The 230,686-nt window shown below is 59.6% G+C and carries 200 protein-coding genes and 3 pseudogenes (1 of these 203 cut by a window edge); 87 read left to right on the forward strand and 116 right to left on the reverse strand.

Features of this window, described 5'->3' with window-relative positions; genetic code table 11:
• The 7 genes and pseudogenes from FHT73_RS12060 to FHT73_RS29715 all read left to right on the forward strand — a co-directional run.
• Positions 1 to 489 (forward strand): annotated as a pseudogene (locus FHT73_RS12060) (bifunctional methylenetetrahydrofolate dehydrogenase/methenyltetrahydrofolate cyclohydrolase); the annotation flags it as partial.
• A gap of 114 nt (positions 490 to 603) precedes the next feature.
• Positions 604 to 1,737: an aminomethyltransferase family protein gene (locus tag FHT73_RS12065; protein WP_112611082.1), complete on the forward strand. Its 1,134-nt coding sequence runs from the start codon at positions 604 to 606 to the stop codon at positions 1,735 to 1,737.
• A gap of 12 nt (positions 1,738 to 1,749) precedes the next feature.
• Positions 1,750 to 2,355 carry a dimethylamine monooxygenase subunit DmmA family protein gene (locus FHT73_RS12070; RefSeq protein WP_112611084.1) on the forward strand — a complete coding sequence of 202 codons (606 nt, stop codon included), beginning with the start codon at positions 1,750 to 1,752 and terminating at the stop codon, positions 2,353 to 2,355.
• A complete protein-coding gene (locus tag FHT73_RS12075) occupies positions 2,352 to 3,317 on the forward strand; it encodes a PDR/VanB family oxidoreductase (protein ID WP_112611086.1) in 966 nt (321 codons plus the stop codon). The genes FHT73_RS12070 and FHT73_RS12075 overlap by 4 nt, the downstream gene beginning before the upstream one ends.
• A 29-nt stretch (positions 3,318 to 3,346) precedes the next feature.
• A complete protein-coding gene (locus FHT73_RS12080; RefSeq protein WP_112611088.1) occupies positions 3,347 to 4,387 on the forward strand; it encodes a DUF3445 domain-containing protein in 1,041 nt (346 codons plus the stop codon).
• Positions 4,388 to 4,455: 68 nt separating this feature from the next.
• Positions 4,456 to 5,793 carry an NAD(P)/FAD-dependent oxidoreductase gene (locus tag FHT73_RS12085; protein WP_112400068.1) on the forward strand — a complete coding sequence of 446 codons (1,338 nt, stop codon included), beginning with the start codon at positions 4,456 to 4,458 and terminating at the stop codon, positions 5,791 to 5,793.
• Positions 5,794 to 5,909: 116 nt separating this feature from the next.
• Positions 5,910 to 6,509: a PAS domain-containing protein gene (locus FHT73_RS29715; protein ID WP_112338234.1), complete on the forward strand. Its 600-nt coding sequence runs from the start codon at positions 5,910 to 5,912 to the stop codon at positions 6,507 to 6,509.
• Here the strand turns inward: FHT73_RS29715 and FHT73_RS12095 are convergent.
• Entirely contained in the window at positions 6,506 to 8,875 is a 2,370-nt protein-coding gene (locus FHT73_RS12095) for a DUF1989 domain-containing protein (RefSeq protein WP_183711859.1), read from the reverse strand. The two genes, FHT73_RS29715 and FHT73_RS12095, sit on opposite strands and share 4 nt — an antisense overlap.
• Before the next feature lie 242 nt (positions 8,876 to 9,117).
• Between FHT73_RS12095 and FHT73_RS12100 the strand changes: the two genes are divergently transcribed.
• The gene (locus FHT73_RS12100) at positions 9,118 to 10,902 is read left to right on the forward strand and encodes an APC family permease (RefSeq protein WP_183711860.1); all 1,785 of its coding nucleotides are present in this window, start codon (positions 9,118 to 9,120) and stop codon (positions 10,900 to 10,902) included.
• Positions 10,903 to 11,000: 98 nt separating this feature from the next.
• Here FHT73_RS12100 and FHT73_RS12105 read toward each other — a convergent pair whose 3' ends face one another.
• Positions 11,001 to 12,455, reverse strand: coding sequence for an MFS transporter (locus FHT73_RS12105; protein ID WP_183711862.1), 1,455 nt, complete (start codon positions 12,453 to 12,455; stop codon positions 11,001 to 11,003).
• Positions 12,456 to 12,568: 113 nt separating this feature from the next.
• Here FHT73_RS12105 and FHT73_RS12110 point away from each other — a divergent pair, with 113 nt between their 5' ends.
• Positions 12,569 to 13,444, forward strand: a complete 876-nt coding sequence (locus FHT73_RS12110; protein ID WP_112400072.1) for a helix-turn-helix transcriptional regulator — start codon at positions 12,569 to 12,571, stop codon at positions 13,442 to 13,444.
• Positions 13,445 to 13,457: 13 nt separating this feature from the next.
• On the opposite strand, the gene dinB is transcribed toward FHT73_RS12110, so the two are convergent.
• Positions 13,458 to 14,555 (reverse strand): DNA polymerase IV, encoded by a 1,098-nt coding sequence (gene dinB / locus FHT73_RS12115; RefSeq protein WP_183711869.1) that lies wholly within the window; start codon positions 14,553 to 14,555, stop codon positions 13,458 to 13,460.
• A 386-nt stretch (positions 14,556 to 14,941) separates the two neighbouring features.
• On the opposite strand from dinB, the gene FHT73_RS12120 reads away from it, so the two are divergent.
• Positions 14,942 to 15,256, forward strand: coding sequence for a hypothetical protein (locus tag FHT73_RS12120; protein ID WP_112611098.1), 315 nt, complete (start codon positions 14,942 to 14,944; stop codon positions 15,254 to 15,256).
• A 12-nt stretch (positions 15,257 to 15,268) separates the two neighbouring features.
• On the opposite strand, the gene FHT73_RS12125 is transcribed toward FHT73_RS12120, so the two are convergent.
• The 6 genes from FHT73_RS12125 to FHT73_RS12150 form a co-directional block, all read right to left on the reverse strand.
• Entirely contained in the window at positions 15,269 to 15,829 is a 561-nt protein-coding gene (locus FHT73_RS12125) for a GNAT family N-acetyltransferase (protein WP_095438591.1), read from the reverse strand.
• A 21-nt stretch (positions 15,830 to 15,850) separates the two neighbouring features.
• A complete protein-coding gene (locus FHT73_RS12130) occupies positions 15,851 to 18,208 on the reverse strand; it encodes an Orn/Lys/Arg decarboxylase N-terminal domain-containing protein (protein ID WP_112611100.1) in 2,358 nt (785 codons plus the stop codon).
• A gap of 130 nt (positions 18,209 to 18,338) precedes the next feature.
• Entirely contained in the window at positions 18,339 to 20,117 is a 1,779-nt protein-coding gene (locus FHT73_RS12135) for an adenine deaminase C-terminal domain-containing protein (protein WP_183711871.1), read from the reverse strand.
• Positions 20,107 to 21,105 carry a LacI family DNA-binding transcriptional regulator gene (locus tag FHT73_RS12140; protein WP_183711873.1) on the reverse strand — a complete coding sequence of 333 codons (999 nt, stop codon included), beginning with the start codon at positions 21,103 to 21,105 and terminating at the stop codon, positions 20,107 to 20,109. The genes FHT73_RS12135 and FHT73_RS12140 overlap by 11 nt, the downstream gene beginning before the upstream one ends.
• 159 nt (positions 21,106 to 21,264) lie before the next feature.
• Entirely contained in the window at positions 21,265 to 23,097 is a 1,833-nt protein-coding gene (locus tag FHT73_RS12145; RefSeq protein WP_112611106.1) for an ABC transporter ATP-binding protein, read from the reverse strand.
• Between the two features lie 32 nt (positions 23,098 to 23,129).
• A complete protein-coding gene (locus FHT73_RS12150; RefSeq protein WP_183711875.1) occupies positions 23,130 to 24,326 on the reverse strand; it encodes an aminotransferase class V-fold PLP-dependent enzyme in 1,197 nt (398 codons plus the stop codon).
• Between the two features lie 140 nt (positions 24,327 to 24,466).
• Between FHT73_RS12150 and FHT73_RS12155 the strand changes: the two genes are divergently transcribed.
• A complete protein-coding gene (locus tag FHT73_RS12155; protein ID WP_348648140.1) occupies positions 24,467 to 25,252 on the forward strand; it encodes an IclR family transcriptional regulator in 786 nt (261 codons plus the stop codon).
• Positions 25,253 to 25,263: 11 nt separating this feature from the next.
• Here FHT73_RS12155 and FHT73_RS12160 read toward each other — a convergent pair whose 3' ends face one another.
• The 5 genes from FHT73_RS12160 to FHT73_RS12180 form a co-directional block, all read right to left on the reverse strand.
• On the reverse strand, positions 25,264 to 25,761 hold the full coding sequence (locus tag FHT73_RS12160) for a RidA family protein (RefSeq protein WP_112400080.1): 498 nt from the start codon (positions 25,759 to 25,761) through the stop codon (positions 25,264 to 25,266).
• 32 nt (positions 25,762 to 25,793) lie between these two features.
• Complete coding sequence (locus tag FHT73_RS12165; RefSeq protein WP_183711879.1) at positions 25,794 to 27,002, reverse strand: amidohydrolase/deacetylase family metallohydrolase; 1,209 nt, start codon at positions 27,000 to 27,002, stop codon at positions 25,794 to 25,796.
• Positions 27,003 to 27,881 (reverse strand): ABC transporter permease, encoded by an 879-nt coding sequence (locus tag FHT73_RS12170; protein ID WP_112611112.1) that lies wholly within the window; start codon positions 27,879 to 27,881, stop codon positions 27,003 to 27,005.
• A complete protein-coding gene (locus FHT73_RS12175; protein WP_183711881.1) occupies positions 27,881 to 28,822 on the reverse strand; it encodes an ABC transporter permease in 942 nt (313 codons plus the stop codon). The genes FHT73_RS12170 and FHT73_RS12175 overlap by 1 nt, the downstream gene beginning before the upstream one ends.
• A gap of 183 nt (positions 28,823 to 29,005) precedes the next feature.
• Positions 29,006 to 30,532 (reverse strand): ABC transporter substrate-binding protein, encoded by a 1,527-nt coding sequence (locus FHT73_RS12180; RefSeq protein WP_183711883.1) that lies wholly within the window; start codon positions 30,530 to 30,532, stop codon positions 29,006 to 29,008.
• A 179-nt stretch (positions 30,533 to 30,711) separates the two neighbouring features.
• On the opposite strand from FHT73_RS12180, the gene FHT73_RS12185 reads away from it, so the two are divergent.
• Together FHT73_RS12185 and FHT73_RS12190 are read left to right on the forward strand one after the other, a co-directional pair.
• The gene (locus FHT73_RS12185) at positions 30,712 to 33,132 is read left to right on the forward strand and encodes a glucan 1,4-alpha-glucosidase (protein WP_183711885.1); all 2,421 of its coding nucleotides are present in this window, start codon (positions 30,712 to 30,714) and stop codon (positions 33,130 to 33,132) included.
• Positions 33,133 to 33,172: 40 nt separating this feature from the next.
• Positions 33,173 to 33,913: an ROK family protein gene (locus FHT73_RS12190; RefSeq protein WP_183711893.1), complete on the forward strand. Its 741-nt coding sequence runs from the start codon at positions 33,173 to 33,175 to the stop codon at positions 33,911 to 33,913.
• Positions 33,914 to 33,992: 79 nt separating this feature from the next.
• Here the strand turns inward: FHT73_RS12190 and FHT73_RS12195 are convergent, their stop codons facing one another.
• On the reverse strand, positions 33,993 to 34,910 hold the full coding sequence (locus tag FHT73_RS12195; protein WP_183711895.1) for a LysR family transcriptional regulator: 918 nt from the start codon (positions 34,908 to 34,910) through the stop codon (positions 33,993 to 33,995).
• A 104-nt stretch (positions 34,911 to 35,014) separates the two neighbouring features.
• Between FHT73_RS12195 and FHT73_RS12200 the strand changes: the two genes are divergently transcribed.
• The 5 genes and pseudogenes from FHT73_RS12200 (at position 35,015) to FHT73_RS12215 (ending at position 37,709) form a co-directional block, all read left to right on the forward strand.
• Positions 35,015 to 35,581 (forward strand): chromate transporter, encoded by a 567-nt coding sequence (locus FHT73_RS12200; RefSeq protein ID WP_183711897.1) that lies wholly within the window; start codon positions 35,015 to 35,017, stop codon positions 35,579 to 35,581.
• The gene (locus FHT73_RS12205) at positions 35,578 to 36,108 is read left to right on the forward strand and encodes a chromate transporter (RefSeq protein WP_183711899.1); all 531 of its coding nucleotides are present in this window, start codon (positions 35,578 to 35,580) and stop codon (positions 36,106 to 36,108) included. The genes FHT73_RS12200 and FHT73_RS12205 overlap by 4 nt, the downstream gene beginning before the upstream one ends.
• A 401-nt stretch (positions 36,109 to 36,509) precedes the next feature.
• A pseudogene (locus tag FHT73_RS29490) lies at positions 36,510 to 36,680 on the forward strand (GGDEF domain-containing protein); the annotation flags it as partial.
• Positions 36,681 to 36,776: 96 nt separating this feature from the next.
• Entirely contained in the window at positions 36,777 to 37,310 is a 534-nt protein-coding gene (locus FHT73_RS29495) for a GGDEF domain-containing protein (protein WP_246712120.1), read from the forward strand.
• A gap of 183 nt (positions 37,311 to 37,493) precedes the next feature.
• Positions 37,494 to 37,709 (forward strand): hypothetical protein, encoded by a 216-nt coding sequence (locus FHT73_RS12215; RefSeq protein WP_112338051.1) that lies wholly within the window; start codon positions 37,494 to 37,496, stop codon positions 37,707 to 37,709.
• Positions 37,710 to 37,722: 13 nt separating this feature from the next.
• Here FHT73_RS12215 and ugpC read toward each other — a convergent pair whose 3' ends face one another.
• From ugpC to FHT73_RS12245, 6 genes are all read right to left on the reverse strand, one after another.
• Complete coding sequence (gene ugpC, locus FHT73_RS12220) at positions 37,723 to 38,784, reverse strand: sn-glycerol-3-phosphate ABC transporter ATP-binding protein UgpC (RefSeq protein ID WP_183711901.1); 1,062 nt, start codon at positions 38,782 to 38,784, stop codon at positions 37,723 to 37,725.
• 20 nt (positions 38,785 to 38,804) lie between these two features.
• Positions 38,805 to 39,659, reverse strand: a complete 855-nt coding sequence (locus tag FHT73_RS12225; RefSeq protein ID WP_183711903.1) for a sugar phosphate isomerase/epimerase family protein — start codon at positions 39,657 to 39,659, stop codon at positions 38,805 to 38,807.
• Between the two features lie 31 nt (positions 39,660 to 39,690).
• On the reverse strand, positions 39,691 to 40,929 hold the full coding sequence (locus FHT73_RS12230) for an ROK family transcriptional regulator (RefSeq protein ID WP_183711905.1): 1,239 nt from the start codon (positions 40,927 to 40,929) through the stop codon (positions 39,691 to 39,693).
• A 40-nt stretch (positions 40,930 to 40,969) separates the two neighbouring features.
• Positions 40,970 to 41,812, reverse strand: a complete 843-nt coding sequence (locus FHT73_RS12235) for a carbohydrate ABC transporter permease (protein ID WP_183711907.1) — start codon at positions 41,810 to 41,812, stop codon at positions 40,970 to 40,972.
• Positions 41,809 to 42,738: a sugar ABC transporter permease gene (locus tag FHT73_RS12240; RefSeq protein WP_183711909.1), complete on the reverse strand. Its 930-nt coding sequence runs from the start codon at positions 42,736 to 42,738 to the stop codon at positions 41,809 to 41,811. Before FHT73_RS12240 ends, FHT73_RS12235 begins: the two co-directional genes overlap by 4 nt.
• A gap of 67 nt (positions 42,739 to 42,805) precedes the next feature.
• Positions 42,806 to 44,104, reverse strand: coding sequence for an extracellular solute-binding protein (locus FHT73_RS12245; RefSeq protein ID WP_183711911.1), 1,299 nt, complete (start codon positions 44,102 to 44,104; stop codon positions 42,806 to 42,808).
• Positions 44,105 to 44,373: 269 nt separating this feature from the next.
• Here FHT73_RS12245 and FHT73_RS12250 point away from each other — a divergent pair, with 269 nt between their 5' ends.
• Entirely contained in the window at positions 44,374 to 45,420 is a 1,047-nt protein-coding gene (locus FHT73_RS12250; RefSeq protein ID WP_183711913.1) for a Gfo/Idh/MocA family oxidoreductase, read from the forward strand.
• Between the two features lie 14 nt (positions 45,421 to 45,434).
• Here the strand turns inward: FHT73_RS12250 and FHT73_RS12255 are convergent, their stop codons facing one another.
• Complete coding sequence (locus FHT73_RS12255; protein WP_183711915.1) at positions 45,435 to 46,571, reverse strand: ROK family transcriptional regulator; 1,137 nt, start codon at positions 46,569 to 46,571, stop codon at positions 45,435 to 45,437.
• 213 nt (positions 46,572 to 46,784) lie between these two features.
• Between FHT73_RS12255 and FHT73_RS12260 the strand changes: the two genes are divergently transcribed.
• Positions 46,785 to 49,811 carry a glycoside hydrolase family 38 C-terminal domain-containing protein gene (locus tag FHT73_RS12260; protein WP_183711917.1) on the forward strand — a complete coding sequence of 1,009 codons (3,027 nt, stop codon included), beginning with the start codon at positions 46,785 to 46,787 and terminating at the stop codon, positions 49,809 to 49,811.
• 53 nt (positions 49,812 to 49,864) lie between these two features.
• Here FHT73_RS12260 and FHT73_RS12265 read toward each other — a convergent pair whose 3' ends face one another.
• From FHT73_RS12265 to FHT73_RS12275, 3 genes are all read right to left on the reverse strand, one after another.
• Positions 49,865 to 50,887 (reverse strand): ABC transporter permease, encoded by a 1,023-nt coding sequence (locus FHT73_RS12265; RefSeq protein WP_183711919.1) that lies wholly within the window; start codon positions 50,885 to 50,887, stop codon positions 49,865 to 49,867.
• On the reverse strand, positions 50,871 to 52,391 hold the full coding sequence (locus FHT73_RS12270) for a sugar ABC transporter ATP-binding protein (RefSeq protein WP_183711921.1): 1,521 nt from the start codon (positions 52,389 to 52,391) through the stop codon (positions 50,871 to 50,873). Before FHT73_RS12270 ends, FHT73_RS12265 begins: the two co-directional genes overlap by 17 nt.
• Positions 52,392 to 52,557: 166 nt before the next feature.
• Positions 52,558 to 53,544: a sugar ABC transporter substrate-binding protein gene (locus FHT73_RS12275; RefSeq protein WP_112338061.1), complete on the reverse strand. Its 987-nt coding sequence runs from the start codon at positions 53,542 to 53,544 to the stop codon at positions 52,558 to 52,560.
• Positions 53,545 to 53,863: 319 nt separating this feature from the next.
• Between FHT73_RS12275 and FHT73_RS12280 the strand changes: the two genes are divergently transcribed.
• Complete coding sequence (locus FHT73_RS12280) at positions 53,864 to 54,871, forward strand: LacI family DNA-binding transcriptional regulator (protein ID WP_183711923.1); 1,008 nt, start codon at positions 53,864 to 53,866, stop codon at positions 54,869 to 54,871.
• Between the two features lie 133 nt (positions 54,872 to 55,004).
• On the opposite strand, the gene FHT73_RS12285 is transcribed toward FHT73_RS12280, so the two are convergent.
• Complete coding sequence (locus FHT73_RS12285) at positions 55,005 to 56,135, reverse strand: AraC family transcriptional regulator (protein WP_112400099.1); 1,131 nt, start codon at positions 56,133 to 56,135, stop codon at positions 55,005 to 55,007.
• 488 nt (positions 56,136 to 56,623) lie between these two features.
• Between FHT73_RS12285 and FHT73_RS12290 the strand changes: the two genes are divergently transcribed.
• Positions 56,624 to 56,944, forward strand: coding sequence for a hypothetical protein (locus FHT73_RS12290; protein WP_112400100.1), 321 nt, complete (start codon positions 56,624 to 56,626; stop codon positions 56,942 to 56,944).
• Between the two features lie 131 nt (positions 56,945 to 57,075).
• Here the strand turns inward: FHT73_RS12290 and FHT73_RS12295 are convergent, their stop codons facing one another.
• The 12 genes from FHT73_RS12295 to FHT73_RS12350 form a co-directional block, all read right to left on the reverse strand.
• Positions 57,076 to 57,540 (reverse strand): DUF995 domain-containing protein, encoded by a 465-nt coding sequence (locus FHT73_RS12295; RefSeq protein ID WP_246712100.1) that lies wholly within the window; start codon positions 57,538 to 57,540, stop codon positions 57,076 to 57,078.
• Positions 57,541 to 57,600: 60 nt separating this feature from the next.
• A complete protein-coding gene (locus FHT73_RS12300; protein WP_112611156.1) occupies positions 57,601 to 58,548 on the reverse strand; it encodes a glycosyl hydrolase in 948 nt (315 codons plus the stop codon).
• A gap of 17 nt (positions 58,549 to 58,565) precedes the next feature.
• Positions 58,566 to 59,105: a DUF995 domain-containing protein gene (locus FHT73_RS12305; RefSeq protein ID WP_183711925.1), complete on the reverse strand. Its 540-nt coding sequence runs from the start codon at positions 59,103 to 59,105 to the stop codon at positions 58,566 to 58,568.
• 240 nt (positions 59,106 to 59,345) lie between these two features.
• Positions 59,346 to 61,178: a glycosyltransferase family 2 protein gene (locus FHT73_RS12310; RefSeq protein WP_183711927.1), complete on the reverse strand. Its 1,833-nt coding sequence runs from the start codon at positions 61,176 to 61,178 to the stop codon at positions 59,346 to 59,348.
• Positions 61,175 to 62,161: a UDP-glucose 4-epimerase GalE gene (gene galE / locus FHT73_RS12315; protein ID WP_183711929.1), complete on the reverse strand. Its 987-nt coding sequence runs from the start codon at positions 62,159 to 62,161 to the stop codon at positions 61,175 to 61,177. The genes FHT73_RS12310 and galE overlap by 4 nt, the downstream gene beginning before the upstream one ends.
• The gene (locus FHT73_RS12320; RefSeq protein ID WP_112611162.1) at positions 62,161 to 63,174 is read right to left on the reverse strand and encodes a UDP-glucuronic acid decarboxylase family protein; all 1,014 of its coding nucleotides are present in this window, start codon (positions 63,172 to 63,174) and stop codon (positions 62,161 to 62,163) included. The genes galE and FHT73_RS12320 overlap by 1 nt, the downstream gene beginning before the upstream one ends.
• Positions 63,175 to 63,728: 554 nt before the next feature.
• Complete coding sequence (locus FHT73_RS12325) at positions 63,729 to 64,067, reverse strand: hypothetical protein (RefSeq protein WP_183711931.1); 339 nt, start codon at positions 64,065 to 64,067, stop codon at positions 63,729 to 63,731.
• A gap of 18 nt (positions 64,068 to 64,085) precedes the next feature.
• Positions 64,086 to 64,640 (reverse strand): ATP-binding protein, encoded by a 555-nt coding sequence (locus tag FHT73_RS12330; protein ID WP_183711933.1) that lies wholly within the window; start codon positions 64,638 to 64,640, stop codon positions 64,086 to 64,088.
• A 4-nt stretch (positions 64,641 to 64,644) separates the two neighbouring features.
• Positions 64,645 to 67,005 (reverse strand): SpoIIE family protein phosphatase, encoded by a 2,361-nt coding sequence (locus FHT73_RS12335; protein WP_112611164.1) that lies wholly within the window; start codon positions 67,003 to 67,005, stop codon positions 64,645 to 64,647.
• A complete protein-coding gene (locus FHT73_RS12340; RefSeq protein WP_015343793.1) occupies positions 67,002 to 68,177 on the reverse strand; it encodes a class I SAM-dependent methyltransferase in 1,176 nt (391 codons plus the stop codon). The genes FHT73_RS12335 and FHT73_RS12340 overlap by 4 nt, the downstream gene beginning before the upstream one ends.
• Positions 68,174 to 68,680 carry a ubiquinone biosynthesis methyltransferase UbiE gene (locus tag FHT73_RS12345; protein ID WP_112611168.1) on the reverse strand — a complete coding sequence of 169 codons (507 nt, stop codon included), beginning with the start codon at positions 68,678 to 68,680 and terminating at the stop codon, positions 68,174 to 68,176. Before FHT73_RS12345 ends, FHT73_RS12340 begins: the two co-directional genes overlap by 4 nt.
• 44 nt (positions 68,681 to 68,724) lie before the next feature.
• A complete protein-coding gene (locus FHT73_RS12350; protein ID WP_183711935.1) occupies positions 68,725 to 70,422 on the reverse strand; it encodes an EAL domain-containing protein in 1,698 nt (565 codons plus the stop codon).
• A 560-nt stretch (positions 70,423 to 70,982) separates the two neighbouring features.
• Here FHT73_RS12350 and FHT73_RS12355 point away from each other — a divergent pair.
• The 4 genes from FHT73_RS12355 (at position 70,983) to FHT73_RS12370 (ending at position 73,399) form a co-directional block, all read left to right on the forward strand.
• Positions 70,983 to 71,657, forward strand: coding sequence for a hypothetical protein (locus FHT73_RS12355; RefSeq protein WP_246778825.1), 675 nt, complete (start codon positions 70,983 to 70,985; stop codon positions 71,655 to 71,657).
• 239 nt (positions 71,658 to 71,896) lie between these two features.
• On the forward strand, positions 71,897 to 72,625 hold the full coding sequence (locus FHT73_RS12360; RefSeq protein WP_112611174.1) for an MgtC/SapB family protein: 729 nt from the start codon (positions 71,897 to 71,899) through the stop codon (positions 72,623 to 72,625).
• Positions 72,626 to 72,756: 131 nt separating this feature from the next.
• A complete protein-coding gene (locus FHT73_RS12365) occupies positions 72,757 to 73,242 on the forward strand; it encodes a BON domain-containing protein (protein ID WP_348648135.1) in 486 nt (161 codons plus the stop codon).
• Positions 73,243 to 73,252: 10 nt separating this feature from the next.
• Positions 73,253 to 73,399: a hypothetical protein gene (locus tag FHT73_RS12370; RefSeq protein WP_165915298.1), complete on the forward strand. Its 147-nt coding sequence runs from the start codon at positions 73,253 to 73,255 to the stop codon at positions 73,397 to 73,399.
• Between the two features lie 10 nt (positions 73,400 to 73,409).
• Here the strand turns inward: FHT73_RS12370 and FHT73_RS12375 are convergent, their stop codons facing one another.
• A complete protein-coding gene (locus FHT73_RS12375; protein ID WP_348648136.1) occupies positions 73,410 to 73,838 on the reverse strand; it encodes a hypothetical protein in 429 nt (142 codons plus the stop codon).
• A gap of 268 nt (positions 73,839 to 74,106) precedes the next feature.
• Here FHT73_RS12375 and FHT73_RS12380 point away from each other — a divergent pair, with 268 nt between their 5' ends.
• Positions 74,107 to 74,463, forward strand: a complete 357-nt coding sequence (locus tag FHT73_RS12380) for a hypothetical protein (RefSeq protein WP_112611178.1) — start codon at positions 74,107 to 74,109, stop codon at positions 74,461 to 74,463.
• 108 nt (positions 74,464 to 74,571) lie between these two features.
• Here the strand turns inward: FHT73_RS12380 and FHT73_RS12385 are convergent, their stop codons facing one another.
• Positions 74,572 to 74,829, reverse strand: a complete 258-nt coding sequence (locus FHT73_RS12385) for a DUF2934 domain-containing protein (protein WP_112611180.1) — start codon at positions 74,827 to 74,829, stop codon at positions 74,572 to 74,574.
• 139 nt (positions 74,830 to 74,968) lie between these two features.
• Between FHT73_RS12385 and FHT73_RS12390 the strand changes: the two genes are divergently transcribed.
• Positions 74,969 to 75,430, forward strand: a complete 462-nt coding sequence (locus FHT73_RS12390) for a YbhB/YbcL family Raf kinase inhibitor-like protein (protein WP_183711939.1) — start codon at positions 74,969 to 74,971, stop codon at positions 75,428 to 75,430.
• A gap of 67 nt (positions 75,431 to 75,497) precedes the next feature.
• The gene (locus FHT73_RS12395; RefSeq protein ID WP_183711941.1) at positions 75,498 to 75,686 is read left to right on the forward strand and encodes a DUF3008 family protein; all 189 of its coding nucleotides are present in this window, start codon (positions 75,498 to 75,500) and stop codon (positions 75,684 to 75,686) included.
• Positions 75,687 to 76,009: 323 nt separating this feature from the next.
• Here the strand turns inward: FHT73_RS12395 and FHT73_RS12400 are convergent, their stop codons facing one another.
• Together FHT73_RS12400 and FHT73_RS12405 are read right to left on the reverse strand one after the other, a co-directional pair.
• Complete coding sequence (locus FHT73_RS12400; protein ID WP_112611184.1) at positions 76,010 to 76,387, reverse strand: hypothetical protein; 378 nt, start codon at positions 76,385 to 76,387, stop codon at positions 76,010 to 76,012.
• A gap of 185 nt (positions 76,388 to 76,572) precedes the next feature.
• The gene (locus tag FHT73_RS12405) at positions 76,573 to 76,797 is read right to left on the reverse strand and encodes a hypothetical protein (protein ID WP_112611186.1); all 225 of its coding nucleotides are present in this window, start codon (positions 76,795 to 76,797) and stop codon (positions 76,573 to 76,575) included.
• A gap of 291 nt (positions 76,798 to 77,088) precedes the next feature.
• Between FHT73_RS12405 and FHT73_RS12410 the strand changes: the two genes are divergently transcribed.
• The gene (locus tag FHT73_RS12410) at positions 77,089 to 78,729 is read left to right on the forward strand and encodes an FAD-binding dehydrogenase (protein ID WP_112611188.1); all 1,641 of its coding nucleotides are present in this window, start codon (positions 77,089 to 77,091) and stop codon (positions 78,727 to 78,729) included.
• Positions 78,730 to 79,489: 760 nt separating this feature from the next.
• On the opposite strand, the gene FHT73_RS12415 is transcribed toward FHT73_RS12410, so the two are convergent.
• Positions 79,490 to 81,223: a phospholipase D-like domain-containing protein gene (locus tag FHT73_RS12415; RefSeq protein ID WP_112611190.1), complete on the reverse strand. Its 1,734-nt coding sequence runs from the start codon at positions 81,221 to 81,223 to the stop codon at positions 79,490 to 79,492.
• A 361-nt stretch (positions 81,224 to 81,584) separates the two neighbouring features.
• Here FHT73_RS12415 and FHT73_RS12420 point away from each other — a divergent pair, with 361 nt between their 5' ends.
• The 10 genes from FHT73_RS12420 (at position 81,585) to FHT73_RS12465 (ending at position 92,392) form a co-directional block, all read left to right on the forward strand.
• On the forward strand, positions 81,585 to 82,631 hold the full coding sequence (locus FHT73_RS12420) for a LacI family DNA-binding transcriptional regulator (RefSeq protein WP_183711943.1): 1,047 nt from the start codon (positions 81,585 to 81,587) through the stop codon (positions 82,629 to 82,631).
• Positions 82,632 to 82,727: 96 nt separating this feature from the next.
• Entirely contained in the window at positions 82,728 to 84,335 is a 1,608-nt protein-coding gene (locus tag FHT73_RS12425) for an ABC transporter substrate-binding protein (protein WP_183711945.1), read from the forward strand.
• Positions 84,336 to 84,346: 11 nt separating this feature from the next.
• The gene (locus FHT73_RS12430; RefSeq protein ID WP_183711947.1) at positions 84,347 to 85,315 is read left to right on the forward strand and encodes an ABC transporter ATP-binding protein; all 969 of its coding nucleotides are present in this window, start codon (positions 84,347 to 84,349) and stop codon (positions 85,313 to 85,315) included.
• Positions 85,308 to 86,174 (forward strand): ATP-binding cassette domain-containing protein, encoded by an 867-nt coding sequence (locus FHT73_RS12435; RefSeq protein ID WP_112611230.1) that lies wholly within the window; start codon positions 85,308 to 85,310, stop codon positions 86,172 to 86,174. The genes FHT73_RS12430 and FHT73_RS12435 overlap by 8 nt, the downstream gene beginning before the upstream one ends.
• An 11-nt stretch (positions 86,175 to 86,185) precedes the next feature.
• Entirely contained in the window at positions 86,186 to 87,112 is a 927-nt protein-coding gene (locus FHT73_RS12440; RefSeq protein WP_112411044.1) for an ABC transporter permease, read from the forward strand.
• A gap of 108 nt (positions 87,113 to 87,220) precedes the next feature.
• Complete coding sequence (locus tag FHT73_RS12445) at positions 87,221 to 88,027, forward strand: ABC transporter permease (protein WP_246712101.1); 807 nt, start codon at positions 87,221 to 87,223, stop codon at positions 88,025 to 88,027.
• Between the two features lie 37 nt (positions 88,028 to 88,064).
• Positions 88,065 to 88,862 carry a glycerophosphodiester phosphodiesterase family protein gene (locus FHT73_RS12450; RefSeq protein WP_183711951.1) on the forward strand — a complete coding sequence of 266 codons (798 nt, stop codon included), beginning with the start codon at positions 88,065 to 88,067 and terminating at the stop codon, positions 88,860 to 88,862.
• A 726-nt stretch (positions 88,863 to 89,588) separates the two neighbouring features.
• Positions 89,589 to 90,563 carry a mannonate dehydratase gene (locus tag FHT73_RS12455; RefSeq protein ID WP_183711953.1) on the forward strand — a complete coding sequence of 325 codons (975 nt, stop codon included), beginning with the start codon at positions 89,589 to 89,591 and terminating at the stop codon, positions 90,561 to 90,563.
• A 37-nt stretch (positions 90,564 to 90,600) separates the two neighbouring features.
• Positions 90,601 to 91,509 (forward strand): 5-dehydro-4-deoxyglucarate dehydratase, encoded by a 909-nt coding sequence (gene kdgD / locus FHT73_RS12460; RefSeq protein ID WP_183711955.1) that lies wholly within the window; start codon positions 90,601 to 90,603, stop codon positions 91,507 to 91,509.
• Positions 91,510 to 91,966: 457 nt separating this feature from the next.
• Complete coding sequence (locus FHT73_RS12465; protein ID WP_112611204.1) at positions 91,967 to 92,392, forward strand: DUF4168 domain-containing protein; 426 nt, start codon at positions 91,967 to 91,969, stop codon at positions 92,390 to 92,392.
• Positions 92,393 to 92,613: 221 nt separating this feature from the next.
• Here the strand turns inward: FHT73_RS12465 and FHT73_RS12470 are convergent, their stop codons facing one another.
• Complete coding sequence (locus FHT73_RS12470) at positions 92,614 to 93,483, reverse strand: NmrA/HSCARG family protein (RefSeq protein WP_183711957.1); 870 nt, start codon at positions 93,481 to 93,483, stop codon at positions 92,614 to 92,616.
• A gap of 106 nt (positions 93,484 to 93,589) precedes the next feature.
• Here FHT73_RS12470 and FHT73_RS12475 point away from each other — a divergent pair, with 106 nt between their 5' ends.
• Positions 93,590 to 94,480, forward strand: coding sequence for a LysR family transcriptional regulator (locus tag FHT73_RS12475; protein ID WP_183711959.1), 891 nt, complete (start codon positions 93,590 to 93,592; stop codon positions 94,478 to 94,480).
• 232 nt (positions 94,481 to 94,712) lie between these two features.
• Here the strand turns inward: FHT73_RS12475 and FHT73_RS12480 are convergent, their stop codons facing one another.
• Positions 94,713 to 95,936, reverse strand: a complete 1,224-nt coding sequence (locus FHT73_RS12480; protein ID WP_183711961.1) for an MFS transporter — start codon at positions 95,934 to 95,936, stop codon at positions 94,713 to 94,715.
• 97 nt (positions 95,937 to 96,033) lie between these two features.
• Between FHT73_RS12480 and FHT73_RS12485 the strand changes: the two genes are divergently transcribed.
• Positions 96,034 to 97,014, forward strand: coding sequence for an AraC family transcriptional regulator (locus FHT73_RS12485; protein ID WP_183711963.1), 981 nt, complete (start codon positions 96,034 to 96,036; stop codon positions 97,012 to 97,014).
• A gap of 44 nt (positions 97,015 to 97,058) precedes the next feature.
• Here the strand turns inward: FHT73_RS12485 and FHT73_RS12490 are convergent, their stop codons facing one another.
• The gene (locus FHT73_RS12490) at positions 97,059 to 97,673 is read right to left on the reverse strand and encodes a TetR/AcrR family transcriptional regulator (RefSeq protein WP_183711965.1); all 615 of its coding nucleotides are present in this window, start codon (positions 97,671 to 97,673) and stop codon (positions 97,059 to 97,061) included.
• Positions 97,674 to 97,774: 101 nt separating this feature from the next.
• Between FHT73_RS12490 and FHT73_RS12495 the strand changes: the two genes are divergently transcribed.
• Positions 97,775 to 99,211: an MFS transporter gene (locus tag FHT73_RS12495; RefSeq protein ID WP_210290340.1), complete on the forward strand. Its 1,437-nt coding sequence runs from the start codon at positions 97,775 to 97,777 to the stop codon at positions 99,209 to 99,211.
• 157 nt (positions 99,212 to 99,368) lie between these two features.
• Here the strand turns inward: FHT73_RS12495 and FHT73_RS12500 are convergent, their stop codons facing one another.
• Positions 99,369 to 99,947, reverse strand: coding sequence for a TetR/AcrR family transcriptional regulator (locus FHT73_RS12500; RefSeq protein ID WP_112338257.1), 579 nt, complete (start codon positions 99,945 to 99,947; stop codon positions 99,369 to 99,371).
• Positions 99,948 to 100,089: 142 nt separating this feature from the next.
• Here FHT73_RS12500 and FHT73_RS12505 point away from each other — a divergent pair, with 142 nt between their 5' ends.
• From FHT73_RS12505 to FHT73_RS12515, 3 genes are all read left to right on the forward strand, one after another.
• A complete protein-coding gene (locus FHT73_RS12505; RefSeq protein ID WP_112400131.1) occupies positions 100,090 to 100,449 on the forward strand; it encodes a DoxX family protein in 360 nt (119 codons plus the stop codon).
• A gap of 185 nt (positions 100,450 to 100,634) precedes the next feature.
• A complete protein-coding gene (locus tag FHT73_RS12510) occupies positions 100,635 to 101,213 on the forward strand; it encodes a flavodoxin family protein (RefSeq protein WP_183711967.1) in 579 nt (192 codons plus the stop codon).
• A gap of 330 nt (positions 101,214 to 101,543) precedes the next feature.
• Positions 101,544 to 102,176, forward strand: coding sequence for a glutathione S-transferase family protein (locus FHT73_RS12515; RefSeq protein ID WP_112414525.1), 633 nt, complete (start codon positions 101,544 to 101,546; stop codon positions 102,174 to 102,176).
• Positions 102,177 to 102,301: 125 nt separating this feature from the next.
• Here FHT73_RS12515 and FHT73_RS12520 read toward each other — a convergent pair whose 3' ends face one another.
• Positions 102,302 to 103,195, reverse strand: coding sequence for a LysR family transcriptional regulator (locus tag FHT73_RS12520; protein WP_112414451.1), 894 nt, complete (start codon positions 103,193 to 103,195; stop codon positions 102,302 to 102,304).
• Between the two features lie 110 nt (positions 103,196 to 103,305).
• Here FHT73_RS12520 and FHT73_RS12525 point away from each other — a divergent pair, with 110 nt between their 5' ends.
• From FHT73_RS12525 to FHT73_RS12540, 4 genes are read left to right on the forward strand one after another with little or no spacing between them, the layout of a single operon-like run.
• Positions 103,306 to 104,388 (forward strand): 4-oxalomesaconate tautomerase, encoded by a 1,083-nt coding sequence (locus tag FHT73_RS12525; protein ID WP_183711969.1) that lies wholly within the window; start codon positions 103,306 to 103,308, stop codon positions 104,386 to 104,388.
• A 47-nt stretch (positions 104,389 to 104,435) separates the two neighbouring features.
• Entirely contained in the window at positions 104,436 to 105,437 is a 1,002-nt protein-coding gene (locus FHT73_RS12530) for an ABC transporter substrate-binding protein (protein WP_183711971.1), read from the forward strand.
• 11 nt (positions 105,438 to 105,448) lie between these two features.
• Positions 105,449 to 106,282, forward strand: a complete 834-nt coding sequence (locus FHT73_RS12535) for an ABC transporter ATP-binding protein (protein WP_183711973.1) — start codon at positions 105,449 to 105,451, stop codon at positions 106,280 to 106,282.
• Entirely contained in the window at positions 106,266 to 107,039 is a 774-nt protein-coding gene (locus tag FHT73_RS12540) for an ABC transporter permease (RefSeq protein ID WP_183711975.1), read from the forward strand. Before FHT73_RS12535 ends, FHT73_RS12540 begins: the two co-directional genes overlap by 17 nt.
• A 110-nt stretch (positions 107,040 to 107,149) precedes the next feature.
• On the opposite strand, the gene FHT73_RS12545 is transcribed toward FHT73_RS12540, so the two are convergent.
• From FHT73_RS12545 to FHT73_RS12610, 14 genes are all read right to left on the reverse strand, one after another.
• Positions 107,150 to 108,061, reverse strand: a complete 912-nt coding sequence (locus FHT73_RS12545) for an ABC transporter permease (RefSeq protein ID WP_183711977.1) — start codon at positions 108,059 to 108,061, stop codon at positions 107,150 to 107,152.
• Positions 108,058 to 109,158, reverse strand: a complete 1,101-nt coding sequence (locus tag FHT73_RS12550; protein ID WP_183711979.1) for an ABC transporter permease — start codon at positions 109,156 to 109,158, stop codon at positions 108,058 to 108,060. Before FHT73_RS12550 ends, FHT73_RS12545 begins: the two co-directional genes overlap by 4 nt.
• Positions 109,155 to 110,678 (reverse strand): ABC transporter ATP-binding protein, encoded by a 1,524-nt coding sequence (locus FHT73_RS12555; protein WP_183711981.1) that lies wholly within the window; start codon positions 110,676 to 110,678, stop codon positions 109,155 to 109,157. The genes FHT73_RS12550 and FHT73_RS12555 overlap by 4 nt, the downstream gene beginning before the upstream one ends.
• 7 nt (positions 110,679 to 110,685) lie before the next feature.
• Entirely contained in the window at positions 110,686 to 111,786 is a 1,101-nt protein-coding gene (locus FHT73_RS12560) for a BMP family ABC transporter substrate-binding protein (protein WP_183711983.1), read from the reverse strand.
• A gap of 21 nt (positions 111,787 to 111,807) precedes the next feature.
• Positions 111,808 to 113,187, reverse strand: coding sequence for an amidohydrolase (locus tag FHT73_RS12565; protein WP_183711985.1), 1,380 nt, complete (start codon positions 113,185 to 113,187; stop codon positions 111,808 to 111,810).
• 4 nt (positions 113,188 to 113,191) lie between these two features.
• Positions 113,192 to 113,848 carry a glutathione S-transferase family protein gene (locus FHT73_RS12570; protein ID WP_183711987.1) on the reverse strand — a complete coding sequence of 219 codons (657 nt, stop codon included), beginning with the start codon at positions 113,846 to 113,848 and terminating at the stop codon, positions 113,192 to 113,194.
• Positions 113,845 to 114,690, reverse strand: a complete 846-nt coding sequence (locus FHT73_RS12575) for an aromatic ring-hydroxylating dioxygenase subunit alpha (RefSeq protein WP_183711990.1) — start codon at positions 114,688 to 114,690, stop codon at positions 113,845 to 113,847. Before FHT73_RS12575 ends, FHT73_RS12570 begins: the two co-directional genes overlap by 4 nt.
• The gene (locus FHT73_RS12580) at positions 114,687 to 115,331 is read right to left on the reverse strand and encodes a Rieske 2Fe-2S domain-containing protein (protein WP_183711998.1); all 645 of its coding nucleotides are present in this window, start codon (positions 115,329 to 115,331) and stop codon (positions 114,687 to 114,689) included. Before FHT73_RS12580 ends, FHT73_RS12575 begins: the two co-directional genes overlap by 4 nt.
• 138 nt (positions 115,332 to 115,469) lie before the next feature.
• Positions 115,470 to 115,754, reverse strand: a complete 285-nt coding sequence (locus FHT73_RS12585; protein ID WP_183712000.1) for an acylphosphatase — start codon at positions 115,752 to 115,754, stop codon at positions 115,470 to 115,472.
• 121 nt (positions 115,755 to 115,875) lie between these two features.
• Positions 115,876 to 117,390: an ABC transporter substrate-binding protein gene (locus tag FHT73_RS12590; protein ID WP_183712002.1), complete on the reverse strand. Its 1,515-nt coding sequence runs from the start codon at positions 117,388 to 117,390 to the stop codon at positions 115,876 to 115,878.
• 19 nt (positions 117,391 to 117,409) lie between these two features.
• The gene (locus tag FHT73_RS12595) at positions 117,410 to 119,113 is read right to left on the reverse strand and encodes an ABC transporter ATP-binding protein (RefSeq protein ID WP_183712004.1); all 1,704 of its coding nucleotides are present in this window, start codon (positions 119,111 to 119,113) and stop codon (positions 117,410 to 117,412) included.
• A complete protein-coding gene (locus FHT73_RS12600; protein ID WP_183712006.1) occupies positions 119,110 to 119,961 on the reverse strand; it encodes an ABC transporter permease in 852 nt (283 codons plus the stop codon). Before FHT73_RS12600 ends, FHT73_RS12595 begins: the two co-directional genes overlap by 4 nt.
• Complete coding sequence (locus FHT73_RS12605) at positions 119,958 to 120,896, reverse strand: ABC transporter permease (protein ID WP_183712008.1); 939 nt, start codon at positions 120,894 to 120,896, stop codon at positions 119,958 to 119,960. The genes FHT73_RS12600 and FHT73_RS12605 overlap by 4 nt, the downstream gene beginning before the upstream one ends.
• A gap of 51 nt (positions 120,897 to 120,947) precedes the next feature.
• Positions 120,948 to 121,838, reverse strand: a complete 891-nt coding sequence (locus FHT73_RS12610; RefSeq protein ID WP_183712009.1) for a proline iminopeptidase-family hydrolase — start codon at positions 121,836 to 121,838, stop codon at positions 120,948 to 120,950.
• 130 nt (positions 121,839 to 121,968) lie between these two features.
• Between FHT73_RS12610 and FHT73_RS12615 the strand changes: the two genes are divergently transcribed.
• Both FHT73_RS12615 and FHT73_RS12620 read left to right on the forward strand, forming a co-directional pair.
• On the forward strand, positions 121,969 to 122,751 hold the full coding sequence (locus FHT73_RS12615) for a LuxR family transcriptional regulator (RefSeq protein ID WP_112338146.1): 783 nt from the start codon (positions 121,969 to 121,971) through the stop codon (positions 122,749 to 122,751).
• A 54-nt stretch (positions 122,752 to 122,805) separates the two neighbouring features.
• Positions 122,806 to 123,720, forward strand: a complete 915-nt coding sequence (locus tag FHT73_RS12620; RefSeq protein WP_183712011.1) for a proline iminopeptidase-family hydrolase — start codon at positions 122,806 to 122,808, stop codon at positions 123,718 to 123,720.
• Positions 123,721 to 123,812: 92 nt separating this feature from the next.
• Here FHT73_RS12620 and FHT73_RS12625 read toward each other — a convergent pair whose 3' ends face one another.
• The 4 genes from FHT73_RS12625 to FHT73_RS12640 all read right to left on the reverse strand — a co-directional run bounded on the left by FHT73_RS12625 (position 123,813) and on the right by FHT73_RS12640 (position 131,371).
• The gene (locus FHT73_RS12625) at positions 123,813 to 125,057 is read right to left on the reverse strand and encodes an amidohydrolase family protein (RefSeq protein WP_183712013.1); all 1,245 of its coding nucleotides are present in this window, start codon (positions 125,055 to 125,057) and stop codon (positions 123,813 to 123,815) included.
• Positions 125,054 to 126,628: a gamma-glutamyltransferase family protein gene (locus FHT73_RS12630; protein WP_183712015.1), complete on the reverse strand. Its 1,575-nt coding sequence runs from the start codon at positions 126,626 to 126,628 to the stop codon at positions 125,054 to 125,056. The genes FHT73_RS12625 and FHT73_RS12630 overlap by 4 nt, the downstream gene beginning before the upstream one ends.
• 440 nt (positions 126,629 to 127,068) lie before the next feature.
• Entirely contained in the window at positions 127,069 to 130,227 is a 3,159-nt protein-coding gene (locus FHT73_RS12635) for an efflux RND transporter permease subunit (protein ID WP_183712017.1), read from the reverse strand.
• Between the two features lie 7 nt (positions 130,228 to 130,234).
• On the reverse strand, positions 130,235 to 131,371 hold the full coding sequence (locus FHT73_RS12640) for an efflux RND transporter periplasmic adaptor subunit (protein ID WP_246712122.1): 1,137 nt from the start codon (positions 131,369 to 131,371) through the stop codon (positions 130,235 to 130,237).
• 287 nt (positions 131,372 to 131,658) lie between these two features.
• On the opposite strand from FHT73_RS12640, the gene FHT73_RS12645 reads away from it, so the two are divergent.
• Positions 131,659 to 132,351, forward strand: coding sequence for a response regulator (locus FHT73_RS12645; protein ID WP_112414431.1), 693 nt, complete (start codon positions 131,659 to 131,661; stop codon positions 132,349 to 132,351).
• The gene (locus tag FHT73_RS12650) at positions 132,335 to 133,393 is read left to right on the forward strand and encodes a HAMP domain-containing sensor histidine kinase (protein WP_183712022.1); all 1,059 of its coding nucleotides are present in this window, start codon (positions 132,335 to 132,337) and stop codon (positions 133,391 to 133,393) included. Before FHT73_RS12645 ends, FHT73_RS12650 begins: the two co-directional genes overlap by 17 nt.
• Before the next feature lie 48 nt (positions 133,394 to 133,441).
• Here the strand turns inward: FHT73_RS12650 and FHT73_RS12655 are convergent, their stop codons facing one another.
• The 8 genes from FHT73_RS12655 to gcl all read right to left on the reverse strand — a co-directional run bounded on the left by FHT73_RS12655 (position 133,442) and on the right by gcl (position 143,620).
• Positions 133,442 to 134,317 (reverse strand): NAD(P)H-binding protein, encoded by an 876-nt coding sequence (locus FHT73_RS12655; protein WP_183712024.1) that lies wholly within the window; start codon positions 134,315 to 134,317, stop codon positions 133,442 to 133,444.
• A 99-nt stretch (positions 134,318 to 134,416) separates the two neighbouring features.
• On the reverse strand, positions 134,417 to 135,274 hold the full coding sequence (locus FHT73_RS12660) for an AraC family transcriptional regulator (protein WP_183712026.1): 858 nt from the start codon (positions 135,272 to 135,274) through the stop codon (positions 134,417 to 134,419).
• A 219-nt stretch (positions 135,275 to 135,493) separates the two neighbouring features.
• The gene (locus tag FHT73_RS12665; protein ID WP_246712102.1) at positions 135,494 to 136,549 is read right to left on the reverse strand and encodes a hypothetical protein; all 1,056 of its coding nucleotides are present in this window, start codon (positions 136,547 to 136,549) and stop codon (positions 135,494 to 135,496) included.
• Positions 136,550 to 136,914: 365 nt separating this feature from the next.
• The gene (locus FHT73_RS12670) at positions 136,915 to 138,543 is read right to left on the reverse strand and encodes an MFS transporter (protein ID WP_112609931.1); all 1,629 of its coding nucleotides are present in this window, start codon (positions 138,541 to 138,543) and stop codon (positions 136,915 to 136,917) included.
• A gap of 280 nt (positions 138,544 to 138,823) precedes the next feature.
• Complete coding sequence (locus FHT73_RS12675; RefSeq protein WP_183712031.1) at positions 138,824 to 140,101, reverse strand: glycerate kinase; 1,278 nt, start codon at positions 140,099 to 140,101, stop codon at positions 138,824 to 138,826.
• A gap of 15 nt (positions 140,102 to 140,116) precedes the next feature.
• Entirely contained in the window at positions 140,117 to 141,001 is an 885-nt protein-coding gene (gene glxR / locus FHT73_RS12680; RefSeq protein WP_183712033.1) for a 2-hydroxy-3-oxopropionate reductase, read from the reverse strand.
• Positions 141,002 to 141,006: 5 nt separating this feature from the next.
• Complete coding sequence (hyi, locus tag FHT73_RS12685) at positions 141,007 to 141,822, reverse strand: hydroxypyruvate isomerase (protein WP_183712035.1); 816 nt, start codon at positions 141,820 to 141,822, stop codon at positions 141,007 to 141,009.
• Positions 141,823 to 141,835: 13 nt separating this feature from the next.
• The gene (gene gcl / locus FHT73_RS12690; protein WP_183712037.1) at positions 141,836 to 143,620 is read right to left on the reverse strand and encodes a glyoxylate carboligase; all 1,785 of its coding nucleotides are present in this window, start codon (positions 143,618 to 143,620) and stop codon (positions 141,836 to 141,838) included.
• A 195-nt stretch (positions 143,621 to 143,815) separates the two neighbouring features.
• Here gcl and bhcR point away from each other — a divergent pair, with 195 nt between their 5' ends.
• Entirely contained in the window at positions 143,816 to 144,643 is an 828-nt protein-coding gene (bhcR, locus tag FHT73_RS12695; RefSeq protein WP_112609941.1) for an HTH-type transcriptional regulator BhcR, read from the forward strand.
• A gap of 60 nt (positions 144,644 to 144,703) precedes the next feature.
• Here bhcR and guaD read toward each other — a convergent pair whose 3' ends face one another.
• Together guaD and FHT73_RS12705 are read right to left on the reverse strand one after the other, a co-directional pair.
• On the reverse strand, positions 144,704 to 146,047 hold the full coding sequence (gene guaD, locus FHT73_RS12700) for a guanine deaminase (protein WP_112609943.1): 1,344 nt from the start codon (positions 146,045 to 146,047) through the stop codon (positions 144,704 to 144,706).
• On the reverse strand, positions 146,044 to 147,282 hold the full coding sequence (locus FHT73_RS12705; RefSeq protein ID WP_112609945.1) for a urate hydroxylase PuuD: 1,239 nt from the start codon (positions 147,280 to 147,282) through the stop codon (positions 146,044 to 146,046). Before FHT73_RS12705 ends, guaD begins: the two co-directional genes overlap by 4 nt.
• Positions 147,283 to 147,438: 156 nt before the next feature.
• Between FHT73_RS12705 and FHT73_RS12710 the strand changes: the two genes are divergently transcribed.
• A complete protein-coding gene (locus tag FHT73_RS12710; RefSeq protein WP_112609947.1) occupies positions 147,439 to 148,383 on the forward strand; it encodes a LysR family transcriptional regulator in 945 nt (314 codons plus the stop codon).
• On the opposite strand, the gene xdhC is transcribed toward FHT73_RS12710, so the two are convergent.
• From xdhC to FHT73_RS12735, 5 genes are all read right to left on the reverse strand, one after another.
• On the reverse strand, positions 148,370 to 149,221 hold the full coding sequence (gene xdhC, locus FHT73_RS12715) for a xanthine dehydrogenase accessory protein XdhC (protein ID WP_112609949.1): 852 nt from the start codon (positions 149,219 to 149,221) through the stop codon (positions 148,370 to 148,372). The genes FHT73_RS12710 and xdhC overlap by 14 nt on opposite strands.
• A gap of 4 nt (positions 149,222 to 149,225) precedes the next feature.
• Positions 149,226 to 151,580 (reverse strand): xanthine dehydrogenase molybdopterin binding subunit, encoded by a 2,355-nt coding sequence (gene xdhB, locus FHT73_RS12720; RefSeq protein ID WP_183712039.1) that lies wholly within the window; start codon positions 151,578 to 151,580, stop codon positions 149,226 to 149,228.
• Positions 151,581 to 151,583: 3 nt separating this feature from the next.
• On the reverse strand, positions 151,584 to 153,068 hold the full coding sequence (gene xdhA / locus FHT73_RS12725; protein ID WP_183712041.1) for a xanthine dehydrogenase small subunit: 1,485 nt from the start codon (positions 153,066 to 153,068) through the stop codon (positions 151,584 to 151,586).
• 3 nt (positions 153,069 to 153,071) lie between these two features.
• Positions 153,072 to 153,437 (reverse strand): hydroxyisourate hydrolase, encoded by a 366-nt coding sequence (gene uraH / locus FHT73_RS12730; RefSeq protein ID WP_112399913.1) that lies wholly within the window; start codon positions 153,435 to 153,437, stop codon positions 153,072 to 153,074.
• Between the two features lie 121 nt (positions 153,438 to 153,558).
• Entirely contained in the window at positions 153,559 to 153,957 is a 399-nt protein-coding gene (locus FHT73_RS12735; protein ID WP_183712042.1) for a hypothetical protein, read from the reverse strand.
• Between the two features lie 60 nt (positions 153,958 to 154,017).
• On the opposite strand from FHT73_RS12735, the gene FHT73_RS12740 reads away from it, so the two are divergent.
• Positions 154,018 to 154,503 carry an ureidoglycolate lyase gene (locus FHT73_RS12740; protein WP_183712044.1) on the forward strand — a complete coding sequence of 162 codons (486 nt, stop codon included), beginning with the start codon at positions 154,018 to 154,020 and terminating at the stop codon, positions 154,501 to 154,503.
• 151 nt (positions 154,504 to 154,654) lie between these two features.
• Here the strand turns inward: FHT73_RS12740 and FHT73_RS12745 are convergent, their stop codons facing one another.
• The 7 genes from FHT73_RS12745 to FHT73_RS12775 all read right to left on the reverse strand — a co-directional run bounded on the left by FHT73_RS12745 (position 154,655) and on the right by FHT73_RS12775 (position 163,257).
• Entirely contained in the window at positions 154,655 to 155,947 is a 1,293-nt protein-coding gene (locus FHT73_RS12745; RefSeq protein ID WP_183712046.1) for an NCS2 family permease, read from the reverse strand.
• Between the two features lie 452 nt (positions 155,948 to 156,399).
• Positions 156,400 to 158,052 (reverse strand): GMC family oxidoreductase, encoded by a 1,653-nt coding sequence (locus FHT73_RS12750; protein WP_183712048.1) that lies wholly within the window; start codon positions 158,050 to 158,052, stop codon positions 156,400 to 156,402.
• A 30-nt stretch (positions 158,053 to 158,082) separates the two neighbouring features.
• The gene (locus tag FHT73_RS12755) at positions 158,083 to 159,165 is read right to left on the reverse strand and encodes an ATP-binding cassette domain-containing protein (protein ID WP_183712059.1); all 1,083 of its coding nucleotides are present in this window, start codon (positions 159,163 to 159,165) and stop codon (positions 158,083 to 158,085) included.
• Between the two features lie 4 nt (positions 159,166 to 159,169).
• Complete coding sequence (locus tag FHT73_RS12760) at positions 159,170 to 160,054, reverse strand: carbohydrate ABC transporter permease (RefSeq protein WP_183712060.1); 885 nt, start codon at positions 160,052 to 160,054, stop codon at positions 159,170 to 159,172.
• Positions 160,054 to 160,941 (reverse strand): sugar ABC transporter permease, encoded by an 888-nt coding sequence (locus FHT73_RS12765; RefSeq protein ID WP_183712062.1) that lies wholly within the window; start codon positions 160,939 to 160,941, stop codon positions 160,054 to 160,056. Before FHT73_RS12765 ends, FHT73_RS12760 begins: the two co-directional genes overlap by 1 nt.
• A 70-nt stretch (positions 160,942 to 161,011) precedes the next feature.
• Positions 161,012 to 162,244, reverse strand: a complete 1,233-nt coding sequence (locus tag FHT73_RS12770; RefSeq protein ID WP_183712064.1) for an ABC transporter substrate-binding protein — start codon at positions 162,242 to 162,244, stop codon at positions 161,012 to 161,014.
• A 59-nt stretch (positions 162,245 to 162,303) separates the two neighbouring features.
• Entirely contained in the window at positions 162,304 to 163,257 is a 954-nt protein-coding gene (locus FHT73_RS12775) for a sugar phosphate isomerase/epimerase (protein ID WP_183712067.1), read from the reverse strand.
• Positions 163,258 to 163,477: 220 nt separating this feature from the next.
• Between FHT73_RS12775 and FHT73_RS12780 the strand changes: the two genes are divergently transcribed.
• Positions 163,478 to 164,554: a LacI family DNA-binding transcriptional regulator gene (locus tag FHT73_RS12780; RefSeq protein WP_183712069.1), complete on the forward strand. Its 1,077-nt coding sequence runs from the start codon at positions 163,478 to 163,480 to the stop codon at positions 164,552 to 164,554.
• A 97-nt stretch (positions 164,555 to 164,651) separates the two neighbouring features.
• On the opposite strand, the gene FHT73_RS12785 is transcribed toward FHT73_RS12780, so the two are convergent.
• Together FHT73_RS12785 and FHT73_RS12790 are read right to left on the reverse strand one after the other, a co-directional pair.
• On the reverse strand, positions 164,652 to 165,194 hold the full coding sequence (locus FHT73_RS12785; protein ID WP_246712103.1) for a hypothetical protein: 543 nt from the start codon (positions 165,192 to 165,194) through the stop codon (positions 164,652 to 164,654).
• A gap of 271 nt (positions 165,195 to 165,465) precedes the next feature.
• Positions 165,466 to 166,410, reverse strand: a complete 945-nt coding sequence (locus FHT73_RS12790) for a LysR family transcriptional regulator (RefSeq protein WP_112609981.1) — start codon at positions 166,408 to 166,410, stop codon at positions 165,466 to 165,468.
• Here FHT73_RS12790 and FHT73_RS12795 point away from each other — a divergent pair.
• The 6 genes from FHT73_RS12795 to FHT73_RS12820 all read left to right on the forward strand — a co-directional run bounded on the left by FHT73_RS12795 (position 166,378) and on the right by FHT73_RS12820 (position 172,027).
• On the forward strand, positions 166,378 to 167,253 hold the full coding sequence (locus tag FHT73_RS12795) for a phosphoribosyltransferase family protein (protein WP_246712104.1): 876 nt from the start codon (positions 166,378 to 166,380) through the stop codon (positions 167,251 to 167,253). The genes FHT73_RS12790 and FHT73_RS12795 overlap by 33 nt on opposite strands.
• A gap of 445 nt (positions 167,254 to 167,698) precedes the next feature.
• Entirely contained in the window at positions 167,699 to 168,271 is a 573-nt protein-coding gene (locus tag FHT73_RS12800) for an aminotriazole resistance protein (protein ID WP_112410989.1), read from the forward strand.
• 18 nt (positions 168,272 to 168,289) lie between these two features.
• A complete protein-coding gene (locus tag FHT73_RS12805) occupies positions 168,290 to 169,813 on the forward strand; it encodes an ATP-binding cassette domain-containing protein (protein ID WP_183712077.1) in 1,524 nt (507 codons plus the stop codon).
• Positions 169,810 to 170,490 carry an energy-coupling factor transporter transmembrane component T gene (locus FHT73_RS12810; protein ID WP_112609987.1) on the forward strand — a complete coding sequence of 227 codons (681 nt, stop codon included), beginning with the start codon at positions 169,810 to 169,812 and terminating at the stop codon, positions 170,488 to 170,490. Before FHT73_RS12805 ends, FHT73_RS12810 begins: the two co-directional genes overlap by 4 nt.
• Entirely contained in the window at positions 170,480 to 171,112 is a 633-nt protein-coding gene (locus tag FHT73_RS12815; protein WP_183712079.1) for a phosphoribosyltransferase family protein, read from the forward strand. The genes FHT73_RS12810 and FHT73_RS12815 overlap by 11 nt, the downstream gene beginning before the upstream one ends.
• A gap of 294 nt (positions 171,113 to 171,406) precedes the next feature.
• On the forward strand, positions 171,407 to 172,027 hold the full coding sequence (locus tag FHT73_RS12820; protein WP_183712081.1) for a YdeI/OmpD-associated family protein: 621 nt from the start codon (positions 171,407 to 171,409) through the stop codon (positions 172,025 to 172,027).
• A gap of 66 nt (positions 172,028 to 172,093) precedes the next feature.
• On the opposite strand, the gene FHT73_RS12825 is transcribed toward FHT73_RS12820, so the two are convergent.
• A complete protein-coding gene (locus FHT73_RS12825) occupies positions 172,094 to 173,653 on the reverse strand; it encodes a glycosyltransferase family 39 protein (RefSeq protein WP_183712083.1) in 1,560 nt (519 codons plus the stop codon).
• Between the two features lie 934 nt (positions 173,654 to 174,587).
• Here FHT73_RS12825 and FHT73_RS12830 point away from each other — a divergent pair.
• Positions 174,588 to 175,877: an MFS transporter gene (locus FHT73_RS12830; RefSeq protein ID WP_183712085.1), complete on the forward strand. Its 1,290-nt coding sequence runs from the start codon at positions 174,588 to 174,590 to the stop codon at positions 175,875 to 175,877.
• A 69-nt stretch (positions 175,878 to 175,946) separates the two neighbouring features.
• Here FHT73_RS12830 and FHT73_RS12835 read toward each other — a convergent pair whose 3' ends face one another.
• The 4 genes from FHT73_RS12835 to FHT73_RS12850 all read right to left on the reverse strand — a co-directional run bounded on the left by FHT73_RS12835 (position 175,947) and on the right by FHT73_RS12850 (position 182,843).
• Positions 175,947 to 176,531 carry a YigZ family protein gene (locus tag FHT73_RS12835; protein ID WP_183712087.1) on the reverse strand — a complete coding sequence of 195 codons (585 nt, stop codon included), beginning with the start codon at positions 176,529 to 176,531 and terminating at the stop codon, positions 175,947 to 175,949.
• A gap of 509 nt (positions 176,532 to 177,040) precedes the next feature.
• Positions 177,041 to 179,137: a carboxy terminal-processing peptidase gene (locus FHT73_RS12840; RefSeq protein WP_183712089.1), complete on the reverse strand. Its 2,097-nt coding sequence runs from the start codon at positions 179,135 to 179,137 to the stop codon at positions 177,041 to 177,043.
• Positions 179,138 to 179,686: 549 nt separating this feature from the next.
• A complete protein-coding gene (locus FHT73_RS12845) occupies positions 179,687 to 180,736 on the reverse strand; it encodes a porin (RefSeq protein ID WP_112338213.1) in 1,050 nt (349 codons plus the stop codon).
• Between the two features lie 622 nt (positions 180,737 to 181,358).
• The gene (locus tag FHT73_RS12850; RefSeq protein WP_183712091.1) at positions 181,359 to 182,843 is read right to left on the reverse strand and encodes a nucleobase:cation symporter-2 family protein; all 1,485 of its coding nucleotides are present in this window, start codon (positions 182,841 to 182,843) and stop codon (positions 181,359 to 181,361) included.
• A gap of 317 nt (positions 182,844 to 183,160) precedes the next feature.
• Between FHT73_RS12850 and FHT73_RS12855 the strand changes: the two genes are divergently transcribed.
• The 3 genes from FHT73_RS12855 (at position 183,161) to FHT73_RS12865 (ending at position 186,440) form a co-directional block, all read left to right on the forward strand.
• On the forward strand, positions 183,161 to 183,457 hold the full coding sequence (locus FHT73_RS12855) for a hypothetical protein (RefSeq protein ID WP_246712106.1): 297 nt from the start codon (positions 183,161 to 183,163) through the stop codon (positions 183,455 to 183,457).
• A 385-nt stretch (positions 183,458 to 183,842) separates the two neighbouring features.
• Positions 183,843 to 185,471, forward strand: coding sequence for a thiamine pyrophosphate-binding protein (locus FHT73_RS12860; protein WP_183712093.1), 1,629 nt, complete (start codon positions 183,843 to 183,845; stop codon positions 185,469 to 185,471).
• 327 nt (positions 185,472 to 185,798) lie between these two features.
• Complete coding sequence (locus tag FHT73_RS12865) at positions 185,799 to 186,440, forward strand: Pr6Pr family membrane protein (RefSeq protein ID WP_246712107.1); 642 nt, start codon at positions 185,799 to 185,801, stop codon at positions 186,438 to 186,440.
• A 79-nt stretch (positions 186,441 to 186,519) separates the two neighbouring features.
• Here the strand turns inward: FHT73_RS12865 and FHT73_RS12870 are convergent, their stop codons facing one another.
• The gene (locus FHT73_RS12870; protein WP_183712097.1) at positions 186,520 to 187,743 is read right to left on the reverse strand and encodes an MFS transporter; all 1,224 of its coding nucleotides are present in this window, start codon (positions 187,741 to 187,743) and stop codon (positions 186,520 to 186,522) included.
• Between the two features lie 133 nt (positions 187,744 to 187,876).
• Here FHT73_RS12870 and FHT73_RS12875 point away from each other — a divergent pair, with 133 nt between their 5' ends.
• The gene (locus FHT73_RS12875) at positions 187,877 to 188,470 is read left to right on the forward strand and encodes a TetR/AcrR family transcriptional regulator (RefSeq protein WP_183712099.1); all 594 of its coding nucleotides are present in this window, start codon (positions 187,877 to 187,879) and stop codon (positions 188,468 to 188,470) included.
• A 68-nt stretch (positions 188,471 to 188,538) separates the two neighbouring features.
• Here the strand turns inward: FHT73_RS12875 and FHT73_RS12880 are convergent, their stop codons facing one another.
• From FHT73_RS12880 to FHT73_RS12895, 4 genes are all read right to left on the reverse strand, one after another.
• Positions 188,539 to 189,570, reverse strand: coding sequence for an ABC transporter substrate-binding protein (locus FHT73_RS12880; protein ID WP_183712101.1), 1,032 nt, complete (start codon positions 189,568 to 189,570; stop codon positions 188,539 to 188,541).
• A gap of 34 nt (positions 189,571 to 189,604) precedes the next feature.
• Positions 189,605 to 190,375 (reverse strand): ABC transporter permease, encoded by a 771-nt coding sequence (locus FHT73_RS12885; protein ID WP_112338221.1) that lies wholly within the window; start codon positions 190,373 to 190,375, stop codon positions 189,605 to 189,607.
• Positions 190,372 to 191,190, reverse strand: coding sequence for an ABC transporter ATP-binding protein (locus FHT73_RS12890; RefSeq protein ID WP_183712103.1), 819 nt, complete (start codon positions 191,188 to 191,190; stop codon positions 190,372 to 190,374). Before FHT73_RS12890 ends, FHT73_RS12885 begins: the two co-directional genes overlap by 4 nt.
• Before the next feature lie 190 nt (positions 191,191 to 191,380).
• On the reverse strand, positions 191,381 to 191,941 hold the full coding sequence (locus FHT73_RS12895; RefSeq protein ID WP_183712105.1) for a type 1 glutamine amidotransferase domain-containing protein: 561 nt from the start codon (positions 191,939 to 191,941) through the stop codon (positions 191,381 to 191,383).
• A 133-nt stretch (positions 191,942 to 192,074) separates the two neighbouring features.
• Between FHT73_RS12895 and FHT73_RS12900 the strand changes: the two genes are divergently transcribed.
• Positions 192,075 to 192,572, forward strand: coding sequence for a cupin (locus FHT73_RS12900; RefSeq protein WP_183712107.1), 498 nt, complete (start codon positions 192,075 to 192,077; stop codon positions 192,570 to 192,572).
• Positions 192,573 to 192,590: 18 nt separating this feature from the next.
• Here FHT73_RS12900 and FHT73_RS12905 read toward each other — a convergent pair whose 3' ends face one another.
• Positions 192,591 to 193,289, reverse strand: a complete 699-nt coding sequence (locus FHT73_RS12905; protein WP_183712109.1) for an isoprenylcysteine carboxylmethyltransferase family protein — start codon at positions 193,287 to 193,289, stop codon at positions 192,591 to 192,593.
• A 159-nt stretch (positions 193,290 to 193,448) separates the two neighbouring features.
• On the opposite strand from FHT73_RS12905, the gene FHT73_RS12910 reads away from it, so the two are divergent.
• Positions 193,449 to 194,396, forward strand: a complete 948-nt coding sequence (locus tag FHT73_RS12910; protein WP_112610015.1) for a bile acid:sodium symporter family protein — start codon at positions 193,449 to 193,451, stop codon at positions 194,394 to 194,396.
• Positions 194,397 to 194,478: 82 nt separating this feature from the next.
• Here FHT73_RS12910 and FHT73_RS12915 read toward each other — a convergent pair whose 3' ends face one another.
• Both FHT73_RS12915 and FHT73_RS12920 read right to left on the reverse strand, forming a co-directional pair.
• The gene (locus FHT73_RS12915) at positions 194,479 to 195,096 is read right to left on the reverse strand and encodes a 4'-phosphopantetheinyl transferase superfamily protein (protein ID WP_183712112.1); all 618 of its coding nucleotides are present in this window, start codon (positions 195,094 to 195,096) and stop codon (positions 194,479 to 194,481) included.
• A gap of 7 nt (positions 195,097 to 195,103) precedes the next feature.
• Entirely contained in the window at positions 195,104 to 199,147 is a 4,044-nt protein-coding gene (locus FHT73_RS12920) for a Pls/PosA family non-ribosomal peptide synthetase (protein ID WP_183712114.1), read from the reverse strand.
• Positions 199,148 to 199,415: 268 nt separating this feature from the next.
• Here FHT73_RS12920 and FHT73_RS12925 point away from each other — a divergent pair, with 268 nt between their 5' ends.
• Genes FHT73_RS12925 through FHT73_RS12935 form a run of 3 tightly spaced genes read left to right on the forward strand, consistent with a single transcriptional unit; the run spans position 199,416 to position 201,705 of the window.
• Positions 199,416 to 199,643 (forward strand): hypothetical protein, encoded by a 228-nt coding sequence (locus FHT73_RS12925; protein WP_244441547.1) that lies wholly within the window; start codon positions 199,416 to 199,418, stop codon positions 199,641 to 199,643.
• Positions 199,644 to 199,645: 2 nt separating this feature from the next.
• On the forward strand, positions 199,646 to 200,317 hold the full coding sequence (locus FHT73_RS12930; protein WP_015342375.1) for a response regulator transcription factor: 672 nt from the start codon (positions 199,646 to 199,648) through the stop codon (positions 200,315 to 200,317).
• Positions 200,314 to 201,705 (forward strand): HAMP domain-containing sensor histidine kinase, encoded by a 1,392-nt coding sequence (locus FHT73_RS12935; RefSeq protein ID WP_112399883.1) that lies wholly within the window; start codon positions 200,314 to 200,316, stop codon positions 201,703 to 201,705. The genes FHT73_RS12930 and FHT73_RS12935 overlap by 4 nt, the downstream gene beginning before the upstream one ends.
• Before the next feature lie 27 nt (positions 201,706 to 201,732).
• Here FHT73_RS12935 and FHT73_RS12940 read toward each other — a convergent pair whose 3' ends face one another.
• Positions 201,733 to 202,539 (reverse strand): MBL fold metallo-hydrolase, encoded by an 807-nt coding sequence (locus FHT73_RS12940; RefSeq protein ID WP_183712116.1) that lies wholly within the window; start codon positions 202,537 to 202,539, stop codon positions 201,733 to 201,735.
• A 381-nt stretch (positions 202,540 to 202,920) separates the two neighbouring features.
• On the opposite strand from FHT73_RS12940, the gene FHT73_RS12945 reads away from it, so the two are divergent.
• A complete protein-coding gene (locus tag FHT73_RS12945; protein WP_183712118.1) occupies positions 202,921 to 204,606 on the forward strand; it encodes a Na/Pi cotransporter family protein in 1,686 nt (561 codons plus the stop codon).
• A gap of 63 nt (positions 204,607 to 204,669) precedes the next feature.
• Here the strand turns inward: FHT73_RS12945 and FHT73_RS12950 are convergent, their stop codons facing one another.
• The 5 genes from FHT73_RS12950 to FHT73_RS12970 form a co-directional block, all read right to left on the reverse strand.
• Complete coding sequence (locus FHT73_RS12950) at positions 204,670 to 205,587, reverse strand: homocysteine S-methyltransferase family protein (protein WP_183712120.1); 918 nt, start codon at positions 205,585 to 205,587, stop codon at positions 204,670 to 204,672.
• 63 nt (positions 205,588 to 205,650) lie between these two features.
• Positions 205,651 to 206,340 carry an ABC transporter permease gene (locus FHT73_RS12955; protein WP_183712122.1) on the reverse strand — a complete coding sequence of 230 codons (690 nt, stop codon included), beginning with the start codon at positions 206,338 to 206,340 and terminating at the stop codon, positions 205,651 to 205,653.
• Positions 206,341 to 206,351: 11 nt separating this feature from the next.
• Positions 206,352 to 207,077, reverse strand: coding sequence for an ABC transporter permease subunit (locus tag FHT73_RS12960; RefSeq protein ID WP_112603066.1), 726 nt, complete (start codon positions 207,075 to 207,077; stop codon positions 206,352 to 206,354).
• A 12-nt stretch (positions 207,078 to 207,089) separates the two neighbouring features.
• On the reverse strand, positions 207,090 to 207,863 hold the full coding sequence (locus tag FHT73_RS12965; protein ID WP_183712124.1) for a transporter substrate-binding domain-containing protein: 774 nt from the start codon (positions 207,861 to 207,863) through the stop codon (positions 207,090 to 207,092).
• Between the two features lie 42 nt (positions 207,864 to 207,905).
• The gene (locus FHT73_RS12970) at positions 207,906 to 208,685 is read right to left on the reverse strand and encodes an ATP-binding cassette domain-containing protein (protein ID WP_183712126.1); all 780 of its coding nucleotides are present in this window, start codon (positions 208,683 to 208,685) and stop codon (positions 207,906 to 207,908) included.
• Between the two features lie 172 nt (positions 208,686 to 208,857).
• On the opposite strand from FHT73_RS12970, the gene FHT73_RS12975 reads away from it, so the two are divergent.
• Positions 208,858 to 209,340: an Lrp/AsnC family transcriptional regulator gene (locus FHT73_RS12975; protein ID WP_112337115.1), complete on the forward strand. Its 483-nt coding sequence runs from the start codon at positions 208,858 to 208,860 to the stop codon at positions 209,338 to 209,340.
• A gap of 57 nt (positions 209,341 to 209,397) precedes the next feature.
• Here the strand turns inward: FHT73_RS12975 and FHT73_RS12980 are convergent, their stop codons facing one another.
• The 5 genes from FHT73_RS12980 to FHT73_RS13000 all read right to left on the reverse strand — a co-directional run bounded on the left by FHT73_RS12980 (position 209,398) and on the right by FHT73_RS13000 (position 215,868).
• On the reverse strand, positions 209,398 to 211,539 hold the full coding sequence (locus FHT73_RS12980; protein ID WP_183712128.1) for a beta-galactosidase: 2,142 nt from the start codon (positions 211,537 to 211,539) through the stop codon (positions 209,398 to 209,400).
• 17 nt (positions 211,540 to 211,556) lie between these two features.
• Positions 211,557 to 212,708 (reverse strand): ABC transporter ATP-binding protein, encoded by a 1,152-nt coding sequence (locus FHT73_RS12985; protein WP_183712130.1) that lies wholly within the window; start codon positions 212,706 to 212,708, stop codon positions 211,557 to 211,559.
• 39 nt (positions 212,709 to 212,747) lie between these two features.
• A complete protein-coding gene (locus FHT73_RS12990) occupies positions 212,748 to 213,599 on the reverse strand; it encodes a carbohydrate ABC transporter permease (protein ID WP_183712132.1) in 852 nt (283 codons plus the stop codon).
• The gene (locus FHT73_RS12995) at positions 213,599 to 214,474 is read right to left on the reverse strand and encodes a sugar ABC transporter permease (RefSeq protein WP_112337111.1); all 876 of its coding nucleotides are present in this window, start codon (positions 214,472 to 214,474) and stop codon (positions 213,599 to 213,601) included. Before FHT73_RS12995 ends, FHT73_RS12990 begins: the two co-directional genes overlap by 1 nt.
• Before the next feature lie 116 nt (positions 214,475 to 214,590).
• Positions 214,591 to 215,868, reverse strand: coding sequence for an ABC transporter substrate-binding protein (locus tag FHT73_RS13000; protein WP_183712134.1), 1,278 nt, complete (start codon positions 215,866 to 215,868; stop codon positions 214,591 to 214,593).
• A 199-nt stretch (positions 215,869 to 216,067) separates the two neighbouring features.
• On the opposite strand from FHT73_RS13000, the gene FHT73_RS13005 reads away from it, so the two are divergent.
• Positions 216,068 to 217,213, forward strand: coding sequence for an ROK family protein (locus FHT73_RS13005; protein ID WP_183712136.1), 1,146 nt, complete (start codon positions 216,068 to 216,070; stop codon positions 217,211 to 217,213).
• A 58-nt stretch (positions 217,214 to 217,271) separates the two neighbouring features.
• On the opposite strand, the gene FHT73_RS13010 is transcribed toward FHT73_RS13005, so the two are convergent.
• A complete protein-coding gene (locus FHT73_RS13010) occupies positions 217,272 to 217,955 on the reverse strand; it encodes a 5-formyltetrahydrofolate cyclo-ligase (RefSeq protein WP_183712138.1) in 684 nt (227 codons plus the stop codon).
• A 107-nt stretch (positions 217,956 to 218,062) separates the two neighbouring features.
• Here FHT73_RS13010 and FHT73_RS13015 point away from each other — a divergent pair, with 107 nt between their 5' ends.
• Both FHT73_RS13015 and FHT73_RS13020 read left to right on the forward strand, forming a co-directional pair.
• Positions 218,063 to 218,968 carry a LysR family transcriptional regulator gene (locus FHT73_RS13015; protein WP_183712140.1) on the forward strand — a complete coding sequence of 302 codons (906 nt, stop codon included), beginning with the start codon at positions 218,063 to 218,065 and terminating at the stop codon, positions 218,966 to 218,968.
• 52 nt (positions 218,969 to 219,020) lie between these two features.
• Complete coding sequence (locus tag FHT73_RS13020) at positions 219,021 to 220,142, forward strand: HPP family protein (protein ID WP_183712142.1); 1,122 nt, start codon at positions 219,021 to 219,023, stop codon at positions 220,140 to 220,142.
• A 70-nt stretch (positions 220,143 to 220,212) separates the two neighbouring features.
• Here the strand turns inward: FHT73_RS13020 and FHT73_RS29500 are convergent.
• Positions 220,213 to 220,308, reverse strand: a pseudogene (locus FHT73_RS29500) (DUF488 family protein); the annotation flags it as partial.
• Positions 220,309 to 220,868: 560 nt separating this feature from the next.
• Here FHT73_RS29500 and FHT73_RS13025 point away from each other — a divergent pair.
• From FHT73_RS13025 to FHT73_RS13060, 8 genes are all read left to right on the forward strand, one after another.
• Positions 220,869 to 221,066, forward strand: coding sequence for a hypothetical protein (locus tag FHT73_RS13025; protein WP_112337105.1), 198 nt, complete (start codon positions 220,869 to 220,871; stop codon positions 221,064 to 221,066).
• A 309-nt stretch (positions 221,067 to 221,375) separates the two neighbouring features.
• Positions 221,376 to 222,260, forward strand: a complete 885-nt coding sequence (locus tag FHT73_RS13030) for an AraC family transcriptional regulator (RefSeq protein WP_112337104.1) — start codon at positions 221,376 to 221,378, stop codon at positions 222,258 to 222,260.
• 341 nt (positions 222,261 to 222,601) lie between these two features.
• Positions 222,602 to 223,021, forward strand: coding sequence for a hypothetical protein (locus FHT73_RS13035; protein WP_183712144.1), 420 nt, complete (start codon positions 222,602 to 222,604; stop codon positions 223,019 to 223,021).
• On the forward strand, positions 223,018 to 228,780 hold the full coding sequence (locus FHT73_RS13040; protein ID WP_183712154.1) for a YadA-like family protein: 5,763 nt from the start codon (positions 223,018 to 223,020) through the stop codon (positions 228,778 to 228,780). The genes FHT73_RS13035 and FHT73_RS13040 overlap by 4 nt, the downstream gene beginning before the upstream one ends.
• A gap of 7 nt (positions 228,781 to 228,787) precedes the next feature.
• On the forward strand, positions 228,788 to 229,363 hold the full coding sequence (locus tag FHT73_RS13045; protein ID WP_183712156.1) for an invasion associated locus B family protein: 576 nt from the start codon (positions 228,788 to 228,790) through the stop codon (positions 229,361 to 229,363).
• A 13-nt stretch (positions 229,364 to 229,376) separates the two neighbouring features.
• Positions 229,377 to 230,066: a hypothetical protein gene (locus FHT73_RS13050; RefSeq protein WP_183712158.1), complete on the forward strand. Its 690-nt coding sequence runs from the start codon at positions 229,377 to 229,379 to the stop codon at positions 230,064 to 230,066.
• 2 nt (positions 230,067 to 230,068) lie between these two features.
• On the forward strand, positions 230,069 to 230,542 hold the full coding sequence (locus tag FHT73_RS13055; protein WP_112337099.1) for a DUF4189 domain-containing protein: 474 nt from the start codon (positions 230,069 to 230,071) through the stop codon (positions 230,540 to 230,542).
• A 133-nt stretch (positions 230,543 to 230,675) separates the two neighbouring features.
• On the forward strand, positions 230,676 to 230,686 hold the 5' end (the start) of the coding sequence (locus tag FHT73_RS13060) for an invasion associated locus B family protein (RefSeq protein WP_183712160.1). 556 nt of this gene lie beyond the right edge of the window; only the first 11 of its 567 coding nucleotides appear in the window; the start codon lies at positions 230,676 to 230,678; its stop codon lies beyond the right edge, outside the window.

The following is a 230,686-nucleotide window of genomic DNA, read 5'->3' on the forward strand; positions in this document are numbered from 1 at the left end:
GGGCTGATCTCCTGCACGCCGGCCGGCGCCATGCTTTTGGTACGTTCGATCCACGGCGAAGACCTGTCGGGGCTGAATGCCGTCGTCATCGGCCGTTCCAACCTGTTCGGCAAGCCGATGGCGCAATTGTTGCTCAATGCCAATGCGACGGTGACGACGGCGCATTCGCGCACGAAGGATTTGGCAGGTGTTGCCCGTAGCGCCGATATCCTGGTCGCGGCCGTTGGCCGTCCGGAGATGGTGAAGGCGGATTGGGTGAAGCCAGGTGCGACCGTCATCGATGTTGGCATCAACCGGATCGCGGCACCGGAGCGCGGCGAGGGCAAGAGCCGGCTGGTGGGCGATGTCGCCTATGCGGAGGCCTCCGATGTCGCCGCAGCGATTACGCCGGTTCCGGGCGGTGTGGGTCCGATGACGATCGCCATGCTGATGGCCAACACCGTCATCGCAGCCCATCGCGCTGCAGGTAAGAAGCCGCCGAAGTTTTGAGGGCGAAATACCATCCGGACGGTCAAGAAAAACCCTTCGGATCGGCTTGCCAAGGCGCGAAAGACGATTATAGTCAGGAAATAAATATTCCGTAGAAGAAAAAGAGGGAACGAAATGGCATTATCATGGCGTTTCTCCGCCTTGGCGGACCGGCACCGTGCTCTCGGATCGAAACTCGAAGACTGGAGCGGCATGGGAACCGCCTGGACCTACGAGAAGGACATGTCGCAGGAGCATGTCGCGATCCGTACCAAAGCCGGCATCATGGACGTTTCCGGGCTCAAGAAGGTGCATCTGGTCGGGCCGCATGCCATTGCCGTGCTCGACTATATCACTACCCGGGATATGTCGAAGATCTATCCCGGCCGCTCGGTCTACGCCGCGATGCTCAACGACCGCGGTTACTTCACCGACGATTGCATCGTCTACCGCACCGGTCCGAATTCGTGGATGCTGGTACATGGCTCGGGCTCTGGCCACGAGGAAGTGCTCAAGCAGGCGGCCGGCCGCAACTGCGCTGTCCTCTTCGATGACGATCTGCATGATCTGTCGCTGCAGGGTCCCGTTGCGGTTGACTATCTCGCCAAGTACGTGCCCGGCATCCGCGACCTCAAATATTTCCATCACATGCAGACGACGCTGTTCGGCGCGCCCGTAATGATCTCGCGCACCGGCTATACCGGCGAGCGCGGTTACGAGATCTTCGTGCGTGGCCAGGATGCACCGATGGTCTGGGACCGCATCGTCGCGGAAGGTAAGGAGATGGGGATCATTCCATGCTGCTTCAGCGTTCTCGACATGCTGCGCGTCGAAAGCTACCTGCTGTTTTATCCCTACGATAACTCGCAGATGTATCCTTTCGCGGATCAGCCGCCCGGCGACAGCCTCTGGGAGCTCGGCCTCGACTTCACCGTCAGCCCCGGCAAGACGGGTTTTCGCGGCGCCGAGGAACATGCGCGCCTCAAGGGTGAGGAGCGTTTCAAGATCTTCGGCATGCTGATCGATGCAAACGGTCCGGCCGATCTCGGCGACGAGGTCTATGCCGACGGTAAAAAGGTCGGCGTCATCACCTGCCCCTGCTATTCGAGCTTGACGAAGAAATCGATGGCGATCGCCCGCCTCGATGTCGATAAGGCCGTGCAGGGCACGGAGCTGGAAGTGCGTGGCAAGAGCCTGAAGGCGAGCGCGATTGCCCATACGCTGCCGTTCGACGACCCGGAAAAGAAGAAGAGGACGGCCATCGGCTAAGGAGGCGCGCTCATGCTTGTCGAAGGCATCAAGAGCCGACCGGTCTACAAAGGTCTCTCCATCCAGCCGCATGCCCGGCGGCATCTGTTCGCGCTGGAAGGCGAGGGGGCCAATGCCCTCCTCGACCAGACGGCCGGGCTTGACGATACCATCCTGTCGCGCAGCGAAATCCTCTATGTCGCGCGCGGTTCGCAGGGCAGAGGCCATGATGAGGCCCTGCGCCGGCTCGGCGTCGACATGTTCTTCACGGCGCCGACCATTGCGACATTGCTCTTCCGCCTGAAGGGCTCGCTTGCAACGGCGCATATGGGCACGCGGCTTTATATAGCCGGCACCGAGGGCTTTATCGGCCAGGCAATGATGGTGGCGCTCGACTACGGCATGGATCATGCCTCGATCATCACGGAACATCGCGGTTCCCTGGCGCGCCGCGTGCAATGCGTCCACTGCAAGGGCATCACCGACGATGTCACGCATAGTCCTTTCGCCTGCGGCCATTGCGGGCTTCCGCTATTGGTGCGCGACCACTACTCGCGTCGTCTCGGCGCCTTCCAGGGCGTCAACATCGATGCGGAAGAGCCGGGCACGGCGCCCGATCCAGAGGAGTTGTTCCTGTGAGCGGTGGTACGGAAATTCCTGTTCGTGTCGCGAAGGTGACGCCCGTTGCCGACCGCATCAAGCGCTTCCGCTTCGAACGTCTCGATGGCGCGCCGATGCCTTATTTTTCCGGCGGCGCCCATGTCATCGTCTCGATGAACGACGAAGGCCATGTTCGCCGCAATGCCTATTCGCTGATGTCCGCGCCGCATGATTGCTCGGCCTATGAGATTAGCGTGCTGCGCGTCAAGGACTCGCGCGGCGGCTCCGCCTTCATGCATGAGAAGGTGCGGGAGGGCGACGAGCTCAAGGTCAGCTATCCCGTCAATCTCTTCCAGCCGGACTGGCGCGGCCGCAAGCATCTGCTGATTGCCGGCGGCATCGGCATCACGCCCTTCATTGCGATGATGCAGCAGTTCTCCCGCGAGGGCGCGAATTTCGAGCTGCATTATGCCGTGCGTTCGCTTGATCGCGGCGCTTATTGCCAGGAGCTTGTCGAGCAATATGGCTCGCAGCGGGTGAAGATCTATTGCGACGCCGATCGCAATTTCATGCCCGTAGCCCGTCTGCTCGAAAACCAGCCGCTCGGCACGCATCTTTATGTGTGCGGCCCGGCCGGCATGATTGACGGCGTGTTGAAAACGGGCGTGGAGGCTGGCTGGCCGGAACAGAACCTGCATTCCGAACGCTTCCTGTCGTCGCAGCCCGGAAAGCCTTTCTCCATCATGCTGACGCGGTCGGGCAAGACCGTTCACGTCGGCCATCATGAGAGCATGCTGGAAGCGATCGAGGCTGCCGGTGTCGATGCGCCCTTCCTCTGTCGCGGCGGTGCCTGCGGACAGTGCGAGACCGGTGTCGCCGTCTGCGACGGCAAGCTTCTGCATAATGACGTCTATCTGACCGACGAAGAAAAGGCCGCCGGCCGAAAGGTGATGATCTGCGTTTCCCGTTTCGAAGGAAGCGCGCTGCATCTCGACCTTTAGGCACTCAACCGATATCCAGGAGAACGGACATGGCAATCGCCTTCAAGCAGGAAACGTTCAGGGACGATTTCAGCTACCGCAACAGTCCGGAAAATATCAGGCGTTTCCCGTTCCCCTTCGATCGTGACGAATACATGTATTCCGTCAACATGGAGCCGCATGTGAAGGGGCGGAAGAATACGATCTACGAAAGCCTGATCGACGTCGATGAGCACTATGTTGCCGAGATGCACGACCGGGCTCTGGTGCTGAAGGAAGATCCGCTGCGCTATCAGGCGCTGCCGCATATGATGACGGCGCAATGGGATACGCTGGAACTGCTGATGGAAGAGCAGGCGGCCGGCTATCCCGAGCATTTCACGCTCACCAAGAACGGCGACCAGTGGCGTTGGATCAATCGTCCTCTTGGCATAGACGACACCTTCACCTTCGGTGATGCATCGACCCTGCCTTACGAACCCTTCGAGTACATCACGCGCCAGGCGCAGGGCGATTTCTGCATCGTCGACCAGCGCGACGGCAATCTCTGGATGGATGCCGGCATGGTGACGACCCAGGCCGATTGGTCGCTCGATTTCGATATCGGCATGAATTTCATGGAGTGGCACGGGCCGGTGCCGCTTGCCCACCAGATCGGCGTCTTCGACCGTGCGCTCAAATTCCTTTTGAACCTGCAGCTGGGCAAGCCGACGCGCCGGTTCAATTGGACGATGACGATCAATCCGCGCCTCGATACCAGTCCTGAAAACTATCCGAAATGGGGTCCGGACCGCACCACGGTGACGCCTGAGAATGTCGGCGAGAAGGTGCATCTGCGCGTCGAGCTGCAGAGCCTGTGGCGCCTGCCGCGCTCGAACGCCATTCTCTTCGTCATCCGCTGCTATTTGATGAACATGAATGAGCTGGTGACCGTGCCGAAATGGGCGCGCCGTTTTCCGCGCGTGCTGAAGACGCTGCCGCCCGAGCTCATCGACTACAAGGGCCTGACGCGCTTCCGCCAGACCACGATCGACTGGCTTTCGCGATATGACGACGGCGCGCCGACCAGCCCCGGCATCTTCCCGGATTGATGCCGGACGCCACGCCGAACTTCTGCATGCCATAAGAATTTCGATAGAATCGAGAAGGGGAATGCCACATGACACGAGTTGCCGTTATCGGTGCCGGCCCTTCGGGCCTTGCCCAGCTAAGGGCCTTTCAATCGGCTGCAAAGAAGGGTGCTGATATCCCGGAAGTCGTCTGCTTCGAAAAGCAGGCGGATTGGGGCGGCCTCTGGAATTATACCTGGCGCACAGGCCTCGATGAATATGGCGAACCGGTGCATGGCAGCATGTATCGTTATCTCTGGTCGAACGGCCCGAAGGAATGCCTGGAATTCGCCGATTATTCCTTTGAAGAGCATTTCGGCAAGCCGATCGCCTCCTATCCGCCGCGCGCCGTACTTTGGGACTATATCAAGGGCCGCGTCGAAAAGGCCGATGTGCGCAAATGGGTGCGCTTCAGCACGCCGGTGCGCATGGTGCGCTTCGATGAAGAGACGAAGAAGTTCACGGTGACCGCGCATGATCGGCCTCAGGACCGGATGTATGACGAGGAGTTCGATTATGTCGTCGTCGCCTCAGGTCACTTCTCGACGCCGAACGTGCCCTATTTCGAGGGCGTGAAGACCTTCAACGGCCGCGTGCTGCACGCGCACGATTTCCGTGACGCGCTGGAGTTCAAGGGCAAGGACGTGCTCCTCGTCGGCCGCAGCTATTCGGCCGAGGATATCGGTTCGCAATGCTGGAAATACGGGGCGAAGTCCGTGACGACGAGTTATCGCTCCAAGCCGATGGGCTTCAAATGGCCCGAGAATTTCGAGGAGCGGCCGCTGTTGACGCGTCTTGAGAACAAGACGGCCTATTTCCTCGACGGCTCATCGAAGGAGGTCGACGCGCTTATCCTCTGCACCGGCTATCAGCATCATTTCCCCTTCCTGCCGGATGATCTGCGTTTGAAGACGGCAAACCGCCTCTGGGCCGACCATCTCTACAAGGGCGTGATCTTCGACAAGAATCCGCAGCTCTTCTACATCGGCATGCAGGATCAGTTCTATACCTTCAACATGTTCGACGTGCAGGCCTGGTGGGCGCGCGATGTCATCATGGGTCGCATCAAGCTGCCGCCGGAAGCGGAACTGCAGGCAAACTTCGACAAATGGCGCGCCCGCGAAGAAACCCTCGAGGATGCCGAGCAGATGATCTGGTACCAGGGCGACTATGTGAAGGAACTGCTCGCCGAGACGGATTATCCGAGCTTCGACATCGAAGGCACGAATAAGACCTTCATGGAGTGGGAGCACCACAAGGCTGAGAACATCATGGGCTTCCGCGACCACGCCTACCGCTCGCTGATGACCGGCAACATGTCGCCGACGCATCATACGCCCTGGGTCGATGCGCTTGACGATTCGATGGAGGAATATCTGCGCAATTGATCCGCGGTCACTTCCCCACCTAACCGGCAAGGGAGGCGAAGAGCAGCCCTTGTCGGCTCTTTTGTGCGTTGAGACGAAACGAGTTCATCCGCAACCTTCTCTTCGGGCATGGCTTCATGGATTTTCAGACAAGCGTTCTCGGCCGTATGGCGGGTTTTCTTTATCGCTGCCGGGCAGACGAAAACTATACGATGCTTGAGATGACCGACGGCATCGAGCGCATTTTCGGCTATCCCGCTGACGAGATCATCGGCAACCGCGCGCGAACCTTTACTTCGATCATGTGCGAAGAGGATATCCCGCTCATGGACGAGCTTGTCGGCAAGGCGCTGGAAAGCCGCACGGACTGGACGATGGAGTATCGCATCCGTCATCGCGACGGCCATTTTCTCTGGGTAACGGAGACCGGCGGCGGCGTATGGGATGAGGCCGGGGAGCTTCTTTATCTCGAAGGCAGCATCCTGAATATCGAATCGCTCTACCAGCGTATCGACGAGCAGACCGCCGGCATGCGGGTTACCGCGTCCAAGACCAATGAGATCCTGCAGTCCCTGCGCTATCTGAAGCTTCTTGCCGTCAATGCCGGCATCGAGGCTGCAAGAGCGGGGACGGCGGGATCGGGCTTCGCTGTTCTGGCGGCCGAAATGCGTTCGCTTGCAAACTCTTCGGAAGAAGCTGCGCGCGCGATTTCGAGCGCGCAGAGGAAAGCGGATTAGGATCGCGGTCGCGTCTTCTGCGGGTCGTAATGCGAAAGCGGCACGATGACGGCGGGAAGCCGCTTCTGTTGGCCATCGAGTTTGCCAATCTCAACCTTGGTGCCGACCCCCGCATGCGTGACATCAACCCGGGCAAGCGCAATGGTTTTGCCGAGGATCGGCGACCGTGTCGCGCTGGTGATCACGCCGATCTGCGCGCGGCCGATATGGATGCAATCGCCATGTCCCACGGCTTCGTTGGCCTCGATGTCTAGACCGACCATCAGGTGGCGCGGATTTTCCTTCCGCCGTATCAACGCCTCGCGACCGATGAAATCGTCCTGCTTGGATTTCAACGGGACAGTGAAGCCGATACCGGCCTCGAAAGGATCGGTTTGATCGTCGAATTCGTGATGGGCAAAGACTAGGCCCGCCTCGATACGCACCATATCCAGTGCCTCCAGGCCCATCGGTTTCAGCCCATAGGGTTCACCGGCTTTCCAGACCGCATCAAAGACAATTGCAGCATCCTTCGGATGGCAGAAGATTTCGTAGCCGAGCTCGCCGGTATAACCGGTGCGAGAGACGACGACCGGTGCTCCCTCGAAGTGGCCGATGCGGCCGACCGCGAAACGGAACCATTCGAGCTCGCCGATCGTCGGCTGGCGCGGCGCCGTCCAGATGATCTCCTTTAGGATGTCGCGGCTCTTCGGGCCTTGCAGGGCGATATTGTGCATCTGGTCGGTGGAGGAGCGCACCCAGGCCTTGAAGCCCTTCTTCTCCGCCTGCTCGCGCAGCCAGATGCCGCTATAGTCATCGCCGCCGATCCAGCGGAAGTTCTTGTCGCCGAGGCGAAACAACGTGCCGTCGTCGATCATGCCGCCGTGTTCGTAGCACATGGCGGAATAGACCACCTGACCGGTCGATAGCTTGCGCACATCGCGCGTCAGGCAATATTGCAGCAATTCCTCCGCATCCGGTCCCGTCACCTCGAACTTGCGCAGCGGCGAGAGATCCATCACCACGGCGCGTTCACGACAGGCCCAGTATTCCTCGACCGGTCCTTCCGAGGAGAAGCGGTTCGGCAGCCAGAAGCCACGATATTCGGTGTAGTCGCGCGTCAGGGCGGAGAGGCGCGGGTGAAACGCGGTCTCCCGCGTCAGTTCGGGGTCGGCATCAGGGGTCATGCGATAGGCCACCGCTCGTGTGAATTTTTCTTTGCCTGAAAAGGTGCGGACATGGATATCGGTCGGGTCCCAGCCATTGGCCGCATCGATGTCATCAGGGCAGGAGGAGGAGACGCAGACGAGATCCGTCAGTGCGCGCATCAGGACGTAATCGCCCGGTCTCGACCAAGGTTCGTCGAGATAGAGCTGGTTATTGTGATCGACATTGGTGTTGTAGAAGTAGTTGAGCGCCTCCCAGCCCTTTCGTCCGGCAATACCATAGGGCGCGAGCGCTGCATTGAAATTGTCCGTGCAGTTCACGTGACCGGGATAGCCCATGTCGTCGTAATAGCGCGAATTGCAGGCCGTTGCGAAGGCGTCGTGGCGGCCGACCGTATCCTGCACGATTTCCACCAGCGGCTCGAAATCGCGGTCGAAGGCCTTGGACGGCAGGCCGGGAGCTGGATAGCTGCGGCCAAGAAGGGTGCGGGTCACTGTAGAATCGAGTGCAAGATCGAGTCCCTTGTCGACCTTGCGGGCGGAAAAGGCCTGAAAATCCGTGCATTGCCGGCCATAGACATCGATGATCTGGATATATTCGCCGGCGCGAACGAAGTAGGCCGAAGCGGTCGCTGCCCGGATGCGAATGTTCTCGATCGGGTCGGCGAGCGGTTCGGGCAATGCGGAGGCATAGTCTCGCAGGATCGTCGTACGGCGGATCCTGACCTCGATTGGTGTTGCCGTATCCTGCGCTTCCGGCGACATGGCCATTCCTGGCGCACAGGCGACAAGCAGGCCTTTGGTCGCGATCGTGAATTCCGCGGTACTGCCTGCCGGAGAAGAGGCGCCGAAGAGGCGAAGCGCTGCCGCAGAGGCCAGATCGGCCCCACGCCGCTCCAGCGCCATCCTGACGCGAACCGCACTTTCATTCCCCGAGGAAAGAATGGCTTTGAGACCTGTCGCCTCGCCGGTGAATGCCGACCCTAGGCCAGCGGATTGAAAGCGGCCCTTCTCGTCAAGGAAGGTCAGCTCGCAGACCTGCCCGCCTTCGCTATCCGCCACCGAAATCCGATCGCCAGGTTCGACGCGGACGACCAGCGACCCACCGCCCTTGCAGCGATAGCGCTCAGTGTCCGGCGGCAGCGCTGGAATGCCCGGATAGCGGATAATGCTCGCGGAGACGGGCCGTATTCCGGCTGCTGATGGATGGAGATCTCGCATAGAGCCCTCTCGGGAAATGAGGCGTGTCGGACACCGGAATCATGCTGACAAAATGCCGTCTGAAAGTAAAGGGATATTGACTAAAAAGAAAATATCTTCACTATGTATAAAGGGCATGCATCTGGAAATCCGCGCGCAGACTCGGCTTACGAAAACTTCCAGCAAGCCCCGCAATGCCATGGGAGGCACGTTCAGGGAGACGTACGAGAGATACGTCCGGAACAAAATGGGGAATATCACCGATGACGGATATCGTGGACGCCGGCGCTTCCGCCGGCACCGAAGGTAAGCTTATACGCGCGCTTGACTGGAAGGGCGCGTTCTGGGTGGCTGCGGGCGTGCCGCCGCTTGTTCTCTTCTCCATCGGCGGCATCGCCGGCACGACGGGCAAGCTTGCCTTCGTCGTGTGGATCATCTCGATGATCATGGGTTTCCTGCAGTCTTTCACCTACGCCGAAATTGCCGGCATGTTCGGCAACAAGTCCGGCGGCGCCTCGGTCTATGGCGCGACGGCCTGGCTGCGTTACTCGAAATTCATCGCGCCGCTTTCGGTCTGGTGCAACTGGTTTGCCTGGTCGCCGGTGCTGTCCCTCGGCTGCGCCATTGCGGCAGGCTATATCCTCAATGCCTTCTTCCCGATCCCCGCGGCGGACTCACAGGCTGTGCTCAGCTGGATCAGCGCCCATGCGACGTCGATCGCCGCCGATAGCCCGCGTGTTGCCGAATACATTGCGGCCCATGCCGGTACATCGCCCGACGATGCGGTAAAAGCGCTGCTCAGCGCCGATGGCGTTGCAGCTTTTACGCCGCCCATCCGCAACTGGTCTCTCGTCAGCTTCAACATTCCTTTCCTCGCGACCGCCAATATCAACGCCACCTTCTTCATCGGCGGTGTCCTGATGCTGATCATCTTTGCGATCCAGCATCGCGGCATCTCCGAGACGGCCAGCGTGCAGAAGTGGCTCGCCATCATCGTCCTCGTGCCGCTTCTGATCATCGGCGTCTATCCGATCGTCAGCGGCCAAATCCTCTCCGCCAACGTGACCGGCCTGCTACCGCCGACAGCGGCCTACGCTGCGACTGACGGCACCTGGAGCAATGGCGGCTGGACGCTTTTCCTCGGCGGCCTCTATATCGCCGCCTGGTCGACCTATGGCTTCGAGACGGCGGTCTGCTACACGCGTGAGCTGAAAAACCCGAAGACGGATACGTTCAAGGCAATCTTCTACTCGGGCCTTGCCTGCTGCGTCTTCTTCTTCCTGGTGCCCTTCGCTTTCCAAGGCGTGCTCGGTCATGCCGGCATGCTGGCGCCCGGCATCGTCGATGGCACCGGCGTTGCCGAAGCGCTCGGCGGCCTGATCGGCGCCGGCCGGATCGTTACGCAATTGCTCGTCATCCTGATGATCCTGGCACTGTTTCTTGCGATCATGACGGCAATGGCGGGTTCCTCGCGCACCCTCTATCAGGGCTCGAAGGACGGCTGGCTGCCGAAATATCTCGATCATGTGAACGAGAACGGTGCGCCGACGAGAGCGATGTGGACGGACTTCGCCTTCAATCTCTTTCTTCTCGCCATTGCCTCCGACACGAGCGGCTATTTCTTCGTGCTTGCCGTCTCCAACGTCGGATACATCATCTTCAATTTCCTCAACCTCAATTCCGGCTGGATACACCGCATGGACTCCGGTCATGTCGAGCGCCCGTGGAAAGCGCCGTCGTGGCTCATCGGCCTTAACACCGTCCTTGCTTTCGTCAATGCGCTCTTCCTTGGCGCTGGCGCCAAGGTTTGGGGCTATGCCAATGCGCTCTGGATCGGTTTTGCCTTTGCGGCCCTCATCCTGCCGGTCTTTGCCTACAGGCATTATGTTCGCGATGGCGGCAAGTTCCCGGCCGGTGCCATGGATGATCTGGGCCTTGTCGGCCAGGATCTGGGTGTAAAGAAGGCGGGGATTCTGCCCTATCTGGCGCTTGCCGGCGGCCTTGCCATCGTGCTGATTGCCAATTGGGTTTTCCAGCTGCCGGCGTAGCCGCATCTGGTCGAAGACGAGGCCTATGCTTGCAAGTCCGGCCTGGCGACAGGCCGGATTTTGTTATGGGATCAATGCTTTTAACGCTGATCGTCCGATCATTCAGGTGCGACGATGAGGGCGTCGCCGATCTCGGCGTCTTCTTCTGGTCGGCTGCGCTGCCGTGCCAATCGCAGAAGCGTGGCCACCAGCAGGATGGCCATTAGCCCGAGTTCGACGGCGATGGCCGTGACCCCGGCGGAGAGATAGGCGCTGGAATATTGCAGCACCTGGGCAAATACCGCCCCCAGGATCGCCGGCCCGAGACCCAGCGACACCTGCTGCATGGTTGCGAGCATGGCGCTGCCGGCGCCGGCATGTTCATGCGGCACGTCCGCCAGCCCCAGCCGGTAGAAGCTGTTGACGATCAGCGCCTGGCCGAAACCGATCAGGACTGTGGACGGAATGAGGTTGATGACGCCAGGTCGCGGCCAGACCGTTTCGAGCGTCACGATGAGCAGAGCAAGCCCGCTCATCTGGATCACGCAGCCCATCGCCAGCATGAGTTCGCGCCGTAGGTTTGCAAGGCGAGGCGTGACGAAAGCGGCCGAGACGAAGTAGGAGCCGCCAAGTGCAATCAAGGCATTGCCCGATTGCAGCGGGGTCAGCCCGGCACCTGCCTGCAAGGTAAGGGCGAAGACGAACATGAAGCCGCTCCAGCAGGTGAAGAAGAGTATGGCGATCAGCCCGCCGAATCGCATGCTGGAGATGCGCGTGAGCGACGGCGGCAGGATCGGGAAGGCGCCACGCGCCTCCTTGGAGCGCTGGATACGCCAAAGAAGTGCCACCAGCGGCAGGATCGGCACGAAGCCGAGCAGGCAAAGCCAGTTCCAGTGTAGCGACGGGCCGAGCGCGGTCGGCAGCAGGACCGACAAAGTCAGCAGCGCCAGCGTAATCATGCCCGACCAGTCGACCGGAACTCTGCCTTGGCCACGCGTTTCGGGGACATGGCGCCACACGCTGATCAGGATCAGGATGCAGACCGGCAGGTTGATGAGAAAGATACTGCGCCATCCGGAGCCGGCAATATTGGCAGAGATCAGGAAGCCGCCGAGAACCTGGCCGACGATGAAGGCGATGCCGCCAATTGCGCTGTAAAGCGAAACGGCGCGGGCGTGATCGCGTCCGGTCAGGCTGACATGGATGGTCGCCAGTACCTGCGGCACCATGAGTGCAGCCGCAATTCCCTGCAGCGCGCGCGCAACGATGAGGAAGGTGACTGATGTCGCTACCCCGCATAGCAGGGAGGCGAGGCAGAACAACAGGACGGCGAGGCCGAACATGCGCCTGCGGCCGAAATTGTCGCCGAGGCGCGCACCCATCGCCAGGCAGACGGCAAAGGCGACGCCATAGGCGGCGACGAAAAGCTCAAGTTCGGTCTCGCCGGCGTGCAGCGAGGCCGAGATGGCGGCGAGGCCGACATTGATGATGGAAAAATCGAGTTGCAGCAGCAATTGCCCGGCCAGCAGGATCAGCAGGCCGAATTGGCCAAGCCGGATTGGTGCGGAAGACATGGGGGACCTCAAAGTATTTTCAAAACTGAGTCCACAGCGTTTTACACCCATGTTAAACTGGTACAAGATACCTGTTTAGACTGGTATAAAAAGTGTCAGGCTGGAGAATGGAAATGCACGGCACGCTCGATATCGTCCCCAATCAGATGCTTTCGCGGGCACAGGAACTCGGCGAGATGTTGCGAAGACGGCGGGAATCCCTTGACCCGCAAAGATTGGGACTCGGTCGAGCAGGACGGATTCGTACACCCGGATTGCGGCGGGAAGAAGTGGCCTCGCGCGCCGATATCGGCATTACCTGGTATACCAAGCTGGAACAGGGCCGGCCGATCCGCGTGTCGCCGCGCGTGCTTCTCTCCGTCGCGCATGCTTTGGAATTCAACGAAGTCGAGACGGAGCACCTGTTCAGACTGGCCAATCTGCCGGTTCCGCCTCGCCTTGAAAATCCTCGCGTCTGCGAGCCGCTCACCGAGGCCAGCCAGCGCATTCTCGATCATCTCTGTCCTTATCCGGCTCTTATCCAGACGAAACGGTACAATATACGCGGCTTCAACGAGGCCTATCGCCGTCTTGTCGGCGTCGATCTGGATGCCCTTCCGCCCGAAGACCGGAACTGCATTTATCTGTCCCTCGTCAATCCTGCCTGGCGTGCAAGCCAGGCCGATCCCGACGAGATGCTGGCCAATATGGCAGCGCTGTTTCGTGCCTCCATGGCCGAGCATCTCGATGATCCGAGCTGGGAGCGGCAATTGGAACGCTATATGAGCGCTTCCGATCAGTTCCGCATCGTATGGGATCGCTATCAGCTCAAGGGCATCGAGAATACCGTCAAGCGTTTTCGGCTGGCGGATGGCACGGTCCTGCCGCTGCAATCCAACAATTGGTGGGCAAGCCCCAGCAATGACGACCGCATGATCGTCTACACACCCGTCGACGAAGCCGGGGTGGAGAAGCTGAACGCGATGATGAAGCGCAAGCGGTCTTGCTGAGCGGCGGCCTCCTTCAGATGCCAAGATCGAGCTGAGGCTGTGATCTCCCATTGTCGGCATCTTCGTTCGTCAAAGACGAAAGCGTGATGCCAAGCAGCCGGATCGGCCGGGCAAACGGGTGGACGGTTGCCAAAAGCGCCGAGGCTGTCTCAAGAACAGCGCCGCCGTCTGCGACCGGCAAGGAGCTTGTCCGACTGCGTGTCGCCTGGGTGAAGTCCGAATATTTGATCTTCACGGTCACCGTCTTGGCGCTGAAACCGCCTGTTTCGCAGTAGCGCCAGACCTTCTGTGCTAAGGGCCGCAACTCCGCTGTCGCCAGCTCGAGATCGTCAATATCCTCGGCGAACGTATCTTCCGCGCCAATGGATTTGCGGATCCGGTCGGGCTTTACCTGGCGCTCGTCGATGCCGCGGGCGATACCGTAGAAATATGGGCCTGCCTTTCCGAAATGCTCCTGCAGGAAGGCGAGGGATTTCGACTTCAGGTCTAGCCCTGTTTCGATGCCGAGTTTGTGCATCCGCTCGGCGGTCGCTGGTCCGACGCCATGGAATTTCTTGACGGGAAGCGTTTCGACGAAGGCCGGCCCGTTCTTCGGCGTAATGACAGCCTGACCATTGGGCTTATTGAGGTCACTTGCCATCTTGGCGAGGAACTTGTTGTAGGAAATGCCGGCAGAAGCATTGAGACCAGTGACCTGCTTGATCTTGGTCCGGATCTCCAGCGCGATCTCGGTGGCGATCTCCATGCCCTTGTGGTTCTGGGTGACGTCGAGATAGGCCTCGTCGAGCGAGAGCGGCTCGATAATCGAAGTATATTCGGCGAAGATTTCGCGGATCTGCTGCGACACTGCCCTGTAGACGTCGAAGCGCGGCGGCACGAAAATCAGGTCCGGGCATTTGCGCTTCGCCGTGACCGAAGGCATCGCCGAGTGAACGCCGAAGGCGCGGGCCTCGTAGCTTGCGGCCGCCACGACGCCGCGCGCCGCCGACCCGCCGACCGCAAGCGGCTTGCCGCGCAGCTCGGGATTGTCTCGCTGTTCGACCGACGCATAAAATGCATCCATATCGACATGGATGATCTTCCGAACAGGGTTTGTGTTGGTGTCGTTCATGGCGATCTCGGTCATCATGCTGCAGGTTCAAGCATGGACCCTTCAATTATAGAATCTGAAACAAATACAGAACATATCATCCCTGATCACGATATCAAACCGGCTCCGTTGTCGTGCCGGAGAGATGCGGGAAAATCGCTCTGTGACAGTCATTCGCAAGTGCCACCTTGGAGATGCCTTCGAGGCTTCTTATCTCTTGTCTATCCCCCAATACGGAGCCTCAAGATGGGCCAAATCGCAACCGAACCCCTTTCCGACCTGCCGATGGAAATCCTTCCGCCCGAGCATGACGAGGAATCTCGATCTAACGGAACCGCGTGCCTATGCTGCCGAAGGCAGCGAGCGGCGCGGAAGATGGATGAGGATGGTTGCGGCATATGTGACGAATGCCTGGCGCCATGACGAACGACGCGCTGCTGGCGTCCGAATTGTCGGACTTCGAACATGCGCTTGCGAAGCTGTCTGACGGCTATTCGGAGGGGCGCTTTCAAGATCGCCCCTGGGGTGTGACGGTCAAGCGATCGCCTGACGGGAAGCGAGTTTGGCTCTATGGCGAGGAGCTTGGCGGGACCGATGTCGTCAGCTTCAATCTCTATGTGCTCTCCGGAGCCAGCCTCACCCTCAAGCCTTGCGAAATGTCCTCGTCGAAAGTCGTGGATTTCGTGCTGGGTTTCAGGCCAGCTCAAACGCAGCCGGTATAAGCCCCCTTTGCTTCAGCGGGTGGAGAGCGGCGGCGGAGGCGGCTGCGTGGTTGAGCCGGGACCGAGCGAGCGCTGGACCATCACGGTGTCGGCCCAGCGGCCGTAACGATAGGCAACCGCCGGCAGAAGGCCGACGCGAACGAAGCCGAAGCGTTCGTGCAAGGCGAGAGAGGCCGCGTTGTCGGCATCGATATAGCCGATCATCTGCCGGAAACCGGCCGCGGCACAGGCGTCGATCAGTCCGCGCATGAGCAGGCTCCCGACGCCTTGGCCAACATGGTCGTGATGCACATAGATCGAATGCTTGACGGTATAGCGATAGGCCGGACGCTTGCGGAACAGCACCACATAGGCATAGCCGACGACCTTCTCACCCTCGATCGCAACGACATGCGGGAAGCGTTTGTCCTTCAAATTCTTGCGCCGTTCGCGCAGATCGTCCGGCTGCGGCGTATCGCTATCATCAACTCCGGCCTCGACGCCGCGGTGAATATGGCGGCGATAGATTGCCAGCATGGCATCGACGTCGCTCTCCCGGGACGGGCGAACGATGATTGTTTTATCCTGCTTCATGTCCGAACCTGAATTCCAAGCCTATTCCGCGACGACGTAGGTATAGAGCCGGATTTTGCCGGCTGCATCAATCTCGCGATAGAGGCCTTGAATCTCCACCTCGAAACCGGGGAAGGTGTTGAAGCAGGTTTCAAACATCTTGAGATAGTCGATCATGGGCTTTGCCTGCTCCGTCAGGCGCTCGCCCGGCACGATGGTCGCAATCCCCGGAGGATAGACGACGAAGGGCGTCGTTGCGATGCGGCCGGCAATGGCGTCGATCGGCAGATAGTCGACATCGTTGCGAACAAGGCAACGTGCGGCATCGTGCGGCGACATGGCGATCGGCGGCAGGTGTTCGGCGGAAAACTGCTTTGTCTGCAGCGCGCTGACATCGGCCTGGCGGAAGAAATTGTGCATCTCAGCGCAAAGATCGCGCAGGCGCACGCCCGCATAACGGCCCGGACGGCGGCGATAGAATTCCGGAATTGCCTCTTCCAGCAGCGCATTGTCGTCATGAAGCTTCTTGAAGGCGACAAGGCCGCTGATCAACGTACCGGCCTTGCTGGCTTCGACACCGGGGGTGAGGAGGAAGAGCAGCGAATTGAGATCGTTCTTTTCCGCGACGATACGGTTTTCACGCAGATATTGCGCGACCACCGGCGCCGGTATGCCGTGTTCCGTGTATTTCCCCGTCCGACGATCAAAGCCCGGTGTCAGCAGGGTAAGCTTGTTCGGGTCCGTCATGGCAAAACCCGGTTCCATGCCGGAAAAGCCGTGCCATGCCGCATCGGGCGTCAAGTGCCAGAAGGCGGGATTGGTGGCGAGTTGGTCGGTCGCGACGCTTTCCCACGACACGTCATGCACTGCGCCTGGGCTCGATACATCCGGGATCGCAACGCGATCCGGCACGAAAGGCTCGAAGAACCAACGGCGTTCGGGACGATGCTCCTTCTCCTCGAATTCGCGACGCACGGCGCGGATTTTCTTGCGCAGCTCGATGCCGAGACGGATCGTGTCGTCCCAAAGCACTTCGCCCGAGCGCCCCTTCATCATCTGCGCGCCGACGTCGAGCGAGGCGAAGAGCGGATAGAAGGGCGATGTCGAGGCGTGCTGCATGAAGCTTTCGTTGAAGCGTCGGTGCTCCACGCGGCGCTTCTGGCCAGTGATGTGCCTGTCCTTCATGTGGATCTGGGAAGCCTGTGAGAAGCTTGCCAGCTGCTTATGGGTGGATTGCGTGGCGATGATGCCCGGCGCATCCGGCCCGAGGTCGGAAAGACCCATGGCAAAGCGCCCGGCATAAAGCGGATGAAACTTCATGAAGCCGGCCCAGGCCTCGTCGAAAAGGATGTAATCGCAGAGATGTCCAATCCGCTTGAGAATCATCTCGGCATTGTGGATGGTGCCGTCATAGGTGCACTGTTCCACGACCGCGACGCGGAACGGGCGAGGCTTCTTGTAGGCTTCCGGATCTTTCACCAGCGGATGGGTGCGGATGCGCTCGCGCAGCGCCTCCTCGTCCATTTCAGCGAAATCCATGGGACCGATCAAGCCATAGAGATTGCGTCTGGTCGGCAGATAGACCGGAATGCCGCCCGAGATCATCAGGGCGCCGTGATGGGCGGCCTTGTGGTTGTTGCGATCGAACAGCACGAGGTCGCCATCGGTGACGAGCGCTGAGAGCGCGACCTTGTTGGACGTAGAGGTGCCGTTCAACACGAAATAGGTCTTCTCGGCGCCGAAAATCTTGGCCGCTTCCTTTTGCGCGGCAAGCGCCGGCCCTTCGTGGGTTAGGAGGTCGCCGAGGTCGAGCACGGAATTGTCGAGGTCGTCGCGGAAGACCGCCTCGCCCAGATGCTCCATGAAGACGCGGCCGATGGGGCTGCGGCTGTAGAAGATGCCGCCGTTGTGACCGGGGCAGGTCCAGAGGTGATTGCCTTCCTCGGCATAATCGACCAGCGCACCGAAGAAAGGCGTCTTCAGCGTTTCGGCATATTGCTTGAGCCGGCTGATGAGGCTCTTTGCGATGAAGGCGGGCGTTTCTTCCGACAGGAAGACGTAGCCGTCGATAAAATCGAGCACTTCGACCGGCACATCCTCGAAGCGCTTGCGCCGGATCAGCAGGATGATGGGAAATTCGAGGCCGCGCCGGCGCATGAGGTTGATAAGCGAAGCCGTCTTGCCTTCAAGACCCTTCTTGCCCCAGTCGACCAGCATGCAGCCGATGGCAGCATCGGTCTGTACGGCGATCTCGGCGTCTTCGAGATTGCGCGCGCGCACCACCTCGAAACCGGAGCGTTCGATCTCCTCGACGATCTGATTGTAGCGGGCACCCTCCAGATCCTCATTGTCAAAGGTTGGCGTCGCGAACAGAAAGTTGAAACGTCTGAAATAATCCATCTGGGTACCCGCTCCTGATTTGGCATGAGGTGTCGGCGTATTTCATGACATGGATGTGACAGAATAGAGGACGTCCACTGCGGTTCGGATGTTCTCCTAAATCGGCAATATTACCGTTTGGCCGGTGACCTCAGTTTCGGCTTTTAGCCAGAAGCGGTCTGATGTCCCGGGTAGTTCCGTCGGTCAGCCCGAGATCGGTGACATGCGGGCCGGGATTGCAGGCAAGGCTTGCTCCGACGACTGCCTTGAAGGTGCGAATGGGCGGCATCCAGTCAGCGATCGCATCGGCTGCCGCGCGCAGCTTGGCGAAATCATCGGCCACGTCCTTTGCGGGCGCATCCGACAGCAAGCCGCAGACGGGCAGGGGCAGAACGGCTGTAACCCTGCCACCGGCGGCCGTTGCCATGCCGCCGCCAGCCTCGATGACGGCATTGGCTGCCGCAGCCATGTCCGCGGGGTCGCGGCCGAAGACGGTAAGATTATGGCTGTCATGCGATATCGTCGTCGCAAGCGCGCCGCGCCAATGGCCCCAGTCTTCCAGGATGCCGATCACGGGCGTCGGGTCCTTTCTTCCATGGCGGTGGATGGCCGCCATCAGAAGCATGTTATCAGGCAGAACAAGCTTGCCGTCTTCGACCTTGACGGCTGCCTCTCCCCATTTTGTAAACCGCGGGCTGACGACGGTGTTGACACGAGCTTCGGTCATACCAGGCAGAGTGATGGTGAAGTCGGCGGCAGAAAGCCTTCCGAGTTTTACGGTGTCGCGATAGGCATCCGAGGACACGCCCTTGCCGCTTCCAATAAGATTGCCGTCTCTGGCAACTTCACGCCCCGATGCATAGACGCGGTCGACCACGATCCTTTCCAGATCGGAGAGGATGACGATGTCGGCGCGGCGGCCGGGCGCGACCAACCCCAGATCATAACGGTTCAACCACATGGCGGCGTTAAGCGTGGCGGCGCGGACGGCATCGACCGGCTTCATGCCGTAGCCTATGAGGCGCCTCAGAACCGATGACATCGCGCCGTCATTCACGAGATCGTCGGGGAAGACGTCATCGGTGCAGATTGTCAGCGTTTGCGGCAGATGAGGCAGCTTTTTCAGAGCCTCGATCACGCCGGGCAGGACATAGTCGTGGGAACCGCGTAGCTCGACGGTAAGGCCCGCCCGCAATTTCGCCAGCAAGTCCTCGCCTGAGGTGAGTTCGTGATCGGATTGGATGCCTGCGGCAATAAAGGCCTGCAATTCCGCGCCTTCGAGGCCGCGGGCATGACCGCAGACGCGCTTGCCGCTCGCAAGTCCGGCTTCGACGATACTGCGCATCGGCTCGCTTCGCTCAAGGACGCCGCGCATGTTCATTACTTCGGCGACGCCGGAAATCTCCGGCCAGCTCAGCATGGTCGACATTTCGCCCGAGCGGAACTCCGCGCCGGCAAGTTCCAGGCCGGGCGCCGAAGGCACGCAGGACGGCGCCAGTGTCAGGAAGCGCAGCGGCAATTGCCGTGTCTCCTCAAGCGCCCAGCGAATACCATCAAGGCCAGCGACGTTGCCGATTTCATGCGGGTCCCAGCAGACCGTCGTCGTGCCCTGGGGAACGACCGTTTCGGCATATCGCCTCGGCGTCACCATCGAGCTTTCGACGTGCATATGCGTGTCGATAAATCCGGGCGTGATGAATCGTTCCGAAGCGTCGATGGTCTGCTTTGCGTCCCTCCTTGTCCCCAAGGCGTGGACGCTTGCGATCAAGGGGCCAACAAGCCCGATATCGGCCGGTCTCATTTCCGAGGTCGCGACATCGACGAGCGTTCCGCCGGTAATCAGCACATCGAACGGCTCAAGCCCCAACGCCGCCCGCACGGCACGATCGCGCAGCTCGGACGAATGGAGGTCGTAGGGTTCATTCGGCATGTCTGCCTCCCTTGGCAAAGGCGGATGGGTGCGCGGTGGATTGCCGTAAGACAAGTTCCGTTGGAAATATTCGGCTGGTATCAGTTTCTCCGGCAACGAAGGCAAGCGCGTGGTTCGCCACCGTTTCCAGATCCTGTCGAACTGTCGTGAGCGGCGGGGAGACGATTTGAGCCCACATCAGATCATCAAAGCCGGTGAGCGACATGTCTTCCGGAATGCTGCAGCCTCTATCTTTGACGGCGATGGCAAAGCCGATGGCGAGAGCGTCATAGGCGGCGGCGCAGGCTGTAAAATGGCGGAGATCGAGTTCGCGTCCGAGGACGCTGCCGGCTTCGAAAGTCGCATCGCTATGTCGCAATGCCGGTTTGACGCCGGCCTGGCGGAAGATGTCGCACATTCCCTCGACGCGCTCGCGTGCCACCAGCGAATTTTCCGGGCCGGCGAGGATGAGAAGCCGGTTATGACCGAGCTCGAGCAGATGGCGGGCGATGAGACGTCCACCCTCGCGATGATCGCTGGCGGCGACATTGCCTGTTGTGGCGGCGCTGTCGATGACGGCGACCGGCACCGGGACATCCGCCGGCGCAATCGTCGTCCCGCGCGTCGGTATCACGATCAGCGCATCGACGCCGCGGGTGATCATTGTCCTGATTTCGAATTCCTGCTGCTGCGGATCGCCCTGACTATCACCGATCAGAACGGCAAGACCGCGCCGCTTGGCGGATCGTTCGATGGCCTGGGCAAAAGCGGGAAACAAGGGTTGGCCGATATTCGGAACCAGCAGGCCGATCGTATTGCTCTTGCCGGTGCGCAGAGCGCGGGCCGTATGGTCAGGCACATAGCCGAGCCTGTCCGCTTCGAGGCGAATCTGCTCCGCCAGGGCTGAAGACACCCGCCCCGTGCCACGCAGGGCATTCGAGATCGTTGCAGTGGAGACACCCAGCTTGATCGCAATTTCCCTGATCGAAGAGGTGCGTGTCTGGCTCATCCAGGAGTTCGTTCCGATTTTCGTGATTAAACGATTAATCAACGCGGCACGCTTTTGCAAGAGTATCCTGTTGCTGAGGGAGAAAGCAGGCTCCTGCAATATCGGCGCCTGCTGCCGTTGCGGATGATGTATGGCGTTCAGCCTATCTGAATTGAAGCTTCAGACGGCAACCAGATGGCCCGGTGAGACAGCTCGATACTCGCGCGGCTTGACCAGGTAATCGACGGCCCGGATCGGGCTCTTCAACTCGTCATTGGCACCTGCGCGCTTCTCGCGCCGCCGGTCGGGGTCCGGCACCGGAACGGCGGCCATCAGCTTCTTCGTGTAGTCGTGCTGCGGATTGCCGAAGACGGCGGCGCGTGGGCCGATCTCGACGATTTCGCCGAGATACATGACGGCGACACGATGGCTGACGCGTTCGACCACGGCCATATCGTGGGAGATGAACAGGAAGGAAAGGTTGAGGCTCTGCTGCAGATCGAGCATCAGGTTGATGACCTGGGCCTTGATCGACACGTCGAGCGCGGACACGCTTTCGTCGGCGACGATCACTTTCGGCTGCAATGCCAGGGCACGGGCGATGCAGATGCGCTGGCGCTGCCCGCCGGAGAATTCATGCGGGTAGCGGCTAGCCATGTCAGACGTCAGGCCGACCTTGTGCAGCATATCGGCGACGATCTCTTTCGCCTCCCTTGCCGTTCCCATCCTGTGTTCGAGATAGGGTTCGGCGATCGCCTGACCGACCGTCATGCGCGGATTGAGCGAGGCGAAGGGATCCTGAAAGATCATCTGCACGGATTTGCGCATCTCGCGCATGTCACGCTTGCCAAGCGAGAGCACGTCGCGGCCATCGACGATGACGGAGCCGGATTGCGGCTCGATCAGCCGCATGATGGCGCGTCCTGTCGTCGACTTGCCGCATCCGGATTCACCGACAAGCGACAATGTTTCGCCGGCGAAGAGATCGAAGGAGACGTTTTCGACCGCATGCACCCGGCCTCTGAGTTTTCCGAAGAGGCCCGAATGAATGTCGAAGCGCTTGGTGAGGTTCTTCACCTGCAGAACTGGTTTTTCTCTTGCCACCGTATCGGGCATCTCGGCAGGCGTGTCGGACTCTCCCGTTGCCGCATTGACGACGGGAAAGCGCAGCGGCTGTTCATAGGATTGCATCGAACCGAGCACCGGCACGGCCGACAGCAGCGCGCGGGTATAGGGATGCTGGCCACGATGGAAGATGTCCGCCGTCGCGCCCGTCTCCACCTGCTCGCCGCGATACATAACGACGATGCGATCGGCGATTTCTGCGACCACACCCATGTCATGCGTGATGAACAGGACGGAGGTTCCTTCCTCCTCCTGCAGCATCTTGATGAGATCGAGGATCTGGCCCTGGATCGTGACGTCGAGGGCGGTGGTCGGCTCGTCGGCGATCAACAGTTTTGGCTTCGAGGCGAGCGCCATGGCGATCATGACGCGCTGGCGCATGCCGCCGGAAAAGCGGTGCGGATATTCGTCGAAGCGCGAGGCGGCTGAGGGAATGCGGACCTTTTCCAAAAGCCGGATCGTCTCGGCCTTGGCATCCGCCGCCGACATATCCTTGTGGCAGAGCAAGGCTTCGGAAATCTGGTCGCCGATGGTGAAGAGCGGATTGAGTGATGTCATCGGCTCCTGGAAGATCATCGACACGTCGTTGCCGCGCACCTTGCGCATCTCATGCTCGGGAAGCGAAAGCAGGTCGCGGCCACCCAGCATGATCGTGCCCTCGATGCGGCTTGAATCGCTCTGCAGCAGCCGCATGATCGATAGCGAGGTGACGCTCTTGCCAGAACCGCTCTCGCCGACGATCGCCACCGTCTCGCCTGGTGCGACCGAGAAGGAAACGTCGCGCACGACGGGCTTCCATACGCCGTCCACTATGAACGAGGCGGTGAGGTTCTCGACGGAGAGAATGGGTTCGGCGGCCTCTGTTGCCGTTACCTGCGACGTGCCCATGGTTGTTTCCTTCTTGCGATCCGTGCCACAGCTCAATCCGGCCAGTTCAACATGCCGTCGAAGCGGTGCCGGCTGCGGTTCTCGATCGGCGTCGCGATGATCTCGTTGGAGGCGCGGGCATTGTCGAGCTCCTCGGCAAGCCGGGTCGCGACGATCGTCTCCTGGCCGGGATGCAGGTTGCATGGATCGAGATAGAAATAGTGATGCTCCACCTCGTGGTCCCGCACAATGACGGGCGGGTTGCCGCGGGCCAGCGCCGCCGCAAGATCCCAGGCGGTGATATGCGCCTCGGGCGCCGAGATGATGACGCGCATGCGGTCGAGCGGGTTGTTGGTGGGATCGGGTTCGATCAGGGCGGTGACACCGGGGCGGCCGTCGAGAGTTCGCTTCCATAGGTTCAGATAACCGGTCTCGCGTTCGCGGATGCCGGCATGGTCGCGCTTTTCCCAGGCCTCCAGCGCCGCCATAGTGCCATAGATGCTTTCCTTGCCGACCTTCATGCCGCGACCGATGCCCATGTTCTGCAGGAAGGCGTTGCGCACCAGTTCCTTCCTGCCGGCAACGATGCCGGAAGTCGGGCCGCCGAGAAACTTGTGGCCGGAATAGAGCACGATGTCGGCGCCCCGAGCCAGGAAGAGCTCGAGGTCATATTCCGACGCGGCATCGACGATAACTGGCACGCCCTTGGCGTGCGCGATCTCGACGAATTCGGTCAGATGCAGCAGGCCGTAATCGACCACGTGATGGGATATGACATAGACGGCAGCCGCCGTCTTCTCGCTTATGGCGTTTTCCATGTGGAAGCGATGCGTCGATGTTGCCTGACCGATCAGCACGACCTTGCCGCCCGCAAGGCGGATTGCCTGATCCACCGGAGCGCCGTAGCTCACCACATGGCCCATTTGCACGATGACTTCGTTCTTGTCTGGTGCGGTATCAGGCAGTTTCTCTATGGCAAGGAGGTTGTTGCCGGTAATGGCGCCGGCGACGGTGAGGCTAATGCCCGAGGAGCAGGATGCCGTGACGAAGCCGGCCTCGCTACCCGTCAGCCGCGCGATGACCGCGCTGGCCTTGCGCTGGAGGTCGTTGATCTCGACGAATTGCGGCAAGATCGCCGCCATTGCCGCGATGGCTTCGGGCACGACGATCGATGCGCCGAGGCTGGTCATGGTGCCTGATACATTGATGACGGGCCTCAGGCCGATCTTGCTGCGGATATCATCGGACATTCTATCTCTCCAAAGTGATGACTGCCGATTGTCATCGACAGCTATACCATAGTAATGTAATAGCTTCTCGAAATCTCACGAGGAGCGTTGATTTGGACGCCAAGACCCTACCCACCGCACTCCCTGAAGACGCCGATTCGATCGGGGAAGCGGAAACGAAAGGCGCGCGCCGTTCGCGCGTGAGCGGCATCGACCGCGCGCTGCAGGTGATCGATTATCTCTATGAAACCGGCGCGCCCGCTGGCGCTTACGCGATTGCCAAGGCGATCAAGGCGCCTCTTTCGACCGTCTACGTGATCATCGACGACCTGGTCGAAAAGAACATGCTCGGCCGCAATGCCGACGGTTCCGTCTGGCTCGGGGCGCGCCTTTACCACTATGGCCTCGCCTATGCCCGGTCGCTGGATTTCATGAGCGTCGCCACGCGCGAGATGCACGATCTTTGCCGGCAGGCGAGCGAGACGGTACAAGTCTGCGGCCGCGACGGCGACAACATGCTGGTACTGGCGATGGCGGATGGGCCAAGCCATTTCCAGGTCGCCTCCCGCGTCGGAACCCGCGTGCCGCTCAACTGGACGGCCTCCGGCCGGCTGTTGGTCGGCCATCTGCCCGAAGAGGAAAGGATCGAGCTTTTCAAGCGCTGTGCCCGCACCTCGCCGACCGGTCGGGCCGAGGTCGATGCCCACGTACTTTCCGATGCGGCGGGCAAAGCCTTCGAGGAGCGCCTGTCCATCCAGGTGGCGGAGTCCGATTATGCGGTCGCCTGTATCGCCTCGCCGGTCGTTGACCGGGATGGTCAATGTGTCGCGACCATTTCCATCGTGCTGCCCGAACAGAAAGTCGTTTCCGACGGTAACCGCTACGGCGAGCAGGTGCGCGCGACTGCCGAGCGGATCGAAAAGCTGATGGGCTGGCGCAATCACTGAATTCGTCCTTCTCAGTCGTTGAGTGAGATGATCGCTTCGATCTCGACCGTGATATTGCCGGGAAGCGAGCCGAAGCCGACGGCCGAACGGGCATGCTGGCCCGCCTCGCCGAAGACCTCGATGAAGAGATCAGAGCAGCCGTTGATGACGCTCGGATGGTCTTCGAAATGCGGCACGGCATTGACCATGCCGAGCAGTTTCACCACCCGCTTCACCCTGGAAAGGTCGCCGAGCGCACCATGCATGACGGCAAGAAGATTGATGCCCGTCAGCCGCGCATGTTGATAGGCCCGGTCAACGCCGACGTCACCGCCGACCTTGCCGGAATGGAGGTGGCCGTCCAGCTCCCGCGGCCCTTGACCCGAAAGGTAGAGCACGTTGCCTTCGCGGACATGGGTGACGAAATTGGCGATCGGCGGCGGCGGCGGTGGAAGCTCGATGCCGAGCGCCGCCAGTCGCTGGTAAGGTGTTTGCGCTGCTGAAGCGGCCTGTGTTGGGGACGTGTTCACGTATGCTCCTGCTATGCGGGCCTGGTGTTTGATCAGCGCCACGAATAGCCGTGGCTGTGGCGGACGAGTTTGCGAGCGCGTGGCACGTAGCGGCTGGCGGTGATCGCCTCCGCGCCGATGACCGCGTAACGTGGTTCGAACAGCTTCTTGAGGCGCGAGACATCGCCATTGGAATCGGTCGCCTCGAGATCCGCATCCACCAGGTCGAAAATGGTGAAGTCTGCTCGTTCGCCGACCGACAGCCGGCTGTCCATCGAAAGCTTGATGACCGAGGCCGGTGCATGGGTGACGGCGTCCACGACCTTGTCGAACGGCATGCCGACCGAGAGCAGCTTGGACATAGTGGTCGCGAGATCCCATACCGGGAAGTTCATCGAATGCCCATGCAGGTCGGTCGAGATCGAGTAGGGCAGCAGGCCACGCTTGATCGCCGCTTCCGCGACCTTGAAGGAGAAAGAGGCGCCTCCATGGCCGATATCGAGCCGGATGCCTTCGCCGGCGCAACGTTCGGCGAGATTGTAGAGGTCCTCGTCCTCCATGATGCTGGATCCGGCCTTGCCGTTGAAGCAGTGCGTGACGACATCACCCGGCCCGAGGATTTCGAGCACTTCGTCGTATAGCGCCGGCGGCTCGCCGACATGCACCATCATCGGCACCTTCAGGATCTTGGCGATCTTCTTGCCGAGCTTGACGGGTGTGATACCCCAGGAGCCGGTGATGACGTGACTGGCGCGTACCTTGATGCCGACGATATGCTCGCTGTTCTCAGTGTAGCATTCGAGGATGCGATCGAGGTCGATATCCTTGATATCGCGCAGTTCCGGAACGCGATTGCAGGCAACGAGGCCGATCGAGCCGAGATTGAGGAATGCCTTGATGCGTTCCCTTGCGGGCTCGATGATGTATTCACGGAAGCCATGAAAATTGGCTTCGCCGGCGGAGCCCGCATCGACCAGCGTCGTGACGCCGCGCTCGGCACCGCATTCGGACGGTCGGATGGAGATATCGGTGCCTCCATGCCAGATATGGACATGCAGGTCGATCCAGCCGGGAGAGATCCAGGCGCCCTTTCCGTCGATGCGCTCGACGTCGCCGGGAGCGGCAAGCTGCGGGCCGAAAGCGGCGATCCTGCCGTCGGCGCCGACGAGAATGTCCATGACGCCAGCGACCTCAGTACCGCCGAATGCCATGGGCTTCACATTGGTGAGGAGGAGCGGTTTGCCCGCTTTTTCACCGGTCATTTACAGGTCCTTTCGAAGTCTTGGATCGAGCATGTCCCGCAAGCCGTCGCCCACCATTTGCAACGAGAGCACGGAGAGAATGATGGCAAAGCCCGGGAAATAGGTCATCCAGTCGGCCTGGCCGATATATTGGCGGCCGGCGGCGATCATGGTTCCCCAGGTCGGAATTTCCGGGCTGACGCCAAGGCCGAGGAACGAGAGCCCGGCTTCGGCCAGCATGGCGCTGGCAAAGAGAAACGAGCCCTGCACCAGGATCGGCGACAGGAGGTTTCTAAGCACATGCCGCGTCATGATGTGGAATGTCGAGATGCCGAGAGCCTTGGCAGCCTCCACGTAAGGGAGTTCACGGATGACAAGGGTCGAGGCGCGGACGATGCGGGCCAGCCGCGGTGCGTAGACGATCGACAGTGCGACGATAACAGTCGTCAGCGACGGGCCGAGGGCTGCGACCAGCGCAATGGCGAGCAAAATGTCGGGAAACGCCATCATCGCATCGATCAGGCGGGCGATCGGCGTGTCGAGCCTTTGGAAGAAGCCGGCGAGCAGACCGAGGGTAACACCGATCGCAGCCGACAGCGCCACGACGGCGGCTCCGACGAGCAGCGACAGCCGTCCGGCATAGATGGTGCGAGAGAAGATATCGCGGCCGAATTCGTCGGTGCCGAACCAGTAGACCCCGCTTGGCGGCTTCAGTCGGTTGACGATCGAGAGCTTCGAGGGCGAATAGGGTGCGATCCATGGCGCGAGGGCGGCGAGCAGCACGAAGATCGTCAGCACAATCAGTCCGATGGCAACGGTCTTGCGCTTCAGCAGCCGACGAAGGAACTTGCTTCGCTCGCTTTGCGCCTGTTTGGGTGTCTCGGTTGCGATGTCGGCCATCAGTAGCGTACCCTCGGATCAACGAGCAGGTAGAGCATGTCGATCGCAAAATTGATCACGACGTAGAGGCCGGCGATGACGAGCAAGGCCCCCTGGATCACCGGATAGTCGCGGCGCAGCACCGCGGAGACGACGAGGCTTCCGACACCCGGCAGGCCGAAGACCGTCTCGGTGACGACAGCGCCGGAAATCAGCACGGCGGCCGTCAGCCCCAGAACGGTCAGAATTGGAATGAGTGCGTTCTTCAGCGCATGTTTGAGGACGACGCGGCGTTCGATCAGCCCTTTGGCGCGGGCGGTGCGGATATAGTCGTCGCCAAGCACGTCGAGCATCGAGGCCCGAGTAAAGCGCAGGATCAGCGCCGAGGAGACGAGGCCGAGTGCGACGGCCGGCAGCGTCAAATGATACATGCGATCCAGGAAGCTTGTGCCCGGTCCGCCATAGCCGGAAACCGGGAACATCCCCAGGCGCACCGCGAAGATCTGCATAAGGATGAGGCCAAGCCAGAAGCTTGGAATGCTCGCGGCCAGCATGCCGATCGCCATCGAAGCCTGGTCGACGAGCGATCCGCGCCGATAGGCGGCATAGATGCCGATCGGCAGCGCGATGACGCCAGCGATGAGGAGCGAGAACAGTGTCAGGAAAAAGGTCGGCTCGGCGCGTCCGAGAAGCGCAGAGGAAACCGGAATATTGAGGAAGATCGACTGGCCGAGATCGCCCTTCAGCAACTGCCCGACATAGAACAGGTACTGGACGAAGATTGACTGGTCGAGGCCAAACTGGGTGCGGAGCTCGGCAATATCCTGCGCGGTCGCATCCGGGCCGAGCATGACGGCGGCCGGATCGCCAGGGGTCACGCGCACGATCACGAAGACGATCGTGACGACGAGAAACATCACGACGATCATGCCCGCAAGACGTTGAAGGATGTAACGTATCATTGCGTCGGTTCCCAGAGTAGTTCCGCTTCTCTTCGACCGGCGGAACCACCCCATTTGTTTATTCTCTCGCAATCCCGAACGGAAAACCGCTACGCACTTTTCCCGGAATTGCTCTAGGTCCGCAAACGGACGGGATTCGGAACGGGCGCCGGTCGCCGCCGGCGCCCGAGCGCCTTGGGAGGCTTATTTCTTGATCGATGCGTTCCAGAAGTAGGGCCATGGCGCGGGATCGACGCCTTGAAGCTTGGTGGAGATCGCCGCGACGGCGTTGAAATCGCCGATCTTCATCATGGGAGCTTCGTCATAGATGGTCTTTTGAACGTTCGCCCAGAGGCCGACGCGCTTCTTCGGATCGACCTCTGTGTTGAACGCGTCGATCGCGGCTTTGCTCGTCGGCGTCGTCCACCAGCCGGGCGAGCTTGGCGAAAGCGTGCCGATGAGCGCCGGTTCCGGCAGGAAGGGGCTGTGGCTGATGTAGATATCCCATAGCGCCTTGTCCGCACGGCGCTGGGTCAGCGTAGCCCAGTCGACCACCTGAAGGTCTACCGTGAAGCCTGCCTGTTTCAGATATTCGGCCGCGACCTGCGCCATCTTGTAATGGAACTCGTACTGTCGGCTGGTCAGGATGCGGATCGGTTCGCCCTTGTAGCCTGCCGCCTTGGCGGTAGTTGCGGCACCTTCCGGATCGGCGAGGTTGTAGTTGCCCTTGACGCCGGCATCCGTGCTCCAGGTAAAGGGGGCGGGGTACATGTTGCCGTCAACCGTATAAAAATTTGTGCTGCCGAAGGCTGCCGCCAGCATATCTTCCATGCTGAGCGCCCGACGGATCGCCTTGCGGATCGCGACATTCTTCGTGATGCCGTCGGCGGTATTGAAGACGAAGACCGGATAGCCGAACGGCTTCAGGAGCAGCGGCTGGGTCGCCGAAGCGGATTTCAGCTTGTCGAAGGATTCGACTGGAAGACTGTCGATGTAGTCATACTGGCCCGAAATGGCCGCCTCCACGCGGGTATTGGCGTCGGGCACCGGGACGAAGCGGATTTCGTCGAGATATTGATGCCGGGCGCCGCCATAACCATTGCTCTCGCCATCGCGCGGCTTGTAGCCGTCGAAGCGCACCAGCTGGATATACTGGTCGGGCTTGCGCTCCTTCAGCATATAGGGGCCGGTGCCGATGAAATCGGTCATCGTATCCGCCTGCTTGCCGGCTGGAATGATGATGGCGGCGGAGTTGTTGAAGGCAAGCAGCGAGGTGAGAGGCGCGTAAGGCTGCTTCAGCTTGATGACGACGGTCGCCGGATCCTGGGCAGCAATGGATTCGATGAAGCCGCCCGCCTGCTTGCCGCGCGACGCCAGCTTGATCCAGCGGTTGAGCGAGGCGACCACGTCGTTGGAGGTCATGACGCTGCCGTCATGGAACTTGATGCCGGTCCTGAGCTTGATCGTGTAGGTTTTGCCGTCGGCACTGATCTCAGGCAGGCTCTCGGCAAGCAGCGGCGTGACGTTCCACCCCTTGTCGAAGGTGTAGAGCGTTTCGAAGATATGTTGGGTGACGATACCGACGAGATCTGCGGTGGAGGTCATGGGATCGAGCGTCGGCGGCTCGCCGATCGTTGCGACATTGATGACGCCACCTTTTTCCTGAGCCATCAACAGTGAGGGCGCTGCAACCAAGGCAGCCGCAATCAGGAATCCGAGTCCTAACTTCATCGAAATTCTCCCAATTATGTTCCACAATTATGTTATATAAGATTTTATAACAGAATACAGAACGGGCGGGGGCTGTCAATGGTGGTGAAAACAAGCGCGTATCGGCTTGAATGCGCAAAGGTTCTGTCTTGCCGAAACAGTTTGGTCGGAGCAGATTGCAGCGATAGAGGAGATAGTGCATGGCGCCTTACGATGCTTCCGGCCCCAACGTGAACGGTATCGAACCTCGTTGGACGTCCAGTGCAAAGAGCGGAGTTGGCACGGCGCTTTCGCCGGCCTGCCGCATCTGGTTCACTCTCAGTCACGGCATCTTGAACGAAATCTATTATCCCCGCGTCGATAGCGCCTGTACCCGCGACATCGGATTGATCGTCACAGGTCCCGATGGTTATTTTTCGGAGGAAAAGCGCGATACGGAGAGCGTCGTCACCACGGTCGAAGATGGCGTTCCGGCCTATCGGTTGATCAATACTGCAATCGATGGTCGTTACAGGATCATCAAGCGCATCATCGTCGATCCGATGCGCAGCAGCTTGCTTCAGCAGATATCGTTCGAGCCACTGGAAGGCACGATCCGCGATTATCGTCTCTACCTGTTGGCAGCTCCACATCTGGTCAATGCCGGTTACGGCAATACGGGGTGGGTGGAAGACTATAAGGGCACGCCGATGCTTTTTGCGACGGGCACAGGCGGCGTCTCGATGGCTCTTGCCGTTAGCGGCGGCTGGCGGACGGCATCTGCCGGCTATGTCGGTATTTCCGACGGATGGCAGCAATTGCAGAAGGAGGCTCGGTTGGACCCGGCCGTCGCGCGTGCCGTCGACGGCAACGTCGCCCTGACCGGCGAGATCGATCTGATCGGCGGCAGCGACACGGTTACCGTATCGCTCGGCTTTGGAAGCCATCCAAAAGAGGCCGGCTATAATGCTCTTGCCAGCTTGCAGGCCGGCTATGACAGCGCCGAGCGTAGCTATGTTGCCGACTGGCGGGCCTGGCAAGACGGATTGCTGGCCCTCGACGAACCGAGAGCACCGCCGCCCGAAGTCAATCGTTATCGGATCTCGACGGCCGTGCTGGCAACGCACCGGCCACTTTCCTTCGAAGGGCCGGCCGTTGCTTCTCTCTCCATTCCGTGGGGCTTTGCCAAGGGCGACGAAGACCTCGGTGGCTATCATCTGGTCTGGCCGCGCGATCTGGTCGAGACAGCCGGCGGCTTCTTAGCTGCGGGCGCTTCGCAGGATGCGCTGCGCATTCTAGCCTATCTGCGCGTCATCCAGGAAGAGGATGGGCATTGGCCGCAGAATTGCTGGCTGGATGGCGAGCCTTACTGGAGCGGGATCCAAATGGACGAATGCGCTTTCCCGATCCTGCTTGCCGATGCGCTGCGCCGTGAAGGGATCCTTACAGGCGATCTTCTGCTGTCCTACGTGCCGATGGTCGAGAGTGCAGCACGCTATGTCGTCGTCAACGGTCCCGTCACCGGCGAGGATCGCTGGGAGGAGGATGGCGGCTTTTCTCCCTTCACTTTGGCGGTTGAGATCGCTGCGCTATTGGCGGCCGCCGATATTCTGGAAATTGCCGGTCAGGTGCACAATGCGGATTATCTGCGGCAGACTGCGGACGCCTGGAACGACCAGATCGAGCGCTGGACCTATGTCAGCAGCGATGCGGAGAGCGCCGCTCTCGGGGTCAAGGGCTATTATGTCCGTATTGCGCCGCCTGAGATCGCCGACGGAAGCTCGCCTGCCGATGGTTTCGTGCCGATCAAGAACAGGCCGCCCGCTGAATCCTTCCTGCCGACTGCGCGAGTCGTCAGTCCCGATGCCTTGGCGCTGGTACGGTTCGGATTGCGAGCGGCCGACGATCCTCGCATCCTCGACACCGTGAAGGTGATCGACGCACAGCTCAAATGTGACCTGCCGCAAGGGTCTCTATGGTATCGTTATACCGGTGACGGCTATGGCGAGCATGAAGACGGCGGCCCGTTCGACGGCACGGGCATCGGGCGTCCATGGCCCTTACTTGCGGGCGAGCGCGCCCATTATGAGCTCGCGGCCGGCCGGCCGGAAGCGGCTCTTGGTTTGCTCAAGACACTCGAGCAGTCTGCCGGGCAGGGCGGATTGCTGCCGGAACAGGTGTGGGACCAGCCCGATATCCCGGAGCTGGGCCTTACCCTCGGGAAACCCTCCGGCAGCGCCATGCCGCTTGTCTGGGCTCATGCCGAGCATATCAAGCTCCTGCGCTCGCTGAGAGACGGGGCGGTTTTCGACATGCCGCCGCAAGGTGTCGAGCGCTATGTAAAAAACAATGTGACGGCACCCTTCGTGCCGTGGCGTTTCAACAACAAGCTGTCGCAGCTTTCCGTCGGCAAGCACCTGCGGATCGAGGTCATGGCGCGGGCCATCATTCGCTGGAGTGTCGACGGTTGGGCCAGCGCCAGCGATACCGAGACGAGCCAGAACGGCTTCGGGATACATGTCGCGGAGCTGTCATGCGAGCGCCTGCCCAAAGGCGGTTCGATTGCCTTTACCTTTTACTGGCCTGACACCGACCGCTGGGAGGGAGAGGATTTCTCCGTCTCCGTCGTTGAGGCGCGATAGTGCGATTTGTGCCCGTCGTGGATAGAAAGTGTGGACGAATATGAGCCAGATAACAGAGAGCCGCAAAACAAACGTAAAACTGAAGAAAGCCGTGGCGCCGGCTGCGACAGAAGAGCTTGTCGTCTTGGCAATCGATCTCGGCGGTTCGCATGTAAAAATGCGTCTCAGCTCCGGCGGTGAGCGCCGGGCCGCCGTCTCCGGGCCTACGATGTCGGCAAAAGAGATGGTCCAGACCGTCAAGGATCTGACGAGTGATTGGCGATACGACGTTATCGGTATGGGATATCCCGGGCCCGTTTCGAACAACAGGCCAGCTATGGAACCGCACAATCTGGGAAGCGGCTGGCAGGATTTCGATTTTTCCGCCGGTTTCGGCAAGCCGGTCAAGCTTGTCAACGACGCCGTGATGCAGGCAATCGGCAACTACAAAGATGGCAATATGCTGTTTCTCGGCCTCGGCACCGGATTGGGTTCGGCAATGATTGCCAATCACGTTTGTCTGCCCATGGAGCTCGCCCATCTGCCCTACAAGAAGCGGGGCACCTTCGAAGACTTCATCGGCGAGCGTGGCCTTGAAAAATACGGCAAGAAGAAGTGGCGCCAGTCGGTCGAGGAGATCGTTGAGAGATTGAGGGCGGCACTACTGCCGCATGAAATCGTTATCGGCGGCGGCAATGCCGAGAAGCTCAAGGAACTGCCATCCGCCTGCCGTATCGGCGGGAACGAAAATGCGTTTCTCGGAGGATTTCGGCTTTGGACGGATGCGACTTTGACCTTCTAGGCTGCGGCGGTGATCGAATGGAGCGGCATAAGGATCAGTCTCAGGTCGCTTGTTCTTCGCGGCTAGAAAGATAGCCGGCTTATTTCAGTAAAGCTTTCTCGTGCTGAACGATGTGGGCAAATAGTTGCAGCGCGCCGCTTGGCTGCTCATCTTTTCGCGCGAAATAAAGCGGCGCCACAAGATTGGCACCCGGGTCGAGCCTTAGATAGGCGATGCCGTTCGTCTCCAGCCGAGCGATCGATCCTGGAATGATGGAGATTCCGAGTCCCGCGGCGACCAGACTGAGCGTCGACAGCAACCGGGGAGCTTCATGCCGTATTTTCGGGCTGAAACCCGCGGCAAGGCAAGCCGCTATGATACTGTCGTATAGCCCCGGCCCGGAGGGACGGCGGTAAAGTATGAAGGCTTCGTCTGCGAGTTGCGACAATCGAACGTGGCGAGGCTTCTCTCCTTTCGCCATCACAAGAGGATGGCGATCGGGAAGAGCGACCAGCATCTCTTCATCGAGAATTCGGGAAATCACAAGGCCGCTCGACTGTGCAACGGGAGAGCGCACGAGCGCGACGTCGAGAAGGCCGGAATGCAGCATGGCGATCAGATCGGGCGTACTGGCTTCCTCAAGCTTGAGTGCGACATCCGGCGATGTCTCGCCGAGCGAGCGGACGGCTGCGCTGACCAGCGGATGAAAGGCGGCCGAACTGGTAAAGCCGATCGCAAGGCTTCCCTCCTCTCCGCGGGCATTGCGCCTTGTCGCCTCTATCGCAAGATCGACATCGTGGAGAATGGTCCTTGCCCTCTCCACAAATGTCCGCCCCGCATCCGTCAGCTCGACGCCTCTCGGCAGCCGTTTGAAGAGCGACGCACCGACGATGGCCTCCAGCTTGGCTATCTGCTGACTGAGCGGTGGTTGCTGGATGCCGAGCCTTTCGGCAGCGCGGGTCATATGGCCCTCATCGGCAACGGTCATGGCATAACGGAGATGTCGAAGTTCGATCATGGCATATCTCAAACATATGGATGATGTTCTATCCATATATTGGACGCATGATCGGTAAAAGCTTATTTTGACGGTCTGTCCGACATAAACATGCAGGCCACGATATGGATGCCATTTCTCATTCCAATGCTGCTCAACGCGAAGGACCGGCGGTCGCGGAGCTCTTTTTCGGTTTTTTCAAACTCGGCCTCATCGGGTTTGGCGGGGTTCTGCCGCTCGCACGCCGCATGGTGGTTGAGGATCGCAAATGGTTGACGGGGGAGGAGTTCACGGAACTGCTCGGGCTGTGTCAGTTCCTGCCCGGCGGCAATATCATCAATATGGCGGTTGCGATCGGCTCGAAGTTTCAGGGCGTGGTGGGTGCTTTTTCGGCTCTTCTTGGCCTGATTGTCGCGCCGACGGCAATCGTGATCGGCCTCGGTGTCGTTTACGATCAGTTCAATAGCGATCCGCGCATCCAGCACATGTTTGCAGGCCTTGCTGCAGCCGCGGCCGGTCTGCTCATCTCGATGGCCGTCAAGATCGTCCTGCCGCTGCGCCGCAGGCCAGTCACCCTGGTCATTGCCGCCATTTGCTTTGCTGCCATCGCCATTGCCGGGCTACCCTTGCTGCCGACCATGCTGGTTCTGGCGCCGCTCAGCATCCTCGCCACCTGGAAGCTCGAAGCATGACCACGCCCCTCATTTCTCTTGCAATCATTTTCACTCAGCTTTCGCTGCTGGCCTTCGGCGGTGGCAATTCCATTCTTCCGGAGATGCATCGGCAGGTCGTCGACGTGCAGCATTGGATGACGGCGCAGCAATTCGGTGCGCTGTTCGCCTTGGCGCAGGCGGCTCCCGGTCCGAACTTGATGGTCGTGCCTCTGGTCGGCTGGCACGTTGCCGGATGGGCGGGCATGCTGGTTACATCAGCTGCAAAGTTTGGGCCTTCTTCGGTCCTGACCTATCTGGTGCTCCATCTCTGGAACCGCTTCAAGGACAGGCCATGGCGACGGATCGTGCAGGCGGGATTGGTGCCGATGACCGCCGGGCTTGTCACCGCCAGTGCGGCTGTCATCACGGAGGCGTCAACCCAGGGGTGGATTCTCGCGGCGATTGCCGCAGTGGGCGCACTTGTTCTTACCACGACGCGCGTCCATCCGCTCGTCGTTCTCGGCGTTGGCGCATTGATCGGCCTGAGCGGTGTCGGTCAGATGTGAGCCGGAGTGGTTCAGTATCAGGTTTGGGGCAGACACTCTTCTTGCCCTTGGGACTCATTTTCACAAACGCCTGAAATCCTCTGTTTCATGGAGGCCGCCCTCAAAATAGGGTTATTGATGTCGATGATCATCGCGGCGCTCTTGCATTTGGAAACCAATATGCAAACAATCCATGTAATCATTCCACTGGGAAAGATTACCGGCGATAAAGCTGGTGAGGTCCTTTTGATCAGCTGGTGAGGCCCCCAGTGTCCTGCGATGGAAATGGAATACTCGATCCTCAGGCAATCGCCTCGCGCGAGTTCATGCATTTGCGTGAATTGTTTGATCGATCGTTCAAGGCCGCTCGTATCGGGGTATGGGAATGTAGTCTTCCCGACCAGACGCTCAGCTGGACGGATATGGTCTACGAGCTCTTTGATCTTGCGCCGCAAACGCCGCTGACGAGGGATGAGATCCTTAAACTCTATACTCCCGAGGTTCGAAAGCGTCTCGATGAGGTGCGCGAGAAGGCAATTCGCACGGGCGAGGGTTTCAGCCTGGATGCTGAGATCATCACCGCAAGAGGCAATCGGCGATGGATCAGAATAACCGCCTGCGTCGAATTCGCGAACGGAGCTGCGACCAGAATTTTCGGGATGAAGCAGGATGTTACCGCCGAGAAGACGATGGTCGAGCAGCTTCGTCAATTGGCCGAGTACGACATGCTCACCGGGTTGACGTCCCGCACCAGATTCGAAGCGTTTTTCAATGAAATATGCGCAGCCGAGAGCCGAACCGTCAGAGCGCTGCTGTTGGTGGATCTCGACGGCTTCAAGTCCGTGAACGATACTCTCGGACATCAGGCCGGGGATGATTGCTTGAAGGCGGCAGGGCGCAGGCTTTTGCGCGCTGTCCCCAAGGCCAATATGGTGGCGCGCATTGGCGGCGACGAGTTCGCCGTCATTCACGAATGCCTTTCGACCGAGGATCTCGCAAAAATCGCCGATCGCGTTGTCAGAGAGTTGAACTGGACCGTCTCCACGCCGACGAAGACCATTCGCATCGCGACCTCCGTCGGCGCGGCGATAATCGTGCCCGGTCATTCTTCCAAGGACATATTCGCCAAAGCGGATCGTGGTTTGTATGAAGTGAAATCGTCGGGAAAGAACGGCTTCCGGATCGCTCCATCTTCATGGTCCCGATGCGAGGCTGCTCTATAGAGTAAGCCCGCCACTCGGTCGCCAATCACGACATCGTGCCGCCGCACCGTTTTCCTGGAAATGAACCTCACGCATTTGTGACAGTTTTCATGATTCCCGGGATATCTTTGCGACAAATCAGGACTAAAGTGTCAGCAGTTGCCCAATCTCTTGAAGGCGGCCAGACTTTTGGAAGAGAATCCCATGCAGCAACGTAAAAGCGTATCGGTCGAAGAGCTTCCCGAGAACACTGCACTTGCAATATATGAGCTGATCGGCGGCACGTTCCGCAACTATTCCGAGGTCCTTTACATTCGCGTACCGGATGTGACCGATGACGGCAAGTCCATGGGCGGTATTGAAATTACCATTCGCAAGACGGCTTCTGCTCCATCGCTGCGTGCGGCGTCGCACAGGTAATAAGCATCTCTCCTCAATTGAATTCCGAGCGTGTGCTCGCGATGCGCTCTCCACTTTTGTCAAATAGATGAACTGCCTCATCGGCAGGTGCGATGTGCAGCACATCGCCCGGTGCGGCTCTGATCCGTTCGCGAAAAACGCAGGTGACCGTTTGCGTACCAAGGCGGACGATGACCATAGTCTCGGATCCCGTCGGTTCGACGACGACGGTTTCCACCGCAATGCCATTCTGGACGAGCCTGATATCTTCGGGGCGAATGCCATAGGTAACGGCCGCCGCCGGATGCTGACCGCTCGGCAGCACGATCCCGTCGGTGGTACGGAAACCGGCGTTTGTCATGCCACCCTTGATGAAATTCATCGCGGGAGAGCCGATGAAGCCCGCAACGAAGAGATTGGCCGGCTGGTCATAGAGCTCAAGCGGCGATCCGGATTGCTCGATCAGGCCGTCCTTCATGACGACGATCTTGTCCGCCATCGTCATCGCTTCGATCTGGTCATGCGTGACATAGATTGTCGTGGTCTGCAGCCGTTGGTGCATTTCCTTGATCTCGGAGCGCATCTGGACGCGAAGCTTCGCATCGAGGTTCGACAGGGGTTCGTCGAAGAGGAAGACAGCGGGATCGCGTACGATCGCGCGACCCATGGCGACACGTTGCCTCTGGCCGCCGGATAGCTGCTTCGGATAGCGCTCAAGAAGGTTTTCGAGCCCAAGGATCTTTGCGGCATTGCCAACCCGCTGATCGATTTCCGCCTTCGGCATCCGCTTCAGCCGCAGGGAGAAGCCCATGTTCTTGGCGACCGTCATATGCGGATAGAGCGCATAGTTCTGGAACACCATCGCGATGTCTCGATCCTTCGGCGCGAGATCGTTGACGATATGCTTGCCGATCTGGATATCGCCTGAGGTGATCCCCTCCAGGCCGGCGATCATTCTGAGCAGCGTGGATTTGCCGCAACCAGAGGGGCCGACGAGCACGACAAACTCGCCGTCGCGGATATCGACCGACACGCCTTTGATGGCTTTGAATGCGCCATAGTCCTTACGCGCGTTGTTCACTCTGACATGAGCCATTTCCGTCCTCCCGGATAGCTTCAAAGCCCGTTCAAGACCTTTCGGAGATAGGCAAGGCCGAGGCGCTCGCCTTCCTTCCGCTGGACAAGATCCTTGCCCGGCCAACCGAAAGCTGCATCCTCGTGCTCGATCGAAAGCGTGCCGTCAAAACCGTTGGCGCGCACCTGACGCAGGAAACGCGGCCAATCGAGAAGGCCATGGCCCGGCAGCTTGTACTGCCACCACCCCTTGCCGTGATAGCCGACGGCTTGCTGTACGGCAGTATCGATTGCCGTGTCCTTGGCATGAAGGATGGCGATGCTATCCTTGACCGCATCCATGGCGGCATAGGGATCGACGCCGATGCGGATGAGATGGGAAGGGTCGAATTCAAGGCCGAAGCGTTTGTCCGGAATTCGTTTAAAGAGCTCCTGCCAGCCTTTCGGCGTGGTGCCGATGAAATTGTTCTTCGGGCCGGGCCAGTTCTCGATCGCGAAGATCAACCCGCTCGACGTCGTCCGGGCGATCAGCCGGTTGGCGAAGTCGGCGAAATCATCATAATTGGCGTCCTCGTCTGCGCTTTCATCTCGGCCGGGAAAGATTACGAAGATCGGCACGTCCGCTTCGCCGATCGCGTCGGCGAATTCCTCGGTGATGGCTCGAAGCTCGCCGCGTTTGACGCGATCGGTATCGAGCTGATTGCCGAAAAAGGCGATCGAGGAGACGAAGAGGTTGCGGTTGCGGGCAAGGGCGACCGCCGCCTGCACCTTGTCCGGTGTCTTGATATGGTCGCGGACATCGATTTCGATTGCGTCGAAGCCGGCGGAAGCGGCGAAGTCCACCACCTCTTCGAATGACCTGTCGTTGAACGTCGACGTATAAAAACCGATCCTCATCAAAATCCTCCCTGCGGCCGCAGCCGCCAATTCAATTGTTCAGGCGGTCCATGAATTTGAGCGGTGAACGCGTGCGCTGGACCTCATCGGCCGAGGCGAGCATGAGGGCTGCCGCCATCGGCATTGCCGCGGCGCCGATCGCGCAGGCGTCCTCGCCGAGCGAGGCACGATGGATCGATGGCAGCGCCGTGTCCTCCATATCAAGGTGGTCGTGGACATAGCGCAGCAGCTCATCGATCATGCGGATAGGCAGGCGGCCGCCAAGGATGATGGCGTCGGGATCGACGATCATGCCGATGTGCTTGACCGCGACGGCGAGATGCGCGCTCATCGTCTTCAGCCATTGCGAGACCAGCTTCCTGCCACGGGCATCCAGCGTGAGGAGGTCCGAGGGCACGTTTGCCTCGATGCCATGCTCGCCCAGGAACTTGTAGAGGAAGAAGAGCGAGAATATTTCGCCGAGAAGCTCGACTTTCTGGCCTCCCCTGTGGCGGGGATCGACGATTGGCAGCCAGCCGATCTCGCCGCTCAGGCCCATGGCGCCGCGATGGCCGGCGCCGTCGAGTACCAGCCCGCCGCCTGGGCAGGCATTGACCGAAATATAGAAGAAGCTGCGACTTTCGGCGCCAAGCCCGTAGTCAAGCTCGGCAAGCGCTGCCGCATTGGTTTCGTTCTCGATGAAGACGGGATGCTGTGTCAGGTTTTCCAATGCAGTCCGGACATCGAAATCCATCCACTCTCCGTAGTCGTCGGGCTTGCCCAGGAAGGCGATCTCGCCGAGCCAGTCCGGCATCGCAAGCCCGATACCGGCCAGATGCGCGTCGTCGATCAGACGGCTTCGCTGGAAATGCGAGATCGCATCGGCGGTCAGCTGCATGAATTCGCCGGGCAGGATGTAGCGCTTCTCATGGTGGACGCGGGCGCGCACGTTGCCGACGGCATCGACGGCGAGGATCGTCAGATGATCACGATCGATGTTGATGCCGATCGCAAAGAAGGCGTCGGGGTTGATCTCAAGCTCGATTGCCGGCTGCCCTCTCAGACCGTGGCGCCGGCGAGCTTCGATGATCAGGCCTTCATCGAGCAGGCGATCGACGATGCGGGCGATCGCCGGCTTGGTGAAGCCGGTCTGCCGGGCGATTTCCGCACGCGAAATCGGTGCCTGCCGGTGGATGCAACGCAGAACGACGGCTCGATTATGCTCGCCCGCATCCTCGACATTGGCTCCCGTCAGGTCGGGAGACAGTTTGACACCGGTCGTTTGGTTCATCATCGGGATCCTTTATCAGTCTGGCGCGCGCAAACCGGCCTCATCCCTTTACCGAGCCACTGGTCATGGAGCCAAGGATCAGCCGCTGTAGCGACAGGAAGGCCACGATCGCCGGTACGACAGAGATGAGGCAGGCGGCCGCCAGTAGCTGGATGGATGAGTCAGTTTGCATGCCACGGAAGTTAAAGATCCCGACGCCGATCGGCATCAAATTGTTTTGCGTGAGCAGCAGAAAAGGTACGAGGAATTGCGACCAGCCGGCAATGACCGTGATGATGAAGACGGAGGCGATGCCCGGTGCTGACAGCGGCAGCACGATCCGCCAGAAGACGGAGAAACGGTTGCATCCGTCGATCATCGCCGCTTCATCAAGGCTGCGTGGAATTCCGTCGATGGTGCTCTTCAGGAGCCATGTCGCAAGCGGCACGCCGAGCGCGATATAGACCATGGTCACGGCGAAATGCGTATCGAGCAGGCTAAGGCGGTTCATGTAGCGGTAGAGCGGCACCATGATGACCAGCGGCGAGATCATCTGAAAGAGCAGAAGCCCCATCATCGAAAGGCCCTTGCCCCGGAACTGAAAGCGCGAGAAGGCGTAGGCCGCGGGCATGGCGACGATCAAAACGCCGAAGCCGCTCAGAGCCGCGAGCTTCAGGCCGTTCCACAGATAGAGCGGGAAGTAGCTGTTGTTGAGCACGGTGATGAAATTGTCGATGGTGGGATTGTGCGGGATATAGCGCGCCACGCCGCGATAAATCTCCCGCTTGTCGCGTAGCGCCATCGATAGAAGGTAGGTGAGCGGGCCGGCGAAAAAGATAAACATCGCCAGCATGAAGAGATAGCTCAGAAAATCGCCTAAGCGCGTGCCGGTGCGCCTGCTCATCGTTCATCCTCCTTCGGCAGGAATGATGCGTAGACGACGGCCAGTCCGAGGCTGATAATCAGCATCAGCACGGAAAGCACGCTGCCGCCGGACAGATCGTAGTTGCGGAAGACGATGTTGAAGACATAGAGCGATATGACTTCGGTGGCGCGGCCAGGCCCACCGCCCGTCAAAGTGATGATCGCGTCGAAAGTGTTCAGCGTCATGATGGTGATGAGGATCATGTTGACGAGGATAGCCGCCCGCAGCTGCGGAATGGTGATGAAGAAGAACTGCTGCGAGCCCGTCGCGCCATCCACTTCCGCCGCCTCGTAGAGCGAGGGATCGATTGCCTTCAACGCGGCATACATGACAACCATCGAGAAGGCCGTTCCGCGCCAGATGTTCGAGATCAGGGCCGACCAAGGCGCGATGGCGGGATCGGAAAGCCAGGCAACCGTCGGCAGATGCATGAGCCGCAGGATGCTGTTGAGCGCGCCATAGGGCGCTTCCGAAAACAGCATCTGCCAGATGATGCCGCCGGCAATGCCCGGCACGACCCAGGCGATCAGCGCCGTGGTTCTGAGGATTGTCGTGCCGAACAGGCCGCGCTTTTCTCCGCGAACGACGACGACGGCGACGGCAAGGCCGAGGATCTGCTGGCCGATGACGCTGCCGCCGACGAAGACGAGGGTAGCCCAGAGGATGTCGGGAAGCTGCGGCGAACTCAGCATGTTCGCAATGGAAGCGAGTGTATAATCCTGATTGTCACCGATCAGCGTCGCATTGGTGAAAGACAGACGGAACACGTCGATCATCGGATAGAGATAGAAGATGCCGATGACGATGATGACGGGCATGATCCAGGGTAGAGGCGCACCGGCAAAGCGGCGCATTAACGATCTGCTGTGGGGTCGGCTGGCAGCCTCGATGGCGATTGGGGTCATTGGGCTTCTCTGTCCGGGTTTGATACTGCCGGCTGCGCCCCTAAGGGCGCTGCCGTGATCGCAATCGTTAGAGACGCTTGTAAGCCTCCATAGTCGCCTTGAAAGCCGCGTTAAGGGCCTCTTCCGGCTGTTTGGTACCCGACAGGACGTCGCCCATCATGATCTGGATCTGATTTGAGATTTCCGGATAGATCGGAGCGCCGGGGCGGGCCTGGCCGTTGGCGAGAGCTTCGGCAAAGGTCTTGTTGGCTTCGGTCGCGAAGACCTCATATTTGTCGAAGAGCGACTTGCGCGTCGGCAATTGCTGCTGAAGCGCATTGCCCGGCCCCATGTAGATATCCCGGGCAAGATTGGCGCACATCTCGACCTTGGCCTTGTCCTTGCTGAACGAGGCAATCGTCCAGCCGCCGGTACCGGTCGAGCGCTGATCGGCAGTCGGGCCTGGGATGGGCGAGAAAGTCCAGTTGGCGAACTCGTCTGCATCCAGTGTTGCCTTCAATTGGGCAAGCTGCCAGTTGCCGCCGATGAAGAGCGCCGTCGTTCCGGCAGCAGCGGCCGCGTTCAGATCATCATAGTTGCCGATCGTGGTCACACGCTTGGGTGCGGCGCCGGAATCGACGAGATCCTTGTAATAGGTCAGCGCCTTGAGGAATTTCTCCTTGTTTTCGCCCTCGCCGAAAACAGGTTTGCCGCTATCGTCGACGAGCTTGCCGCCGAGCGCCCAGTAATTGGCGAGCCAGTCGAAGGTCGACCCCTCATAGCGGCCGGCGTTGAAAAGAATACCCTCCATGCCTTCCTTGACGGAGGCGATGCCGGCCTTCTTCAGGTCGTCCCAGGTCTGCGGTGCATCGGGGACGATGGACTTGTTGCGGTATAGAACGCGAAGGTCAGTGTCCCACCACCAGGCGCGGATCGTCTGATCCTTGTCGGTAATGCCGTTGCGGATGAAGGGAAAGAGATCGGCAACCTCATCCTTGGAGAAATAGGGGGTGAAGTCGGCGAGCACATGATTGACCATGAACTGTGAGAGGACGAAGGAGTCGACAGCGGCGCAGTCGGGAGCGTTGCCGGCCTTCGCCTGTTCGAGCATTTTTGCCTGTTCGGTACCGATATCCGCCGACATGAACTGCATCTGCAGTTTCCAGTCGGGATGCTTCTTGATGAAATCGACGAAGAGCTTTTGGTAGCCCTGAGCAATCGCCGGATCGGCATTGTTGGGACTGTCGTTCGTGAGCCGGACAGTAAGGGTTTTCGGCGCATCTGCAAGGCCGATCCTGTCCTTCGTCGCCAGTTCCTGGGCAAACGCGGCAGGCAATGAAAACAACATCGTGCTCAGCGCCAAGGCGCTGACGAACGCTCTCTTCATGATGGGTCTCCTCCCCATTTAAACGGATACAGCCTGGCGGTCAGTTGACCTCTCCTCATTTCCATGCTGCATTAATTAGATTAAGTTACTTTGGTTTGATGTCAAGTCGCAGCTCGGGAGGATTGAGATGCCGGCGACATTCAACAGTAGCTAGCGGCCTCAACCCGCGGCTCCCCATCGCAGAATAATCGAGCCGTTGCGGGCAGCCGCAATGGGCAGCGAGGTTTGCTCCGGCTGTCGAAACAGCCAAACCATCCATGGAGGATCAGATGCGTCTACTCATTCTCGGCACCGGCGGAATGGCCAACAAGCATGCGGCAAGTTTCAAGGAGATCGAAGGTGTCAGCGTCGTGGGCGGCGTCGATGTCGTGCCCGAGCGGCTGGCCGCCTTTTGCTCGGAACACGGTATTCCCAATCGTTTTGCCTCGCTGGAAGAGGCCTTGGCCTGGGGCGAGTTTGATGCCGTGGCCAATGTGACGCCTGACGCTGTTCACCACCCGACGACGCTGCAGGCGATTGCGGCCGGCAAGCATGTCTTCTGCGAAAAGCCGCTTGCGACCGACGCAACCAAGGCGATGGAAATGACCGAGGCTATCGAGAAGGCCGGCAAGGTCGGCATGGTGAATTTCACCTATCGCAATTCACCTGCCCTGCAAAAGGGGCGGCAGATGGTGCTCGCCGGCGAAATCGGCAAGGTGAGGCATGTCGAAGCTTCGCATTTGCAAAGCTGGCTGGTGGGGAAGCATTGGGGCGACTGGAAATCCGAGAGCAAATGGCTGTGGCGTCTCAGCAAGAAGCATGGCTCGAACGGTGCGCTTGGCGATATCGGTATCCATATCGTGGACTTCGCCTCCTATGGTTCCGGTCTCGATATCGCTCATGTTTTCGCACGGCTGAAGACCTTCAACAAGGCGCCGGGTGACAAGATCGGCGAATACGATCTCGATGCGAATGACAGCTTCACGATGAATGTCGACTTCACGACGGGAGCGATCGGCACCATCCAGGCGACGCGCACCGCCGCCGGGCAGATGGACCAACTGCGCCTCCGGATTTACGGCGAGACGGGCTCGATCGAGATCATCTATGACACTGGAAAATCGACGCTTCGCGCTTGTCTCGGCGAAGACGTTCATACGGCAACGTGGCGCGATATCCCGTTCGACGAAGTGGAAACCAATTATCAGCGGTTTGTCCAGGCGGTCAGAATGGGCAGGACGCAGGAACCTTCGTTCCGCCGTGCGGCCAAGATTCAGAAGGTGCTGGATAAGGCGCTCGCCTCGGATACTAGCCATAAAGACGAGGCACTTGCCTGAATCCGCAGTGAGCCTCAGCCTGAGACCGGCGGCAGCAGGGTATTCAGAAAAGGCAGGAGTGCCGCCCCCAGCGCCACGCCGCCGCCGCTGAAGCTTGCCGGCTTCATCGGTGAGATCCAAGGCGTGAGGAAGGGGCGCTTCGACGTATCACGGCGCTCGACAGACAGCTGATGGATCAGCGCGTCGATGACGCCTCGCGGCAGGTCGCCGCCGATCATGATGACGCTCGGCGCTATGAAGCCGGCCATCGCGATGATCGGATCAAGCAGGTGGCTTGCCGCCTCGCGGATCCATTCCGCGAGCAATGGTGATGGCGGCTCCTGTCCGTCTATCAGGCGGCTGAATTCGTCGCCGCTGAGAAATTTGCGCAGTGCGCCAAATCCGACGACCGTGTTCAAGGGAACATTGTCGGGGCCGGTTCGCATATCGCCGATATTGCCCGCACGTCCGTGAACGCCCGAATAGGGAATACCGCGAACGAGGAAGCCGGCCTGCACATCCTCGTCGATGATGATCATCGCGAGACCACCTTTCAGGGGCGGCGTGCCGATCGTGCGCTCGGCGAGGAGGCTTGCCGTGCATTCGCTCTCGACATAGCTGCGCGGCAGTTTCGATGCGGCATCCAGCTGCTCGCGCTCTTCCGCGCTCCAGTCGTTCGAGCCGATACCCAGACCGATGATCGGCAGGTCGGCGTGACGGCCAATCATGCCCTCGATCGCCGATTGGATCGATGTGACTCTGCTTCTCTGCGTAAGAGGAAAATAAACGCGGTCGTGAACCTGGCCGCTGAGATCGACAAGCACGGCCTCGCCGCGATTTTGACGAGCACGGATACCGATCGAGAAGGCCCCTTCGGGCCGCAGGGCAAATTCCGTTGATGTCGCGCCGCCACCGGCACCTTTGCGCCTATGCGATGTCACCAGCCCTTCATCGCCAAGCCGGCGCAGAATGTTGGTGATTCCCGGTCCGGTCAGCCCCGAATGTTTTCCAAGCTCCATGCGGGTCAAAGGGCCGTGGCGGCGGATCGCCTCCAGAATGACGCGAATATTTCTATCGGCGATTTCTCCAGACCGCAGACCGAGTGTCTTACCCCGCGTAACGTCCGCATCCTGCGGCTGATAGCGCCGTGGCCCGGATCGAAGATACCGCATGTTCGATTTCCTTGCGTATCCTGATGCTTGTGTATCACGGACAAAACTCTCGCAACTTATTTCTGTGCGCCTTGACGCTAAAACAAAGTTACTTAATCTAAATTCCGGCTGCGCGATCCGCTGGGAGGAGATGGGATGCGGGGCTGGCGACCCATTTGCGCTGATCTATTCTCTCCTCCGCCGTCAGTTGCCGATTTTCCGATAGGATCCGCCATGTCTCTTACTATTGCTCAACGCCTTGATCGCCTGAAAGTCCGCACTGCAGAGCTTGCGCATTGGCGTGACAGACAAAGCCTCGCGATCGACGGTTGGACCTTCGATGGAGAGCCGATAGCGCATCATCAGGATTGGCCACATCGCAATGGGACGATTCGCTTCGCTGCCAAGGCAACGGCGCCGCAGGACTGGCCGCTCGAGCAGATCCGCCTACAGCTCGATCTTGGCGGCGAGAGCCTGCTGACGCTGCGTTATCCTGATGGCGAAGCTGAGACCTTCGGCCTCGACCCCTATCACCAGGAATTTCCGATCAAGGGTCGCGATTTCCAGATCGCCACCGAGAGCGTCGCGCGTTTTCCGTTCGGGGAGCCGAACAGGGCGCCGAAACTCAACAAGGCGCGATTGATCTGGTTGGATGAACCGGTCCACCGGCTGCATCTCCTGTTGCAACAGATCGGCGAGGCTGCCGATGTTCTTGACGGCCACGAAGTCGTGCCGCATCTGATCGATGCCGCCGAACGGGCGCTGCGCAGCCTCGATTGGCCCTCCGACACATCAGCCTATATCTCGCGCACCTCGGGCGCGGCAATGCAGCAGAAGATCTGGGAACTGCCGGAACTTCAGGACAATCCGGCCGGTCTCAGCGAAGCGCAGAGTGCTTCGGCAGCTGCTGCCTATGATGAATTGCTTGCGCAACTGAAAGAGCTTCAAAAGCGCTTCCCACAGAATGGCGAACTGCTGCTGACCGGTCATGCCCATATCGACCTGGCATGGCTTTGGCCCTATGACGAAACGCGCCGCAAGATGCGCCGCACCTTCAACACCGCGCTTTCGCTGATGGAACGCTCCGACGACTTCCGCTTCAACCAATCGACCGCCCAATACTATGCGCAGATGGAAGAGGATGATCCGGAATTGCTCGAGCGGATCAAGAAGAAGGTTACCGAAGGAAAATGGGAAACCCTCGGCGGCATGTGGGTCGAGCCTGATACCAACATGCCCACAGGCGAGAGCCTCGTACGCCAGGTGCTGTACGGCCAGCGTTATTTCGAAAAGCATTTTGGCCTGCGTCACAGCGTCTGCTGGCTGCCCGACTGCTTCGGCTTTTCAGGTGCCTTGCCGCAGATCCTGCGGCTTGGAGGCATCGACAGCTTCTTCACGATCAAGGTGAACTGGAGCGAAAGTAATCACATTCCGTCCGACCTGTTCTGGTGGAAGGGGCTCGATGGCAGCAAGGTTCTCACTCACACCTTCGATAACCCCATGCAAGGTTACAACGGCTTCGTGCAGCCGGATTGCTTCGTGCCGACCTGGAAGAATTTCCGCGGCAAGACACAGCATGACACCTCGCTGCTGGCCGTCGGCTATGGCGACGGCGGCGGCGGCGTCACGCCGGAAATGGTCGAGCGCGAGGTACAGCTCCGCGACTTCCCGGCGATCCCGAAGGCACGCTGGGGCACCGTGAAGGGCTATTACGAAAAGGCGCACCGCACCGCTAAGGAAAAGGAGCTTCCGGTCTGGGATGGAGAAATCTACCTGGAGCTGCACCGCGCGACGCTGACATCGCAAAGCGGGGTCAAGCGCAAGCATCGCCAGGCCGAACGCGCCCTGATCACGGCGGAGACGCTGGCCTCGCTTGCCCATATGCTGGGCGCTGCCAAACCTCTGAGCCTGGAGGCTGATTGGCGCGTCGTTCTGAAGAACGAGTTTCACGATATCCTGCCTGGATCGAGCATTCGCGAGGTCTATGCCGATGCCGAGCGCGAGCTTGACGGCGTGATCGACAATGCCAAGGCGGAGCAGGTCAGGTCTCTGACAACGCTGTCGGCCCATCTTCCGGTTGGCGAGGTCACGGATGCGCTTGTTGTGGTCAACCCATCCCTTTCGCCGCGCCCGCTGACCGCAACCCTATCGGACGGAACGGTCCTTGCATCTGCCGATCCCATCGCGCCTCTTTCCGTCGCGGTCTTCGATCGCAACGCACTGAAGCCCGCAGTTGGGCTCAAGGCAGATACCCATCATCTCGAAAACCAGCATCTGTCCGTTACCATCGGCAAGGATGGCGCCGTATCGAGCCTTATTCACAAGGCGACGGGACGAGAAGCGATTGAGGGGGTAGCCAATCAGCTCTGGGTCTATCCAGTCGACAAGCCGCGCAACTGGGATGCCTGGGACGTCGACGCCGACTATGCCGAGAAAGGCATCCGGCTCGATCGGCCGGAGAGCATCACTCTGGTCGAGGAGGGACCGCATCGCGCCGCGATCCGTGTCATCAATCGGTACCGCAACTCGACCGTGACCCAGCTTTATGTTCTGACGGCCAATGCCCGCAGGCTGGATATCGAGACGACGATCGATTGGCACGACCGGCGTACCCTGCTTCGGACGCTGAACCCGGTTGCCATGCGGTCGCGCACCGCGACTTTCGAATGCGCCTTCGGCATCGTCGAGCGGCAAACGCATAACAACACCTCCTGGGAGCAGGCGATGTTCGAGGCGGCTGCACATCGCTTCGTCGATCTGAGTGAACCCGGCTTCGGCGTCGCCCTGCTCAACAACGCCAAATACGGTCACAGCGCCCGCGGCAATGTCATCGGCATGAGCCTCGTGCGCTCGCCGATCTATCCCGATCCACTCGCCGACGAAGGCGAGCAGAGCTTTACCTATGCGCTGATGCCGCATGAGGGCGCCTGGTATGACGCTGGCGTTCTAGCTGAGGCGATCGATCTCAACCAGCCGCTGCTCAGCATGGAGGCAAGCGGTCTTGCGGCCGGCACCTTGTCGCCGCTCGCTATCGAAGGCATACCTGTCGCCTTCTCCGGCCTGAAGCCGGCCGAGGAGGGAGAGGGACTTATCCTGCGACTTTACGAACCAGCCGGTCGGCGCGGCCGCCTGTCGCTGACCCTGCCGTCAAGATGGCAGGCTTCGGGGCCGCTGAACATTCTGGAGGAGCCGATCGAACGCACCGGCCCTGCCGACATCATGCCGTTTGAAATCCGGACCTGGAAATTGCAGCGTACCTGACGGCAAAGCTCGATTTTGTCGGGCCATAGCCTTTGCTCCGGAGAGCCGCCTTATCAGCGGCTCTCCAATATCCGCATCAACCGGCCGCGATAGCTGTCGAGAATGACGGCGAGCACGATGACGGCGCCGATAACGATCGGCTTGATATTGTCGTCGGCACCCAGGAGCTGCAGCCCCGTGGACAGCACCTGCAGAATGCAGGCTCCGACAAGCGTTCCGATGATCGAGCCCTTGCCGCCGGAGAGACTGGTGCCGCCAATGATGACGGCCGCAATGGCGTTCAACTCATAGCCGATGCCGGCGACAGGGCTGCCGACATTGAGGCGGAGCAGGTAGACCATGGCGGCAATGCCGGCAGTCAACCCGGAAATGGTGAAGACCGCGATCTTGTACTTCTTCGGCTCATGACCTGAGAGGCGGACGGCCTCCTCATTCGTCCCGATTGCGAAGATGAAACGCCCGAACACCGTGTAGCGCAGCACGAACCAGCCGATGAGGACGACGACGATCGCGATCAGGAAGATCGACGGGAGGACGCCCCAGAAAATCAGATTGCCGAAGTCGACGAAGGGCTGCGGCAGGCCGGTGATGGTGGAGTTATCACTGACGACGCGGGCAAGGCCGCTTGCGACGTTGAGCATGCCAAGGGTGACGATGAAGGATGGAAGTTTCCATTTCTCGCAGATCCATCCGTTGATGGCACCCAGGATTGCGCCGGCCCCCATCGAGGCGAGTGATGCGAGAGCGATCGCCTGCCAGGGAGAAAATCTCGGGTCGATCATGATCGTCGCGCCGATGACCGTACAAAGCGCCAGCAGCGATCCGACGGAAAGATCGATGCCGCCGGTGAGAATGACGAAGGTCATGCCGGCGGCAAGCACCGTATTGATGGCGATCTGCACGAAGATCTTCAGGAAGTTCTCCGGCGTCGCGAAATAGGGCGCAGTCAGCGAGAAGAAGATCAAAATCAGGACGAGGGCGATGGCGACACCGGCTTCTTTCATCGAGATCCGGATGAGCTTGTCCCAGACGCTGGCTTCTTTTGCCTCGGTCGCCTTTTCAATGTTTCCGGACACGACTGTACTCCTTGTAAGCGAGCGAGAGGATCCTGCTCTCGTCAAATTGGGCTCGGGGGATTTCTCCGGCTATCTTGCCGTCCGAGAAGACGATGATGCGATGGCAAATGCTCATGAGTTCCGGCAGATCCGAAGACACGACGAGGACGCCTTTTCCCTCGGCGGCAAATCTCCCCAGAAGCTCGTAGATTTCCGCCTTGGCACCGACATCGATGCCGCGCGTCGGCTCGTCGAAGATCAGCACCTTGGGGCCGCGAAACAGCCATTTGGCGATGACAACTTTTTGCTGGTTGCCGCCGGAGAATGTCCTGACGGCCTGATGGATGGACGGTGTCTTTATCCGCAATTCACGCACAAGGCGCTGCGAGGACTCGTCTTCGACTTTGCGGATGATCAGCCCCTTGCGGGAGACTTTGGCGAGATTGGTGATGGTGGTGTTTTGCGCACAGCTCATGTCGAGCATGAGCCCTTGTATCTTGCGATCCTCGGTCGCCAGGCACAGTCCGGCGGTTACGGCGTGCTTGGGCGAGGCAATCTCGACCGGTTCGCCATCTATGCGGATTTCGCCTGCAGCCTTGGCGTCGGCGCCGAATATGGCCCGGACCGCCTCGGTGCGGCCGCTGCCGACAAGCCCGGCAATGCCGACGATTTCTCCCTTGGCGACGGAAAATGACAGTTCGGGGCTATGGCTCGTCACTTTAAGGCCAGAGACGCCAAGCGCCTCGCCGGAGATGGTGCTGTCGCCGCGGAAGGCGTCGTGCTGCGCAAGTTCGCGCCCGACCATGAGTTCGACGATTTTCGGAATTCCGAGCCCTTCGAGCGGCCGCGTGATCACATGCTGCCCGTCGCGCAGGATGGTGACGTCATCGCCCACCTCGAAGATCTCTTCGAGCCTATGCGATATATAGAGCGTGGTAACGCCCCGCGCCTTCAGCCGCTTGAGAATCTCAAAAAGCCGATCAACTTCCTTGGAGGTCAGGGTTGCCGTCGGTTCATCGAGAACCAGAAGTTTGCTTTCGTTGGAGAGCGCCTTGGCGATCTCGAGAAGCTGAAGCTGAGCGACGCTCAAGCTGCTGGCAAGCGTCGTCGGCGCCACGTTGAGGCCGACTTCCGCCAGCAGTTCCGCCGCCCTGGCGTTCATCTGCTTATAGTTCACCAGGCCATATCGGCGCGGCAGGTGTTCAAAGAGCAGGTTTTCGGCGACGGTAAGATTGGAAAGTGGATGCAGCTCCTGGTGAATGACCCGGATGCCCGCCTTGAACGCCTCGAGCGGAGAGGACGGATGATAGGCTTTGCCGTCAAACAGGATGCGGCCATCATCCGGCTTGAAGACGCCGCCAAGCAGATTGATCAGGGTCGATTTGCCGGCGCCGTTTTCACCAAGAAGAATGTGGCCCTTGCCGCGACCGATCTCTATTGAGATGTCCTTCAGCGCCACAACGCCCGGGAAGCGCTTGCCTATTCCTTCCAGCTTCAGGATGGCATCATCTACTGTCTCAGGCACGTCCACCTCATCAGCGTTTCCGTTTCGAATTGGAGATAACGATCTTCCTCGCGTCGCCTTCCACCGGGGCCAACGCCTCGCGCTAAACGCCCGCCAGAAGATCGATCGAAAAGCGGATGCGCCGGCGAATGCCGACGCATCCCTGCCCGCAAGGCGGGTTTATCGACTATTTGAGGTCCTTGGCGGTGACGAGCGTCACGTCGGTCTTCACCCAACCGGTGAATTTTTCGCCGGCATATTCGCGAAGGCCGTACTTGATGCCCATGGCCGCCATTTCCGCGCCATACTGCTCGACGGTGGCAAGCATCTTGCCGTCCTTGATCAACGGCTTGACCGACGGGATGTTGTCGAAGCCGACAACCTTGATCTTGCCTGCCTGGCCGGATGCATCGAGCGCCTTGACGACACCAAGGGCCATGGAATCGTTTGCAGCCATGACGCCTTGAATATCCTTATATTTCGTCAGGAAATTCGTCATGACGGTATTGGCTTCTTCGGTTTCCCAATGTGCGGTCTTGCTGTCGAGAAGCTCGAGCTTGCCGTTCTTAATGGAATCCATGAAGCCAGCCTTGCGCTCCTTGGCGTTGTCGGCCTCGGGATTGCCTTCCAGGATCACGACCTTTGCGCCGGGTCCAAGATCCTTGGCGAGCGCATCACCGGCAAGCTTGGCGCCGGCAGCGTTGTCAGGGCCGAAGAAGGCGAGATCGATACCGGCTGCCTTCTTGGCGTCGGCGTCAAGCGGCACATCGATATTGATGACTTTCACGCCGGCCTTCACTGCCTTGGCAAGCGGCGTTGCCATGGCCTTGGAATCGGCCGGTGCGACGACGATGATGTCGTATTTCTGCGTCACGAAATTCTCGACGGCGTCGACCTGCGAGGCAAAGTCACGTTCGTCCTTCATGCCGACGGCCTTGAAGTCGAACTTGTCCTTGTTTTCAGCGGCGTACTTGTCCGCGCCGGCCTTCATCTGCTTGAAGAACTCGTTGGACAGGGATTTCATGATCAGCCCGACCTTGGGCTTGCCGGCCGCAAAGGCAGGCGACACGCCGCAGGACAGCGCAAGCACCAGAGTGCCGGCAAGTCCGAGCTTCAGCGCCGCGCGCCGGGGTGCGTTGATCAAGACGGATTCACGCTTTGTAGAATTGGACATTTCTTTCCTCCCGAACGGTCCTGAGCTCAGCTCCAACTGAGTTGTCTGCGACAATGAACCGTTTCCACGTATATTGGGTAGCATGCTGCTAAGAATTGTCAAGGCGCTATAAACTCCGGCTGAAACCTGGCTAAAAATTCAACTTTACCAATGCTGGAAGAGAGGTATGATGAACCGTTTCCATTGTGCGGAGCGTTTATGTGGAAGCAATGGAAGATCAGCTTGACATGAAGCCTTTGACTAAGATTGCAGAGACCATTAGCTGAGAGCCCGGATCAGGACGCGCCGGAAGGTGAGATGAAGGGATATTGGTATCCATATGCCAAAGGTCGGAATTCGTGACGTTGCCAAGCTGGCAGGAGTTTCCACCGGGACCGTTTCGCGGGTTTTGAATGATCATCCCTCCGTGACCGGCGAATTGAGAGTGCGGGTCAGAGGCATTATCGAGCAGCTCGGCTATATGCCAGACCCATCTGCCAGAAGCATGCGCGGCAAGGTCAGCCGGCTCATCGGCATCGTCATTCCCGATCTTACCAACCCCTTCTTTTCGGAACTTGTGCAATCCGCAGAGCAGGCGGCGGCAAGGCATGGCTATAACATCATCGTCATGACCTCCTTTGATCATGCAGCCAAGGAGGCGGATCGAATCGGCCAGCTGACAAGCCGGAAGGTGGATGGCATCATCCTTGTTCCGAGCAATGATTTCCATACGCTCAAGCCGCCGAAGGGGTTGCCGATCGTCATCGTCGATCGCCTCCTTCCGGGATATTCCGGCATTGCTGCCGATCATCGAAGCGGCGTGCGCCTCGGTGTCGAACATCTCGTGAAGCTGGGCCATCGCCGTATAGGCTTTATTTCCGGTCCAAAAGACTCAGTTCCTGCGAATGATCGTCTCAAGGGCTATATCGATGCGATGGAGCTGATCAGCGAGGGCAAGCAGAATGCGGCGCCACTGATCGCCGAAGCCGCCTTCGACTATGAAAGCGGTCGGTCCGCCGGAAACTATCTTCTAGCGCGCGCGCGCCACGAGCGCCCAACCGCGATATTCGCAAGTTCCGACCAACAGGCGATCGGCTGCATGAGGGCAGCTCATGACTTGGGAATTCCAATCCCGGCTGCCCTTTCCATCGTCGGCTTTGACGGCATTCCGCTTGCAAGCATGACAATCCCACGCCTGACCACCGTCAAGCAGCCAATTCAGGACATAGCGGCGGCAGCGGTCGCTGTTTTATTGAGCCGGCAGGATGCCCCCGAGCTCGGCAAACCACTCTTGTTGCCCTGCGCGATTTCCGAGGGGGAAACAACCTCTTCACCGCAGCCGGATTGAAAGCGGGTGATGTCGGTGATCTAGCAGGCGGTACACTGCATATCGACTGCATCTATGACTCGCCACATTTATCTGTGCAATATCTGAACTACTGCCGTCGGAACTGCCATACCGATATGTAGCTTTATACCGCTCAAATACCGAGCGTGTTAAGCCAGTCGCCGAAGGTGGATGTCTCCGTCATCTGCGGTAGATGATCGACCTTGCATTCGCCTGTATGCCTGCGGACTTCGCTTGGGCTATAGCCGAATTCGTGTGTGAAGGCCCGGCTGAAGTTAGCTGCTGATTCAAAGCCGAGATTACCTGCTATATCTGCAATTTTCTGACCGTTGCTCAGGTCGGCAAGTGCTGCGCGTGCAGCCAGAAGTCTTCGTCTTCTCACATAGTTCAACACACCACCCGATGTCTGGAACAGTTCATAAAGCCGGGTTCGGGAGATTGCCAATTCACGGCTCAATGCTTCAGGGGTTAGATCCGCCGATCCGAGATTGTTCTGAATAAAGCGACGAGCTTTCGTCATCAGGCCGATCTCGGAGCTGCGATCGCCGGTCGTGTGGCCGTTCACCAGCGGTGCGACACTATGAAATATCATTTCCTGCAGTTGGTTGCGTACACTGTGCAGGTCGTCTTTTGTCAAACGGTCGAGGTTTGCTTCAAGAAAAGCAATGTAGTCAGCCAGCAACTTGACGCGCTCACCCCCCAGGACGATGTTGTTGCTTGCTCCAGGCAGTCCGCCGTGATCGGCAAACAGATCGCAAGGCAGGATAAGGGAGACAGATTGCGCGCTTATGGTGCGGCCGTAGAACGGGCAGCCAAGTGCCCGGATTTCCATCATGCCAGGCTCATTTTCGACCACATGTCCGTTGACGCTGGTCCATGTTCTGCCCGTGCGCAAAAAGGTGATCTGCCAATGATCTATGGCGCTAAAGCGTACTTTTTCTGCGGGGCGCTCATAACGGAAAGCCGGCGTTTGCTGCTGAACGAGAAGTGCCCCTTCCAGATTCCATACGGTTTGGCTCGCAGCAAAGCCATCAGCGGCCTCGGCGCTCTCGGGAAGATAAGCATCGATCAAAGGCGCCATATGCTTCCGCCAAGCCGGGAATTGCTGGTTGGGAGCCTCATTGGACGTGGAAAACGGCAGCGACACGAGTACCGGCAGGTCTGTAGCGTTGCCGCAAAGGGGAGCATCGGAAATGCGGGGCCAGCGGCGCCTTTCGACAAGGGTCGGTTGTTCGGAGCTGGTCCCCGTTTTATCCCACATCATCGTAATAGCCTTTCGACGAAGCATTCCAACTCGATTGGCGGTCGCCGCATTGTTCTGGCAACGGGCGGATGAAAGGGAGTGATGGACGGCCAAAATAGATCGCGCGGGGATAGTATAGATCTTGCATATCTAAGATATTCCCCCATCGTCGCAAAACAGCCCGAATTTCAGTCCATCCGAGCGTCCGCCGGTTGGCGGACTGACTGAAGGGACGTGATTGGATCACGTCTTGAGAAAATGATTCTGCCCTGCGATGCGCCTTGGCCAGCGAACTAAAGAAGTCTGTGGATGTCTGAGTCAAGGCTCTGTGCATCCATCGAATATCGCGCCAAGCTATATTCATCGCAGGCAGCATTGTTGCAGTTCCTCGCCGGAAGGCTGTAGGGAAATTAAGCAGATTTCGTTAATATTTTCAAGATATTTATAGAAGTTGCTTAAATATTTTCAGCTGAAATACACGAGTGAAACTTGCAAAGGAGAGTAAACTTATGAGTTTTTGGAAGAACTCTTACAATCTGAATACTGGCAATCGAAAAATTGCTATTTCCGTGCCTGTAATACTTGCGATTGCAATTTCGGCAGGAATGGTTGCAAACGCAAATGCAGCCGAGAACCTGCATGTAAAAAATAAGACGGTTCAGCTGTATATGAAGAAGTATCAAAAGAACGACGTCGTCTTCTACAGTGGAAGATCGCTTGCCAACACCACTTCGATTTCCGCTGAGGACTACTTCAAGGGCTCTCCCTATATCTGTACGCCAAGCGGATTTGGAAGAACGTCGCATTGCTACAATCGCGGCGCGTTCTAAGGTGAGCCAACGACTGTCGCGTGGTATGCGCGGCAAAGAATAGGGGCATTCCCTGGATGGTGGTTCGACGGAACAAGTGGGGACGCGTACCGCCCGCTATCCAAGAAAAGCCCCTATGTGAGTATTCGACTTCAACCGGGCAGATGACTGCGAACATAATCGCCCCGTCGTAGTTTCAGAACTTCGTCATCATGTTTGATCGGATTATGACGGAACACATACCATTTTCCGCCTGATGCTCGTTTCTGATAGATGATCCCAGCCTTCTCGCGATGCAGGAAGCAGGACACATTGGATGCTGCACTTTTCTTGCTGTGCCAGACAGCGCTCATGCAGAGTCTACCGCGATCGGTCGCATACCACGTGCCCTTTGCATAGGATTTTCGAGCGCCCGTGTGCGACCAGGCCGTAAATCGGCGGTGATGGCGGGAGAAGAAGCCGGCCCCGTCTTTCCATATCCAGGAGCGTCCTGCGTAGAGCTTTTTGAGTTCCCTCGCACTCATCGGCATGGCTTGGTGGGCCGCATGCGCCGTCATTCGATCGATATGACGATGCGTCGCCGCGTTCGCGGTGCCGGCCAGCAGCATCGCGAACATGGTATTCAGGATGATGAAACGGAACCAGGACATATACTTATCCTCCACCTTTCATCGCGGTCAGTTCAGCAGGGGCGGTGTGGCGACCCGCCAGTCCGGCCTGCCCAGACCGTCCGGCCAGGGGTAGACTTCACGATCGTTGAAATAAACTACTGCCTGCAGGTTAGGGAATTCGGAGTGCGGCTTGTTGGCTTCCTCGGCCCATCCATGAACATAGGCCTCGTTGCCCTGATAGCCCAACTCCGCGATCACGATCGGCTTCTTGAAGCGCTTCACACGGTCATAGCCGGGCTTGGTTGCTTCCACGAAGGTCGAATCCCGCCCGAGCTTGCGTAGATCGAACGGTTGGTAACCGAACACCGACAATCCGACGACGTCGACGAATGAATCACCGGGGTAGTAGGCTTCGAGCCCATCCTTGCCCATCGGCGACCACATGTACTTTGCCGTGGGAAGGCTCTTGCGGCAGACGGTGACCGCGTGCTTATAGGCTTTCACGTAGTCGTCCGCCTTCCAATAGGCCCAGGTGAACTGTCCGTTCTTCTCGTCCATTTCCTGAGCCCAGCGAATGGTGACGGGCGTATTGAGCTTGGCGGCCGCGGAGCAGATCGCCGTCATGTTGGAATCGTAGTGACCCGCCAGAATTCCACTGAGGAGATCGGCTGGTGTGACCCGCCAGTTGCGGGCCCATGACCAGGGCTCGACCGTGATCAGCAGCGAGCGCCCGCGCTTGCGGGCATATTCGTCTGCCGTGCTCAGCGTCGACAGATCGACATCTTCCCAAGGCAGGAAGAGGTGCTCGATCTTTGGATTGGGGTCATTGGAAAAATCCCCGTTGGGATCATAGGCACCCCCCGGTAGCGATTGGGGAGTGATAATCGGCCTCTTGTCATTGAAGAGCGGCCGGGTCTCGGCCCTTGCATCCAAGCCGTTGCTGGCAGCATATACGCCCCCGCAGAGGGCGCCAGCCGCAAGCAAAGCCGTCGTTAGTTTCGATAGGGTTTTCATCGCATTGCCTCCTTCCTCTATTCGGTCTTGCGGACGGTTAAAGAGGTCTTCAAGGCCTCCAGTCGTTGTGAGACCAGATCATCGGCGATGAGGTTTGTTGCCTCATCGGTTTTCTCGGTAGTGGGATGGCGAAACACAATCCATGCTCCGCCAGTCTCGCGTTTCTGATAGATCGTTCCATCGAAGATGCGATGAACGAAGCAGGTCTTGGCCGGAAACTGGCCGCTTGCGGCATGCCAGGTTGCCTCCAGACACAGCCGGCCGGTGTCTGTTATAGCCCAGCGGCCTTCAGCCCAGGATTGTCCACCGGTTCCGTCAACCCAGGCTGAGAACCGACGGTCGGTATTCTGCATTCGGCCGGCGCCATCGGGCCAGCGCCAGCTCTTGTCGTGATAGAGCATGTAGAGTTCAGCCGCCGTCATGGGCCTTGCGCCGTCCGGCACCTTGGTGGTAGTCGCGGCTACGGCCGCATTGCTCGCCGTCGCAAGCCCGAGAACGATCGCGCATGCCAGCGATGCTGCGGCGAGGAGGGAGGTCTGTTTCCTTGATGGTTTCATATTATTTCTCCCGTGTTTGTGATTGGCGAGCCTTGGCGCGTCTGCCCTCAAGGCTCGCTGCCGGTCTCGCCGTCTGGCAATGTCTCGCAGGTTACCCTGCGTGCTTGCCGACTTACCTATGGCGCAGATGCGAGCGCCGGTCCGACGGGCATGGCTTCGTTCCGCCAGCGCGCTGAGATCCTGCTCAGTTTCCATAACAGCCATTTTCATCTGCGTTCCGCCATAGTGTCCCTATGAAACTCAATTGTCCGTGTCGCTCACGTGCCAGTGCGGATTGAGCACCATTCTGTGCAGTCCGCGACCGCCAATTCCAGCACCTGCCACCGAAAAGCGAGTATCGAACAATACGTAGCCGTCGGTGTCCCAAATCAATGATTGTGCTCCGGCGCGGCCGTGCTCCATGATGCCGAAAAATGGCAGGGCAGTCAGAGCAATCAGACCGCTTGCGAGCGCCGGCCGGTAAAAGCGCCTGCTCGCGCTGAGCGTATTTTCACGCGCATGCTGAACGATGATGACCAGCAGCAGTAAAGTGTAGATGGTGGCATTCATCGTCGCGAAGATATAGAAGCCGCTGCTCTCTTCCGCAGCACTGACAAATAGAACCGGCAGGATCGAGACAAAAGAGAGCATGGCATAGGGTGCAAGAACTCTGAATGGCAGAGGATCGACGTCCGATGTACCCTTCGGAGTGACGCGGAAATCCACGAATGTTCCAGTCGTCCAATCGCGAATGGCAGCGAGAGAACCCATAAGCGCCCATGGCCAGCGAGCAAACAGGAACAACGTCATTTCCCAGCTCAGAATACTCGCATCGACCGGTCTGAACGTATACGTACTGCGCCAGCGGTAGGCGAACAGGATCAGCAGAATGGACTGCGGCACGAAATGCAGCAAAAAGTCAGGATATGACACATCGACGAAGGTCTTTCCTATAGTAAGCGCGATGATCGGCATAATGAACATCAGCGCCATGAAGAGAGAAAAGAGGGAATACCAGAGCTGCGAAAACAGGAACTGTATTCTGAGACGTAGCGGCAGCCGTTTGATCAAGCTTGGCGAATATTGCAGCAGGATCATCATGAGACTGCGCGACCATTGAAACTCCTGGGTGATGAGATCGGCGAAAGTGCGTGGACCGTCGCCATGAGCAATGGCATCGAGCGCGTGAATGCCACGCCAGCCATAGGCATTCATCATTAGCGTGGTGGAGTGGTCCTCCGCCAGTTCAGGTCCCAGCCCGCCAATGCTCTTGAGGGCCTTGGTGCGGACGGCATAGTGCGAACCGATGCAAAGCGGTGACAGCCCATGATTGAACCCGGCCTGAAGCGATCCATGCATGCTGGCTTCCGCATAGAGGCGGCCGCGAGCCGCCCAGCTCTCATGGGCATTCTGGTCGCAAATGCTCGGCGCGGACACATAGCCGACTGCCGGGTCGGCAAAGGGCCGAAGCATCTGGAAAAGATAGCCTTGTTCGGGCACATGGTCGGCATCGAGCTGCACGACGAAATCATAGCCTTCATAGCCATAGTGATCGTAAAAGAAGGCAAGATTGCCTTCCTTGCAGCGTGTGCGCCGCGGCCATGTCTGGCGGTGATAATCTTCCCGCCCTTTCCGGGTGGAAATCTGGACGCCATATTTGCGGCACCAATCCCGCGTCGAGGGCGATGGATCTTCATCTGCCAGCCAGCTGTCGTGGGTCACTGCCTGTGCCAGCATGGCATCCAACGTGCGGGCTACCACCGAAAAGGGCTCCGATGGTGCTTTGGTCACCACCATGGCGATGCGACTGCCGGCGGGAAGCCGCAATTCACCCGTCGGCTTTTCGGCCCGGAAGAAGACGATGATGAAATAGGCCGGAATGATCGTCACCCAGGCGAGCACCAGGGTCACCAATATCGACCCGAGAGCGTCGACATGGTGCGCGGGCGCGAACCACCAGCTCCAGAAATAGCCGAGTGCAGCGAGCCACAACGCGGCGCACACAACATATTCTACGCGCTTGCGACCTTGCAGCACCGGCGTCATCAACGCCCGGTCCTTCATCGCTTGAGCTCGTGTTCGGATCGATGTCATCCTCGCATCTCCAGCCCGAAGAAGGGAGCTGCAGTCCGGATGATCGTGTCGATATCCGAATGCAGAGCGCGGAAGCCGAGCTTCTCGGCAGCAAGATCCGAAGCGGCATAAAGGGTAGGCGGATCGCCCGGCCGCCGCCTGTGCATGGCGACAGGAACCTGGCGCCCGCAAACGCGCTCGATCGCGCCGACAATTTCCTTGATTGACGTGCCGCGGCCGCTTCCCAGATTGACGGCAAGATTGCTTCCGCCAGCCAGCAGATATTCGACCGCCAGGACATGCGCCTTGGCAAGATCCAGCACATGGATATAGTCGCGCACACACGTGCCGTCCGGCGTGTCGTAATCGTCGCCGTAGACTTCCAAGGTTTCGGTCGTTCCGGCCGCCGCCAGCAATGCACGGGGAATGAGATGCGTTTCGGGATTATGCCACTCGCCGAGTTCCTGTTCCGGATCGGCGCCAGAGGCGTTGAAGTAACGCAGCGCCACATAGGAAAGGCCATAGGCTGCCGAATAGTCGGCCAGCATATGTTCGGCAATCAGCTTGGTTCTGCCGTAGGGATTTATCGGCTGAGGCGTCTCGCATTCGCGGATTGGCAGATGGGCGGGAATTCCGTAGATCGCACAGCTCGATGAAAAGATCAGTTTGTCCGCGCCCGTGCGGCGGCACGCCTCCAGAACTGACAGTGTGCCGCTCACATTATTGGCATAGTATTTTGCGGGATTTTCAACGGACTCTCCGACATAGGCGGAGGCAGCGAAATGGATGATTGCTGCAGGCCCGTGCTCCTCGATTGTCTCGGCAAGATGGGATGTGTCGAGAATATCTCCTTCCACAAACGGTCCCCAGCGCACGGAGGTCAGGTGGCCCGTCGAGAGATTGTCATAGACAACCGGCTCGAAGCCTTGGTGATGGAGGAGTTTCGCGGTGTGGCTGCCGATGAAGCCGGCGCCACCCACGACGAGTATTTTTTTCTTGCCCATCACGCAACCTCGAAAAGTTCGCTGCTCGCACGTACCAACTGACGTTCGAAATACGCGATGGTGGACTTCAATCCATCCGCCAGCGCGATGGACGGTTCCCATCCCAACTCGCGCTGCGCCACGGTGATATCGGGCCGCCGCTGGCGGGGATCGTCGATTGGCAAGGGCTTATGGACTATCTTCGACTTGGAGCCGGTAATCGCGATGACCTGTTCGGCAAGATCGCGCACGGTAAATTCCGCCGGATTGCCGAGATTGACGGGCGTATGGATGGTCGTTTGGTCGGCCATCAGGCGAATGAAGCCCTCGATCAGGTCGGCGACATAGCAGAAGGAGCGCGTCTGGGAGCCGTCGCCATAGACGGTGATATCCTCACCCTTGAGCGCCTGCACGATGAAATTGGAAACAACGCGGCCATCGTCGGGACGCATGCGCGGTCCATAGGTGTTGAAGATGCGCGCGATCCTGATGTCTACGCCGTGGCGAGCGTGAAAGTCACGGAAAAGCGTTTCAGCGGAGCGTTTGCCTTCATCGTAGCACGAGCGAGGGCCGAAGGAATTGACGTTACCCCAATAGTTTTCCGGCTGCGGATGCACTTGGGGGTCGCCGTAGATTTCCGAGGTCGAGGCCTGGAAAATGCGCGCTTGATGATATGTGGCCAGCTCCAGCAAGTTGAGCGAGCCGAAAACGCATGTTTTCATCGTACGGATCGGATCGGCCTGATAGTGCGGCGGAGATGCCGGGCAGGCCAGATTGTAGATTTCGTCGACAGGTAGATCGAGTGATGCGATGACGTCGTGGCGGATGAAACTGAACGTCTCGTAACGAAGCAGATGCCATAGATTGTCCATCCGCCCGGTTGAAAAATCATCCGCGCATATGACTTCATGACCATCCTGCAAAAGTCGATCGCAAAGATGTGAGCCAAGGAAGCCCGCACCTCCTGCAACGAGAATTGTACGTCTTTTAGTGTTGTTGAGTGTTATATTTGTAGATTTGAACGCTATGCCCATCAAACCCTCCCGATAATTTAGACACGACACAGTATTCAGGGGGAGGAGAACTTTCCTCCGTCCTGTGAAAGACTTTTTACAACAAGTAATTATTGTTGCAATTTCTGGTTATCTTTTACAAAAAATTAATAATTCTGTCGTTATCAGGGAATGCGGAAGCTTTACATTCTGTCCATTTTTATCACATGGAACAAAAATAATAGGCTCAAGTAATGTGTGGCAAGCGTAACGCATATTTTACTATTTTAACTAAGATTTGCTGTAATATATGCCCATGATGCCGGTAGGTCGGCGTTTTTAACTAGCCAAATCAAGAAATCAATAAGAGTAAGTGGTAGCTAACCGAGATTGCTCGAGACAGACGCAGACAGCAGCTTGTTTCACGACGCGGCTCGGCATCGAGCTTTCGACAGTGGCGATGGCGCACCTAAATAAGAGGGGTGGCTGTTCGATTGCTAAGGAGCGTCGCGATCTTTCAGACTGGCCTTCCGCTTGGGTCTTTGATTTAACGCATGTCGTGATCGCAAAACCGCTGCCCACTTGCGCGACCTGGTTCAGGTCAGTCGCAGATCCAGACGCGGATGCAGTTTTTTCAAGTTCGGTAATGATTTCATCTGCCAGGGAATTTGCGAGGAGCCACATACTGTGAGGTGAATATCCGGATGTTTGCGTGCTTCTATGGTCAGTTTGGCAAGCAGGTTGATGCCTGAAGAATTCAAGAATTGCAGACCTGTCAGATCGAAAGTCGCTTTGCCTCCACTTCCATGAAGGACTGACCTGGCCAGCTCATAGACCGGTGCATAGGCATCGGGACCGGCCATGCGCATGGTGCCGTCAAAATATAGGGTACTGCCTTCGGACCAGATGCGAAATGCTTCTTCTTTTATTTCCATAAAGGGCCTCTCGCGGGTTCACGCCGATGGTATCGCCATGGCGGCATAGGTTTGGAGTTTGACCCGCTTGTGCGGACCATCCTCGTCGAAATGCCAGGCCAACTGAACCTGGTAGTCGCTCATCAATGTCAAAAGTCCTAGCCCCGACGCGTTGCCGCCGGCAAGAACGCTTGTTTCAATCTGTTCTATGAGGAGATCGCCGGGATCGCCAGTGGTAACCCTCAATAATAATTGTTGGAAGCGCGCCATCGCTTCGCGGTCGATCAAGTTCATAATCCGCATCCGGAAACAATGGCCATCCCTCAATGCCTCGATAAGGATCTCGCCCGAGGCGCGGAATTTGATCGAATTTTCGATGAGTTCGTTGGTCACATAACCAATGTCGTGCCGCACCGACTTATATTGTCGCTCGGAAGAGCGGAAGCCGAGCGCTATCGTCTCCGCGATAAAGTCGGATGTCATGGCCGAATGGCGCCATGCCAGATGCAGCGGCCCGTCGAATAGTCGTATGCGAAGAGCGTTGGTGGCATCGAACGAAGCCAGGCGTTCCTCGCCGAAAATTGCTGTCGTCATTTCCTCACCTGTGCCGCATCACCACAAGGGTAATATCGTCATGGATCTTGTGGGTCCCGATATAAGCCATCAAGTCGTCGAGTATGCCTGCGACGACTTCCTGCGCAGTCCCGCCATGCAGGCGGCGGGCGTCCTCCAAAAGCCTGTCGAAGCCAAACAGCTCTCCTTTCGAATTCTCCGCTTCCGTGACGCCATCGGTATGCAGCACAACCATGTCGCCCTTCTCGAAGGGCACTTGCCGCGTATCGATAAAGGGAGCGATATCAGGCTCAAGACCGACCGGAAGGCCGAGATCGCCCGTATCTATCCGCTCCACCTTGCCATCCTGGCGAATGATGATCATGTCTTCGTGCTGACCGGATATCGTCAATCTCTCGCCGTCGTAATCGAGGAACGACAAGGTAATATGCTTGTCGGTCCGGGTCCGTTCGATGTTCTTGAAGATCGTCCGATTGAGATCGGTCAGGAATTTTGCCGGGTCCATCTCACCCGCCTCCTGCAGGGCGCGGGCAATCGACTGGACCATCAGCATCAGCACCCCGCTTTCCAGCCCATGGCCGGTCACGTCACCGATGCCGATTTTCAGGTTCTTTCCGTTCTGCAGAACATCATAGTAGTCGCCGCCGACTTCATCTGCCGGGCGCATGTAGGCGGCGATCTCCAGATTGTTGATTGCCGTCAGTTCCTTGGCCCGCGGCAAGACCATGAGCTGGATCTGCCTGGCGACGTTGAGTTCCGCACCCAGCCGCAGGTTTTCGTTCTTGAGTTGGTTATTGAGGGTTGAGATCTCTTCCTTGGCCGCCTCGATCTCGCTGGTCCGATCCGAAACGAGCTTTTCGAGGTTTTCGGTGTGGAAGCTGATATCCTCCGCCATCCTGTTGAAAGCGATACCGGCATCCCCAACTTCATCCCTGGTCGAAATATCGACCCTAACCGAATAATCCTTCGCCTGTATGCGCTTTGCGGCGCTCGCCAGCGCGCTGATGCCGCTGGTGACGCGTTTCGAGGCCGCAAAGACCGCCGCCGTGACGATCATCAGAGACACGAGAACGGCCATGATCTGATAGAGCAGAATGCGGTTGGTCGCCCGCGATATTTCATCCTTGGCGGCGATGAGCGAGGCGTAGATCTCGCGCTCGGGCACCACGATCCCGAGCGACATGACCTCGCTCTTGACCGGTCCGTCCACCCAGAGATTGGTCGGGCGCAATTGCTTGACGACCGCGAGATAAGGAACGTCCTCTCCCTGTTCGCGGAGGCTGATGTGCTGGATCACGCCGTCGGCGTCGAGCGGAAGCTTGGTAATGGCCGCTTGCGTGCTGTTGCGCAAGGATCGGTCGAGGCCGGTAACCCCCTTGGCGGCGGCATCGTTGGCGGCGCGCAAGCCGATGACCTTTTCGCCTACGGGATTGATTGCAACCACATTCCCATTCGACATGGCAAGAAAGCCGAAGCCGGTTTGAGCGACTTTCACATGTTCGACGATCTCGGCAAGCTGTGTGAGTGTAATATCTGCGCCGGCCGCACCGGCCACCTGATGCCTATCGGGCGTCCAGAGCGGATGGAAAAAGCTGACGATCAGCTTGCCGGTGATAGCGTCGGTATAGGGAGCCGTCTGGGTGATGTAATCGGCAACGGGGCGGGATGAGGGGTTGGAGGCCCATTGCTGCCAGGATTCGTATAGGCCTGGAAAGAAGAATGTCCAAAAATCGGAGCTGTTGTGACCGGGATAGAGCCGGTCAAAGGTCTGCGCTTGCGTCGTATAGGGAGCAGTCCGGAAAATCGGACGCTCCCTCGGGCCGATATAATACATCTGCAGCTTCGACGCGCCGTTGTGCAGCAAGGAAGGAGCAACCAGATCGAGCACCGCGCTCCATTCTATGTCTGCCTGAACCTGAGGCAGGGGATGGTGATCCTTATCAAGCAGGTAACCCCAGACGCTGACGACCGAGGGTGTGCCGGGCAGGTTTTGTGACCACTGGCCGGCTTGGTCGTAGGTCACAGTTACAGCGCCTGGCGACGCTCTGCTCATAGCAGCACCGACATCGAGACTCCGCGCCGGATTGTCGATCTGTCCCTGCAGCACGCCCGCCAGCGCCTTCACATCGGAATGGACCTGGTCGATCAGCAAACCGACCTCTGCGGCGGTCGAATCCGCATAGGAGCCGATATAATCCTGGCTCGCTTTCTCGAGACCTTGTCCCACTTCCATCGTGGCGTTGCGCGATAGGCGCTGGACGTTCCATAAAGCAAGGCCGCCGCTGACGAGCAGGTCGAAGAGAACGGCTCCCCCGACGACGAGGAGAAACTTGGCGCGAAATGAGCGCAATCCGAGCCGTTGCTTGGCGATTGGCGCGTCCGTCATAGCGGTTTCTGTCCCGAAGAAGCCCAGATCGGCCAGCCCGCATAGCCTCTTGGGTGGAGCGCGGCAAAAATATGATCGGCGAAACCTTGCTTGAATCGCTCGATAAATGCGGCCGAATCCCCTCTTCTGACCGCCATTTCATCGGCATAGACATTCTGCCATGCCGTGATGATGTCAGCGAAATCCTGAGGATCGCCATCGAGATTCGTGACCATGAAGCTTTCCATGCGCACATCCTTGAAGCCGGCATCCAGTAGCATGCGGCGCCCCTTGGGGCCCATCTCGACATCCATATCGAAATGCGCGAACAGTTTCGCGACCTCGTTATAGGTCCATTGAATGCTCTCGGCTCTGGGCTCACCAAGACAATGGGAGTTCTTCTCGTTGGTGATGTAGACCCTGCCGCCTGGCTTGCATATGCGATAGAGTTCGCGAAGCAGAACATCCGGGCGGTCGAAGATCTGCAACGAGTGCCTGCAGGTCACGAAATCGAACTGGTCGCTCTCGAACAGCATCTGGGATGCATCGCCATAGGTATATTCGATGTCGTGGACATTGAAATCCTCCGCCACCTTGCGGGCATATTCCAGGCTGGGGATCGAATGGTCGAGGGCAACGATCCGCGCGGGTTTGAAATCCTTCCGCAGCAGCATGGCGAAATCGCCGATGCCGCAGCAGATGTCGGCGATATGCAAACCCTCTCGAAGGCCGTGCCGCGGCAATATCTCGCGCTCGTGACGCCAGGTCATCTTCGTCTGGGTTCGCAGGATCGGGATGAAGCTCTGATTCTCCACGAATGTCTGCCCGGGATAGAAGGCGGAATCATAGATCTCGACGATAATGTTGGGTGACAGATCGCTCAAATGGCGAAACAGTCGCGATGCCCATGCAACGACACTGGAAGCTACGACCGTCAGTTTGAGATCCGGCCTCGATCGCGTGGCATCGAGCAGGACACGCGTCAGGGCACGGAACGCCGTATTGTTCATGTGGATGACGCGTTTCAGATTGACGTAGCAGACGCCGTTCACCGTTTCGATGCCGTTGCGCAACAGGGCGAGATCATCGGCAAGCTCGGCAACTGAATGTGGCCTCAGAACTCCGGATAGAGAGAATTCTTGATTGTTGGCATCGAATTGCGCTGTGAAACGGCCAGAGGAGCGGTTGTTCAATTGAGTAGCCTTTCGAGAGCGAGGTCTACCACGAAAGTCGTTGTTCCCTTATCCCGAATGGACAGCTCGATGTCGGCATCGTAATTGACGGCAAGGCCGAGGAGGATCGCCTGCTCGGCACCCGCGGTGTCGTCGGTGATGACATCGAGATAGTTTGCGAGCGCCTGGCCGCTTCTAATGCGCTGGACGATGGTTTCATACAAATTGCGCTGCTCGGCCGAGCAGGGAAAGGCCAGTTCGATCCGCTCGATCGAGCCATTCCGGTAGACGCGAAAGGTAAGGGTACCGGTGCTTTCTCTGGTGTGGAACGACATTTCGAAAAGCTCGTTCAGGGCTGCCGAAAGCAGGTTCGCATGACGGATGGGATCGTGCCGATCGTGGCTGACCATGCGAGCCACGTAAGAGGCACATTGATCGCAATTCGACCAGTCTGCCACAAGGGTCGCCATCTCCATTTCCAGTTCAAGCAATGGCTCGAAAGCCGCGTCCACCTGCACCCGCATGGTATCCTCTCGAAAAATTCCCGAATGAAATGCGCTTCAAAAACTCACGGACTTGCGTGAAATTCGTCGAATGTCGCGGCCGACTGATCGCGTGCACCCTGCCTTATGAAATCATCAAGCTTGTCGGCGCTCAGCGGAGGGCTGATGCTATAGCCTTGCAGGCGGTCGCAGCCCTCCTGCTGGAGCCAAGCCGCCTGTTGCCGCGTCTCGACACCCTCCGCCGTCACCCGCATGCCCAGGCCATGTGCAAGGCCGATGACGGAGCGCACAATGGCCTGGCTTTTGCCGTCCTGCAAAAGATCCCTGATGAAATAGCGATCGATCTTGATCGTATCGAAGGGGAAATTCTTGAGGTAGCTGAGCGAGGAATATTCGGTGCCGAAATCATCGAGGGAAATCTGAATGCCGAGCACGTTCAGCGTGTTCAGCGTGTCGAGATTGTTGATGGTCCGCTCCAGAAGCACGCCTTCGGTGATTTCCAGCTCCAGGCGTTCGGCTGGAAATCCGACGATATCGAGCGTTTGAGAAACGCGATCGGTGAGGCCCGGTGTCAGGAACTCCGCCGGAGAAAGATTGACGGCAAGCGTATAGTGCTCCGGCCATGCCAAGGCCTCGCGGCAGGCTTCCTCCAGCATCCACTGGCCGATTTCACGCATCAGACCATCGGCTTCGGCCATTGGAATGAAAGCCGCCGGCGGAATGACCCCGAGGGTCGGGTGCCGCCAGCGTAGGAGCGCCTCGAAGCCGACCACATTGGACGGAGGCTCCACCAGCGGCTGGTATTCGATGAAGAACTCATCGCGCTGTAGTGCCACGCGCAGGCTGCGCCGCAGCAGCTCCCTTTGTTCGACCACGATCAGCATGGCCGGATCGAACGTCCGCGCCCGCCGCCGCCCTTCCTTCTTAGCGGCATAAAGGGCGACATCGGCAGCCTTCATCAGCTGTTCTCCCTCGTTGCCGTCGCGCGGCGCGATTGCGATCCCCACGCTGACGCCGACGAAGAGAGAGATGCCGTTGACCGTGAACGGCTTTTTGAATTCGGCCACCAGCGCGTCTGCCAACCGTTCCGCCTCCAGGGCCCGCTGCGGACCGATCTGGATGATGGCGAATTCATCGCCAGCGAGACGGTAGGCCGTTCCGCCGCGGCCGAGTGCTTTCGTAATCCTCTCGGCGGCGAGTTTCAGTACGATATCGCCGGCTCCGTGGCCAAGTGTGTCGTTGACGGGCTTGAAATCATCGAGGTCGAGCTGCATCAGCGCCGGCCCAACCTTGCCGGTAACCGGAAGCAGTTGCGTCAGAGCCGCGCTGAATTGGCGGCGATTGGGCAGTCCGGTGAGGACATCGTGCGTTGCCTGATGGATGAGCTGTGCTTTTTCATTGTCTTCGGACGATGGGCTTTCATGTGCTCCATTGGTTTCGACGATCAGAAGCCCCACTCGAATACGGGAGGCGAGCAAGCGGCGCTTTCCCTGCGTCGGATCGTCGAACTGGATCGTGCAAGGTTCGCCTGTGTCTATGACTTTATTAATAAGCTCGGCAAGCGTCGGCTTCGCAAGCGCGGGATAGGCTTCCCACAAGGATACCTCGCTCCGGGGCGCAAGACCGATATGCTCTTTGAATCGCTTCGAGCAATCGAGTAGTTTGAAATCCAGATCCCAAAGCGAGACCGTCGCCTCTAAACCGTTGTCGGATTCGGACCCGTAGAGAGTTTGCTGCGACCGATCCACTCGGTTCTCGGGCATATGGCCTCGTCCTCCCCAAGCCGGCCGCGCAAAATCCGGGCATTGTGCAGTTTGAACTGGTCCGTTGGCATCGGAGCACGCCTATCAATGATCGCAATCTCATCGAGCGTACGCGCGCAAGTGATAACTTACCAGAAGGCGGCAGCCGCTTTAAGCGAATATATTACGAGACCTTCATATTTAGCAATGATTGCTAAGACATATGCAGTTTAAACTGACTGCCACGACCTCGTTTGTTTCATTTTGAATGCACTGAGATTGTATTGTCGCGGTAGAGGCATTGCAGTGGTTGTGGTGCGTATCGGATGGTCCGATTACAAGATCGTTGATTCGCAGACATGAGTGCCGTTAAAGCGGCCTCCCTGATGATCGTCCCGACTTATGCCATACGCCCGTGACGCAGATCAGGTCGCAATGCATTGATGCCCATTTGGGATGAGGCGGCGGCGGAGATTGCCTCATCAAGCGGTTTGGTGTAGGGCCTAGACCTTCAATATCCGCGGACGATCGCCCTGCTGCGGTGTTGCTCCCAGAGAATGCCAGCCTCTTATTCATAGTGATTGTCCATCAACTGCGCTCCATCATCGGGCACATATCGAAGCATCATGGTTAAACAGACAAAGCCCTTTATCATCGAAGTCAAAACCTCCCGCCGGATGAAAGCAAGATCGGCTGAATCATCGAGATCCATCTGGGGAGAGCTTGCCGCCGATCTCAAGCAGACCTTGGCTTTGCAGCAGGAGATACAAGCAGGTTCGCCCGTGGATGAGGCCCAGCACAAGGAGGGCGCGGAGCGCCTGGATATTGATTCCGCGGCTCTGATGGAGCGCGATGAAGCGATAGCGCCGCAGCCCAGCTCTCAGCTTCTTGAAAAATGGCTGGCAAGGAAGGCGGAAAGGCCGAAGGCCGGCTCACAGGATGTGGTTGAAACATTCCTTGCGCGGCTTGATCAGCAAAAGATGCTGCTCGCAGAGTTTCAGTCGGACCCCGATGGTTTCAAGCGCTGGCGCTCGGCATGGTTTCGCAAGGTAGCCAACGGCTTCGGCGTCAGCATCGGCCACGATCTGATCGATGCCGGCGGTGGTCTGCGATATGTCGTCGTCGATACGCTCGAAGATATCTCTTGTTTTCTCGACGACCTCCGTCACCATGCGAGAACCGACCTCGATTTTCGACGGGCGCTGGATGCCAACCGAAGACAGCGTGCCGCTCGCCTGTCCTCAAGGGCATTGTGATATATTTCGCGATGCGGCTGGAAAAAGCAAAGGCCTGACGCGCGAGAGGCGGCTCGCGGCGCAATCCGGCAGGCGGCCCACGGGCTCAAGCGCTTTTCCGGAGGTGACAATGAAGCGGTAGAGCATCATGCTGCTTCTATTATGTTTTTCATGCGCACCTTCCATCGAAGATGGAACGAAATGTCGTTTGCGATGTTCCCCACTGAAATTTGCTGGTGACGCCCCCTTGGGAGGACATCGTGCCTGACCTGACCGACACTATGCCAATAGACGCGGACTGGCTGGATATCGCTCTCCGTCTGCTGCTGGTCGTTGCAGCCGGAGGGCTGATCGGGATTAATCGGGAAATGGGTGGTCATGCCGCCGGGTTTCGCACGACGATCCTGGTCGGGCTCGCCGCATGCCTGTCGATGATCCAGGCCAATCTGCTTCTATCCACTCTGGGCAAGACGTCGCAATCATTCGCTTCGATGGATGTGCTGCGCTTTCCGCTCGGCGTGCTGACGGGTGTCGGCTTCATCGGGGGTGGGGCCATTCTCAAGCGGGGCGACCTGATCACCGGCGTAACGACGGCGGCGACCTTGTGGATCATGACGGCAGTCGGCCTGTGCATCGGCGGCGGTCAAGTGATCGTGGGTTCCGCCGGGGCCATTATCGCCTTTATCGTGCTATCGCCTTTCAAACAGTTCGACAGGCTGATGCCACGCAAGCAGAAGGCGCGCCTCGTGATCGAATTGCCTCGCGATGCAGGCGTTGCGATCGCCGATGCGCAAGCAGCGCTGGAACCGCTCGGATATGCTTTCTCCTTCATCGGCTGCAGGACAGGACCGAGCGACGCGACAACGCATATTTCCTACGAGGTGCGATGGCGGCAGGCGGGGCCGGATGGCGGTGGTGCGCAATTGCTTGCGTCCGTTGAGGAACATTACAGGGTGGTATCCTTCGAAATGCTGACGACAGGGGCGTGACGCAAGCTCTGAGACCGGAACATTCCGGAGCGGCAAAGGTTAAGCCCTCATCGAACAGGGAGAAAACCATGGCTAGAATCAGCGATAGGACAAACGCAAGGGGTTCTCCGCATGGTGGCGATACGCGCACCGTGCAGGCACTCGACCAGGCAGCCGGTGGGTCCGGGGATATCGAGTCCGAACAGCGGGCAGAAGAAGCCTCGCCAATAGAGCTACGTCCCGAAAATGGTACCGACGATGCGCGCTGCGAAGATTCGGCTACGCGTGATCTATTGCGCAGGCAGATGGCCGAAGACATTTCCGGCAAAATCTCGGACGTGAGGGCAGCTTCCGGATCAGAAGAGATCAACGGAGGTACACGACCCGAACCCCCTTACGCATCGACGCCGGAGAGAACAGACGTTGAAATACGAACGGAAATCGAGAGCAGGCTGAAAGCCGATCAACTGCTCGACGAGACCAGTATCTTCGTGACCGTCAGTCACGGGCGCGTCGTTATTGAAGGTTCCGTTGAAAATCACGAGGCCAAGCAGCGTGCGGAAGCGCTATCCCGGCAGGCCGGCGGCATTATCGGGCACGACAGCAACCTTGCCGTCCGCAAATCGCAGCGGGCGTAAGGCATTTCAGATGCGGATGCTATTGCTCGTCATCTTCGGCCTCATGGTCGCGTCCGTTCTGGCGATTCTCGTCATCAAGCCGTTTACGTCAAGCGACGGCCGAGATAGCGGCGCCGTTAAGAACGGCCCCATCGAGCAGCCAGAACCCAAACCCTGACGGATCAGTCTCATTTGCCCGGCTGTTGATTGTCCTGCTGTTCTGTGTTGCCAGGCTTGATGACGGGAGTGTTGCCCACCTGCGGCGCGGGCTTTTCCATCTTGCTGTCGCCGACTGACGGCGGTTTCAGCACACCGCCACAGTCGGACAGTTTCCGGCTGGGATTATGCGTAGCCGGCGGCGTCTGTTCGCCTTGCGCCTGCTGGCCATCAGTCTGCCGGTTGGTTTCTCCCGCTTTGCAGCGATCATCGTTCGATTGCTGCGCGACGGCAAAATTCCAGGACATGGCAGCCGTTACCGTTGCGATCAACAGCAGGCGGCCGCTTTCAGTCAGGTCCCAACCGTTCCACTGGCGCGGTCGACCAGCCCTCAGGCGAGCGCGCGCCGACAGGGTCGACAATTTCTGCGGCGTCACCGCGTTGACGGTATTCATGGGCATTGTTCACCCTCCGTAAATGTTGGAGGGGCTGCAGATCGGATGGATAGGAAGCTCGACTGCCGTTTCGTTGGCTATGGAGAGAAAGCGGAAAAATCTCCATATTCTTCAGCACCATCGAGTCCGCTTGGCACGATCTGCAACCTTATTGGGCTAACGCTGGGCTCTCCCTGTTGTTCCGCTTCGACCCAATTCCTTGGCGCCCCTCTGGAACCATCGCCGGGTGTTTTGGTTAGGTCGATATGAAATTTGCAATAGATGGAGGCTTGCTATGACGTTCGACGAACAGAAGAAGCCCCGGGAACAGACGAAACCACTATCCGCGACGGAAGCCCGGCAGGGCGTGCGGGGAACACATCTGTTCACCGTGCTGGTGACAGCGCTGGTTCTCGCGGCCATCGTATGGGCTGGCGTGGAAATCTGGGGTCGCTATATCGAGCCAGGCACACCTCAGAATCCGTCGCCGACGATCAGCTCCTCCAGCGGGCAGCCGCAGGCTGGTACGATAGACAATACGCCACCCGCCGGCCAAACGGCCCAGCCAGCTCCTACCGATCGCACGGAAAACAATCAGCAGGGCACGAAGAGCACGCCGGCCCAGCCGAACCGTGACGGAACGCAGAATTAGGGGCGGCTTTTGAATTGCGGATGAAATCGCAGGTCAATGAGTCCGTCGGGAGGTCAGCTCCTGGCGCATCTGATTGTTGGCCTTATCCAGCAAAAAAGCGGACGTCTATTATCCGGCGCGCCGGGCGCCGGACTGCGTTTTTCCCTCGGGTTCCTGACCGTCGCCGTCGGGCTGGTGCTTCGCGGGGGCTTTTCTGAATCTTGCGAGTATTTCTTCGCCATCTGCCGATGCGCGCGTTCTCTCCATGATCTCGCGTTCCTTCGCTGCCTGCTCCCAATGATGCTGGCTGCAGCCCCAAGGGCGCCCGGCCGCTTCCCAAATCGCATAGGCCCGTCTGCTGATCCACTCGAACCGTTCATCCGCCATCTTTTCCTCCTTCGTGGATGTTCTAAACAACTGGGGCGAGCGATGGTTCCATGGGGGAACAATAGTGATTCTGATGTGTTCCACCTTAGATTCAGAGGTTCACAGGCTCATGAATCTGCGATGATAAAAGGAGGATCGAATGGCTTTGACATTGATCAGCAAGGCCTTTGCCGAGGGTACGCCCATACCGCGCAAATATGTCCTGGAAGGGGAAAATATATTCCCGCCTCTTGCCTGGGGCGGCGCGCCGGAGAAAACCCAAAGCTTCGCGCTGATCGTCGAGGATCCGGATGCGCCGAGCGGAACATTCCGTCACTGTGGTATCGCCAATATCCCCGCGCAATGGACTGGCCTGGTTGAAAGTCTAGACACGATGCAGGAACAGGCGCTGCGTTTCTACAGGAACGATTTCGGCAATGCCCGCTATGATGGTCCACGACCGCCTGCGGGCGATCCGCCCCATCGGTATATTTTCCGGCTTGCCGCGCTTGATGTACCGAGGGTGACCCTTCCTGAGGCCGCTGGCGCAGAAGCCATGTGGCAGAAGGTGAAGAAACACACGCTTGCAGAAGCAAGCCTTACCGGCAACTACCAAGCGTAAGTCGCGCCTTGTAAGCGGACACGATCGGCGGCGGCAAATTTCAACCTAATCCAAAGGAGATGTTATCATGCCAGCAAAGTCGAAATCACAGCAAATGGCTGCCGGTGCGGCACTCGCCGCCAAACGCGGCGAAAGAAAGAAGAGCGAACTGAAGGGGGCGTCGAAGAGCATGGTCGACTCCATGAGCGAGAAGGAGCTTCGCGGCATGGCCTCCACAAAGCAAAAGGGAAAGCCGGAACACGCGTCCAAATCGTAAGGTTTGGCCGCTGCACGGCGGTGTTCTCGGCTTGTTGTCGAAGTCAGGCCAGTTCTATCGTTTCCGCCGCGAGTCGCGAACTTCCGGCATATCCTCGCCGTGCTGCCGGACGTAATCGTGATGCGTGACGAGCTTTGCCTTCAGGCCATTCACATCGTCGGGCATGTCAGCCTCAAATGAAGAGTGTCGACCACCGTAAGTTCGCGCGCTTCAGTCCAGAGGCAACCGGGCATAGGGCCGCATGCCATCCTTATCGACATGGCTCCGCGGCGTGGTACTTCCGTAGCTGCCCGTTCGGGAGGGCTGCGCGCTTCCGCGTGGCGTCAGATCTCCATCACATCTTCGAATGCTTCGGGGAAGCTTTCGCGCGCCACTTTCTCGTTGATGACGAGCATGGCTTCATAGGAGAGCGGATCGAAATCCTTGTTTGCGGGTAGCACCTCGCGCCCGAAGAGCAGGTTGAGCCGAGCAGCGTCGAGATTGCCGCGCTCGAAAGGTTCTGCTCCGAAATAGTGCCAGAGCGCATGCAGGAATGCGGCGTCGATCCGGTGTTCCTGCGTTCCCGGCCGCGCGCGGCGTGGCAGTTTCTTGATCGGCGTCACGCCCTTGGGGTTTGCGCGGCGAATGGTGAATTGCACGCCTGTACCCGGCATGCCGGAAGGAAAGCCGCGATGTTTCGTCATGTCGGGAAGCTTGCCCATGGCTGCTGCTCCTCTCCTGTTAAGCAATCGGGTATTGCCTTTTCCGATGTCAGGCAAGCCGATGCGGTGGAGAAGGCCGTGTGGGCATCTACTCTGTCGTGATTTCCCTTTGCCAGTCAATTGCGGGGACGAGGCTTTCGTTATGCCGAAGGGGCGCCATTTGGTTCGACCTCCCAAGGAGAAGATTACCGCTCGCGAGTAACTGGAGCCACTTGTGGATAAGAGTCGTGCACCGAAAAGTTCGGTTCCACGTCAACCAAATGATACATCAGCGCGGCGAGCGCGACAAAAAAGACAGTGCCTAGAATGAAACGAAGGAATGTCGGCCACAGGTAAACCATGATGATCGGTGCCAGACGCGCCAACATGAAAAGCCAATCGATAAGCGTGGGCGTCTTCTGCTTGTACATGATGTTTCATGTTTCCCTTGAGGGGCTTCCGATGTCGTTCCTCACTCCCTCGGAGGCCCATGCCTGCTGAGGGTTCCTTTCGTGTCGACAGTGGCAACCGCATCAACAAAAACGGCGATTGATCGCTGTCAGTGTCGGAAGACAACATGAACACCGTGCAGGTTTCGTGGAGACGAAATGCAGGCTTGGTGGATCGATTCTGGATGGTCGTCAGCTCTGACATTCGTTTTACTTTTACGTAAGCTTCATTAAGCTCTCCAATTAATATGCTATTCGCGGAGGGGGAAACGAATGAGCAGTCATGCTGATGTGGTGATCGTTGGAACAGGCCTGTCAGGCCTTGTTGCGGCTTGCGAGCTGCTAGAGCGCGGGAAACGGGTGATCCTTGTCGATCAGGAGCCTCGGGCAAGTCTCGGCGGACAGGCCTTCTGGTCGCTTGGCGGGCTGTTCATGATCGATACGCCGGAACAACGGCGGATGCGCATTCGCGACAGTCTCGATCTCGCCCGTCAGGATTGGTTGGGCGCTGCGGCCTTCGACCGACCGGAGGACTTCTGGCCGCGTGCCTGGGCAGAGGCCTACCTCAATTTCGCCGCCGGCGAGATGCGCAGCTGGCTGCATGGGCTTGGCATGCGCTGGTTTCCGATTGTCGGCTGGGCAGAACGCGGCGGAGGCCTTGCCGACGGGCACGGCAATTCCGTGCCGCGCTTCCATGTCACCTGGGGTACGGGTCCTGGCGTTCTCGATCCATTCGTAAAAAGGGTTTTGGCGGCGGAGAAGGACGGCAAGATCGAGCTCTTGTTCCGGCGGCGCGTGACACGATTGGTCGGTGATGAAGACGGCATTTTCGGCGTGGAGGGCGAGATCCTCGCCGAGGACAATATCCGCCGCGGTCAGCAATCGAACCGTGATGTTGTCGGCGACTTCCGCATCGAGGGCGCCGTGATCGTGGCAAGCGGCGGCATCGGCGGCAATCCGGAACTGGTTCGCCGCGCCTGGCCCGTCGAACGCCTTGGCGCACCCCCGGAGCGGATGCTGAGCGGCGTGCCCCATCACGTGGATGGCTTGATGATCAGTCATGCCGAGGCAGCCGGCGCGCGGCCGATCAACGGCGACCGCATGTGGCACTATACCGAAGGCATTGCCAACTGGGACCCGATCTGGCCGAACCACGGCATTCGCATCCTGCCGGGGCCGTCCTCGCTCTGGTTCGACGCCAATGGCAATCGCATGCCGGCACCTTGCCTGCCGGGCTTCGACAGCCTTGCGACGCTGCAGCACATCTGCAAGCTCGGGCATAGCTACAGCTGGTTCGTGACCACGCAGAAAATCGTCAAGAAGGAATTTGCCCTTTCAGGCTCCGAGCAGAACCCGGATCTTACCGGGCGCGATATCGGGCTTCTTCTGCGCAGCCGCCTTGGGCGATCGGCGCCTCCGCCGGTGGAAGCCTTCAAGGCGATGGGCAGGGATTTCGTCGTTGCCGAAACGCTGGAAGAGCTGGTGGCCGGCATGAACCGTATCGGCGATCGTCCGCTCGATCTTGCCCATCTGCGCAGGCAGATCGAAGCCCGCGACCGCGAATTGGATAACCCCTTTGCCAAGGATGCCCAGATCGTCGCCTTGCGACAGGCGCGCGGCTATCTCGGTGATCGCTTCATGCGCACGGCCCCTCCGCATCGCATATTGGATGCGAAGGCAGGTCCATTGATCGCCGTGCGCCTCCATATTCTGACGCGGAAATCTCTTGGCGGTCTCGAAACCGATCTGAATAGCCAGGCGCTCGGGCGGAGCGGCGCACTCATCCCGGGATTGTATGTCTGCGGCGAGGCCGCAGGCTTCGGCGGCGGCGGATATCACGGCAACAATGCGTTGGAGGGCACATTCCTGGGAGGATGTATCTTTTCCGGCCGCAATGCGGGGCGGGCGGCATAAGCCGGTCGAAATGGGCGCGGTTTTAGGGGAGGGTGTCCGACGACACTGCGAGGGCATGCAGTCTCGTCGGACGCTGCGGTAGTCGGCTCGGGGGTGGCATCCAAGCCGATAGTGAATATCATATCAGCTACCAGAGGTTTATTTAACCTGCCCGAATGGATGGCTGGAGGCTTCGGTGGGCGGGGAGGGTCCGGCAACTGATGCTGCAGCGGCGGGATCATTCATGCCTCGTATTCGTTTGCGTAGCCTCATGGCCGGCCTATTTTCGCCGGTGGCGCGTCCGCAGAAGGTATAGAAGCATCCTGGCCCGTTCGAAATAGCCGGGTGGCGAAGGCGCGTTACTGTCACCACACGATGGAGCCTGACGATACTCGCCGCCGGAACCAGTCGGTACGGCATCGCCGGCAATCCTATACCCTGCAGGATCCTGTCGTTCGGACGTGAGATGACGCATGTCGGCAAACGCCCCGGGATATGGCGTGGCCATCTCGTCTGGCCGGGCGGTATGGCTTTTGAGAATAGGGAAAGCCCACCCCGTGAGTGCCAAAGCGCCGATAAAAATAGGAACGGGAAAAGCATAGCGGAGCAACATCGGGGAATCCAGATTGTTGCTAAGCCACTAGAAGCCGAAGATTGCGTCGGCATTACAAATGCTCGACCGGACCGAGCTACACGGGCAAGGGGATCGCAACTTCATTCATCCCGAAGCAATAATCGGTTGCGATCCCGGATTAGCCTCTACGCGATGTCAGGCCGGGCATCAGGCGGTGTCATTCTTGCCGAACCAGAAGTCGAGTTCGCGTATGCGGCGTTTGTCATAGGGCTGCTCCGGCGATTTGATCTGCCAGCTGTCATCATTGGCAAGACCGGTCCACTTGGGCGCGCCGCCCTGTTTCTGAACGGATTGCCGCCAGCGATACTGGGCATAGATTTCCATGATCTTGCCGGCATATTGGCTGGCGAGATCGCCGTTGCCGGTGATGATCACCAGGTTCTCGTCGTTCACGCCGCTCGCCTTCGGGCCCATATTGTGGGAGCCGGTCATGACGACGGGATTGGGACCATATGGATCGACGATGACCACCTTGCTGTGGACCATGGCATGGGCCGTTGGCAGCTTCAGAACTTCCTTCTGCCAATAGGCAAACCGGCCGGGGATAGCGGCGGGCAGCACGACGTCGGCATTGGCATCGATCCTCTCGCCTCTGTTGAACAGCACGACAGGGTTCTTTGCTGTGCCGGGATTCTGGTTGACCACGCCCTGAATGTAGAGATCGGGTTTGAACGAAGGGCTCGACGGCGAGGCAAGCTCGATGATGTCGTTGAGAAGCGTGCCGCGAGGCCCGGGATTGAACATGGCGAACAGGATGCCCTGCTGGGCACCGCGGATCAGCTCGCTTGCCTGTTCGAGATCAAGCCCTTCGCGCATGGGCGTGAACCAGACCGTCGTATTCTTGGCCTTGGGCGTTGTTCTGGGCCCGGCATTGCTTTGATAGAGGGCGGGCGGCGATTCATTGCCGTCGGCGGCAAGTGTCTTCCACTGGTCGAGATAGAATTGCGCGACGGCCGGGTTATCGATCAGAAGCGCATTGTTCGCCTGCGTGCAAAGGCCGGTCATCGTCCAGTTCGTGCTGCCGGTCCATACGGCCTGCGGCGATTTGTCGGCGTCGCAGATGACCAGGAATTTATTGTGCGCCAGCGCCCGCGGCGCGCTCATGCGATCCCTGACGTCGCAGGAAGATAGGTCGGACCGGGCATCTTCGTTTTCGTCCTCTCCCTTTTTCTTGACGCTGCCATTGCCAAGCACGATATGAGCGCGTTTCTTGAAGCCCTGCAGCAGGGGAATAAGCTCCGGATCATCCAGCTCGAACAGGGCCGCATAGATATGCCCGCCGCTCGCCCGAGCATCATTGAGGAGCGATACAAGCTTGTCGCGGATCGGCCCTGCAAGGAACTGGCGGATCGGGTCCTCGGGGTTGGCAATCGCCTTCTTGAGCTTGGTGGTGGGAGCCTCTTCGGGCAATAGGCGTGCAAGCCACTGGCTGGCGACGATGCCGCGATTGAAATAGCAGCTGACATGGCCGCTCGTTTCGGCCCCGATCTGCATGGCCTCGCTCCAGTCCGATACGTGATCGGCCGATTCCTGCAACGCCGTCTCGGGTCCGATCATGGCGGAGACCCGGTAGGCGACGATATCGCCCGGATTGACGGCGAAATCGGACCAGAGATATTTCTGAATCGGCCATTCCGTCGTCGGCTTGCGCGTGCCTTCCTCTACGGCCGGCCCGTCGGCGAAGCCGACCCAGCTTGCGACGATCTCCTCATGATAGCCATCGGCGTCGACATCGGAGACCGTGTTGGGGCTTTGCGGGCTTCCAGCCGCCCGCTTGATCTTCCGCCGCAGGGCAAAGCCACGGCACTGGTCGATGAAGTCGCTGCGCCAGGCGATAAGAGCACTATCGACACCGGGATGCACGATCAGATTTATGTTCATTATCCCTCTCCCTGGATGGTTGCTTCTGTTCCTCTTACTGCGGCGTATCGGATTTGCGCCGATACCTGACCGCGAAGCCTTAATCGGGCGCGTCTGGTGGTTTGGCCGGTTGAGTGGCTCTATCCTACTTTGCGTCACGGCCGTGACGGTCTCATGAATTGCTCTGGGCATCTTAAGGACGGCGCAATGCCATCCTGATTTAGCAGTCTTTGGAGCAGCTGTGAAATTCGCGATCCATAGTCGCCTATGAAAATTCCACTCGAAGTCGAAATGTGATCTTGCGTCTCGAAGCAAGTGTGGCAAGACTTCTGGGACCCCCTTGCGCCGGCGCGGCGCGGCGCGAAAAATTTCGGCAGACTGTATGAAAGCACCCAAAAGAATCGGCATTCTGGACGTCGCCCGGTTGGCCGGCGTGTCGGCTACGACCGTATCGCGCGTCCTGAATGGTCAGGTCGACAGCCGCATCCGCCTGGAGACGCAGGATCGTGTCAGGGAGGCGGCGAGCAGCCTCGGCTACGTTGTCAACCGTCTTGCAACATCGCTGAGAACACATAGGACCGGTGTATTCGGGGCGATCGTCAACAGCCTGTCGGGTCATTATCAACCGCATCTGACAAGCCGTCTTCAGGCTGTGGCGCAGCGTCGGGGTGTGGAACTCCTGGTCGCGCAAGCCAAGACGGAGGCCGGCGAAATCGCCGGCCAGCTGCGCTTGTTTCAACAGGATTTCTTCGACGGCGTCATCATGGTGAGCGACCTTCCTGGCCAGCAGGCGCTTTGCGATCACCTTGATCTCATAGGTAAGGCGCATGTGACGCTCGGTGCGGGGCTGACGGGTCCGCTTCCTGCGGTTCTAACCGATGATCGGCTTGGCATTAGACTGCTGCTTGATCACCTTGTGAAGCTCGGCCACCGCCGCATTTCCTTCGTCTACCGCGTCAGTCGTAGCGCGCTTCGCGATCGGATGTCGATTTTCCAGGACTTTGTTGCCGCCAGCGCCGACCTGGTCGCCGGTGATATCATTTCCTTTGAGAGGGGCGAGCACGACCGCACGCTCTTTGCCGGCCTGCTGCAATCGCCGGAACGCCCGACGGCTCTGATCTGCGGCAGTGACGGCCTTGCCATCGAGGTTGTCGCCTTCCTGCGCGATCTCGGCCTGCAGATCCCCGCAGATATTTCCGTCGTCGGCTATGACAACGTGCCCGATACCGCCTATTGGGCTCCGCCGCTGACGACGGTCGCGCAGCCGACGGATGCGCTATGCGAAGCCTCGCTCGATCTTCTGGTTGAGCTTTCGAACCTTCCGATGGACGCACGCGTTGCAAAGCGTCCGATGCGGTTCGTCACCCCCGAACTTGTCATACGTGCGTCATCGAGCTCGCCTAGCTTGCGGCCACTTTCCCTTGCGTAAAAGAAAAGACGATCTTGAGCGCAAGTGGTCGTATTTCATATGCGCAAACGTTTGTGCAGCGATTTATAAATTGCTTTAACAGGAAAGTGTGTGCCGATGTCCGATTATCTGCCCAGCGGCTTCAACAGCCCGGTTACCCGCCGCACAACCCTTCTGATGGGAGCCGCGGCCGGCCTCAGCGCTTTTGTCCCGGCGTTGTCGGCCTCGGCCGATGCCGGCACCGACAAGAGGCCTGAACTGCGCATCGCCGTTCAGATGAATCCGGTGTCGCAGGAGCCCGTCGATGCCGCCAGCAACGTCGCCTTCCGCAATAACTTTTCCATCCACGAGACAGTGCTTGCGCTCGACATGCGCGGCGACTTCTCGGTGAAGCCCAATCTCGCGACGTCCTGGACCTGGATTTCGCCGACCGTACTCGAAATGAAGCTGCGCCCTGGCGTGATCTTCCATGACGGCCGCGAGATGACCGCCGAGGACGTCGCCTTCTCCTTCGGGCCTGAGCGGCTCCTGAATAAGGACGCACCGGGTTATCCGACCTATCGCACCAATTTCACCAGTCTCGACCATGTCGAAGTGGTCGATCCGCTGACGGTCCGCTTCGTCACCAAGTTCCAGGACCCGATCTTCCTGCAGCGCCTTGCATCTTACGCGGCCGTGGTCATCAGCAAGGATGCCTGGCAGAAGAATGGCGGTAACTGGACGATCTGGCGGCAGAAGCCGGTCGGCGCCGGCCCCTATAAGGTCGAAAGCTATACAGCCAATGAGAGCGTCGTTCTCGCCGCGCACGATCAGGCCTATCGCGGCAAACCGGCCGCCAAGCGCGTGACCTTGCGCATCGTGCCGGAGGTTTCCTCGCGCATCGCCGGTCTGCTGGCCGGCGACTACGACATTGCGACGGACCTGCCGCCGGATCAGCTCTCGGTCGTCACAGCGAGCACCGATCACGAAATCGTCGGCGGCCCGGTGCCGAACAACCGCATCCTGTTCTTCGACAAGAACAATCCGGCGCTGAAGGACCCGCGCGTTCGCCAGGCACTCATCCTCGCCATCGATCGCCAGGCGATCGTCGACACGATCTGGAACGGTCGCACCAGGGTGCCGAACGGCCTGCAGTTCGAGCTCTACGGTCCGGTCTATCTCAAGGATTATCCTGCCTACAAATATGATCCGGACCAGGCCATGCAGCTCCTGAAGGATGCCGGCTATAATGGCGAGGAAATCGAGATCCGCTCGCAGAACAATTATTACACAGCGGAAAACCCGGTCACGCAGGCCGTTGTTGCCATGTGGCAGGCTGTCGGCGTCAATGCCAAGATGAAGTTCGTGGAATCAGGCAAACTGTTTGAGGCCTCGTCGACCCGCGCGACCGGCAACTGGTCGAGCACTGGCCAGGTACCGGACCCCTATATCTCCTTCTTCACGCAGTTCAGCTCGGCAGGTAATCTGAGCTCGTTCAAGATCTGGCAGAATGCCGATTTCGATGCCCTCGGCGCCAAGATGGAACAGGCCGTCGATCCGACCGACCGCGCCAAGATATTCCGCGACATGCTGCATCTGATCGAGTGGGAAGATCCGGGCGAGACTGTCCTCCATCAGAACGCTGTCTTCTTCGGCATTCGCAAGGGCATCAAGTGGCAGCCTCTGCCGGCCTTCCAGATGGATCTCGGCGCCGGCAGCCTTTCTTTCGAAGAGCAGAAGAGCTGAGCCGCTTCGCGATGGGCGTTCCCGTTCTTTCCATCGACAATCTGAGTGTCTCGTTCAGAACGGGCACCGGGCTGTTTCATCCGGTCAACAATGTGTCTTTCGACCTTGCCCAGGGCGAAATCCTCGGCATCGTCGGCGAGAGCGGATCGGGAAAGAGCCTCACCTGCCTGGCGCTTGCCGGTCTTCTCGGGCCGAGCGCCAGCGCGACGGGCTATATCTCCTTTCAGGATGCGATGTATGACGCAGCCGAGCTCGGCCCGCGGTCGCGGGTAAAGCTGCCGCCCATTGGGCTGATCTTTCAGGAGCCCGTCTCCTGCCTCGATCCGGTCCGCACGATCGGCTCACAGATCGCCGAGGCGGCTGTCAGCGCCGGCATGTCCGCAAAGGAAGCCAGGGACGAAGCGCTTCGGCTTCTGGCGGAGGTCGCGATTCCCCAGCCGGAGACGCGCTGCAATGCCTATCCCGCGCAATTTTCCGGCGGCATGTGCCAACGCGTTATGATTGCCACGGCGCTTGCCATGCAGCCGCGATTGATCATTGCCGACGAGCCGACCACGGCGCTTGATGTGACCGTGCAGGCGCAGGTCATCGCTCTCCTGGTCAAGGCAGTGCGAGAGCGCGGGATTCCAATGATCTTCATCAGCCACGATCTCGATCTCGTCGCCGAAGTCTGCGACCGCATCGCAGTCATGTACGCGGGGTCGCTGGTCGAGATCAACCGCACCGACGATCTCTACGATAATCCGCGCCATCCCTATACAAGGCTGCTGCTGGAGGCCATGCCCGGACGCGGCAGGCCGCTGGAAAGGCTTGCGGACATTCCCGGCGAGCTGAAGCTGCATGACGACCCGCCGCAGGCCTGCGCCTTTGCGCCCCGTTGTCCGCGTGCAGAGACGAATTGCGCGACAATGGTCCCGCCATTGATTGCGGGTACGGCAGCGCTTGCCTGCTTCAATCCGTGGAGTTCCCATGATGCCTGAGAAGCAAATCGCCTCCGATGCAAAGGAGGCTGGCGTCGCACTCGCGGCCCGTGATCTGCAATTTTCTTATGCGCCCGGCTTTTCCCTTTGGCCAGGACGGACCAAGGGGTTTCATGCGATCAAGGATGTGAGCCTGGAATTGAGACCCGGCGAAACACTCGGTCTCGTCGGCGAGTCCGGTTGCGGCAAGTCCACGCTTGCCTCGCTGCTCTGCGGCGATCGTATGCCAACCTCAGGCGAAATCACGTTGTTCGATCAGCCCTTCAAAAGCCTGATGAAGCCGAACCGGCGCGGGCTGGCAAAACATCTGCAGGTTATTTCGCAGGATACGATGGGCGCGCTCGATCCGCGCCGGAGCGTCGGTCATCAGATGGTGGAGACGCTCACGATTCACGGCATCGGCTATCCGGCAAGCAGGCTCGATCGGGCGGCGGAAGTTTTCAAGGCTGTCAGTCTGCCGGTTTCCGCCTTGCAGAAATTTCCCCATCAGCTCTCCGGCGGCCAGCGCCAGCGCGTCGCCATCGCCCGTGCCCTCGTGGTCGAACCGCAAATTCTGCTTTGCGACGAGCCAGTCTCGGCGCTCGACGTTTCCGTGCAGGCGCAGGTACTCAACCTCCTGCTCGAATTGCAGCGGGCACGCGGTCTGTCGCTGCTCTTCATCAGCCATGACGTGCGGGTGGTTCGGCATGTCTCGCACCGCGTCGCGATCATGGAGGCGGGACAGATCGTTGAAACCGGTTCCACGGAGGACGTCTTCGCAAACCCGGCCCATCCCTATACCGCAAAACTCCTCGCCGCCGTCCCCCGCGGACGGCGGAGCCGGGTACCGCAGGCGGCGGACGTGCTCGAAACGCTCTGAAGGAACAGGCAATGCTTCAATCCATCCTGCGGGCGTTTCTAAGGGCGCTCGTGACGCTATTCTTGGCTATGACCTTCACCTTCGTCATCCTGCGCGTTAGCGGCGACCCGCTGCATTCTCTGTTGCCCATCGAGACGCCGCCGGAAGTGGTGGCGCTGATGCGGCAGCAATGGGGTCTCGATCAGCCGCTCTACATCCAGTATTTCGCCTATCTCGGCCACCTGCTGCGCGGCGATTTCGGCACGTCGCTGCTGAATGGGCAGGATGCCCTGACGCTGGTTCTGTCGAAAGTCCCGGCCACGCTGGAGTTAATGGGCGCCGCGCTGATATTGGCGTTCGGCGCCGGTGTGCCCTTCGGCATTCTGGCTGCACGCAACCGCGGCGGCCTGATCGACCGCTTTGTCATGGCGCTTGCGGTGCTGATGCATTCGCTGCCGAATTTTCTGATCGCCATCCTACTCATCCAGCTTTTCGCCGTCTCCCTGCGGATCTTGCCGAGCGGCGGGGGATCGACGATGGCGCATCTCGTCATGCCCGTTCTGGTCATTGGCCTTTACAATGCCGGCATTATCGCCCGCTTCGTCCGCTCGAGCGTGCTGGAAGTGCTGGGCCAGCGCTTCATATTGGCAGCGCGCGCCAAGCGCATCGGCGAAAGTGCTCTTCTGTGGCGGCATATCATGCCGAACGCAGCCCTGCCGCTTCTGACCATGCTGGGTTTTCTCGTTGGCGGCATGATCGGCGGCGCCGCCGTGGTCGAGAGCGTCTACGCCTGGCCCGGCGTCGGCCGCTTTCTCGTCTCCTCCGTCGCCCAGCGTGATCTGAACATCGTGCAGACCATCGTGCTGCTCATCACGGCGACGATGGTGACGGCCAATCTCATGATCGATTGTCTCTACATTCTCGCCGATCCGCGTCTGCGGCATCGCGCATCGGCCTGATTGGCCGCTCGAAAGGTAAAAGCCATGGCGAATGCAGCGACGGGTGCCGATGCTCTCCCTAAGAAAAGATCGGAGCGAGCACTTCTGCCCCGCCTCCGGTTCGATTTGATGACGGCCATTTGCGCCATTGTGCTCGTGACCTTCATCATGGTCGCGATCTTTGCCAATGTGCTTGCGCCTCATGGGTTTGCACAGATCGATCTTCATGCCCGCAAGGCGCCGCCGATCCTGTTCGGCGGCTCCTTCAAGCATATTCTCGGCACCGACGAGCTTGGTCGCGATATTCTGAGCCGCATCTTCTATGGCTTGCGCACCAGCCTGCTGATCGCGCTCGGCGCTTCGGCGATCAGCCTGACGCTTGGTACCGTGCTTGGCCTACTTGCCGCTTTCGGCCGTGGATTTGCCGATATGCTGATCCGTGTCGCCGTCGATTTTCAGGCATCGATGCCGTTCCTCATCATCGCGCTCGCCGTCCTCGCCTTCTTTGGCGACAATCTCTGGCTGTTCATGGCATTGCTCGGCCTCTACGGCTGGGAGCGCTACGCGCGGCTGGTGCGGGCCATGGCAGGGCTGGAGTTGGAGCGGGGCTATGTCGCGGCGCTGAGACGAAATGGTGCAGGAACAGCGCGCATCGCCTTCCTGCACGTGCTGCCCAATATCCTCTCCGTCGTCCTCGTCAATCTGACCATCGTCCTGCCGGAAATCCTGCTGCAGGAATCGGCCCTGAGCTTTCTCGGCCTTGGCATCCAGCCGCCGCTCGTCAGCCTCGGCAGCATGGTCGGTTCAGGCCGCGACTATGTGATGACAGAATGGTGGATCGCGATCCTGCCGGGCATCGTGATCTTCATCCTGTCGCTGTCGATTAGCCTGATCGGCGACTACCTGCGCGACGTTCTCGACCCGACACTTCACTAGGTTGCCCCGTAAAGAACCGACTCCAAGGAGACTTGCATTGCCTTTGCCCCTTAACGCCGCTCGTCATGGTTCGCTCCGTATTGCCGCTCATCGCGGCTTCAGCCGACGCTTCCCGGAAAACACTATTCTCGCCTTCCAGGAGGGTGTGAACGCAGGCGCCAACGAGTGCGAAATCGATCTTATGCTGACGCGCGACGATCAGATCGTCGTGATGCACGACAGAACCCTTAATCGCACGACCAACGGCTTCGGCTTTGTTGCCGATCACGATCTTCAGCACATTCTTTCCCTTGATGCCGGCGCGAAATTCGATCCCCGGTTCGCCGGAACCCGCGTGCCGACGCTTGCTGATACGCTTCTGTGGGCCAAGCAAACGGATACCCGTCTCGCAATCGAGATGAAGGAGCCCGAGCGCGCTGAGCGCCTCATCGATCTCATGATCGGCACGCTGCGGGAGCTCGACGCGTTCGACCATGTCGCCATATCCTCCTTTGATCATATCGATCTGTTGCGCGTGAAGGAATTCGAGCCGCGCCTGCAGACGGAAGCGATCCTCCACCATCGCCCGGTGGACATCGTCGCCTCGATGCGCGCCGGCGGCATTGACGGCGTTTCGCTGGAACTGAACCGTTTTCATCGCACTGACGCTGAAGCGCTGCAGGAGTCCGGCATTGCCGTGCGTCTGAGCCTGCCGCTGCCGGAAAAGCTTGCCCTGTTCTGGCAGGGTGGCCGCGACCTGCTTCCCATGATCCGCAGCTGCATTCGGGATCGGCTGGTCGATGCCCTTATCGGCGACGATGTGGATTTCCTCCGCATGCTGGGCGCGAGCGCCTGAGAAGAGGGCATCAAAGGACGGCTATCGTCGCAGGGCGGATAGTCCTCTATTGCTTCCTGATCCGGCATATCACGGTGGCATTCCCCGTTTGGGCTTTTTTGTTAGGGTCTATGCAGGTCAACGCACCCGGCTCGCAATCCTCCCGGAATTCGTAGGGTCGTAGGGGCCTTGCGCGACCAGGTTGGGATTTTGGTTCGAGCAATCCACAGCCTCCGTGCCGCGTTGCTCGCAGGCGCAAAGGGTAAGGCCGATCAAAAGAAGACCAGGAAATTTGTTCATCATCTACTTTCGATTACAGGATCGTATGATGAATGCAAACCTATGAGCCCTTGAGCCATGGGGAAACTAGGTAACTAGGCCATATGTCAAGGAGCATTGGGGCGTAAGACCAAGTTCAACCTCCCTGATTTTCATAGCGCATATGGAGTGCGCGCTGACATCATATTATGACTTCGGAAAATCCGCGACGTTTGAAAGTCCTTGGGACGACTTTGGTACGAATATAAAGACCAGACCCACGACAAAAGTCGCTAGGCGCGCTGCAGGCTGCCGATAGAGCATATTCGCCATTCAGGCGACCTTTCATGCGCTAAACAATGCATACAAGGCGGCAAGCCAGCGCCTCTGCCACACCTCCTGGCCGAACTGAGCAATAACGCTCGACACGCCACAGAATTCATATTATGTCATATGATGTAGGTCAATCTCATATGGAAGAGATGCTCCGTGTATGTAGGAACGCAGGTCGAGGCGCGGGATGATGACGACTATCGCGTTTTCGCTCAATTGGGGGTGAAACATATTTGCGCGGACCCGCCGGGAAAGCCGGAAAGCTGGACTCTTTCCGATCTTGAGCGCCTGCGCGACAAGGTCGAGAGTTTTGGGCTGATTCTGGACATGATCCAGCTTCCCTTGCCGTCTCAGCCGATTGAGAAGGCGACCTATCCCGATATTCTGCTTGCCGGACCGGATCGTGATCGCCAGATCGATGCAGTCTGCAAGCTCATCGAAGATGTGGCGGCCGCGGGAATTCCTGCAGCAAAATACAACCTCAACCTCATCGGCATTCCACGCACGCCGGAAGAACCTGGCCGTGGTGGTTCGATGAATGCGAGCTTCCGCTGGAATAAGGCGGACCACCAGGCTGCCCCGGGCCTTGCCGGCATCCTGTCGGAAGACGAAAACTGGGAGCGCATCGACTATTTCCTGGAGCGCGTCGTCCCTGTGGCGGAGAGCAATCGCGTCCGTCTCGCCTGCCACCCGCATGATCCCCATACGCCGCCGGGCTATCGCGGCGTTACCCGCGTCCTTGGCTCCGTCGAAGGCTTGAAGAAATTCGTGCTCATGCGCGAAAGCCCCTATCACGGGCTGAACTTCTGCCAGGGATCGGTCGGCGAGATGCTCGACAATCCGAGGGAGGAGATCGACGACATCATTCGCTGGTTCGGCACGCGCGGCAAGCTTTTCAACGTCCATTTCCGCAACATTCGCGGCGGCAAGCTCTCCTTCATGGAGACCTTCCCGGATGAGGGTGACATGGACATGGTCCGCTCCGCGAAAGTCTACAAGGAAGTCGGCTATCGATACATGCTGATGCCCGATCATGTGCCGACCATCAGTGGCCGGGACCCGACCGGCGTCGCTTTCGCCTTCTGCTACGGCTACATCGCCGCCCTCGTTCAGTCGCTCGAAGGCGCCTGAGAACCGTTGTCATACCAATCGACGATAGGATTCCAAGATGGACCCGATTGAACTGAAAAAGGCGGTTGGCAGCGGTCTGCTGTCCTTCCCGGTCACCCATTTCGACAGCGATCTCAAATTCGACGAGGCGAAATACCGCCGCCATGTCGAATGGCTGGCAGGCTATGATGCTGCAGCCCTTTTTGCAGCCGGCGGAACAGGTGAATTCTTCTCCCTCAATCCTGCCGAAATCCCGCAGGTTGTCCGCGCCGCAAAGGCATCCGCCGGCAATACGCCGATCATCTCCGGAACAGGCTACGGCACGTCGCTCGCCGTCGAGATCGCCAAGTCGGCCGAAAAGGCCGGAGCCGATGGGGTGCTGCTTTTGCCGCCTTACCTCATGTCTTCGGAGCAGACCGGCCTGATCGCCCATGTCAAGGCGGTCTGCCAATCCGTGGGGATCGGGGTCATCATCTACAATCGGGACAATGCGGTGCTTAGCGCCGACAGCATCGCGCGGCTTGCCGACGAGTGCCCCAACCTCATCGGCTGCAAGGACGGAGTCGGCGATGTCGACAAGGTGATCGAGATCACCACGACCCTCAAGGACCGTCTCGTCTATGTCGGTGGCATGCCGACCCATGAAGTCTATGCTCAGGCCTATTTCGCTGCCGGTGTCACGACCTATTCCTCCGCCGTCTTCAACTTCATCCCCGCGCTGGCCCAGCGTTTTTACAGTGCGTTGCGGAGCGCAGACCAGGCAACGGTGGACGAAATCCTCACAGGCTTCTTCTTCCCCTTCGTCGCCCTGCGCAATCGGAAGAAGGGCTATGCGGTCTCGATCATCAAGGCCGGCTTGCACGTTCTCGGCAAAGATCCCGGCCCGGTGCGGCCACCATTGACCGATCTGACGCCGGAGGAGCTGTCAGCACTCGCCAAGATTATCGAGATGGCCAAGGCAGCTTGAACCGATAGCGCAATTCCAGGAAAAGTGCGCAGCGGTTTTCCGTCGGCAGTTGCGGGAAAAGAGAGAGCGGTTCAGAATTTCGGTGAGCTGCATCCCCCGGGCGAACAGCACGCTCCGGGCTGTTCGATCGTTATTCCGTCGCCCTCGCCGGCGAGATGGTCACAGAATAACTACGGCCAAGGCTCAGTCACCATCGTGAACTTCACAGGCTTTCACATCCCGTAACGATGCTTGTCACCTTGGCAAGGAACCCGCGCCGAAGCGGAACTGCTGCCATAAAGCTGCCGTTCTATCGCCCACACGTCGCCGTGCTATGACCCCATAGAAACCGTTTGAGGGCCACATTGCCGCCGGATCGTTCCTGAAACCTAACCGGCGGTGATATCGAAACGATATGTCACCCCTAGCTCTACGCCGTCAAAGAGGTGTTCCCCCGCACGATTGAAGAGGAATTGAGATGATTGTTCGTCATATCCCCGCTGCATCGCTGACCGCTGCAATCTTGAGCTTGATGGTTCTCGGCAACCAGGCCTTTGCGCAGCAAGCAACACAAGGGCAGCCACCTGCGCAAGCGCAGCAGCCCGACAGCAATGCTGCGGCTGCACCCGTCAGCGACCAGAAGATAGAGGCCTTTGCCGTCGCCTATCTCCAGGTGGACAAGATCAGGCAGGAATACTCGGCCAAGATCGGCGCAACGCAGGATCCAACCGCGAAGCAACAGCTCCAGACCGAGGCAAGCAAGCAGATGGTGCAGGCCGTCCAGACCTCGCCGGGCATGTCGGTGAACGAATACAACGCAATTCTGACGGCCGCAAAGAGTGATCCGGCGCTTGTAAAGAAAGTCCAGGACAAGATCCAGAAAGCCGAGCCTGCACAGCAATAGGCATCGCACGATCTCCAGGTAAGTTGATCTCATGCCGCCGCCGCGCCAGGAGCTTCGATCTTGGCGCGGCGGCGGCATTTTTTACACAATCGTTTGAAAGCGGTCGTTGCGGCTTACCGGGCCGTTGCTTTCAGCACGATTTCGCCGAGAAATTCACCAGCATAGCAGCAGCTGAATAATCATGAGGGATCTTCAGGCAAAGTTGAGGTGAGCAGCCAGGGCTATGCCGCGTTCGCAATCGCGGCTGCGAAATCACGGTAGCTGTGCAGCGGACGGCCGAGGATGGTGGTCAGCCGTTCGATGTCGCCGGTCTCGGGGATCATGCCGTCGCTGACATAGCGTTCCGCCATCAGGCGCATCTCATAAGCGGTCCACTTCGGCATGAAGCTCGCCATGTTCTGCTCGAACCCACTGGGATCATCGCCGCCGTAAACAACCGGCCGGCCGAGCAGGTCCGACCAGATCTTGGCTATATCCGGGCCGGTCAGCGTGTCGGGGCCGACAAGGTTGATCGTCTCGATCGGCAGCTTGCCGGGAGCCTGGTCGCGGCGGATCAGCTCGATGGCGGCGACCTCGGCGATATCGCGGGCGTCCACCATGGCGACACCCTTGCTGCCGATCGGCATCGGATAGACGCCGTGATTGAGGATCACGTCCTTGATCATCAGCTCATTGTCGATGAAGTAGGTCGGGCGCAGGATGGTGGCGCTGAAGCCCATCTGCACGAGCATGCGCTCGGCGCCGAACTTGACGGCGAAATGCGGCACATTCACCGCGCGATCGGCTTCGAAGACAGAGAGATAGACGACGCGTTCGATGCCTGCCTCGCGGGCGATGTTGAGCGTGATGATTGCCTGGGCGAATTCATCGCTGGTAACGGCATTCAGCAGGAAGAGCGTGCTGACGCCATGGAAGGCACTGCGCAGGGCATCGATGTCGAGCAGGTCGCCTTGGGCAACTTCGACGCCGGCCGGGACATTGGCCTTCGAGGGGTCGCGGGTCAGCACGCGGACCTTTGCGCCGCGCTTGACGAGTTGATCGACGACGTGGTGGCCGACACGGCCGGTGGCGCCTGTAACGAGAATGGTCATTGTGGTTACTCCGGTTGCGGTGTTCAGTTGACAGTCATCAATTTAATGATCCACATTGATCCCAATAGACGCTCTATTTGGACTTGCTGTCTCACTGGTGAAACACATGGATCTGCTCGCTCTCGCCGATTTCAATCTGGTCGCCCGCCACGGCGGGTTCGGAAGGGCCGCTCGTGCAACCGGTCGTCCGAAGGCAACCTTGTCACGGCGCGTGGCCGAGCTGGAGGCAAGTCTCGACCTGCGCCTGTTCGAGCGCGGTGCACGAATGCTGAAGCTGACGGAGGAGGGGCGTGCGCTCTTCGAGCGAACGGGCGCGCTGCTGACAGAACTTGACGAAACGGCGAAGGCGATCGCATCGGGCGGACATAGCCCCCGGGGCCGGTTGAGGATCAGCGCGCCCTTGCTGTTCTCGCAGACGGCGTTGGGAAAGCTTGCAGCAGGATTCGTCCGGAAATATCCCGAAGTTCAGCTCGAGATCACGACGGAAGACCGGGCAGTCGACATGATCGAGGAAGCTTACGATGTGGTCATTCGCGTGAATCCGGAGCCGGATGAAAGTCTTGTCGGCCGCGTCTTCCTGCATGATCGGCTTGTTGTCGTGGCAAGTCCCGACCTGCCGCGTCCAGCAGGCCGCAATGCCGTTCCCGCCGTCAGCCGTGGAGCGATGAACCAGGCTGAATCGTGGGAGGTCACGACTTCAGCGGGAAAATTCCGCCTTGCGGCAAGGCCGGTTCTGAGCGTCTCCTCCTTCGTCATGGTTCGCGACGCCGTCCGCGCCGGCGTGGGCGCGGCGCGTCTACCCCTATCGCTCGCTATTCCGGATCTGGCCACCGGCAGGCTGGTGAGTTGGGGTGAGGTGGAAGGATTTCAGACTGCCCTTTGGGCGCTATACCCGACGCGGCGGCTGCTCAGCGCCCGCGTGTCTGCATTTCTGGATTATCTTAAGGAGGCTTTTCCTCGGGGAGCGCCCGAGGAGCTTGCGGCCTATATGGAATGACGGCGTAGCCGAACCATAAAGTGGGAGCGTGGCCCGATGTCTGTCTGGCTGAGCGCCGATAACGCCGGGTGAAAGGCCATTGGTCCAGACTGGAGCTATCTCGATCGCTGCAGCGCGAACGAATGCTTCGATTGCTCCCTACTTTGGAAACCGAGGGCGCTTCCGATCACTGCCGTATCTGCAGCTTCAAAGCTACCCTCGATAATCGGAGCAGACGCTGTCATCTCGCCCGTTAGCTTTGAGCGAGCGCGGTCTGTTTGCCGCCGCGTGCTGCCATCACGATGGTTCCCGCAAGGCATGCGGCGCCAAGGAACGACATGACGCCCAGCGGCCCCTGCAGATCGATCAATACGCCGCCCAGGACCGCTCCGCTCGAAATAGCGACCTGGAAAGCGGTCAGAAGCAATGCTCCTGCGCTTTCAGCTTCGTCGGGAGCAGCACGCGTGATGTAGCTCTGGATGGAGACGGGAAATGCGCCGAAGGCGAAACCCCAAATAGCAACTCCGACAATCGCCGCGAGCTCGGACGCGCCTACGGTTACGAAGATAGCGCCGGCAACGGCGATCAGGCTCGACGAGAAGACGGTGCCAACAGCAGCACTGCGCTCCGCGATCATGCCACCGACAATATTGCCGAAGAAACCACTGACGCCGTAGGCGAGGAGCACCAGCGACACCATCTCGACCTTGAGGTGGGCGATACCTTCCAGATACGGGCGAATATAAGTGAAGCCGGCAAAATGGCCTGCAACGATGAGAAGTGTGGTGATCAGACCCACCCGGATCTTGGGGCGCGTCAGAACGGCGCCGAGCGTTGACAAACCTGCGTGACCGGCTGGTGGCAACGACGGCACGGTGACAGCCTGGGCTATAAATGCAAGCACGCCGACGGCTCCGGCCAGGACGAAGGAAGCTCTCCATCCAAGGGTCGACCCCACATAGGAGCCAAGCGGGGCTGCCGTGACGGTGGCGAGGGAGACGCCGGTAAAGATCATCGCCATCGCCCGGGGAAGATGTTCAATCGGGACCAGCCGCATTGCAAGCGCGCCGGCCATTGCCCAGAAACCGCCGAGCCCGACGCCCAGCAGAACTCGCGATACGAGGAGCGAAATCAAATTGTTGGCGGTTGCCGCCAGAGCGCAGGAAAGAATCAGAAGAGCAGTCAGGCTAAAGAGCACACGGCGTCGGTCGAAGCTTCGCGTGGCTATGACGATACCGGGGCCTGCAAATGCAGCGACGACAGCCGTTGCCGTGACGGTTTGGCCAGTTTCCCCGGCAGAGAGACCTAGGTCGGAAGAGATTGGGGTTAGCAGACTGGCAGGCAGAAATTCCGCAGTAACGAGACCAAACACGCCGAGAGCCAGGGCGACGACGGCATCCCATCTTGGTCGGTGGGATGTCTCTGCCGTCGGCTGGTGGTGAGGAGATGAAATTGGCCTGAAATCGCTGTCTGCCATGGGGCGGTCCTATATTAAGATGTCTTGGCGCGCGTTGATGCCATTGAGCAAGAAGGTAGTCGTGACAGTCTGTACTTTCCATGCTAGGAAATCCGAGATGCTTGACTATTCGTCCAAAGATAATGCTGGCGAGACTCATGATGCCCTGAGCGAGATGCTGAGGGGCTTGCGGCTTGATGGCGTTGAATATGGTCGCTGTCGGCTCTCGGAGCCGTGGGCGACCTATTTTGCGCCGCAGTCGTCGGCGAGATTGCATTTCATTTCGTCCGGCTCCGCCTGGCTTCAGGCGCCGTCAGGCGATTGGCTTCCGTTGGGACCCGGCGATGCTGCGCTTCTGCCGCGTGGCAATGCGCATATGATTGCAAGCGAGCCAGGCATCCCGCCGGTGCCTTTCGAGCAATTTGACCGCAAGGAAGTCTGCCGGGATGTCTTCGATCTCCAGTGCCAGGATGCGTGTGGGGGAACGGTGGCTTTGACCGCGGCGATGCGCTTCAATATCGACAACCTTCATCCGCTGCTGCGGTTGATGCCCGACACCATGCTCACCAGCGATCTAGCCAAGAACGAGCCGGCGATTCCGCATTTGCTCGACGCCATGACGCGTGAAGTGCAGATGGATCGGGTCGGCGCGGGAGGTATATTGGCAAGGCTCGCGGATGTCTTGACCGCAACATTGATCAGGACGTGGGTCGAACATGGCTGCGGCGATACCACCGGCTGGATTGCCGCGGTGCGCAACCCCGAAATCGGCCGGGTGCTGGCCGCAATTCACCTGGAGCCGGACCGTGACTGGAGTTTGGCGGCACTTGCGAACCTGATAGGCATCTCACGGTCTGGTTTCGCGGAGCGATTCCTGAAAGTCGTGGGGGAAACGCCGGCGCGCTACGTGGCGCGGGTGCGCATGCATCAGGCTCTTCAGTGGCTGCGTGGCGGAATGCGTGTCTCCGTGGTCGCGCAGAGATTGGGCTACGACGCCGAAGCATCGTTCAGCCGTGCCTTCAAGCGCATTATCGGTGCGCCACCGAGCCAGTTCCGCAAGGGCAGCGGAGCTGAAACGAATTCGCTCCCTGTGGATTGAAGCTCTCACCATCGCGAGAATGTGCAACGCCGGCGGCAATCGGTTCAGAGATCGTCAGCCTTGGCCAATAACGCGTTCTTCAACGGCGATAGCGCGTGAGACAATGTAGACAGAAGCATGTCTCTTGGCACGCCGTCGGCCGCCTGCACTGATAGACCGTGAAGAAAAGCGGCGTAGAATTCCGCCAGCGTGCGCGGGTCGGCATCAGGTTTCAACTCGCCGGCCTTCGATGCCATTTTCAGACGCTCGTGTAGGGAGGCAGCGCGGTCCCGCCGGTATCGGCCGAGCCGCTTGCGAACGGCCTGGTTATTGATCGTATAGTTGGTGGCCGCCATCACGATCATGCAGCCGTGTGGGTGATTGGGGCGCGTATAGAGCAGGACCGCATCCCGCAGAAGTCGCTCGAAGGCATCGAGAATAGTCGATTCTTCAGCCAGTGCTCGAGTGGCAAATCCGCCCTCACCGGAGGCGTACAGCATGACCGCTTCCTGGAACAGCGCCTCTTTCGATTCGAAAGCGGCATAGATGCGCGCCGACGCTATGCCCATGGCGTCGACGAGGTCGGACATCGAGACGCCTTCGTAGCCTCGCTCCCAGAAGAGGTCGCGGGCTTTGGCCAGCGCCTCATCACGATCAAATTCCCGCGGCCGTCCTGCCATGCTTAACCTCAATCTTTGTCATTCAACAAATAATCACCTTGACTCGGCTACGCAAGCTTCACATTATTTGTTGATCAACAAAGAATTGACGGAGAGGATAAATGGACCACATTGCAGAAAGACCATCAGTCGGGGCAGGCGCGGCGAATTTCAACCGGACGGCTGCACTAGCGCTCCTCGCATTCGCACAGTTGATCATCTCGCTCGATATCAACATCGTCTTCGTCGCCTTGCTCAAAATCGGCGAGGGTCTCGACTTTTCCGGTCAGACGCTGCAATGGGTCGTCAGCGCCTACACAGTCTTCTGCGGCGGTTTTCTGCTCTTCGGCGGGCGTGCGGCGGACCTCATCGGCCAACGCCGATTGTTCATCACGGCGCTCGGGCTCTATGCGATATCCTCACTGGTGGGGGGATTGGCCTGGGAGCCCGCAGTCATCATCGCAGCGCGAGCCGTCCAAGGCATCGGCGGCGCTTTTCTATTTCCGGCCACGCTTTCGCTCGTCAACCGCTTGTTTGCGGAGGGGGCAGCGCGCAACCGGGCTCTGGCAGTCTGGGGAGGGGCGGGTGCCAGCGGTCTTACGATCGGATCGCTTGCCGGCGGTTTTCTAACGAGCGCTTTTGGCTGGCCATCGGTGTTTTTCGTCAATGTCTTCCTCGCCTTGATTGCAATCGTCGCAGCCTTTTTCGTCATCCCGCGAGATCCTCGCGTGCCCCACGGCCGCTCCTTCGACTTGTCGGGAGCGCTGACGGTTACGGGAGGCGCCACTCTGCTGGTGTTCGCACTCGTCCAGGGGCCGGTGTTCGGCTGGAATGCCGCACCTATTCTCTGGGCCTTCGGTCTATCGGCGCTTCTGCTGCTGGCGTTCATGATCATCGAATCGCAAAGTCGCGATCCATTGATGCCTCTCAGGCTGTTCGGCAACCGCATGCTTGTGACGAGCATGGCCATCACCTTTCTCTACATGGGTACGTTTGGAGCCTTGCCGTATTTTCTGACGGTGCTGTTTCAGGATATCCATCACTTCACGGCCTCAGAGACAGGCCTTGCCTTCCTCGTTCCCTCGCTTGCCATTGCTGCCGGTACTCAAATCGGCGAGCGGTACGCGTCGCGCTTTTCGGCGCGATCGACATTGATCGCAGGAATGCTGGTAGGGGCAGCGGGCACCGTTATCATGGTGGCCGGGGCGTGGCCCGAAAGCAGTTATGCGGCCATCGTTCCGGGTCTGCTCGTCTCGGGGATCGGTCAGGGTGTCGTGTGGACCGCAATGTGGATCATTGCCGGTTCCGGAGTGCCGGATCGCGAACAGGGCGTTGCATCGGGGATGGCGTCGACCACGATGAACATCGGCAACGCCGTTGGTCTTGCTGTCCTTGTTGGTTTTGCCAATGCTTATGCCGGTTTTGCAGGAGGCAAGGTATCTGCCAGCGACCTGGCGAGCGGTGTTCGTCTCGCCTTTTGGCTTTGCGCGGCGGGTGGCATCATCGCCACGGCTATTGCCGTGGCAGCGCTGATCCGACCGCGGCGATCGCAGGAATGACCAGCTATCCGTCTTCGATTTAGATATCGATACGCCCAAGGGAAAGTCGCGGAATTTCAGTAAATCGTGCCCCTATCGGCAGTGAACAAATTCCGAAGATCGAGACCCTTCGCCCAACTCCTGCTCCCCTGCTGCGGCATCCCATCAATCGCAACATTTATCGTTGGAGCTGGCCCGACACCATCTGCATGATGAGTGTGATCCGGTGGGACCGGAAAGCGGGCCTTATTCTGCCGTGGCGCTCAAGCTCCGCCAATCCGTGGAGCGCTGCCCAGAAAGTCTCCGTGGCGGTATCCACGTCCTGGGCGAAGGGCGCGATCACCGTCGCCATGGCTCCGAAGCCCTCCCGGAGCTGCGTTGGCGTATCGGATCTGGCGAAGCGCAGACCGGTGGGAAGGATAAACATCGCCTCGTACATTGCCGGTCGGGCAAAGGCGAAATCGAGATAGGCGGTCGCCACGCCTTCTATTGCCTCCTCGGGCGTGGACGACGGCCGGATCGCGGCGCGGAGTATCCCGGCCAGCTCGCCGAATCCTTCGAGTGCGACTGCGCCGACGATTTCATCGCGATTTTGGAAATGCGAGTAGAGAACGGGCTGGCTGTATTCGATCTCGTCGGCGAGACGCCGGATGGTGACCGAGGCCCAGCCGTCGCGTTCCGCGATCGTCCTCGCAGCGACAACGATCCTGCGGCCTCGTTCCTCCCTTTCCCGGGCTTTGCGTTCGCTGATACCCACCTTGGCTCCCGTCTTCATTCGCACGAATTCCCTTTTCCTGAAGCTATCAAAAAGAACGTCGATTGACAAACTAGCAATGCTAGAATATATGATGACGCTATAAGAGCTGGTCGCGACGCGGCGTATCGGAGAAGAGATAGCAATGGATTCAGTTCAAATTTTCACGGGCACAACGGTGCTCAATACCGTCCTCGTTTGGCTGTCCTCAGCCGCGTTTCTCGTCGGGGCCATGGTCAACATGAGCGGCCATTCAAAAGTCCGCGCGGGCTTCGTGCAGCTCGGATTTCCGTTCTGGTGGTGCTGGATCACGGGCGCACTCGAACTCCTAACCGCAGTGCTGCTGGTTACAGCCGGCAGCCGATATATCGGGGTCGCCTTGGGCACCTGCATCATGCTCGCAGCGATCGCGGCCATTGTCCGTATCCGGAACTATCGCGAGCTACCGCCGCCAATGCTGTTCCTGCTGTTGCTGATGCTGGCCGGTGTCAACAGTCATGCCTGAGCATCTCGCGGCACATAAGTTCATCACCCTGAGAACCTCCGCGTAACCGGCTGACTAAAACTATCCATCGCCAGACGTTGGACGTCACCCGACCCCCCATCAACCTCTTTTGAAAGAAGGCACCGTACGGAGCGAAATCGCCTCCGGACTGCGCAAAGCCACGGCCCCAAGGAGGCCAGATCATTATGTCACATCGCGAAACCAATACAGCCGTCGTCTATCATTCCGGCTACGGTCACACTCAGCGAATGGCGGAAGCCGTCGCGGAAGGGGCGGGTGGTACACTCTACGCCATTGACGCTGACGGCAACCTTTCAGACGAGGCCTGGGCCGCATTGGATGCCGCCGACGCCATCATCTTCGGATCGCCGACCTACATGGGTGGTCCGAGCTGGCAGTTTAAAAAATTTGCCGACACGTCCTCGAAGGCCTGGTTTGCCAACAAATGGCAGGACAAGGTCTTCGGAGGCTTTACCAACAGCGCCAGCCTGAACGGTGACAAGCTCAACACCCTCGAATATTTCGTTCTTCTGACGGGACAGCACGGCGGTCTGTGGGTCAGCCTGGGTATGAAGCCAGCAAACGTGAAGGCATCGAAGCGTGACGATGCCAACAGGATGGGATCGTACATCGCGCCCATGGCTCAGTCCGACGCCGATGCAGCCCCGAGCGAAATGTCGGTCGGCGATCTGGAAACAGCCCGCGCTTACGGCGAGCGCGTCGCATGGGTTGCGCTGCGGCTCGCGTTGGCTCAGGCGGCTTGATATCGGCACCGGTTCTCAAGGCGTAAACGGCTGCTGGCTCCCGTGGGCAGGCGGCCGCTTACTGCGTAACCGGCTCCTGGCGTGGCGGCGTGAAGATCGACTGTGCATGTTCAATCCGGTTGGTTTTCCCGGTCATTTTCTACCTACGGATCGCGAATTCTCGCATTGATCGTCCGTCAGCCTCTTCCATACGGACGTGGCTCGGCTACGTCCCGGGAAGTTGTGCTCACGTCTGCGGTGGAAAAATCCTGCCAGCCATTGTCGGGCGGCCCCCGTTTCAATCGTCCCTAAGATAACACGCCATAAATGGAGAGGACGATGAGCAACAGGATATCGACCATCATTACCGTCTTTGAACGATCGCCCGACCGCGGTCGGGGACTGGCGCGGGACATGCCGGTTCGCTGGGCGCTCGAAGAAGTGGGAGAGCCTTACGAGGTCCGCCTTGTGTCGTTCGAAGCGATGAAGGAGCCCGCACATCGCGCGCGTCAGCCCTTCGGGCAAATCCCGACCTATGAGCGAGGCGATCTCGTTCTCTTCGAGTCGGGGGCGATCGTGTTTCATATCGCAGAGCATTACCGGCGCCTGCTCCCGGATGACCCAAACGCCCGTGCCCGCGCGATCGCCTGGATGTTCTCTGCGCTTAACACGGTGGAACCGCCGATCATCAACCGCGGCATCCACGAGCCCTGGTACGAGCAGCGCCGTCCGCTCGTTGAAGAAGCCATCCGCGATCGACTGGGTGCCCTGTCCGCTCGCCTTGGCGATGCCGACTGGCTCGAAGGCGCATTCAGTGCCGGCGACCTGATGATGGTGTCGGTGCTGCGCAGGTTGCACGCATCGGGCATTCTGAACGAATATCCGAATCTCCACGCCTATGTCAGGCGCGGTGAAGCGCGGCCTGCCTTCAAGCGTGCTTTCGACGGGCAGTTGGCGGTTTTCACTGCCGCGTCGGGCGGCTGATCGCGATTTGCCGAAAGGCTGGCTGTCGTCGCAGGTTCGCCCGCTCAGTTAATTGAGCGCTCCGAACGATTTTGAGCTGGCGCTGCCTGTCAGAGCGTGCTGTCGGCTGTGCCTGCCGATTAGTTTTATGTCCACGCCCCGATCAGCATGCGCATGAAATGCTCGGCAGCGGGCGACAGCGTTCCTCCCCGGCGGCGGACAACGCCGATAGTGCGCGAGATTTCGGGGTTTCGGATCGGACGTGTGATCAGGAAGGGATGCTCTCCCTGCGGAGTTGCCATTTTCGGCAGCACGGAAATCCCGAGCCCTGCCTCCACCAGACCGAGCGATGTGGACAGATGGGTCACTTCGTAAAACCAGTTGAGCTTGATGTTCGATCTGGCCAGAGCAGCGTCGAGCAATGTCCTGTTTGCGCTGGAGCGATGAACCGTGATCAGCGGGTAGGGTTCAAGATCCTGCCAGCGGACCTCTTTCTTTTCCGCTAGCGGATGGTCGCGCTTGGCTGCCAGGACAAATGGATCCTCGGCCAGCCTCTCGAAGACAAGATCGCTATCAGAGCTTCCCATGATATTGATCCCGAATTCGACCTCGCCGCGTGCCACCGCCTGCAGTGCGTCAGTCGCGGTCAGATCGAGAATCCGAAGCCGAATATTCGGATATTCCTGGTTGAACTGGCGAATGACGGACGGCAGGAAATAAAAGGCTGCCGTCGGCAGGCATGCAATTGTTACCAGGCCTCCACGCTTGGTTCCCAGTTCCCGCATCGAAAACAGCGAACCGTCGAACTCTTCGAGCATACGCTGCACCAGAGGCACGAGCTCGGTTCCGAGAGCTGTGGCCGCGACATGGCGCGTCGTTCTTTCCAGCAGAGGCGCGCCGATTGCCTGCTCCAGCTTCTGGATGCGCCGGCTCAGCGCCGGTTGCGACATGTTCAGCTGATCGGCCGCGCGATGAAAGCCCTGCAGTTCGACCACGGCAAGGAAGGCTCTAAGGTCAAGGATTTCGCAATTGATGTTCATTCTGTATCAATGCCCTCGATTTTAGCATTTCACATATCAATCATTAATTCCATAATAGCAATAACAAGGCTGATTGATACGCCAATCACATTATACGGCGAGAAAAACGCATGAATGATTTGCTCTCCATACCGTGCGTGCTGATGCGGGGCGGCACCTCGAAGGGCCCGTTCTTTCTGGCGTCGGACCTGCCTAAGGACCCGGCCGAGCGGGATCAGGTGCTTTTGTCGGTGATGGGTTCTGGGCACCCGCTTCAGATCGATGGTATCGGAGGGGGAAATCCGGTCACTAGCAAAGTTGCCATTTGCGGCCCGGGAACGGTGCCTGGCGCCGACGTGGATTATCTGTTTGCGCAGGTTCGCGTCGACAGGCAGATCGTCGATACCTCACCCAATTGTGGGAATATGCTGGCGGCTGTTGGGCCGTTCGCAATAGAGGCGGGGCTTGTGCCGGTCACCGGAGAGACCACTCTCGTCAAAATCTTCAACGTCAATACCGGCAAGATGATTGAAGCCGAGGTTCCGACACCGAACGGCGCGGTAGCCTATCTCGGCGACGCGAAGATCGATGGCGTACCCGGTCAGGCCGCTCCGATCGCGCTTACGTTCAAGGATGCGGCAGGTGCTCGAACGGGCCAGCTCTTCCCGAGCGGCAAATCGATAGAGACGATAGACGGCATCGACGTGACCTGTATCGATTGCGCGATGCCGATGCTCCTGATCGAGGCCGCCTCGCTTGGTGTGACGGGATACGAGAGCGCTGCTGAACTGAACGGCAATCATTCGCTGATCGAGCGGCTGGAAGATCTTCGTATCCTTGCCGGCGAGAAAATGGGAATGGGCGACGTTCGCAGTCAAGTCACTCCGAAACCGGTCCTCATCTCTCCCGCCAGACAAGGCGGCGCATTGAACGTTCGCTATTTCATGCCGAATGAATGCCATCCGTCACTGGCGACAACAGGCGCTGTCGGGATTGCAACGGCCTGCGTGAGCGAAAACACTGTGGCATCCCGCCTTATTGGCGTTCAAACACCGCCCATCGTGCTTTCCATTGAACATCCGAGCGGCCATCTGGACGTGAAGCTGCAGTTGCGAGATGGAAAGCTCGTCGCCGGAATTCTTCGCACGGCACGCCGGCTGTTCGAAGGCCATGTCTTTGCGAAACCCGCCAAAGCGCTGGTTTGTGCAGCATAATCAATCAACCTATGGTGCCGGGAGGGTGCCAAAATGGAGGAGATCGAATGAAAAAGCTTATTCTCGCACTCGCTGCGGCGGTCGCGCTATCCGGAACGGCTTTCGCGGAACCTGTGCGCATCAGCGTTGGTTCCTACAACCTCAACAACCTGCCTTTCCCGGTCGCGCAGGGGTTGGGTCTTTATGAGAAAGAGGGCCTGGAGGTCACCGTCGAAAACTTCGCGTCGGGCGGATCGAAGACCCTGCAGGCGCTGGTCGCCGGCTCGACGGATGTTGCTGTCGGCTTTTACGACCATACGATTCAGATGCAGTCTCAGAACAAGCATGTTGTCGCCTTCGTGGAGCTCGGACGCAATTCCGGGCTGGTGCTGGCCGGCGGCAAAGAAGCGAAATTCGACCCGAAAAATCCGGAGACCATTAGGGGCGCCAAGATCGGGATCACCGCTCCGGGATCGTCCTCGGACTTCTTCATTCGCTACTATCTTCAGCGGCATAAGCTGTCGGCGAACGACGTTTCGATCATCGGCGTCGGATCGGGCGCCGCAGCAGTGGCAGCGCTTCAGCAGGGCAAGATCGATCTGCTCGTGAATTACGATCCTGCGGCAACGTTTGTGGTCGAGAAGGGTGTCGGAAAGATCCTGATCGATGCTCGCAACGACGATGGCGCTAAGGAAATCTATGGTGGCATCTATCCGACATCGGTGCTCTACGCCACCCAGGACTACATTTCCAAAAATCCGGAGACCATTCAGAAGGTCACCAATGCAACGGTAAAAGCGCTTCAATGGATGAAGACGCACAGCGCCGCAGAGATCGTCGAGAAGCTCCCGCCTGAATTCATTTCGGGCGACAAGGAGACATATATCAAGGCAGTTGAAAACGCCCGGCAGATCTTTTCCACGGATGGGCTGCTGGACGAACAAGATATCAAGACGCCTCTCGATGTCCTGACGTCGTTCAACGACAAGGTCAAGGCTGCCAAGATCGACCTTTCCAAGACCTATACCAACGAATTTGTAGCTAAGGTGCCGGCGACGGCATCGAACTGAGGGAGGTTAAGATGTCCGTGACAGCCTTAAAGCCGGCAGCACAGACACCGCATGCGGCGGCGTCACCCAAAGCGATGGTGGCAATCGAAAATGTCACCATGGCCTTTGGCTCCTTCGTCGCGGTCCAGGATGTGAATCTGGCGGTGGCCGATGGCGAATTCGTCGCTATCGTCGGGCCGACGGGCTGTGGCAAAAGTACGATCCTGAATGCGATCGCAGGTCTTTTGAAGCCGGCAAAGGGCTCGGTCTCCATCGATGGCAGCGTAGTCTCCGGCATCCAGAATAATATCGGCTATCTGTTTCAGCAGGATGCTCTGCTTCCCTGGAAAACCGCGATCGAAAATGTGGAACTGGGGCCGATGTTCCAAGGCGTCCGCGCGGGCGAGCGCCGGGAGCGAGCCCTTAAATGGCTCGCGAAGGTCGGGCTTAAGGGCTTCGAGGACCGCTATCCGCACCAGCTTTCGGGCGGCCAGCGTAAGCGTGTGCAAATGGCGCAGGCGCTGATAACCGGGCCGAAGGTTATCCTCATGGACGAACCTTTCTCCGCGCTCGACATTCATACCCGGCATTTGATGCAGAATGAGCTGCTTCGGCTATGGCAGGAAGAGCAGCGGGCAGTGGTTCTGATTACCCATGATCTTGAGGAAGCGATTGCTCTGGGGGATCGCGTTGTGGTTCTGGCCTCGGGTCCCCGGTCGCGTGTCATCGACAGTTTCCCTGTCGATCTGGAGCGGCCTCGCGATGTCGCGGAGATCAAGCTCGATCCCCGCTTTACCGAACTCTATCGCAATATCTGGTCTTCCCTGCGCGGTGAAGTGGAGAAAAGCTATGAACGCCATGACTGAGAGACTTACCCAACTGGCATTGCTGCTGGTCATTGTCGGCGGTTGGGAGATCGGCGTGAACCTGGGCGTGGTCGATGTCTTCTTCTTTCCCTCGCCTGTCGATATTCTGAAACAGGTATTCACATGGGTCACAGATCCAGGCTTCTTCAAGCATGTGACCATTACCCTGACAGAAACGGTGCTCGGCTACGTCATTGGCACGGCACTTGGCGTTGCTGCAGGCGTGTGGCTCGGATTGTCACGCTCCGCTGCCCGAATCCTCGATCCGTTCATCAAAGGCCTGAACGCCATTCCGCGTGTGGTCCTTGCCCCGATCTTTGTCCTGTGGCTCGGCTTGGGCCTGTGGTCCAAGGTGGCCCTTGCCGTCACGCTCGTGTTCTTCGTAACCTTCTTCAACGCGATGCAGGGCGTGCGGGAAGTCAATCCCGTGGTGCTGTCCAATGCCCGCATTCTCGGCGCGAAGAAATCCGAACTGCTGCGCCATGTCTATTTCCCGGCTGCGGCGAGCTGGATTCTTTCATCGCTTCGGACATCCGTCGGTTTTGCGGTTGTTGGTGCCATCATCGGTGAATATCTGGGTGCATCGGCCGGTCTCGGTTACCTGATCGCGCAGGCTGAAGGGAACTTCGATGCCGTCGGCGTTTTTGCGGGGATCTTCATCCTGGCAGTGTTCGTCCTGCTGATCGATCTCGTCCTGGATTTCGTCGAGGCTCGTCTGATCAAATGGCGTCCCCGCGCGGCAGAACGTACCACCTGATTGCGCAAAGATAGTCGGAGCGTTCACGCATTTCTTCGAATTGCGTGAACGCTCTTTGGTTCTATGCGCATCCGGCCGGAAAGCCGGTGCGCATTTTTTCTGGAATTGCTTTAACGCTCAAATGGCTCGCCGAGGGAGGCGACACCGTTAAGCTTGAGCAGGCGGCGGTCGGCCGAGATAATGCCGAGGACGATGATCGTCACGAGATAAGGAAGGCACGCCAGGAGTTGTGAGGGGACGGCAAATCCTGTCGCCTGGGCGGCAAGCCCCATAAGCGATACCGCACCAAACAGGCAGGCGCCCAGGAAGATCCTCCCCGTCAGCCAGGTTCCGAATACGACGAGAGCAATGGCAATCCAGCCACGCCCGGCGATCATGCCGTCCGCCCAGAGCGGTGTATAGATCGTGGAGGCATAAGCGCCGGCGAAGCCTGCCATCATGCCGCCGAATGCAACCGCGGCGAAACGGATCGCAATAATGGGATAGCCGATCGCATGCGCGGCTTTCGGGTTTTCACCGACCGCGCGCAGCACCAGGCCAACCTTGCCGTAGGCAAACAGCGCCCATATGGCGATCGTCACGACAAGCGAGATCCAGACGACGATATCCTGGTTGAAGAGGCCACCGATAACCGGGATGTCCGACAGCCCGGGGATCGCGATCTTTGGCAGCGTCGTGATGGTCAGGCTCTCATAGCTCTTGCCGAACAGCGCCGAGAGGCCCTGGCCGAAAATCCCGAGAGCAAGGCCGGCCGCAACCTGGTTCGCGTTGAGACCCAGGATGATCCCGGCAAAGATCATCGAAAGGAGAGCGCTTCCGAGACCCGCGGCGAGGAAGGCGAGAAAATGGCCGCCGCCGTGATAAACGACGATGAAGGCGATGGCTGCGCCAAGCGCCATCAGCCCCTCGACACCGAGGTTGAGGACACCGGCACGCTCTGCGACAAGCTCGCCCAGGGCTGCCAGCAGAAACGGCGTTGCGGCTGCCAGCATGCCCGCAAGAATGAACTCGACAGCACTCATGATGTGCTCCGTGCGGATGTGGGGCGCCATACGATACGATAGCGCACGAAGGCCATGGCGATCAGATAGATGAGGAGCAGGCTGCCCTGGAATACGCGGACCGCAGCAATCGGCAGATTGGCGGAAACCATAGCATTGTCGCCGCCGATATAGAGCGCTGCCATGACGATCGAGGAAATGACGATGCCGATGGGATTGAGACCGCCGAGGTAAGCGACGATGATTGCGGCGTAGCCATATCCGGTCGAGATCGAACGCTGCAGCTGGCCAAGCGGGCCGGCAACTTCGGCAGCACCGGCAAGACCGGCCGCCGCTCCGCCAATGATCAGCGAGAGCCAGATTGCCCAACTCTCCTTGAAGCCGGCATAGCTCGCCGCGCGGGGCGCCAGTCCGCCGACCTGCAATTTATAGCCGGCGAAGCTCTTCTGCATGAAGATCCACGCGGCAATCGACAGAGCAAGGGCAAACACGAACGAAACATTGACCCGCGTTCCCTCAAATAGGATTGGCACCATGGCATCGTATTGGAACATGACCGACTGCGGGAAGTTGAAGCCGTTCGGATCTTTCCATGGCCCGAGAAGCAGATAATTGAGCAATTGCGCGGCGACGAAGCTCAGCATCAGCGAGACGAGGATCTCGTTGGCATTGAGCCTGACACGCCAGAAGGCGGTGAGAGACGCCCAGAGCGCGCCGCCGAGGGTGCCGAGCAACAGCATCGCCGGCCAAATCCATTGGCCCGTTGCCTGCGGCATCCAGATGGGTATGGCGGAGGCGAAGATTGCCCCGAGAATGAACTGGCCCTCGGCACCGATGTTGAAAATCTTCGTTCGAAAGCCGATCGCGAGACCCTGTGCGATCAGAAGTAGCGGACCGGTCTTCAGCAATACCTCTGAGAATGATGCCCACGAGACGAACGGCTCGATCAGCATGGCGTAGATCACCGCCGCCGGGTCGCGGCCCATCGCAATGTAGAGGCCAAGATTGAGGGCGATTGTCACGACGAGGGCAATCGGCGGCGCGAGCAATTTCGCAGTCAGCGAGGCTCGTTCCCGTCGAACCAGGGTGGGCAGGACGGCGGAGAAGGAACTGCTCATGCGGGCGCTTTCTCGCGTTGGGGCTGTACGCCGATCATGTATCGACCGATCTCTTCCGGGTGGGTGTCGCGCGTGACGAGCGGCGGGCTCAACCTGCCGTGATAAAGGACCTGGATAAAATCGCTGAGTTCGAACAGCTCCTCGAGTTCTTCCGATATGACGAGAATGGCCATGCCCTGATTGCGCAGCTCAATCAGCCGCTTGCGAATGGCGGAGGCCGCGCCCACATCGACGCCCCAGGTTGGTTGCGCGAGAAACAGCAGTTTCGGCGCCAGCATGATTTCGCGCCCGACAATGAACTTCTGCAGGTTTCCGCCGGAAAGCGAGCCTGCTTCCGCATCCGGGCCGGGCGTGCGCACGTCGTAGTTCCGGATGCATTCGTTTGCGAAGTCGGTCGCCTTGCCGCTGTCGAGGAGGCCATGTTTCACGAGCCTCAAGGGATGAGCCGTTAGCAGACCATTGAGCGTCAGCGACATTTCGGGGACGGCGCCGTGCCCCAGCCGGTCTTCCGGGACAAAGGCAAAGCCGAGTTTTCGACGGCGCGCCGCATCGAGACTACCCACGTCGTGCCCCATCATGAAGATCTGGTCGCGCTTGTCCCGCGGCAGGGTCGTTTCCCCCGAAATCAGGGCTGCCAGTTCCTTTTGTCCATTGCCGGAAATGCCGGCAATGCCCAGAATCTCGCCGCTGCGCACCGTCAGGCTGATGGTGGAGAGCGACATGCCAAAAGGATCGTCGGGTCGGTAATCGAGGCCAATGAGTTCCAGGCGCTTTTCGCCTTCGGCCATAGGCAATGCAGGGATTGCTTCCGGCATGTCGCGGCCGATCATCATGCGGGCGAGATCATGGCCGTCATGCTCGCGCGGATCCACATGCCCGGTCACATGTCCGGCGCGCAGGATGGTGGCGCGGTCACACAGGGACTGGATCTCCTCCAGCTTGTGCGAGATGAAGAGGATCGAGACGCCGCCGTCTCGCAGCCGGCGCAGCGTCTCGAACAGCTTACCTACGGCCTGCGGCGGCAGCACCGATGTCGGCTCGTCGAGGATCAGCAGCTTCGGATCGGTCATTAGGCATCGGATGATTTCCACCCGCTGCCGCTCGCCAACAGACAGTTCGTGCACGTGGGCGAGCGGATCGACTTCGAGACCGAATTCATCCCCCAATGTGCGGATGCGCCGCGCAAGTTCGGCCCTGCGGCCAGCCACGATCAAGCGAATGTTCTCAACGACCGTCAGGTTCTCGAACAGCGAGAAATGCTGAAAGACCATCCCGATGCCGGTACGCCTCGCCTCCGCAGGGGAGGCAAGGCTGAGAGGCTGCCCATGCCAGGCGATAGTCCCTTCGTCCGGTTGTTCGACGCCGTAGATTAGCTTCATCAGGGTCGATTTGCCGGCGCCGTTTTCTCCGAGGATGGCATGGATCGAGCCCTTGGCCACGTCCAGGTCGATATGCTTGTTAGCATGGACCTGGCCGTAGCTTTTGGAGATGCCGCGCAGCGACAGCAGCGGAATGGTCATGACGTGATTACTTCGGCAAAGGCGTCTTCACACCTTTGACATGCCAGTCCATCGCGACGATCTGGGCATCCGTCAATGTCGCGCCCGAAGCCGCTCCCTCGCTGCCGTCGGCCTTGGCGATCGGGCCGGTAAACGGCGAGAAGCTGCCGCTTGCGATCTTGCCTTCGGTTTCTTTGATCTTCGCCATGGTATCGGCCGGGATTGCCGTGCTCCAGTCGACGACCTGGACGACCTTCTCCGCGACGCCGAGAAACGCGTTGGCGCCTTTGAACGTGCCAGCGAGATGGGCATCGACCGATGCCTTGAAGAACGGCGACCAATCCGTGGACACGCAGCCGAGGTAGGTTTTCGGCGCATATTTCTTCATCGAGGAGTTCAGGTTGAAGGCGTAGACACCGGCTTCCTCGCAGGCCGATATGACCGAGGGCGTATCCTGCGCGTTCGAGAAGATCACGTCGCAGCCTTGCGAGATCAAGGCCTTGGCCGCTTCCTGTTCCTTGGCCGGATCGAACCAGGAGTTGACCCAGACGACCGATACTTCGATGTCGGGCTTCACCGCTTGCGCGCCGAGCGTGAAGGCGTTTACCGACGTGATCAGCTCAGGAATGGCGAAGGCGGAGACCGAACCGAGCTTGCCCGTCTTGGAGACAGCCGCTGCCGCCATGCCAAGCAGGTAAGTTCCTTGAAAATACTTGGCGGCGAATGGGGAGAAATTCGGCGCGACCTGGAAGCCGGAGGCATGCAGGACGCTGACCTTCGGATTGCGGCGGGCAACCTGAAGCGCGCCGTTCTGATAGCCGAACGAGCCGGCGATCAGGAAATGGTTTCCATCGGCGACCGTCTTGTTCATGATGCGGTCCGCATCCGGACCTTCGGCGATGTTTTCGATCACCGTCACCTTGACCTTGTCGCCATAGGCGGCCTTGATCGGATCAAGGCCCGCGGCCAGCGCATGGCCCCAGCCGACATCGCCGATCGGTGAGGGCACGACGAGCGTGATGCCGAGCGGTTCGTTTGCGGCAAAGGCAGAGCGGCCGGTAAAGGCCGTTGCGAGGCCTGCGACAGCCGCGCTTTTCATCAATGTTCTGCGGGTCAGATTCTTCTGCATCCCAGTTCCCCTTTTGGTTTTTCAGAATTCCACTGTTGCAAGTGCGGCCTCGGCCGCGGCAAACAGCGCAGCCTCGTCCAGTCCGGTAAATTCACCGCCCTGCCAGACGATGCGTCCGTTGATCATGGTCAGATCGGTCGGCATGCCGATGCCGACCTTGGCAATCAGGCTTAGCGGGTCATGCCGAGTCCCGACATAGTCCATCCGTCGGGTATCGATCGCGAAGAGGTCGGCTGCCATGCCCGGGGCGAGACGGCCGATATCGGTGCGCCCGAGCAGGCTTGCGCCTCCGCTTGTCGCATAGCGCAGAAAATCGAGCGGGGCAGGGACCGAGTGCTGACGCGTCGAGGCCGTCAGGCACTGCAGCATGTAGGCGGAATGGATGCAGTGCATGAGGTTCGAGTTGTCGTTCGATGCGGCTCCATCGCAGCCGAGGCCGATGCGCAGGCCGAAAGCCTGCATCGCCGGGATATCGGTCACTTCGGCGCCGACAAGATAGACCGGCTCCGGGCAATGGGAGACGCCGGTGCCGCTCGCTGCCATCTTGCGCAACTCGTCGTGTGTCAGCTCCCAGCAATGGGCGTAGAAGGTGTCGGGGCCGGCAAAACCCAATTCAGCGCAGTAGTCGACCGTGCGCATGCCATGCCGCGCCTCGATGACAGGGCTTTCGCCCTCCCCGACATGGGTATGCAGCTGCACGCCGCGATCGCGCGCGAGCGCAACCGACTCGACGAAGGTTTCGCGGTAGCAATTGACCGGCTGGCAAGGTGCGACCACCATCTGGCGCATGCTGAAGGGGCCGGCATCGTGATAGCTGTCGATCAGCCGCGCGCAATCAGCGATGAATTCATCCGTGGTTTCGAGCATGGCATCCGGGATCGTCGACCCCTCGGACTTCGGCAGGGTGTTGCCGCCGCGGCCTGCGTGAAAGCGCATTCCGAGCAATTCCGCCGCTTCGAACTGGCGATCGATCAGGCGTTTTCCCGCATGGCGGGGAAAGCAATATTGATGGTCGAAGGCGGTGGTGCATCCGTGCTTGATCATCTCGGCCATGGCGGTGACCGAGGAATGATAGAAACAGTCCTCCGTCAGCCGCGAGAAGATCGGATAGATGCGGTCGAGCCATTCGATGACGGAAAGTTTCGTCCAGTCGAGGTCGGCCCGGTTGCGCACGAAGCACTGAAAGAAATGGTGATGGGTGTTGACGAGCCCCGGATAGACAAACCAGCCGGATGCGTCCTGGACGATCGTGCCCTCAGGCAGGGCATTCAGCGACAGGTCCTCGCCGATCGACTGGATCGCCGGACCCTTGGTAAGCAGGTCGACGTTTCGGCGTACGCTCGGTCCCTTGCCCTCATCGACGATCACAGCGGCGCAATTTTTCAGGAGGTAGCCGGTCATTTCATCACGCCTCCCCCGCCGGGTGCGGATCGGGTTTCAGCTCGTGCAGGCGGTGAATGCCGGGCATTTCGATGAAACCGGGCAGGCTGCGGATGGCGCGCATCCAGAGCCGGATCAACGGGTAGGGGTCAAGCGAGATGCCGCCGTCGGGCGCAAGCGCGACATAGGGGAAGCAGGCGATATCGGCGATCGTTGCCTTGCTTCCTGCGAGGAATTGCATGCCGCGCTCGCCCTGCTCGAAGAGCCCAGCTTCGAGTTCGCGCAGGGCAGTAATCCCCTGAGCCTGTAGAAGCTTAATGTCACCCGGTCGCAGGAGCATTTCGTGGAGCCGCGCGCCACCAAGATTGGCTGTCAGGCGATGGGAGAAGGAGAGCCATTGCTCCACGCGCGCCGTCCCCTGCGGCGAAGCCTGCCCCAGCCATTCCGGCGCAGAATTGGCAGCGAGATAGGCAAGCATGGCGGAGGATTCGGTGAGCACAAGATCGCCATCTTCGAGGATCGGGATGGAGCCTGCCGGATTGAGCGCCAGAAGCTCCGGCCCGCGATGCTCCGCGCCGGGATGGAAGTCGACGGGCCGGATGTCGAGCTTGATGCCGAGGATCGCGGCCATCAGCCGGATCTTGTAGCAACTCGGCGATAAGATGTAGTCATAGAGTTTCATTGTGCGACCAACTGTGCGCCGTAGGTATAGTTATGGCGCTTGAGCCATCGCCGGTAGGCGACCGAGGTGAGGTCGGCCCTTGTCGGAATTTCCATGCCGGGATCGAGCGGAAGAAGCGCGGGTATCTGGTTTTCGAGGATCGAGCGGTCCTGCAGGAAGATCGTCTGCTGAAAGTGGATGAGGTCCGTCATCGGCGTTTCATCATCGAAGAGCGCCATCCACGGCCATACGTCGCAGAGGTCTTCGGCAAGAGGCTGGACGAACAAGGTTATGACGTCCCATTCGCTGGGGCGCGGAGGGCATGTCTTGTAGAGGACGGAACAGGTCGGGGCTGGCACGCGGTACATGTATTCGGTGGTAATGCCGCCGGTCGCGGATTTTGCAGCCTGCGGCTGGTAGAATTTTACTTGCGTTGCCCAGACTTCATCGACACCCTCGCGGATCTCGACCTTATAGTTTTCGACTTCCGTATGCGGTTCCGCACCGAGGATGTCGGTGTGGACAAAGGGAAAATGCGCGATGTCGAGAAAGTTCTCTACGGCGCGAAGCGGCGAGCAGCGCACACGGACCACGCCGACATCGACGAAGCGCCGGCCCGGCTGATCAGCCTCCGGAATGGCGAAAAGCTCCTTCTCCGGGCTCCCGAGGGAAGACCAGACATGGCCATACCGCACCCGGATGGGGAGGGCTCTTCCCTCGGCAGTTATCACCTGCGCATTGCCATGCCGATCGCGCGCGACCTCGATCGCCTCGCCCATTAGCCAGGTCTTGCTTCCCTTCTCGCTGAGTTGGCTGAAGAGGCCGACAGGATACCATTCATCCATCATGGCGCCGCCTTTCATTCCGCGATCTCCCTATGGCGCTCTTCCGCCGCACGGCGGATGGATTCAACAATCCGAGACGCCGCAATGCGGTCTACCGGGCTGCGATCCCTGTCGATCATGAGAAGTAGGAGCGCATGCTTTTCCTGTGGCGCCAGAAGCAACCCGATCCAGGGAAATTCCGGCAGGCGGATCAGTCCCCTCGCATCGATCTTCGCCCCTGCCGCAGCCTCGATTGCCGCGACATCCCCTTCCACGCTCACAGAGCGCAACGGGACAAGTTCGTCGAGCTGCGGAGGCTGCGTTGCCGGCTGTCCGATGGCTGCCCATAAGATGCCGCCCGCTTCTTCGATTTGCTGGACGGCGACACGAATGGTTTCCGGGGGAACCAGATCGGGATGGGCGGGAATGCGAATACATCCGCCTGACACCGAATAGCTCCAACCGTGATAGATGCAGGACAGCGCTTCGCCGCGGACGAAACCATGCGACAATTTCATTCCGCGATGCGGACAGCGATCGGAAGACGCAGTTGCGCGGCCCGACTGACTGCGCCATAGGGCAATCGGGCCAACCGATGTCCAGGCCGGTATGACGGTTCCTGGCGGCAGATCAGAGGAAAGGGCGACTGGCGCCCAGGATCCGGCCCCATCAAATGGCATGGTCTCAACTCTCTAATTTCACCAATGGCTTAGCGCCGCTGGTCATAGGCAGGCACTGATGCCTGCATCCCCGTAGCGTTCAAAGATTTTGCATAAATAATTCGCATTGGCAACAATGATTAAATAAAAGGCAATAGATCAGGAATTTCTAAGATGCGATGGCTGCGGGTCATTCATGACCCTGCGCTGAATCTCGTCTACCCAGACGTCGATCGGACCGAGTGAGCAGCCCATCTCCAGCATGTCGATTAGTTCCACAGGCCCGGTGACCTCAAATTCGATCCGGTCTGCATCGGAATGGAAAAACGTCTGCGAAAGCCCGAGCTTGTTGGCGTGACGCTGGATCCAGGGGACGAACGAGGCTGCGTTAAGGTCGCCCAGTATCGTCATGCGCTCCCGAAATTCACCTTGCGGCACGTGCATTCGCCAATGATCCTTGCCTCGCATCAAGATGACAGAATAACCGCTTCGTGGGTTTGCGAAAGGGGTCATCTTACAAAGCAATGCTCCGCCGCCCCTGTGGACAGCGGAGCATGGGGCCATGTCAATTCTTGACTGTATCTTCCAGGAAGAAGCGGCCGAGCGGGTTTTGATGGAAGTTATCGACGTTCTTGCGCGCGACGTTGATGTAGGGGCTGTAGTAAAGGTCGATCCAGTTGACGTCGTCCTTCGCCATCTTCTGCAGATCGACATACATCTCTTCGCGCTTCTTGGGATCGAGCTCCAGGCGGGCCTTGGCAACCAGCTCCTTCACGGCCTCATTCTTGTAGTTGGTTGAATAGTTGTTGTTGGAATCGTGACCGAGCACGAAGGTCGTCTTCTGGTCCGGATCAAGGATATCGTTGGTCCAGTAGTTGACTGAGATGTCGTAATCACCCGCAACGGTCATGTCCCATTCCTGGCTCGGATCGACCTTCTGCAGGTTGGCGGTAATGCCGGCCTTGGCAAGCTGTTGCTGCACCAGGACGGCCGTCTGCTCATCCACTTCATCGCCGGCGCGAATGAGGTACTTTACAGTGAGATTGGAGACGCCGGCTGCCGAAAGCATCTGCTTGGCCTTCTCCGGATCGTAGGGGCGTTGCGGATTATCCGCATAGTAATACAAGGCGCCTTTGGGGATATAGGAGTTTGCAACCGTGCCCTGATGGAAGGTAACGGCGTCGACGATCGCCTTCTTGTCGATCGCCATGTCGAGGGCCTGGCGGACTTCCTTCTTGCCGAGGTCGCCATGGGCATGGTTGATCAGCAGGTGATCCTCACGCGTGGACGGATCGATCAGCACGTTGAGGTTCGGGTCCTTTTTCAGTTCTTCCACGCGCGAGAACGGAACGAAAATGGCGGTATCGAGCTGGCCGGCCTGCACGTTCAGCATCCGGGTGTTGTCGTCCGGTACCGAAATCCATTCGACGCCATCGAGCTTCACGCGGTCGGCCTGCCAGAAGTTCGGGTTCTTCTTCAGGATGATGCGATCGCCGCGGCGCCATTCCTCGACGGAAAAGGCGCCGGAGGCGATCGGCTTTTCCGCATAGGCATCAGCGCCTAAGGATTGCATGCCGGCCTTCGAGATGACCGAGGCATTCGGAAGCGCAAGCGTCGACAGGAAGGGTGCCGATGCGTGCTTGAGCTTGATCGTCAGCGTGTGCGGATCAGTCGCGACGGCGGTGTCGATCACTTTATAGGAATCGCTCCAGAGTGACGCCGGATCGTCGCGGATGCGCAGAAGGCTGAAGGCCGCATCATCAGCCGTCAGCGGCGAGCCATCGGAAAATTTCGCATCGCGGATCTTGAAGACATATGTCAAACCGTCGTCCGAGGTCGTCCAGCTTTCCGCGAGACCCGGCTCCAGCTTCGTGCCCGTCTTGTCGACGCGCACCAGCACGTCGTAGACGTTGGAGAACACCCAGTTGTCGATATTCTGCGCCGTCTTGATCGGATCGAACGTCGTCGAATCCTCACGGCGGCCGATGGTCAGCACGCCGGCCGCTTCTGCATAGCTCGCGCTCAGCGTCAGGCCGGCGAGAATGGCGGCAAGCCCGATTGTCTTCCACTTGTTGGTCATGAATTTGTTCCCTTCGTTGTTATCGCATGCGTTTGGCTGATTGGGTCTGCCCTGCCTGTGCCGCATCGCGTTCGCCATGCAAGGGCCTGTCCGGATCGATATCGGGAATGGCTGCAATGAGCGCCGCGGTATAGGCATGTTTCGGGTGGGAGAAGATTTCCTGCGAGCGGCCTTCCTCGACGATCTCGCCGCGATACATCACGACGGTCCGCTCACAGAGATTGCGCACGATGGCGAGGTCGTGGGCAATGAAGATCAAGGTCAGGTTCATCCTGCGCGTCAGTTCACGGAAGAGATCGATGATTTGCGCCTGGATGGTGACATCGAGGGCAGCCACGCATTCGTCGGCGATGATAAGCTTCGGGTTGACCGCAAGCGCCCTTGCAATGCCGGCGCGCTGGCATTGGCCGCCGCTCATGCTGCGCGGCTTGCGATCGGCGAATTCGCGCTCCAGCCCGACGAGATCGAGCAATTCGCCTATGCGTGCGGGGATCTCAGCCTTTGCGACCTTGCCCTGGACTTTCAGCACCTCGGCAAGCGTCTGGCCGATCGTCAGGCGCGGGTTGAGTGCGTTGAACGGGTCTTGGAAGACCATGGCGGTTTCGCGCCGGAGCCTTGCGAGGCCGGCGCTCTTCTGCTGGGTCAGATTGATACCATCGAAAGTGACATGGCCGGAGGAAATCGAGGTAAGGCCGAGAATTGCACGGGCAAGCGTGCTCTTGCCGCTGCCGGATTCGCCGACGATGCCGATGGTTTCGCCCGGCATGACCTGCAGGCTGACGCCGGAAACGGCGCTGACCGTCTTTGCGCCGCTGCCCATTAAGAAACCGCCGCCGACTCTGAAGTCGACACGCAAGTCATCGATTTCGAGCAGCGGCTTGGTTGACCTCTCCGGCCTTGTTGGTTCCAGCTGCGTCACCGCCGCTTCGTCAGGCAGGGAAGGGTGGCTGTTGATCAGATCGATCGTATAGGGATTCTCAGGCCGGCTGAGGATCGTCCTTTTGGAGCCCTGTTCAAGCAGCCGGCCGCTGCGCATGACGGCGATCCTGTCGCAGGTCTGGGCGACGATGCCGAGATCGTGGGTGATGAGGATGATCGAAAGCCCGCGCTTGTCGCGAATGTCGATCAGCAGCCGCAGGATCTGCGCCTGGATGGTGACGTCGAGCGCCGTCGTCGGCTCGTCAGCGATCAGGATCTTCGGATTGCAGGAGAGTGCGACGCCGATCATGGCACGCTGCCGCATTCCGCCGGAAAACTCGTGCGGATAGCTGTCATACTGCCTTTTGGGATCAGGAAAGCCGACCTGCTCAAGGATCTCGGTTGCGGCTGCGCGCGCCTCGCGCGTTTTGAGCCCCTGATGGTAGCGGATGCCTTCGGCGATCTGGTCGCCGATGCGCATGATAGGATCGAGATGGCTCGTCGGATTCTGGAAGATCATGCCGATCTCGCCGCCACGCACCTTAAGCATCTCGGCGTCACTGATTTCTGTGAGCTCTCGCCGTTCGAGGCGAATGGAGCCGCTTTCGATCTTCAGAAGCGACGACGGCAGCAGCCGCACCAGCGAGCGGCACAAGAGGCTCTTGCCCGAGCCGCTCTCGCCGACAAGACCGAGAATTTCGCCCTTGCCGAGATCGAGCGAAACGCGGTCGATCAGCGTGCGGGCACCGTCGTTCAGGCGGGCCTTGACCACGAGGTCTCGAATGGAGAGCAGGGAGCCGCTCATTCATGCACCCCCAGCAGCTCGCCGAGTGCGTCGCCCAGCATGCTGAAGCCGAAGGCGAGGCAGACGATGGACAGGCCGGGAAACAGCGTGATCCACCAGGCCGTGGTGATGAAGCTTTGGCCTTCCGCCACCATGACACCCCATTCGGCAAGTGGCGGCTGAACCCCGAGGCCGAGATAGCTGACGGCCGCGCCGCTCAGGAGCACCAGAACGGCATCCGACATGGAAAAGACGATCGAGCCGGCAATGGCGTTCGGCAGCAGGTGGCGGAACATGATCCTAGGCCGGCTGAAGCCTAGACTGACGGCAGCAACGGCATAGTCGCTGCCCCTCAGCACCAGCATCTGCGCGCGGATGAGGCGGGCATAGGAGACCCAGCCGACCAGGGCCATGGCAATATAGAAGCTGCTCAGCCCTGGTCCCAGAATGGCGATGATCGACAGCATTAGCACGAGGAAGGGGAAGGCGAGGATGATATCGACGATGCGCATGAAGAGCGCATCGACAATGCCGCCGAAAAAGCCGGCGATGGTGCCGACCGTCGTGCCGATCAGAAACGGGAAGAGCACGCCGATGACGGCGATCTGCAGATCGATGCGCGTACCCCAGATGACGCGCGAAAGAATGTCTCGTCCGAAATTGTCGGTGCCGAACGGATGCAGGAACGACGGCGCCTGCAGGCGCATGTCGGCATTCTGGAAGATTGGGTCATAGGGCGCGACAAGTGGCGCTGAAATCGCCAGAAGGAGGAAGAACAGAAGGATGCCGCCGCCGAGCGTCAGCGTCAGGTGTTTCCCAAAAAACCTGTTCCAGCCGGGGGAAGTGGTCGCCGCCGTGTCGATGCTCATAGCTTCACCCGCGGATCGACGGCGACTGTGACGATATCGGCGAAGAAATTGACCAGCACCGTGGCGCAGGCAAACACCATCGCAACACCCTGAACGACCATGTAGTCGCGCGAGAAGATGGCACGCACCAGCAGTTGCCCCATGCCGGGCAGGGCAAAGACGCTTTCGACGACGACCGTGCCGCCGATTAGCCAGCCGATGTTGACCGCAAGCAGGTTGATTGATGGCACCAGCGAGTTCGGCACGACATGGCGCCAGAAGACGATGCGCTCCGGCATGCCGCGCGCACGGGCGGCGGTCGCCACATCCGATTTCAGCGATTCGATCATGGCTGCCCGCAGGCTGCGGGTCAGCACAGTCGAGAGCGACAGCGCAACCGTCAGGGCCGGCAGGATGAGATGGGCGATCTTCTCGCCGATCGTCGAGCCGTAGCCCGAGACCGGCAGGACGCCGAGCTGGACGCTGAAGAGGATGATCATCATCAGCCCCAGCCAAAAGGGCGGAAAGCCGATGCCGAAGGTCGAGACGACGCGCACGATATGATCCGGTGCGCGACCGACATTGCGTGCGGCAATCGCCGACATCGGCACTGCAATCAGGATCGACAGGATGACGCTCGAGACGACCAGTGCGATTGTCGGCTCGATCCGGGTCGAAATCAGCGGCAGCACGTCGATCTTATAGAGGATCGATTTGCCCATCTCGCCATTGCCGAGGTTTTTGATGAAATAGAAATATTGCAGCCACATCGGCTGATCGAGGCCATATTGCGCGCGAATGCTGGCAAGTGCGGCCGGCGTGGCGCGTGTGCCGAGGATATTGCGCGCGGGATCGCCGGGAATGAGGCGGACCAGAACGAAGGTGATGACGCTGATGCCGAAGAGGACGGGCAGGAATTGCAGCGGCCGTGTCAGTACGAATCTATAGCGATGCATGGCGGCGATCGCCCCCTTGTCGTCGGTGGGATTGGATCACCTTAACTTGCATCAGCTTGCCCTATGCCGTGACAGGAAATCGAGGAGCGCCGGATAGTAATCCCACGGGTTCTCATAGAAGGGCATGTGGCTGGCATTGGTGAAAACCTTGAGTTCGGCATCCTTCAAGGCAAGCTTCATCCTGAGCGCGCAGGCCGGCGTCAACTCGTCATGTTCGCCCGCCGTGATCAGCACCGGCATGGCAAGTTGCGGAAGGTCCGGAATGCGGTTCCAGTCCTTGAGATTGCCGATATAGAGAAATTCGTTCGGCCCCTGCATCGTCTCGTAGGGACCCATGTTCCAATCGTCGAGCGAACGGCGGACCGGTGCCGGCCATTCCTGCAGGCGGCAGACATGGCGATAGTTGAGTATGGTGACGGCGGCGAGATATTCGGGGTGGTTATAGGTGCCTTGCGCCTCGTGCTTCTGCATCATCGCGACCGTTTCCGGGCCGAGTGCCGCGCGCAGCCGCTCCAGCTCCGAAATCAGATGCGGCATGTCCGCGACAGTATCTTCGAGGATCAGCGTCTGCAAGTTCTCGGGATAGGTCAGCGCATAGTCGATCGCCAGCCAGCCGCCCCAGGAGTGGCCGAGCATATGGACCTTGCCGAGGCCGAGCGCCTTGCGGACGGTCTCGGTCTCCTCCACGTAACGGCCGATGGTCCATAAACCCTTGTCGGTCGGGCGGTCTGAGGCGCCGGTGCCGAGCTGATCGAAGGCAACGACCCTGTACCCCTTGTCGACCAGGCAGGAATGAGCCTCGCGCAGATAGTCGCAGGGCAGGCCGGGGCCGCCGTTCAGGCAGAAGACCGTCTCAGGGCCGCTGCCAAAGCTGTAGGAGACCACCTTATAGCCATCGACCTCGACGACATGCCGCGCCTCCGGCTCAATTTCACGCCACATTGACAACTCCGGCGAAAGATTCTGCTTGCTCAATATTTGAGCATGGCTAAATTTTTACCTTAATCCGCGCTCGGTACCAGCTATAAGAAGTGATAGGTGGAGGACCGCAGACACAGACGGGAACCGCTGCATGTTCGATCAAATCGGAACCATCAGACGCCAGTTCACGGCGCATCAGACGCTGGACGGCCGCATCGACCATATCTTCGAGGGTATGAAGGCAATCGGCTTCGAGGCTTTGATCTACGATTATTCGCCGGTTCCCTACGACCTCGACGGCAAGATCATGATCCCATCGCTTTTAAAGCTCAGGAACATCTCCGACGACATGTATGAATATTGGTTCGATCGCGGCTATTTCCGCATCGATCCGGTGCAGCAGGTGGCGCTACGAACCTCGGCGCCCTTCTTCTGGAATTATGATCCCGACGCCGATACGCTGATCAAGCGCTTCATGAGCGAGGCCACGGTTCCCGTTGCGCGCTACCTGAGCGAGCGCGACATGTCGACGGGTGTCACGGTGCCGGTGCACATGCCGCGCGGCGATTACGCGACGGTCACGGGAATTCGCTTTGGTGCCAACAAGGAGTTCGAGCGCGACGCCCTGCGTTATATCGCCGATTTCAACCTGCTTGCGCATGTCTTCCACGAGACGGCCTATTCGCTCTTCGACACCGCAGCGCTGAGTGTCGGCAAGATCCGGCTGACGGAGCGCGAAAGGGAATGCCTGCGCTATTCCGCCGAGGGCTATTCCGCCAAGGAGATTTCCCGCATCATCGATCGCTCGGTGCCGACGGTCGTCATGCATTTGAATGCCGCGGCAAAGAAGCTTGGCGCAAAGAACCGCACGCAGGCGGTTGTTCGCGCCACGCATTATCGGCTGCTGGAAGCGCAACCATCCTATAACTTCTGATAGCTGCCGCAGCCGTTTCGGTCGCGTTATGGTCTGCTCCATCGTAGCCTGGAGATGGAGAGACACGTGGCCGCAATCCCGACGCAGGAAGCCTTTCTGCCCTTTCGCGAATACCGGACATGGTACCGCATCACCGGTTCGCTCGATTCCGGCAGGCTGCCGCTCGTCGTCGCCCATGGCGGGCCTGGCTGCACCCATGATTATGTCGATAGCTTCAAGGGCATTGCCGAAGTCGATGGCCGCGCCGTCATCCACTACGATCAGCTCGGCAACGGCAAGTCCACGCGCCTGCCAGAGAAAGGCCCTGATTTCTGGACACCGGCGCTTTTCCTCGATGAGCTGGACACGCTGCTGAGGCACCTCGGCATTCAGAATCGCTATGCCTTTCTCGGACAGTCCTGGGGCGGCATGCTGGGTGCCGAACATGCGGTGCGTCGACCGAAGGGGCTGAAGGCATTGGTGATCGCCAATTCGCCGGCCAACATGCATACCTGGGTCGCAGAAGCGAATCGCCTTCGCGAGGAGCTGCCGCAAGAGGTGCAGGACACATTATTGAAGCACGAACGCGCCGGCACGATCACCGATCCGGAATATATCACTGCCTCCCGCGTCTTCTATGATCGCCATGTCTGCCGCGTCGTGCCCTGGCCGGAGGAGGTTGTCCGCACCTTCGCCACCATGGACGAGGACAATACCGTCTACCGCAACATGAATGGCCCGACCGAGTTTCACGTCATCGGCACGATGAAGGACTGGACGATCGAAGACAGACTTCCGCTCATCGAGGCGCCTACCTTGCTGATCTCAGGCAAATATGACGAGGCGACGCCTCTGGTGGTCAAGCCTTATGTCGATCGTGTGAGGGGCTGCGAGTGGGTGCTCTTTGAAAATTCGAGCCATATGCCGCATGTCGAAGAGAAGGATCTTTGCCTGAAGACGGTCTCGGAGTTCCTGGAGCGGTATGACTGATCTTTCGGCCTTAGCGGGGTATCCAATTGCGCTGCCCGCCTCGCTTCTTCCTTCGTGGACCACTTCGGTCCCCGATGGATGGCGCGGTCGTTCTAGATCGGTTTGTGGAGCATAGGGCGACCGTTGTCGAAGCTCTTGCGCCCGTTTTTCCAGCCGGCAATCACGCGGGCAATCTCGCGCACGGCCGCATTAGGGCCGGCGCTGTCGAGGAGCACGATCGTTGCTTCGTCGCCCGCCTGCAGACGCGTGCTGCCATCGAGTTGGCCCGCTGCCATTCCGCTCACCATGTCGAAAACCAAGGCCATATCTTCGTCACGCGAAAGCTGGGCCACATTGGCGTAAAGATTAGCCATGCGGATTAGCGAAGCGTCGCCATAGGGCGTGAAGGGATTAAGAATATTGTTGGTCGCAATCGACGTGGCGACCCCTCTTCCGGCGAGCAGATGGGCCGGCGCTACACCACGTGGAACCAGGCGGTCGTGTCCGCGGCCCATCAGAAACAGGTCGGTTGCCGGCAGCACCGACAGAGCGATCCCGGCTTTTGCCAGGTCATCTGCGATGGCAAACAGCTGTGCCTGTGGCATAGCCGACAGATTGGTGACGTGGCCGATCGATACGCGGCCCTGCCAGCCATGACGGAGCGTCGCGTCGATCACCTTGGGCAGATCGGTTCGATCCGGATCGAGACTGAAATCGAGATGAAAGTCGACCGCAACATTGTGCTTTGATGCCAATGCGAAAATCATGTCCACATGCCGGCCGGGAGAGGGATCCGTATAAGGACAGCCTCCCACCAGATCTGCACCATCGGCAAGTGCTGCGTCGAGCATATCGTATGTTTGCGGATCGTTCGTCAGCCCGTCCTGGGCAAAGGCGCAGATTTCGATGTCGATCGCGAAAGCATAATCCCCACGGACACGCTTGATCGCTTCAAAGGAGCGGAAGCCTGCGCGCGGATCGATCTCGACGAAGGTTCGCATCCTCGTCGTGCCGTGCGAAATCGCTCTCTCCACGACGCGTGCAGCGCGCGAATAAACATCGGCTTCTTCAAAACCTACCTTGGCTTTGGCGACTTCCTGCACGGCCTCGCTCAACGTACCCTCGCAAATTGCGCAGCGGTCGAGAATGCAGGCCTTGTCGAGATGGATATGGGTATCGACAAATCCGCCGAAGGCGAAGCTTCCCTCGCCGTCGACGTCCGATACCGCGTCGCACCGAATGCGGGGTTCTATGGCTGCGATCCGGTCGTCCTGAACTGCGATGTCGACGAAATCGCCGTCCTCCGCGATGCGAACGTTACGGATGATGAGATCGAATTGTTGATCGCTGGCGCTCAAAGTAGGATCGCGCCGCCATCGCTGCGCGGATCATGCGCGCCGTCGATCGATCCGTCGTTTCCGATGCGGATGACACCGGCTTGGCCGCCAAGCGGACTGAGAGCGCCGATTGTCGAGATCTCATGTCCCATGGCGGCAAGGGCCGACACCAATTCGGCGCCAATATTTTCCTCGATCTTCAGGCTGTCGCGGCTGTCCGAGAATGTGCGGCCGAGCAAAAAGCGCGGGCGTGCAAGGGCGGCAGCGGGATCAAGGCCGTGATCGATCAGCAGGCTGAGCAGCAGCGACAGCGTCTGTGGCTGGCCGTCCGCCCCTTGCGTTCCATAGACCAGATGCGGGCGCCCGTTCTTCAGCGCAAGACCTGGATTGAGCGTATAGAAAGGACGCTTTCCAGGCTGGATATGATTGGGGCTTGCCGGATCGGTGCTGAAGGCGGCTCCCCTGTTTTGCCAGAGGAGGCCGGTGTCGCCGATTACCACCCCGCTGCCCCAGTCGAAGTAGAGGCTTTGCAGCAGCGACGCGCATCGTCCATTGGCATCCACGGCGGCAAGCAGCGCCGTATCGCCGTGTCGATAGTCTTGCGGCCATGGCAAGGCCCATGCCGGATCGATCGCGGCAGCCTTGGCCACGAGGCGATCCGGATCGAGAAGGTGTTTCGAGACATCTGCGGCGCAGCGAGGATCGGCGATGGCGTGCCGATCGAGGAATGCCTGTTTCACGGCCTCGACCAGTGCATGATAATAGGCCGGGCTGTCGGGCTGGAAATCTGCCATCGGCAGGTGGCCGAGCACACCCATGATGCCGAGGGTGGTTATGCCTTGGGTCGGCGGTGGCGGAGCAAGAAGTATCGTGTCGCGATATGCCTGCCGGAGGGGAGCGACAATATCGGTCCGCGTGGCGGCGAGATCGGCGGCGGAGAGCGGAGAACCGACCTCGGCAAGCCCGCTCGCAATTCGCCGGGCCAGCGCACCCTCGTAGAATTCGCGGGTGCCGTGACGAGCTATGGCCTCGAGCGTCCGGGCCAAAGCGGGCTGGTGCTGGACGCCGCCAGATCGGAAGAGCCCGGTGAAGCCCGGCCAGTCGTTCAATTCATCGCGCCGGAATTCGTACCAGAAAGCCTGCGACTGACTGACCTGAAAACCATCGTCCGCGAGCGCGATGGCGTCGTCGAGAAGGGCCGGCAATTGTTCGGTGCCTACCCATTCGGCAGCGGAGTAGGCCAGCGCCTTCTCCCAGCTGTCGACGAGACATGCTGTCGTGAGCGTAGAGGCCGGCCCCCGCAGAGGTATCTCTCCCCGCGGCATGGCTGCCGCGGCCTGTCCGATGCCGAGGAAAGTCCGCGCATTACCTTTCTCGTCTGACACCAGCCAGACGGCATCGCCGCCGAGACCGCAGAAATGAGGATAGGTAACCGACAAGGCAGCGCCGGCTGCCACAAGCGCTTCGATTGCATTGCCGCCGCGCTTCAGCACTTTCGCGCCAGCTTGGCTGGCCAGCCAATGCGGTGTCGCGATCATTGCGCCGGAAGACGGCGAATTCGTTTGCGGGGTCTCTTTAGCAGAAGGGCTCATGAGTAGATTTCAGCGATGCTTCCGGTGGCGATGCGGTTTGGCGTGGAGCGACGGCGGCGGCTTTCGACCGATACTCGGCCATTGGAGTCACGAAATCGTCCTTCAGGCTAACGGTAATGACATGCGTTTGGCATGGGCACAATCCTGACGGCATGATCTGCACAACCGTGCATGCAATACCGATGCCATAAGGAATCCTGGTTAACCGTGCTCAGCATTCCGCCTGCTAAGCTTTTGTGTTTTATTTGGAATAAGTCCGCGGCCAACCAATCCCGGAAGAAAGCGGCCTTTGCCGGTTCTCCGAGATTGCCGCAGCCGATGCCTAACAATTCATTTCGTCATGAATAGGTGACGGAAAAAGTGGCAGTCAGTTAAAGGCCTTCGAATTAACCGGCATGATGCGGTCGGCATAAGGCGGTCTTGGAAGGTCATTCTCCTTCTCATCGAGATCGGGGATCGGCGGCGGGTGCGGGCGGGACGTCGGCGCCCGCACCCTTCTCTTCGGCCGGTCTCTTGGTCCGGAGGAGGGACAGCACAAAGACGAAAAAGACCGGGACGAAGAAGACGGCAAGGACCGTTGCGGAGATCATGCCGCCAAGGACGCCCGTGCCGATCGCGTTCTGGCTGGCGGCACTGGGGCCTGTTGCGATCGCCAGCGGCACGACGCCAAGCGTGAAGGCAAGCGACGTCATCACGATCGGGCGGAAGCGGACGCGAGCAGCCTCGGCCGCTGAATCCAGCAGGGACTTGCCTTGTGCGTAATAATCCCTGGCGAACTCGACGATCAGGATGGCGTTCTTCGCCGATAGGCCGATGATCGCAATGAGCCCGACCTTGAAATAAAGGTCGTTCGGCATGTCGCGGAGGATTGCCGCCAATACGCAGCCGATGATGCCGAGTGGTACGACAAGCATGACCGACAGCGGGATCGACCAGCTCTCATAGAGGCCCGCCAGCAGCAGGAAGACGAAGAGGATGCTGAAGGCGAAGAGGATCGGCGCCTGGCTGCCGGAGGCGATTTCCTCGCGCGACTGACCGGACCACTCGTAGCCGAAACCGTCGGGAAGTTCGGATGCGAGGCGTTCCATCTCGGCAATCGCAGCACCTGAAGACTTGCCTGTTGCTGCCTCGCCGGTGATACGGACGGTCGGATAACCATTGTAGTCGACAATCTGCGGATCGCCCTTGCGCCAATCAGCGGTCGCGAAGGATGCCAGCGGCACCATCCCGCCGCTTGCGTTGCGGACGTTCAGCTTCATCATGTCTTCCACCTGCATGCGGCTGCGGCCATCCGCCTGCACGATGACCTGCTGCATGCGGCCGGCATTCGGATAGTCGTTGATATAGGAGGAGCCGAGGTTCGCGGTGATCGCATCGTTGATGTCGGTGAAGCCGACGCCGAAGGTGTTCGCCTTCTCGCGGTCGATCGCAAGCATGATCTGTGCGGCTTCCTGCATGCCCTCGATGCGGACGTTCGTCGCCACGCTGCTCTTGGCCGCCTTTGCCATCAGCTCTTCCGCCGCTTGCTTGAGCGCCTTCTGTCCGCGCCCGGCGCGATCCTGGAGCCGGAAGGAGAAGCCGCTCGTCGTTCCGAAACCTTCGATTGGCGGCGGCGAAAGGGCATAGGAGGTGGCGTCCTTCAATCCGGCGAGCTGTGCGTTGACGCGCTCTGCGATTTCCGGCACCGAGCTGCCCGCCGGCCGTACGGCCCAGTCCTTGAGCGTGACGAAGGCGATGGCCGAGTTCGGCCCGTTTCCGGAGAAGCTGAAACCCTGGACGGCAAAGACGTTTTCGACGGCCGGTTCGGCCTTGAAAATCGCCTCGATCTGCTTCAGCGACGCGATCGTGCGGTTGGCGCTCGCCTCCGGCGGTCCCTGGACGTCGACGATCAAGATGCCCTGGTCTTCCTCCGGCACGAAGGAACCGGGCAAGTTGACGAAAAGATAGCCGAGGCCGATGACGAGCGCGAGATAGACGCCCATCACGCGTCCCGACCGGCGCGCAAGGCCGGCAGTCGTCTTGGTGTAGCCCGCCGTCATTCCGTCGAACTTGCGATTGAACCACCCGCCGAGCCCCTTCTTTTCGTGGTGGTTTCCGTCGATCGGCTTCAGGAAGGTGGCGCAGAGCGCCGGCGTCAGCGACAGCGCCAGGAAGGCCGAGAACATGATCGAGACGACCATCGTCAGCGAGAACTGGCGATAGATGATGCCGGAAGCTCCGGGGAAGAATGCCATCGGAATGAAGACGCAGGACAGCACCAGCGTGATGCCGAGGATGGCGCCGGTGATCTGCTTCATTGCCTTCTGCGTCGCGGCTTTCGGCGGCAAACCCTCTTCGGCCATGATACGCTCGACATTCTCGACCACGACAATGGCGTCATCGACGAGGATGCCGATCGCAAGCACCATGGCAAACATGGTCAGCACGTTGATGGAGAAGCCTGTCGCATACATGATGGCGCAGGTTCCGAGCAGGGCAACGGGCACGACGAGTGTCGGGATGACCGTGTAGCGGAAGTTCTGCAGGAAGACGAACATTACGATGAAGACAAGCACGATCGCCTCGACGAGCGTGTGCACGACCTTCTCGATCGAGGCATTGACGAAGGGGCTGGTGTCATAGGGGATCGAGTACTCGACACCTTTCGGGAAGAACTTCGACAGCTCGTCCATCTTCGCCTTAACGGCCCCCGAGACGGCAACGGCGTTGCCTGTCGAGGAAAGCTGGATGGCAAGGCCGGCGCTCGGATTGCCGTTGAGCCGGCTTGCAGTCGAATAGGTTTCCGCGCCATCCTCGACACGGGCGACGTCGCGCAGGCGCACGGTCGAACCGTCGGGATTGGCGCGAAGGATGATGTCACCGAATTGCTTCGCGCTGTTGAGCTGGCCCTCGACGATCACGGTGGCGGTCAGATCCTGGCTGACCGGATTGGGCGTGGCGCCGATCTGACCGGCTGCGACCTGCGCGTTCTGGGCGGTGATTGCCGCGCTGATGTCGGCCGCAGTCAGATGGAGGCCGACCATCTTGTCCGGGTCGATCCAGACGCGCAGCGCCCGCTGCGAGGCGAAGACCTGCGCACGGCCAACACCGGGAAGGCGGCGCAGCTCTCCGAGGATATTGCGGTTGATGTAGTCGCCGAGCGCGATCTCATCCATCTTGCCGTCGGTCGAGGTCAGAGCCGCGATCAGCAGGAAGCCGGCACTGGCTTCTTCGACCTGAATGCCTTGCGTGCGAACCGCCTGCGGCAGTCGCGCCTCGATGCGCCGCACCGCATTTTGCACGTCGACGGTCGCCTTGCCGATATCGGTTCCGGAGACGAAGGTGGCGTTGATGCTCACCGAGCCGGAATTGTCGGAGGTCGACTCGAAATAGGCGATGCCGTGGACGCCGTTCAGCTCCTGCTCGATCAGCCGGGTCACGCCTTGATAGATTTCCTGCGGCGAGGCGCCGGGGTAGGAGGCGGAAATGGAAAGCTGCGGAGGAGCGACGGCGGGATATTGCGCGACCGGCAATATCGGGATGGTAATAATCCCCGCAATCATGATGAAGAAAGCAAAGACCCATGCGAGGACGGGTCGCCTGATAAAGAACTGTGCCATGATTTGATTACTTTGCGGCCTGGTCTGAGGTGTTCGGCTCGGCGCTTGGCGGCGTCCACGGTTCGGCGACGACCTTGCCACCGGGCGGGACCTTCGGGACTCCGTCCGCTATGATGGTTTCGCCATCCTTCAGCCCGGAAAGCACGATCCATTCGGCGCCGAGAGACGTGCCGAGGGCGATGTTGCGCACCTGTGCTGTTTGGTCGGCGGAGATCACGAAAATTTGCGGATTGCCCTCGGCGTCCCTCATCACCGCCCTTTGCGGAATGGTGATGCCGCTCTTCTGGACCGCCTGCTGGATGCGCACGCGGACATACATGCCCGGCAGGAGATCGCCATCGGGATTGGGAAATTCCGCACGCAATGTGACCTGTCCCGTGTTGGGGTCCACATTCGCGTTCGAAAACAGCAGCTTGCCTGGCTTGGAATAAGTCTTTCCACCATCGAACACGAGCTCGACGGATGCCTGTCCGGGCGCCGGGCTCTGCAGCTTGCCTTCGCTGACGGCCCGCTTCAGTGCCAGGAGGTCCTGCGCGGATTGCGTGAAATCGGCATAGACCGGATCGATCTGCTGGATGAGCGCGAGATTGGACGCGCCTTCCGCGGTCACAAGCGTTCCCTCGGTCACGAGAGCGCCACCGATGATGCCGGTGATGGGCGCTTTTACCTCGGTGTAGTCCAGATTGATCTCAGCTTCGTCGAGGGCGGCTTGCTGAGCCGCGACATCGGCGTCGGCCTGTGCGAGATTGACGGCGGCTGTATCATAGTCGACGGCGGTCGAGACATTGCGCTCTCGCAACGAGCGCTGGCGTTCCAGCTGTTGCCCCGCATTGGCCTGGACGGCCTTCGCCTTCTGCAAGGCCGCCCTGGCGCTCGCCACCCGCACCTGAAACAGCTTCGGATCGATCCGGTAGAGAACGTCGCCCTTATGGACGAGGCTGCCCTGCTCGAAGACGCGCTCCTGGAGAATGCCCGAGACGCGAGCACGCACCTCGGAGACCCGGGTCGCGGCGATGCGCCCTGGAAGCTCGCTCGTGACAGGCACCGGATGCGCCTTGATTTCCAGGACACCGACTGTGGGAGCGGGCATTTCGCTGCTCTCCTGCGCGTAAGCGTGGCTGGAAATCAGCATAAGCATCGCCATTGCCGCCAATATCGCCTTCCCGCAAGGCAGTTCGATTGCAGATCGCATAAATGTATTCCCAATTGACCGGGACGCGAGGAGATCGTCGCTCCGCGTCTCGACGGCATGAACTCATTCGAAAGGAGCCGCTTCAACGCCGGGCGCGAATGGCACTTTCGTCCGAGCCTAAGCAAACATTGGGATTGTTGGCCTTCGGTCGACGTTTTGTGGAGGTTCTATGGAGGAGGGCAGAGGAATGTTGACGCGCAGGCCCTGTCTGACGTTTCTATCCGGTAAAGGAGCCTTGGATGGAAAATGCATTGATATTGATCGTCGAGGATGAGCCGGAAATCTCCGATATTCTTGAACGCTATTTTGAGCGCGAGGGGTTTCGTGTGCTGACGGCCTCGGACGGCGAGATCGGGCTTTCCCATCACCAGCGGCTGCGGCCCGATCTCGTCGTCCTCGACGTCAAGCTGCCGAAACTCGACGGTCACACCGTGCTTGCCACCATCCGCCAAAGAGGCGATACGCCGGTCATCATGGTCACGGCACTTGCCGACGATCTCGACAAGCTGCATGGGCTGCGCTCCGGCGCCGACGACTATGTGGTCAAGCCGTTCAACCCGGTCGAGGTGGTCGCCCGGGCGCGGGCGGTTCTGAGACGGGCGACGGGAAGTGCTGCGAACAAGGTGCTGCGGGTCGGCAGGCTCGCAATCGATCCGATCGCCCACATGGCCGTCGTCGAGGACGGCGAAAACCGCATGCCGTTGAACCTGACGCGCACCGAATTCCGCATCCTCGAATATATGGCTGGATTTCCGAACAGGGCCTTCGAACGCGGCGAGATCGTCGATGCCTGCCTTCCCGAAGGCGATGCGCTTGACCGCACTGTCGACAGTCACATGAGCAAACTTCGCCGCAAGCTCGATGCCGCCGGTGTCGGCGAGCTTCTCAATGGCGTCAGGGGAGTAGGTTACCGCCTTGGCGATTTCGGTTAGCAACAGCCTTAACAGGCAAATCATCTGGTCGACGACCATCGTCGCCTTCGTCGCTCTGTCGGTGATGTTTTTCGGCTTCCTGATCTACGGCTATGTCTACGAATGGCTGTTTAAGGACTCCGCTCCGCCGGACGACTGGGCCGTCAGCGATTTCGTCGTGCTCGGCATCAACGTGGCAATTGGCCAGGCCGTCGGCGCTTATGTCGGATGGCGGCTTGCCCGGCGTCTCGTCAAGCCTCTGACGGCCGTGACGGAGGCTGCGCGCCTTATCGCGGATGGAGACTTCGCGGGACGGGCGACCGGCGAAGGCAATTTCGGCGAAGCTGACCGTCTGATCAACGATTTCAATCGGATGGCAGAGGAGCTGCAAAGGGCGGAAAAGGAGCTCCAATATTCGAATTCGGCCATCGCGCACGAGTTGCGCACGCCGCTGACGATCCTGCGCGGGCGCATGCAGGGGCTGGCGGATGGGGTGTTCGAGCCGAGCCAGGAGGTATTCCGCGGATTGATCGGACATATCGATGCTCTGACGCGCATCGTCGACGACCTCAGGACGCTTTCGCTGATGAATGCCGGGCGCATGGAGCTGCAGCAATCGCGTTTCGACGTTGGAGAAGAAATCGCAGACATCATCGATTCCGTTGGGCCGGCGCTTGCCAGCCTCAGCATCAGGATTGAAACCGACTTGCAGAAGATGCCGGTGATTGCCGATCGGGCGCGCATCCGGCAGGCAATGCTTGCGCTCATCGACAATGTCGCACGCTACGCTCCTGGCTCGAGGTTGAGTGTAGCCTCTCAGGAGGCCGGCAACCTGTGCGTCATCATGGTTTCGGATGACGGCCCCGGCATGACGGCTGCGGAAAGCGAACGGGCCTTTGAGCGGTTCTGGAGGGCCGACGATGCGAGAACGCGAAGAGGCGGCGGGTCAGGCCTCGGCCTCGCCGTCGTCAAGGCGATCGCCGAGGCGCATGGCGGCCACGCGACGATCGACAGCCGCAAGGGTGGCGGCACGACCGTTGTGCTGACAATCCCGCGCTGCTGAGATCGTGCGCAGGGCAGCAAATGGCCTGTTCCAGGCGTTCGAGAATCCTCATGCGCTGAGAATCCGCCGCAACACCTCCACCAATTCGATTGTACCTCGACGGATCTCGCCCACATCTCTTTCGACATCTATTCGGTCTGCATTGTGGGCGGTATAAAGTTCGACCAGCAGTCGCGCATAGTCTTCGGAAAGACCCGCCCGCATGAGTGCGGCTTGCCATTCGGTCTCGGGAAGCGGTTTGGCAACGACCTCGCGCCCGGCCAGCAAGCCGATGGCCGCCGCAACGTCATTCGGCGTATAACGCCGAGGACCTTCGGCATGAACAATCCTTAGCGCGGTGTCCTGCTTTTCCAAAAGCAGTTCCGCCGCGATCGAACCCACGTCATAGGCGGAGATGGTCGGAAGAAGCTTGGTCAGCGGATGATAGAAGCTCGGCAATCGGCCGCTATCCGCCGCTACTTTTGCCAGACGCGCCCAGTTCTCCATGTGCTCGGCCGATCGCAGCAGGATAAGCCTTTCGGTCTCCAGCCGACGCAGCCGTGTTTCAAGCGCGTGGAAGATCAAGGTGACGCCGGTGCCAGAGCTATGCTGCGCGCCATAGTCGGAAATGGCAAGAATGGTTCGCGGCTTGGCGGCTGACAGCGCTTCGCCAATACGGTCCACCAGTCGTCTCATGCTGGAATAGGCTTCAGCGGCACGAATATCGACCGGGCAGATGATCTGGACGGCGCTCGCCCCTTCGAATGCGGCCGTCAGCGCCCGATGGTCGTGCACATCGGCAATGGCGATCTCGCAGCCAAGATCCAAAAGGGCCTGTGCTTTCGAGCCGTCGCGCAGAACTGCGCGAACGGGAACGCCAGCCTTGCGCAGGGCGGCGATGGTCGTGCGGCCAACCTTGCCGGTGGCGCCCAGAATTGCGTGCATTGCATCTTCTCCTGTCGATTTTCCTGCAGTCTAGCGATGTATGCTCGCGGGATCGCACAGATCCGGATGGTCAATTGCAGGTTTGGACGACAATCGAAGTCATGAATGCATCCGGCTCAGCATGCCGGGGGTGAGGCCGAGGATGCGCCGCATCCAGTGCGTCATGTGGCTCTGATTGGCAAACCCTGTCGCCAAAGCGATTTCGGCGAGCGGCATGTCGGTGGAGAGGATGAGCAATTTGGCGCGCTCGATCCGGCGCGTCAGCACATAGTGATGAACCGGCACGCCGAAAGTGGCGCGAAAGAGTGGCTTCAAATGCGATACGCTGAGACCGACCGTCGCGGCAAGATCGCCAAGAGACAGCGACTGGTCGATATGGGCTTCGATGAAATCCACCAGGCGTCGTTGATGGCGGTTTGTCAAAGTGGCGCCTATCGCGGCTGTACCGACCGAAGTCTGTTCGCCGCCTTCCACCAGGCGGATCGCCAGCGCCAGGCCTAATGCTTCGGCATAAGTCCTGTCTGATGGAACGGGCGACTCGATTTCGGCCTTGATCGCCCAGGCGATCGATTCAATCCGGGAATCCCGAAGCTGGAATTTTGGTGCCAGAGAAACCGCATCCGAATTTCTGCCGAGCGCTTCTGCGGCGGATTGAAGGAGTTCGTGCTGGATATTCAGGCGTAGAATGGTGCAGTCCCCGTCATCTTCCCACCAGCCATCGAGTCCGGCAGGAACGATATCGATATCGCCATGCGCCTGCCGACGGCGGTATTGACGGCCGTCGCACTCACAAAAAGCATTTACGGCCCGCCCGAAATGAATGCCGAGCCGATGCGTCTGCGACCCCGGCACATGGGTTCGGCCAGCCTGAATACGAAGGAAATTCGCTTCCAGGCCCTTCCAGCCGCGATCCTTGCTGGAGAGGAGTGTCGCGGCGGTGCTGTTGAGCTGGTCCATGACTATGCGCTTCCGTTAATCCATCGTCCGCAACTGGGACGATCTATATCCAGAGAATATAGTTAGAGCGGCGCATCTGGTCGAGCTGTCTTCGGCAATGTGCGGCCGTCACGCCCATCGGTGTGGTTCGCGCGCCGGAGATCAGCGAATGATCAGGCAGAATGTCCGAATGAACGCGGTCCCGTTGGAGAGGCCGCGTCCATTTCTGCTGATCGAATGTCACTTCCAGCTTGTAAAGTCGGCGGCGGCGCAGCCGAACGGGGCGCGTTGATCGCCGAAACGCTTTTTCAACTGATCGCAGCCCCAGCGGTTGAGAGGCGCCGGCATCATATTGTTGAGATCCATGGCGGGCGATGTGAATTGCGAGTCGGCGCTGGTCACATACCAGATCCAATAGCCGAAAACGCCGCCGATGAAGAGAAGTATGACGAGGAGGCCCCTGGCAAGCCGTGCCATGACGGACGGCCCTCTTTTTCCTTGGACAATGAGCTCCGGCGGATGGATGCCAAGTTCTGCTGTTAGCGGCGCAAGAATGCCCGCGCGCTCCTCCGCCGAGATGTCGATGCGTTCCAGCCGGTTGTCCAAAAGCACCGGGAGGGCCGTATTTCCATGCCAGACGGCAAGCGCCACCGCCTTGCCGCCTTTTGCGCCAACGACCAGCGGCTCCTGTCCGGGCTCGAAGATCGTATGGGCTGTTCGTCCGGTTTTTCTGCCGACGATCTTGTCGGCATAGGTCACTATCAGTCGCTTGCCGCGTCGCTGGAAAGCGGTGATTTCCACCGGAACCGGCTCGAGCTGGGCAGGCCGGCGCAGTTGTCCGCGGGCGTGCCAGACGCGCAGGATCTGGAAGATCGCGGCAATGCAGGCGCCGCCAAGAAGAGCGACGAAGACGGCAAGCGTTATGATCCGGTTCCAGAGCATATCCAGTCCGAGGCTGAGGGTCGCCAAGTCTGGATGATCTCTGGAGATGACGAGGTCAGTGTCATAGTCGCCGGCATGGATATCGACGAACATGATTTCGACATCCTTGTCGTAGGTCTGCCCATTGTAGGCATATTTGAGGTGCGCCTCGCAGGTGGTGAAGAAGCCTCTTCGCGTTGAGCATTTTCCGTCGTGGATATCACCATCGACGAGATTGATGGGGTTTTGGCTGATCGTCCAATCCCTCAATATGCCCGGCGCTTCGTAAACCGTCATGAAACCCGTAAGCGCAATCAGGATCGGCAGGGAGAAATAGACGGCCTTCGGCGTCGTGATCACCCCTCGAGCAAGCATGATGGCTCTCTGGGGAAGCTTAATCGTCGGAAATGTCATTGTCTGCCCTGGAACTCCGAATGGTTGCGTAGGCAGCCGCAAGGCGAGGAGCGAAGCATATGCTTCGCAAAATCCTGGGGTGATTTGGCGCCTACATTAGCAGCGCGGGAAGATAGGCGTTTTGCTTGACAGCTCAATATATGGTTGTGAAGCATTCCCCGGCTTTACGATGATGTGATATCAAATGCTTGCAGCGTGTGACCTTTTTGCCTCGCAAGATCAATCGACGGGTCGAGCCCGCTGGTTTTCACTTTGAACCGGTAATTCGAGGCCAAAAAGAAAAGCAACATGACCATGTCGCCTGGAGCAGGTCTGCGGCCGCTCCGTCATGTCGCATCCAGATAGGGCTTCAGGGGCATGTCGTCGTGCCGGGGCACCGTCTGCCGTTCGATCATGTGGTGAATGACCGGCGGCCCGTCGCCACGATGCAGTCTATCCAGCTGTTCGGCGACCTCGACATCGGCATGCGTCTGGCGCTGGCCGTGGCGGACATAGTCGATCCATGTCGGCAGATGGTAGCTTTCCGTCCAGGTGTTCGGTTTTTCGAGATCGCGCAACAGCGACCATTGCTTCGCGCCATCGCGGATTCTCATCCGGCGGCGCTTCGCCATGACGGCCAGGAATTCCTCTACGTCCTCCTGCTCGATGTCGTAGTCCACCATGACGAGGATAGGGCCGCTTCTGGGGCGCAGGTCGAGCTGTAATTGCGGCTCGCTGAAGGTGTTCGTCGGATCCAGATTGAGGGATTCGAAGTCCGGCTGCTGCAACAGGAGGCCAAGCAGACCGCCAATACCGAGAGCGGCGCTTGCGATGAGAAGGGCGCCGGTCACGCCGTGGGCATCGGCCAGTTCGCCCCAGAGCCAGCTCCCCACAGCCATGCCGCCGAAGGTGGCGGTCTGATAGAGAGACAAAGCGCGGCCGACGACCCAGCGCGGCGTGGAAAGCTGAACCGTGACGTTGAAGAGAGAAAAGGCCTGCACCCATGCGACGCCGGCCGGCATGAGCAGAAGGCAGCTTAGCCATACCTGGTCGCTAAGCGCCAGGAAGAAGCAGCTGACGGCCAGCGTGAAGAAGGCACCACGGATCACCCATTCATTGCTCAGCGCATCGCGGATACGGCCGATCAGCATCGCGCCGCAGATGGCGCCGAAGCCGAAGAAGCCGAGCATGATGCCGTAGGTTATTGCGGTCCCATGCACATGATCGCGTGCAACGAGAGGCAGCAAAGCCAGAATGACGATCGCCGTCAGGCCGAAGACGAAGCTGCGGCACATCACCTTGAGCAGGTTCGGCGACATCTGGACGTAGCGAAATCCGGCAGACATTGCGCTGCCGAAAGACTCGCGCGGCAGCGTGTTGCGCACAGGAGCCTTCTTCCAGCGCCATAGGGTGAAGATGAGTGCAAAATAACAGAAGACGTTGAAGAGAAATGCGAAGGCCGCGCCTGCAGCCGCCACGATGACGCCGCCGATCGCCGGCCCGATGCTGCGCATGAGGTTATAGCTCATGCTGTTGAGCGCGACCGCACCCGGCAGATGCTCGCGCGGCACGACATCGCCCATGGATGCCTGCCATGACGGGTTATGCAGCGCGCCGCCGCAGCCGATCATGAAGGTGAAGCAAAGCAGCAGCCAGGGCGTCAAGGCATTGCTGTAGGACAGGATCGCCAGCGTTGCCGATACGCTGAGCATCAGCGTCTGCGCGATCAGCATGATCCGTCTTCGGTCGTAATTGTCGGCAAGCGCGCCGGCAGCGAGCGAAAAGATCATGACAGGCAGCGTCGTGGAGGATTGAACCAGGGCGACCATGCCATGGGAGGTGGCGAGGCTGGTCATCAGCCAGGCAGCCCCCACACCTTCGACCAATCCGCCGAGATTGGAGATGAGTGTTGCCGACCAGAGAGAACGGAATGTCTTGGACTGAAACGCGACGAGCGGGGAGGTTCTCTTGGGCATGTCGGCTTTTCTTCGCAGGATTGTCTTGCTCGGCGGCAAAGCGGACTCGCTCAAAGCGTACGCACCGCCGAGTCGGTATCAACCCTATAGTGATTTGCTAAGTTCCGAAATCATTTTGGAATAATATTCTCGTCAATGAAGGCGGAATTGAGCTCTGACCGAGGCCCTCGTTAATTCAGATCAGCTCTATGAGCCTCGGCGCCATAAGCTTTACCCGGCATTTCGTTGACCAGGTGACATCTGGCGTCTTGATGATTCCGATCGCCTGGGTCGCCTGGCCTCAATCCAGCGGGTCTAGAAGAATGGCACGGAAGTCGTTGACGTTCGTGCCGGTCGGTCCGGTGACGAACAGGTCGTCGATCGCGGCGAAGGCCGACCAGCTGTCGTTGCGCTCCAGGAATTCGGCTGCATTCTTCTCTCGAGCGGCAAGCCGTGAAACGGTGGTGCCGTCGGCAAAGGCGCCGGCATTGTCCTCGGAACCGTCGATACCGTCCGTGTCGGCGGCAAGCGCCGAAATGCCCTTTTTGCCGGAAATGGCGCAGGCGAAGGATAGGAGGAACTCGCTGTTGCGACCGCCTTTGCCCTTGCCCTTGATCGTCACCGTGGTTTCCCCGCCAGACAGAAGAAGCATGGGCTCTTGCGATGCCAGCCCCCGCTGCAGGATCTTGGCTACGATCGCCCCATGTTGACGACCGATTTCCGATGCTTCGCCCTCGATGGCATCGGAAAGCACGATCGTCTCGACGCCGGCCTTGCGGGCGACATCGGCAGCCGCATCCAGTGCGATGGCCGCCGAAGCAACGAGCTTTATCTCGTTGCGGGCGAAATGAGGGTCCGAAGGCAGCGGCGGCTCATCCGTGTCATCCTCGAGATGACGCATCACCGCGTCAGGTAAATCGAGACCATAATGTTCTATGATCGCCATTGCATTGGCGCGGGTCGTCTCGTCGGCAATAGTCGGGCCGGAGGCAACCAGGGCGGGGTTGTCGCCGGGAATATCTGAAACGACGAGGGAGACGACCTTTGCCGGATGGGCAAGGGCGGCCAGCCGCCCTCCTTTGATACGCGAGACCTGCTTGCGCACGGCATTCATGGCGCCGATCGGTGCACCGGAGGCAAGCAAGGCCCGGTTGACGGCGATCTCATCGGCAAGCGTGAGATCGCCGGCCGGCGCGGGCAGCAGTGCCGAGCCGCCGCCGCAGATGAGGGCGACGACCAGATCGTCTTCCGTGAGACCGCCCACCGCTGCCATCAACCGATCTGATGCGTGCAGGCCACTTTCGTCCGGCACCGGATGCGCGGCTTCGAGAACCTCGATACGCTCACACGGCACGGCGTAGCCGTAACGCGTCACAACAACGCCGGAGAGCGGTGCATCCCAGAGACGCTCGAAGGCCCGAGCCATCTGCGCCGCTCCCTTGCCGGCACCGACCACCACCGTCCGGCCCTTCGGTTTTTCCGGCAGATGGGCGGCGAGCGCCTTGTCCGGATCGGCAGCCGCAACCGCTGCATAGAAGAGCCTTTCCAGAAAGGCGCGGGGATCGGCGATGTCAGGCATCGGGTCTCTCACATGTTACGCGACGGGATGGTTCGCCATGCGCTCCAGCGCCTTGACGAGACCGGAATGATCGAGCCCGCTGTCGCCATTGGCGGCGCACTGATTGAAAAGCTCCTGCGTTGCCGCAGTGTTCGGCAGCGAGACGCCGAGAGCCTTGGCGCCTTGCAGGGCAAGGTTCAAATCCTTCTGATGCAGGGAGATGCGGAATCCCGGTTCGAAGGTGCGCTTGATCATCCGTTCGCCATGCACTTCCAGGATGCGTGAGGAGGCAAAGCCGCCCATCAGGGCCGAGCGCACGCGGGCCGGATCGGCGCCGGCCTTCGATGCAAAGACGAGGGCCTCGGACACCGCCTCGATCGTCAATGCGACGATGATCTGGTTGGCGACCTTTGTGACCTGGCCATCGCCGCAATCGCCAACGAGCGTGATGTTCTTGCCCATCAGCTGAAAGAGCGGCAGCGCCCGCTCGAAGCTTGCCTCGGAGCCGCCGGCCATGATGGATAGCGAGGCGTTCTTGGCACCGACTTCGCCACCGGAGACGGGCGCGTCGACATATTCGGCGCCCGTTTCCCGAACCTTCCTGGCGAATTCCTTGGTCTCGATCGGCGAGATCGAGCTCATGTCGATGACGAGCTTGCCCTTGGACAAGCCGTAGGCAACCCCGTTCTCGCCGAAGAGCACGTCTTTGACCTCGGGCGTATCCGGCAGCATCAGGATGATGGTATCGACGGTTTCGGCGAGCGCCTTCGGCGTTTCGACAAATTGCAGGCCGTTGTCGAGCAGCTCCTGGCGCGGCGGAATCGAAAACTTCGATGTGACGACGATGTGCCCGGCGTCCTGCAGATGCCGCGCCATGGGGGTGCCCATGATGCCGAGGCCGATAAATCCGATATGTGCCATGGTTGTTAGCTCCTGATATTGAGAATGGCGGCGCCTTCGGCGTGGCGTCCGGCTGCGGCAAACCAGCGGAGCCCCGCCGCGGTCGTCGTGCGCGGCTTGTATTCGCAGCCGATCCAGCCGTCGTAGCCGAGCGCATCGAGCGTTTCGAAGACAAAGGGGTAGGCGATCTCGCCGGTGCCTGGTTCGTTGCGACCCGGATTGTCGGCAAGCTGCACATGGGCGATCTGCGCCTGGTGCTTCTTGAAGGTGCCGATCAGCTCGCCCTCCGTACGCTGCTGGTGATAGAGGTCGTACTGAATGAACAGGTTGTCGCTGCCGACTTCGGCGATGATCGAAGCGGCCTGATCCGGCGTGTTGAGATAAAACCCCGGAATGTCGAACCTGTTGATCGGCTCGATTAACAGCCGTATCCCGTGCTTGCCGAGCTCTTCCGCCGCATATTTGAGGTTGACGAGGAAGGTGGTCCGCAGCACCTCATCGGGCACGCCGGCCGGAATAATGCCTGAGAGGCAATTGACCTGGCTGCAGCCGAGCGTCGTCGCATAGTCGATCGCGGAGGCTACGCCGCGGCGGAATTCGTCGATACGATCGGGCAGGATCGCGATGCCGCGCTCGCCGCCGGCCCAATTGCCGGCGGGCAGATTGTGCAGCACCTGGGTCAGGCCATGACGATCGAGTTCGGCGCGCAGCGCTTCCTTCGCGAAATCATAGGGAAAGAGATATTCGACGCCCTCGAAGCTCGCCTTGGCGGCAAGCGCGAAGCGATCCAGAAACAGCGCTTCATTGAAGAGCATGGTCAGATTGGCCGCAAATTTCGGCATGGTTATTCCTCCTTCAGTCCAGCAGAGCGAGGATTGCGGTTGGGGCATCCTCGCCACGTTCGGCAAGTTCCTCGAACTCGACGACCGCATTGATGTCGGCGCCCATGGCGATGTTGGTGACGCGCTCCAGAATGAACTCGATGACGACGGGAACCTGATGCTCTGCCATCAGCTGCCTTGCTGTCGTGAACGCCTCTTGGAATTCGTTCGGGCTGCGCACCCGGATAGCCTTGCAGCCAAGCCCTTCGGCAACTGCGACATGGTCGACGCCATAGCCGGGTTCGGCGTTGTCAGTGGCATTGATGTTATCGAAGGCGAGGCTGACCTCGAAATCCATGTTGAAGCCGTGCTGGGCCTGCCGGATGAGGCCGAGATAGGAATTGTTCACGACCACATGCAGGTAGGGAAGCTTGTGCTGCGCGCCGACCGCCAGCTCCTCGATGAGGAACTGGAAATCGTAGTCGCCGGATAGGGCGACGATCGGACGGTCCGGATCTGCGGCACGCACGCCGAGTGCTGCCGGTAGGGTCCAGCCGAGCGGGCCGGCCTGGCCGCAATTGATCCAGTTGCGTGGTTTGTAGACATGCAGGAACTGTGCGCCGGCGATCTGGCTAAGCCCAATGGTCGAGACGTAGCAGGTATTGCGGTCGAAAGCCTTGTTCATCTCCTCATAGACGCGCTGCGGCTTCAGCGGCGTCTGGTCGAAATGCGTCTTGCGCAGCATGGTGCGCTTGCGCTCGCGGCATTCCTCCGCCCAGGCCGACCAGTCGCGCAGCTTGCCTTCCGTCTTCCATTCCGTCGCAACGTCGAGGAAGAGCTTCAACGCGGCAGCGGCATCGGAGACGATGCCGAAATCAGGAGCGAAGACACGGCCGATCTGGGTCGGTTCGATATCGACATGCACGAAGGTCCGGCCCTCGGTGTAGGTCGAGACGTTGCCGGTGTGGCGATTGGCCCAGCGATTGCCGATCCCGAAGACGAAATCGGAGGCGAGTAGGGTCGCATTGCCGTAGCGATGCGAGGTCTGCAGCCCGCACATGCCGGCCATCAATGGATGATCGTCCGGGATCGTGCCCCAACCCATCAGCGTCGGGATGACCGGAACGCCTGTGATCTCGGCGAATTCGACGAGCAGGTCGGAAGCATCGGCGTTGATGATGCCGCCGCCTGCGACGATCAGCGGCCGCTCGGCCGCGTTCAGCATGGCAAGCGCCTTTTCCGCCTGCGCCCGCGTCGCCGACGGCCTGTAGGGCTCAAGCGGGGCATAGGTTTCGATATCGAACTCGATTTCGGCGAGCTGGACGTCCACAGGCAGATCGATGAGGACCGGGCCGGGGCGACCCGAGCGCATCGTATGGAATGCCTTCTGGAAGACGTAAGGAACGAGAGCCGGCTCCATGACGGTCACGGTCCATTTGGTAACGGGGGCTGCGATCTTGGCGATGTCGACCGCCTGGAAATCCTCCTTGTCGAGACGGGCGCGCGGCGCCTGGCCTGTGATACAGAGAATCGGAATCGAATCGGCAGAGGCGGAATAGAGGCCGGTGATCATGTCGGTGCCGGCAGGCCCAGACGTTCCGATGCACACACCGATATTGCCCGCGCGGGCGCGGGTGTAGCCCTCGGCCATATGGCTTGCACCTTCGACATGACGGGCCAGCACATGGCGGATAGAGCCGCGCGCTTTCATCGCCGAGTAGAAGGGGTTGATCGCAGCGCCGGGAACGCCGAAGGCGCAATTGACGCCTTCCTTTTCCAGAACCAGCACTGCGGCATCGACTGCGCGCATCTTCGCCATGGGAATTTCCTCCGTTTCTGGACCGAAGGTACCGCATGGGTGAACGAGCGCAATCTAAAAATGGAAATCAATCCCATCATATGGAAATAAACATTTTCAACAAATCTGGAACAATCGAAGCGAAGCGGATATGTCATGAAGCCAAAACGAGCGGCGCCAAACTGCGGGGCGCGCCTTTAGTCAAAAGTGAGCGTCATGGCGGAAAATCCGGAAAAGACGAGGGGCAGGCCGGGCCGGAAGCCGGCAGAGAATGCGGCGGCTTCATCCGTCCAGGTGCTCGATCGAAGTCTGAAACTCTTGGAGTTGGTGGCCGAAGCCGATGGCGCGGTTTTGACCGATCTCGCCGACAGATCGGCCATGGCGCCCTCCACCGTCCATCGGCTACTGACTTCTCTCGCCCAGCACGGCATGGTCGCGCATGACGATGAAAGCGGCGCCTGGACGATCGGGGTGAAAGCCTTCGAGATCGGAACGGCCTATTTGCGCTTCCGCAAGCTCGGTACCATCAGCCGGCCTTTCCTCAAGCAGTTGATGGAGGCGTCTGGCGAGACCGCCAATATTGCCATCGAGGAAGATGGCGACGTTGTCTTCATCTCCCAGGCGGAAAGCCATGCGCCGATGCGCGCCTTTTTCCGCCCGGGCCGGCGCGGACCGATCCATGCTTCGGGTATCGGCAAGGCGATCCTTTCCACCTGGGCGGACAGCCAGATAGAGGCTTTGCTCAAAGGGCGGTCGTTGCAGCATTTCACCGATAAGACCCGCGATACGCTGCCCGTGCTGCTTACGGATATGGCCGAGATCCGCTCGCGGGGCTGGTCGATCGATGATGAGGAACATACGCTCGGCATGCGATGTGTTGCGGCGCCAATCTTCGATGAGTATGGCGAGGCTATTGCCGGCATCTCGATTTCAGGCCCGGCTGTGCGGCTGCCGGATGAAAGGGTTGCCGCGCTCGGCCCGGTCGTGCGGGCGGCGGCGGAAGAATTGACGAAGGCGATGGGCGGAAAATCGAAGCGAACCTAGAGGCCTTCGCCGCCGTCTCTCCCGCGACGACGGCGTTGCCGGTCCGCCACATTTATTTGGTCAGGCGATCTGCAGTTGCTCGCGTACGATCGTGTCTGCTTTCTTGCCCTTGGTCTTCATCGCCTTGCCGGCGACATAGACTTGGGCAACGCACCGGTCGTCACCCATGGTTTGGAGAATGAAGAGCTCCTCGGCCAGCGACGTGGCGGTGCGCATGCGAAATTCCATGGCCGACTTAGCGCCGGAATCAAGCACGACGATATCGGCGTCCGCGCCCGCCTGCAGCGAGCCGATCTGCTTTTCGAGCCCGAGTGCGAGAGCGTTGCCGCGTGTCATGCGATAGAAGGAGTTGAATGGCGTCAGCCGTTGCCCCTGCAGGTGCAGCACCTTGTAGGCTTCATCCATCGTTTCCAGCATGGAAAAGCTGGTTCCGGCGCCGACATCGGTTGCAACCGACCAGCGTGCACCGACCTTGTCGAACTGAGCGGCATTGAAGAGCCCGGAGCCGAGGAAGAGGTTCGAGGTCGGGCAGAAGACACCCACCGCGCCGGTCTCCGCGAGCACCGCGACTTCCCGTTCGCTCATGTGGATGCAATGGCCGAGCAGCATGCGGTCGTTGAGCAGACCGTAGCGGCCATAGATATCCGTATAGTCCTTGGCCTTTGGATAAAGAGAGGTGGCAAAGGCGATCTCGTCCCGATTTTCCGAGAGATGCGTCTGGACATAGCAATCCGGGTGTTCGGCAACGAGAGCCTTGCTCATTTCCATCTGCTCGGGCGTCGAGGTAATCGCAAAGCGTGGGCTGATGGCATAATGCACGCGGCCGCGGCCGTGCCATTTTGCAATCAGCCGCTTGGTCTCCTCGTAGCCGCGCTGCGGCGTATCGCGCAGCGCCTCCGGCGCGTTGCGGTCCATCATCACCTTGCCGCCGATCATGCACATGCCGCGCGCTTCGGCGGCCGCGAAATAGGCATCGACGCTTTCCGGGTGCACCGAACAATAGGCGACGGCCGTCGTCGTACCGTTCGACAAGAGTTCGTCCATGAAGCGGTCCGCGACTTCGGCCGCATGCGCGGCGCGGGCGAATTTCTGCTCCTCGACGAAGATATAGGTGTTCAGCCATTCGAGCAGCTGCGCGCCATAGGAGGCGATCGCCTGCGTCTGCGGGAAATGAAGATGTGTGTCGATAAAGCCCGGCAGGATAAGGTTCGGGCGATGGTCCGCGATCCGGATACCGGCGTCTGCCAGCTTGCGAATGTCGCCATGGGCACCGATTTCCATGATCTTGCCATCGCGAACATAAACCGCGCCATCCTCGATGTAACGATAGGAGGTGGTATCATCGATGCCTTGCGGCTCGGCAAGGAAGGTCAGCACACGGCCACGGATCAGGACTTCATTCATTGGGTTTTCTCCCCATTGACGGCATTTTCGTACCAGGAGACAAGCAGCCGGCGCTCCTCGTCGGTTATGTGTGAGGCGTTGGCGGGCGGCATGGCATGGCTGCGGCCAGCCTGCAGGTAGATCTCGCGCGCATGGGCAGCGATGTCGCGGTCGGTCTCGAACATCACGCCCTTCGGCGGAGCGACGATCCCCTCCCAGCTCGGCTCCTTCGCATGGCACATGGAGCAGCGCCCCATCACGGTGTCGCGGACCTTCGGGAAATCCTGCGCCGTGATGAAGGGCTGCTGGATGGCAGAGACCTTCGTTGTTGGTTCGCCGGCCAGGATCTTCGGCACCGTGGAGAGCCACATGATGATAATGAACAGGATGACGGTGATCAGCCAGGTCCAGGTCGGGTTACCGGCATTGGCGTGCCGGGTATTGAACCAGTGGCGGATCGTGACGCCCATCAGGAAGACGAGCGAGGCGATGATCCAGTTGAACTGCGTGCCGAAAGCCAGCGGATAGTGGTTCGACAGCATCAGAAACAGCACCGGCAGCGTCAGGTAGTTGTTGTGCGTCGACCGCTGCTTGGCGATCCTGCCGTATTTCGCATCCGGCGTGCGCCCGGCAAGCAGGTCGGCGACGACGATCTTCTGGTTCGGGATGATGATGAAGAATACGTTCGCCGACATGATCGTCGCCGTGAAGGCGCCGAGATGCAGGAAGGCGGCGCGGCCGGTAAACAGATGCGTATAGCCCCAGGCCACCGCGACCAGAATGAAATAGAGCGCCACCATCAGCCGCGTATTGTCATTGCCGAAGGGCGACTTGCAGATCAGGTCGTATAGGAGCCAGCCGCCGGCGATCGAGCAGAGCGAAATGGCGATCGCCACTGGCTTGGAGACATCGAGCACAGCCGGATCGATCATGTAGAGGTCGGCGCCGGCATAATAGACGAGACAGAGCATGCCGAAGCCCGACAACCAGGTGACGTAGCTCTCCCATTTGAACCAGACGAGATGATCAGGCATGTTGGCCGGCGCTACCAGATATTTCTGGATATGGTAGAAGCCGCCGCCGTGGACCTGCCACTCCTCGCCGTAGGCTCCCGGCGGCAGCGCCGGATGTTTTTTCAGGCCGAGGTCAAGTGCTACGAAATAGAACGACGAGCCAATCCAGGCGATGGCGGTGATGACGTGCAGCCAGCGGACGGCAAATGTCAGCCAGTCCCAGGCGATGGCATATTCATACATGGGAACTCCTCCCGGCCTTCATGGGCCCGATCTTTACGGGACTGTTTGCCATCGCGTGATTTTCTCGAAAATCCCAGTGAATCCGCCAACACTTTCAAAAAAATCTATAAGATGAACCCTGGTTTGTTCCGCGTGCCGATGTGGTAGAAAGGTGCCATGTCCTATCTCGATAATGTCCGTGTCTTCGTTCGCGTGGTCGAACTCGGTACTCTCTCGGCAGCGGGACGCGACCAGCGCGTCACGCCTGCGGTCGCGAGCAATCGCATCAAGGAGCTCGAGCGCCATCTCGGCGTGCGCCTCTTCAACCGCACCACGCGTAAGCTCTCGCCGACCGAGCATGGCCGCGTTTTCTACGAAAAGGCGGTGAAGATCATCGAAGCTGTCAATGAGGCGGAAGCGGCGATCGCCGATCTCTCACGCAATCCGAAGGGTTCGCTGAGGATCACCGCGCCGCTCGGCATAGGGCGGCGGTTGATTGCCTCGGGCATTCCGGAATTTCACGACAAATATCCGGATATCGAAGTACGCCTGCGCCTGTCGGATCACAATGTCGATATCCTTGCGGAGGGTGTCGACGTCGCCTTCAAGCTCGGCGTCTTGGAAGATTCAAACCTGCGCATGCGCGGCATCCTCAACTGCGAGCGCGTGCTGTGTGCTTCGCCGACCTATCTCGCGCGCCGCGGCGTACCGGCGAGCGCGGATGCTCTAATTGCCGACAAACACGACTGTCTTCTGCTGCGCTATCCTGGCTCGAAGGAATATTACTGGACGCTAATGACCGCAGAAGGCCCCCGCAAATTCGAAGTCGCGGGCCCCTATGACAGCGACGACGGCGACGTGCTCACCCAATGGGCACTGGAAGACCGCGGCATCATCAACAAACCGCTGTTTGAGGTGAAGGCCTATCTGATAGAAGGGCGATTGGTCGAGATCCTGAAGGAGAGCCCTCCGGCGCCGGTTCAACTTGCGGCCATCTATCCGCACAAACGTTTCCAGGATCCGAAGGTCCGCCTGATGATCGATTTCATGGCGGAGCGCTGTCAGCGGCTGATCGGCAAGCTGCTTGAGGACGAGCCGGTAGCTGCGGCTACGGGCGGTTAACGCTGCCCGCAAACCTTGCGTGATCAGCCGTCCAGCTCAGCGCTGCCGTCATGATCTCGGCGGCCGCCAGTGTAGCGATGACGGTCGGACGTTTGTCTTTCACAGCCGTTCCGCCGATCGGGCAGATGAGGCGATCGAAAAGCTCCGTCTCGCCGCTTTCGCGCGACAGCCAGTTGCGGAAGGTGGCGCGCTTCGTCTTGGAGCCGATCATGCCGACATAGGCGGCATCCGAGCGCTTGAGCGCTTCTGCGGCAATCAGGAAATCGAGCGCGTGGTCATGAGTGAGGATGACGAAGCTGCTGCCGGCGGGCGCATCGCGCACCACGGCTTCCGGCATGGCTGTGAGACAGGTCTCGATGCGCGGCACGTTGGAGGCAATCAGCTCCTCTTCCCGCGTATCGATAAGCACCACGCGTAACGGTGCCAGCGAAAGCGCCATGGCGAGGGCATCGCCGACATGGCCGGCGCCGAAAACATAGACATGTGGGCGTGCGGCCATCTCGCGGTCGCTCCGAGCTATGAGGTCATTCGCAAGCCTCGGGTTAAGGGTGGTGAAGGCGAGGCCCACCCGGCCGCCGCAGCACTGGCCGATCTCCGGACCGAGCGGTACGTTCATCGGCTCCGCCGCAAGGCCGGAGCGCAGTGCCCGTCGTGCCTGGTCGATCGCCATATACTCCAGTGCGCCGCCGCCGATCGTCGCAAAGATTGCCCGTTCCGATACCAGCATCCAGGCATCCGCATCGCGCGGCGCGGAACCTGCGACCCCCGTCACCTCGACGAGCATCGATGCCGGTTCGCGGCGCAGGAAATCCCGGATATCTTCACGGGCGGCAGGCATGATCTTACTCCTTCTTCGCCGCCTTGAGGCGCTCGATCGCCATCAGCACCCGTTCGGGCGTTGCCGGCGCGTCGAGACGCGGGCAGATCTTATGGTCGGCGACGCTCGCCACGGCATCCGAAAGCGCATGCAAGACGGAAAGCCCGAGCGGCAGCGGCGGTTCGCCCACGGCCTTGGAACGATGGATCGTCGGTTCATGGGCCTCCGACCAATCGGTCAGGGCTACATTGAAAATCTTCGGGCGGTCGGATGCAAGCGGGATCTTGTAAGTCGAGGGCGCGTGCGTTCGAAGACGCCCCTCGCCATCCCACCAAAGCTCCTCCGTCGTCAGCCATCCCATGCCCTGGATGAAGCCGCCCTCGACCTGACCGATATCGATGGCCATGTTCAGGGAGCGTCCGGTATCGTGGAGGATATCGGTGCGTTCGACCACATATTCCCCCGTTAGCGTATCGATCGATACTTCCGAGCACGCCGCGCCATAGGCATAGTAGTAGAAGGCGTGGCCACGGCCCGCCTTGCGGTCCCAATGGATCTTCGGTGTCTTGTAGAAGCCGGCGGCCGAAAGCTGGACGCGGGCCATATAGGCCTTCTTGATGAGATCAGGGAAGGACATTTCGACATCGCCAATGCGCACGCGGTTGGGCAGGAACGTCACCTGCTCGCGGAGCACCTGATAGCTTTCGGCGGCGAAGGCGATCAGCCGGTCCTTGATCTGGCGTGCAGCGTTTTGCGCCGCCATGCCGTTCAAATCCGCGCCTGAAGACGCCGCGGTCGGCGAGGTGTTGGGCACCTTGGCTGTCGTCGTTGCGGTGATCTTTACCCGGTCGAGATCGATCTGGAACTCTTCTGCCACGACCTGCGCCACCTTCAGATGCAGGCCTTGCCCCATTTCGGTGCCGCCATGATTCATGTGCACGGAACCGTCGCTATAAACATGCACCAGCGCGCCGGCCTGGTTCGATTCCGTCTTGGTGAAGGAAATGCCGAATTTCACCGGGGTCAGCGCGATGCCGCGCTTGACGATACGGCTCTTGGCGTTGAATTCGGAAATTGCCTTGCGGCGCCCGGCATAATCTGCGCTTTCTTCCAGTTCGGCAACGATGCGCTGGATGATGCAGTCCTCCACCTTCTGGTGATAGGGTGTGAGGTTGCGCTCGCCCTGAACGCCCATCGCGTCGTAGAAATTCAGCTTGCGGATGTCGAGCGGGTCCTTGCCGATAGCGAAGGCGACTTCGTCGATCACACGTTCGGCGCCCACCATTCCCTGCGGGCCGCCGAAGCCGCGGAAGGCCGTGTTGGAGACGGTGTTGGTATAGAGCGGCGCCGATTTCGCCTGCACATGGGGAAAGAAATAGGCATTGTCGCAATGAAACAGCGCACGATCACCGACCGGGCCGGAAAGGTCAGCCGAGAAGCCGGCCCGGAGCGCAAACGTATAGTCCACGGCCAAGATGCGGCCCTCGTCGTCAAAACCGACATCGTAATCGATGGCAAAATCATGCCGTTTGCCGGTCGCGACCATGTCTTCATCGCGGTCGAGCCGGACCTTGACGGCGCGCTTCAGCTTCTTGGCGGCGATGGCCGCGATCGCAGCACACTGGTTTGCCTGGGTTTCCTTGCCGCCGAAGCCGCCACCCATACGGCGAACCTCGATCGTAACAGCATTGCTCGGGACGCCCAGCGCGTGGGCGACCATATGCTGCGTCTCGCTCGGGCCTTGGGTGGAGCAATAGACGACGACCTCGTCATCCTCGCCGGGCACGGCAAGCGAGACCTGGCCTTCAAGATAGAAGTGATCCTGGCCGCCCAGCCGCATACGGCCCTTCACGCGGCGCGGAGCGCTGTTGAGGGCGGCATCCGCATCGCCGCGCTTCAGCGTAAGCGGTGTAACCACCTGCCGATGGGTCGAAACGTCGAGATCCCAGATGTCGATATCGGCCGGCAATTCCTCGTATTCGATCTTTGCCAGCTTTGCGGCGCGGCGGGCCTGCTCACGCGTTTCGGCGATCACGCAGAAGATCGGCTGACCATGAAACTCGACCTTGCCGGCGGCAAGCACCGGGTCGTCGTTCATGTAGGAGGGGGAGATATCGTTGACGCCAGGCACGTCCTCATGGGTGAGCACGGCGACCACGCCGGGCGCGGCGCGCACTTCTGTCAGATTGACGGATTTCAGGATGCCGTGCGCAACGGTGGATAGGCCAAGCCCTGCATGCAGCGTTCCGGTCGGTTCGGTAATGTCGTCGATATAAACGGCGGCACCGGAAACATGTTTGTGCGCGGAGTCATGACGGGGGCTGGTATGAACCCCGCCAACGATGGTTTCGGCCTTGATGTCTGAAGCGTGTTTGTTCATGGCCTATGCCGCCTCATATCTAGACACCTGAACCGGTGCCTCATTGGACGTCGTTTCCAGGAAGAAGCGCAGCAGAAGGTTCCTTGCCGCCAGCGCACGATATTCCGCCGTGGCGCGCATGTCGGTCAGCGGCGCGTAATCCTCGGCATATTTCTCCATAGCCAGATTTACAGTTTGCTCGTTCCAGGGTTGGCCGAGCAATGCCTTTTCGACGGCAAAGGCTCGTTTCGGCGTGGCGGCCATGCCGCCATAGGCGATCCTGATATCGGCGACCACACCGTCGGCTGAAAGTGCCAGACGGAAGGCGCCGAGCGTGGCCGTGATGTCTTCGTCGCGGCGCTTCGTCACCTTGTAGACGGCGAACATTTCACCTGTTGCCGGAACCGGAATATGCACGGCTTCGACGAATTCGCCGGGCTGACGGTCCTGTTTGCCATAGGCGATGAAGAAGTCTTCAAGCGCAATGGTGCGCCGGACGGCGCCCTTGCGCAAGGTCAGGGATGCCCCGAGTGCGATCAAGGCTGGCGGCGTATCGCCGATCGGCGAACCATTGGCGATGTTGCCGCCGATCGTGCCCATGTTGCGCACCTGCTGGCCGCCGATACGGGTGATCAGCGGCCCGAGCGCCGGAATATGCTGCGACAGCGTCACGATCGCCTCCGAATAGGTGACGCCGGCGCCGATGGTGACGAGCCCGTCTTTCACCCCGATCGATTTCAACTCCTGCAGCCCAGCAATGAACACGACCGGTGTGATGTCGCGCATGTGCTTGGTGACCCAGAGGCCGACATCGGTCGAGCCGGCCACCACGGTTGCCGTCGGCGATGCCTCCAGAACCGATGCGAGATCATCAAGGTCAGCCGGCACAATAAGCCGATTACGACCCTCGCCGATTTCGACGCGGGCGCCGTCGCGAAGGGCCTGCAGGCGCGCGATCATGGTTTCGCGCTCTATCAGCAGTGGGTCGTCTTGTGTCCCGCCATAGCTGGAGATGGAGCGGGCAGCGCGCAGGATCGGCTCATAGCCGGTGCAGCGACAGAGATTGCCCTGGAGCGCCGTTTCGATCTGCTCATCCGTCGGGTTCGGCGTCTGCATCCAAAGTCCGTAGAGCGACATGACGAAACCTGGCGTGCAGAAGCCGCATTGCGAACCGTGAAAGTCGATCATGGCTTGCTGCACCGGATGCAGGTGCTCGTCGCTCGAGGCGAGATGCTCGACGGTGACCACGTGACAGCCGTCCAGTGAGCCAAGGAAGCGAATGCAGGCGTTGACGCCCTCGTAAACGAGGCCGCCCGCTGGCGTCAGCCGCCCCACAAGCACAGTGCAGGCGCCGCAGTCGCCCTCGGCGCAACCCTCCTTCGTGCCCTTCAGCGAGCGGGAGAGGCGCAGCCAGTCAAGCAGCGTCTGGTCTGGTGCCACGTCGGTAAGAGCGACGTCCCGACCGTTGAGAATGAAACGAAGTTCGGAGCGGATTGTCGTCGATGTCATCGCTCAGCTCCCGCGGTAGGTGGAATAGCTGTAGGGCGAGAGGAGGAGCGGCACATGGTAATGCGCGCCTTCGTCGGCAAGACCGAAACGGATCGGGATGATGTCTAGAAACATTGGGCCATCCGATGCGCGACCGAGATAGTCGCCGGCATGAAAGCGCAACTCGTAGATGCCGGCCTGCATGATTTCTCCCGACAGCAGCGGCGCATCGCAGCGACCGTCGTCGTTGGTCTCCGTCGACTTCAGCAGATTCGGTACATCGCCCTCGATCCGGTAGAGTTCGATGCGCAGGCCCCGGGCGGGCTTGCCAAGCGCCGTATCCAATACATGGGTCGTGAGCCGTCCGGCTCCTGGCGAATGAGACTGCATATTCTTCTCCCGAACCTGGCGCTCCTGTCTCTACTATCGGCCAGGCCCATTCCCATGAAAAGCAGCCGTAACGTTCGAGACTTTCAAAATTTCCAAGGGGAATGGCGCGCGCGATTTGCGGTTAGACATTGGGTATCGAAAACGTTTGGAGGAACGTTTCATACGATGTCGCGGCGGGACGGATGAGCTCGACTTGCGCATTTCGCGTGCACTGAGGCGTCGAAATACGTGCCGATATCGCGATATGCATTTCATGAAAAGGCAGGTTTCCGCCGGTCTCGCTGCATGGCGGAAGTAATGAATGCGCCGATTTTCGGCTGGCCCTGATGGGTGTCAGTTTGAGACGCTTGGCGGCAGAAAAACCTTGCCGCAACTGGCGGGAAACCGATGTCGTGGTGTTCGCGATCAGCGTCGGCAGTGATCGACCATGGAAATAGCCGCCGCATGGCGGCTGCCGGAGTGCCAGCGGCGCTCCGGTCGATTTCTGCTGCCCGCACCGCGGGTCAGGCGTCGAACCCAAGCGAACATATCGTCGATCGAGGAAGAGATGACTTCGGAGAATGGAAACGGGAGACCATGAATGAAAGTGATCGAAATTCAACCGCTGACAAGAGCCGCATTCGCGTCTTTCGGCGATGTGATCGAAATGGAGGGTGCGCACAGCTATCCCATCAATGCCGGCAAATGCGTTCGCTACCATGACCTCGCAAAGGTCGAAGCGATCGGCGAGGAGGCACGTACGATGATCAGCTGGCTGCGCGGCGAACCCTATGCGCTGCCATTGGAGCTGAAGATGGTCGAGCGGCATCCCCTCGGCAGCCAGGCCTTTGTGCCGCTGACCTGCAATCCATTCCTCGTCGTTGCAGCGCCGCAGACGAACAATGGTCCGGGCGAGCCGGTGGCGTTCCGCACCAGGCCCGGCCAGGGCGTCAATATCTGGCGCAATGTCTGGCACGGTATTCTGACGCCCCTCGATGGTGTCTCCGACTTCATCGTCATCGATCGCGGCGGCAAGGGCGTCAATCTCGAGCAGCATTTCTATGAAGAGACGTTTTTGATCCGCTGAAAGGAGCTGGATCGGTTCAGATATTGGAAGGGGCGCTGCCATCGCAACGCCCCTTATTTGCTAGAGCAAGTTCCCGCTTCCAACGGCTCTCGAATGCCAAAAGACCGGGTCGTTCCAGCGAATGATCCGCTCTTGCATTTAATATCCACCGTTAATCCGCAAAGAAGGCGAAGCGCACGACGAACAGAGCGGCGACGATCTGCGTTGCCGGATGCAGCATCGACCAGCGGCCGGTGAAGACCTTCACGGCCACATAGGTGATGAAGCCGAAGGCAAGGCCGTTGGCGATCGAGTAGGTGAAGGGCATCGCAAGCGCGGTGATTGCCGCCGGTGCAGCCTCGGTCAGGTCATCCCATTCGATCTCGGTCAGTTCGCGCATCATCAGGCCGGCGACATAGAGCAGCGCGGGAGCGGTCGCATAGGCCGGAACCGAAGCCGCGAGCGGCGAGAAGAACAGGGCTGCGATGAAGAGCACGGCGATGGTAATTGCCGTCAGGCCCGTCCGGCCGCCAGCCTGGACGCCCGAAGCGCTTTCGACGAAGGCCGTCGTGCTGCTGGTGCCCATCAACGAGCCGGCGATGATCGCGGCACTGTCGGCAAGCAGAGCTCTGCTTAAGCGGTTCGGCTTTCCGTCCTGGATCAGGTTCGCACGCTTGGCGATGCCGATCAGCGTCCCGGTGGCGTCGAAGACTTCGACCAGCACGAAGACGAGGATGATATGAACCAGACCGCCATGGAGAGCGCCGACGATGTCGAGTTGCAAAAAGGTCGGCATGATGGACGGCGGCGCCGAAACGATGCCGTGAAACTGGCTGACGCCAAGGATCCAGGAGAGAATGGTGACGGCGAGAATGCCGATAAGGATCGAACCTCTTATTTTCAGCGCATCGAGAACGGCGATGACGAAGAAGCCGAAGATTGCGAGAAGGGGGCCGGTCTGCTTCAGGTCGCCGAGGCCGATGAGGGTCGCCTTATTTGCAACGACGATGCCGGCGCTCTTCAGCGCGATGATCGCCAGGAAGAGACCGATACCGGCGGCAATTGCGCTTCTCAGCGAATGCGGGATGCCGGCGATCAGCCAGCTGCGCACGCCGGTCACCGTCAGCAGAACGAAGATGCAACCGGAGATGAAAACCGCTCCGAGCGCCTGCTGCCAGGTAAAGCCGAGTGCGGCAACGACGGTGAAGGCGAAGAAGGCATTGAGTCCCATGCCCGGCGCCATGCCGATCGGCCAATTGGCAACAAGGCCCATGACGATCGAACCGAGCGCGGCTGCGAGACAGGTGGCGACAAAGACCGCGTTGCGGTCCATGCCAGTCGTCGACAGAATGTCGGGATTGACGAATATGATATAGGACATCGTCAGGAACGTCGTAACGCCTGCGATGAGTTCGGTGCGCACGGACGTGCCGTGCTCACTCAATTTGAAAAGTCGTTCAAGCATTGTTCCTCCCTAAGCGTTCCCGACGCTCGTGAAATCATGGGGCTTGCCCGCATCTCCTCCAGATGCGGGCCGCGAGAAGCGGCTTTCAACGCTTCGTGGCGAGGGGGGATTGTGCGCTTTTAATGGCTTTGCGCGCTAGAGCCGGATTTCCCTGCAATTCGCGAAAGACATTCTAAATTTTCGAGCTATTTCCGCGCGAATTTCTTCCGTTTTCGGAGCCGTTACTTGATGGTCGAAGCCATCCCTCCGTCCTGCACCAGCGCTTCGTGCGGCGCAGGCAAGAAGATATGTATGCTATCTATAGCCGGAAGGTGACAAAGCCAAACTATTTCCATCGCCTGGCGAAACCGTGAAGGCCACACAGACAGCGGCTATAGAGGATTGCGGCGAGCCCGGTAACCAAAATGGAAGGCTACCGAAGGCGGAGCGCACTCAATCCGGCTGGACGCCGATCATATCTGACCGGCGCGATATTGATCGGCGATGTTTCTGCAGGCGCGGATGGTCAGGGCCATCACGGTCAGCGTGGTGCCGGCAATGCCGCTGCCCGGAAAGGCGGAAGCATCCGTCACGAGCAAGTTGGGTATGTCCCAGCTCTGGTTATGGGCGTTGAGGACAGATTCCTGGCTCGATGTCCCCATGCGCGCACCGCCGGTTTCGTGGATGGCGGCGCCCATGCACATGGTCTTGCGGAACCATGTGCGGAACATGAAACGGCTGAACGGATCGGCATCCGGGAAGGCGCCACGGCCCATTTCTCTAAGGCCGGTGGGCGAGCCGATGAATTCCAGCTCGCCGCCGACGCCACGGATCATCTCGATCAGCACCTCTTCCTGCCGGCGCAGTAGGGTGTATTCCTCCTCGCCCATGGCACATCGGATATGAGGAACGGGGATCCCCCAGGCATCCTTCCGTCGTGCATCGAGCGTGATGCGATTGTCGGCATAGGGCAGCATGCGGCCGAAGCCGAAGAAGGCCAGCCGCGAAGGCTCGTCATCCGGCGTCGGCGCCCGGCCGATGCTTCCCTGATAGTCGAAATCATCACGGCCGGCATCGCCCTCTCCAAAGCGCGGGACGAAGATGCCGCCGGAGGGATTGTAGAAGGGATCGACAGGCGCGGAATCATCGGCCGCCCATCCCTTCGCCTTGGAGAAGGAGCCGAAGGCAAGACATGGAAGCTGATCCATGAAATAATGCCCGAGTGCGCCCGAGCTGTTGCCAAGCCCGTATGGGTGGCGGGTAGTCGCCGAGTTGAGAAGCAGCCGCACGCTTTCGATCGGCGATGCCGAGAGCACGACGATGGCGGCGTGGGCGGTTTCGACCTTTCCAGTCGTGCGATCGATGAACTCGGCACCTGTCGCCCGGCCGCCGGCATCGTCGGTGGTGATACGGCGCACGATGGCGTCATGGCGGATGGTCAGCCGTCCGGTCGCCAACGCCTCTCGTAGCGGCTTCGGCGTACGCTCGGCGTCGGGCGCGATATACCGCCAGGAAACGACATGCCGATGCGGCCAGCGTCCTTCGACTTCCGTCTTGAAGATTTCTTCGGCAGGCGTCAGCTTTGCCGGATGGGCGTAGACGCCGTCGGGCAATGCGTCCACGCCATCCTCATTGCCATAAAGGCCAAGGCTGGTTTCGACCTCCGCATAGTAGGGAGCGAGCTCGTCATAGGAAACCGGCCAGTCGACGCCCTTGCCGGTCTTCGAGCGGATCTTGAAATCATCGTCGGTCCAGCGCAGCAGCACTCGGCCAAAGCTATGCAGGCGGCCGCCGCCCTGACGGCCTCGTATCCACAGGAACGGTGCATCCTTCGGCGTCGTATAGGGGTTCTTGCGATCGTTCACGAAGAAATGGCTGAAGCGCTCGGTAAAGAAGGCGGCGCGCGCCTGGATGGGCTGGCCCTTTAGCGTGGCGCGTGCGCGCTCCCAGATATTGATGCTGCTCGCCGGCGCCTTCTTGCGGTTCGGATCGAAATCTTTCTGCGTCACCGCGGGGCCGGCTTCGAGCAGCAATACCGACAGCCCTTGGGCAGTTAATTCCTTGGCGGCGAAGGAGCCGGCGGCGCCGGAGCCGATCACCAGCGCGTCATAGACAGTCTGAGACATGGATAATTTCCGTATGCTGTGAAAATGGTCTTAAAGACGGGTGCCGTCAGCGCCGAAGAGGGAGGCCTTGGCGATATCGAGGCCGGGTGCGATCGCCGTACCCGGCTGCAGGATGGCATCTCCCATGATGCGGTAGGAGAGGCTTTGGCCCGCCCAGTCGAACCACAGCACAGTATCGGCGCCCATCGGTTCGACGACCGAGACGGTGCCGGGAATGGTGGGCCAACCCGCGTCCGCGCCATTCGGGGCGATATGTTCCGGCCGGATGCCGAGCGTCGCGGGACCTGCCTTGGCGGCGCTGAGGAAAGGATAGCCGGCTAGATCGATGGCAAGCCCGTTGCTTTCGAAGACCGGCGCGCCCCCTTTCAAGACGATCTCGCCCTCGATGAAATTCATCGCCGGCGCGCCGATGAAGCCGGCGACGAAGAGATTGGTGGGGCGATGGTAGATTTCGGACGGGCTGGCGAGCTGCTGGATCACGCCGTCCTTCATGATGGCGATACGATCGGCAAGTGTCAGTGCCTCGACCTGATCATGCGTGACATAGATCATCGTATTTCCGAGGCTCTGGTGCAGCTTCTTGATCTCGACGCGCAGCTCGTTGCGAAGCTTGGCGTCGAGATTGGACAGCGGTTCGTCGAACAGGAAGACGTTGACCTCGCGCACAAGGGCGCGGCCGATCGCTACGCGCTGGCGCTGGCCGCCCGACAATTCAGAGGGACGGCGATCGAGCAGCTTGTCGAGGTGCAGAAGCGAAGCCGTGCGGGCGATGCGCGCCTCGATCTCGGCTTTGGGAAGACCCGCCACGCGCAGGCCGAAGGAGAGATTCTTGCGCACCGACATGCGGGGATAGAGCGCATAGGACTGGAAGACCATGCCGATGCCGCGGTCCTTCGGTTCTGCCCAGGTGACGTTCTTGTCCGATATCCAGATTTCGCCGTCAGTAATGTCCTGCAGGCCGGCAATGGAGTTGAGCAGGGTCGACTTTCCGCAGCCGGAAGGTCCGAGCAGCACTAGAAATTCGCGCTGAGCGACGTCGATCGACATCTTGTCGATGACGGTGTGATCGCCATAGGCGATCTTGAGATCCTTGACCGAGACGGCAGGCTGCATGGCGTTACCCCTTGACGGCCCCGGCGGCGACACCACGCAGGAACCAGCGGCCGGAGAAAAAATAGATGGCGAGCGGAACGACGGCGGTCAGGATGGTGGCCGCCATGTTCACATTGTAGGCGCGCTCGCCCATGGTGGTGTTGACGATGTTGTTGAGCTGCACGGTCATCGGCAGATTGTCGCGCCCGGCAAAGACCAGGCCGATCAGAAAATCGTTCCAGATGCCGGTAAACTGGAAGATCGAGGCGACAACGATCATGGGCACAGCCATGGGCAGCATGATCTCGATGAAGATCCGCCAGAAGCCGGCGCCATCGACGCGAGCCGCCTTACAGAGCTCTTCGGGAATGGCGACGAAATAGTTCCGGAACAGCAGTGTCACCAGCGGCAGGCCGAAGATCACGTGAACGAGGACCACACCCGCTATCGAATTATAAAGGCTGAGATTGGCGAGTAGCCGCACCAGCGGATAAAGGAAGATCTGGTAGGGGATGAGGCCGCCGGCCATCAGGAGCCCGAACAGCAGGTTCGAGCCTCTCGGCCGCCAAAAGGAGAGGGCGTAGCCGTTGATCGCGCCGATGAAGACGGAAATCGCCACGGCCGGCACGGTGATCCTGACCGAATTCCAGAAGCCGATGCGCACGCCCAGACATTGCGTGCCCATGCAGGCGCCCGACCAGGCGGTCTTCCAGGCGCCGAAGTCGATGCTATCTGGCAAGGCAAAGATGCGGCCCTGGCGGATCTCTTCCATTGTCTTCAGCGAGGTGACGAGCATCGTGTAGAGCGGCAGCAGGAAGAAGAGTGCAGACAGGATAAGGAAGGCATAGAGCCCGATCTGGCCGGCCGACAGTCGCGAAGGCTTGGGGCCGCGGGGATGAAGAGCTGCCATCAGTGTGCTCCCCTTCTTCTGGCGCGCATGGCGAGCGCATAGCGAAAAGGCGCGACGGCCATGACGACGGACAGCACGAGCACGGTGGCGCCGGCGCTGGCCAGACCGAGGTTCTGGCGCTCGAACAGATTGTCCATGATGAATTTTGCCGGCACTTCGGTCGAGTAGCCGGGGCCGCCACCGGTCTGCGCGACGATGAGGTCATAGGTCTTGATCACGCCCATGGAGAGCAGCATGCCCGACGCGGCAAGTGCTGGCCCAAGCTGCGGCAGGATGATCGAGGTATAGATGCGCCAGACCGGAATGCCGTCGATCTGAGCCGCCTTCCATTGTTCCTCGCCGATCCCGCGCATGCCTGACAGTGCGATGACCATGACAAGGCCAGCACCCTGCCAGACGCCGGCAAAGACCACCGTGTAGATCGCCATGTCGCGATTGACGATCCAGTCGAAGACGAAGCTCTGCCAGCCGAGCGCCCTGACGGTCGCCTGAATGCCGAAGGTTGGGTTCAGCATCCACTGCCAAATGAGGCCGGTAACCACGAAGGACATGGCATAGGGGTAGAGGAAGATGGTGCGAAATATACTTTCGAAGCGAACCTTGCGATCGAGCGCCGCGGCGAGCACGAAGCCCAATGCTAGGCAGCCGGCAACATAGAGTACGCCGAAGATCAGCACATTTTCCAGGGACGCGAGCCATCGCGATGTTCGGAACAGCTTGGCATATTGCGCAAAGCCGACATAGTTGGACGACGGGAAGATGGTCGAATCCGTGAATGACAGGCGCACCGACCAGACCATGGTGCCGATATAGATGAAAATGGCGGCAATCCATGTCGGCAGCAGGGCGAAGGTCGCAGCAAGGGGACGTCTGCGCTTGGCTTGCATCAGCAAACTTTCTCGAAAGGATGGGCAGAGCCGATCGACAGGGAACTCGGACGACCGGCTCGCTGAGGGTCTATTCGAAGATCGCGAAGAACTTCTCCGCCCCCGAGGCGCTATCTTCGGACGGATTGGTCCAGAACTCGTCGACGAAGTCGTTGAGGGCGCCGGCCTGCTGCGGCGAGAGGATCAGAGCCTGATCGGGCACGATCTTGCCGGCGCTCATCAGCTCAAGGCCTTTCTGCGCGCAGATGTCGAGCTTGGACTTGTCGACGTCGGTCCGCATGGGCACCGAGCCCTTCTTCAGCGAAAACTCCACCTGCACGGCCGGATCCATGGCGACCTCGGCAAGCAGGGTCTGGCCCTTCTGTGCGGTCGCATCGGCGATCTTCGGGAAGGAGAAGGAATCGGCGACATAGACCATGCCCGGCGATTGCGGCGCGAGCATGCAGCCATAGTCCTTGCCCAGTTCCTTGCCGGCGGCCACGAACTCACCCTTGGCCCAGTCACCCATGAATTGCACGCCGGCCTTTCCGGTGATGACCATGGCGGTTGCGTCGTTCCAATTGCGGCCGGCGGCACCTTCATCGACATAGGCGCGCAGCTTGCCGAGGATATCCAGCGTCTTCTTTACGCCTGCCATCGAGGCGTCGCCCTTGTCTTTGTCGACATAGATCTTGAGGAAGCCGTCAATGCCGACCTGGGTCAGCAGGATCATGTTGAAGACCTTGGATTCCTGCCAGGATTGGCCGCCCCAGGCGACGGGCTGAATGCCTGATGCCTTCAGCTTGTCGAGGGCCGAGAAGAATTCGTCCCAGCTCTTCGGCTCGTCAGTGAGGCCAGCCTTGGCGAAGGCATCCTTGGAATAGAACACCCAGCTCTCGCCATGGGCGCCGGTCGGAGAGAGGTAGACCTTGCCATTATAGGAGATGAGGTCGTAAATCGACTTGGGCAGGACATCGGCCCATTTGCCGGCTTTCGCCACATCGTCGATCGGGCTCATAAGTCCCTGATTGACGAAATCGGTGTTGGCAAGGCCGAGCACGGCCTGCTTGGCGGTCGGCGGGTCGCCCGCGACCAAACGGTTCTGGAAAGCCGCATCGGCCGCGCCGAAGCCGGCGATGGAAGAATCCTTCCAGGTGCCGCCGCGCTTCTCGAACTCCTGTTTGACGACGCCGAGGGCCGCGGCCTCGCTGCCTGAGGTCCATGAGGTCATAACCTCAGCCTGCGGCTTGTCTTCTGCATGGGCAGTCATCGAGGCCGTGACGAGTGCGGCTCCCATCAATAGCAATTTCACTGTATTTTTCATCGTTCCACCTCTTCAGGAAAGCCCTCTTGGCGGGGCCATTCGTTTTCGGATTTTTGGTATCAGCGATAGATCGGCAAGAGCGCCTGCCTGACGAGCGTCAGCCCGCTGGCGATATCGCCGACCGGATCGGGTGCGGCGTCGAGCTCGAGGATGGCCCAGCCTTCATAGCCCCGGTCGCGCAGCAGCCTGGCCCAGCCCGGCCAATCGACCCGGCCGAGGCCGAAGCCGCAGAAATAGGGGCGATGGCGGTCATGGATATGCTCGTCGATGACCGTATCGGCCGGCATCGGACCCAGCGCATCCTTCCAGTGAGCGATAATGACGCGCTCGTGATGGCGATCGACAAGCTGCAGCGGATCGGAGCCGGCAACGATGATATGCGCCGTATCCGGGCACATATGCACGTAGGCGGGATCGGTCAGTAGCATCAGCAGATCGACGTCGCGTGCTGCCGCGAAGATTGAATGCGCCTCGGTGTGGAGAGCGAGACGCACACCTTTGACATAGAGAGCAGCGCCGAGGCGATTGAGGAAATCGGCAATTTTGCGCGCCTGCTCGAAGTCGAAGAAGCGTGTCGGCTGAGCGCCGAGCGTCTGGCGAAGCGGTGCACCGATGACCATGATATCGCTGCCGCAGGCTTTAAGGAATTCGGCATATTTTTCGGCCTTGTCGATGATAGCGGCCTGCGCTGATGCCTCGGTGAAATCGCCGGCGGCTTCGAGCTCGGCAAAGAAGCCGCTCGCAAGCGTCAGCCCACGCCTTGAAAGCTCGGCGGCAAACTTCTCGACCGAACCATAGGTCTTCGTTGCATCCTGCCAGTTGAAGGGTGAGAAGGTCAACTCCACGCCGGTAACGCCGGAGGCTTGCACGGCATCCAGTATCTTGTCCCAGAAGGCGCGCGGCTCATCGCGCGAAAGCGCGATGATGCCGTCATAATCCTCTACGCCCCAAAATCCAGGGTGGAAAAAGGTGACGAGATCGACACCAAAGCGCAGCCGTTCCGTAGAGGTCATGAGACTATCCGTTGTTAAGGCATGGAAGATCGCTCGTGGAACCATGGCTCACGGCAAATAATCCATAATGATTTCAATGCACTGCAATTGGCAAACGTTTGCCGTGCCTGAATAGTAGACAAGTCGTTTTTTTATGCAAGCGATTTTTGGCAAACGTTTGCTAAACGGCTGGGATTGCCGTAGCATCCCGCGCGATGGGCATTGGGAAGGACGCCAAAAAGTGAAGAATAACAAGGATCTGCCGGCAGAAGAGCATTCCGGCCCTCTGATGGCGGATGTCGCACGGCTGGCAGGCGTCGCGATCTCCACGGTGAGCCGGGCGCTCGCCAATCCCGGTCGCGTGAACGAAAAGACGCGCGCCAAGATCGACGCTGCCGCCAAGCAGCTCGGCTATACGCCCAATGCCATGGCGAGGGGGCTCCGTGTCGGCAAGTCCAATGTCGTCATGATCATTCTGCCGGGCTCGCTCTATTACGGTGTTTCGCAGGTCATCCCTCTGGTCCTACAGGGAATAAACAGGTCGTTGAGGCAGAATGGTTATCATCTGATGATTGCCAACCTCGATCGTGACGAGGCTTCGGAGCGCCATATCCTCGATCTGGCTTTCGGAGGCACGGTGCGTGGTGCCATCATTCTCTCCTCGGATCTGCCGGTTCATGGCGGTCGGTCACTGAAGGATTCCGCTCTGCCGATTGTCTCTCTTTTGTTCGACATGAGCCACGCAGCCCTGCCGAGTGTCGTAACCAATGATCGCCAGGCCGTTCGCGATGCCACGACCGAATTGATTGCTCTCGGCCATCGGCGTTTCCTTTATCTTGCCGGTCCCGAGGGCAATTACCATGACCGAGAACGCTATCTGGGTGCCGTTGAAGCGCTTGCCGCCGCGGGTCTGCCGGAGACGGCGATCGTCAGGTCCGGCGGCAGCCTTGATTATCAGCATGGTTTCCAGATCGGCGTCGCTGCGGCGGCGGAATTTGCCGATCTCATCTTGAAGCCCACGGCCGTCATTGCCACCAGCGACGACATGGCGATTTCTTTCATGAGCTGCGTTCAACGCATGGGTTGGAAGATTCCAACCGATCTTTCCATTGTGTCCTTCGACGGCGCCCCGGTCTGTGAGTATTCGCTGCCGCCATTGTCGACCATCGAACAGCCTGTCGAGGAAATGGGGCAGATGGCCGTGAGCTTGCTGATGGAACGGATCGACGCGCCGGATAAGGCGACGGCCTTGCGTCATGTCATCGAAAGCAAGCTCATTCGGCGCGAAAGCTTTGGTCCGGCGCCGTCAAATGTTTAGGGACAGCTCTGCATTTTTCATCCGGGCGTAAAAGAGCCGCAGCTATAGGGACATCATTATAGTGAATTATAGCGAGAGCACCGACGTTCTCTCCCGCTCACCGTATGACATTCGGTATGGAGCGTTCGATCCGGACATCCAGGCGGATGACACGGGTGCTGAGTGTTTGAGATTCGCGCAAGATCTCGAAAACAGGCAGGAAAACCGGACGGATGATGGTAAACCACGAAGCGACATCATCGATACCGGCGCTGACACTTGCGGCCGCGCCGCTTTCATCCCTGCCAACGATCAAAAGATTACCAGCCAGAGGGGAGGAGTGCCCCTTCAAATCCGTAACGCTCGAAAGGCCGTCGATAAGGCCATTCTTATCGGTATAGAGAAAATGCGCATCCTCGATTCTGATAACATCGACTTTGCTGGCCCTCACCAACTTGCGGATGTATTCGGTACGGTTGCTGGCGGGAAGCATCACCGTGCGAATGGTTCCATCAGCCGGATTTAAAAGATACGCCTTGGCTTCGGGCGGGGAAGTTTCTTCAGTTTGCTCTTCGACAGGGCGTGGTTCCAGCGCAGGGAGGAGTCGCAGCTTTGTTCGCGCTCTCCCCTGGGATCCAGATCGGCCATAGCTATCCGTCATTCACCGTTCCCTTGCCACATCGAGAATTAGCATTGGAAGAGACAGGGCCTTATAGGCACGAGATTATGCAACTTTTGCAAGCATCAAAATTCGCTCGGTGTGTTGCCTTTTCTTCAACGGGAGAGCGACTCCTAATCTCCTGCGTTCGAATAATTTCACGGAGATAATCATAAGACTCGCGGCCTCGCCATACGCCGCTTAAGGAAGAGGATGATCAGGGGAAGTCAGGTGGCAGCGTAGATAAGCAGTGACTTGCCTCGATAGGGAACGGCTATTCAAACGTATTGGTCGATGTTTTTCCATTTTGAAGAGAAATCTCATCAAAATACTTCTCAAAGTATCTGCGCGCAATGATTGAAGTCATCGAGAGACTGCGCTTGGGATCGACGATCAGAGAAAGCACCATTGGCGGTAAGTCGTTGTCCGCTATGCGGGCGTAGTGCAATCCAACCTCATGGGCAAGGGGCCCGCCGGCAGGCATGGCCGTCACGCCGAAACCGCAGCCCTCGCGGACCATGGAACGCATGAGCGACAGGCTATTGGTGGTCAAAATTGGCTGAAAGCGGATGTCAATACGGGCAGCGGCGATATCGACGATATCGCGTAGGTGGCTGCTGGTGTCGGGTACAATTATCGGCTTCTTGAAGAATTCGTCTATGGATATGCTGTCAGGCCGTTCAAGGTGGGGATCTCCCGGCAGCATGGCAATGAGATGAAAGTCGGCGGAACGCGTGACGACGACTCCCGGCAAGGGCAGGGGGCTGAAGGTAAGGCCGAAGTCTGCGCCCCCATCCCTAACCAGCTGCCGCACACGGTCGGAATCCTCCACTGCGATCGCATTGCGGATACGAGGATGATCCTTCGTGAACCGCGCAATCACTGCGGGCAGGAAATCGGGCACCGCTTCTTGCGACGAGGCTATTTTCACCTCGCCGCGGCGAAGTCCTTTCAGCTCCTCGATTTCGGATTTGATGCGGGAAAGGTCCTTATTCCATTCCCTATAGCCATTGACGAGCAATTCGCCCGCCGATGTCAGCCGCATGCCGCGCGGCAGGCGCTCGAAGAGAGTGACGCCAAACTCCTCCTCGGCGCTGATGAGCTGTTTGTTGATCGCTGAAGCCGATACGTTCAGCTTTTCGGCGGCCTTTCTGATCGAGCCGTGATTGGCGATCTCGTCGAGGTAATGCGCGAAGCGGGAAAACAGGAGCCTGCTCATTCGGAGCTATACCTCGTTGAAGAAAAGGAAACATACCAGACGAATTTTGTTGGTTGTAAAAATCGTGTGATCTGGTGTCTATTAAGACGAGAATTTGAATGCAAACAATGTGCCAAAAAGGCCGCAGTGATGTATCTTGAGACTTCTCAAACCTATCAGGTACGGGTTGCGGGCGAAAATTTCAGCCTGCCGATCGTCCGGCTGAGCGAGCGTCGCGCGATCGCATTGCTGATGGTAATCGATATGGGGATCCGGTTCGGAGATCTCGTCGGCGAGGCCCTTGCCCGTCATTTCACGCAGTCGAAACCCGATATTGTCGTCGGCAGCGCTACTTTGGGCGTGCCGGTCGCCATAGAGGTTTCGCGGCGCCTTGGTATCGATCAATATGTCATCTTGCAGAAATCGCCCAAGTTTCATCTTGCCGATGCCTTGGTCGAGGATGTCCGTTCCATCACGACCGCAGTGCCGCAGCGTCTCCTGCTCGATCGCCGTTCGATAAAACTGCTTCAAGGCAGACGCGTCCTTGTTGTCGACGATGTTATCGCAACCGGTTCCAGCATGGCGGCCGCTCTCAGGCTGGTGCGCCGTGCAGGCGCAAACATCATTGGCGCCGGCGCCATTCTGACCGAGGGTCATGCCTGGCGGAATTTGCTGGGTGATGACGCCCGTCTCGTGACCAGCCTGGGACATATTCCACAGTTCGATATTGTCGATGGGGTGGCGACGCCCGATGTCGTCACCGAAAAGGACGCTTGGACGGATGATCTGGCTTCGCCTGGCAAGAATTTGACGCAGTTCCAGCGAAGACGCGCGGCAATCCAAAAGAGCGCAGCAGGGATGTAGGTAAGTCGCCGATCCCTAGCATGGCTATCTTGATGCAGCCGGTCCATGACGCGCATGAATGGATTGGCCGATCGATGTCCCTTATGCTAGGTGATGTTTTATATGCAATCTGAAATGGTTTTTACGAACGGAAACACGCATAGTCACTCAATTCTTGGAAGAGGTTTTTCTGTGAGCCGGCAATCGATTCCCATCCCAGTCTCAATTCGATTGCTTCGCGATCTTCGTTTCAAAAACCCATCCAAGCCTCTGAAGTTCGAGACGTACTGTAACTGAGGTTGGCAGGTGGCGTGTTCACACTGCCTTTCATGATCGGATGGGCGATTATCCGAGCAAGTGCATGCATTATAGATAAAGCGCGTCACTGCGCTTGAATGGTCGCGGAGAGCCTCTCAGCCGGTTCTTCGGCAATTTTTGGAAATTACTTTTTAAAGGAACCAAAATCATGCAGCCAGCGAGCATGTCACAAACTGACGGCAATACACTCTTTCCCATCGTCCTCTCGATCGTGGCGGCAGCCGCGACCGGTGTGCTTTGGGCCTATGCCAATCCGATCCAACTCGTGCCGGGGATCATTCAGTGGCGCATTTTCGCCTTCCTGCCGCCAGTGATCGGCATTCTGCTCGGCTGGCGCAGCGGCTTCATCTGCGGCTATCTCGGCACCATTGTCTGGTCGCTTCTTGCCGGCACGTTCATACCCGCGCATTCGCTTATTGTTGATGGCATCATGGTCGGTCTGACCGGTCTCGTGCCGGGGCTCTTCTTCGATCCTGCCAAGACGGTCTTCGATCGCGCCGCGCTGATCAAGATTGCCGTGGTCTGCCTTGTCATCGGGCTGATCATGGTGGCGGCGGTGTCAGCAAGCCTTGCCTATCTCGGCATTTTCCCGTTCTGGTGGGGCTTCGGCTATATCGGCCTGTCCGACATCGTCCCGATGGTCGTCGGCACGCCGCTTCTGATCATCCCGGCCCTGAAAATTCTGAAGAGTGCTCATCCCGCCGGTTTCAAGCGCTTCTGAACCAATCTGGATCGACAAGTGCTCAATATTGCCAATCTGACGATTGGTTTCGGCGGCGTCGCACCGGTGTTTGCCGATACCAATTGCATGCTTGACGAGGGGCAGCGGCTTCTCGTCTGTGGTGAAGCCGGCAGCGGCAAGTCGACGCTGCTCGGCGTTGCCGCGGGTTTGATTCCGCGCCTCATTCCCGTTGCCGAATTCTCCGGGCAGGTGGAACTTGCCGGCCGTCCGCTGCCTTCCCTTACAAAGAAGGAACTCTTCGACACGATCAGCTTCGTGTCGCAAAATAGCGAAGACCAGCTATGGGATATCTGCGTCGAGGACGTCATCGCCTTCCCGCTGGAAAACAAGAGTGTCGAGCGGAGCGTGATCCGGGACCGGCTCGCCGAGTTGATGACCGAGTTCGGGCTGGAAACACTGAGCGGCCGGCGGGTTCTGACCCTTTCGGGGGGCGAACGGCGAATGGTCACCATTGCTGCGGCGATCGTCTCCAGCCCATTGATTCTGGTGCTGGACGAACCGACGACCGGGCTCGATCCGGCTGCGCGCGTGCGGTTGTCCAATATCCTGCGCAAAGTGCTGGACAGCACCCCGACATTGCTGATTTCCGAGCAGGACCCTCTGCCGCTTCGTTCCGTAATAGACAGCATTGCCTTGTTGCGTCGCGGCGGCATCTCTCCAAGCATGCCGCCGAAGATGGTGCTCAGGCAGGATGCCGCCTGGATCGATGCCGGCATTCTGCCGCCGATGCGCGCCCCGCCCGCGCGGCAGACGGTCGAGCGAGGGCGTCCGCTATTGACCGTATCCGGGCTGGCGAGCCAGCTTTCGCGCTCGCGCGGAAACCCGGTGCTGAAGGACGTGAGCTTCGATGTCCGGGCCGGAGAGGTGCTGGCGCTTATCGGCCGTAACGGCGCCGGGAAGACGACGCTGTTCAAATCGATCCTCGGGCTGACGAAAACCACCTCGGGTTCCATCCTCCTCGACGGGATGAAGGCCGATAATTGGTCGGTCGCCGCGCGAGCCCGCAAGATCGCCTATATCCCCCAAAACATGCGGCATATCTTGTTCAACATGACCGTGCTCGGTGAGGTGATCTTTGCCATCACCGCGTCGAGCGCATCGTCGAGCGACCCGGCCGTCATCGCGCGCGCCAAGGCGGCGCTGGAGCGCTACGCACTCTCCGACCTGGCGGAAGCCAATCCGTTTGCTTTATCGGCCCGCCAGCAGGCGCTGCTGGGGCTTGCCTGCGCCGATGCCACCGGCGCACTCGTTGCCATCATCGATGAACCGCTTCTAAGCAGAGACATCAAAGGCCGGCAGATGCTGGAGCTTTTCATCTCTTCGATGCAGTCCTCGGGCCGAGCCGTGATGCTGATTTCGCACGATCTGGAACTCGTCGACGATCTGGCCACTCGCCTGATGATCCTCGACAATGGCACGATCGCGTTTGAGGGAGCGCCGGAAGAGGGCTGGAAAAGCGATGCCTTCCGTTCTCTCGGCTGGCAGACGCCCTATGATATGACGGCCTGGAGCATGGCATGACGCGGCTTCATGAGCTCAATTTCTTTATCAAGCTGGGCGTTGCCTTCATCATCATGCTGGCTGCCTGGTTTGCTCCGGATTGGCGGTTCGGTGTAACTCTTGCGCTTGTCTGCCTGGTCCTTCTGTGGGGCCTGAGGGTTCCCGGTCTTCGCGGCTACATCAAGGGTGCTGCTTTGCTGACGGGCATGGTCATGGTGAGCTGGATGATAAATCTCTGGCTGCAGGGTCTTTCAACGCCGCAGGCCCTGCCTGTCGCGGCGGCGATGGCCGCCAGGCTGGTGACGACAACGGCCGCCTTCTATTTCGTCATGGAAACAAGCTCGCCGGGCGAAATATTGGCGGCGGCAAGCGCCGCGCGCCTACCCTCCATTGCCACTCTCGTTCTATCGCTCACCTTCGGCGTCATTCCGATGCTGCGCGACGATTTCGAGCGCATTGCGGATGCCCAGCGTTCTCGCGGCATGGAGATTGACGATGTCGGCCTGCCGACGAAATTGCGCTTTGCATTGGCACGCGGCATCCCGCTGCTCGTTCAGGCGATCCGCATGGCGCATGCCATCTCGTTTTCGCTTACCCTTTCCGGGTACGATCTGAAACACAAGCGAACAACCTGGCGCGAGGTTGGCCTGATGGTCGAGCAGCGCCTTAGCATGAAGGATAAGACCTATGAGCCCTGAGACCGCCGACCCGAGAACCGGGCAGAACTGGAAGGTCGACGTTGCCGGCTATACCGTTGATCTGCCTATCGTGGCGATCAAGCCGGATTTTGCCATTTCGCTGATGATGGTCATCGATCTCGGTGTGAAGTTCGGTGAACATGTCGGCGCCAAGCTTGCCGCCAAATTCGCATCGCTCAAGCCCGATATCGTGATCGGTACCGCGACGCTCGGCATTCCCGTCGCCATTGAGGTCACGCGTGCACTCGGCCTCAATAACTATGTCGTCCTGCAGAAGTCGCCGAAAATCCATTTGGCGAATGCACTGGAACAACGCATCTCCTCCATCACCTCCAAGGGCGAGCAGCGCCTGCTGCTGGACCGTGCCGCAATCCCCCTTCTCAACGGCAAGCGCGTGCTTGTCGTCGACGACGTGGTCGCCTCCGGATCGAGCCTCAAGGGCTCGCTGGAACTGGTGCGCAAGGCTGGAGCCGAGGTCGTCGGCATTGGCGTCATTCTGACGGAAGCCCGCGATTGGCGCGAGACGCTGGGATCCGATTGCGATCTCATTCAGAGCCTCGCCCATATCCCGCAATTCTCCAGGACCGGCAATTCGACGTGGGAGCCGATCCCCGGCACTTGAACTTTCCGCAGCGACTGGAGCGGTATCTTGGATCGAGGGGTGCTCGTCATCGACCCGAGCAGCCAACTGTTCTACACATGGAATTTCGCACATGATGATCCAGCTTCGGGCCGGATCAGAAACAGCCCTATGGAGATGCCAAGGCGGGGATGGCGTAAGTTGAGGCTATTGCTGGCAAACCCGGGGTGCGATCATACGAGCATGGCCCGGCCACTTGCTTTTATCAAGCCTTTGTCTTGTTCTGGCTGATGGCGTGGATACTTCAGATAGCCGAACTATAAAGTGGATGAGGACATGATCACCGATATCGAGGACTTCTTTGCCAAGGGATGCGGACGCTGCGAACGCTTTGCGACGCCGGACTGTTCGACGAGGTTGTGGATTGACGGTCTGAACGAACTGCGCCGAATCTGTCGGGAGGCGGGGCTCGTCGAGACGGTGAAATGGGCCCATCCATGCTACATGCACGCCGGACGCAACATCGTCATCATCGGCGCCTTTCGCGGCGATTTTCGCCTCACTTTCTTCAACGCGGCGCTGATGAAGGACCCTGAGGGCGTGCTCGAAAAGCAAGGGCAGAATACCCAGCATCCCGATATGATCCGCTTCGTGAGTAACGCCGCCGTGGCGAAGATGGAGCCCGTCATCCGAGCCTATCTGAAGGAGGCGATGGGATATGCGGAGGCCGGCATCAAGCCTGCAAAAGAGGTGGGCGAAATTGAATTGCCGGACGAGCTGATCGAGGCGCTGGATTCCGATCCCGAGCTGGCGGAAGCTTTTCACGATCTGACGCCAGGGCGAAAGAAAAGCTATGTGATCAACCTCGGCTCCGTGAAGAAATCCGAAACGCGGGCCGCGCGGATTGCCAAGTTTCGCAATCATATTCTTGCCGGAAAGGGCGCGCTGGAGCGCTAGCCGGCAATTGATGTCTTCTGCTTCTTGATCATCATCGATGGGTTCGAGCCGCTGCGCAATCTCAAGTCAGTTCGGTTTAGGATAATACCAAGCATAACCAAAGTGATAACGATCCGGCTCCTTGCCGTAGTAATAGGGAAGGGCAATGTCCTGCTGCGGCGGCAGTTCCGCCGCCGTTCCGTATTTCGACGTGAGCCATAGCTGCAGTGCGTTCGGCATGGTTGATTGATGCCCGTCGCGTTCGTTCCAGACAAACAGGACCGGTCCATCGCCTATGACCTGCCGGCTGAGATCTGACGCAGGATATTCCGTCGATACGACCGATGTGTGCGGCATGTTCACACGCAGATTGCCGGCCTTGAGCCAGGTCGTCGTGACGACCGCCGAGGGTTGTTTTCCTTCCGGGGTGACGACTTTGTCCACGAAGGTGGCATAAGGGGCGTTCAAATGCTCATAAGAATGGAAAAACCGCGCAAAAAGGACACCTCCGGCTATGATCAGAGGCAGCGCGATCATCATGACGATGGGTACGTAAAGGAATTTCTTTATATCGGCCTGGCTCTGCTGTCCCGCTGCATCGAGCTTCAGACAGAAGTAGGCTGGCAGCAGAAACAGGAAGGGTAGCAGCCAGCGGTCGCGAAATTCCGTAAGCGTGATCACCAGTATCAAGAGTACCAAGATAGCGGCGGTGCTTAAGAGTATCCTGCCGACGAAATCGCTCCATTCACTTCTGGCTCGCAGGGCTCGCAGAAATGATTGACGGAAGAACAGCAGAAAGATCACGCTCGTGGGAGCTATGATGGCGACGCTCGTCTTTATCAGCTCCAGAAGTCCGAAACCGATATCGGAAAGCTTTCCGCCGGCGCCTCGCTCCGACATGGTTTGGACAGTCGTTGTCAGGACCCGATCCATGTTGGACACCATCCATATCGCGTGCGGCAGGAACACGAGAACGGCGATTGCGAGCGTCAGCAGGAGGCGCCAGTCCAGAAGCCTTTTTCGCCCGACCGGATGAAAGAAGGTCGCGATGAGGACACTGCCAATCACCAGAGCAAAATTGTACTTCGTCAGCATGCCAAGCCCGGCCCAAAGCCCGATCAGCGCGTAGGAGAGGACTGTCGGACGACGGATGGTGACGATGACGAAATAGATCAACATGAGCACCGCAAGCAGGGTGCCGACGGTATGTGTCAGGTCTCTCTGCGCCTGCCAGAACATCTGTGGCATCGTCAGGAGCGATAGCGTTCCGACCGCCGCCAGCCTTTTGTCGGCCAAGAGCAATCGCAGAAGCTTGTAATAGGCGAGATAGACCAGGAAAAGCAGAAGATTCTTCACGATGACGAGCGATGCGACACTCGTGCCGAAAATTTCGAAGATGCCGTACTGAATCCAGTTGTAGAGCGGCGGTTGGGCGTCGTAACCCCAGGCGAGCCATTGGCCGACGAGAAACTGCTGCGCTTCGTCGATCCGCAGCGAGCTCGATATGGCGATGCGGATGGCTGCCTGCACGATGAAATATATCGCCAGGCTCCCGGGTACCCACCAGTATTCGGAGGATGACCTGCTGTCGATTGATGCAGTCTGCTGTCCGACACCGGCAAGGCTGTCTTTTCCCAGGGGGTTCATCCGGTTCTCCGTGCGATTGCCAAGATCGTTGCACGGCCATCTCATAGATGTCGCGACGGCACAATCGTTTTCAGTGGGATTTCTAGGGTTGGCATGTCGAGGATGGATCTAATTCCTCAGATATCGTTCCTGAGCAGCCGGGTCATTCCGGGTCACTAAAGTATCCTCGTCATTCATCGCATTCAGCTTTCCGACATCATGCCGGTCGAATTTGCATGGTCAATAATTGACTAGGGCTGCGGAGTATGAAGGCCACACCCGGCGGCAACAATAAATTTTCTCTGAATGTTGCCATATTCTCCTTGAGATCAGTTGTCAAACATACCGAATGTATGTATATAGAGCTCAAGCTTGGGCGAGGGGCGCTTTTCAAACTCTGAGTCCGACCGCCATCCGACACTCTGTGTCGGTAGCCGCAGCCCATCGTTCCAATCCGATGCGGCTGCCCACCCCGATCGGTTGACCTCCGATCAAGACGAGAAGGATTCGGCTTTCCCTCCGAATCCTTCTCTTTTTTAGATGCTCGTACTTTTACCTTCCGTATCGATGTGGAGATAGGCTCCCTCTCGAAACACTCGATCCTGTCGAATTCGACCCGAGCGAACATATCCCTCGACTTTATAGAGGTTTACCGCGTGATGTTCATGCCGCCGGCTGTAGCAATTCCTCGATCTGCCCGCAGAACCAGCGATGCGCCGCACTCGATCGCGGCGATGCCAGGTCCGGACCAATGAAAAGTTCGGCAGGACGAAGAGCACCTTAAGACATAGACGCATGGCAATACGCTCGAATTGTCCTTCGGCCAGGACATCGCGTTCGCGACGGAGCAGTTGAGAGCACTGGCCAGGCCCGCCTGCATCCATCTAAATGTTGCGGAACCTTTTGCCGTCCAGCGCTTTTCATTGGACGATTTCAGAAACCATGTAGTTGTCACTTGTCGCGCTCATCCCCCAACGACCACCACCAAGCCCGAGCTCTCGTCCCCCTTGGATTTCTGAATTTCTTCATGGCCGATGTTCAGGCGGGCATCGGACCCTTCCTCGGGGTTTTCCTCGTCGCCCATGGTTGGCAAAGCGGATCGATCGGCTCCGTCATGACGATCGGTGGGATTGCGGGGATGGTGATGATGGCCCCCGCCGGAGCGTTCATCGATGAGACCACGCATAAGCGCACATGCGTGATCGTGCTTGGCATCTGCACGGTCCTTGCCTCGATGATCATATTGGTGTCACAGTTCTTCTGGGTCGTGGCGCTGTCCCAGGTTGCGACCGCTATTGCCGGCGCCGCGATCGGGCCAGCGCTTAATGGCATTACTCTCGGCATTGTCCGGCAGGTGGGCTTCAATCGGCAGAATGGTTACAATCAGGCATTCAATCATGCCGGCAACCTTGTCGGTGCCGGGCTGTCGGGGTGGCTCGGCTGGATGTTCGGGCTGACTGCCGTCTTCTGGCTGTCAGCCGTCTTCGGCGTGCTGACCATCATTTCCGTGCTGATGATCCCAGCCGATGCGATCGACGATGACGAAGCGCGCGGCGCGACCCTTGCCGCCGTTGGTCCGCCGGGAGAGGGGGAGCCTGCCAGGCACCGAAAACCGAGCGGCTTCAAGGTGCTTGCCGAATCGAAGCCGCTGCTCATCCTGGCCGGTGCGCTTGCATTGTTTCATCTTGGCAACGGCGCGATGTTGCCATTGTTCGGGCTGGCTGTCGTCTCCGCCGGTCAGGCCGATCCCGCGGGCTTCGTCGCGCTGACGGTGGTGGTGGCGCAGGGCACGATGATCATCACTTCTCTGATCGCGATGCATATGGCGGAAAGGAGAGGACAATGGCTGGTGCTGCTGGTCTCGTTCGCCTCCTTGCCGATCCGCGGCTTCGTGGCGGCGCATCTGATTACGTCCTGGGGGGTCTATCCCGTTCAGGTTCTCGATGGTATCGGCGCGGGCTTGCAAAGCGTTGCCGTGCCGACGCTCGTCGCCCGCATTCTGAACGGAACCGGCCGTATCAATGTCGGCCAGGGCGTCGTCATGACCATGCAAGGGGTCGGCGCATCCCTGAGCCCGGCGATCGGCGGCTGGCTGGCGCAGGAGATCGGTTATAGCACGATGTTCATGATCCTCGGCAGCTTTGCGCTCGGGTCGATTGCGCTTTGGGTCGGGTTTCATGGAGTGGTGCGGGTTGCCGCTTCCGCACCGGGGCGACCTCAGGGCGTTGTGTTCTCAGGTGATTAATTGCCTATCTCCGCCCTATTGCGGGGCCAGGAAAGCATCATCCTTTGGGCATATCCCTGAGCGCTCCGATCAATCGAGTTTTACCGTGGCGCGGCCGCTCGTGAGATCCCGAATAGTGTCAAAAACCTGTTCGGCGAGCGACGCGGCTATGGTCACGCTGAGCAGGGCTCCGGATTCGGTGAAACGCTCTTCCAGAACCTGCACGCCGGCCTCGCTATGAAGTTTCGCTTTTACGAGAGCGAGGTGCGAAAACTGCACATCGATCGTTGCCGCGATGGTCGGCAGTATTTCTCTTTTTTCCGCGCATTGCAGACATTGCGCGGCAGTGCCGCCATAGGCGCGGATCAGTCCGCCTGCACCCAAAAGAGTGCCGCCGAACCAGCGTGTTACGACGACGGCGACCATATCCAATTCGAAGCCGTCGATAGCCTGGAGGATCGGCTTGCCGGCCGTGCCGCTCGGCTCGCCATCATCGCTGAAGCGATAGTTCTGTCCGATACGCCAGGCCCAGCAATTGTGATTGGCATCTGTGACAGAGTGCTGCGCGACAAACGCCTTTGCCGCCTCGGTATCAGCGATCGGAGCTGCCGTCGCAACGAACCGGCTTCGCTTGATTTCCTGATTGGCGGTGGCGATCGAAACAAGCTCAAACATATGGCCTCTTAGCCAATTTCGTGCACGCTGCGAAGAGGCAGCTGCCGCCGCCCGAAAAGACATGCGGTGGCGCGCGGTGAGATATAATGAATTGGATGAGCATAGCCGTGGAAAGTATCCAAGGCCTTCGATGGCGTAGCCGAAGCTCGTCGAGCATGATCCAGGCAGAGAAAGCTCTGCCTCATTTGCATGAGGCAGAGCAGAGAGCCTTATCGGCGCCTCGTGCGAAACTTTGTTGGGGGCGCAAGTATTCGCACGCACGCAGTGTACAACGGCTAGCTGAAACGTAGCTGAGGCTCTGAAGCTCCATGATCTTATGGTCTTCGACCTGAAATCCGAATTCGCCTTGAAATCAAGGTGATAGAACGGGAGGTCGCCCGAAGGCCATCCACACTTTTTGGCATTTTGCTTTAGCCGCGAGTCTCATGCACCCGCAGCCGGCGAGGCGGTCGACGTCACGTCGGCGACGTCGATTCCTCGGCCGTGAGAGGCAGGATGGAACTCTGCGACTACTTTGCCGCGGCCCTGGACATGCCGGCCTGGAGGTCAGCCTCATCGGCAACGATGGAGGCCGCCTCGTTCTGCAGGATATCCTTTGCGTTCTTGCGGGCCTTCTCGATGGCGATATCGGCGCTCAAGCTGCGCTCATTGGCCTGCAGGCCATCATCCTCGCCGGTATCGATGCCATCATTCGCCTGCCCGCGCGCCTTGATGCGGTTTGCCTGGGCGGTCAGCTCGTTGCGACGTTCGGCTTCGTTGAGAGAGATGACCTTCTTGTCGCGCTGCTCCTTCAGCGTGGTGAGGTCTTCCACGAAGCGCTTATATTCCGGATCGTCCTTCACTCGCGCGTCATGGCGGCTTTGCAACTGCGGCAGCAGCGCCTGGAGGTCACCCCAGGGCTTGTAGTTCGCAGGCTTCACCTGCGTCCAAGGCAGCGCGTTGTCGTAGCTGGATTCGCCGAAGGCCTTGAGGTCCGAAATTCCGGGCAGGCTGATATCCGGCGTCACGCCGCGCAACTGCGTCGTACCGCCGTTGATGCGGAAGAATTGAGCGACGGTCAGTTTCAGCTCGCCGAATTTCGGTTTCTGATTGTGGGCCACCTGATCGAGATTAACAACGGTTTGCACCGTGCCCTTGCCGAAGCTCGGTTCGCCGATGATCACGCCGCGCCCGTAATCCTGGATCGCTGCGGCGAAGATCTCGGAGGCCGATGCCGAGCCGCGATTGATCAGCACGCCGACCGGGCCGGTCCAGGCCGGGGCGGCAAGATCATCGCTTTCGACCTCCACTTCGCCGCCTGCATCGCGCTGCTGGACGACAGGACCCTTGCCGACGAAGAGCCCCGTCAGGTCGATCGCTTCCGACAGCGAGCCGCCGCCATTATTGCGCAGGTCGATCAGGACGCCGTCGACCTTCTCCTGCTTCAATTCGCCGAGAAGCTTGGCGACATCGCGGCTGGCGCTGCGGTAATCCTTATCGCCCTTGCGCCGGGCTTCGAAATCCTCATAGAAAGCCGGCAGGGTGATCACGCCGATCCTGCGCGTCGTATTGCCGTCCTTCACGGATAGGATCGTCTGCTTGGCGGCCTGTTTGTCGAGGCTGATCTTGTCACGGACGAGACTGATGACGTGATGCTTGCCGTCCGGCCCGGCATCAGAAGGCAAAATGTCGAGGCGTACGACCGAACCCTTGGCGCCGCGTATCATCTGCACGATTTCATCGAGCCGCGTGCCGACGACTTCCTTGATCGGGCCGTTCTCACCTTGACCGACACCGATGATGCGGTCACCGACCGCAAGCTTGCCGGACAATTGCGCCGGGCCGCCGGCAACCAGTTCGCGGATCGTCGTATAGTCGTCCCTTTCCTGCAGCACCGCGCCGATACCGACCAGGGAAAGTTTCATCGAAATATCGAATTCCGCCGAGGCGGTCGCGCCGAAATAGTCGGTGTGCGGATCGACTGACGTCGTATAGGCGTCCATGAACGTCTGAAAGACATCGTCGTTTTTGTATTTATAGGCGCGCTCCAGCGAGTTTTCGTAGCGCTTGTCGAGCGTATCGCGAATGGCGGCATCATCCTTGCCGGCAAGCTTCAGGCGCAGCCAGTCGTTCTTGACGCGTTTGCGCCAGAGATCATCGCTTTCAGCTTCGGTTTGTGGCCAAGGCTCCTTGTCACGCGCAAGCGCGTACTCTTCCTTGGCGGTGAAATCCAGCTTCTGATTGAGGAGGCTGCGGGCATAGGTCATGCGGTCGACGACGCGCTGCTCATAGACGTTGAAGATGGAAAAGGGGATGTTCAAATCTTCCTGATTGATGGCGTCATCGATCTTGGTGCTGCCCGCCATGAACTTGTCGATATCGCTCTGCAGGAAGATGACACGATCCGGATCGAGGGACTTGATGAAGCGATTCATGATCCGGGCGGAGAGAACGTCGTCGAGCGGAACGGGCTTGTAGTGGAAGCGCTGCAGAAATTGCGCCGTCAAATGAGCGGCCTGCGCCTGCTGCGGCAGCGGTGTCAAAACTGGCGGTGAACCGGCTTCCAGAGCATATGCCGATGACGCAAATGCCAGGAACAGGCAGAAGAAACCATATTTCGTACGCATCAAGTCTTGGCCCGATTCTCAACGTTAAATGTTCAATCTATAATCTAGGTGGAACAATTATGGTTTTTTGGCAACCGGACAGATGCTTTCCTTCGGGAAAGATTCTCGAAACATTTGTGTTACGCGAGTGCGAAGACGGTCTACACAGCCGCGAATACGAAGCTGGTCCTACCGGATTCGACCTTGGAATGCCGTAGAAGATGCTGCGCGAAACGTTTCTTGGCCATGCCGAGGTGCATCGGGGATAACGTCCTCGGATTTTGAGGAGCAGAGGAGCTTTCTTGGGTCTCGCGACGGGCAATGTGCGACAACGGAGAGGCGAGCGAAAGCAATGTTAGTTCCTGGCGCGCCTTCATCGCAGTAGGCGCAGGCCACCAGGCCGAAAAGTTTCGCGTCGGTAACGCGTGCGCTTCCTCTCGCATAGCGGGGAGGCGCGTATCATGCGGATTGGATATGGCAGCCGGTACGGCTTTAACGAATTGTGGAAGAAGACCCGGAGGGAAACCAGGTCTTCCTCCGTCTCTGATCGGAGGTCTAGTTCAGATCAGATCAGAAGCTGCGCTCGAAGCGGAGGATGCCAGCCCACTGGTCCTTGTTGATGGAGTCCCAGTTGGTGTAGGTGACTTCCGGCTCGATGAGCAGGTTCTTGACCGGCTTCCACTTGACGTTCGTGGTTGCCGAGAAGGTCTTGTTGTCGGTGTAGGCGAGCTGCAGGTTCCACTTCAGCTTTTCGTTGACCGGTACGCCAACGCCGCCCCAGACAGCCCAGTCGCCCCAGCTCTGGCCAATCGAATCGCCAGGCGCATACTTGTTGAGCTTCTTGCCGTCGGTGTTCCAGCCGCCCATCAAGAAGGCGTCGAATACGCCGAAGTCGGCATCGACACGGGCCTTGATAGCGCCTTCTTCGACGATCGAGTCGTAACCGCCAACGACCTTGAAGGACCATGCGCCAGCCTTGTAACCAGCACCGGCAACAACGTCAGGGATGTAGTGGTTCGTGCTGTCTTCGCCGTTTGCGCCAGTTGCGCCCTTACCGGAGTTCGAGTCTTCGACCGAGATTACAGCCGTGAAGCCGTTGCCGGCGTCGTAGTTGTAGGTGATCTGGTTCAATTCGTACGGGCCATCAGCGATCACGTCGTCGTTGATGACGTCGCCGGCGTAGCCGGTGAAGACGTTGAACTGCGAGTCTTCCTTACCAACGGTGAAGCCGCCGAGGCTGATGCTGGCATGCAGCAGATTGGTAGCCGTAGCGCCGCCGTCATTCCAGTCCCAACGCAGCTCGGTGTTGGTCTTCAGCGGGCCGTATTCGGTGTCGGTTGCCGTCTGCAGCTGCAACTCAGCACGCGTGTGCCACAGAGTGCCAAAGTGAGTGTCTGGGCTGTAGGCGTCGTACCACTTGCCTTCGGTACGAACCTTACCGCCGATCTTGAGGCAGGTTTCCGTGCCCGGGATGAAGAAGTAGCCAGCACCGTATGCGTCGCAGATGCGAACGTATTCCAGCGGCTCGGGCTCAGCAGCGACGATTGCGTCAGCCGCGTGGGCGCCGGATACTGCTGCAAGCGCAGCAGCGGAGCCGAGAAGAAGGCTCTTGATATTCATTTTTTCTCCAATCGATTTGCCGGATCGGAACGTAGCCGGAGGTTTTCCACCACGTTCATCGATTAGGCGTTCCCTCTAACCGAAAGCCCGAAAGACTTTCGTATCGGCACGCTAGCGGTGCTTTTGACGCATCGAAATAGAATAATTCGAAGTGATAAAGTAATTACCGTCATAAATTCGTCAAAGATGCAAAAATACACCATAAAATCACACGATCTTAGTATGTAAATGAAGTATATTAGAAATCTATACGTAATAAACGTACAAGATGTATGTTATTAATCGAAATTTTGTAAAAGTAATAAGTAAAGAATACAAACTATACAATAATTGCTGAGGTGTGCTTGCAGGGCGAATCCTGATGCGATCTCACTCAAGTCAGTTAGAGGGGTTGCAGAAGGATCGGAGATCTGCGGGGGAGAGGCAAAGTGCCGCTCGGCAGTGCGCCTGAAGCCGAACTTGGCCGCAGGCCACTTGCGAACTCGGGCAATGCTTCAGCAGCCCATGTCCCCCGGCCAAATGGCTGGATTGCGAGACCGGCGCGATTGTGGGACCGTCCGGCCTACAAGGTTCTCAGCCGTGCAGAATGCTTTGAAGCCGCCGAAGCAGGTCCCTCTGTGGTTTAATGGGCTTCCGCAGGGACCAATGGAACTTCCGTGCCATTGGCGTCGTAAAGCTTACCGTTCAGGAAATAATCGCCGTCATGCAGGCCGGCAATGTCCTGATAGCGGATCAGACGTTCCGTTCCCGCAACGAAGACCGATTGCTGATCCGAATTTCCGGTCGTCAGATGGTTGAACAGGAGGTTCAGCATGATCGCCATCAATGCCGCCGAGCTGATACCGGAGTGGAAGATGGTGATGACCCATGCGGGAAAATGCTCGTAGAAGCCAGGCGACGCGATCGGGATCATGCCGAAGCCGATCGAGGTCGCCACGATGATGAGATTCATGTTGTTTTCATAGTCGACCTTGGCGAGTGTGCGGATACCGCTTGCCGCGACCGTCCCGAAGAGGACGAGCCCCGCCCCGCCGAGGACGGAGCTCGGAACGGCGGCGACGATGCGGCCGACGATCGGCAGCAAGCCGAGAGCGACGAGAAAAAGGCCGCCGGTCGCCACGACAAATCGGCTCTTGATGCCGGTCACGGCCACAAGGCCGACATTCTGGGCAAAGGCGCTCTGCGTGAAGGAGCCGACGACCGGGGCGAGGATGCTGGACAGCATATCGGCGCGCAAGCCGTCGCCGAGCCGGCGCGCATCGACCTTGGTGCCGACGATCTCGCCGACAGCGAGAATATCCGCCGAGGTTTCGACCAGTGTCACCATGATGACGATGCACATCGAGATGATCGCCGCCATATCAAACACGGGATAGCCAAAATGGAAGATCTGCGGCAGGGCGACAAGCGGCCCGTTCATCACCCGCGAGAAGTCGGCAATGCCGGCTGCATAGGCGATCCCCGTGCCGACGATGATGGCGAGCAGGATCGAGAGCCTTGATATGGCAGCACTCCCCAGCTTGCTGAGCAGCAGCACGATCATGAGTGTCGCGGCGGCGAGCAGGACATTGGCCTGGCTGCCGAAATCCGGTGCATTCCTATTGCCGCCCATGGCCCAGCCCGCTGCGACCGGCATCAGCGTCAACCCAATGGTCGTGATGACGATGCCGGTGACGATCGGCGGAAAGAAGCGGGTGACGCGTGAAAAGACCGGCGTGATGAGGAGCCCGATGAAGGATGCTGCAATGACCGCGCCGAGAACGGCCTGTATGCCACCATGCCCGGTAATGGCAATCATCGTCGCGACGCCGGAAAAGGATACGCCCTGTACGAGGGGAAGGCGGCTGCCGAAAAACGGTATCCCGATTGTCTGCAGGATGGTCGCAAGACCGCCGGCAAACAGCGATGCGGTCACGAGCAGACCGACGTCGGCCGGCGTCAGGCCCGATGCCTGGCCGATGATCAACGGAACGGCGACGATGCCGCCATACATCGTCAGAACATGCTGAAGGCCATAGGCCAGGTTGGCGCCGATGCTGAGTTTTTCATCTTCGGGGGGTAGGCGCGCGGTATTTTCCTCTGCTGCTGCCAAGGTAATCTCCTCCATACCTTTGCGTTTCTCGTTTCCTCCAAACGAGGGCTGCACGTTACGGCGAGCGCCGTCACAAGACTTTATAGAAAAATGCGAAACACCTTATCGGCAGGCCGCGCCCGGTTTCGTAGGCAGATACCGCTCTCCGCCGGCGGCCGTTTAAAAATGCCCGGTCTTGGTCCAACTGAGATAGGGCGAAAACTGATGTCGGCACGCATTGTCGCAGGACTTATGCATCTGCCGAACCAATACAGTCTCGGGAAAGACTGTATGTGCAGAGCCTATAGCAGAGTTGCGATTCGAATATCATTCAGAAGATTTGGATGGATTGTATGAGCGAATACCAAAATAAGGCCGTCAGGATGCTGGCATCGACCGTAAGCGATGAGTCTCTGATGGATTTGAATGATCGCAGAGATGCGTTTCTGCACAGAGCTCTGGAGCTTTATTTTGCGGCCGGTGGCACCGAAGATGCTATCCAGCCGATGGTTGAGAAAGTCTATTCGACGAGTAAGCCGCGCGTGGATATAGCCGTCGGCGATGTGCTCTACAAATTGGCCGGTATCGGTCACGCATGCGATATTGATATCATACAGGCAGGTTACAACAAGCTCGACGACGCCAGGTAGACATTTGCGGGCGAGCGTTATCATGCCTGATAGAGGGCAGATGCCTTCCCAGGCCAATGATGAATGTTGCCAACGAGCCCGTTCCGTTGTGTGGATGCCTCGGGCTCTTGGCCAGCCCGCGCGGGTTTGCCCGCACCTCAATAGTGCCATCTCGGTGCCCACTTCCCTTTAAAAAGGTTGAGATGACACCGCATCATCAGCCTGAAAAGGGCGTGTTGAAACATCATATCTATCGCCGCATATATCGTGCATACTATTTGACAAAGAAGTAATTATCGTGCGCAGAAAGAAGATTTTAATCTCAAAATCGCGCACCTCTTGCATGGCCTTGCTGATATTCTGAGCATCAACGATCTGCCGGGCTGCGGGAGGGAAAATACAAAAAATGACCGACAATGTGATCTATGTGTACCAGTCGATTGCGCGTGCGGTTCGCGATCACGATGTCGGCACGATGTTCGGTCTCATGGGAGATGCCAATCTCTTTATTATCGACCATTATGTGCGCGGATGCGGCGGCCGCTTCGTGCCGGCAGCGCATGAGGGTAGTTCGGTTCTGATGGCGCTTGCCTATGCTCACGTCGCGGGCAGGGTGGGCGTGGCGAGCGTGACTCACGGTCCGGCTTTGACCAATTGCGTCACCGCGCTCACTGAAGGTGTCCGCGGCTCCATCCCCATGGTGCTCCTGGCGGGCGACACGCCGGTCGTCAACCCGCACCATCTGCAGAGCATCGATCAGCGCGAGGTGGTCAAGGCCACCGGCGCCGGCTTCGAGCAGATGCGCTCACCGGAAACTGCAACCCGGGACGTTGCTCGCGCTTTCTACCGTGCCCGGGTCGAGCGGCGTCCGATCGTCTTGAACATGCCGGCCGATTTCATGTGGTCCGAACAGCCTCACGAGCGGGCTGTCTTCGAAGTCTTCGATGCTCCCGCATATGTGCCCGAGGGTGACGCGCTGGACAGGGCCATCGGCATGATCGCTTCGGCAAAGCGTCCGCTCATCCTCGCGGGTGGCGGGGCTTGTGGTGCGCGCGATCAGCTGATCCGGCTGGCGGATCGGCTGGAGGCTCCGCTTGCGACGACCTTGAAAGCAAAGGGGCTCTTCGGCGGTCATCCCTATAATATGGACATTTTCGGCACGCTCAGCACGCCTGCAGCCTATGACCTGATTGCCAGGACGGATTGCCTGATCTGTTTCGGAGCGGGGTTGCATGATTTCACCACCGACCGGAGCAAGCTACTGAAGGGCAAGCGCATCGTCCAGATCGATAGGGATGCGCGCGCCATCGGCAAGAACATTCATCCGGATGTAGCCCTGGTAGCCGATGCAGGATTGACGGCAGACAATTTCGTTCATTGGCTGGACGAGGCGGAAATTCCGCCGAGCGGCTTCACGCACGAACTGGATGTCCCTTCGCTCACCACCCACCCGTCCGATCAGCGCGGCACGACGAATACGGGATATGTGAATTACATCTGGGCGCTCGAAGAGCTGGAAAAAGCTCTGCCGAAGAACAGGGTGCTTGTCACAGACGGCGGGCGTTTCATGACCGAGGTCTGGTGCCGAATTTCCGTCTGCGACCCGAGGAGCTTCGTGGTGACGGCAAATTTCGGCTCGATCGGTCTTGGGTTGCAGGAAGCGATCGGCGCAAGCGTTGCCGCGCCGGATCGACCGGTGGTGCTTTTCACCGGAGACGGCGGTTTCATGATGAGCGGCGTCAACGAGTTCAATACGGCCGTGCGTCTTGGGCAGGATCTGATCGTCATCGTCTGCAATGATTCCGCCTATGGTGCCGAACATATCCAGTTTCGCGATCGGAAGATGGACCCGGGGCTCACCCAGTTTAACTGGCCTTCGTTTGCCGAGGTCGCAACCGCGCTTGGCGGCCACGGTATTGCGGTCAGCTCGGTCGACGAGCTGGAAGGCGCCCTGGGCGCCATCCGGAATCGCAATCGCCCGGTGCTGATCGAGCTGCGCCTCGATCCCAATGACGTGCCGCGCATGCGCATCTGACGATCTCCTGCGAGGGCACGAGAGGCAAAGCCGCTTTCAGGGCTCAACATGTCGACATCGACTTGGCCAAGAGCTGTCGTCACCTCATGGCCGAAGGATTTCGTCGGCCGTTCGATGCTTGCTTTTGATTTGCCGCAATCGAATGGTCTTCTGCGAGACGGTATATGCCTCCAATACCGTCGATCTTGCCACGGTGGGCGGCGGATTGGCGGAAGTTTCAAGGCGCGCCTTGTCCTCAATGAGCTATAGAATTTCGATGAAATCGAGCGAGTCGATGTTGAATTCCCTCAGCCTCCGCTCTGGCGTCAATTCAGCGGGCGGGGGATCATGGCAGGCTTGATTCGCCTCTATCGCTATCTGCTTGCCCTGCTTGCTTTGTCGGGTATCGCGATCTCATATATCGCCATCATACCCGGCGCGCATGTTTCGCGGCTGACCATGACGTTGAATTTTTTCAGCTATTTCACCATTCAGTCCAATCTTCTCCTCGCCGCGATACTGCTTTGCGCGCAAATCGCGCCGCGCTCGTCGATTGGCCGATGGGCGAGCAAGCCGTCAATACGAAGCGCCGTTCTCATTTACGTCGGGATTGCGGGTATCGTTTATGTTTTGATGCTAAGGGACGTTTGGCACCCTCGCGGCTGGCAACTGCTCGGAGACCAGATACTCCATTATTGTGTTCCGGTGCTGTATGCCCTGGATTGGATTTTTCTGAGTGAACGCGGCAGGCTTTGCTGGCGCGATATGCTCTGGTGGCTGGCTTTTCCCGCAGCCTATTCCGCTTATACGCTTGCGCATGGATATATCTCTCACTTCTACCCATACCCGTTCCTGGATGTCCGCGATATCGGCCTTGAAGCCGTCCTGCAGAACATGGGGCTGCTGGCAGCAGCCTTTCTGGTTCTGGGAGGGGTGCTGACTTTTCTCGACTGGGTCAGCACCCGGCAACGGGTCTTTCGGCGCGCATAGGTTGCGGGAATAGGCAAAGTTGTTCCGGGGCACATTCGTCACGGAGCAATATGCCGCTGCAGGCGGCTCTCCTGTCTCCTTATTCGGCCAGCTGTGTAGCGGTGGCGGAGCTGGGCGCCCGGGTGCCGGAAAGGCTTGCCTGGCCGAGCGCTATGACGATGACGGCTGCGATGGTTGCCGCGACTGAAACCCAGAAGCCGTTGGCGGGGCCGAAACTATCCACCACCCAGCCGGAGACGAAGGCGCCGAGTGCCATGCCGATACCGATGCCGGTCATGACCCAGGTCACTCCTTCCGTCAGCATGGCCTCCGGTACGCGGCGTTCGATCAATCCGAAGGCAGTGATGAAGGTCGGTGAAATGGCGACGCCGCTGAGGAAAACGGCAAAGGCGAGCAGTGCGACCGAGCTGCTGGCTACAAGAAGTGGCAGGGAGGTGATGGCAAGGACGGTGGCGGCCACCAGCAGCTGACGTTGCAGCGGCATTTTGAGGTTCAGCGCTCCAATGATGAGGCCGACGATGAAGGAGCCGAGCGCATAAACACCAATGACGATGCTTGCGGCACTCGGTTCGCCGAGCTGCTTGGTGATGGCCACGGCACTGACTTCCGCCGTAGCGAAGGTGGCTCCCACGAAGATCAGCGCGAGCGTGATGATCTGGACCGGCCGCTGCCAGATCGCCGAGTGCTGCGGCGCTTCGGCATCGATTGCACGAACCTTGGGCTCCGTCGATCGCTGCATCAGGAAGGCTGCTGATCCGAGCGCGAGGAAGATGGTGCTGGCGATTATCCCGGCTTCCGGGAACAGTGAAACGGCAAGTCCAACGGAAAAGGATGCGCCGGTGATGTAGACGAGCTCATCGGCTGCCGATTCGAATGCGAAGGCCGTGTTCAACTCGGGCCGGTCTCGAAAGATTTCCGTCCAGCGCGCGCGCACCAGGGCAGGTATGCTCGGCATGACAGCCGCGAAAAAGGCCGATGCGAACAGCGTCCAGGCGGGCCAGCCCTGATTTGCCGCGACGACCAGAAGGATGAAGGAGAGGACCGAAACGATGGTGCTCGGCACGACAACGGCACTTTGACCGAGCCGGTCGACGAGGCGCGATATCTGCGGCGAGACGAAAGCATTTGTCAGAGCGAAGGTGGCCGAAACCGCGCCGGCCAGCCAATATTCGCCACGCGTCTGCGACAGCATGGCAACCATGCCGATCGGCGCCATGGCAAGCGGAAGACGTGCGAAGAAGGCGGCGGCTGAAAAGCCCTTGGCTCCGGGCGCTCGGAAAATCTCTCTATATGGATTGGACATCGGAACATTCCCCGAATTGAACGAGATTGCGTACGCATACGCGGCGTATGTCAATGGATAATTGCATACGTCGCGTATGTCAACTAATATACGCAGCGTATGCAAGTGAATGCAGAGAGCCGACGGAGACGCAATGCGCAAACCTCGCAGTGAAATGATTGCCGAAACGCGAGCCAAGCTGCTGACCGCCGCCCGTAAGGCATTCGGCAGCGTCGGCTATGCCGAGGCATCGATGGATGATTTTACAGCGACGGCGGGGCTGACGCGAGGGGCCCTTTACCACCACTTTGGCGACAAGAAGGGCCTGTTGCAGGCCGTGGTCAACGAGATCGATGCCGAAATGACCGCAAGGCTCTGTCAGATCTCATCTCAAGCACCGTCGCGCTGGCAGGCGTTCGTTGACGAGAATGTCGGTTACGTCGAGATGGCGCTGGAGCCGGAAATTCAGCGCATCATGTTTCGTGACGGTCCGGCCGTGCTCGGCGAACCCTCAGGGTGGCCGAGCGCCAACGGTTGTATCGCCACGATTACAGAAAGCCTTCGCTGTCTTCGCGAAGACGGTATCATCGTCGATATTGACCCGGAAGCGGGCGCTCGCCTGATCAATGCGGCAAGCAGCTGCGCGGCGCAATGGATCGCCAATTCGGACGATCCAGAGACGACCTCGAAACGGGCGGTCGGCGCATTTCGCACCTTTCTCGAAGGATTGCGGGTCGAGAAGGGCTGATTTGCGTAGCGACGTGACGCCGTGGACGACGGCGGCACTCGGGTTATCGCTTGTCGTCTATTGCGCGATCAGGTCTTTGCGGCCTTGGCAAAGGTCGGATCGAATGTCTTCTCAAAGGGCACGTCGGCATTGGCGAGTTCGGGATCGAGCGTTTTCAGGACGCCCATCATGGAATTATAGCCTTCCATCGTGACCATGCCGTCCGGGGAATACATTTCCTTGGAATTCTTGAAGGCCTGCATATAGAGGTCGCGATTGCCGAGCAGATATTCCTCCGGAACGACGCCCGCGACATCTTCGGGGCTTGCTGCCGCGATCCATTTCAGGGCCTTCATGAAGGCATTGACCGTCTTTTGCGCGGTGATCGGATTCTCTTTGGCAAATTCGCGCTTGATGTAGACGGTCGCGGCCGGGTTCGGACCACCGAAAAGCGCACGCGTACCGGCCTCGGTGCGCGTATCCAGAAGCACCGTGATGTCGCCGTCATACTGCAATTGCGCGATAACCGGATCGAGATGAGAAAGGCCGTCGATCTGACCGCTCTTGACCGCGGCAACCGCGCCGGCCCCGCCGCCGACGCCGATCAGCGATGCATCGTCAGTCTTCAGCCCGTTCTTCAGCATGGCATATTGGAACATCAGCGCCGTCGAGGAGCCTGGCGCGGTCACGCCGATCTTGCGGCCCTTCATGTCCGCCATCGACTTGATCTCGCCGGCGAGATCCTTACGCACGGCAATCACGATGCCTGGGAAGCGGCCGAGATTGCAGATCGCGACGATATCCTGCCCCTTGTTCTGCATGCGGATCGTATGTTCATAGGCGCCGGCGACGACATCGAGGGAGCCGCCGATCAGGCCTTCGAGCGATTTCGACCCGCCGGCGAAATCATTGATGGTGACATTGAGACCTTCTTCCTTGAAGAAGCCTTTTCGCTCGGCGATCGTCAGCGGCAGGTAATAGAGCAGCGGCTTGCCGCCGACGCCGATCAACAGATCCGGCTTTTCCGGTTTCGCATCCTGTGCCGCGGCGGGCAGGATGCCGGCAAGCGATGCACCGATACCGAAGCCTGCCGTTCCGATCAGAAATGTCCTGCGTTCCATGTCCTTGTTCCTCCACTTCGCTATTCTCGATGCGCTACTGGCCGCGCCAGGAGAGCAGGCGCCGTTCGACCATCGTCATGACCCAATCCACCAGCAGGACGAATGCGGTCAGAACCACCATGCCCGCAAAGACGCCTGTCACGTCAAAGACACCTTCAGCCTGCTGGATGAGATAGCCGAGGCCGGCGGCCGAGCCCAGATATTCGCCGACAACGGCGCCGACGACGGCAAAGCCGACCGAGGTATGCAGGCTGGAAAACACCCAGGAAAGCGCGGATGGCAAATAGACATGGCGCAGCAATTGCCGCTCGTTCATACCGAGCATCCGGGCGTTGGACAGCACCGGCTGGCTGACTTCCTTGACACCCTGATAGACGTTGAAAAAGACGATGAAGAAAACGAGGGTGATGCCGAGCGCTACCTTGGACCAGATACCGAGGCCGAACCACAGCGCGAAGATCGGAGCCAGCACGACGCGGGGCAGTGCATTGGCCGCCTTCACATAAGGGTCGAAGACAGCCGCAATTAGAGGCCGGCGGGCGAACCAGAAGCCGAAGACGATGCCGCCGAAGGCGCCGAGCAGGAAGGCAAGGATCGATTCCGATAGCGTGATCCAGAGGTGATACCAGATCGATCCGGTCGCAAACCATTGAATGACGCGCTGCGCCACCTTGAGCGGATCGGCAAAGAAGAAGGATATGGTTTTCGGGTTGCCGAAAAGGCCGGTATTCGTTGCGAGATGCCAGATAGTCAGAAGGGCCACAGCCACCAGGATTTGCAGCAGGAGAAGCAGAGAACGGTTCATGCGATCTCTCCGCTGCTCTGGCGATAGGCAGTCATCACCTCATCGCGCAGCGCCTGCCAGATATCACGATGCAGCCGGTTGAATACGGGATCGTGGCGTATCTCGCCGATATCGCGGGGCCGCTCCAAAGGGACCTTGAAATCGCCGATGATGCGGGATTTCGGACCGGCCGACATGATGACGACACGGTCGGCAAGGGCGATCGCCTCATCGAGATCGTGGGTGACGAACATCACCGCCTTGCGGTCCTCGGACCAGAGTTTCAGCAGCAGGTCGCCCATGATCAGGCGGGTCTGCGCATCGAGCGGGCCGAAGGGTTCGTCCATCAGGAGCAGTTTGGGATTGCGGATGAGCACCTGCGCGAGACCGACCCGCTTGCGCTGGCCGCCTGAGAGCATGCCCGGGAAACGATCGGCGAATGTGGCAAGGCCAACGCGACCCAGCCAATCCCGCGCAACCCGTCTTGCCTCGGCTCTATCCGCACCCGCGATCTCAAGCCCGATCGCAACATTCTCGAGAACCGTTTTCCACGGCATCAGCGAGTCCTGCTGGAAGAGATAGCCTGCCTGTTTGTTGATGGATTTCAGCGGCTGGCCGAAGACTTCGACCGCCCCTGACGCCGGCGTCAAAAGGCCCGCCGTCGCATTGAGAAGGGTGGATTTGCCGCAACCCGTCGGACCGACGATAGCCACGAACTCATGCGCTCCGACCTCCAGATTGGTCGCCGCCACGGCATCGAACCGTGTCCTGCCGGCTATTTCAAAGGAAATCGCCACCTGCTTCAGGCTGACCGCCCTCACAGCCTCCATCGTCATGCCCTGCTTCCTCCCAGATATCCGTCTACCTCCGGCGGACATCAGGCATTGTCATGTTCGGCCAACAGATCAAAGCATGCCCGGCCAGTCAATATGCGGATTGGCTCTGCTCTCGCTCTGCTGCAAGGAAAAGATGCGAAGCCCCGACAGTTGCTGCCGGGGCTTCGCAAGTTTCGTTGGAATCGGGCGGTCAGGCTGCTCGCCGCCGGTGCCGGCCCTCCTGAACTTCCTCGACGATCTTGTCGACGAAGGCCGGAAGATCGTCGGGCGACCTGGACGTGATGATGCCTTCATCGGTCACGACCTTTTCGTCCTTCCAGGTCGCACCAGCATTTTTGACATCCGTCTTGATGGACCAATAGGAGGTTGCCTGGCGTCCTCGCAATGCGTCGGCCTCGACGAGCAGCCAGGGTGCGTGGCATATGGCGGCGACCACCTTGCCGGAATTAAGGAACTCGCGGACGACACGCATGGCGTCTCCTTCGAGGCGCAGCTTGTCGGGATTGATCTGGCCGCCCGGCAGCACCAGCGCGTCGAACTGGTGCACGTCGACATCCTTGGCCAGGAGATCGACGTCGACGCTGTCGCCCCAATCGGTCTTGTCCCAGCTCTTGATGCTGTCCTTCTTAACGGAGGCAATCTTGACGTCGGCGCCACGCTTGCTGAGTTCGTCGAGCGGAACGCGGAGCTCTGAACGTTCGTAGCCGTCCGTCGCCAGAATGAGAATATGTGCGGAATTGATGGAAGGCATGATCTATCCTTTCGCTGTATCGTTGATCGGTTTCCCGTTTCCAAACCCCAGCGGCAGGCAATCGTTCCCGAGTTTCCGCAGGAACCGCAGCGAGGTCCGGCGGTTATGATGGCAATCGACAGGGAGAGAACGGATGGAGCAGGCAATCCAATTCGAGCAGTCCGGCTGGGTTCCCAACAATAGGCGATTTCCGGTAATCGTCTATCGGCAGGTGCTTGACGGCCCCGACAGGGCAGGGGCTTTCGAACGGCTATTTCATACCAATGGGTGGGGTGGCCTCTGGCGAAACGGCGTCTATTCCTTTCACCATTTTCATTCGACGGCCCATGAAATATTGGGCATCGCCGCGGGTCAGGCCCGGCTGATGATCGGTGGACCCGCCGGTAAGGAAATCGCGGTCCAAGCCGGCGATGCCCTGCTGCTGCCGGCCGGAACCGGCCATTGCCGGCTGGAGGCGAGCAACGACCTGCTCGTGATCGGCGGTTATCCGCCAGGTCAGGAGGCCGATCTCTGCCGGGAAATGCCAACGGCCGAGCAGCAGGCGATGATCGACGAACTTGGCATACCGGCAAGGGATCCGCTGAAAGGAGAGGCTGGTGGCCTCCGCTCCCTTTGGCATGGCAACACCTAGCGCCGGTGAAACAGAGCGTCACCAGATACCCGGCAGCAATCGGAATCGAACGCGCTTGGAATAGTCGGCATAGCCTTCCAACTCGCTATGAAGCAGCGCATCTTCCCAACTCGTGCGCAGGATCAGCACGGCGCTTGCCCAGGCGGCAGGGATCAAGGCCCACCAGGAACCCAGTGCCAATGCCAGTCCCGCAAATACCAAGATCGCGCTGACATAGCCGGGATGACGCACGTAGGCGTAGGGACCGTCGCTGATGACGTGCTGGCCGCGTTCGCGCTGGAGGCGCACGCCGGGCTCAAAGAAGCGATTGACCGCCTGAGCCCATGTCGCGAGCGCGATGCCTGCCGCGAGCAGGAGATAACCGAGGATCACGATGAAGGTTGGCATCACCGACCATTCCATCCTGCCGGCATCCAGGGCTCCAAGCGGTATTTCGGCGATCATGCCCAGGAAGATCAGCGAGACCAGGATGAGATCCCAGCCTTTGGTTCCGGCCTGGAAGCGGCTGCGCGCTTGGAAGATGACCGGATTCACGCGCCGCATGATCAGAAACGCTATTCCATAGCTCACCACCAGGAACGCGATGAAGACCCATCCAGGCCGCCAGTCGAGACGACCGGCGGGCAGAAAGATAAGTACGAGCAGCGCCAGCGGCAGTCCGATCGCGTAGCATAAGGCCTTCGTGCGGGACATCGGCTCGGGCTCGGTAACGGTCATGTATTGGCTCCTTGCAGGACAAACCTGCTGTGCTCGTCGACGGATTCATACCGTATCGATGATGGAAGTGGACGGATCGAGCGGTTCGAAGCCTTGACACCCGATGCGCCGGGTTTAGACCGGCCGAATGTCATTGCGCTCCTTCCCCCCGGAGATTCTATGAAATTCCTGGCATCCTTTTCCGCCTTCGTCGGCAAGACCTTTTCCATATGGGTCATCCTGTTTGCCGTCCTCGGTTTTTTCCTGCCCGACGTCTTCAAGCAGCTTGCCCCTTGGATCGTCGTGCTTCTCGGCATCATCATGTTCGGCATGGGACTGACCATATCCGTTGATGACTTTCGCGAGCTGGCGCGTCGTCCCCATGAGGTCGCGATCGGCGTCATTGCACATTTCGGCATCATGCCGGCGCTGGCACTGCTTCTGACGCGGATCATTCCGATGCCGCCGGAAGTGGCCGCCGGCGTCATTCTGGTCGGCTGCTGCCCGGGCGGCACCTCGAGCAATGTCATGACCTATCTTGCGCGCGGCGACGTAGCGCTGTCGGTCGCATGCACGAGTGTGACGACGCTGGCTGCGCCGATCGTCACGCCGTTCCTCGTGTGGATGTTCGCAAGCCAGTATCTGCCCGTCAATGCCTGGTCGATGTTCATTAGCATCGTGCAGGTCATCATCCTGCCGCTTCTGCTCGGTTTTGTCGCGCAGAAAGCCGTGCCGGGTCTGGTTCGTGCGGCAATACCGGTTCTGCCTCTTGTCAGCGTCATCGGCATCGTACTGATCGTTGCGGCTGTCGTCGGTGCGTCGAAGGCGGCCATCGTGCAGTCCGGCCTGCTGATTTTCGCCGTCGTTATCCTGCACAACGGCCTTGGCTATCTCTTCGGCTACTATGCATCGAAAGTGCTCGGACTCAATTTCTACAAGCGCAAGGCGCTGGCTATCGAAGTGGGCATGCAGAATTCAGGCCTGGGTGCCGCGCTGGCGACGGCCTATTTCTCGCCGATCGCCGCGGTTCCCAGCGCGATCTTTTCCGTCTGGCACAATATTTCCGGCGCGACGCTGGCAAACTGGTTTGCCTCGCGCGAAGACGCAGACGCACCGCCGCGTCCCTGAAATATATACGCTGTTGGGAAGGCGCAGCGGTTTCCATCGGCGGCCTCTCCGGCCGAGATGCTCGCAACCGAGGGATCGTCGCTCAGCGCATATCCCTGGCAAGGGCACAATAGACAGATTGATCCGCAGCGTTGGAAAATCGAGTCACTGCGAGCGCAATCGGCGGCAGCCGCGACCCGGCGCCAAGATGGATCGTTGCGCCATCGGTGCGGAGGAGGTTCAACTGCGCCGACAGATCAGGTTCGTCCAGCCCGTCGAAAATACCGCGGCCGCTGATCTTCAAGGCCGCCTCCTTGGCGACCCAGAGTCGGTAACAGACCTCCAGCGCCGCTGCGCTATCGAGGGTGGCCACGGCGGCCGCTTCCTTTGGCGAGAAGTGGTCGGCGGCAAAGGCTACCGGTTCGAAACCATTGATATCTTCAACCTCTATATCCACGCCGACAGCGCTTTTAGGCGAATAGCCCGCCAGCAGCACATCGGTGCGATGCGAAAGCGAAACGCCCAGCTCGTGATACGGAGGCCTTAGCGCCGGCCGCTCGCTGGGCCGGCGATAGATGGAAAGATCGTCCCGTTGTGTGGCTTCTCTCAAGGCCATTTGCGCGATCTGATCACGCTCTGCTCGTCCGCCGGGCATCGGGCGGACGAGGATGGCGATCGCATCAGCGACCGCCAGGACGACCTCGAATCGAGGGGTCGTCATACCGCGCTCACGCAGCGGCGGAGGGCAGGGTCTCTTTGTGAGCGACCGGAGCCGGCTCCTGCTCGGCTTGAACTGCCTGGGCGGGTGCGCCGACCCACGACGTTCCCTGCGGAATGGCCTCACCCTTCATGACCAGGGTCAGCAATCCGATTTCGGCGAAATCACCGACATTGGCCTCGTAAAGCACGGTGCTGCCTGAGCCGATGGAGACGCCTTCGCCGATCGTGATGCGGCCGACCTTCATGATACGGTCTTCATAGAGATGGGTCTGCGGGCAGGATCCCATATTGAGAACCGCATGGTCGCCGATATGGGTGCAATCGAATTCGCAGATATCGGTGCTGTTGATCCACGCACCCTGGCCGATCTTGGCGCCGAAGGGACGGAGCAGCCAGGGCAAGAAAGGCGTGCCGCGCAGATAGTCGAGCAGCATCTTGCTGGCGAGACCGCCGTAAAACACGGCGACAGCCTCGGTACGCATCGCCCACCACGACCACATCGGCCGGTTCATCGGCTTGTAGGTGCCAATCAGCGTCCATTTGAAGGCGACAGCGACGAGATAGAGGATGCCAGAGGTCGCCAGGCCCGCGGCCATCAGTGTCCAGAATAGGCTGCCCCAGGCACCATTGTCGATTTCGCTGGCCAGCATGTCGGACATTGCGAGTGCCATGACGATCAGGATGGCTGTCGGCAGCGATGTGTGCATGGCCTCAAACAGAATACGCACAAGGCGCATGCGGAGCGGCGGTGCATAGGTGGTGTTCGCAGCCGCCTCCAGCCTCTCGCGCGTCGGGAATTGGAAGGCGGGGCTGCCGCACCAAGTTTCACCCGATTTGACGTGCAGGGAGTCGGGCAGGCGCGTCTTGATGCCGATGAGCGAATCGCTTTCGATCACCGCACCCTGCGAGATGACGGAGGAGTTGCCGAAGAAGCAGCGGTCGCCGGTCTTCAGGCGCTTGAGTATCATCCAGCCGTTCTGGATTTCCTCGTCGCCGAAGATGGTCTCGTCACCAATGAAGTTATCGCGGCCCATTTCGATCAGATCGTAGCGACCGGCGAAGTTTGCCGAGATCTCCGTGCCCTTGCCGATCTTGGCCCCCATCAGGCGGTACCAATTACGCATGAAGACGGTCGCGTAGAGCGAATTCAGGGTTTCCAGCATCGCCTCGGTGGTCAGGCCGACGACCCATTTGCGGAAATAAAGATTGCCGAAGATGGAGTAGCGGCCCGGCACGACGCGAGGCAACAGCACCCATCTGAGCGCCACGACGACAGCCATGGACACGACGATCAGCAGGAAGGCGGCCGGCCAGGAGAGCGCGGCGATCATCCCCCACGACAAGGCCTCGTCGGAGCCGGGCGCATAGATCTGCTGCACGGCAGAGAACAGATAGAAGGCCGGGAAGATCGGCAGCAGGCCGACGACGAGGCTAAGATTGTAGGCGACGAAATAGGCTGCGAACTGGAAGACGCGCCCGACGGTTCCAAGCTCCGGATGAGCGGGCATGTCTTCGTGCTCGGCATGCCCGGTCTGGCGGGCGGGCGAGCCGTCCCAGCGCGTATGGGCTTCGACATGCGTGCCAGCGGCAATCGCCGTCAGATCGCCGATGACGGCACCGTCGTCAATCTTAACGTTGTGACCGATGACGGAGCCATTGCCGATCTGCACGCCTTCGCCAATATCGATCGTGCCGACATGGATCTCGTTGCCGATGACTTCGACATTGGCAAGCTTGATCTTGACGCCGAGGCTGGATCTTGCGCCGATGCGCACAAGGTCAATCGCACCTTCCTCGAACTCGTCGATCATCGCATCCTTGCCAACCTGGGCGCCGAGTGCGCGCATATAGACGCGGATAAGTGGCGAACCTTTGAGGAATTTCGGAGCGGTGAGCTGTACGATGCGCTGCATCAGCCAGAGGCGGAAATAATAGGTGCCCCAGAGCGGATAAACGCCTGGCCGTGTGCGGCCGATCACAAGCCACTTCAACGCCACGACGATCAGCTTCTCGCCGAGATTGAGACCGAGGTAGACGCCGCCGAGAATGAGGATTTCATTCCAGAGCGATGCACCGTCATCGATCAGCAGGATCGAGGCAAGCAGCAGGCCGATCCATTGCAGCGTTGCGATCGCGACGATGAAGGGCAATACCACGGCTTGAGCGAGACCGCAGAAAAAACGCCGGCGCCACGGCACCGGTTCGAAACTCCTGCGCTCCTGTCCCGAGGTGCTCTCGGCGCGCTGCTCCAGGATCGCGGCAATGCCACGCAGCGTGCGGCCGGCATAGACGTCGCGCAGGGCGATGCTGGCGAGCAGCGGGATCTTGCGCACTTCGGAAACAAACCGGGCCGCCAGCATGGAATGGCCGCCGAGTTCGGTGAAGAAATCCGCTTCGAAGCCGATGGAACGCAGCCGAAGCGCCTCGGTCGCGGCCTTCAGCAGCTGTGCTTCCGTCCATGTGCGCGGCGGCTCTTGTGCCTGGGTCGGCTGGTCGGCTACGAGCGGGATCGCGGCCAGCGTCTTGCGGTCTATCTTGCCGGAAGGAAGCCGCGGCAGAGAGACATGACTATGCCAGGCGGCCGGTACCATGTAGGGCGGCAGCTTGGTTGCAAGCACGGCGCGGGCCTTGTCGCGATCGAAGCTGCTAACCGTGGTAACGATGTGGGCGACCAGCATGTCCTCGCCATCCGGCGGGCGGTGCACGACGACGGATGCGGCCTTCACGTCGGGAAGTTCGCCCACGACGGTTTCGATCTCGCCGAGCTCGATGCGATAGCCGCGAATCTTGACCTGATCGTCGATGCGCCCGAGGAAATGGAGCTGCCCTTCCTCGTCCATCAGCACGGCGTCGCCGCTGCGGTAAAGCACCGGATCGTCATGGCCTGCGAAGGGGTTGGCGACGAATTTTGCGGCGGTCAGCTGCGGCAGGTTTCTGTAGCCGGCAGCAACGCCCGGTCCGCCGATCAGCAATTCGCCGGTATCGCCGCGAGCAACGAGCAGCAGGTTTTCGTCGACGACGTAGGCGGTCGTGTTGGCGATCGGGCAGCCGATCGTGATCGGTCGGGAAGGATCGAGTTCGGCGTAGGTTGCAACCACCGTCGTCTCGGTCGGGCCGTAGGTATTGATCAGGCGCCGGCCGGCTTTGGAAAAGCGGCTGACGATCGCCGGAGGGCAGGCTTCGCCGCCGACGATGATGACGCGCAGGCTTTCGACGTCACGTTCCAGCATAGTGAGCAGGGTCGGTACGGTGTCGATGACCGTGATCTTTTCCGCTTCGAGCACATCCGCGAGCCTGTCCAGCTCCGCCATGACGGCGGACGTCGCAACCTTCAGCGTCGCGCCGACCAGATAGGGAACGAAGATTTCTTCGAGCGAAAGGTCGAAGGCGACCGAAGCTTGCTGCAGAACGACGTCCGATTCGACCATGCCGAGGACGTCGTTACCGGCGCGCAGATAATGGCAGATATTCCGGTGCGTGATGACGATGCCCTTCGGCTTGCCAGTGGAGCCGGACGTATAGATGGCATAGGCCGGATCATCGTGAGCGGCGGCGCGGGGCGCGACGCCATCATCGTCTTCTGCGAGCAGTGCCTTGAGGATCAGGGTTTGGCCGTCGAATTCGGGCGCGAGGGCCGCCTTTTCATCATGCGTCAGCAGCCATTTCGCGCCGCAATCGGCGAGGCTGACGGCCACGCGGTCGGCAGGGGCAGCGGCATCGAAGGGAATATAGGCAGCGCCGGCCTTGAGAATCGCCAGAAGTGCGACATGTAGCTCGAGGGAGCGCTGGAACCAAAGGCCGATGAAATCGCCGGGGCCGATGCCGCGACGGCTGAGCGCACGCGCTGCCTCATCGGAAAGCCGGTCCAGTTCGGCATAGGTCATCGCCTGGTTGGTTCCGATCAGGGTCAGTGCCGTCTTGTCGGGGCTGCGGGCAACCGTGGCCTTGAAGATGTCCACCAGGGTTTCATTGCGGACGAACTCAGGCCGAATGCCGCCTGAGGAGACCGAGAGGCTGGCATTTGGGGTAATCGAAGAAATCTGGATAGTCATGGTATCTTCTGCGGAACGAAACTCGGCACAATCAGCGTGCCATCTGCCCGTGCTTATACACCCTTCAATTTGCAGCTCTCTTACGGGCGTTGTCAGTGAATTGTAATGTTGGGAAAGCTATGCTTGGTTCGCTGCAGGGCGAGCCCTGTGTGCCATCTCGAAAGAAGGATTGATATCGTTGCGCATATTCGGGCGAAGAGCCGGCTGGCCCCGCTGGCTGTCCGTTCTCTTGGTAGCGGTTCTGCTAAGCTTGCCAGGCATGGAAGCATTGGCTCGTATACATAGCAATGTTCTGGTCGAAGATGCCGGCAGCTTGCGGCCGCTACGCGACATCTATGCGGTCGTTGCGCGCGAAATGCCGGGAAAGGTGCTGCGAATCAAGCGGGTTCGCCGGGCTGGGCGCCAGGCCTATGCCGTGCGTGTGTTGAAGCCGGATGGCAAACGTGGTGATATAGTGCTCGACGGCGCAACACTTGCCGTGATCGAGAGACGCTGAGAATGCGCATTTTGATTGCTGAGGATGAGCCCAGTATTGTGGCGGATATGCGCCGCTGCCTGGAGGATCAGCATTATGTCGTCTCGACCGTGAGCAACGGCGAGGAAGCTTGGTATCGCGGAGATATCGAGCATTTTGATCTTGTCATCCTCGATCTTGGACTTCCGAAGCTTGATGGACTGACGGTGCTGCGACGCTGGCGCGCAGAACGCCGCGGCATGCCTGTCATCATATTGACGGCGCGAGACGGATGGCGCGATAAGGTCGACGGCATGGATGCGGGTGCCGACGATTATTTGACCAAACCCTTCCGCATGGAAGAGCTTCTGGCGCGCGTGCGCGCCCTGATGCGCCGCGCCGCCGGACAATCCTCTCCGATCCTTTCCAATGGCGTGCTGGAGCTCGACACACGCCAGCGCACGGTTTCGTTTCGCGGGCAGCCGGTTCAGGTGACGGCACTCGAATATAGGCTTCTTGCCTATCTGATGCATAATGCCGGCACCGTGCTTTCCCGAACGCAGATCGCCGACAGCATCTATGATGAAGAGACGGAGCTGCTGTCGAACGCGCTAGAAGTGGTTGTAGCGCGTCTCAGGCGCAAGTTCGACGGCACCGTCATCGAAACCCGGCGCGGCCAGGGCTACATCATTCCGCGCGAGGCGCCGCCGTCATGACACCGTTCTCGCTGCGAGGGCGGTTGCTGCTGGGTTCCGTGGTGGCGATCATCGTTGCAACCTTTCTTGCCGGGGTCGGCATCAACGCCATTTCCGGGCTGGCCGTCAGGGCGCTTGCCCTCTCGGAGATAGATGAGGAGTTGCGCGTTCTGCTGGCGGCGGTCGATATAAATTCCTCCAATCAGCTCTTCCTCGACGACACGCCAACGGATCCCCGCTTCGGCATTCCGAATGGTGGCTTCTATTGGCAGGTCGGCCGCAACGGCACCGTCGAGCTGCGCTCCCAATCGCTCTGGGAGCAGAACCTGCCCTGGCTGCGTGCCCGCCCTCGCGATGCCGGGCGAGCGACGGATATGAAAGGGCCGAACGGCAGCCGTCTTCTTGCCGTCGAGCGGTCGATTTCGATCCCCTCGGCCACGGGCGACCAGATCGTCGATATCGTCATGGCGCTCGACAACAGCGAGCTTGCGCCGGCGCGCTGGCGCTTCTTCTACGCCATGGCGCCATCTCTTGGCGTGCTTTCAGCCGCCCTCATCGTGGCTGTCATCGCTTTTCTGCGATACGGGCTACGACCCCTCAATGATCTGCGCGCAGCCCTGATGGCGGTGCAGGAGCGTTCGGCACGCAAGATCACCGGTCAGTTTCCGCGGGAAGTCCAGCCTCTCGTGGACGATCTCAACGGGCTGCTTGCATCGCGTGAAACGCAGTTGACACAGGCACGCGCGCGCGCCGGCGATCTGGCGCATGGCCTGAAGACGCCGCTCGCGGCCTTGGAGGCGACGGCGCGCCTTCTGTCGGAAGAGGGCATGTCGGAGCGGGCCGCAGCCATCCAAACCGAGGTCAGCCGGATGGAGGCGCAGATCAAGCGAACGCTTGCGCAAACCCGTGCCAGCCTGGCGGCCGCCCATACCGTCGGCGTGATGGATGCCAGCGCCGATCTTCAGAAGATCATCTCCGTCATGCGGCGGCTGTCGAGCGAGCGCAAGATCGACTTCGAGCTTGTGGCGCCGCCCGAGATGTGGCTGGCGATCGACGAGGCGGATTTTGCCGACATTACCGGCAATCTGATCGACAATGCCAGAAAGTGGACGGCTGGCAAGGTGAAGGTTCGCCTGTCGCAGTTGCCCGAGCTCGAGGGCGTGGAACTGTGCATCGAGGACGACGGTCCGGGCCTGCCGGAGGATGCCGAGATGGCTTTCATTCGCCGCGGCAGGCGGCTGGATGAAAGCATCGCCGGAACCGGTTTCGGCCTGGCGATCGCCAAGGATCTGGTCGAGGCCTATGACGGCAAGCTGGCGCTCGCCCGCTCTAGCCTTGGCGGTTTGTCTGTCACCGTCAATCTGCCGGCGCGACTGGTCAAGGACAGACAAGCGGCGCTGGAAAACTAGGTCTACGGCATTTCCGGCACAAGATTCTCAGTTTGCGATCGCCTTCAGGTACCTTTCCGCCGAACGCTCCACTACTTGGTTTCCGTCGCTCTCGACCGTTCGGCCGGGAAATGCGCCGTAAATCGCTTCGAAACGATAGGGCCGAACCGCTTCCAATATCCTCGTTACCACCTTGGCGTCGAGCGGAACGAGGTTCGGGTAGCTGCGCATGAAGCTCACGAATTTACGGTCCATGGTCACCTGCATCGTGTCGCCGACGAAGAGGGCGCCGCGCCCGCCTTCGAGCCAGGGGCAATGGAGCACGCAACTGCCGTCGAAATGGCCGCCGCATCGGATCATGGTCGCCGGGCCGATCGACAGCGTCGTGCCTCTCCATGGATGCAAGGCCGCATCCGGCCTTTGCACCCATTCGCTATCGTCGGCATGGATATGGATCGGTGCGCCGCCGCAAGCGGCACTCCACTCAACCATCGACGTATAGAAATGCGGATGGGAGATCGCGATCGCGCTCAGGCTGCCCATCGCAGCAATCCGCGTCTTGCTGGCCTCATCGATGAGGCTGAGGCAATCCCACAGAATGTTACCATCCGGCCCTTCGATCAGAAATGCGCGCTGGCCGATACCGAAATCGGGCTTGATCTGCAGGCTATGAACGCCTTCCGCTTGCTTGGTCCAGATCACGCTATGCGTCTGGCCGATGCTTGCCATATCGGTCCATTCCTGACCTGATTGGGGTACGAATTGACGCTCATCCTCGCAGATCGGGCAGGCTCGCGGCGGTACGTCGCTCTCGCTGAACTGCGTACCGCATGTGATGCAGACAAAATGCGCCATCTCGAATTCCTCGCCAAGCTATCGCCTCAGCCGGCGGACGGGATCTGGCGCAGGCTGAGATCGCTGTATAGGTACATTGGTCAGATATACCCTGGATTACAGGGAAAAGGCGAGGTTGTGTTGCCGTGGATAGAAACCGTCGTTTTTGGACCGATCTTTTCCGGTAAGGCGCTTATTCGTCATAGCGAGGCAATCGTATCTGTGTCGGTTTATCTCGCTGATTTTAAATGAAAAAAATATTACAATAACAGTTTTATGACAATCCGCCCTTGCAAAAGGTGCAAAGACAAAGAACATAGTCGGCTAATGAAAGTTTACAATCTGCAATCTTGATTCCCAGCGCTTGTCTCGGGAGAGATCGCAGGCTTATGGAGGACCATTATGGCGCTTATCCTCGGCCTCGTTGCTCTGGCCGGCCACATCGCCCTTCTGCTCTGGGGCACGCGTATGGTCCAGACCGGCATTCAGCGCGCCTTCGGACCTGATCTGCGGTCTTTTCTGGGCCGCGCGCTTAGCAATCGCACCAAGGCGTTTTTTGCCGGGATCGGCGTCACTGCCATCCTGCAGAGCAGCACGGCAACCGGCCTGATGGCTTCCGGCTTCGCGGCCGGCGGCCTGGTGGATCTCGTGCCGGCGCTTGCCGTCATGCTGGGAGCCAATGTTGGCACGACCCTGATCGTCCAGGTGTTGTCTTTCAATGTCGCGGCGGCTTCCCCGGCGCTGATCCTGATCGGCGTGCTGATGTTCCGCCGAACCGGGAATTCACGCGTGCACGATCTTGGCCGGGTCATGATCGGGCTTGGCTTCATGCTTCTGGCGCTGCATCAGCTTCTCGACTTGATGACGCAGTATGAGGGGTCGACGGCGCTGGCTTATGTCCTCGATGCGATTGCCGCGACGCCGGTGCTGAGCATGCTCCTTGCCGCTATTCTGACATGGGCCGCCCATTCCAGCGTGGCCGTCGTGTTGCTCATCATGTCTCTCGCGAGCAAGGGCCTTGTCGATGTCGACCAGGCTTTTGCGCTCGTTCTGGGCGCCAATCTCGGAACCGCGATCAATCCGCTCATCGAAGGGCAATCGGGGACCGATCTATCGGTTAAACGCCTGCCCATCGGCAATATGATGACACGCATTGTCGGCGTGATCGCGCTGATTGGCTTTCTCGAACCGGTCACGCGCCTGTCGGCGCTGGTGGATAGCGATAGCGCCCGCGCCGTCGCCAATTTTCATACCGCCTTCAACGTCGTTTTGGCCATGGTGTTCATGCCGCTATTGCGGCCCTATGCCGATCTCCTGACCAAATTGCTGCCGCGGAAGATTGACGAGGCCGATCCGACGCGTCCCCGGTATCTCGACCCGGCTGCCAAGGAGACGCCTGTCGTCGCGCTTGGCGCAGCAGCACGGGAGGCATTGAGATTGGTCGATGTCCTCTCCGAAATGCTCGCCGGCGCCAAAGCTGCCCTATCGGATACGGATCGAAAGGCGCTGACGCGATTGCGGTCGCTGGACAATATCCTCGACAGTCTGAATGCGGCCGTAAAGACCTATCTCACCTCGATCGATCCCGATGAACTCGGCGAGGCCGACAGACGACGCTTGAACGAGATCCTGCTGTTCTCGATGAATATGGAACACGCCGGCGACGTTCTCGATCAGAACCTCTTGCCGCATCTGGCCAAACGTCTGCGCCGGGGTCTGAACTTCTCGAAGGAGGGCCAGCTTGAATTGGCGCGGCTGTTCGATCGATTGCAGACGAACCTGCGCACGACGGCGGCCTTGCTCATGACCCAAAACGAGAGCACCGCTCGCATGCTGGCGGAGGAGAAGGTTATCTTTCGCAAAGCGGAGCGTGAGGGTACGGAGGCTCATTTCCAGCGCCTGCGGCAAGGCGGGATCGAGACCGTCGAGACCAGTTCTCTTCACCTCGACCTGCTACGCGATCTCAAACAGATCAATTCCCATCTGGTCGCCGCTGCCGCCTATCCCGTTCTGGAGGAGCGCGGCGAACTCCTGCAAAGCCGGACTCCAGGCCCGGCTCCGCAGGCCGCAGCAACGGTGCATGACTAAAAGACCTATCTCGGTCCTATGGCCAACGATCGCCTTCCGGATCAATGTTCGTGGCGGCTCTTGCTATACGCTTTGAGTAAGGAGAGCCTTCTTCAGCCGATGAATATGCCCGGCGCCAATCCCGCAGCAACCGCCTACCATCGTTGCGCCGGCATCGACCCATGAACAGGCAAAGCGCGAATAGGCGTCGTCATTCAGATCTTGCCGGGTCGCGTGAAGGCCTTCATTGGCGGCCAACTCGCCCTGTTCACCTTCGAAGGCATTGGCATAGACGCCGATCTGCAGATTATGGCCGCTCTGCTGGAAGACCTCCGCTGCGACATCGACGGCCTCTCGCATGACCTCCGGTTTGCTGCAGTTGAAAAGAAGCGCGTCGGCACCGGATGATGCGGCCCAGCGAGCCGCATCCTCGACGGCTTCGCCGGAGCGGAGCTTGGGCGAGGCTCCATTTCTTTGCGCGGCATCGTCGGCCAGTGTGAAGGAGATCCAATACGGCTTGCCGGTTTCGGCGACCGCGGCCCGAACCGCCTCTCCCTCCGCGATCAGGCTGAGGGTTTCCCCGAGCCAGACATCGACATAAGGATCGAGGTTTTCGACCAGAACCTTGAGATAGTCCTGAACGCGTGACGGATCGAAAGTCTGCGGCTCGTAGGAGCCGAAGATGGGCGGCAGCGAACCGGCGACCAGGATTTTTCGATCCTTGCAGGCATTGGCGGCGTCGCGAGCCAGCTGTCCGGAAAGCGCGATGAGATCGGCGCCTTCCTTCCAGAACCGCTCTTCGCCAATGTGGAAGGGGACGAGCGCGTAGCTGTTGGTGGTCACAACGTCCGAGCCGGCGGCGATGAATTCGTCATGCACCTGCCGGACAATCTCCGGCGAATCGACGAGCGCGAGCGCCGACCATTCCGGCTGCTTCAGTTCCGCGCCGAGACGCAGCAGTTCGCGGCTCATGCCGCCGTCGAGGATCAAGGGTTTGCTCATGAATGGGATCTCCAGAATGGTTCGGATCAGCGGAGAGGTTTGATCTCTCCTTCGTGCCGTGGGTTAGCGCCGCACCGGCACCTGCGCTTCCAGGAAACGGAAGCTTCGCGCGATGATGGCTGTGATGATGAGATAGAAGACGGTGACGACAACAAGCGGTTCGTAGACCAGCAGGGTGTCCTGGCGAACTTTTGTGGCAACGGCGTAGAGATCCATCACGGTGACGGTGAAGGCGAGCGGAGTGGCCTTCAGCTGCATGACGATTTCGCCGCCGATCGTCGGCAATGCGATGCGAATGGCCCGCGGCAGCCAGATGCGCCGCGTCAGCGTGAAGGGTCGCATGCCGAATGCGCGTCCGGCTTCCAGTTCGCCTTTCGGAACGGCAAGCAATGCGCCGCGCAAAACCTCCGCCTCATAGGCCGCATAGTTGAGCGTGAAACTGACGGCCGCGAAGAAGAAACCTTCGCGCAGGATCGGCCAGAACAGACTCTGACGGATACCCGGGATGACAGGCAGAAGAGAGCCGACCCCATAGTAAAGCAGCCAGAGCTGTATCAGCAGCGGCGTGCCCCGGAAGAAGGTGCAATAACCACGGGCAAGGCTTCGCAGGATGGGGCCGCCGCTGACCTGGGCGAAGGCGAGGCCGATGGCGATCACGAAGCCGAAGACGACGGAGATCGCAAGCAGCGACAGCGTCTGCACGGCTCCCGTCAACAGAAGCGGCCAATAGGCGGATATCCATGAGAAGGTCATGCCAACACTCCTCAGGCCAGCTTCGGCTGGCCGCGCCGCACTCGCCGCTCGACCAGATTGAATATGGCATTCGAGACGAGTGTGAGGGCGAGATAAATGAGGGCGGATGCCAGGAAAAAGATGAAGTAATGCTTGGTGCTAGCGCCGGCGAGACGCGTGGCGAGGGCTAGTTCCTGGTAACCGACCACCGCGACGAGAGCGCTATCCTTGGTGACGGACATCCAGAGATTGGCAAGGCCGGGCAGGGCATTGGGCAGCAAGGCGGGCAGAATGATGCGACGGAAGCGCAGGCGTGCACCCATGCCGAATGCCTTTGCTGCCTCGATCTGGCCGACGGGGATTGCGAGGATCGCGCCACGCAGCACTTCCGTCATATAGGCGCCTTGCACGAAACCGAGCACGGCGACCGCGACCGCAAAGCCGTTCAGCTCGAACGCCGGCAGATTGAGCGCGGCGAGGAGCCGATTGAGGCCATCCATGCCCGCGTAATAGAGGCCGACGATCAGGATCAGCTCCGGAACGGCGCGGACGGCGGTCGTATAGAGTTCGAGCAGTAGCCGGAGCGGCCTGATGCCCGAGAGCTTGCCCAATGCTCCGCCTGTGCCGAGCAAGAGGCCTATCAGAAAAGCGCCGGCGGAGATGGCGACCGTGGAGGCAGCCCCGGTCAAGAGCACTCCACCCCATCCCGGAGGATAGGGGGAGAGCAGGTCCAGAATGCCTTGTGAGGAGGTCGCCATCGTCGCGATCGTTTACTTGGCGCCGTAGATATCGAAGCTGAAATACTTCTTGGTGATTTCGTCGTATTTGCCGCTTGCGCGCACCGCGGCGATTGCCGCGTTGAGCTTTGCCTTCAGCTCGGTGTCTTCCTTGCGAAGGCCGCCGGAAACGCCGGCTCCGAGGACTTCCTTGTCGTCGGCGACGTCACCCATCTTGGCGCAGCAATCCTTGCCGCTTTCGCTTTTCAGGAAGGCGTCAAGCGCAAGGGAATCGCCGAAGACGTAGTCGATGCGGCCTGCAGCGAGATCCTGAAACGCCTCGTCGAGCGTCTGGTAGGTCTTCTCATCCGCGACCTTGGCGAAGTACTTCTTGTAATATTCCGACTGGATGGTCGACACCTGGATGCCGATGGTCTTGCCCTTGACGTCGTCTGCCGTGGCGCCAGTCTTTTGGTCCTTGGGGCCGATCAGCGTGCTGGGTGTATTATAATATTTGTCGGTGAAATCGATGATCTTCGAGCGCTCCGCCGTGTTCGACATCGATGACCAGATCACATCGAATTTCTTGCTCTGAAGCGCCGGGATGAGACCATCCCAGGAAAGCTCGACGATCGAGCATTTCTCTTTCATCTGCTCGCAGACGGCGTCCATCATGTCGATTTCCCAGCCCTGCCATTTGCCGGAGGCGTCCTTGGCGAAGAAGGGCGGATAGGATTCGTTCATGATGCCGAAGCGAACCTCGGCCTGCGCCGCCATCGAGGAAAGCGCGAAGGCCAGTCCGGCGAATAATGTGGAAACCAGTCTCATATATGGGATTCTCCTAATGTGTTGTCTGCGAATTGGAGTGGATCAGGTCGTCAGCATGCCGGTAAATTCCCGACAGCGGGTGCTGATCGGGGCGTCGAAGATCTGCTTTGGCGGCCCTTCCTCCTCGATCCGTCCCTGATGCAGGAAGAGAACATGGTTCGAGACGTCTCGGGCAAAGCGCATCTCGTGGGTGACCAGCAGCATGGTTCGTCCCTCCTCGGCGAGATCGCGGATGACCTTGAGGACTTCGCCGACCAGTTCGGGATCGAGCGCCGATGTCGGCTCGTCGAAGAGCATCACGGCCGGATCGATGCAAAGCGCGCGGGCAATCGCGGCTCTTTGCTGCTGTCCCCCGGAGAGAAAGGCGGGATAGGCATCGCGCTTGTCGTAAAGCCCGACTTTATTGAGAAGAGCCTCTGCCTTCTCAATCGCCTCGCGGCGAGGAACGCTAAGGACATGCACCGGCGCCTCGATGATATTTTCGAGGACGGTCATGTGAGCCCAGAGATTGAAGCTCTGGAACACCATGCCCAATCCGCTGCGCATGCGTTCGATCTGGCGCCAGCTTTTCGGCTGCATCTGTCCATGGCGCCCCTGCTTCAGAGCGACTTCCTCGCCGTTGACGACGATGCGGCCGCGATCGGGCATCTCAAGCAGGTTTATGCACCGCAGGAACGTGCTTTTCCCGGAGCCGGACGAGCCGATGATAGAAATCACGTCCCCTTGTTTGGCGGTGGTTGAAACGCCCTTGAGGACCTGATGTGACCCAAAGCTCTTGTGGAGATCTTCCACACAAAGAGCCTGGGAGGGCAGCTCTGTCATATATAATTCCGATGAAAAACAATTTGCGGAGAATATCGCGAAGAGCAGCCGAATTTGCGCGCAATTTCCGATCAATTTGCATAAAAAAAGCAAAAATGTATTTCTTGTGCATCTTTTATGATGGAATAGAGATGTCGTCGCCTGATTTCATCGCGCCTAAAGGAGTGGGGAAATGGAAAGTCCGGATCGTTTTGATCGCGATATTCTCGATATCGTCCAGCGCAATTGCCAGCTCACGGCCGAAGCAATCGCCGAGGAGGTCGGGCTTTCGACGTCAGCGGTACAACGGCGCCTGAAACGGCTGCGTGAGGACGGTATCATCAAGGCGGAAATCGCAGTTGTCGATCGCAAGGCGACCGGGACGCCGATGGTGTTCATCGTCGGCATGGAGATCGAGCGGGACAACTACGATGCGCTTGCGAAATTCCGCCTTTGGGCGGAAAAGCAGGACCATATCCAGCAAGTCTATTATGTCACGGGCGCTGTCGATCTCATCGCGATCGTCACTGCGCGGGATGTGGAACACTATGACGATATCGCCGCCGTAATCATGGCGGAGAATCCGCAGATTCGGCGCATGCATACGAATGTGGTGCTACGTGACGTCAAGCTTGGATTGTTCGTGCCGCTGGCAAACGGTGACGATGAGGGTTGATCGAGGTGTAGCCGCGGTGCCGAGGCTTCCCCCCGGCGCCGCGCTTTGCGGATCGTGTCAGACGGATTGCTCGATCACAAGCACGCCGTAGCCTTGAAGCTCGCTCCGTCCCGATATCGTCCTGCCGGTCAGCAGGTCAATCCCTTCAGGCAGGTCGACGATTTTCGTTTCATGCTCCGTATTGAGCACGAACAGCAGCTTCCTGTCATCGCTCTCGCGCAGCGACACTTCGACGCCGGCAGGCAGGTTCTCTACCAGCGGTGCCGCAACGCCGTTGCTGACGAGAATCTCCCCGATGACCTCTGCGAGCGGCGGGGTGAGGTAGGTGCCGAGATAATAGACCTGCCCGTTGCCATGCCGGCGGCGCGTCAGCATCGGCGTGCCTTCCAGGAAGCGGTCGGACCAGCGGCCGACGATCTCGGTATCTGCGGTCGTTTCCAGCTTCTCGTAAAGGTGCCCGGCCTCAAGCTGACGATTGCCGATCGTATAGGCATATTTGCGTGAGGCCGAGGATGCCGGCGGACGCGGGGATGGCTGATGGCTGCCGATGCCGCCCTCGCGGAAACCGCTGAACAACCCATCCGCCCCCGGAGCGGAGACTGGTCCGAATTCGTAGACGCTGACGCCGGAAAGCTTGGAAAGCGCGGTGCCCGGCGCCTGGGTGCGGATGATGTGGTTGTTGTCATCGCGGGTGCCTGTCATTGCCGACAGGATGAGCGTGCCGCCGTTGGCGACGAACTTTTCCACCGCTGCCGACCACTCTTCCTTCCACATGACCCAATGGGGAACATAGAGCGCCTTGATGCGTGAGAGATCATCTTCCGGATGGATGAAGCCGCAGGCAATACCGGCCTGATAGCATGCGCGGTGCAGATGGGCTGCATCCTGCATCGGGCTTGGCAGGCCGATCGCATAGGTCTTGTAGGCTTCCTGATTGTCGAAATCCGCGCCGGCGATGGCAATATCCATGCGGACGGTCGTGCCAAGCAGCTTGCCCTCGATCTTGCGGATGTCGGATGCGAATTGTGTTGCTTCCTCGTAACGGCGGCGCGGAACATCATCGTGATCGATAATACCGTTCCAGTAGATCTCGGCGCCAAAATGCGCCGGGCGCCAGCGGAAGAACATAAGGCCGTCCGCGCCGCGCGACACCGAAGTCATCGCCATGCGGCGCATCTCGCCGGGCTCCGGCACGGAGGAGGAGAAGCCCGGCTGACTGCCGAGGCCGGACGCCTGTTCCGGAACGATGAAATTGCCGGAATAAGCGCGGCATTGGTCTAGATGGAAGGCCTGCGTGACCGCATGACCGCCGCCGCGGCGCATCTCGTCATAGAGGAACGGGTAGATATCGAAGCCGATGAAATCGAGATCCTGGCCGAACTGGCCGCGGAAATCGATGTCCACAAGGCCGCCCAGATTATGGAAGATGAACCATGCCGGATTGGTCGCCCGCAGGATTTCGACCTGATCATGCTGAAAGAGCGCCGTCGCGAAGGCGAGGAAGCGATGATAGTCCTGCACGTGACCGGGGCTGGAGAAGGACGGGTTCATCGGCTGCGGGAAGACGATCTGGTCGAAGGTCTGGTAAGCCGTTGCCCAGAAGTCGCCGCCCCAGGCGAAGTTCAAGGCTTCGATCGTTCCATATTTTGCGCGGCAGAACTTCTGGAACTCGATGAGCGCCGATGGCGAATAGCTTTCGGAGGTCGTCGTATTCAGCTCGTTATCCGTCTGCCAGCCGATGACATCCGGATTGTCGCGATAATGCTCGGCCATCGCGCGGGTAATCCGTTGGCTGTGCCGGCGCAGCACCGGGCTCGTCGTATCGCAATGCTGGCGCGATCCATGGCTTGCCTCTCTGCCATTGGCATCGACGCGCAGGACTTCCGGATATTTTGCCGTCAGCCAGCGGGGCGGTGTTGCCGTCGGGGTGCAGAGAATGGTCTTGATGCCGTGCTTGGCCAAGACGGCAATCGCCTTGTCGAAGAGAGAGAAGTCGAAATGGTCCTCATGCGGCTCCATGATATGCCAGGCGAATTCCGCCATGCGCACCGTGTTGAACCCGGCAGCGGCCATGCGTTCGGCATCGCGGTCCCAATAGCTCCCGTCGACATGTTCGGGATAATGCGGAACGCCGACCATGAAGCCGTCGAGGTTGAGCGTCCGCCAGACAGAGAGCGGCTTTCTTTCCAAAACTTTCATGAGGTCACAAGCTTTCTTTACAAAGAGGCAATGATGGACTTCGGTCGGCTGAGGGTTCTGCCATCGGGACCGAAGAGGTAGAGGGAGGATGTGGCGGCGGACAGTTTGATCTGCTCGCCAGCCGAAAAGCCGGTCGCGTTGCCGAGCTGAACGGTGAAATTGCGTGTCCCGCTTTCAGAGCCGACCGTTGCGAGCGGACCCGCGTCTACGTAGAGAATAGTTTCGCGTCCGAGCTGCTCGACGAGGCGGACCTTGCCATCGAAGGCAATTGCGGTGTCCTCGCTGGCGGCGCCGATCTTCAGCGATTCTGGCCGAACGCCGAGGGTGAGGCTCGCCTGTGCTTTAAGATCGCCGACATCGGCTACAGGAACGAGAACCGTCGTGTTGCCGCCTTCGAGTGCGACTTCAGCTACACCGTCACGAAGGGAAACGAGCTTCGCATTGATGAAATTGATCCGCGGCGCGCCGAGGAAGCCAGCGACGAATTGGTTCGCCGGATTGTGATAGAGATTGAGCGGCGCGCCTTCCTGCTCGATTATCCCCTTGTTGAACACGACGATGCGGCTCGCCATGGTCATCGCCTCGACCTGATCATGCGTCACATAGATCATCGTCGAGCCAAGCTGCTGATGCAGCGTCGAAAGCTCGACGCGCATTTGCGTGCGCAATGCCGCATCGAGATTGGAGAGCGGTTCGTCGAAGAGGAACACCTCCGGCGAGCGGGTGATGGCGCGGCCGATCGCGACGCGCTGGCGCTGGCCGCCCGAAAGCTGCTTCGGGCGCTTGTCGAGCTGGTCGGATATTCTGAGGATTTCAGCCGCGCGCTTGACGGCAGCGTCGATTTCGACCTGCGGGCGCTTCGCCATCTTCAAGCCGAAACCCATGTTCTCGGCGACCGTCATGTGCGGATAAAGCGCGTAGGACTGGAAGACCATGGCAATGCCGCGATCGCCGGGCTCCTCGCGCGTGACATTGCGGCCGTTGATCCAGATCTCGCCCGAACTGATGTTTTCGAGCCCGGCAATCGTCTTCAGGGTGGTAGACTTGCCGCAACCCGACGGGCCGACCATGACGATGAATTCACCTTTGTCGACGGAAAGATTGATCGAACGCAGGGCGTGGTAGCCGCCGTAATGTTTGTCGATGTCGATCAGCTGTACATGGCTCATGAATGATACTCCAAATCTGTTCGCGCGGTGCGGGACATGTCAGCCCTTGACGGCGCCCATGGTCAGGCCCGCGATGAAATGCTTTTGCATCAGGAAGAACATCAGGACCGGCGGGACGGCGACGAACAGGGTTGCTGCCGCCACGATGTTCCAAGCGGATGTCCATTCGCCCCTGAGGTTGTTGAGGCCCGCCGTCACCGGTTTGACGACATCGCTTTGCGTCAGCACGATTGCCCAGAAATAGTCGTTCCAGACGAAGGTGAAGATCAGAATCGCAAGCGCGGCAAGGGCAGGCCGCATCAGTGGTATGACGACATGGCGCATCGTCTGCCAGGGGGAGGCGCCTTCCGCACGCGCCGCCTGGAACAATTCGTCCGGCAAAGCCGCAATGAAGTTACGCATGAACAGGGTCGCAAAGCCGGTCTGAAAGGCGACATGGAAGATGATCAGCGCGAAATAGGTATCGTATAGGCCGACCGAAACCATGAGATCGCGCACCGGGATCATCATGATCTGCGCAGGCAGGAAGTTGCCGCCGACAAAGAGTGAGAAGAGCAGGGCGTTGCCCCGGAAATTATAGCGGGCGAGCACATAGCCCGTCAGGGTCGAGAATACGAGGACCAGCAGCACCGAAGGCAGGGTGATGATGAGGCTGTTGATGAAATAGCCCCACATGTTGGTCTGCTGGAAAACCGCCTGGAAATTCTCGACGAGATTGAAATGCTCGGGCCAGGTCCAGTATTTTCCGGCCATGATCTCATCGGCCGTCTTGGCCGCCGTCAGCATGACGGCAACGAGCGGCAGCAGCCAAAGTATGAGGATCAGGCCGACGAAGCCGGCATAAAGGCCGCGAGGCGCGGGCTTTTCTTCAGGGATTGGGCGAGGATACATCAGCGTGTCTCCCGTTCCATGCGCACCATGACGCGCAGATACCAGGTGATGAAAACGATCATGATTGCAAAGAGGACAGTGGCGATGGCAGCGCCGTAGCCGAAGCGATAGGAGAAGATTGACTGCTCGTACATCTGATAGGCCAGCACTTCCGATGAACCGAAGGGGCCGCCCGATGTCATCACCGCGATCATGTCGAAGGATCGCAAGGCGCCGACCACCGTTACGGCAAGGGCAATGAAACCCACCTGGCGCAATTGCGGCAGGACGACGTGCCAGAGCATGTTCCAGCCGCGGGCTCCGTCGACGCGCCCGGCGCCGATGATGTCGGAGCTCAGATTGTTAAGACCAGCGAGAAAAAGCACCATGCAGAAGGCGATCTGCGGCCAGAGCGCGGCGATAACCACGGCGAAGGTCACGAAATGCTCATCGGCAAGCAGGGCAGGCGCCGTCGCTCCAAAGAGACTGAAGATGAGCGCAAGGAGTCCGTAATTCGGATCATAGACCCAGCCGAACACGACGCCGACCGTGACTGTGGCGAGCACCAGCGGAATGAAGAAAAGCGACTTCAAGATCCGCATGCCGGCGATCTGCTGGTTGACGAGCAGCGCCAGCGCCAACCCGAGCGGCGGTGCCGCCATGAACATGACGAGCCAGATGATGTTGTTCTTCAGCGAGACGTAGAATTGCTGATCGGCAAAGAGTTCGGAATAGTTTGCCAATCCCACCCAGCTCTTCTGCCCGACGCCATCCCAATCGAAAAACGAAATCCAGATCGATTCCACGGAAGAAGCGATGATGATCGTTCCGAACAGGATGCATCCAGGCACAATGAAGAGGACGGGCGTCAGCCAGTTCCTGTGTTTTTTCCACATGGCTCAGACTTCTTGGTTCGATAATTCAGGACATTTCTGAAAGCGCGATTCTTCAAGAGAGGCGCGACGGGTCGTCGTATAAAGCCGACGCCCCGCCGCGCCCTGGTCCGGGAGGACTATTTGAAGATGCGCGCGCGGGTCTTTTCGAGCCGCGCCAGAATCTGGTCACGCCGCTCCGGCTTGACCATGAATTCCTGGAAGCCCTTTACACCGTCCTGCGCCATGTCCGGATCGGTATCGCGGTCGTAATATTGCGACGTTCCCTTCACGCTCTTGAGCGATTCCACGGCGATATTGACCAGTGGGTCCTTGCTCGGCGGGCAATCGTTGCGTGGCGGAATGGTGCCTTCGGCTTCGAGGAATGCGCCGAGATTGTCAGGCTGATAGAAGTGAGCCAGGAAATCACGCGCACCTTGTCGGTTCTTCGCCTTGGCGGGGATGTGCACGGAATTGACCGAGAAATCCTCATAGCGTTGAACGCCAGGGACGATTTCCGGGAAGGGAGCGAAGGCGATCTGGCCTTCGTCGCTTGCCGGGAAGGCGGATTTGATGAAGCCTCCGAGGTCCATCATCGCGGCCTTCTTCTGTGCGAGAGCTGCCCCCGCCTGTTCCCAGCCGAATGACGGCGCGCTTGCGGAGAAGAAATTGGCCTTGATGAGCTCTTCCCATTTGTCGAAGACCGGCTTCAGCACCGGGTCGGTATAGGGAATCTTGCCCTCCATCAGGGCGAGGTGCTTGTCCAGACCGTTGATGCGCAGGTTCATGTGGTCGAACCAGCCGCCGGTCGGCCAGAGTTCCTTCGTGCCCATGCTGATCGGTGTCATGCCGGCGGATTTCGCCGCTTCGCCGAATTTCAGGAAATCGTCCCAGTTCTTCGGCGCTGTCCAGCCCTTCTCGGCAAAGACATCCTTGCGATAGAAAAGACCCCAGAGAATGCCGCCGAGCGGCAGACCGTACTGCTTGCCGTTGACGGTAACTGCTGTCATCGTGGCACCGAGCTTGTCGCTATAGCCTTCCTTGGCAAACAGGTCGGAAATGTCGTCGAACAGTCCGCGATCGACAAAAGCCTTCATTCGATTGCCGGAGAACCAGAAGCAGACATCGGGAGCGCCGACAACGAGATAGCTACGGATGGCCGTCTTGTGGGCCTCGTGATCCATATTGTTGATGGTGACTTTCGTCCCGGTCTTCTTGGTAAAATCAGCCGCGATGCGGTCAAGGACGGCCCGCTGTCCAGCATTGCCGATATCCGAAATGATCGTCACCTCGCCGCCATTGGCAATTGCCGGGCGATAAAGCGCCGTGGTCGCCAAGGCGACCCCCGTGCCGATCATGAACTGGCGCCGAGACGCCTTGATTGCATTGACGAGTGAAAGTTCGTTCTTCGATGCCATCTATTTCCTCCCTAGGTACATCAAATCCAGGCCCGCCCACAGATATGGGCAGCCGCTAACCTTCAGAAATTACGCAATAAACCGGCAATTCCGCTTGTGCTGATACAAGCAGACATTCCTCCATTGCCATGTGCTATTGCATACCGTATCTTCCGAGAAGCGACAATAGTTAATTTACAAAATTAATTTAAGGATCATCGTGCGCGGCAACCCTGGTACTTCCCGAGCCCTTAATCGGCGGCTCATCCTCAACCTGCTCAGAAATCGGGGGGCGATGCCGCGTGCCGAAATCGCCACCGTGACGGGCCTGAGCCCCGCGGCAGTGACTTTTGTAGTCACGGAATTGATCGACGAGAGGCTCGTCATCGAGGGAAAAGCACAGACGGGTGCGACGGGACGGCGGCCCGTGCCGGTCGATATCAATTACGACGGCCACCTGGCTGTCGGTTTCAAGCTTCGCCACGACAGCATCGACTGCGTCCTTACCGATCTCGCCACGATGCCGATCGCCTCTTTCGATATGCCTGTGTCGGACACACGGCCGGAAACGATGGTCGAGGCGATTGTGGCGGCGATCCCGAAACTTCTTGCCGATGCCGGCCGCACCGGATCACCCGTTATGGGCGTCGGCGTTTCCATCCCCGGCGAGGTGGATGCGGTCAACGGCATCTGCATCCAGAGCCCGCGCTTTGGCTGGCGCAATCTTGCCTTTCCCGAATTGCTGCGTGAACGGGTCCATGTCCCGGTCTGGATCGACGACGACATCAGCGCCTTCACCGTCGCGCAGCGGCTCTTCGGTGCGGGCCGCAACTACAGCAATTTCGCGACGATCGCCGTCGGTACCGGTGTCGGGTCTTCGCTGGTTATGGGAGGAGAGATCTATCACGGAAGCCATGGCTTGGCCGGAAAGCTCGGTCACGTCATTACGGTACCCGGCGGCCGACTTTGCGAATGCGGGAGACGGGGTTGCCTCCAGGCTCACACAGCCGAGGCTGCGATGATCGAGGACTGGGGCCGACAGAGAGGCGCAAAGGCCAATCGCGACGAATTCGCAGCCGCGATCGATGGCGGCGATCCGGCGGCTCTCCAAGTCATGGCGGAAGCCGGCGAGCTGATCGGGCGCCATCTGGCCGATCTGGTGAACCTGTTCGATCCCGAGGTTCTCATTGCCGGCGGCGAAGCCATGCAGTTCGGCGAAGCGATTCTCGAGCCGATACGGCGTTCGATGGCGAAATATGTCTTCTTGAATATGCCGGAATTACTTCCTGACTGGGTGCCAGGTTCGTGGGCGCGGGGGGCTGCCGCCCTTGCGACCCAGCACTTCTTTGATCTGGATGTTGAATGATGCTGCTGCGCGTATCGGTCTGACATATGCCGAGCGAACCGGTTATTGCGCAGCGAGATCATCGATAGCGCGGTCCCGTTTGCGTGATGATCACATCCATCGGAATGTCGTGAGCGAGCGGACGGATGGTGTCGATCGCCTGCGATTCGAAGCCGACGCCGATGACCAAAGGTTTGCGCTCGAGAGCGGCGAGGGTTCTATCGAAAAATCCACCCCCATAGCCAAGACGGTAGCAATAGGGATCGAAGCCGACCAATGGCGCGATGACGATATCAGGAATGGCTTCCTTGCCTTCCGCGGGTACAGGAATGTTCCATACCCCGCGTTCAAGCCTCTCTCCCATTTTCCAGGATCGGAATACTAGCGGGGTTGCCTTCGCCACGACCACGGGCAACAGGCAATCTGCGCCGCGCGCCGTTGCGGCTGCCATCCATTCTCTAAGGTCCGATTCTCCCAGGAATGGCCAAAACAGGCTGATACATTTGCCGCTGACGTCACCAACGATCTGATCGAGATGATCAGCAATCGAGCGCGTATAGGCTTTCCGCTGTGCCGATGGCAACGCCTTTCGGTCATCGATCAAGCGCTGCCGCTGCATCTTTCGCCACGCGAAAATATCCGAGATCCGGCTCTCGTGGGGTGAGATGCTGCTATAAGCCGGGTCGACTTCGTGCAGCATGCAGGCGGGCGACGCATATTCGCGGATGTCTTCGTCGGTTTCGTGTCGATCCGATTTTGCCATGCGTTCCAATGCTCCCGGTCCGGGCAGGCCAACATGCTTGAGCTGCGGGAATGATTTTTATATAGGGAATGATAAGGCAGCTTAATTCCTGAATCGAGATCTTTTCGTTGGACCTTTCATCGATCGAAATATTTCTGGCGGTCGCGAGCGATCGCAGTGTGACCAAGGCTGCGAAGGCCGTCGGACGCGTGCCGTCGAACGTGACGACGCGCATCCAGCAGTTGGAGGACGACCTCGGCGTCCTGCTCTTCAGCCGTGACGGCAAGAAGATGACGCTGACAAAAGAGGGCGAGACGTTCCACGTCTATGCCAATCGTCTTTCGGCGCTTGCTCTTGAGGCACGCCAGGCGGTCAGGCCCCGGCGCCCAACAGGCACCTTGCGCTTGGGAACGATGGAAAGCACGGCGGCAAGCCGGCTGCCCGCGGCGCTCAGCCGGTTCAATCATATGTGGCCGGATGTGGCGCTCCAACTGACGCTTGGCGCTTCCCGAGATCTTGCCCGAGATGTTCTGCGCGATGTGTTGGATTGCGCGCTGATCGCCCGGCCGCTGAAAGCGATGCTGGATGAGGATCCAGATTTCGCGGACGAACTCAGGCAGCTCGAAGCCGAACCGGTATTTGTCGAGGATCTGCTGCTGCTGTTGCCATCCGGGCATCCTGCGATCCGATCCGCCGCCGATTTGCGGGTCGGATCGATTGCCGCTTTGGAGCCCGGATGCACTTATCGCAGGATTGCAGAGGGCTGGGCACGCAGGTCGAGCGCTTTGCCGACGACCGAACTTGGTTCCTATCATGCCATCCTGGCCAGTGTAGCGACCGGCAATGCGGCAGGCGTCATACCAAAGTCGGTTCTCGATCTCATGCACTGGCCGGCGCCGGCGGCGACGCATCAGCTTGCCGTCGTCGATACGGTTCTGATCTCTCGCAAAACCGATCGCCCGAGTTCCTTCGATGCGTTTCATGAAGTCCTCGGCGCCACTAAGGGAAAGAGCGTGCCGTCGTTGCCGAACTAGCCGGCGTCCTGCCGTTCATCCTCGAGAGATTCTCCCTTAAACTGGTTCCATCATGCAGCATTCAGAGCCCCACAAGGCCGGCTCCAGCCGGTTCCGCCTGTTTTCCCCGATCCTCGCCGGAGCCACCTTGCGCGAACGGCTGATCGCCTGCCTTGGCGCCTTGATCGGCATTGGCCTTACGGGGGTCATCAGCGGTTATCTCTTCGGGCAGGGGCCGCATCTTCCGCTGATCGTTGCGCCGATGGGAGCGTCCGCAGTGCTGCTTTTCGCGGTTCCGGCAAGTCCGCTCGCCCAGCCGTGGTCGATCATCGGCGGCAATACTATTTCGGCCATGATGGGTATTATCGCGGCCTATCTGATCCACGACCCGATCATCGCGATCGGGGTCGGCGTCTCGCTTGCGATAGGAGCCATGTCATTTACGCGATGCCTGCATCCGCCGGGCGGCGCGGCCGCGCTGACCGCCGTTCTCGGCGGCCCGGTCGTTGCGGGCTGGGGCTTTCTGTTTCCCTTCGTACCGGTTGCCTTGAATTCCTGCATACTCGTCGGCCTCGGCCTGGTGTTTCACAAGCTCTCCAGGCGCAACTATCCGCATGTCGCCGCCAAGCCAGCCGAAAACACCCATCAGACGCGCGATCTGCCGCCGCCTTTGCGGGTAGGCTTTCGTGAGGAGGACGTCGATGCTGCCCTGGGCGTGTTTGACGAGACCTTCGATATTGATCGCGCCGACCTCAGCCGCCTTCTGCGGCAGGTCGAATTGCAGGCAGCGATACGATCGCATGGAGATATAAGCTGCGCCGACATCATGTCGCGCGATGTCATCGCCATTGACGAGCACGCAGGGCCGGAGCACGCTCGGCAACTTCTGCTGAAACACAATATTCGCACCTTGCCGGTGAAGGACCCGGAGGGTCGCCTCATCGGTACGGTCGGGTTGCGCGAGCTCTCGGCAGGCCTCGACACTATCGTGCACGCCGTATCGAAGCCGGCGGTTGCCGATGCTGCCGATCCCGCTTTGTCGTTGTTGCCCGTTCTGACAGACGGACGAACGCATGCGGTCATCGTCGTCGATGCCGACCGGCGCGTCCTCGGTCTGATATCGCAGACGGATCTTTTGAGCGCCATGGCACGGCTCCTGCCGAAGAAGGACATTCCGGCGCGGGTGGTCATCTGAATACGGTGGAGACAGTTATCGCTACCATCGAACGCTGCACCTGACGCGGCGTAACACCGCCGGCCTAGCTCTTGCTGATGCCGCGAGGCCATAAACGGTCGACCAGGATACGCTTGCCGCCGCCGCCGTCCGCGGGTTCGTAAATTCGCTTGATCCGTAGAGACATATTCACCGCCTTCCCGGGGCGGACGACGGCAGCCGATGATAACATCAGTCTGCAGGGCTTGGCCAATGATCCGGAGACCCGCGGCTTTGCATCTTACCTGTCGTGACGGGGCATGATTGGCAGCGATTCGCAGTTCACCTCAATCCATCGGACGCACAGCGTTGGGGCAGGCGCGCTTGATTTCGGCGATAGATGTTCGCGGATTGGTTGACTTTCCCGCTTCCGACCGCGTCGACCTGCATCAATCGCCGGCACCGTGATGCTGCGGCCATAATTATGGCTGTTTCTGGCGGTCGATCAGGATCAGAGATTTGCCGGAGTGCTTTGAAGTCCACTTGCCTGGACAGTAGAATAACTTCTACTTTTCTTTTATCTATTGCGGCTCGGCCGGGGAGTTGCCCAATGATATAGAGTTAATGGCTGTAATCAAGTTTGGCTTGCCTACAGCATAGTGATAGTGTGACTTGGCGCAGGCCCATGAAAATCTGCGAGCGTCCTTTCAGATTTATTTTGTGGTGAGGCTGTGTTAGCTGACATATATTGCGACTGCGAGAGCGAGAATGGTAGAATTCAAATTTAGCGAACCACCTCGAGGAAATGCGGAAGATCTCTCAAAGGAATGTCAGCGCCAGTTGCGGCCTATTGTCAGTCAAATCGTCCAGGCAGCAGCAGCAGCTGGATGGGACAAAAAAGATGTGCTTCTAGCGATGGTGGACGTTGCCTGGGATCTTTATGAAAAGCGTCGAGATGACGCCTAGGTCGCATAGCGCGCAATCGTTTTCCCACTTTTAAGGGAAGTATAGACTGAATCCTGACTGCACGTTTTAATGGTTTTTTAGAAAATTCTATCTCAACCAAAAGAAGAAATGGTCTGATGGCATACCCTTTCTTAGCTATATGGCTATCTCCCCTTCCAAACTTGGCGATTTATACTATTTAATCTTCCGCAATAAGCTGCTTGCGGCGGCAAGCGGCGGGCAGAGTTGGGAAATGAGATCTCAAATGAAAGTGGGATCTGATCTGCCTGTTGGTATTTGCAGGACTTCGTTCGGGCGGGGCGATGAAGAATGGGCTATGCGGGTGAGGTCCGGGAACGGGCCGAACGATATGTGTTCGATATAATCCCTGAACATGCAGGGCCGAGAAAGACGACCGCCCGCGGGAGCGTTATCAATTCCGTACGCAATCCCGGATCGCAGACATTTCTCGCCAAAGAGCATGCGATGGGGATTGTACTGGCTCCCATGCGCGGCTTGCGAGCCTCTCTCGGCAGCGACCGAATCACCCAATATGATGCGCCTGTCGGTTGCCTCATCATCAATCCCGCCGGTGTGGATAGCAGCCTTGCCTGGTCCGAAACCAGGAAAAATCTTGTCGTCGCCATTCCTCCGGACACTCTGTCGGAGCTGGCGCTTCAGGAGTTCGATCTCGCGAACGTAGAACTCCGGCCACCTGCCTTCGGAACCGTCGATCCGATCGCGCTCGATATTGCGCAGAGGATTTCTGTCGAATTAACCGGGAAGGCAACTCCGAATGAACTCTTTCTGGATTCATTGGTTACGCTCTTTAGTACCCATCTCATCCGCAACTATGCAAGCAATATGAAACAGCTTCCGTCGCCAAGGGGAGGGCTCTCCGCCAAAAGCGCCCGTCGCGTTGAAGAGTATCTCCGTGAACATTTTACGGAAAAGGTTCATGTCGCGGAACTGGCGGCTGTCGCCGGCATTTCACCCAATCATTTCATCGTAAGATTCGCCAAGACATTCGGCATGCCGCCTCACCGCTACCTCATAAATCTGCGGTTAGACCTCGCCGAAAAATTGCTGGCCGAAGGTGAAATCGCGATCGCGGAAATTGCCTATATGGCAGGGTTTTCGGATCAAAGCCATTTGGCGACCACGATGAAGAGATACCGGGGACGCACGCCTACAGAGCTTCGATATATGCGATAACCGCATGGGCTTGAACGCAAGCCCGCTTCTGTCCCAAACCAATTCGAGTATTCCCAAATTCGCTATTTCCCGCGTCCATGCGAGAGATGTATGGCGGGGATGGGCGTCTTCCCCTCATGCGGCAGAAGAGATTTTTCGGAATGGAAAGAACCGCTTGGTGCTCATCGTCCGGCGGTTCGCCTCTTCGTGCAGAACAGCCTAAGGTTAAGTGTGGCAAAGTGGCTACACCCGCAGCCGGCTAGGCAAAAAACCGTAATTTTCTAAAAAAAATCCGGAATTTTATAAAATACGCTTGCGCTGAAATAAGGCCATCTTCCCGGACGGTAACTATCCGGTGCGGTATGGACATTCAATTCCCTGAATTTGAAATCTTTGCTCCGAAGATCGAGGTAGCCTGGACTGCCTTGCAAGACCGATATGCCAGCCGCTTGAGCGGCGCGGAAGTCGATTATCTATTTGCCTGCCTGGTCTTCGGTTTGACCTCTCCGGCTTACGGAGAAGGGGAGCCGCTATTCCATTTCGATGTCTGCCGCGCTTTGGTGACGATGAAGCTTCCCCCCGATCGGGCGGATGCCGCCTTGTATTCCGTTCCGGAGTTGACGCAGCCGTGGGTCGATACCGTCCGCGAGCAGCTCGAAAGCCAAGCCGCCAAAATGGGTCGCGCGCTTCTGCAAGCGCATAATTTCAACGACGACGCAGCCGCAGATGCGGGTTCACGCGTGCTCGGTCGTCCAGATAGCAGCGAGGAGAAGGCAGCATGAGGGAATGCGTTGGGGAACATCTGCAGACTAAATCTCGTATAGGATTGGCTGGAAACTTTGTTTCAACCGATCGATCGCATCGGCGCCGCCTTATGGCTGTACTGCGGATGGCATCTCGCATGCTTGGCATGCGCCGCAAAGATCTGGGAATTGGTGCAGCAGGGACGGGTAAGGTCGCCTGCATCGAAAGATCTCCGAGCGTCTCCGTCGCGCAGGGCAAAAGGTTGGCGCTCGAGTCCTTGAGAATCAGTGCGGCGGTCGCGCTGGGCACGATAGCATTCGGCGGTGTCGCGACGCCCGCCCTTGCACAATATGCCGCCGGCGGTGGAACCGCGTCAGCGGGCAATGCCGTCGCCATAGGTAACGGTACCCAGGCGAATGGCGCGAACAGCGTGGCGTTGGGCACCTCTAACAGCGCCACTGGCAATGCTTCGATCGCGATTGGGTATTCGATGGGTGTAAATGGCCTTAATGCTATAGGCATAGGTGTCTTCGCGGGCGCGACGGGTGTCAACGCACTCGCGCTGGGGGGCAATGCCCAGGCTACCGGAGACGGAGCAAGCTCCGTTGGTGTCAACTCGGTCGCAGCCACAGGCGCTGCTGCCTTTGGCCTGAACGCTCGTGCCGACGGAACGAATTCGACGGCGATCGGCTATGTTACCCGGGCGACGGGGCTGCGTGCCACCGCGCTTGGGTTCGGAGCGACGGCGTCAGGACTGGATTCGATCGCCCAAGGTAATAGCGCTACCGCAAGCAATCAGAACTCCATAGCCATAGGCTTTGGGGCGAACGCGACCGCGATCAATGCAGTCAATCTCGGTAACCGAACCGTCGCGGGAATGGGCGCCCTTCAAGAGAGCTCCATCGCCATCGGCACGGACGTATTGGCCTCTCAAGTCGACGCCACAGCGATCGGCCGGCAAAGCCAGGCGACGGGCACGAGCGCAATTGCTATCGGCAAGTCAGCGGCCGCATCGGGCATTAACTCACTCGCCGCCGGCCCCAGCACGGTAGCGTCGGGAGCCTTTGGTGTTGCTTTGGGCAACCAGGCACAGACGCTCGCTGCCGGTGGTGCTGTTGCGATAGGCTCGGGTGCAATTGTAGCAAGTGGTGCGACCTCCGGCGTCGCTCTCGGCAACAATGCAAATGCCGGCTCCAATTTAGCCACAGCGGTCGGCCCTGCTGCGAATGCCTCGGGGAGTGGGGCCGCATCCATGGGATTCAATGCAAAAGCGACTGCCATTAATGCGGCAGCGTTCGGCGCGAACGCGGTCGCAAGCCAGTCAAACACCCTTGCTTTAGGTGAGTCCTCCAATGCCACGGGTGTGAACAGCACATCGATCGGCGGCGGGTCTGTCTCCAGCGGGGCTCAGGCGGTCGCTTTGGGTATCAACGCGAACGGAGCCGGCGCCAACGCAATTGCAGTCGGAACAGCCGCTCAGGCTACTTCTGCCGAAGCGGTCGCCGTGGGCAACAATGCAGTTGCGACCGGCGGCAAGGCCGTCTCCATTGGCTCCGGCAACACTGCGTACGGGGACGGCGCGGTCGCGATCGGCGATCCGAGCTATGCGAGCGGCACCGGCGCCTTCACCGGCGGTGCCAACAACATCGCCAACAGCGATGGCACGGCAAGCGCCACCGCCGCCAACCAGGCACCCGGAGCGGTCGCGATTGGTAATAACAACAAGGCGATCGGCCAGGGTTCGGTTGCGCTCGGGAACGGTTCCACGGCGGGTGCCTCCGGCTTCGTCGGCAATGTCGCACTCGGTAACGGCGCGACGGCGGCGGCAAGCTCCGGCGACGTGGCCCTCGGTTCGGGCTCGGTGACCGACGTCGCCGTCGGCACCGCCAGCGGGGTGGTCAACGGCACGACCTATGCCTATCAGGGCACCAACCCGTCTTCGACCGTGAGTGTCGGCGCTGTTGGTGCCGAGCGCACCATCACCAACGTCGCGGCGGGCCGGATCAGCGGGTCGTCCACCGACGCCGTCAACGGCTCGCAGCTCTTTGCGACCAATCAGGCGGTCGATGCCATCGGTACGACGGTCAACAACATCACCACCGGCGGCGGCATCAAGTATTTCCACGCCAATTCGACGGCGGCGGATTCGTCGGCGACGGGTGCGGAATCGGTTGCGATCGGACCTCTCTCGGTCGCGTCGGGGGCGAATGCCATTGCGGCGGGCAACGCTTCGGGTGCCTCCGGCCTCGACTCGGCCGCGTTTGGATACATAGCCAAGGCCACGGGTGACTTCAGCACTGCCATGGGCCCCAATGCCAATGCGACAGCCACGTCCAGCACCGCGATCGGCCAGAATGCCTTTGCCACCGCCGTTCAGGCAACCGCTCTCGGCAAACAGGCAAATGCTAGTGCCGCGGATGCGCTCGCACTGGGCGCCAACGCCACGGCCGGCAATGCAGGCGCCGTGGCGCTCGGCTCGGGCTCGGTGACCGCCGCGGCGGTCGGCACCGCCAGTGGGGTGGTCAACGGCACGACCTATGCCTATCAGGGCACCAACCCGTCTTCGACGGTGAGTGTCGGCGCTGTTGGTGCCGAGCGCACCATCACCAACGTCGCGGCGGGCCGGATCAGCGGCTCATCCACCGACGCCATCAATGGTTCGCAGCTCTTTGCCACCAATCAGGCGGTCGATGCCATCGGTACGACGGTCAACAACATCAATACGGGCGGCGGCATCAAGTATTTCCATGCCAATTCGACGGCGGCGGATTCGTCGGCGACGGGCGCGGAATCGGTTGCGATCGGACCTCTCTCGACGGCGGCGGGCGCAAACGCCATAGCGGCCGGCAACAGCGCGACTGCTTCCGGCCTCGACGCAGCGGCGTTGGGATACATCTCGAAGGCGACGGGCGACTACAGCACCGCCATTGGCCCCAATGCCAATGCGACGGCGACATCTAGCACCGCAATCGGCCAGAATGCGTTTGCGACCGGTGTTCAAGCGAGCGCTCTCGGCGCAGGAGCGAGCGCCGGCGCTCAGAACGCCCTCGCGTTGGGCGCCCTTTCCGTCGCCAACAACGCAGGCGACGTCGCCCTCGGCTCGGGCTCGGTGACCGCTGTCGCGGTCGGCACCCCCAGCACCACGATCGGCGGCAACACCTATAACTTCGCCGGCACAACACCGGCCTCGACGGTCAGCGTCGGCGCGGTGGGTGCCGAGCGCACCATCACCAATGTCGCGGCGGGCCGGCTCAACAACGGTTCGACGGACGCCGTCAATGGCTCGCAGCTCTTTGCGACCAATCAGCAGGTTGACCTGAACACGACAGGCATCACCAATCTCAGCAATATCGTCAACAACATCAACACCGGTGGCGGCATCAAATATTTCCATGCCAATTCCACCTTGCCGGATTCCCAAGCCCTCGGGACGGATTCGGTTGCCGTCGGCCCGAATGCGGTCGCCAACAATGCCGGTGATGTGGCCATAGGTCTGAATTCGGCATCGGGTGCGACGACGGCGGTCTCGGGCGCAACAATCGGCGGTACCGCCTACACCTTTGCCGGCACAACTCCGGCGGGCGCCTTCTCGGTCGGTTCGGCGGGCGCCGAGCGCCAGATCCAGAATGTCGCCGCCGGCCAGCTCAACGGCGGCTCGACAGACGCGGTCAACGGCTCGCAGCTCTTTGCCACCAACCAGGCGGTCGACAGTCTCAACACGACGGTCACCACCATCAACGGCAACCTGACCAATCTCGGCAATACGATCAACAACATCGCCGGCGACACATCGACGACCTATACCGATGCAAACGGTAAGGGCATCCGGTATGTGCGCACCAATGACAGCACGCTTGCCGTCAGCGATTCCTCAGCTCAGGGCGTCGGTTCCACAGCCGTCGGCTATAACGCGACCGCCGCGGCAGGCGATGCCCTGGCACTTGGAAGACAAAGCCAGGCCACCATCCAAGGCGGGGTCGCCCTCGGTTCCGACTCGGTTTCCGATCGTCCCCTGGCACCCACCAGCGGCCAGATCGCGGCCGGCCCGACGAACTTCATCCAATACAACACGACGGATAAAACGCTGCTGGGCGCGGTTTCGGTCGGTTCGAGCACGGCCTATCGACAGATCATCAATGTTGCCGACGGCACCAACGCGCAGGACGCCGTCACCGTTCGCCAGCTTCAGGGCGCCATCGCTTCGGTAGCGACGACCCCAAGCAAGTACTTCCATGCAAACTCGGCGGCGGGCGACTCCCTTGCGGTCGGTGCGGAATCGGTGGCGGTCGGCCCGACCACCGTGGTCAACGGCGACAACGGCATCGGCATCGGCAACGGCGCGGTCGTCGACCAGGTCGCGCCTGGCGGCACGGCCATCGGCCAGAATGCCCATGTCATGCTGGCCGACGGCGTAGCCCTCGGCACAAACTCGCTGGCGGCGGGCGTGCAGTCGGTCGCATTGGGCGCCGGCGCGCAGGCAAACAATATCAACAGTGTCGCGCTCGGCGCGCAATCGGTAACGACCGTGGGTGCTCAGGCGGGCTATACCGGCTTTGCCCTGACGGGCCCGCAAACCTCCGTCGGCGAAGTGTCGATCGGCTCGGCCGGATCGGAGCGCAAGCTCACCAATCTGGCCGCCGGTTCGGCAAACACCGACGCCGTCAACGTCAGCCAGCTCAAGGGTCTCGGCACCAACATCACCAACCTGATCGGCGGCGGCACGACGGTCAATCCGGATGGCTCGATCACCGGCCCGACCTATAATGTCCAGGGCAACAACTACACCACGGTCTACGATGCCTTCGGCGCGGTCAACAACACGCTGACCAACATCACGAGTGGCGGCGGCATCAAGTATTTCCACGCCAACTCGACGCTGGCGGATTCCACCGCCAGCGGCACCGATAGCGTTGCGATCGGTCCGCAGAGTGTCGCCAGCGGCGTGAGCAGCCTGGCGGCAGGGCTTGGATCTGCGGCGACGGGGCAGGGTGCGGTTGCCCTCGGCCAGGGTGCGCAGGCCAACAATGCCAATGATGTGGCCTTGGGCTCCGGTTCCACAACACAGGCTGCTGTCGGCACATCCGGCACGACCCTTCAAGGCACGCACTACGACTTTGCCGGCACCGCGCCTGTCGGAACGGTGAGTGTGGGTTCTCAAGGGGCTGAAAGAACCATCACGAACGTCGCTGCCGGCCGTATTTCTTCCGACAGCACCGACGCCATCAACGGATCGCAGCTTTATGCGACCAATCAGGCGATCGACAGCCTGCAGACCGGTGTCGGAACGATCACCAAGAACGCCGTTACCTATGACCTCAATCCCGATGGCAGCAAGAAGAACAGCATCACGCTGCAGGGCGGTGATGTGAACGCGCCGGTGGTCATTTCCAACGTCGGCAAGGGTGTCGCTCCCACGGATGCGGTGAACGTTGCCCAGTTGGGTGACAGCATTACCCAGGTCAAATCCTATACGGATACGGCTGCCGCCACCACGCTGGCCTCCGCAAACAACTATACGGACCAGAAATTCGGCCAGCTGAACCAGGAACTTGGGGACGTCCGTTCCGAGGCAAGGCAGGCGGCCGCAATCGGACTTGCAGCGGCATCGCTTCGTTATGATGACCGTCCGGGCAAGGCAAGCGTGGCTCTCGGTGGCGGTGTCTGGCGAGGCGAGGGCGCGGTGGCCTTCGGCGCCGGTTACACCAGCGAGAACGGCCGCGTCCGGGCGAATTTGTCCGGTACGGCCGCCGGCGGACACGTGGGTGTCGGCGCTGGCGTCAGCTTCACTCTGAATTGAGGCTGTCATGATCAAAGGAACGCTTTACGGCGTCCCGACTTTCCTGATGTGCATGCTCCTGTTCGGCTCGATTGCAGCCGGACAGGATGCTGCCTCTCCTGCGTTTCGTATAAAACCTTCCGAGGTCGTTGTTCCCGGGGAGGTGAAGCTTGGCGACTATCAGCGGACCATTCGTCCCTTCGAGAACTGGACGCTGATTTGCGACGAAAATCTCAAAATTCGCCAGCGGGTCTGCAACGTCACCCAGATCATCGAGAACGATGCCGGGCAGGTCGCATTCAGCTGGTCGCTCGCAGCGACGAAAAAGGGCGATCCCTATATGATCTTGCGCGCTGCCCCGGTTGCCAAAAGCGACGGCGGTATCCTGTTGCAATTCGAGGGCCGCAAGGAGCCGATACAGGTCCGGTTCAACGGCTGCAACAACACGGTGTGCGTCGGCATGCTGCCGGTCGGACCTCTACTGCGCGAGCAGATTTCCAAAAGTACGGCGCCAACGGTTTCCTATCCGACAGCGGATGGGAGGACGATCAGCGTGACCGCAAATCTCAAAGGCCTTTCCACCGCCGTAAAGGCGATAAAGTGACGGATGGATTTCAATGACCCAGCAATCAATTCACGATCGCATCATGTCGCGAAACACCAAGGATGCCGCAATTCAGAACCTGGCGGTCGAGCAAACCGAGCCAAAGCGAAGCTGGCGAAAGACCGCCGCCCTTTCGGTGCTGGCGATCGCAATCGTCGCCGCTGGCGGCTATGCCGCCGTCCGATATGATGTCTTGGGTAATCTTCTCTCCCAGCCGGCGGTCGCTGCAGCGAACGACGCCAATCAGGCGCTGCCCGATACGCCGTTCCTGCAGCACGCCAAGCAGGCCGGACTGCATTCCTGTTCGACGATTTTCCCCGTTCTAGGGCAGCTGCTGACCAACGGCACGCAGTACAATGTCCAATCGGTGTGGAACAAGGAGGCAGCCGACAAGCATGCCGTGCAGGCACTTGTGGGCATGAACTATGCCACGCAGGGCTATAGCGGTCCGGCCGCCGGCATCGTATTTGCAGCACCGGTCGCATCCGGCTGCGAAGGAGCAATGGTTCGGGTCGCACCGTTCACAATGTCTTGCCCGGAAGTTTCGGCCAAGTTCCCGAACGGAAGCAAGCTCGTCAACAATCTCGACCAGGTCGGTGTCTACCAGCTCGGCAACGATGGTGGCGATGCCATGCTTTTGCCGACAGGAAGCGGATGCGTCGTCATTTCCGTGGCTTCGGCAGCAGGAAAGCAAGGGAGCTAAACATGAGATTGAAATCCGCGATTTCAGCGATAGGCATGCTTCTTGTCTCCGCCGCCCATCCGTGGGCTGCCGATCTCTTCACGACTGAGCAGCCGCCGGCTCCCCCGCCGGACGAGCGCGGCATATGGGCAGCCATCGCCTATTCCGCACCTGATGAAAAATACGGCTTCTTCTGGGGAGCCGACAAGCGCCAGGAAGCCATGGATATCGCCCTCAAGCATTGCGAGCGGGATAAGGGTAAAAGCTGCGTCGTCGTCAGTGTCTTCCGCAATCATCGTCACTGGGATGACGACGATAAGACCGGCTTTCCATACAATCATTGCGGCGCGCTTGCCACCGGCAAGGAAGGCGGCAAGCGCGTCACTCCGTGGGGCGCGAATTCGGCGCCGACACGCCGCGAAGCTGAAGATCTCGCGCTCAAGGCATGCGAGGGCTCCGGCTCCCGCTGCAGCGTGCGGGAATGGGTATGCACGTGAGCGCTTCCGCGCGAGATCGCCCTTGGGCGCGCCGGTTCGCGTCGAAGGGTGGCTGCCGACGCTAGCTCTTCATCCTGGCCTTTGCGGAAACGATTGCATAAGGTCGCATTTCAAAGCTGAGAGATCTTATCCCTTGTCAAATTC

The organism is Rhizobium sp. BK098, from assembly GCF_014193155.1.
GTDB lineage: Bacteria > Pseudomonadota > Alphaproteobacteria > Rhizobiales > Rhizobiaceae > Rhizobium.

Coding starts and splice junctions, on each gene's coding strand:
- FHT73_RS12790 (WP_112609981.1), bottom strand. CDS start 166,410: ATGAGCAGGCTCCTGTTTTCCCGCTTCGCGCATTACCTCGACGAGATC.
- FHT73_RS12740 (WP_183712044.1), top strand. CDS start 154,018: ATGAAAGTGATCGAAATTCAACCGCTGACAAGAGCCGCATTCGCGTCT.
- FHT73_RS12375 (WP_348648136.1), bottom strand. CDS start 73,838: ATGCCCATGAATACCGTCAACGCGGTGACGCCGCAGAAATTGTCGACC.
- hyi (WP_183712035.1), bottom strand. CDS start 141,822: ATGCCGAAATTTGCGGCCAATCTGACCATGCTCTTCAATGAAGCGCTG.
- FHT73_RS12300 (WP_112611156.1), bottom strand. CDS start 58,548: ATGAAAACCCTATCGAAACTAACGACGGCTTTGCTTGCGGCTGGCGCC.
- FHT73_RS12480 (WP_183711961.1), bottom strand. CDS start 95,936: ATGGCAGACAGCGATTTCAGGCCAATTTCATCTCCTCACCACCAGCCG.
- ugpC (WP_183711901.1), bottom strand. CDS start 38,784: ATGGCTCATGTCAGAGTGAACAACGCGCGTAAGGACTATGGCGCATTC.
- FHT73_RS12230 (WP_183711905.1), bottom strand. CDS start 40,929: ATGAACCAAACGACCGGTGTCAAACTGTCTCCCGACCTGACGGGAGCC.
- FHT73_RS12285 (WP_112400099.1), bottom strand. CDS start 56,135: ATGATGTGGGATAAAACGGGGACCAGCTCCGAACAACCGACCCTTGTC.
- FHT73_RS12535 (WP_183711973.1), top strand. CDS start 105,449: ATGTCCGTGACAGCCTTAAAGCCGGCAGCACAGACACCGCATGCGGCG.
- FHT73_RS12560 (WP_183711983.1), bottom strand. CDS start 111,786: ATGCAGAAGAATCTGACCCGCAGAACATTGATGAAAAGCGCGGCTGTC.
- FHT73_RS12380 (WP_112611178.1), top strand. CDS start 74,107: ATGACGTTCGACGAACAGAAGAAGCCCCGGGAACAGACGAAACCACTA.
- FHT73_RS12995 (WP_112337111.1), bottom strand. CDS start 214,474: ATGTGGAAAAAACACAGGAACTGGCTGACGCCCGTCCTCTTCATTGTG.
- FHT73_RS12580 (WP_183711998.1), bottom strand. CDS start 115,331: ATGCCATTTGATGGGGCCGGATCCTGGGCGCCAGTCGCCCTTTCCTCT.
- FHT73_RS12110 (WP_112400072.1), top strand. CDS start 12,569: ATGCACGGCACGCTCGATATCGTCCCCAATCAGATGCTTTCGCGGGCA.
- FHT73_RS12150 (WP_183711875.1), bottom strand. CDS start 24,326: ATGTCCGATGATATCCGCAGCAAGATCGGCCTGAGGCCCGTCATCAAT.
- FHT73_RS12505 (WP_112400131.1), top strand. CDS start 100,090: ATGGATTCAGTTCAAATTTTCACGGGCACAACGGTGCTCAATACCGTC.
- FHT73_RS12870 (WP_183712097.1), bottom strand. CDS start 187,743: ATGTCCAATCCATATAGAGAGATTTTCCGAGCGCCCGGAGCCAAGGGC.
- FHT73_RS12555 (WP_183711981.1), bottom strand. CDS start 110,678: ATGACCATTCCGCTGCTGTCGCTGCGCGGCATCTCCAAAAGCTACGGC.
- FHT73_RS12745 (WP_183712046.1), bottom strand. CDS start 155,947: ATGCTTGAACGACTTTTCAAATTGAGTGAGCACGGCACGTCCGTGCGC.
- dinB (WP_183711869.1), bottom strand. CDS start 14,555: ATGAACGACACCAACACAAACCCTGTTCGGAAGATCATCCATGTCGAT.
- FHT73_RS12395 (WP_183711941.1), top strand. CDS start 75,498: ATGCCAGCAAAGTCGAAATCACAGCAAATGGCTGCCGGTGCGGCACTC.
- FHT73_RS12175 (WP_183711881.1), bottom strand. CDS start 28,822: ATGATACGTTACATCCTTCAACGTCTTGCGGGCATGATCGTCGTGATG.
- FHT73_RS12850 (WP_183712091.1), bottom strand. CDS start 182,843: ATGGAGGAGATTACCTTGGCAGCAGCAGAGGAAAATACCGCGCGCCTA.
- FHT73_RS12510 (WP_183711967.1), top strand. CDS start 100,635: ATGTCACATCGCGAAACCAATACAGCCGTCGTCTATCATTCCGGCTAC.
- FHT73_RS12405 (WP_112611186.1), bottom strand. CDS start 76,797: ATGTACAAGCAGAAGACGCCCACGCTTATCGATTGGCTTTTCATGTTG.
- FHT73_RS12800 (WP_112410989.1), top strand. CDS start 167,699: ATGCAGCCAGCGAGCATGTCACAAACTGACGGCAATACACTCTTTCCC.
- FHT73_RS12390 (WP_183711939.1), top strand. CDS start 74,969: ATGGCTTTGACATTGATCAGCAAGGCCTTTGCCGAGGGTACGCCCATA.
- FHT73_RS12440 (WP_112411044.1), top strand. CDS start 86,186: ATGCTTCAATCCATCCTGCGGGCGTTTCTAAGGGCGCTCGTGACGCTA.
- FHT73_RS12415 (WP_112611190.1), bottom strand. CDS start 81,223: ATGAACATAAATCTGATCGTGCATCCCGGTGTCGATAGTGCTCTTATC.
- FHT73_RS12820 (WP_183712081.1), top strand. CDS start 171,407: ATGATCACCGATATCGAGGACTTCTTTGCCAAGGGATGCGGACGCTGC.
- FHT73_RS12120 (WP_112611098.1), top strand. CDS start 14,942: ATGCCTGGCGCCATGACGAACGACGCGCTGCTGGCGTCCGAATTGTCG.
- FHT73_RS12605 (WP_183712008.1), bottom strand. CDS start 120,896: ATGCATCGCTATAGATTCGTACTGACACGGCCGCTGCAATTCCTGCCC.
- FHT73_RS12145 (WP_112611106.1), bottom strand. CDS start 23,097: ATGGGCACGTCGCAGGTAACGGCAACAGAGGCCGCCGAACCCATTCTC.
- FHT73_RS12260 (WP_183711917.1), top strand. CDS start 46,785: ATGTCTCTTACTATTGCTCAACGCCTTGATCGCCTGAAAGTCCGCACT.
- FHT73_RS12130 (WP_112611100.1), bottom strand. CDS start 18,208: ATGGATTATTTCAGACGTTTCAACTTTCTGTTCGCGACGCCAACCTTT.
- FHT73_RS12290 (WP_112400100.1), top strand. CDS start 56,624: ATGAGTTTTTGGAAGAACTCTTACAATCTGAATACTGGCAATCGAAAA.
- FHT73_RS12540 (WP_183711975.1), top strand. CDS start 106,266: ATGAACGCCATGACTGAGAGACTTACCCAACTGGCATTGCTGCTGGTC.
- FHT73_RS12350 (WP_183711935.1), bottom strand. CDS start 70,422: ATGCCCGAGAACCGAGTGGATCGGTCGCAGCAAACTCTCTACGGGTCC.
- FHT73_RS12180 (WP_183711883.1), bottom strand. CDS start 30,532: ATGAAGTTAGGACTCGGATTCCTGATTGCGGCTGCCTTGGTTGCAGCG.
- FHT73_RS12915 (WP_183712112.1), bottom strand. CDS start 195,096: ATGACGACCCCTCGATTCGAGGTCGTCCTGGCGGTCGCTGATGCGATC.
- FHT73_RS12615 (WP_112338146.1), top strand. CDS start 121,969: ATGTTCGATCAAATCGGAACCATCAGACGCCAGTTCACGGCGCATCAG.
- FHT73_RS12135 (WP_183711871.1), bottom strand. CDS start 20,117: ATGCCGAATGAACCCTACGACCTCCATTCGTCCGAGCTGCGCGATCGT.
- FHT73_RS12970 (WP_183712126.1), bottom strand. CDS start 208,685: ATGACAGAGCTGCCCTCCCAGGCTCTTTGTGTGGAAGATCTCCACAAG.
- FHT73_RS12430 (WP_183711947.1), top strand. CDS start 84,347: ATGGGCGTTCCCGTTCTTTCCATCGACAATCTGAGTGTCTCGTTCAGA.
- FHT73_RS12770 (WP_183712064.1), bottom strand. CDS start 162,244: ATGAAAAATACAGTGAAATTGCTATTGATGGGAGCCGCACTCGTCACG.
- FHT73_RS12845 (WP_112338213.1), bottom strand. CDS start 180,736: ATGAATATCAAGAGCCTTCTTCTCGGCTCCGCTGCTGCGCTTGCAGCA.
- xdhA (WP_183712041.1), bottom strand. CDS start 153,068: ATGACATCGACGACAATCCGCTCCGAACTTCGTTTCATTCTCAACGGT.
- FHT73_RS12930 (WP_015342375.1), top strand. CDS start 199,646: ATGCGCATTTTGATTGCTGAGGATGAGCCCAGTATTGTGGCGGATATG.
- FHT73_RS12400 (WP_112611184.1), bottom strand. CDS start 76,387: ATGGGCAAGCTTCCCGACATGACGAAACATCGCGGCTTTCCTTCCGGC.
- FHT73_RS12815 (WP_183712079.1), top strand. CDS start 170,480: ATGAGCCCTGAGACCGCCGACCCGAGAACCGGGCAGAACTGGAAGGTC.
- FHT73_RS12810 (WP_112609987.1), top strand. CDS start 169,810: ATGACGCGGCTTCATGAGCTCAATTTCTTTATCAAGCTGGGCGTTGCC.
- FHT73_RS13020 (WP_183712142.1), top strand. CDS start 219,021: ATGCAGCATTCAGAGCCCCACAAGGCCGGCTCCAGCCGGTTCCGCCTG.
- FHT73_RS12205 (WP_183711899.1), top strand. CDS start 35,578: ATGACCACGCCCCTCATTTCTCTTGCAATCATTTTCACTCAGCTTTCG.
- FHT73_RS12280 (WP_183711923.1), top strand. CDS start 53,864: ATGCCAAAGGTCGGAATTCGTGACGTTGCCAAGCTGGCAGGAGTTTCC.
- FHT73_RS12865 (WP_246712107.1), top strand. CDS start 185,799: ATGGCAGGCTTGATTCGCCTCTATCGCTATCTGCTTGCCCTGCTTGCT.
- FHT73_RS12195 (WP_183711895.1), bottom strand. CDS start 34,910: ATGATCGAACTTCGACATCTCCGTTATGCCATGACCGTTGCCGATGAG.
- FHT73_RS12170 (WP_112611112.1), bottom strand. CDS start 27,881: ATGGCCGACATCGCAACCGAGACACCCAAACAGGCGCAAAGCGAGCGA.
- galE (WP_183711929.1), bottom strand. CDS start 62,161: ATGGGCAAGAAAAAAATACTCGTCGTGGGTGGCGCCGGCTTCATCGGC.
- FHT73_RS12425 (WP_183711945.1), top strand. CDS start 82,728: ATGTCCGATTATCTGCCCAGCGGCTTCAACAGCCCGGTTACCCGCCGC.
- FHT73_RS12950 (WP_183712120.1), bottom strand. CDS start 205,587: ATGAGCAAACCCTTGATCCTCGACGGCGGCATGAGCCGCGAACTGCTG.
- FHT73_RS12445 (WP_246712101.1), top strand. CDS start 87,221: ATGACGGCCATTTGCGCCATTGTGCTCGTGACCTTCATCATGGTCGCG.
- FHT73_RS12085 (WP_112400068.1), top strand. CDS start 4,456: ATGACACGAGTTGCCGTTATCGGTGCCGGCCCTTCGGGCCTTGCCCAG.
- FHT73_RS12550 (WP_183711979.1), bottom strand. CDS start 109,158: ATGAGCAGTTCCTTCTCCGCCGTCCTGCCCACCCTGGTTCGACGGGAA.
- FHT73_RS12185 (WP_183711885.1), top strand. CDS start 30,712: ATGGCGCCTTACGATGCTTCCGGCCCCAACGTGAACGGTATCGAACCT.
- FHT73_RS12215 (WP_112338051.1), top strand. CDS start 37,494: ATGCAGCAACGTAAAAGCGTATCGGTCGAAGAGCTTCCCGAGAACACT.
- FHT73_RS12660 (WP_183712026.1), bottom strand. CDS start 135,274: ATGGACCAGCTCAACAGCACCGCCGCGACACTCCTCTCCAGCAAGGAT.
- FHT73_RS12465 (WP_112611204.1), top strand. CDS start 91,967: ATGATTGTTCGTCATATCCCCGCTGCATCGCTGACCGCTGCAATCTTG.
- FHT73_RS12275 (WP_112338061.1), bottom strand. CDS start 53,544: ATGTCCAATTCTACAAAGCGTGAATCCGTCTTGATCAACGCACCCCGG.
- FHT73_RS12125 (WP_095438591.1), bottom strand. CDS start 15,829: ATGAAGCAGGATAAAACAATCATCGTTCGCCCGTCCCGGGAGAGCGAC.
- FHT73_RS12470 (WP_183711957.1), bottom strand. CDS start 93,483: ATGACCATTCTCGTTACAGGCGCCACCGGCCGTGTCGGCCACCACGTC.
- FHT73_RS12985 (WP_183712130.1), bottom strand. CDS start 212,708: ATGAGCCATGTACAGCTGATCGACATCGACAAACATTACGGCGGCTAC.
- FHT73_RS12295 (WP_246712100.1), bottom strand. CDS start 57,540: ATGTTCGCGATGCTGCTGGCCGGCACCGCGAACGCGGCGACGCATCGT.
- FHT73_RS12070 (WP_112611084.1), top strand. CDS start 1,750: ATGCTTGTCGAAGGCATCAAGAGCCGACCGGTCTACAAAGGTCTCTCC.
- FHT73_RS12880 (WP_183712101.1), bottom strand. CDS start 189,570: ATGGAACGCAGGACATTTCTGATCGGAACGGCAGGCTTCGGTATCGGT.
- FHT73_RS12475 (WP_183711959.1), top strand. CDS start 93,590: ATGGATCTGCTCGCTCTCGCCGATTTCAATCTGGTCGCCCGCCACGGC.
- FHT73_RS12585 (WP_183712000.1), bottom strand. CDS start 115,754: ATGCACGTGCCGCAAGGTGAATTTCGGGAGCGCATGACGATACTGGGC.
- FHT73_RS12665 (WP_246712102.1), bottom strand. CDS start 136,549: ATGCTTGCTCGAGGGGTGATCACGACGCCGAAGGCCGTCTATTTCTCC.
- FHT73_RS12420 (WP_183711943.1), top strand. CDS start 81,585: ATGAAAGCACCCAAAAGAATCGGCATTCTGGACGTCGCCCGGTTGGCC.
- FHT73_RS12140 (WP_183711873.1), bottom strand. CDS start 21,105: ATGAGCCAGACACGCACCTCTTCGATCAGGGAAATTGCGATCAAGCTG.
- FHT73_RS12860 (WP_183712093.1), top strand. CDS start 183,843: ATGACCGACAATGTGATCTATGTGTACCAGTCGATTGCGCGTGCGGTT.
- FHT73_RS12190 (WP_183711893.1), top strand. CDS start 33,173: ATGAGCCAGATAACAGAGAGCCGCAAAACAAACGTAAAACTGAAGAAA.
- FHT73_RS12775 (WP_183712067.1), bottom strand. CDS start 163,257: ATGACCTCTACGGAACGGCTGCGCTTTGGTGTCGATCTCGTCACCTTT.
- FHT73_RS12080 (WP_112611088.1), top strand. CDS start 3,347: ATGGCAATCGCCTTCAAGCAGGAAACGTTCAGGGACGATTTCAGCTAC.
- FHT73_RS12980 (WP_183712128.1), bottom strand. CDS start 211,539: ATGAAAGTTTTGGAAAGAAAGCCGCTCTCTGTCTGGCGGACGCTCAAC.
- FHT73_RS12620 (WP_183712011.1), top strand. CDS start 122,806: ATGGAGAGACACGTGGCCGCAATCCCGACGCAGGAAGCCTTTCTGCCC.
- FHT73_RS12595 (WP_183712004.1), bottom strand. CDS start 119,113: ATGAGCGGCTCCCTGCTCTCCATTCGAGACCTCGTGGTCAAGGCCCGC.
- FHT73_RS13000 (WP_183712134.1), bottom strand. CDS start 215,868: ATGGCATCGAAGAACGAACTTTCACTCGTCAATGCAATCAAGGCGTCT.
- FHT73_RS12960 (WP_112603066.1), bottom strand. CDS start 207,077: ATGGCGACCTCCTCACAAGGCATTCTGGACCTGCTCTCCCCCTATCCT.
- FHT73_RS12495 (WP_210290340.1), top strand. CDS start 97,775: ATGGACCACATTGCAGAAAGACCATCAGTCGGGGCAGGCGCGGCGAAT.
- FHT73_RS12370 (WP_165915298.1), top strand. CDS start 73,253: ATGCGGATGCTATTGCTCGTCATCTTCGGCCTCATGGTCGCGTCCGTT.
- FHT73_RS12670 (WP_112609931.1), bottom strand. CDS start 138,543: ATGCCCAAGAGAACCTCCCCGCTCGTCGCGTTTCAGTCCAAGACATTC.
- FHT73_RS13050 (WP_183712158.1), top strand. CDS start 229,377: ATGACCCAGCAATCAATTCACGATCGCATCATGTCGCGAAACACCAAG.
- FHT73_RS12255 (WP_183711915.1), bottom strand. CDS start 46,571: ATGCGGTATCTTCGATCCGGGCCACGGCGCTATCAGCCGCAGGATGCG.
- FHT73_RS12520 (WP_112414451.1), bottom strand. CDS start 103,195: ATGAACATCAATTGCGAAATCCTTGACCTTAGAGCCTTCCTTGCCGTG.
- FHT73_RS12065 (WP_112611082.1), top strand. CDS start 604: ATGGCATTATCATGGCGTTTCTCCGCCTTGGCGGACCGGCACCGTGCT.
- FHT73_RS12975 (WP_112337115.1), top strand. CDS start 208,858: ATGGAAAGTCCGGATCGTTTTGATCGCGATATTCTCGATATCGTCCAG.
- FHT73_RS12640 (WP_246712122.1), bottom strand. CDS start 131,371: ATGGCGATGCTTATGCTGATTTCCAGCCACGCTTACGCGCAGGAGAGC.
- FHT73_RS12885 (WP_112338221.1), bottom strand. CDS start 190,375: ATGAACCGTTCTCTGCTTCTCCTGCTGCAAATCCTGGTGGCTGTGGCC.
- FHT73_RS12345 (WP_112611168.1), bottom strand. CDS start 68,680: ATGCGGGTGCAGGTGGACGCGGCTTTCGAGCCATTGCTTGAACTGGAA.
- FHT73_RS13045 (WP_183712156.1), top strand. CDS start 228,788: ATGATCAAAGGAACGCTTTACGGCGTCCCGACTTTCCTGATGTGCATG.
- FHT73_RS12890 (WP_183712103.1), bottom strand. CDS start 191,190: ATGACGATGGAGGCTGTGAGGGCGGTCAGCCTGAAGCAGGTGGCGATT.
- FHT73_RS12245 (WP_183711911.1), bottom strand. CDS start 44,104: ATGAAGAGAGCGTTCGTCAGCGCCTTGGCGCTGAGCACGATGTTGTTT.
- FHT73_RS12895 (WP_183712105.1), bottom strand. CDS start 191,941: ATGCCTTCCATCAATTCCGCACATATTCTCATTCTGGCGACGGACGGC.
- FHT73_RS29495 (WP_246712120.1), top strand. CDS start 36,777: ATGGTCGAGCAGCTTCGTCAATTGGCCGAGTACGACATGCTCACCGGG.
- FHT73_RS12635 (WP_183712017.1), bottom strand. CDS start 130,227: ATGGCACAGTTCTTTATCAGGCGACCCGTCCTCGCATGGGTCTTTGCT.
- FHT73_RS12900 (WP_183712107.1), top strand. CDS start 192,075: ATGGAGCAGGCAATCCAATTCGAGCAGTCCGGCTGGGTTCCCAACAAT.
- FHT73_RS12225 (WP_183711903.1), bottom strand. CDS start 39,659: ATGAGGATCGGTTTTTATACGTCGACGTTCAACGACAGGTCATTCGAA.
- FHT73_RS12600 (WP_183712006.1), bottom strand. CDS start 119,961: ATGAGCATCGACACGGCGGCGACCACTTCCCCCGGCTGGAACAGGTTT.
- FHT73_RS12590 (WP_183712002.1), bottom strand. CDS start 117,390: ATGACCAACAAGTGGAAGACAATCGGGCTTGCCGCCATTCTCGCCGGC.
- FHT73_RS12760 (WP_183712060.1), bottom strand. CDS start 160,054: ATGGCAGCTCTTCATCCCCGCGGCCCCAAGCCTTCGCGACTGTCGGCC.
- FHT73_RS12235 (WP_183711907.1), bottom strand. CDS start 41,812: ATGAGCAGGCGCACCGGCACGCGCTTAGGCGATTTTCTGAGCTATCTC.
- FHT73_RS12645 (WP_112414431.1), top strand. CDS start 131,659: ATGGAAAATGCATTGATATTGATCGTCGAGGATGAGCCGGAAATCTCC.
- FHT73_RS12710 (WP_112609947.1), top strand. CDS start 147,439: ATGTCCTATCTCGATAATGTCCGTGTCTTCGTTCGCGTGGTCGAACTC.
- FHT73_RS12095 (WP_183711859.1), bottom strand. CDS start 8,875: ATGCGAGATCTCCATCCATCAGCAGCCGGAATACGGCCCGTCTCCGCG.
- bhcR (WP_112609941.1), top strand. CDS start 143,816: ATGGCGGAAAATCCGGAAAAGACGAGGGGCAGGCCGGGCCGGAAGCCG.
- FHT73_RS12990 (WP_183712132.1), bottom strand. CDS start 213,599: ATGTATCCTCGCCCAATCCCTGAAGAAAAGCCCGCGCCTCGCGGCCTT.
- FHT73_RS12705 (WP_112609945.1), bottom strand. CDS start 147,282: ATGTATGAATATGCCATCGCCTGGGACTGGCTGACATTTGCCGTCCGC.
- FHT73_RS12825 (WP_183712083.1), bottom strand. CDS start 173,653: ATGAACCCCCTGGGAAAAGACAGCCTTGCCGGTGTCGGACAGCAGACT.
- FHT73_RS12675 (WP_183712031.1), bottom strand. CDS start 140,101: ATGCCTGACATCGCCGATCCCCGCGCCTTTCTGGAAAGGCTCTTCTAT.
- FHT73_RS12325 (WP_183711931.1), bottom strand. CDS start 64,067: ATGGAAATAAAAGAAGAAGCATTTCGCATCTGGTCCGAAGGCAGTACC.
- FHT73_RS12855 (WP_246712106.1), top strand. CDS start 183,161: ATGAGCGAATACCAAAATAAGGCCGTCAGGATGCTGGCATCGACCGTA.
- FHT73_RS13040 (WP_183712154.1), top strand. CDS start 223,018: ATGAGGGAATGCGTTGGGGAACATCTGCAGACTAAATCTCGTATAGGA.
- FHT73_RS12250 (WP_183711913.1), top strand. CDS start 44,374: ATGCGTCTACTCATTCTCGGCACCGGCGGAATGGCCAACAAGCATGCG.
- FHT73_RS12910 (WP_112610015.1), top strand. CDS start 193,449: ATGAAATTCCTGGCATCCTTTTCCGCCTTCGTCGGCAAGACCTTTTCC.
- FHT73_RS12525 (WP_183711969.1), top strand. CDS start 103,306: ATGAATGATTTGCTCTCCATACCGTGCGTGCTGATGCGGGGCGGCACC.
- FHT73_RS12545 (WP_183711977.1), bottom strand. CDS start 108,061: ATGAGTGCTGTCGAGTTCATTCTTGCGGGCATGCTGGCAGCCGCAACG.
- FHT73_RS12330 (WP_183711933.1), bottom strand. CDS start 64,640: ATGACGACAGCAATTTTCGGCGAGGAACGCCTGGCTTCGTTCGATGCC.
- glxR (WP_183712033.1), bottom strand. CDS start 141,001: ATGGCACATATCGGATTTATCGGCCTCGGCATCATGGGCACCCCCATG.
- FHT73_RS12105 (WP_183711862.1), bottom strand. CDS start 12,455: ATGTCTTCCGCACCAATCCGGCTTGGCCAATTCGGCCTGCTGATCCTG.
- FHT73_RS12575 (WP_183711990.1), bottom strand. CDS start 114,690: ATGAAAGGCGGCGCCATGATGGATGAATGGTATCCTGTCGGCCTCTTC.
- FHT73_RS12305 (WP_183711925.1), bottom strand. CDS start 59,105: ATGAAACCATCAAGGAAACAGACCTCCCTCCTCGCCGCAGCATCGCTG.
- FHT73_RS12905 (WP_183712109.1), bottom strand. CDS start 193,289: ATGACCGTTACCGAGCCCGAGCCGATGTCCCGCACGAAGGCCTTATGC.
- FHT73_RS12565 (WP_183711985.1), bottom strand. CDS start 113,187: ATGACCGGCTACCTCCTGAAAAATTGCGCCGCTGTGATCGTCGATGAG.
- FHT73_RS12945 (WP_183712118.1), top strand. CDS start 202,921: ATGGCGCTTATCCTCGGCCTCGTTGCTCTGGCCGGCCACATCGCCCTT.
- FHT73_RS12435 (WP_112611230.1), top strand. CDS start 85,308: ATGCCTGAGAAGCAAATCGCCTCCGATGCAAAGGAGGCTGGCGTCGCA.
- FHT73_RS12490 (WP_183711965.1), bottom strand. CDS start 97,673: ATGGCAGGACGGCCGCGGGAATTTGATCGTGATGAGGCGCTGGCCAAA.
- FHT73_RS12940 (WP_183712116.1), bottom strand. CDS start 202,539: ATGGCGCATTTTGTCTGCATCACATGCGGTACGCAGTTCAGCGAGAGC.
- FHT73_RS13010 (WP_183712138.1), bottom strand. CDS start 217,955: ATGGCAAAATCGGATCGACACGAAACCGACGAAGACATCCGCGAATAT.
- xdhB (WP_183712039.1), bottom strand. CDS start 151,580: ATGAACAAACACGCTTCAGACATCAAGGCCGAAACCATCGTTGGCGGG.
- FHT73_RS12100 (WP_183711860.1), top strand. CDS start 9,118: ATGACGGATATCGTGGACGCCGGCGCTTCCGCCGGCACCGAAGGTAAG.
- FHT73_RS12655 (WP_183712024.1), bottom strand. CDS start 134,317: ATGCACGCAATTCTGGGCGCCACCGGCAAGGTTGGCCGCACGACCATC.
- FHT73_RS12200 (WP_183711897.1), top strand. CDS start 35,015: ATGGATGCCATTTCTCATTCCAATGCTGCTCAACGCGAAGGACCGGCG.
- FHT73_RS12310 (WP_183711927.1), bottom strand. CDS start 61,178: ATGACATCGATCCGAACACGAGCTCAAGCGATGAAGGACCGGGCGTTG.
- FHT73_RS29715 (WP_112338234.1), top strand. CDS start 5,910: ATGGATTTTCAGACAAGCGTTCTCGGCCGTATGGCGGGTTTTCTTTAT.
- FHT73_RS12765 (WP_183712062.1), bottom strand. CDS start 160,941: ATGCAAGCCAAGCGCAGACGTCCCCTTGCTGCGACCTTCGCCCTGCTG.
- FHT73_RS12750 (WP_183712048.1), bottom strand. CDS start 158,052: ATGTCTCAGACTGTCTATGACGCGCTGGTGATCGGCTCCGGCGCCGCC.
- FHT73_RS12335 (WP_112611164.1), bottom strand. CDS start 67,005: ATGACGGACGCGCCAATCGCCAAGCAACGGCTCGGATTGCGCTCATTT.
- FHT73_RS12785 (WP_246712103.1), bottom strand. CDS start 165,194: ATGACGGATAGCTATGGCCGATCTGGATCCCAGGGGAGAGCGCGAACA.
- FHT73_RS13035 (WP_183712144.1), top strand. CDS start 222,602: ATGGACATTCAATTCCCTGAATTTGAAATCTTTGCTCCGAAGATCGAG.
- uraH (WP_112399913.1), bottom strand. CDS start 153,437: ATGCAGTCTCATTCGCCAGGAGCCGGACGGCTCACGACCCATGTATTG.
- gcl (WP_183712037.1), bottom strand. CDS start 143,620: ATGGCGAAGATGCGCGCAGTCGATGCCGCAGTGCTGGTTCTGGAAAAG.
- FHT73_RS12920 (WP_183712114.1), bottom strand. CDS start 199,147: ATGACTATCCAGATTTCTTCGATTACCCCAAATGCCAGCCTCTCGGTC.
- FHT73_RS13025 (WP_112337105.1), top strand. CDS start 220,869: ATGGTAGAATTCAAATTTAGCGAACCACCTCGAGGAAATGCGGAAGAT.
- FHT73_RS12410 (WP_112611188.1), top strand. CDS start 77,089: ATGAGCAGTCATGCTGATGTGGTGATCGTTGGAACAGGCCTGTCAGGC.
- FHT73_RS12935 (WP_112399883.1), top strand. CDS start 200,314: ATGACACCGTTCTCGCTGCGAGGGCGGTTGCTGCTGGGTTCCGTGGTG.
- FHT73_RS12385 (WP_112611180.1), bottom strand. CDS start 74,829: ATGGCGGATGAACGGTTCGAGTGGATCAGCAGACGGGCCTATGCGATT.
- FHT73_RS12755 (WP_183712059.1), bottom strand. CDS start 159,165: ATGCAGCCTGCCGTCTCGGTCAAGGATCTCAAGATCGCCTATGGCGAT.
- FHT73_RS12610 (WP_183712009.1), bottom strand. CDS start 121,838: ATGTGGCGTGAAATTGAGCCGGAGGCGCGGCATGTCGTCGAGGTCGAT.
- FHT73_RS12570 (WP_183711987.1), bottom strand. CDS start 113,848: ATGAAACTCTATGACTACATCTTATCGCCGAGTTGCTACAAGATCCGG.
- FHT73_RS12240 (WP_183711909.1), bottom strand. CDS start 42,738: ATGACCCCAATCGCCATCGAGGCTGCCAGCCGACCCCACAGCAGATCG.
- FHT73_RS12795 (WP_246712104.1), top strand. CDS start 166,378: ATGCGCGAAGCGGGAAAACAGGAGCCTGCTCATTCGGAGCTATACCTC.
- FHT73_RS12840 (WP_183712089.1), bottom strand. CDS start 179,137: ATGCGTACGAAATATGGTTTCTTCTGCCTGTTCCTGGCATTTGCGTCA.
- xdhC (WP_112609949.1), bottom strand. CDS start 149,221: ATGCCTGCCGCCCGTGAAGATATCCGGGATTTCCTGCGCCGCGAACCG.
- FHT73_RS12955 (WP_183712122.1), bottom strand. CDS start 206,340: ATGACCTTCTCATGGATATCCGCCTATTGGCCGCTTCTGTTGACGGGA.
- FHT73_RS13030 (WP_112337104.1), top strand. CDS start 221,376: ATGGGCTATGCGGGTGAGGTCCGGGAACGGGCCGAACGATATGTGTTC.
- FHT73_RS12835 (WP_183712087.1), bottom strand. CDS start 176,531: ATGTTTGAGCTTGTTTCGATCGCCACCGCCAATCAGGAAATCAAGCGA.
- FHT73_RS12165 (WP_183711879.1), bottom strand. CDS start 27,002: ATGACCGGTGAAAAAGCGGGCAAACCGCTCCTCCTCACCAATGTGAAG.
- kdgD (WP_183711955.1), top strand. CDS start 90,601: ATGGACCCGATTGAACTGAAAAAGGCGGTTGGCAGCGGTCTGCTGTCC.
- FHT73_RS12530 (WP_183711971.1), top strand. CDS start 104,436: ATGAAAAAGCTTATTCTCGCACTCGCTGCGGCGGTCGCGCTATCCGGA.
- FHT73_RS12485 (WP_183711963.1), top strand. CDS start 96,034: ATGCTTGACTATTCGTCCAAAGATAATGCTGGCGAGACTCATGATGCC.
- FHT73_RS12875 (WP_183712099.1), top strand. CDS start 187,877: ATGCGCAAACCTCGCAGTGAAATGATTGCCGAAACGCGAGCCAAGCTG.
- FHT73_RS12965 (WP_183712124.1), bottom strand. CDS start 207,863: ATGAGACTGGTTTCCACATTATTCGCCGGACTGGCCTTCGCGCTTTCC.
- FHT73_RS12630 (WP_183712015.1), bottom strand. CDS start 126,628: ATGAGCCCTTCTGCTAAAGAGACCCCGCAAACGAATTCGCCGTCTTCC.
- FHT73_RS13055 (WP_112337099.1), top strand. CDS start 230,069: ATGAGATTGAAATCCGCGATTTCAGCGATAGGCATGCTTCTTGTCTCC.
- guaD (WP_112609943.1), bottom strand. CDS start 146,047: ATGAATGAAGTCCTGATCCGTGGCCGTGTGCTGACCTTCCTTGCCGAG.
- FHT73_RS12320 (WP_112611162.1), bottom strand. CDS start 63,174: ATGGGCATAGCGTTCAAATCTACAAATATAACACTCAACAACACTAAA.